207 protein-coding genes and 6 tRNA genes (2 of these 213 only partly in view) are annotated in these 223,401 nt (G+C 70.5%); 106 read left to right on the top strand and 107 right to left on the bottom strand.

The window, feature by feature from the left end; translation table 11 throughout:
* On the top strand, nt 1-2,314 hold the 3' portion of the coding sequence (gene clpB, locus BXU09_RS11430; protein WP_078302714.1) for an ATP-dependent chaperone ClpB. Its footprint begins 245 nt before the window's first position; the window shows 2,314 of its 2,559 coding nt (coding positions 246-2,559); its start codon lies off the left edge, out of view; the stop codon is at nt 2,312-2,314.
* A 192-nt stretch (nt 2,315-2,506) separates the two neighbouring features.
* Here clpB and BXU09_RS11425 read toward each other — a convergent pair whose 3' ends face one another.
* From BXU09_RS11425 to BXU09_RS11400, 6 genes are all read right to left on the bottom strand, one after another.
* A complete protein-coding gene (locus BXU09_RS11425; RefSeq protein WP_078302710.1) occupies nt 2,507-3,013 on the bottom strand; it encodes an SRPBCC domain-containing protein in 507 nt (168 codons plus the stop codon).
* A gap of 186 nt (nt 3,014-3,199) precedes the next feature.
* Entirely contained in the window at nt 3,200-3,541 is a 342-nt protein-coding gene (locus tag BXU09_RS11420) for a metalloregulator ArsR/SmtB family transcription factor (RefSeq protein WP_078302707.1), read from the bottom strand.
* A 140-nt stretch (nt 3,542-3,681) separates the two neighbouring features.
* Nucleotides 3,682-4,200 (bottom strand): PH domain-containing protein, encoded by a 519-nt coding sequence (locus tag BXU09_RS11415; RefSeq protein WP_078302703.1) that lies wholly within the window; start codon nt 4,198-4,200, stop codon nt 3,682-3,684.
* A gap of 16 nt (nt 4,201-4,216) precedes the next feature.
* Complete coding sequence (gene radA / locus BXU09_RS11410; RefSeq protein ID WP_078304982.1) at nt 4,217-5,611, bottom strand: DNA repair protein RadA; 1,395 nt, start codon at nt 5,609-5,611, stop codon at nt 4,217-4,219.
* Nucleotides 5,604-5,885: a DUF2087 domain-containing protein gene (locus BXU09_RS11405; RefSeq protein WP_055362714.1), complete on the bottom strand. Its 282-nt coding sequence runs from the start codon at nt 5,883-5,885 to the stop codon at nt 5,604-5,606. Before BXU09_RS11405 ends, radA begins: the two co-directional genes overlap by 8 nt.
* 268 nt (nt 5,886-6,153) lie before the next feature.
* Nucleotides 6,154-8,394: an ATP-dependent Clp protease ATP-binding subunit gene (locus tag BXU09_RS11400; RefSeq protein WP_078302699.1), complete on the bottom strand. Its 2,241-nt coding sequence runs from the start codon at nt 8,392-8,394 to the stop codon at nt 6,154-6,156.
* Between the two features lie 324 nt (nt 8,395-8,718).
* On the opposite strand from BXU09_RS11400, the gene BXU09_RS11395 reads away from it, so the two are divergent.
* Nucleotides 8,719-9,075: a carboxymuconolactone decarboxylase family protein gene (locus BXU09_RS11395; protein WP_055362711.1), complete on the top strand. Its 357-nt coding sequence runs from the start codon at nt 8,719-8,721 to the stop codon at nt 9,073-9,075.
* Nucleotides 9,076-9,137: 62 nt separating this feature from the next.
* On the opposite strand, the gene BXU09_RS11390 is transcribed toward BXU09_RS11395, so the two are convergent.
* Nucleotides 9,138-9,806, bottom strand: a complete 669-nt coding sequence (locus BXU09_RS11390; protein WP_078304981.1) for a hypothetical protein — start codon at nt 9,804-9,806, stop codon at nt 9,138-9,140.
* A 555-nt stretch (nt 9,807-10,361) separates the two neighbouring features.
* Here BXU09_RS11390 and BXU09_RS11385 point away from each other — a divergent pair.
* The 3 genes from BXU09_RS11385 to BXU09_RS11375 all read left to right on the top strand — a co-directional run bounded on the left by BXU09_RS11385 (nt 10,362) and on the right by BXU09_RS11375 (nt 13,003).
* A complete protein-coding gene (locus tag BXU09_RS11385) occupies nt 10,362-11,123 on the top strand; it encodes an electron transfer flavoprotein subunit beta/FixA family protein (RefSeq protein ID WP_078302697.1) in 762 nt (253 codons plus the stop codon).
* Nucleotides 11,120-12,067: an electron transfer flavoprotein subunit alpha/FixB family protein gene (locus BXU09_RS11380; protein WP_078302694.1), complete on the top strand. Its 948-nt coding sequence runs from the start codon at nt 11,120-11,122 to the stop codon at nt 12,065-12,067. Before BXU09_RS11385 ends, BXU09_RS11380 begins: the two co-directional genes overlap by 4 nt.
* Nucleotides 12,068-12,256: 189 nt before the next feature.
* Complete coding sequence (locus BXU09_RS11375; RefSeq protein WP_078302692.1) at nt 12,257-13,003, top strand: SDR family oxidoreductase; 747 nt, start codon at nt 12,257-12,259, stop codon at nt 13,001-13,003.
* Nucleotides 13,004-13,277: 274 nt separating this feature from the next.
* Here the strand turns inward: BXU09_RS11375 and BXU09_RS11370 are convergent, their stop codons facing one another.
* The 4 genes from BXU09_RS11370 to uvrA form a co-directional block, all read right to left on the bottom strand.
* Nucleotides 13,278-13,718 (bottom strand): disulfide bond formation protein B, encoded by a 441-nt coding sequence (locus BXU09_RS11370; protein ID WP_078302688.1) that lies wholly within the window; start codon nt 13,716-13,718, stop codon nt 13,278-13,280.
* Between the two features lie 3 nt (nt 13,719-13,721).
* Entirely contained in the window at nt 13,722-14,417 is a 696-nt protein-coding gene (locus BXU09_RS11365) for a DsbA family protein (RefSeq protein ID WP_055363488.1), read from the bottom strand.
* 142 nt (nt 14,418-14,559) lie between these two features.
* A complete protein-coding gene (locus tag BXU09_RS11360) occupies nt 14,560-15,228 on the bottom strand; it encodes a hypothetical protein (RefSeq protein ID WP_144012084.1) in 669 nt (222 codons plus the stop codon).
* On the bottom strand, nt 15,225-18,317 hold the full coding sequence (uvrA, locus tag BXU09_RS11355) for an excinuclease ABC subunit UvrA (RefSeq protein WP_078302681.1): 3,093 nt from the start codon (nt 18,315-18,317) through the stop codon (nt 15,225-15,227). Before uvrA ends, BXU09_RS11360 begins: the two co-directional genes overlap by 4 nt.
* Before the next feature lie 331 nt (nt 18,318-18,648).
* Between uvrA and BXU09_RS11350 the strand changes: the two genes are divergently transcribed.
* Entirely contained in the window at nt 18,649-19,971 is a 1,323-nt protein-coding gene (locus tag BXU09_RS11350) for a hypothetical protein (protein WP_078302678.1), read from the top strand.
* A gap of 16 nt (nt 19,972-19,987) precedes the next feature.
* On the opposite strand, the gene BXU09_RS11345 is transcribed toward BXU09_RS11350, so the two are convergent.
* The 3 genes from BXU09_RS11345 to BXU09_RS11335 form a co-directional block, all read right to left on the bottom strand.
* Nucleotides 19,988-20,947 carry a hypothetical protein gene (locus BXU09_RS11345; protein WP_346417566.1) on the bottom strand — a complete coding sequence of 320 codons (960 nt, stop codon included), beginning with the start codon at nt 20,945-20,947 and terminating at the stop codon, nt 19,988-19,990.
* On the bottom strand, nt 20,944-21,660 hold the full coding sequence (locus tag BXU09_RS11340; protein ID WP_078302675.1) for a M23 family metallopeptidase: 717 nt from the start codon (nt 21,658-21,660) through the stop codon (nt 20,944-20,946). The genes BXU09_RS11345 and BXU09_RS11340 overlap by 4 nt, the downstream gene beginning before the upstream one ends.
* A gap of 63 nt (nt 21,661-21,723) precedes the next feature.
* Nucleotides 21,724-22,902: a class I SAM-dependent rRNA methyltransferase gene (locus BXU09_RS11335; protein WP_078302672.1), complete on the bottom strand. Its 1,179-nt coding sequence runs from the start codon at nt 22,900-22,902 to the stop codon at nt 21,724-21,726.
* Between the two features lie 101 nt (nt 22,903-23,003).
* Between BXU09_RS11335 and BXU09_RS11330 the strand changes: the two genes are divergently transcribed.
* Together BXU09_RS11330 and BXU09_RS11325 are read left to right on the top strand one after the other, a co-directional pair.
* Nucleotides 23,004-23,549 (top strand): hypothetical protein, encoded by a 546-nt coding sequence (locus tag BXU09_RS11330; RefSeq protein ID WP_078302670.1) that lies wholly within the window; start codon nt 23,004-23,006, stop codon nt 23,547-23,549.
* A 125-nt stretch (nt 23,550-23,674) separates the two neighbouring features.
* Complete coding sequence (locus BXU09_RS11325; RefSeq protein ID WP_240501193.1) at nt 23,675-24,949, top strand: S41 family peptidase; 1,275 nt, start codon at nt 23,675-23,677, stop codon at nt 24,947-24,949.
* 39 nt (nt 24,950-24,988) lie between these two features.
* Here BXU09_RS11325 and BXU09_RS11320 read toward each other — a convergent pair whose 3' ends face one another.
* Nucleotides 24,989-25,246, bottom strand: a complete 258-nt coding sequence (locus BXU09_RS11320) for an NAD(P)H-dependent oxidoreductase subunit E (RefSeq protein WP_078302667.1) — start codon at nt 25,244-25,246, stop codon at nt 24,989-24,991.
* A gap of 108 nt (nt 25,247-25,354) precedes the next feature.
* Here BXU09_RS11320 and BXU09_RS11315 point away from each other — a divergent pair, with 108 nt between their 5' ends.
* The gene (locus tag BXU09_RS11315; protein ID WP_240501191.1) at nt 25,355-26,317 is read left to right on the top strand and encodes a DMT family transporter; all 963 of its coding nucleotides are present in this window, start codon (nt 25,355-25,357) and stop codon (nt 26,315-26,317) included.
* A gap of 23 nt (nt 26,318-26,340) precedes the next feature.
* Here the strand turns inward: BXU09_RS11315 and BXU09_RS11310 are convergent, their stop codons facing one another.
* Entirely contained in the window at nt 26,341-27,105 is a 765-nt protein-coding gene (locus tag BXU09_RS11310) for a TerC family protein (protein ID WP_078302663.1), read from the bottom strand.
* Nucleotides 27,106-27,268: 163 nt separating this feature from the next.
* A complete protein-coding gene (locus BXU09_RS11305) occupies nt 27,269-27,886 on the bottom strand; it encodes a TetR/AcrR family transcriptional regulator (protein WP_078302659.1) in 618 nt (205 codons plus the stop codon).
* A gap of 117 nt (nt 27,887-28,003) precedes the next feature.
* Between BXU09_RS11305 and BXU09_RS11300 the strand changes: the two genes are divergently transcribed.
* Nucleotides 28,004-28,642: a phospholipase A2 gene (locus BXU09_RS11300; RefSeq protein ID WP_078302656.1), complete on the top strand. Its 639-nt coding sequence runs from the start codon at nt 28,004-28,006 to the stop codon at nt 28,640-28,642.
* Between the two features lie 25 nt (nt 28,643-28,667).
* On the opposite strand, the gene BXU09_RS11295 is transcribed toward BXU09_RS11300, so the two are convergent.
* Both BXU09_RS11295 and lysA read right to left on the bottom strand, forming a co-directional pair.
* The gene (locus BXU09_RS11295) at nt 28,668-29,717 is read right to left on the bottom strand and encodes a nuclease-related domain-containing protein (RefSeq protein WP_078302653.1); all 1,050 of its coding nucleotides are present in this window, start codon (nt 29,715-29,717) and stop codon (nt 28,668-28,670) included.
* Nucleotides 29,718-29,809: 92 nt separating this feature from the next.
* A complete protein-coding gene (gene lysA, locus BXU09_RS11290) occupies nt 29,810-30,958 on the bottom strand; it encodes a diaminopimelate decarboxylase (RefSeq protein ID WP_078302650.1) in 1,149 nt (382 codons plus the stop codon).
* 138 nt (nt 30,959-31,096) lie between these two features.
* Here lysA and mnmA point away from each other — a divergent pair, with 138 nt between their 5' ends.
* Together mnmA and BXU09_RS11280 are read left to right on the top strand one after the other, a co-directional pair.
* The gene (gene mnmA, locus BXU09_RS11285; RefSeq protein WP_078302646.1) at nt 31,097-32,278 is read left to right on the top strand and encodes a tRNA 2-thiouridine(34) synthase MnmA; all 1,182 of its coding nucleotides are present in this window, start codon (nt 31,097-31,099) and stop codon (nt 32,276-32,278) included.
* An 11-nt stretch (nt 32,279-32,289) separates the two neighbouring features.
* Nucleotides 32,290-32,703 (top strand): DUF5063 domain-containing protein, encoded by a 414-nt coding sequence (locus BXU09_RS11280; RefSeq protein WP_168174587.1) that lies wholly within the window; start codon nt 32,290-32,292, stop codon nt 32,701-32,703.
* Here BXU09_RS11280 and BXU09_RS11275 read toward each other — a convergent pair.
* The 8 genes from BXU09_RS11275 to BXU09_RS11245 form a co-directional block, all read right to left on the bottom strand.
* A complete protein-coding gene (locus tag BXU09_RS11275; protein ID WP_078302638.1) occupies nt 32,700-33,854 on the bottom strand; it encodes an alkaline phosphatase family protein in 1,155 nt (384 codons plus the stop codon). The genes BXU09_RS11280 and BXU09_RS11275 overlap by 4 nt on opposite strands.
* A gap of 46 nt (nt 33,855-33,900) precedes the next feature.
* Nucleotides 33,901-34,350 carry a methyltransferase gene (locus tag BXU09_RS11270; protein ID WP_078302634.1) on the bottom strand — a complete coding sequence of 150 codons (450 nt, stop codon included), beginning with the start codon at nt 34,348-34,350 and terminating at the stop codon, nt 33,901-33,903.
* Nucleotide 34,351: 1 nt separating this feature from the next.
* Nucleotides 34,352-35,275, bottom strand: a complete 924-nt coding sequence (locus tag BXU09_RS11265; RefSeq protein WP_078302630.1) for an NAD(P)-dependent oxidoreductase — start codon at nt 35,273-35,275, stop codon at nt 34,352-34,354.
* A 7-nt stretch (nt 35,276-35,282) separates the two neighbouring features.
* Nucleotides 35,283-35,873 (bottom strand): GNAT family protein, encoded by a 591-nt coding sequence (locus BXU09_RS11260; protein ID WP_078302627.1) that lies wholly within the window; start codon nt 35,871-35,873, stop codon nt 35,283-35,285.
* A gap of 4 nt (nt 35,874-35,877) precedes the next feature.
* Nucleotides 35,878-36,207, bottom strand: a complete 330-nt coding sequence (locus BXU09_RS22105) for a hypothetical protein (protein WP_346417589.1) — start codon at nt 36,205-36,207, stop codon at nt 35,878-35,880.
* Nucleotides 36,208-36,254: 47 nt separating this feature from the next.
* A complete protein-coding gene (locus BXU09_RS22100; RefSeq protein WP_346417565.1) occupies nt 36,255-36,920 on the bottom strand; it encodes a 3'(2'),5'-bisphosphate nucleotidase CysQ in 666 nt (221 codons plus the stop codon).
* A gap of 34 nt (nt 36,921-36,954) precedes the next feature.
* The gene (locus tag BXU09_RS11250; protein WP_078302624.1) at nt 36,955-37,683 is read right to left on the bottom strand and encodes a Fe-S cluster assembly protein HesB; all 729 of its coding nucleotides are present in this window, start codon (nt 37,681-37,683) and stop codon (nt 36,955-36,957) included.
* A 66-nt stretch (nt 37,684-37,749) separates the two neighbouring features.
* Nucleotides 37,750-38,325, bottom strand: coding sequence for a hypothetical protein (locus tag BXU09_RS11245; RefSeq protein WP_078302620.1), 576 nt, complete (start codon nt 38,323-38,325; stop codon nt 37,750-37,752).
* Between the two features lie 94 nt (nt 38,326-38,419).
* On the opposite strand from BXU09_RS11245, the gene BXU09_RS11240 reads away from it, so the two are divergent.
* Complete coding sequence (locus BXU09_RS11240; protein WP_078302617.1) at nt 38,420-39,622, top strand: ATP phosphoribosyltransferase regulatory subunit; 1,203 nt, start codon at nt 38,420-38,422, stop codon at nt 39,620-39,622.
* Nucleotides 39,619-40,254, top strand: coding sequence for an ATP phosphoribosyltransferase (hisG, locus tag BXU09_RS11235; protein WP_078302613.1), 636 nt, complete (start codon nt 39,619-39,621; stop codon nt 40,252-40,254). Before BXU09_RS11240 ends, hisG begins: the two co-directional genes overlap by 4 nt.
* Before the next feature lie 65 nt (nt 40,255-40,319).
* Here the strand turns inward: hisG and BXU09_RS11230 are convergent, their stop codons facing one another.
* Nucleotides 40,320-41,540, bottom strand: a complete 1,221-nt coding sequence (locus BXU09_RS11230; RefSeq protein WP_078304977.1) for a MalY/PatB family protein — start codon at nt 41,538-41,540, stop codon at nt 40,320-40,322.
* A 68-nt stretch (nt 41,541-41,608) separates the two neighbouring features.
* Here BXU09_RS11230 and BXU09_RS11225 point away from each other — a divergent pair, with 68 nt between their 5' ends.
* The 4 genes from BXU09_RS11225 to BXU09_RS11210 all read left to right on the top strand — a co-directional run bounded on the left by BXU09_RS11225 (nt 41,609) and on the right by BXU09_RS11210 (nt 44,075).
* Complete coding sequence (locus tag BXU09_RS11225; RefSeq protein WP_078302610.1) at nt 41,609-42,307, top strand: 5'-methylthioadenosine/adenosylhomocysteine nucleosidase; 699 nt, start codon at nt 41,609-41,611, stop codon at nt 42,305-42,307.
* Between the two features lie 15 nt (nt 42,308-42,322).
* The gene (locus tag BXU09_RS11220) at nt 42,323-42,733 is read left to right on the top strand and encodes a CidA/LrgA family protein (RefSeq protein WP_240501190.1); all 411 of its coding nucleotides are present in this window, start codon (nt 42,323-42,325) and stop codon (nt 42,731-42,733) included.
* Nucleotides 42,730-43,386 carry an LrgB family protein gene (locus tag BXU09_RS11215; protein WP_078302607.1) on the top strand — a complete coding sequence of 219 codons (657 nt, stop codon included), beginning with the start codon at nt 42,730-42,732 and terminating at the stop codon, nt 43,384-43,386. The genes BXU09_RS11220 and BXU09_RS11215 overlap by 4 nt, the downstream gene beginning before the upstream one ends.
* Nucleotides 43,387-43,481: 95 nt before the next feature.
* The gene (locus BXU09_RS11210) at nt 43,482-44,075 is read left to right on the top strand and encodes a TetR family transcriptional regulator (RefSeq protein WP_078304975.1); all 594 of its coding nucleotides are present in this window, start codon (nt 43,482-43,484) and stop codon (nt 44,073-44,075) included.
* A 3-nt stretch (nt 44,076-44,078) separates the two neighbouring features.
* On the opposite strand, the gene BXU09_RS11205 is transcribed toward BXU09_RS11210, so the two are convergent.
* Complete coding sequence (locus tag BXU09_RS11205; protein WP_078302603.1) at nt 44,079-44,828, bottom strand: helical backbone metal receptor; 750 nt, start codon at nt 44,826-44,828, stop codon at nt 44,079-44,081.
* Between the two features lie 113 nt (nt 44,829-44,941).
* On the opposite strand from BXU09_RS11205, the gene BXU09_RS11200 reads away from it, so the two are divergent.
* The 3 genes from BXU09_RS11200 (at nt 44,942) to BXU09_RS11190 (ending at nt 48,191) form a co-directional block, all read left to right on the top strand.
* The gene (locus BXU09_RS11200; RefSeq protein ID WP_078302600.1) at nt 44,942-45,604 is read left to right on the top strand and encodes a cytochrome c; all 663 of its coding nucleotides are present in this window, start codon (nt 44,942-44,944) and stop codon (nt 45,602-45,604) included.
* Between the two features lie 119 nt (nt 45,605-45,723).
* Nucleotides 45,724-46,575, top strand: coding sequence for a group III truncated hemoglobin (locus BXU09_RS21920; protein ID WP_078302596.1), 852 nt, complete (start codon nt 45,724-45,726; stop codon nt 46,573-46,575).
* 8 nt (nt 46,576-46,583) lie between these two features.
* A complete protein-coding gene (locus BXU09_RS11190) occupies nt 46,584-48,191 on the top strand; it encodes a S49 family peptidase (protein WP_078302592.1) in 1,608 nt (535 codons plus the stop codon).
* A 77-nt stretch (nt 48,192-48,268) separates the two neighbouring features.
* Here the strand turns inward: BXU09_RS11190 and BXU09_RS11185 are convergent, their stop codons facing one another.
* The gene (locus BXU09_RS11185) at nt 48,269-50,038 is read right to left on the bottom strand and encodes a M3 family oligoendopeptidase (protein ID WP_078302589.1); all 1,770 of its coding nucleotides are present in this window, start codon (nt 50,036-50,038) and stop codon (nt 48,269-48,271) included.
* 211 nt (nt 50,039-50,249) lie between these two features.
* Here BXU09_RS11185 and BXU09_RS11180 point away from each other — a divergent pair, with 211 nt between their 5' ends.
* From BXU09_RS11180 to BXU09_RS11165, 4 genes are all read left to right on the top strand, one after another.
* Nucleotides 50,250-51,503 carry an ABC transporter substrate-binding protein gene (locus tag BXU09_RS11180; RefSeq protein WP_240501188.1) on the top strand — a complete coding sequence of 418 codons (1,254 nt, stop codon included), beginning with the start codon at nt 50,250-50,252 and terminating at the stop codon, nt 51,501-51,503.
* A 110-nt stretch (nt 51,504-51,613) separates the two neighbouring features.
* Entirely contained in the window at nt 51,614-52,534 is a 921-nt protein-coding gene (locus tag BXU09_RS11175) for a sugar ABC transporter permease (protein WP_078302583.1), read from the top strand.
* Complete coding sequence (locus BXU09_RS11170) at nt 52,534-53,382, top strand: carbohydrate ABC transporter permease (protein ID WP_078302580.1); 849 nt, start codon at nt 52,534-52,536, stop codon at nt 53,380-53,382. The genes BXU09_RS11175 and BXU09_RS11170 overlap by 1 nt, the downstream gene beginning before the upstream one ends.
* A gap of 83 nt (nt 53,383-53,465) precedes the next feature.
* A complete protein-coding gene (locus BXU09_RS11165) occupies nt 53,466-54,593 on the top strand; it encodes an LLM class flavin-dependent oxidoreductase (RefSeq protein WP_078302576.1) in 1,128 nt (375 codons plus the stop codon).
* Between the two features lie 75 nt (nt 54,594-54,668).
* Here BXU09_RS11165 and BXU09_RS11160 read toward each other — a convergent pair whose 3' ends face one another.
* The 3 genes from BXU09_RS11160 to BXU09_RS11150 form a co-directional block, all read right to left on the bottom strand.
* Nucleotides 54,669-55,268, bottom strand: coding sequence for a phosphate uptake regulator PhoU (locus tag BXU09_RS11160; protein WP_078304974.1), 600 nt, complete (start codon nt 55,266-55,268; stop codon nt 54,669-54,671).
* Nucleotides 55,269-55,464: 196 nt separating this feature from the next.
* On the bottom strand, nt 55,465-56,367 hold the full coding sequence (locus BXU09_RS11155) for a transposase (RefSeq protein WP_078299924.1): 903 nt from the start codon (nt 56,365-56,367) through the stop codon (nt 55,465-55,467).
* A 507-nt stretch (nt 56,368-56,874) separates the two neighbouring features.
* Nucleotides 56,875-57,177 carry a hypothetical protein gene (locus BXU09_RS11150; RefSeq protein ID WP_078302573.1) on the bottom strand — a complete coding sequence of 101 codons (303 nt, stop codon included), beginning with the start codon at nt 57,175-57,177 and terminating at the stop codon, nt 56,875-56,877.
* 154 nt (nt 57,178-57,331) lie between these two features.
* Here BXU09_RS11150 and BXU09_RS11145 point away from each other — a divergent pair, with 154 nt between their 5' ends.
* From BXU09_RS11145 to BXU09_RS11130, 4 genes are all read left to right on the top strand, one after another.
* Nucleotides 57,332-58,291 carry a LysR family transcriptional regulator gene (locus BXU09_RS11145; RefSeq protein ID WP_078302571.1) on the top strand — a complete coding sequence of 320 codons (960 nt, stop codon included), beginning with the start codon at nt 57,332-57,334 and terminating at the stop codon, nt 58,289-58,291.
* Nucleotides 58,292-58,422: 131 nt separating this feature from the next.
* Nucleotides 58,423-59,904: a cysteine--tRNA ligase gene (cysS, locus tag BXU09_RS11140; RefSeq protein ID WP_078302567.1), complete on the top strand. Its 1,482-nt coding sequence runs from the start codon at nt 58,423-58,425 to the stop codon at nt 59,902-59,904.
* A 291-nt stretch (nt 59,905-60,195) separates the two neighbouring features.
* Nucleotides 60,196-60,804 (top strand): YcjF family protein, encoded by a 609-nt coding sequence (locus BXU09_RS11135; protein ID WP_078302564.1) that lies wholly within the window; start codon nt 60,196-60,198, stop codon nt 60,802-60,804.
* A gap of 111 nt (nt 60,805-60,915) precedes the next feature.
* Nucleotides 60,916-61,185: a hypothetical protein gene (locus BXU09_RS11130; protein ID WP_078302561.1), complete on the top strand. Its 270-nt coding sequence runs from the start codon at nt 60,916-60,918 to the stop codon at nt 61,183-61,185.
* A gap of 102 nt (nt 61,186-61,287) precedes the next feature.
* On the opposite strand, the gene BXU09_RS11125 is transcribed toward BXU09_RS11130, so the two are convergent.
* The 5 genes from BXU09_RS11125 to BXU09_RS11105 form a co-directional block, all read right to left on the bottom strand.
* Nucleotides 61,288-61,644 carry a hypothetical protein gene (locus BXU09_RS11125; protein ID WP_078302557.1) on the bottom strand — a complete coding sequence of 119 codons (357 nt, stop codon included), beginning with the start codon at nt 61,642-61,644 and terminating at the stop codon, nt 61,288-61,290.
* A 5-nt stretch (nt 61,645-61,649) separates the two neighbouring features.
* Nucleotides 61,650-62,837: a cyclic dehypoxanthinyl futalosine synthase gene (gene mqnC, locus BXU09_RS11120; protein ID WP_078302553.1), complete on the bottom strand. Its 1,188-nt coding sequence runs from the start codon at nt 62,835-62,837 to the stop codon at nt 61,650-61,652.
* Nucleotides 62,838-62,907: 70 nt separating this feature from the next.
* Nucleotides 62,908-63,351: a hypothetical protein gene (locus BXU09_RS11115; protein WP_078302550.1), complete on the bottom strand. Its 444-nt coding sequence runs from the start codon at nt 63,349-63,351 to the stop codon at nt 62,908-62,910.
* Between the two features lie 68 nt (nt 63,352-63,419).
* Nucleotides 63,420-63,842, bottom strand: a complete 423-nt coding sequence (locus BXU09_RS11110) for a DoxX family protein (protein ID WP_078302547.1) — start codon at nt 63,840-63,842, stop codon at nt 63,420-63,422.
* Nucleotides 63,839-64,312, bottom strand: a complete 474-nt coding sequence (locus BXU09_RS11105; RefSeq protein WP_168174586.1) for a MarR family transcriptional regulator — start codon at nt 64,310-64,312, stop codon at nt 63,839-63,841. Before BXU09_RS11105 ends, BXU09_RS11110 begins: the two co-directional genes overlap by 4 nt.
* Nucleotides 64,313-64,575: 263 nt before the next feature.
* On the opposite strand from BXU09_RS11105, the gene gnd reads away from it, so the two are divergent.
* The 5 genes from gnd (at nt 64,576) to BXU09_RS11080 (ending at nt 70,870) form a co-directional block, all read left to right on the top strand.
* Nucleotides 64,576-65,643, top strand: coding sequence for a phosphogluconate dehydrogenase (NAD(+)-dependent, decarboxylating) (gnd, locus tag BXU09_RS11100; RefSeq protein WP_078302543.1), 1,068 nt, complete (start codon nt 64,576-64,578; stop codon nt 65,641-65,643).
* Nucleotides 65,640-67,514 carry a glucose-6-phosphate dehydrogenase gene (gene zwf / locus BXU09_RS11095; protein ID WP_078302540.1) on the top strand — a complete coding sequence of 625 codons (1,875 nt, stop codon included), beginning with the start codon at nt 65,640-65,642 and terminating at the stop codon, nt 67,512-67,514. Before gnd ends, zwf begins: the two co-directional genes overlap by 4 nt.
* A gap of 88 nt (nt 67,515-67,602) precedes the next feature.
* Nucleotides 67,603-68,556, top strand: coding sequence for a glucose-6-phosphate dehydrogenase assembly protein OpcA (locus tag BXU09_RS11090; protein ID WP_078302536.1), 954 nt, complete (start codon nt 67,603-67,605; stop codon nt 68,554-68,556).
* Nucleotides 68,557-68,800: 244 nt separating this feature from the next.
* Entirely contained in the window at nt 68,801-69,907 is a 1,107-nt protein-coding gene (gene queG, locus BXU09_RS11085) for a tRNA epoxyqueuosine(34) reductase QueG (RefSeq protein WP_078302532.1), read from the top strand.
* A 126-nt stretch (nt 69,908-70,033) separates the two neighbouring features.
* Complete coding sequence (locus BXU09_RS11080; protein WP_078302528.1) at nt 70,034-70,870, top strand: glutaminyl-peptide cyclotransferase; 837 nt, start codon at nt 70,034-70,036, stop codon at nt 70,868-70,870.
* A 196-nt stretch (nt 70,871-71,066) separates the two neighbouring features.
* Here the strand turns inward: BXU09_RS11080 and tmk are convergent, their stop codons facing one another.
* Together tmk and BXU09_RS11070 are read right to left on the bottom strand one after the other, a co-directional pair.
* Nucleotides 71,067-71,708 carry a dTMP kinase gene (gene tmk / locus BXU09_RS11075; RefSeq protein ID WP_240501187.1) on the bottom strand — a complete coding sequence of 214 codons (642 nt, stop codon included), beginning with the start codon at nt 71,706-71,708 and terminating at the stop codon, nt 71,067-71,069.
* Nucleotides 71,705-72,511 carry a Nif3-like dinuclear metal center hexameric protein gene (locus tag BXU09_RS11070; RefSeq protein ID WP_055363186.1) on the bottom strand — a complete coding sequence of 269 codons (807 nt, stop codon included), beginning with the start codon at nt 72,509-72,511 and terminating at the stop codon, nt 71,705-71,707. The genes tmk and BXU09_RS11070 overlap by 4 nt, the downstream gene beginning before the upstream one ends.
* On the opposite strand from BXU09_RS11070, the gene BXU09_RS20270 reads away from it, so the two are divergent.
* Both BXU09_RS20270 and BXU09_RS11065 read left to right on the top strand, forming a co-directional pair.
* Complete coding sequence (locus BXU09_RS20270) at nt 72,510-72,707, top strand: hypothetical protein (protein ID WP_144012081.1); 198 nt, start codon at nt 72,510-72,512, stop codon at nt 72,705-72,707. The genes BXU09_RS11070 and BXU09_RS20270 overlap by 2 nt on opposite strands.
* A gap of 93 nt (nt 72,708-72,800) precedes the next feature.
* Nucleotides 72,801-75,242 (top strand): hypothetical protein, encoded by a 2,442-nt coding sequence (locus BXU09_RS11065; protein ID WP_078302520.1) that lies wholly within the window; start codon nt 72,801-72,803, stop codon nt 75,240-75,242.
* A 181-nt stretch (nt 75,243-75,423) separates the two neighbouring features.
* On the opposite strand, the gene BXU09_RS11060 is transcribed toward BXU09_RS11065, so the two are convergent.
* Nucleotides 75,424-76,434 (bottom strand): hypothetical protein, encoded by a 1,011-nt coding sequence (locus BXU09_RS11060; protein ID WP_078302516.1) that lies wholly within the window; start codon nt 76,432-76,434, stop codon nt 75,424-75,426.
* A gap of 222 nt (nt 76,435-76,656) precedes the next feature.
* On the opposite strand from BXU09_RS11060, the gene BXU09_RS11055 reads away from it, so the two are divergent.
* The gene (locus BXU09_RS11055; protein WP_078302512.1) at nt 76,657-78,897 is read left to right on the top strand and encodes a nuclease-related domain-containing DEAD/DEAH box helicase; all 2,241 of its coding nucleotides are present in this window, start codon (nt 76,657-76,659) and stop codon (nt 78,895-78,897) included.
* A 29-nt stretch (nt 78,898-78,926) separates the two neighbouring features.
* Here BXU09_RS11055 and BXU09_RS11050 read toward each other — a convergent pair whose 3' ends face one another.
* Entirely contained in the window at nt 78,927-79,166 is a 240-nt protein-coding gene (locus BXU09_RS11050; protein ID WP_078302508.1) for a hypothetical protein, read from the bottom strand.
* Between the two features lie 179 nt (nt 79,167-79,345).
* Between BXU09_RS11050 and BXU09_RS11045 the strand changes: the two genes are divergently transcribed.
* Complete coding sequence (locus BXU09_RS11045) at nt 79,346-84,571, top strand: AAA domain-containing protein (RefSeq protein WP_078302504.1); 5,226 nt, start codon at nt 79,346-79,348, stop codon at nt 84,569-84,571.
* A 371-nt stretch (nt 84,572-84,942) separates the two neighbouring features.
* Here the strand turns inward: BXU09_RS11045 and BXU09_RS11040 are convergent.
* The 3 genes from BXU09_RS11040 to BXU09_RS11030 form a co-directional block, all read right to left on the bottom strand.
* A tRNA-Met gene (locus tag BXU09_RS11040) sits at nt 84,943-85,019 on the bottom strand.
* A gap of 35 nt (nt 85,020-85,054) precedes the next feature.
* Nucleotides 85,055-85,130 (bottom strand) — tRNA-Ala (locus tag BXU09_RS11035).
* Nucleotides 85,131-85,217: 87 nt separating this feature from the next.
* Nucleotides 85,218-85,931 (bottom strand): TrmB family transcriptional regulator, encoded by a 714-nt coding sequence (locus tag BXU09_RS11030; RefSeq protein WP_078302500.1) that lies wholly within the window; start codon nt 85,929-85,931, stop codon nt 85,218-85,220.
* 114 nt (nt 85,932-86,045) lie between these two features.
* Here BXU09_RS11030 and BXU09_RS11025 point away from each other — a divergent pair, with 114 nt between their 5' ends.
* Nucleotides 86,046-86,255: a hypothetical protein gene (locus tag BXU09_RS11025; protein ID WP_144012080.1), complete on the top strand. Its 210-nt coding sequence runs from the start codon at nt 86,046-86,048 to the stop codon at nt 86,253-86,255.
* A gap of 88 nt (nt 86,256-86,343) precedes the next feature.
* Here BXU09_RS11025 and BXU09_RS11020 read toward each other — a convergent pair.
* Both BXU09_RS11020 and BXU09_RS11015 read right to left on the bottom strand, forming a co-directional pair.
* A tRNA-Val gene (locus BXU09_RS11020) sits at nt 86,344-86,418 on the bottom strand.
* Between the two features lie 5 nt (nt 86,419-86,423).
* Nucleotides 86,424-86,499: transfer RNA gene (locus tag BXU09_RS11015), tRNA-Ile, on the bottom strand.
* Between the two features lie 109 nt (nt 86,500-86,608).
* Between BXU09_RS11015 and BXU09_RS11010 the strand changes: the two genes are divergently transcribed.
* The 5 genes from BXU09_RS11010 (at nt 86,609) to BXU09_RS10990 (ending at nt 92,134) form a co-directional block, all read left to right on the top strand.
* Nucleotides 86,609-88,000 carry a glycogen/starch synthase gene (locus tag BXU09_RS11010; protein ID WP_078304972.1) on the top strand — a complete coding sequence of 464 codons (1,392 nt, stop codon included), beginning with the start codon at nt 86,609-86,611 and terminating at the stop codon, nt 87,998-88,000.
* Nucleotides 87,997-88,962 (top strand): hypothetical protein, encoded by a 966-nt coding sequence (locus BXU09_RS11005; RefSeq protein ID WP_240501185.1) that lies wholly within the window; start codon nt 87,997-87,999, stop codon nt 88,960-88,962. Before BXU09_RS11010 ends, BXU09_RS11005 begins: the two co-directional genes overlap by 4 nt.
* 61 nt (nt 88,963-89,023) lie before the next feature.
* The gene (locus BXU09_RS11000) at nt 89,024-89,803 is read left to right on the top strand and encodes an RNA methyltransferase (RefSeq protein ID WP_078302493.1); all 780 of its coding nucleotides are present in this window, start codon (nt 89,024-89,026) and stop codon (nt 89,801-89,803) included.
* Between the two features lie 265 nt (nt 89,804-90,068).
* Nucleotides 90,069-91,721: a GAF domain-containing sensor histidine kinase gene (locus tag BXU09_RS10995; RefSeq protein WP_168174615.1), complete on the top strand. Its 1,653-nt coding sequence runs from the start codon at nt 90,069-90,071 to the stop codon at nt 91,719-91,721.
* 152 nt (nt 91,722-91,873) lie between these two features.
* The gene (locus BXU09_RS10990) at nt 91,874-92,134 is read left to right on the top strand and encodes a hypothetical protein (protein WP_078302483.1); all 261 of its coding nucleotides are present in this window, start codon (nt 91,874-91,876) and stop codon (nt 92,132-92,134) included.
* 17 nt (nt 92,135-92,151) lie between these two features.
* Here the strand turns inward: BXU09_RS10990 and apaG are convergent, their stop codons facing one another.
* A complete protein-coding gene (gene apaG / locus BXU09_RS10985) occupies nt 92,152-92,556 on the bottom strand; it encodes a Co2+/Mg2+ efflux protein ApaG (RefSeq protein WP_078304970.1) in 405 nt (134 codons plus the stop codon).
* A 38-nt stretch (nt 92,557-92,594) separates the two neighbouring features.
* On the opposite strand from apaG, the gene BXU09_RS10980 reads away from it, so the two are divergent.
* Complete coding sequence (locus BXU09_RS10980; protein ID WP_055363166.1) at nt 92,595-93,650, top strand: M42 family metallopeptidase; 1,056 nt, start codon at nt 92,595-92,597, stop codon at nt 93,648-93,650.
* Nucleotides 93,651-93,875: 225 nt separating this feature from the next.
* On the opposite strand, the gene dusA is transcribed toward BXU09_RS10980, so the two are convergent.
* The 4 genes from dusA to BXU09_RS10960 all read right to left on the bottom strand — a co-directional run bounded on the left by dusA (nt 93,876) and on the right by BXU09_RS10960 (nt 98,264).
* On the bottom strand, nt 93,876-94,901 hold the full coding sequence (gene dusA / locus BXU09_RS10975; protein WP_078302479.1) for a tRNA dihydrouridine(20/20a) synthase DusA: 1,026 nt from the start codon (nt 94,899-94,901) through the stop codon (nt 93,876-93,878).
* Between the two features lie 67 nt (nt 94,902-94,968).
* Nucleotides 94,969-95,190, bottom strand: coding sequence for a hypothetical protein (locus tag BXU09_RS10970; protein WP_078302475.1), 222 nt, complete (start codon nt 95,188-95,190; stop codon nt 94,969-94,971).
* 63 nt (nt 95,191-95,253) lie between these two features.
* Nucleotides 95,254-97,419 carry an ATP-binding domain-containing protein gene (locus BXU09_RS10965; protein ID WP_346417563.1) on the bottom strand — a complete coding sequence of 722 codons (2,166 nt, stop codon included), beginning with the start codon at nt 97,417-97,419 and terminating at the stop codon, nt 95,254-95,256.
* Nucleotides 97,420-97,721: 302 nt separating this feature from the next.
* Nucleotides 97,722-98,264 (bottom strand): hypothetical protein, encoded by a 543-nt coding sequence (locus BXU09_RS10960; protein WP_078302467.1) that lies wholly within the window; start codon nt 98,262-98,264, stop codon nt 97,722-97,724.
* Between the two features lie 139 nt (nt 98,265-98,403).
* Between BXU09_RS10960 and BXU09_RS10955 the strand changes: the two genes are divergently transcribed.
* The 3 genes from BXU09_RS10955 to BXU09_RS10945 all read left to right on the top strand — a co-directional run bounded on the left by BXU09_RS10955 (nt 98,404) and on the right by BXU09_RS10945 (nt 101,730).
* Nucleotides 98,404-99,474 carry an Ig-like domain-containing protein gene (locus BXU09_RS10955; RefSeq protein ID WP_144012078.1) on the top strand — a complete coding sequence of 357 codons (1,071 nt, stop codon included), beginning with the start codon at nt 98,404-98,406 and terminating at the stop codon, nt 99,472-99,474.
* Nucleotides 99,475-99,805: 331 nt separating this feature from the next.
* Nucleotides 99,806-101,335: a glycine--tRNA ligase gene (locus BXU09_RS10950; RefSeq protein WP_078302461.1), complete on the top strand. Its 1,530-nt coding sequence runs from the start codon at nt 99,806-99,808 to the stop codon at nt 101,333-101,335.
* Nucleotides 101,332-101,730: a hypothetical protein gene (locus tag BXU09_RS10945; RefSeq protein ID WP_078302459.1), complete on the top strand. Its 399-nt coding sequence runs from the start codon at nt 101,332-101,334 to the stop codon at nt 101,728-101,730. Before BXU09_RS10950 ends, BXU09_RS10945 begins: the two co-directional genes overlap by 4 nt.
* 87 nt (nt 101,731-101,817) lie before the next feature.
* On the opposite strand, the gene BXU09_RS10940 is transcribed toward BXU09_RS10945, so the two are convergent.
* From BXU09_RS10940 to BXU09_RS10925, 4 genes are all read right to left on the bottom strand, one after another.
* Complete coding sequence (locus tag BXU09_RS10940; RefSeq protein ID WP_078302456.1) at nt 101,818-103,368, bottom strand: alpha/beta fold hydrolase; 1,551 nt, start codon at nt 103,366-103,368, stop codon at nt 101,818-101,820.
* Between the two features lie 138 nt (nt 103,369-103,506).
* On the bottom strand, nt 103,507-104,256 hold the full coding sequence (locus tag BXU09_RS10935; protein WP_144012077.1) for a hypothetical protein: 750 nt from the start codon (nt 104,254-104,256) through the stop codon (nt 103,507-103,509).
* Nucleotides 104,257-104,261: 5 nt separating this feature from the next.
* Entirely contained in the window at nt 104,262-104,801 is a 540-nt protein-coding gene (locus BXU09_RS10930; protein WP_078302451.1) for a mismatch-specific DNA-glycosylase, read from the bottom strand.
* 52 nt (nt 104,802-104,853) lie between these two features.
* A complete protein-coding gene (locus BXU09_RS10925; protein WP_078302449.1) occupies nt 104,854-105,450 on the bottom strand; it encodes a sulfite oxidase-like oxidoreductase in 597 nt (198 codons plus the stop codon).
* A 290-nt stretch (nt 105,451-105,740) separates the two neighbouring features.
* Between BXU09_RS10925 and BXU09_RS10920 the strand changes: the two genes are divergently transcribed.
* Nucleotides 105,741-106,661, top strand: a complete 921-nt coding sequence (locus BXU09_RS10920; protein ID WP_055362593.1) for a DUF4032 domain-containing protein — start codon at nt 105,741-105,743, stop codon at nt 106,659-106,661.
* A 69-nt stretch (nt 106,662-106,730) separates the two neighbouring features.
* Here the strand turns inward: BXU09_RS10920 and BXU09_RS10915 are convergent, their stop codons facing one another.
* Nucleotides 106,731-108,059 (bottom strand): leucyl aminopeptidase family protein, encoded by a 1,329-nt coding sequence (locus BXU09_RS10915; protein WP_078302446.1) that lies wholly within the window; start codon nt 108,057-108,059, stop codon nt 106,731-106,733.
* A 111-nt stretch (nt 108,060-108,170) separates the two neighbouring features.
* Between BXU09_RS10915 and BXU09_RS10910 the strand changes: the two genes are divergently transcribed.
* The gene (locus tag BXU09_RS10910) at nt 108,171-108,503 is read left to right on the top strand and encodes an Asp23/Gls24 family envelope stress response protein (RefSeq protein WP_055362594.1); all 333 of its coding nucleotides are present in this window, start codon (nt 108,171-108,173) and stop codon (nt 108,501-108,503) included.
* A gap of 55 nt (nt 108,504-108,558) precedes the next feature.
* Nucleotides 108,559-110,145, top strand: a complete 1,587-nt coding sequence (locus BXU09_RS10905) for a DAK2 domain-containing protein (protein ID WP_078304969.1) — start codon at nt 108,559-108,561, stop codon at nt 110,143-110,145.
* Nucleotides 110,146-110,239: 94 nt separating this feature from the next.
* Here the strand turns inward: BXU09_RS10905 and BXU09_RS10900 are convergent, their stop codons facing one another.
* Together BXU09_RS10900 and BXU09_RS10895 are read right to left on the bottom strand one after the other, a co-directional pair.
* Nucleotides 110,240-112,471: a VWD domain-containing protein gene (locus BXU09_RS10900; protein WP_168174585.1), complete on the bottom strand. Its 2,232-nt coding sequence runs from the start codon at nt 112,469-112,471 to the stop codon at nt 110,240-110,242.
* Nucleotides 112,472-112,607: 136 nt separating this feature from the next.
* Nucleotides 112,608-113,597: an acetamidase/formamidase family protein gene (locus BXU09_RS10895; protein ID WP_078302442.1), complete on the bottom strand. Its 990-nt coding sequence runs from the start codon at nt 113,595-113,597 to the stop codon at nt 112,608-112,610.
* A gap of 39 nt (nt 113,598-113,636) precedes the next feature.
* Here BXU09_RS10895 and murF point away from each other — a divergent pair, with 39 nt between their 5' ends.
* The 14 genes from murF (at nt 113,637) to BXU09_RS10825 (ending at nt 127,329) form a co-directional block, all read left to right on the top strand.
* Nucleotides 113,637-114,929 (top strand): UDP-N-acetylmuramoyl-tripeptide--D-alanyl-D-alanine ligase, encoded by a 1,293-nt coding sequence (gene murF / locus BXU09_RS10890; protein ID WP_078302440.1) that lies wholly within the window; start codon nt 113,637-113,639, stop codon nt 114,927-114,929.
* A 68-nt stretch (nt 114,930-114,997) separates the two neighbouring features.
* Entirely contained in the window at nt 114,998-115,753 is a 756-nt protein-coding gene (locus BXU09_RS10885) for a hypothetical protein (RefSeq protein ID WP_078302437.1), read from the top strand.
* Nucleotides 115,754-116,114: 361 nt separating this feature from the next.
* Nucleotides 116,115-117,293 (top strand): type IV pilus assembly protein PilM, encoded by a 1,179-nt coding sequence (gene pilM / locus BXU09_RS10880; RefSeq protein WP_055362770.1) that lies wholly within the window; start codon nt 116,115-116,117, stop codon nt 117,291-117,293.
* Nucleotides 117,286-117,978: a fimbrial assembly protein gene (locus BXU09_RS10875; protein WP_078302435.1), complete on the top strand. Its 693-nt coding sequence runs from the start codon at nt 117,286-117,288 to the stop codon at nt 117,976-117,978. The genes pilM and BXU09_RS10875 overlap by 8 nt, the downstream gene beginning before the upstream one ends.
* Nucleotides 117,968-118,615 carry a type 4a pilus biogenesis protein PilO gene (gene pilO, locus BXU09_RS10870; protein WP_078302433.1) on the top strand — a complete coding sequence of 216 codons (648 nt, stop codon included), beginning with the start codon at nt 117,968-117,970 and terminating at the stop codon, nt 118,613-118,615. Before BXU09_RS10875 ends, pilO begins: the two co-directional genes overlap by 11 nt.
* Nucleotides 118,612-119,766 (top strand): hypothetical protein, encoded by a 1,155-nt coding sequence (locus tag BXU09_RS10865; RefSeq protein ID WP_078302431.1) that lies wholly within the window; start codon nt 118,612-118,614, stop codon nt 119,764-119,766. Before pilO ends, BXU09_RS10865 begins: the two co-directional genes overlap by 4 nt.
* Nucleotides 119,767-119,769: 3 nt before the next feature.
* Nucleotides 119,770-121,791, top strand: coding sequence for a secretin N-terminal domain-containing protein (locus tag BXU09_RS10860; RefSeq protein ID WP_078302429.1), 2,022 nt, complete (start codon nt 119,770-119,772; stop codon nt 121,789-121,791).
* A gap of 106 nt (nt 121,792-121,897) precedes the next feature.
* Nucleotides 121,898-123,046: a chorismate synthase gene (gene aroC, locus BXU09_RS10855; RefSeq protein WP_078302427.1), complete on the top strand. Its 1,149-nt coding sequence runs from the start codon at nt 121,898-121,900 to the stop codon at nt 123,044-123,046.
* Between the two features lie 136 nt (nt 123,047-123,182).
* Nucleotides 123,183-123,842, top strand: a complete 660-nt coding sequence (locus BXU09_RS10850) for a shikimate kinase (protein WP_230284264.1) — start codon at nt 123,183-123,185, stop codon at nt 123,840-123,842.
* Complete coding sequence (gene aroB, locus BXU09_RS10845; protein ID WP_078302425.1) at nt 123,829-124,935, top strand: 3-dehydroquinate synthase; 1,107 nt, start codon at nt 123,829-123,831, stop codon at nt 124,933-124,935. Before BXU09_RS10850 ends, aroB begins: the two co-directional genes overlap by 14 nt.
* A 25-nt stretch (nt 124,936-124,960) precedes the next feature.
* A complete protein-coding gene (aroQ, locus tag BXU09_RS10840) occupies nt 124,961-125,386 on the top strand; it encodes a type II 3-dehydroquinate dehydratase (RefSeq protein ID WP_078302423.1) in 426 nt (141 codons plus the stop codon).
* A gap of 412 nt (nt 125,387-125,798) precedes the next feature.
* Nucleotides 125,799-126,224: a 50S ribosomal protein L13 gene (gene rplM, locus BXU09_RS21470; RefSeq protein WP_055362765.1), complete on the top strand. Its 426-nt coding sequence runs from the start codon at nt 125,799-125,801 to the stop codon at nt 126,222-126,224.
* Between the two features lie 2 nt (nt 126,225-126,226).
* On the top strand, nt 126,227-126,628 hold the full coding sequence (gene rpsI, locus BXU09_RS10830; RefSeq protein WP_046843115.1) for a 30S ribosomal protein S9: 402 nt from the start codon (nt 126,227-126,229) through the stop codon (nt 126,626-126,628).
* A gap of 95 nt (nt 126,629-126,723) precedes the next feature.
* Nucleotides 126,724-127,329: an antibiotic biosynthesis monooxygenase gene (locus BXU09_RS10825; RefSeq protein WP_078302418.1), complete on the top strand. Its 606-nt coding sequence runs from the start codon at nt 126,724-126,726 to the stop codon at nt 127,327-127,329.
* A 67-nt stretch (nt 127,330-127,396) separates the two neighbouring features.
* Here the strand turns inward: BXU09_RS10825 and BXU09_RS10820 are convergent, their stop codons facing one another.
* From BXU09_RS10820 to BXU09_RS10810, 3 genes are read right to left on the bottom strand one after another with little or no spacing between them, the layout of a single operon-like run.
* Nucleotides 127,397-127,864 carry an NfeD family protein gene (locus BXU09_RS10820; RefSeq protein WP_055362763.1) on the bottom strand — a complete coding sequence of 156 codons (468 nt, stop codon included), beginning with the start codon at nt 127,862-127,864 and terminating at the stop codon, nt 127,397-127,399.
* Between the two features lie 4 nt (nt 127,865-127,868).
* A complete protein-coding gene (locus BXU09_RS10815; RefSeq protein WP_078302416.1) occupies nt 127,869-128,786 on the bottom strand; it encodes an SPFH domain-containing protein in 918 nt (305 codons plus the stop codon).
* A gap of 22 nt (nt 128,787-128,808) precedes the next feature.
* Nucleotides 128,809-129,381, bottom strand: a complete 573-nt coding sequence (locus BXU09_RS10810; RefSeq protein WP_078302414.1) for a histidine phosphatase family protein — start codon at nt 129,379-129,381, stop codon at nt 128,809-128,811.
* Nucleotides 129,382-129,418: 37 nt separating this feature from the next.
* Here BXU09_RS10810 and BXU09_RS10805 point away from each other — a divergent pair, with 37 nt between their 5' ends.
* Both BXU09_RS10805 and BXU09_RS10800 read left to right on the top strand, forming a co-directional pair.
* The gene (locus tag BXU09_RS10805; protein WP_144012074.1) at nt 129,419-130,882 is read left to right on the top strand and encodes an ATP-binding cassette domain-containing protein; all 1,464 of its coding nucleotides are present in this window, start codon (nt 129,419-129,421) and stop codon (nt 130,880-130,882) included.
* A 5-nt stretch (nt 130,883-130,887) separates the two neighbouring features.
* Nucleotides 130,888-131,442, top strand: coding sequence for a PsbP-related protein (locus tag BXU09_RS10800; protein ID WP_078302408.1), 555 nt, complete (start codon nt 130,888-130,890; stop codon nt 131,440-131,442).
* 194 nt (nt 131,443-131,636) lie between these two features.
* Here BXU09_RS10800 and BXU09_RS10795 read toward each other — a convergent pair whose 3' ends face one another.
* From BXU09_RS10795 to rplS, 3 genes are all read right to left on the bottom strand, one after another.
* Complete coding sequence (locus BXU09_RS10795; protein WP_240501183.1) at nt 131,637-132,449, bottom strand: HAD family hydrolase; 813 nt, start codon at nt 132,447-132,449, stop codon at nt 131,637-131,639.
* On the bottom strand, nt 132,446-133,219 hold the full coding sequence (locus tag BXU09_RS10790; protein WP_168174584.1) for an HAD hydrolase family protein: 774 nt from the start codon (nt 133,217-133,219) through the stop codon (nt 132,446-132,448). Before BXU09_RS10790 ends, BXU09_RS10795 begins: the two co-directional genes overlap by 4 nt.
* A 121-nt stretch (nt 133,220-133,340) precedes the next feature.
* Nucleotides 133,341-133,805, bottom strand: a complete 465-nt coding sequence (gene rplS / locus BXU09_RS10785) for a 50S ribosomal protein L19 (protein WP_078302404.1) — start codon at nt 133,803-133,805, stop codon at nt 133,341-133,343.
* A 206-nt stretch (nt 133,806-134,011) separates the two neighbouring features.
* Here rplS and BXU09_RS10780 point away from each other — a divergent pair, with 206 nt between their 5' ends.
* Nucleotides 134,012-134,797: a hypothetical protein gene (locus BXU09_RS10780; RefSeq protein WP_144012073.1), complete on the top strand. Its 786-nt coding sequence runs from the start codon at nt 134,012-134,014 to the stop codon at nt 134,795-134,797.
* Nucleotides 134,798-134,878: 81 nt separating this feature from the next.
* Here the strand turns inward: BXU09_RS10780 and BXU09_RS10775 are convergent, their stop codons facing one another.
* Nucleotides 134,879-135,406 (bottom strand): GNAT family N-acetyltransferase, encoded by a 528-nt coding sequence (locus tag BXU09_RS10775; protein WP_078302402.1) that lies wholly within the window; start codon nt 135,404-135,406, stop codon nt 134,879-134,881.
* A gap of 190 nt (nt 135,407-135,596) precedes the next feature.
* Between BXU09_RS10775 and lipB the strand changes: the two genes are divergently transcribed.
* From lipB to BXU09_RS10760, 3 genes are all read left to right on the top strand, one after another.
* Nucleotides 135,597-136,313 carry a lipoyl(octanoyl) transferase LipB gene (gene lipB / locus BXU09_RS10770; RefSeq protein ID WP_078302399.1) on the top strand — a complete coding sequence of 239 codons (717 nt, stop codon included), beginning with the start codon at nt 135,597-135,599 and terminating at the stop codon, nt 136,311-136,313.
* 7 nt (nt 136,314-136,320) lie between these two features.
* Nucleotides 136,321-137,316, top strand: a complete 996-nt coding sequence (gene lipA / locus BXU09_RS10765) for a lipoyl synthase (protein ID WP_078302398.1) — start codon at nt 136,321-136,323, stop codon at nt 137,314-137,316.
* Nucleotides 137,317-137,446: 130 nt separating this feature from the next.
* On the top strand, nt 137,447-138,316 hold the full coding sequence (locus tag BXU09_RS10760) for a CBS domain-containing protein (RefSeq protein ID WP_078302395.1): 870 nt from the start codon (nt 137,447-137,449) through the stop codon (nt 138,314-138,316).
* A 200-nt stretch (nt 138,317-138,516) separates the two neighbouring features.
* Here the strand turns inward: BXU09_RS10760 and BXU09_RS10755 are convergent, their stop codons facing one another.
* From BXU09_RS10755 to dgt, 3 genes are all read right to left on the bottom strand, one after another.
* A complete protein-coding gene (locus BXU09_RS10755) occupies nt 138,517-140,091 on the bottom strand; it encodes a DUF262 domain-containing protein (protein WP_078302392.1) in 1,575 nt (524 codons plus the stop codon).
* Between the two features lie 402 nt (nt 140,092-140,493).
* Nucleotides 140,494-140,570, bottom strand: a tRNA-Ile gene (locus tag BXU09_RS10750).
* 93 nt (nt 140,571-140,663) lie between these two features.
* On the bottom strand, nt 140,664-141,794 hold the full coding sequence (gene dgt / locus BXU09_RS10745) for a dGTP triphosphohydrolase (protein ID WP_078302390.1): 1,131 nt from the start codon (nt 141,792-141,794) through the stop codon (nt 140,664-140,666).
* Between the two features lie 207 nt (nt 141,795-142,001).
* Here dgt and BXU09_RS10740 point away from each other — a divergent pair, with 207 nt between their 5' ends.
* Both BXU09_RS10740 and ribF read left to right on the top strand, forming a co-directional pair.
* Complete coding sequence (locus BXU09_RS10740; protein ID WP_078302387.1) at nt 142,002-142,559, top strand: NUDIX hydrolase; 558 nt, start codon at nt 142,002-142,004, stop codon at nt 142,557-142,559.
* Entirely contained in the window at nt 142,556-143,467 is a 912-nt protein-coding gene (gene ribF / locus BXU09_RS10735; protein WP_078302383.1) for a riboflavin biosynthesis protein RibF, read from the top strand. Before BXU09_RS10740 ends, ribF begins: the two co-directional genes overlap by 4 nt.
* Before the next feature lie 95 nt (nt 143,468-143,562).
* On the opposite strand, the gene BXU09_RS10730 is transcribed toward ribF, so the two are convergent.
* Nucleotides 143,563-144,093 (bottom strand): DUF6174 domain-containing protein, encoded by a 531-nt coding sequence (locus BXU09_RS10730; RefSeq protein ID WP_078302380.1) that lies wholly within the window; start codon nt 144,091-144,093, stop codon nt 143,563-143,565.
* Between the two features lie 155 nt (nt 144,094-144,248).
* Here BXU09_RS10730 and BXU09_RS10725 point away from each other — a divergent pair, with 155 nt between their 5' ends.
* The 8 genes from BXU09_RS10725 (at nt 144,249) to BXU09_RS10690 (ending at nt 152,717) form a co-directional block, all read left to right on the top strand.
* Nucleotides 144,249-145,130, top strand: a complete 882-nt coding sequence (locus BXU09_RS10725) for a 1,4-dihydroxy-6-naphthoate synthase (RefSeq protein ID WP_078304965.1) — start codon at nt 144,249-144,251, stop codon at nt 145,128-145,130.
* Nucleotides 145,131-145,295: 165 nt separating this feature from the next.
* Complete coding sequence (locus BXU09_RS10720) at nt 145,296-146,543, top strand: sorbosone dehydrogenase family protein (RefSeq protein WP_078302378.1); 1,248 nt, start codon at nt 145,296-145,298, stop codon at nt 146,541-146,543.
* 1 nt (nt 146,544) lies between these two features.
* Nucleotides 146,545-147,981 carry a superoxide dismutase family protein gene (locus BXU09_RS10715; RefSeq protein WP_078302376.1) on the top strand — a complete coding sequence of 479 codons (1,437 nt, stop codon included), beginning with the start codon at nt 146,545-146,547 and terminating at the stop codon, nt 147,979-147,981.
* 229 nt (nt 147,982-148,210) lie between these two features.
* Nucleotides 148,211-149,149 (top strand): ABC transporter ATP-binding protein, encoded by a 939-nt coding sequence (locus BXU09_RS10710; protein ID WP_078304964.1) that lies wholly within the window; start codon nt 148,211-148,213, stop codon nt 149,147-149,149.
* Between the two features lie 43 nt (nt 149,150-149,192).
* Nucleotides 149,193-149,966: an ABC transporter permease gene (locus BXU09_RS10705; RefSeq protein ID WP_078302373.1), complete on the top strand. Its 774-nt coding sequence runs from the start codon at nt 149,193-149,195 to the stop codon at nt 149,964-149,966.
* Nucleotides 149,967-150,319: 353 nt separating this feature from the next.
* Entirely contained in the window at nt 150,320-150,868 is a 549-nt protein-coding gene (locus BXU09_RS10700; RefSeq protein WP_078302371.1) for a hypothetical protein, read from the top strand.
* Nucleotides 150,869-151,107: 239 nt separating this feature from the next.
* Complete coding sequence (locus tag BXU09_RS10695; RefSeq protein WP_078302370.1) at nt 151,108-151,539, top strand: globin; 432 nt, start codon at nt 151,108-151,110, stop codon at nt 151,537-151,539.
* Nucleotides 151,540-151,622: 83 nt separating this feature from the next.
* Entirely contained in the window at nt 151,623-152,717 is a 1,095-nt protein-coding gene (locus BXU09_RS10690; protein ID WP_055363147.1) for a bifunctional 3-deoxy-7-phosphoheptulonate synthase/chorismate mutase, read from the top strand.
* A gap of 216 nt (nt 152,718-152,933) precedes the next feature.
* Here the strand turns inward: BXU09_RS10690 and BXU09_RS10685 are convergent, their stop codons facing one another.
* The 3 genes from BXU09_RS10685 to BXU09_RS10675 are packed head-to-tail and all read right to left on the bottom strand — an operon-like array spanning nt 152,934 to nt 155,245.
* Nucleotides 152,934-153,518, bottom strand: a complete 585-nt coding sequence (locus BXU09_RS10685; RefSeq protein ID WP_078302369.1) for a 2'-5' RNA ligase family protein — start codon at nt 153,516-153,518, stop codon at nt 152,934-152,936.
* Nucleotides 153,519-153,530: 12 nt separating this feature from the next.
* A complete protein-coding gene (locus tag BXU09_RS10680) occupies nt 153,531-154,184 on the bottom strand; it encodes a metalloregulator ArsR/SmtB family transcription factor (RefSeq protein ID WP_055363148.1) in 654 nt (217 codons plus the stop codon).
* On the bottom strand, nt 154,181-155,245 hold the full coding sequence (locus BXU09_RS10675) for an Mrp/NBP35 family ATP-binding protein (protein WP_078302368.1): 1,065 nt from the start codon (nt 155,243-155,245) through the stop codon (nt 154,181-154,183). Before BXU09_RS10675 ends, BXU09_RS10680 begins: the two co-directional genes overlap by 4 nt.
* Before the next feature lie 118 nt (nt 155,246-155,363).
* Between BXU09_RS10675 and BXU09_RS10670 the strand changes: the two genes are divergently transcribed.
* Both BXU09_RS10670 and guaA read left to right on the top strand, forming a co-directional pair.
* Nucleotides 155,364-157,262: a hypothetical protein gene (locus BXU09_RS10670; RefSeq protein ID WP_144012072.1), complete on the top strand. Its 1,899-nt coding sequence runs from the start codon at nt 155,364-155,366 to the stop codon at nt 157,260-157,262.
* A gap of 85 nt (nt 157,263-157,347) precedes the next feature.
* Nucleotides 157,348-158,865, top strand: a complete 1,518-nt coding sequence (guaA, locus tag BXU09_RS10665) for a glutamine-hydrolyzing GMP synthase (RefSeq protein ID WP_078302366.1) — start codon at nt 157,348-157,350, stop codon at nt 158,863-158,865.
* Between the two features lie 76 nt (nt 158,866-158,941).
* Here guaA and BXU09_RS10660 read toward each other — a convergent pair whose 3' ends face one another.
* The 6 genes from BXU09_RS10660 to BXU09_RS10635 all read right to left on the bottom strand — a co-directional run bounded on the left by BXU09_RS10660 (nt 158,942) and on the right by BXU09_RS10635 (nt 165,789).
* A complete protein-coding gene (locus BXU09_RS10660) occupies nt 158,942-159,511 on the bottom strand; it encodes a hypothetical protein (protein WP_078302365.1) in 570 nt (189 codons plus the stop codon).
* A gap of 198 nt (nt 159,512-159,709) precedes the next feature.
* On the bottom strand, nt 159,710-161,071 hold the full coding sequence (locus BXU09_RS10655) for an ABC transporter permease (RefSeq protein ID WP_205684143.1): 1,362 nt from the start codon (nt 161,069-161,071) through the stop codon (nt 159,710-159,712).
* Nucleotides 161,068-161,865 carry an ABC transporter ATP-binding protein gene (locus tag BXU09_RS10650; protein ID WP_078302363.1) on the bottom strand — a complete coding sequence of 266 codons (798 nt, stop codon included), beginning with the start codon at nt 161,863-161,865 and terminating at the stop codon, nt 161,068-161,070. Before BXU09_RS10650 ends, BXU09_RS10655 begins: the two co-directional genes overlap by 4 nt.
* A complete protein-coding gene (locus tag BXU09_RS10645) occupies nt 161,862-163,250 on the bottom strand; it encodes an efflux RND transporter periplasmic adaptor subunit (RefSeq protein ID WP_078302362.1) in 1,389 nt (462 codons plus the stop codon). Before BXU09_RS10645 ends, BXU09_RS10650 begins: the two co-directional genes overlap by 4 nt.
* Nucleotides 163,247-164,335 carry a TolC family protein gene (locus BXU09_RS10640; RefSeq protein WP_078302361.1) on the bottom strand — a complete coding sequence of 363 codons (1,089 nt, stop codon included), beginning with the start codon at nt 164,333-164,335 and terminating at the stop codon, nt 163,247-163,249. The genes BXU09_RS10645 and BXU09_RS10640 overlap by 4 nt, the downstream gene beginning before the upstream one ends.
* A complete protein-coding gene (locus BXU09_RS10635) occupies nt 164,332-165,789 on the bottom strand; it encodes a TolC family protein (protein WP_078302360.1) in 1,458 nt (485 codons plus the stop codon). The genes BXU09_RS10640 and BXU09_RS10635 overlap by 4 nt, the downstream gene beginning before the upstream one ends.
* A 163-nt stretch (nt 165,790-165,952) precedes the next feature.
* Between BXU09_RS10635 and BXU09_RS10630 the strand changes: the two genes are divergently transcribed.
* From BXU09_RS10630 to ychF, 4 genes are all read left to right on the top strand, one after another.
* Nucleotides 165,953-166,636 carry a response regulator gene (locus BXU09_RS10630; RefSeq protein WP_078302359.1) on the top strand — a complete coding sequence of 228 codons (684 nt, stop codon included), beginning with the start codon at nt 165,953-165,955 and terminating at the stop codon, nt 166,634-166,636.
* On the top strand, nt 166,633-168,000 hold the full coding sequence (locus tag BXU09_RS10625; protein WP_240501181.1) for an ATP-binding protein: 1,368 nt from the start codon (nt 166,633-166,635) through the stop codon (nt 167,998-168,000). Before BXU09_RS10630 ends, BXU09_RS10625 begins: the two co-directional genes overlap by 4 nt.
* Nucleotides 168,001-168,089: 89 nt before the next feature.
* Entirely contained in the window at nt 168,090-168,590 is a 501-nt protein-coding gene (locus BXU09_RS10620) for a hypothetical protein (RefSeq protein ID WP_144012071.1), read from the top strand.
* 105 nt (nt 168,591-168,695) lie between these two features.
* Nucleotides 168,696-169,793, top strand: coding sequence for a redox-regulated ATPase YchF (gene ychF, locus BXU09_RS10615; protein ID WP_078302355.1), 1,098 nt, complete (start codon nt 168,696-168,698; stop codon nt 169,791-169,793).
* 117 nt (nt 169,794-169,910) lie between these two features.
* On the opposite strand, the gene mnmE is transcribed toward ychF, so the two are convergent.
* Entirely contained in the window at nt 169,911-171,236 is a 1,326-nt protein-coding gene (mnmE, locus tag BXU09_RS10610) for a tRNA uridine-5-carboxymethylaminomethyl(34) synthesis GTPase MnmE (RefSeq protein WP_078302353.1), read from the bottom strand.
* Nucleotides 171,237-171,323: 87 nt separating this feature from the next.
* Here mnmE and BXU09_RS10605 point away from each other — a divergent pair, with 87 nt between their 5' ends.
* The 4 genes from BXU09_RS10605 (at nt 171,324) to dxs (ending at nt 176,114) form a co-directional block, all read left to right on the top strand.
* The gene (locus tag BXU09_RS10605) at nt 171,324-172,163 is read left to right on the top strand and encodes a hypothetical protein (RefSeq protein ID WP_078302352.1); all 840 of its coding nucleotides are present in this window, start codon (nt 171,324-171,326) and stop codon (nt 172,161-172,163) included.
* A gap of 236 nt (nt 172,164-172,399) precedes the next feature.
* A complete protein-coding gene (locus tag BXU09_RS10600) occupies nt 172,400-173,071 on the top strand; it encodes a PspA/IM30 family protein (protein ID WP_078302350.1) in 672 nt (223 codons plus the stop codon).
* Between the two features lie 403 nt (nt 173,072-173,474).
* Nucleotides 173,475-174,221 (top strand): hypothetical protein, encoded by a 747-nt coding sequence (locus tag BXU09_RS10595; protein WP_078304961.1) that lies wholly within the window; start codon nt 173,475-173,477, stop codon nt 174,219-174,221.
* Nucleotides 174,222-176,114, top strand: a complete 1,893-nt coding sequence (gene dxs, locus BXU09_RS10590) for a 1-deoxy-D-xylulose-5-phosphate synthase (RefSeq protein ID WP_078302349.1) — start codon at nt 174,222-174,224, stop codon at nt 176,112-176,114. It abuts the gene before it with no gap.
* A gap of 64 nt (nt 176,115-176,178) precedes the next feature.
* Here the strand turns inward: dxs and BXU09_RS10585 are convergent, their stop codons facing one another.
* The 4 genes from BXU09_RS10585 to metG form a co-directional block, all read right to left on the bottom strand.
* On the bottom strand, nt 176,179-177,504 hold the full coding sequence (locus tag BXU09_RS10585) for a glutamate-5-semialdehyde dehydrogenase (protein ID WP_078302347.1): 1,326 nt from the start codon (nt 177,502-177,504) through the stop codon (nt 176,179-176,181).
* 78 nt (nt 177,505-177,582) lie between these two features.
* Nucleotides 177,583-178,974, bottom strand: coding sequence for a uridine diphosphate-N-acetylglucosamine-binding protein YvcK (gene yvcK, locus BXU09_RS10580; RefSeq protein WP_346417562.1), 1,392 nt, complete (start codon nt 178,972-178,974; stop codon nt 177,583-177,585).
* Nucleotides 178,971-179,813 carry an RNase adapter RapZ gene (gene rapZ, locus BXU09_RS10575; protein WP_078302344.1) on the bottom strand — a complete coding sequence of 281 codons (843 nt, stop codon included), beginning with the start codon at nt 179,811-179,813 and terminating at the stop codon, nt 178,971-178,973. Before rapZ ends, yvcK begins: the two co-directional genes overlap by 4 nt.
* A 130-nt stretch (nt 179,814-179,943) precedes the next feature.
* The gene (metG, locus tag BXU09_RS10570) at nt 179,944-181,962 is read right to left on the bottom strand and encodes a methionine--tRNA ligase (RefSeq protein ID WP_078302339.1); all 2,019 of its coding nucleotides are present in this window, start codon (nt 181,960-181,962) and stop codon (nt 179,944-179,946) included.
* A gap of 478 nt (nt 181,963-182,440) precedes the next feature.
* Here metG and BXU09_RS10565 point away from each other — a divergent pair, with 478 nt between their 5' ends.
* A complete protein-coding gene (locus tag BXU09_RS10565; protein WP_078302334.1) occupies nt 182,441-183,649 on the top strand; it encodes an MFS transporter in 1,209 nt (402 codons plus the stop codon).
* Between the two features lie 27 nt (nt 183,650-183,676).
* Here the strand turns inward: BXU09_RS10565 and BXU09_RS10560 are convergent, their stop codons facing one another.
* A complete protein-coding gene (locus BXU09_RS10560) occupies nt 183,677-184,285 on the bottom strand; it encodes a GNAT family N-acetyltransferase (RefSeq protein ID WP_078302329.1) in 609 nt (202 codons plus the stop codon).
* A 103-nt stretch (nt 184,286-184,388) separates the two neighbouring features.
* Between BXU09_RS10560 and ruvA the strand changes: the two genes are divergently transcribed.
* On the top strand, nt 184,389-184,991 hold the full coding sequence (gene ruvA, locus BXU09_RS10555; protein WP_078302324.1) for a Holliday junction branch migration protein RuvA: 603 nt from the start codon (nt 184,389-184,391) through the stop codon (nt 184,989-184,991).
* Here the strand turns inward: ruvA and fni are convergent.
* The gene (gene fni, locus BXU09_RS10550; protein ID WP_078302318.1) at nt 184,960-186,030 is read right to left on the bottom strand and encodes a type 2 isopentenyl-diphosphate Delta-isomerase; all 1,071 of its coding nucleotides are present in this window, start codon (nt 186,028-186,030) and stop codon (nt 184,960-184,962) included. The genes ruvA and fni overlap by 32 nt on opposite strands.
* A 217-nt stretch (nt 186,031-186,247) precedes the next feature.
* Between fni and BXU09_RS10545 the strand changes: the two genes are divergently transcribed.
* Nucleotides 186,248-186,324 (top strand) — tRNA-Met (locus BXU09_RS10545).
* A gap of 84 nt (nt 186,325-186,408) precedes the next feature.
* Nucleotides 186,409-186,909 (top strand): DUF456 domain-containing protein, encoded by a 501-nt coding sequence (locus BXU09_RS10540; protein WP_078304953.1) that lies wholly within the window; start codon nt 186,409-186,411, stop codon nt 186,907-186,909.
* A 64-nt stretch (nt 186,910-186,973) separates the two neighbouring features.
* Here BXU09_RS10540 and BXU09_RS10535 read toward each other — a convergent pair whose 3' ends face one another.
* From BXU09_RS10535 to BXU09_RS10510, 6 genes are all read right to left on the bottom strand, one after another.
* Complete coding sequence (locus tag BXU09_RS10535) at nt 186,974-187,678, bottom strand: hypothetical protein (RefSeq protein ID WP_078302315.1); 705 nt, start codon at nt 187,676-187,678, stop codon at nt 186,974-186,976.
* Nucleotides 187,679-187,728: 50 nt separating this feature from the next.
* A complete protein-coding gene (locus BXU09_RS10530) occupies nt 187,729-188,697 on the bottom strand; it encodes a type II CAAX endopeptidase family protein (protein WP_078302314.1) in 969 nt (322 codons plus the stop codon).
* 85 nt (nt 188,698-188,782) lie between these two features.
* Nucleotides 188,783-189,802 (bottom strand): GntG family PLP-dependent aldolase, encoded by a 1,020-nt coding sequence (locus BXU09_RS10525; protein WP_078302312.1) that lies wholly within the window; start codon nt 189,800-189,802, stop codon nt 188,783-188,785.
* 37 nt (nt 189,803-189,839) lie between these two features.
* On the bottom strand, nt 189,840-191,912 hold the full coding sequence (locus tag BXU09_RS10520) for a hypothetical protein (RefSeq protein ID WP_078302311.1): 2,073 nt from the start codon (nt 191,910-191,912) through the stop codon (nt 189,840-189,842).
* Nucleotides 191,909-192,265: a hypothetical protein gene (locus tag BXU09_RS10515; RefSeq protein ID WP_078302309.1), complete on the bottom strand. Its 357-nt coding sequence runs from the start codon at nt 192,263-192,265 to the stop codon at nt 191,909-191,911. The genes BXU09_RS10520 and BXU09_RS10515 overlap by 4 nt, the downstream gene beginning before the upstream one ends.
* A gap of 48 nt (nt 192,266-192,313) precedes the next feature.
* The gene (locus BXU09_RS10510; RefSeq protein ID WP_078302308.1) at nt 192,314-194,326 is read right to left on the bottom strand and encodes an elongation factor G; all 2,013 of its coding nucleotides are present in this window, start codon (nt 194,324-194,326) and stop codon (nt 192,314-192,316) included.
* Between the two features lie 167 nt (nt 194,327-194,493).
* On the opposite strand from BXU09_RS10510, the gene mnmD reads away from it, so the two are divergent.
* The 3 genes from mnmD to BXU09_RS10495 all read left to right on the top strand — a co-directional run bounded on the left by mnmD (nt 194,494) and on the right by BXU09_RS10495 (nt 197,316).
* Nucleotides 194,494-195,222 carry a tRNA (5-methylaminomethyl-2-thiouridine)(34)-methyltransferase MnmD gene (mnmD, locus tag BXU09_RS10505; RefSeq protein ID WP_078302306.1) on the top strand — a complete coding sequence of 243 codons (729 nt, stop codon included), beginning with the start codon at nt 194,494-194,496 and terminating at the stop codon, nt 195,220-195,222.
* Nucleotides 195,222-196,217 carry an FAD-binding oxidoreductase gene (locus tag BXU09_RS10500; protein WP_078302305.1) on the top strand — a complete coding sequence of 332 codons (996 nt, stop codon included), beginning with the start codon at nt 195,222-195,224 and terminating at the stop codon, nt 196,215-196,217. The genes mnmD and BXU09_RS10500 overlap by 1 nt, the downstream gene beginning before the upstream one ends.
* Before the next feature lie 97 nt (nt 196,218-196,314).
* The gene (locus BXU09_RS10495; protein WP_055363222.1) at nt 196,315-197,316 is read left to right on the top strand and encodes an isocitrate/isopropylmalate dehydrogenase family protein; all 1,002 of its coding nucleotides are present in this window, start codon (nt 196,315-196,317) and stop codon (nt 197,314-197,316) included.
* A gap of 108 nt (nt 197,317-197,424) precedes the next feature.
* On the opposite strand, the gene BXU09_RS10490 is transcribed toward BXU09_RS10495, so the two are convergent.
* From BXU09_RS10490 to BXU09_RS10465, 6 genes are all read right to left on the bottom strand, one after another.
* Nucleotides 197,425-198,429: an NADP-dependent oxidoreductase gene (locus BXU09_RS10490; RefSeq protein ID WP_078302303.1), complete on the bottom strand. Its 1,005-nt coding sequence runs from the start codon at nt 198,427-198,429 to the stop codon at nt 197,425-197,427.
* Nucleotides 198,430-198,686: 257 nt separating this feature from the next.
* On the bottom strand, nt 198,687-199,901 hold the full coding sequence (locus BXU09_RS10485) for an aminotransferase class I/II-fold pyridoxal phosphate-dependent enzyme (protein WP_240501177.1): 1,215 nt from the start codon (nt 199,899-199,901) through the stop codon (nt 198,687-198,689).
* Nucleotides 199,902-200,071: 170 nt separating this feature from the next.
* A complete protein-coding gene (locus BXU09_RS10480) occupies nt 200,072-200,860 on the bottom strand; it encodes a nitroreductase family protein (RefSeq protein WP_078302299.1) in 789 nt (262 codons plus the stop codon).
* Nucleotides 200,861-201,022: 162 nt separating this feature from the next.
* A complete protein-coding gene (locus BXU09_RS10475; protein ID WP_078302297.1) occupies nt 201,023-202,063 on the bottom strand; it encodes an FAD:protein FMN transferase in 1,041 nt (346 codons plus the stop codon).
* Nucleotides 202,064-202,307: 244 nt separating this feature from the next.
* Nucleotides 202,308-202,607: a hypothetical protein gene (locus BXU09_RS10470; protein ID WP_078302295.1), complete on the bottom strand. Its 300-nt coding sequence runs from the start codon at nt 202,605-202,607 to the stop codon at nt 202,308-202,310.
* A 7-nt stretch (nt 202,608-202,614) separates the two neighbouring features.
* Entirely contained in the window at nt 202,615-204,498 is a 1,884-nt protein-coding gene (locus tag BXU09_RS10465) for a 1,4-alpha-glucan branching enzyme (protein ID WP_055363228.1), read from the bottom strand.
* Between the two features lie 128 nt (nt 204,499-204,626).
* On the opposite strand from BXU09_RS10465, the gene BXU09_RS10460 reads away from it, so the two are divergent.
* Nucleotides 204,627-205,439, top strand: coding sequence for a hypothetical protein (locus tag BXU09_RS10460; RefSeq protein WP_144012069.1), 813 nt, complete (start codon nt 204,627-204,629; stop codon nt 205,437-205,439).
* A gap of 186 nt (nt 205,440-205,625) precedes the next feature.
* Here the strand turns inward: BXU09_RS10460 and BXU09_RS10455 are convergent, their stop codons facing one another.
* From BXU09_RS10455 to hisB, 3 genes are all read right to left on the bottom strand, one after another.
* The gene (locus tag BXU09_RS10455) at nt 205,626-206,666 is read right to left on the bottom strand and encodes a branched-chain amino acid aminotransferase (protein ID WP_078304948.1); all 1,041 of its coding nucleotides are present in this window, start codon (nt 206,664-206,666) and stop codon (nt 205,626-205,628) included.
* Nucleotides 206,667-206,752: 86 nt separating this feature from the next.
* Nucleotides 206,753-207,397 (bottom strand): imidazole glycerol phosphate synthase subunit HisH, encoded by a 645-nt coding sequence (gene hisH / locus BXU09_RS10450; protein WP_078302291.1) that lies wholly within the window; start codon nt 207,395-207,397, stop codon nt 206,753-206,755.
* Nucleotides 207,394-207,981, bottom strand: a complete 588-nt coding sequence (hisB, locus tag BXU09_RS10445; protein WP_078302289.1) for an imidazoleglycerol-phosphate dehydratase HisB — start codon at nt 207,979-207,981, stop codon at nt 207,394-207,396. Before hisB ends, hisH begins: the two co-directional genes overlap by 4 nt.
* Nucleotides 207,982-208,133: 152 nt before the next feature.
* Here hisB and BXU09_RS10440 point away from each other — a divergent pair, with 152 nt between their 5' ends.
* The 3 genes from BXU09_RS10440 to BXU09_RS21465 all read left to right on the top strand — a co-directional run bounded on the left by BXU09_RS10440 (nt 208,134) and on the right by BXU09_RS21465 (nt 209,498).
* Entirely contained in the window at nt 208,134-208,766 is a 633-nt protein-coding gene (locus BXU09_RS10440) for a Rad52/Rad22 family DNA repair protein (protein ID WP_078302287.1), read from the top strand.
* Nucleotides 208,763-208,885: a hypothetical protein gene (locus BXU09_RS21915; RefSeq protein WP_255579183.1), complete on the top strand. Its 123-nt coding sequence runs from the start codon at nt 208,763-208,765 to the stop codon at nt 208,883-208,885. Before BXU09_RS10440 ends, BXU09_RS21915 begins: the two co-directional genes overlap by 4 nt.
* Nucleotides 208,886-209,006: 121 nt before the next feature.
* Entirely contained in the window at nt 209,007-209,498 is a 492-nt protein-coding gene (locus BXU09_RS21465) for a hypothetical protein (RefSeq protein ID WP_240501176.1), read from the top strand.
* An 80-nt stretch (nt 209,499-209,578) separates the two neighbouring features.
* On the opposite strand, the gene hrpB is transcribed toward BXU09_RS21465, so the two are convergent.
* The 5 genes from hrpB to BXU09_RS10410 form a co-directional block, all read right to left on the bottom strand.
* Nucleotides 209,579-212,074 (bottom strand): ATP-dependent helicase HrpB, encoded by a 2,496-nt coding sequence (gene hrpB / locus BXU09_RS10430; protein ID WP_078302285.1) that lies wholly within the window; start codon nt 212,072-212,074, stop codon nt 209,579-209,581.
* Nucleotides 212,075-212,428: 354 nt separating this feature from the next.
* The gene (locus tag BXU09_RS10425) at nt 212,429-213,058 is read right to left on the bottom strand and encodes an HAD family hydrolase (protein ID WP_240501174.1); all 630 of its coding nucleotides are present in this window, start codon (nt 213,056-213,058) and stop codon (nt 212,429-212,431) included.
* A 9-nt stretch (nt 213,059-213,067) separates the two neighbouring features.
* Nucleotides 213,068-214,078, bottom strand: coding sequence for an NAD(P)/FAD-dependent oxidoreductase (locus BXU09_RS10420; RefSeq protein WP_240501173.1), 1,011 nt, complete (start codon nt 214,076-214,078; stop codon nt 213,068-213,070).
* Between the two features lie 20 nt (nt 214,079-214,098).
* Nucleotides 214,099-214,788, bottom strand: a complete 690-nt coding sequence (locus BXU09_RS10415) for an SDR family oxidoreductase (protein ID WP_078302281.1) — start codon at nt 214,786-214,788, stop codon at nt 214,099-214,101.
* A 328-nt stretch (nt 214,789-215,116) separates the two neighbouring features.
* Nucleotides 215,117-217,078, bottom strand: a complete 1,962-nt coding sequence (locus BXU09_RS10410; RefSeq protein ID WP_078302279.1) for an N-acetylmuramoyl-L-alanine amidase — start codon at nt 217,076-217,078, stop codon at nt 215,117-215,119.
* A 108-nt stretch (nt 217,079-217,186) separates the two neighbouring features.
* Between BXU09_RS10410 and BXU09_RS10405 the strand changes: the two genes are divergently transcribed.
* A complete protein-coding gene (locus BXU09_RS10405; protein WP_078304942.1) occupies nt 217,187-218,293 on the top strand; it encodes a GTP pyrophosphokinase in 1,107 nt (368 codons plus the stop codon).
* Between the two features lie 193 nt (nt 218,294-218,486).
* Nucleotides 218,487-219,245 (top strand): hypothetical protein, encoded by a 759-nt coding sequence (locus tag BXU09_RS10400; RefSeq protein ID WP_078302277.1) that lies wholly within the window; start codon nt 218,487-218,489, stop codon nt 219,243-219,245.
* Nucleotides 219,246-219,274: 29 nt separating this feature from the next.
* Here BXU09_RS10400 and tilS read toward each other — a convergent pair whose 3' ends face one another.
* Nucleotides 219,275-220,885 (bottom strand): tRNA lysidine(34) synthetase TilS, encoded by a 1,611-nt coding sequence (gene tilS, locus BXU09_RS10395; protein WP_240501172.1) that lies wholly within the window; start codon nt 220,883-220,885, stop codon nt 219,275-219,277.
* A 35-nt stretch (nt 220,886-220,920) separates the two neighbouring features.
* Here tilS and BXU09_RS10390 point away from each other — a divergent pair, with 35 nt between their 5' ends.
* Both BXU09_RS10390 and BXU09_RS10385 read left to right on the top strand, forming a co-directional pair.
* Nucleotides 220,921-221,400 (top strand): peroxiredoxin, encoded by a 480-nt coding sequence (locus BXU09_RS10390; protein ID WP_078302274.1) that lies wholly within the window; start codon nt 220,921-220,923, stop codon nt 221,398-221,400.
* Between the two features lie 517 nt (nt 221,401-221,917).
* On the top strand, nt 221,918-223,401 hold the 5' portion of the coding sequence (locus BXU09_RS10385; protein WP_078302272.1) for a VCBS repeat-containing protein. It continues 904 nt past the right edge of the window; the window shows 1,484 of its 2,388 coding nt (coding positions 1-1,484); it begins with the start codon at nt 221,918-221,920; its stop codon lies off the right edge, out of view.

Below are 223,401 nucleotides of genomic sequence, written 5' to 3'. Positions count from 1 at the left end.
CCCGGCCCTGAGCCGCGCCTTCGGACGGGCTGACACCCTGGCCGGACAGCTGGGTGATTCCTTCGTGGCGGCCGACGCGCTGCTGCTGGCCCTGCGCGGCGAGTACCGGGGCCGGGGCCTGCCCAGCGAGACCGACCTGAACCGCGCCGTGAACGAGCAGCGCAAAGGAAAGACCGTGACGACCAAGACCAGTGAACAGCAGTTCGACGCCCTCGCCAAGTACGGCACCGACCTCACCCAGCGCGCCCGCGACGGCAAGTTCGACCCCGTCATCGGCCGCGACGAGGAGATCCGCCGCGCCATGCAGATCCTGCTGCGCCGCACCAAAAACAACCCGGTCCTGATCGGCGAACCCGGCGTGGGCAAGACCGCCATCGCCGAGGGCCTCGCCATCCGCATCGTGAAGGGTGACGTGCCCGACGGACTGAAGAACAAACGGATCGTCAGCCTGGAGATGGGCAGCCTGCTGGCGGGCGCGAAGTTCCGGGGGGAGTTCGAGGAACGCCTCAAGGGCGTGATCGACGAGGTGATCGCCTCGGCCGGTGAGGTCATCCTGTTCGTGGACGAGATTCACACCATCGTCGGGGCGGGCAAGACCGAGGGCAGCCCGGACGCCGGCAACATGCTCAAGCCGGCCCTGGCGCGTGGTGAACTGCACCTGATCGGCGCGACGACCCTCAGCGAGTACCGCGAGATCGAGAAGGACCCCGCGCTGGAACGCCGCTTCCAGCCGGTGTTCGTGGACGAACCCAGCGTCGAGGACACGATTTCCATCCTGCGCGGCATCAAGGAACGCTATCAGGTGCACCACAACGTGGAGATCACCGACCCGGCGCTGGTGGCCGCCGCGCAGCTCTCGCAGCGCTACATCACGGACCGGCAGTTGCCGGACAAGGCCATCGATCTGATCGACGAGTCCGCCGCGCGCCTGCGCATGGCGCTGGAAAGCAGCCCGGAGCGCATCGATCAGCTCGAGCGCCGCAAGTTGCAGCTGGAGATCGAACGCGAGGCCCTCAGGCGCGAGAAGGATCAGGACAGCCAGAACCGCCTGCTGGACATCGAGAGCACCCTGAAGAGCCTGACCGACGAGCTGGGCGACGTGCGCGCCCGCTGGGAAGCCGAGCGGCACGAGGTCGCTGCGCTGCGCGAGAAACGCGAGTCGCTGGATCAGGTGCGCACGGACATCGAGAAGGCCCGCCGCGACTACGACCTGCAACGCGCCGCCGAACTGGAATACGGGACCCTGCCGCAGCTGGAAAAAGAGGTGCAGGAACTCGAGCAGAAACTCAAGGGCGCCGAGTTCGCGCACACGCAGGTGACCGAGGAGGACATCGCGTCGGTGGTCAGCCGCTGGACCGGCATCCCGGTGAACAAACTGATGGAGGGCGAACGCGAGAAACTCCTGAAGCTCGAGGCGCAGCTGCATCACCGCGTGATCGGGCAGGACCGCGCCATCGTGAGCGTCGCGGACGCCATCCGCCGCAGCCGCGCGGGCCTCAGCGACCCGAACCGCCCGCTGGGCAGCTTCATGTTCCTCGGGCCGACCGGCGTGGGCAAGACCGAGCTGGCCAAGGCGCTGGCGGAATTCCTGTTCGACAGTCAGGACGCCCTGGTGCGCATCGACATGAGCGAGTACATGGAGAAACACACCGTCGCCCGCCTGATCGGCGCGCCTCCCGGCTACGTGGGCTTCGAGGAGGGCGGCCAGCTGACCGAGGCCGTGCGCCGCCGCCCCTACGCCGTGCTGCTGTTCGACGAGATCGAGAAGGCGCACCCGGACGTGTTCAATGTCCTGCTTCAGGTGCTGGACGACGGCCGCCTGACCGACGGGCAGGGCCGCACCGTGGACTTCCGCAACACGCTGATCATCCTGACCAGCAACATCGGCTCTCCCCTGATCCTGGAGATGCAGCACCGGGGCGACAGCGCCGACGATATCCGCGACGCCGTGATGGGCGAGTTGCAGGGCCACTTCCGCCCGGAGTTCCTGAACCGCGTGGACGACATCATCGTGTTCGACGCGCTGACCGCCGCCGACCTGCACCGCATCGTGGACATCCAGATGCGCGGCCTGATCAAACGTCTCGCCGAGCGCCGCGTGAGCCTGCACCTGACCGCCGCCGCGAAGGACCGCCTCGCGCAGATCGGGTACGACCCGGCCTTCGGGGCGCGCCCCCTCAAGCGCGCGATCAGCCGCGAGATCGAGACGCCGCTGGCCCGCGAGATCCTTCAGGGGAACGTGCCGGACAGCAGCAGCCTGAACGTCGACTACGACGGCACGAACTTCCAGTTCCAGATCGGCGCGCTGAACTGATCCGGACTCCGATTGAATGGCTTGCAAAGCCGTTCAATCCGAGCGGAGCGAGTAGGAGCCGAAGCGGGTTCCGGACGTGGAGTTGACAGGTCGGCGGTGTTCCGATCTGTTAACGAAACAAACGGAATCCGTACGATAAGGCAACGGGCAGCGGCTCCCCCGATAAAGGCGGGAAGCCGCTGCCCGTTCAGGTCAGGCGAGGTGTTCGGCCAGGCGGTCCCAGGTTTCGGTGATGCCCTGGAGCATGCCCATGTCCATGACGGCCTGCAGGTCTTCCGGGCGGACGTACGTGGAACGGCTGGTGACGCGGGTGCCGCCGGGAACGGCCTCGAAGGTCAGGTCGGCCAGCGTGGCGGGCATCTGGTCGTTGATGGCGCCGTGCTCGTCGCTGAAATGGTCGGTGTAGGTCAGGCGGGTGGGCGCCTCGATGTGCTCGTACACGCCCAGGCCCCAGCTCTGCATGCCGTGGAAGTCGCCCTGGGCGGGGTCGGTACAGGTCATGCAGTAGTGCCAGCGACCACCGGGGCGCAGGTCGACCGTGCAGTGCGTGAGCTCCCAGCCGCGCGGTCCCCACCAGTGGCGCAGGTGTTCGGCCTGCGTGAACGCTGCGAACACACGTTCGGGCGTGGCGGCGAAGGTCCGTTCCAGGACGAGGGTGCGGTCGTCTTCGATGCGGTGGTCGAGCGTGGCGTGCGTCATGGGGAACCTCCGGGTTCGTCTGATACAGAATTAAAGTGACTTGCTTCCAACTTGATCGCGTTCCGTTGTCCCCTCTCCCCTTGTGGGACTCCTAGAGCTGCGGAGCAGACAGGGAGGGACTCGCGTGGAGCGAAGCGACGGAAGGGGGAGGGGGCCATCCAGCGACTCCGAACGACGTGGAATCACTCAAATCCCGTCTGGGTCGGGTGTGGGGTCTTCGGGCGGGAGGGTGTTCAGGTAGTCGTCGAGCCGGTCGAGCCTCTCCTCCCAGAGGGGGCGGTAGCGGGTCAGCCAGTCGTCCAGATCGCGGAAGGGTGTGGGGCGCAGGTGGGCGATGCGGCGGTTGGCCTGGGGTTGCATGTGAACCAGTCCGGCGCCCACGAGGACGCGCAGGTGCTTGGAGGTCTGCGGCTGGCGCAGGCCGAGGCGGTCAGCGATCTCGCCGACGCTGTGGGGCCGTTCGCGCAGCAGTTCGACGATCTGGAAGCGGTGCGGGTCGGCCAGGGCGGTGAAGGTGTGGTGGTTCAAGCGGCGCGTGACCTCCTTCTGGTGCGTTCTGTTCTGCGCTTATTATGCCTCAAACAGAATATTCCTGTCAAGGCATATAGCGGCTACCACACCAGGGAACGCACGGTTTATCCCATCCGTCATGCGCCCGGCACCGGCCCTCACCCCAGCACGGGCACGCCCCTCGCCGTCAGCGCCTGCGCGAAGGCGTCCGGGTCGGCGGGCGTCAGGTAGTACGGCGTGCCGCCCCGCTCGACGATCAGGCCGCCGCGCGTGTTCGACGCGATGGCCTGCACGCTGCGGTAGGCGGGGCCGGTGAAAGTGTAGTTGCCGGTGTAGTAGCCGGGCAGGCCCACGCCGCCGACCCGCAAGCCCAGGCCCGCGTCGGTGCGGCGCACGCGCAGCTCGCGGTACGGCCACTCGAAGGTGCCGGAGAAGCGGCTGACGCGCAGGCCCGTGTCGGTCAGGATGTATGCCAGTCGGCGCGGAACCTGCGCGAAAAACGCCCCCAGTCCCACGCCCAGCAGCGTGAGGAACACGCTCCCCGCCACCGGCAGGGGCTTGCTGGCCCCGTCGTCCGGAATCCAGGCGGTCACGATCAGCATCAACGGGGCCACCCAGTTCAGCGCCCGGAACCAGACGGGCGAGGCGGCAGGCGCGACCGGAACGGCAGTGTTCATACCGTCCAGTACGCGCCTATCCCGCGCGGGGTTTCCGGCTGCCCGCCCCCGGACTGCCTGCCGCGCGGCCCTGCCAGACCTGCGCGACGGCCTCCTCGACGCTTTTCACGCCGTCCGGGTGGCCATCCAGGCCGGGTGGGACGATCAGGCGGGTGTACCCGGCGCGGCGGGCTTCCTCGGCGCGGCGGATCGAGCCGGTCGTGGAGCGCACCTCGCCCGCCAGTCCGACCTCGCCGAACACGGCGACGTTGCCGGGCAGGGCGCGGCCCACCACAGCGGAGTAGATCGCCAGGGCGATCGCGAGGTCCAGGCCCGGATCGGGGACCTTCAGGCCGCCCGCGAGGTTCACGTACACGTCCAGGCCGCCCAGCGTCAGGTCCAGGCGGCGTTCCAGCACGGCCAGCACCACGTCCACCCGGCGCGGGTCGAGGCCCACCACGACCCGGCGGGCGTTCGGGTACGGGGTCTTGCTGGCCAGCGCCTGCACTTCCAGCAGCATGGGCCGCTGCCCGTCGATGGTGGCGGCCACGACGCTGCCCGGCACATCCAGGGGCCGCTCGGCCAGGAACGCCGCCGACGGGTTCTCGATGGCGATCAGGCCCTCGCCGCGCATCTCGAACACGCCGAGTTCACCGGCCTGCCCGAAGCGGTTCTTGACCGAACGCAGCAGCCGGAACGACCCGACCGTCTCGAGGAACACGGTGGTGTCCACGATGTGCTCCATGACTTTCGGCCCGGCGACCGTGCCGTCCTTGGTCACGTGCCCGACCAGGACGGTGGCCGTGCCGGTTTCCTTGGCGGCGCGGGTCAGCAGGGCGGTGCCGTCGCGGACCTGCGCCACGCCGCCGGGCGCCCCCTCGCCTTCCACGGTCACGGTCTGGATGGAATCCACGATGCACAGCGCGGGCTTGTGCTCGCTCATCAGCGCGGCCACGTGCTCGGCGCGGGTGTCGCGGGTCAGTTGAATGTCCGCGCCCCCGTCCAGCGCCACGCCCAGCCGGTCGGCGCGCAGGCGGATCTGCTCCAGCGATTCCTCACCGGCCACATACAGCACGGTGCCGCCCAGTTTCGCCACGCGGTCGGCCACCTGCAGCAGCAGGGTGCTCTTGCCGATGCCCGGCTCGCCGCCGATCAGCGTGACGCCCCCGGCGACCAGACCGCCGCCCAGCACGCGGTCCAGTTCCGGAATGCCGCTGGACGCGCGCGGCTCCTCACGGCGACCCACGGTGGACAGCGCCGTGAGCTTCCCGCCCACCACGCCACCGTACGCCCCGCCGCGCGAGGAGGTCGCGGCGGCCGGAACCTCCTCCTCGAAGGAATTCCACGCCTGACAGTTCGGGCAGCGGCCCAGCGGTTTGGCGCTGGTGTACCCGCAACTGCCGCAGACGTAGTTCGTGCGGGCTCTAGCCACGCGCGCCGGGGCGACCGTCGGCACGCCAGTACGCGCCGCCCTCGGTCGCCAGGTAGTCGCTGTCGACCAGTTCGTTCAGCAGCAGGCTGGGGTCTTCCAGGGTGCTGTGGTCCGCCAGGATCTGCTCGACCTGCCCCTGGTCGTACGACACGCCCGGCTCGAACAGCCCGGTCAGGTAATCGAGAATGGCGAGCTGGTGCGCGCGGCGGCGGTCGCTGGGCCACCCGGTGATGCGGCCGTGTTCATCCTGGAAATCGGAAATGCTTTTCGTCATGACCGTCATGGTACTGGACAGGCGGCGGGCGGATGGTTCCCGGACGCCGGATTGACACGGACTCCGATTGAACGGTCTTTGCAGCCCATTCAATCGGAGTCCGTATGATCACTGGTGGCGTCCGCGCAGACGGTCAGGGCCAGGGCGGCAGGCAGGGCGAGCTTCACGAGCTTCATCTCTCTTCCCTACGCGGGCGGGCCGCTGCGGGTTGCTGCAGAAAAAGCCCCCGCCGGCGCCTGGAGCGCGGCGGGGCCAGTGGTCCGGGGGCTTACGCCAGGATCTGGCGGGAGGCGGCTTCCTCACCCTTCTCGAACTGGATGCCGCCCTCGCCCAGCACGACGCGCAGTTCCTCGCCGTGGTTGCTGGTGAGTTCCAGGGCCAGGGGGTCCTCGATCTCCTCGCGGACCAGGGTGCGCAGCTGCCGGCTGCTGCCGACCGCGTGCTTGGGACTGCGGGCCTTGAGTTTCGTGACCAGCCACGCGGCGATGGCCGGGTCGAAGGTGACGTTCAGTTCGCGGCTGGCGAGTTCCTCGGTCATCTCGCCCATGAGCTGCTGCGCGACCCGCACGAGTTCCTCCTCGCCGAGGCTCTTGAAGCGGATGACCTCGTCGAGGCGGTCCAGGAATTCCGGGGTGAAGATGTTACGCAGCGGGGCGTTGCTGTCCGGCGTGACCGGACTGAAGCCCACGGTGGGCGTCACGTTGAAGCCGGTGTTGCTGGTCATGATGATGATCGTGCGCCGGAAATCCACGGTGCGGCCCAGTCCGTCGGTCAGGCGGCCGTCGTCGAGAACCTGAAGGAAGGTGTTGTACACGTCCGGGTGGGCCTTCTCGATCTCGTCGAGCAGGATCACGCTGAACGGCTGGCGGCGCACGGCTTCCGTGAGGCGGCCGCCCTGCTCGTAGCCCACGTAGCCGGGGGGCGAGCCGATCAGTTTGCTGACCGAGTGGCTCTCCTGGAATTCGCTCATGTCCATGCGGATCAGGCTGCGTTCGCTGCCGAACAGGCTGCGGGCCAGGGCCTTGGCGAGGTGGGTCTTGCCGACCCCGCTGGGCCCCACGAACAGGAAACTCGCGGCGACGCGGGTGCGGCCGCCCAGGCCCACGCGGGCGCGGCGCAGCGCGGAGCTGAGCGCGCGGATCGCGTCGGGCTGGCCGTACACCTGATCCTGCAGGTTGCCTTCCAGATCACCGAGTTGCGCGGCCGTCTCCTCGGAGTAGATGCCGCCCATGGAGTTGATGACGCTCTCGATGTCCTCGCGGGTCACGTACGGTTCGCCGTCCTCGGTCTCCGCAACCGGCAGGCCCACGCTCATGTTCAGGCGCACGCGGCTGGCGGCCTCGTCGATCAGATCGATGGCCTTGTCCGGGAAGTTCCGGCCCGGCAGGCTCCGTTCCCCGATGCGCACGGCGAGTTCCAGCGCCGCTTCCGGGATCTGAACGCCGTGGTGTTCCTCGTACTTGGGTTTCAGGCCGCGCAGGATCTGTAGCGTCTCGGCGGGGCTGGGTTCCAGCACGATCACCGGCTGGAAGCGGCGTTCCAGCGCGGCGTCCTTCTCGATGTAACGGTGGTACTCGCCGGTGGTGGTCGCGCCGATCACCTGGATCTCGCCGCGCGACAGGGCGGGCTTGAGGATGTTCGCGGCGTCCAGCGTGCCTTCCGCGCCGCCCGCCCCGACCAGGGTGTGCAGCTCGTCGATGAAGGCCATGACCTTCGCGTTACGCAGCTCCTCGATGATCTGGCGCAGGCGTTCCTCGAACTCACCGCGGTACTTGGTGCCGGCCACGACGCCGCTCAGGTCCAGGCTGACGAGGCGGACGTTGTGCAGGTTAGGTGGGGTGCGCTTCTCGTGAATGGCGAGCGCCAGGCCTTCCACGATGGCGGTCTTACCCACGCCTGGGTCGCCGATCAGGACCGGGTTGTTCTTGGTGCGGCGCGTCAGGATCTGCGTGACGCGGCGGATCTCCTCGCTGCGCCCGATCACGGGGTCCAGTTTGCCCTCGCGCGCCCATTTGGTCAGGTCGCGGCCGTACTCGTCCAGGAAGGGCGTGGCGACCGGCTTGGCGGGTTTGCTGGCCGTGCCCTCACCCTGCGCCAGGATGCGCCAGCGGATGGTGTCCACGTCCTTGGTGAGTTCCTGCAGGATGCGGAAGGCCACGCCGTCACCCTCGCGGATGATGCCCAGCAGGATGTGTTCGGTGCTCGTGACCTGCGCACCCAGGTTGCGGGCCTCGCTGGACGCGAGTTCCATGACGCGCCGGGCGCGCGGGGTGATGCTGGGCGCGTCGTTCAGGCGGTTGCCCTCGCCGCGGCCGATGATCTCCTCGACGCGGCGGCGCAGGCCGTCCAGGGACGCGCCGAACTCTCCGAGAATGCTGGCGGCGGTGCCGCCCTCGCGCATCAGGCCCAGCAGCAGGTGTTCGGGGCCGACCATCGCGTGGCCCAGACGGTTGCCTTCCTCGCGGGCATAGTGGAACACGAGGCGGGCGCGGTCATCGTATCTGTTCATGGGTGACCCCCAGGGGCGGAAAAGCGCGACAGTCAAGTTACCGGGTCGAACGGAAGATCACAGGTCGCTGGAGCGAACGGAGTAATGCTAAGGAGAACCTGACTGCCTGCGGCAGAACGGGGACCGATGTCTGAACGCCTACGGGACAGCCTGAGTGTAGAGTATCGCCGCCCCACCCACCCAGGCAGGTGAAACCTTACGATCTGCGCACGCCGCGCCCGATCATGGCCTTCACCTGCTGCTACTGTAGCGGCGCAGTCCTGACGGGAATCTTGCCAGGACTGCGCCGCCGCCCCGACCGGCGGGCCGCGCTACCCTGCCCGCATGACCGACCCCGATTCCCCGCGCGCGCGGGACGTGATCTTCGGCACGCAGCAGGGCCGCATCCAGCAGCGCCTCGAGCAGCTGGACCCCGACCTGGGCGCGTACATCCGCGACTTCGCGTACGACACCGTGTATGACCGCCCCGGCCTGGACCTGAAAAGCAAGGAGCTGATCGCCTGCGCGCTACTGGTGTCGCTGGGCAGCCCGCCCGAACTGCGCACCCACATTCGCGGCGCCATGAACGCCGGAGCCACCGAGGACGAGGTACGCGGCGCCCTCCTGATGTGCGTGCCGTACCTGGGGTTCCCGCGTACCGTGGCGGCCTTCGAGATGCTCCGGCAGCACCTGGAACGCTAGCCCACACACAACACGAACCGGCCCCCACAGGGAGGGCCGGCCGGGTCAGGCAGGGGTGCAGATCAGAAGGTGGCTTTGATACCCACGCGGGCCTTGAAGTTGGTGCCGGGACGCACGAAGGGGGAGGTCGATTCTCTGTAGGAACCATCGTTCGTAGCGATGGTGTCGATGTTGCCACGACCGTCATCACTCGTAACGGTGGCATCGAAGAAGTGGTCCACACCCACATCGCCCACCAAGCTCAGGTTGCCAGTGAGCGCGTAGCTGACCAGTGCGCCCGCCCCGACTCCGAAAGCATTGCTGCGGTACGTCTGGCGGCCAGCAGAGCCATAGTCAGCAGTGGCACTGAACATACCGTAGCGGCCACCGGCATAGAGGGAGCTATCCACGCCGGGGGCCACTTCCCCTAACGCGTAGGTACCGTCAAGTGACACAACTGTCTGGCTCCCCGACTCAGTCGCCAGGCCCTGCTGCTTGGCATCGCCAAAAGTAGGGGTAGGGGCCACACCCAGACCGTAAGCGGAACTATCCCGAATCGCGTCGGCGGAGCGGGTGGTCGCCACGCCGACCTTCACGCCGACCGGACCGACGACGTTGGGGGTCAGGACGAAGATCTCGCCGCTGAGGCCGCTGGCGTAGCCGCCGGTCAGGCCGAGCTGCACGCCGCTGAGGGACTGCGCGCCGGCGGTGGCGGTGAGAGCGAGGAGGGTCAGGGGGATGAGCTTCTTCATGAGGACAGGTTCGGCCGTGACCATGAGAGGGTTCCTTGAGCCAGTTGACGGGAAATTTAAGGAGGCCCCGAACGTGAAGAGTCGGCTGTGGGGGGCTGAACGGGCGGTAAAGGGCAGCTGGGAGCAGCAGGAGGTGTCCGTATGCGGCTGGAGCGACGTGAAGGTGGGCCACTGGCCCACGGTCGGCCTCTCATGAGGGGGAGTGTCCCGGATGCCTGAGCGTGAGGGTCCGGCGTGCAGGTGGGAGCGGCGCCAGGTACACTGCGTTTATCTTGCAGGTAAACCGCGCGGAGCGCGGAGCAGAAAAAGGACGTTGCAGCTAACATTGCGAGCTTCCCGGAAAGCGCCGGAAGCTCTCCATTCCCGCTCCAACGTCCTTAGGGTGGGAGGGCGGCAGCGGTCCGGCGTCCGGTGGGTCTTCCCTGTTTCCGGGTCCTCTGCTAAACTTGAACCAAGTACAATTTGTCATGCTGGGCGCGTCTGCCCTCAGGTGCCCGACCTGAACCGACACGTCCCCGGACACCCCCACCGCAACCCCGATTCACTGGAGGACCCATGAACATCCTGACCCTCGTAAGACAAGTTCCCGACGCCGAGGCGCGCGTCAAGATCAGCGGCCAGACCGTCGACCTCGAAGGCGCCACCCTGGTCATCGACGGCATGGACGAGTACGGCGTCGAAGAGGCCCTGCGCCTGCGCGAGAGCGGCGCGCCCGTCGAGCAGATCATCGCGCTGGCTGTCGGCCCGAAGAAGGTCGAGGACGCCCTGCGCACCTCGCTCGCCATGGGCGTCGACCGCGCCATTCACATCGAAACCGACGAGAAATTCGACGCCGTGACCCTCAGCCGCGTCGTGGCCCAGGTCGCGCAGGCCGAGAACGTCACGCTGATCCTGGTCGGCGGGCAGGAAGCCGACTGGGACTCACAGGCCCTCGGGGCTGCCAGCGCCGAACGCCTGGGCTGGCCCCAGCTCACCTGGACGAACGAACTGAAACTCGACGGTGAGACGCTGACCGGCCGCCACGACGTGGACGACGGCAACGAGAGCTTCAGCGCGACGCTCCCGGCCGTCGTGACCACCCAGCAGGGCCTGAACGAACCCCGCTACCCTACCCTGCCGAACATCATGAAAGCCAAGAAGAAGGAACTGCGCAAGGACGACCCCGCCGCGTACCAGCTGCAGGGCAAGGTCCGCACCGTGAACGCCGAGATTCAGACCCGCGCCCGCCGCAACACCATGATCGACGGCAAGGACCCCCAGGCCGCCGCGCAACAACTGCTGGAACTGCTTCGGAACGAAGCCAAGGTGATCGCATGATTCTGATCGTCGCTGAACACACTGCCGGGAAACTGGCGAAAGCCACCCTGGAAATGGTCACTGCCGCCCGCGAGTCCGGGCGTGAAGGTCCCGTCACGCTGCTCGTGCTGGGCCAGGACGTCGCGGCCGTGGCCGCCGAGGCCGCCGCTGTGGCCGATCAGGTGCTCGTGGCCGACCTGCCCGCGCTCGCCACGTACAACGCCGAGGTCTGGGCGGCCGCTGCCACGCAGATCGCGCAGGAAGGCGAGGCGCACACCATCATCATCGGCGGCAGCCGCTCCGGGCGCGAGTACGCCCCGAGGGTCGCCGTGAAACTCGACGCACCGTACCTCGAGGACGCCACCAGACTGAGCAGCAACGGCGCGGCCCTCCAGGCGCAGCGTTACACCTACCTGGCCCGCGTGACCGAGACGGTGGAGGCCGACGGCACGGTCGTCGTGACCGTCAAGCCCGGCTCGTTCGCGCCCGCCGCGCCCGCCGCCGCCGCTGGTGAGCAGTACGACGTGGAACTCGACCTGCCCGCCCCGCGCGTGCAGGTGACGGGCCGCAGCGTCGAGAAGAGCAGCCGCGTTGCCCTGACCGAAGCCGACGTCATCGTGACCGGCGGACGCGGCGTGGGCAGCCCCGAGAACTTCACCCGCTACGTCGAGGGCCTCGCCGACTCCATCGGTGCGGGCGTCGGTGCCACGCGCGCCGTCGTGGACGCCGGCTGGCGCCCCTACGCCGAGCAGGTCGGCCAGACCGGCAAGACCGTGCAACCCAAGGCGTACATCGCCCTGGGCGTCAGCGGCGCCGTGCAGCACCTGAGCGGCATGGGCAAGAGCAAGAACATCATCGCCATCAACAAGGACGCCGAGGCACCGATCTTCAAGGTCGCTGACTACGGCATCGTGGGCGACATCAACGAGATCGTCCCCGCGCTGATCGAAGCCAGCCGCAAGTAAACGGGATGTGGGAAGTGGGCCGGTGGCCGACCTCCGCCCCAGCACCCACCTCCAACTGAAAGGCCCACCGACGCGAACGCCGTCGGCGGGCCTCCTCTTTTCTCACTTCCCACTGCCCACCCCCCTCCTTCACTTGAGCGTGTCTTATGCCTCCGCCCCAGCCGGGCGGGTGTCCGTGACACTGAGGGCATGACGGACACGAGTGGTGTGGTGGTCACCGGCGCGGCGCGCGGCATCGGGCGGGCCGTGGCGGAACTGTACGCGGAGCGGGGATGGCGGGTACTGAGCGCCGACGTGAACCTCCCGCCGGTCCTGCGGGGGCAGCGGCGCGTGAAGGCGGACGTGAGTACCGCAGCGGGCCGGGAGCGGATCGTGCGGGCGGCGCGGGAACTGGGAGGCGTGCAGGTCCTCGTGAACAACGCGGCGTACCAGGGCGCGCACGGCAGCGTGCTGGAGGTCAGCGAGCGCGGCTGGGCGCGGACGCTGGGCGTGAACCTGACGGCCCCGCTGCTGCTGACGCGGGCGCTGGTGGACCTGCTGCCACACGGAGCGGCGGTGGTGAACGTGGCGAGCGTGCAGGGTCTGTTCGCCGAGCAGGGCAACGCGGCGTACAACGCCAGCAAGGGCGGCCTGGTGAACCTGACGCGGGCCATGGCGCTGGACCTCGCGCCGCGCGGGCTGCGGGTGAACGCGGTCGCGCCCGGCGCGATCAGCACCGAGGGTGTGCTGGCAGCCATCGCAGAAAGCGAGAACCCCGAGCAGACCCGCCGGGACTACGAGGACCTGCACGCCCTGCGCCGCCTGGGCACCCCGCAGGAGGTGGCGAAGGTCGTGTACTTCCTAGGCAGTGACGAGGCGAGCTTCCTGACCGGCGCGATCGTCCCGGTCGACGGGGGCATGACCGCGTCGTTCATGATGGCGGGCCGCCCGGTCTAGGCGGGGAGGCGGGGCGCCACTCACAGGGAGCGGTGGGGAAGGGAGGACTCTCCCCTGTCCACCCTGAGTTCCGGCCGCCATGGAGCGGGGCGCAGGAGTCCTCACCGCACCCCGCGCCCCGCTTCCCGCGCGCCTCCTTCATACGGACTCCGATTGAATGGGCTGCAAAGCCCGTTCAATCCGAGCGAAGCGAGTGGGAGCAAAATGGGTTCCGGACGTGGAGCCGGCAATCCGGTGAAGTTCCGGATTGTTGGCGAAACAAACGGAATCCGTATCAGAGGCTGCGGGGGCGGCCCCAGGCGAGCAGGCCGATGATCAGGATGAACGCGGTCATGCTCAGGACCGGGATGGTCAGGACGGTGTTCAGGCCAGCCAGCGCGCCGCTGCCCCACAGTGGCCAGGGGATGTCGCAGGCGACGGTGGTGGCGTCGGCGGTGCAGGCTTTCAGGACCGGGATCAGGCCCCAGTCCTCCAGGTTCTGGATCAGGGCGATGACCGCGCCGACCACCGCGAGCGGCAGGGCGTACAGGCGGGCACCCAGGTCGCCGCGCAGCGCGCCGATGCCCAGGATGACGGCCAGCGGGTACATGGCGATGCGCTGGTACCAGCACAGCACGCAGGGTTTGAATCCCAGGATGTTACTGAAGTACAGGCTGCCCAGCGTGGCGATCAGGGCGATCACCCACGCGACGTACAGGCGGTTGTCGCGGCTCACGGCTTACTTGCTGGCGGCGTCGATGGCGGCGCTGACGTCGGCCAGCAGGTAGCTGCCCTGGCCGCTGCCGTTCAGGACCTGTTTGCCGTTCACGAACACGGTGGGCGTGGAGTTCACGCGGGCGTCCGTGACCTGTTTCTCGTCGGCGTCCACGCGGGCGGCGGTGGCGTCGGTGTCCAGGCAGGTGGCGAACTGGCCCTGGTCGATGCCCTCGACGTTCCCGGCGAGGTCCTTGAGGCGGGTCTTGGTGGCCCAGGCGGTGCTCTCGTCGCCCTGCGCGCGGAACAGGATGCTCTTGAAGCTGCCGAAGGCGTCGTTGCCGCCCTGGTCGTACACGCACTTGGCGGCCTGCGCGGCGAACTTGCTGTCGTTGACGGGCAGGCGGGCCACCTCGGACAGGAACGGCCAGACCAGCGTGTACACCTTGGCCTTGCCGGTGTCCACGTAGTTGGTCTTCAGGCCGGGCGCGACCGTCTCCTCGAAGGTCTTGCAGACGGGGCACTTGAAGTCCTCGATGACGACCACGCTGACCGGCGCGTCGGCCTTGCCGGCGAAGGGCTGCCCGGTCAGGTCGAAGTCGCCGTTCAGGCCCGCTCCGGCGGCGGGTTTGCCGCGCACGGCGACAAGGGCGAGGGCGATCAGGGCCACGGCGATCAGGGTGCCGATGACGAGGATGGTGCGGTTGGAGTTGCTGTTCATCTTGCCCCGGAGTGTAACGCGCCGCCATGAGACGGTCACGCCGGGGACGATCTGGGCGGATGGTCGGGCGGGTGGGCTGGACCGCAGCAGGCCGCCGCTTCCGGATTCGGAAAGCGGCGGCCTGGGCGGGTTGGTGGGCGGGTCAGCCGATCGTGGCTGTCGGGGCTCTCATCCGGCGGCGGCGCAGGATCAGTTCCGTGAGCTGCCGCACGGCGCTGACGCTCAGGGCGATCAGCATGGCCATGATGGCGTTGCGCTGGAATTCCGGGGTGCCGGGCAGCGTCATCTGCGGGTCCAGCACCGTTCCGAACCGACCCACGCCGATCAGGACGGCGGCGAACAGTACTCCCGCGAACGGCAGGACGAACAGGCCGCCCGAATGCTTGAGCAGCAGCGTGCCCATCAGTGTGCCGCCGACCAGCGGCAGGATGATCAGCCACTCGGCGGGCGGCTCGACGGGACTGAGGTAACCCACCCCGCCGAGCAGCAGGCCGGCGTACCCGAACCACCCGCCGAACTCGTCGGCGAGCAGGGTCAGCAGCACCCAGGTCAGCAGGCGCACGGGCCACTCGCCGGGCGTCCACTGGAAGTACGCCAGGGCCAGCAGGCACGCGGCCCCCAGCGTGAGCTTCAGCAGCGTCATGCCGGGCCGGGCGTCCGGTCCCGCCGGGGGCGGCGGCACGGGACGGCGCTCGGGCCGCCGCTCGGGCCGGGCCGGGGCAGCGGTCTGCGCCGCCTGGGCCTGGGCAGGGTCGGCTGGGGCAGCGGCGGGTTGCGCGGCGTCGGGTCGGGTGGGATCGGGCTGGGTCATGCGCTTTCTTTCTTAGCACGACTCTTGCGGGCAGGAGCCGCACCGACCAGTTCCGGCTCCCCGGACACTGCGGGTTTCTTCGCGGGCCGGCCGGGCTTTTTCGGGGCGGGCGCACTGGCGGCAGCGGGCGTGCGGGGAGTGGCGGCCACGATGCCGGGGACGCGGCGCAGGTACTCGCCGGTGTGGCTGGTCGGGTGCGCGGCCATCTCCTCGGGGGTGCCGGTACCGACCACGGTGCCGCCGCGCACGCCGCCTTCCGGGCCGAGGTCGATGATGTGGTCGGCGGTCTTCATGACGTCCAGGCTGTGCTCGATGATGACCAGGGTGTTCCCGCCCTCCACGAGGCGTTGCAGCACCTCCATCAGTTTGCGCACGTCCTCGAAGTGCAGACCCGTGGTGGGTTCGTCGAGGATGTAGATGGTCTTGCCGGTGGCCCGCTTGCTCAGTTCGCTGGCGAGCTTGATGCGTTGCGCCTCGCCGCCGGAGAGGGTGGTGCTGGGCTGCCCGATCTTCATGTAGCCCAGGCCCACGTCGCACAGCAGGGTCATCTTGCGTTCTATGGCGGGGATCGCCTCGAAGAACGTCTGGGCGTCCTCGACGGTCAGGTCGAGCACGTCGGCAATGGTCTTGCCGTTGTACTTCACTTCCAGCGTCTCGCGGTTGTAGCGCGCGCCCTTGCAGACCTCGCACGGCACGTAGATGTCCGGCAGGAAGTTCATCTCGATCTTCATGACGCCGTCGCCCTTGCAGTGCTCGCAGCGGCCACCCTTCACGTTGAACGAGAAGCGCCCGGCCTGATAGCCGCGCCGCCGCGACTCGGGGGTGCGGGTGAACAGGTCGCGGATCTCGGTGAACACGCCGGTGTACGTGGCGGGGTTGCTGCGCGGCGTGCGTCCGATGGGGCTCTGGTCGATCTCGATGACCTTGTCCAGGTGCTCCATGCCCTCAATGCGGTCGTACTTGCCGGGGGTGGTCTTCGCGCCGTTCAGTTCGCGGGCCAGGGTGGCGTGCAGGATGTCGTGGATCAGGGTGCTCTTGCCGCTGCCGGACGGGCCGGTCACGACGGTCATGGTGCCCAGCGGGATCTCGATGGAGACGTTCTGGAGGTTGTGTTCGCGCGCCCCGATGACCTTCAGCCCCTTGCCGTTGCCCCGGCGGCGGCTCTTGGGCACCTCGATCTTCAGTTCGCCGCGCAGGTACTTGCCGGTCAGGCTGTTCTTGTCCTGCTTGACCTGTTCGGGCGTGCCGACCGCGACGACCTGCCCGCCGTGAACGCCCGCGCCGGGCCCCATGTCCACGAGGTAATCGGCGTCCATCATGGTGTCCTCGTCGTGCTCGACGACGATCAGGGTGTTGCCCAGGTCGCGCAGGTGCTTGAGTGTGCCGATCAGGCGGTGGTTGTCCTTGGGGTGCAACCCAATGGACGGCTCGTCGAGGACGTACAGCACGCCGGTCAGGCCGCTGCCGACCTGCGTGGCCAGCCGGATACGCTGCGCCTCGCCGCCGGACAGGGTGTTCGCGGTGCGGTCCAGGCTCAGGTAGTCCAGGCCGACGTCCACCAGGAATTTCAGGCGGGTGCGGATGGCCCGCAGGATCGGGGCGGCCACCGCCGTGCCGAAGTCGTTCAGCACGTACTCGTAGCGGCTGGGCGCGTGCGCGCGGGCCGTGCCGCCCAGGTGGCCTTTCAGGAAGGGGTCGATGGCGTCGTGGTCCAGCGCGCCGCCCTGGAGGTCACGGAAGAAGGTGTCGGCGTCCAGCACACTCATACCGCTCGCCTGACTGATGTTCAGGCCGCCCACGCGCACGGCGAGGATCTCGGGTTTGTAGCGGGTGCCGCCGCAGGTGGGGCACGGCTGGAGTTCCATCATCTCCTCGAGTTTCTCGCGCATGAACTCGGATTCCGTGTCGGCGTAGCGGCGTTCCAGGTTGGGAATCACGCCCTCGAACTCGGTCATGAAGCGCATGGTTTCCTTGCCCGCGCGGCGGTACACGACCTCGAAGGGCGCGCCCGGCCCCTTCAGGATGGCCTCTTGCGCCTTCTTAGGCAGGTCACGCCAGGGGGTCTTCACGCTGAACTCCAGGTGCTCGGCCAGCGCCTGCAACTTGTCCCAGTAGTAGATGCCGCCGCCCGTGCCCTTCTTGCTCCAGGGGAGGATGGCGCCCTCGGCGATGGAGAGCTTGTCGTCGATGATCTGGTCCGGGCTGAACTCCTGCTTGCTGCCCAGGCCCGCGCAGTCCCCGCACGCGCCGTACGGCGAGTTGAACGAGAACGAGCGGGGTTCGAGTTCCTCCAGCACGCTGCCGTGTTCGGGGCAGGCGAACTTCTCGGAGTACAGTTCCTCGTGCGGTCCGCCGTCCTCGCCGGCGTCCGGCATCAGCACGCGCAGCAGGCTCTCGCCCCGGCGCAGGCCCAGTTCCACGCTCTCGGCGATGCGGCTGCGGTCGGCCTCGCGCAGGGTCACGCGGTCAATGACCACGTCCACGTCGTGCTTCTCGAACTTCTCGAGCTTCAGCTTCTCGGCTTCCTCCAGTTCGTACAGCGTGCCGTCCACCCGGACGCGCGCGAAGCCCTCGCGGCGCAGGTCCGCGAACAGCTTGCGGTACTCGCCCTTGCGGCCGCGCACGACGGGGGCCAGCAGGATGGCGCGCTTGCCTTCAAAGCCTGCCAGCAGGCGGTCGGTGATCTCGCTGGGGCTCTGCTTCTCGATCTTGCGGCCACAGACCGGGCAGTACGGGGTGCCCACGCGGGCGTACAGCAACCGCAGGTAGTCGTGGATCTCGGTCACGGTACCGACGGTGCTGCGGGGGTTGTGGCTGGTGGTCTTCTGGTCAATGGAGATGGCCGGGGACAGGCCCGTGATGCTCTCCACGTCCGGTTTCTCCATCAGGCCCAGGAACTGGCGCGCGTACGCACTGAGGCTCTCGACGTAGCGGCGCTGGCCCTCGGCGTAGATGGTGTCGAAGGCCAGGGTGCTCTTGCCGCTGCCGGACACGCCGGTAATCACCACGAACTGGTCGCGCGGCAGTTCCACCGTGATGTCCTTGAGGTTGTGTGCCTTGGCGCCCTTCACGATTAGATTGTTCTGCAAGGTGGATTCTCCCTGAAAAGTGCGGCCGGAACAGCAGGAATCAGACGTAGACCGGGCCGCCGGGGGTTACGTTGAACGCGTAAGGCACCGCCTCCGCTTCGGAAACGAGACAGTCTAGCAGGTCAGGGCGGCAGGCGAACATGGGGGGATTCCTCATTCGCCCCCGGGTCTCCGGCAGGGCGGGTTGACGGTTCGGCAGGCCAGTGTTACGGTCTGGGTAATCGATAACCCAGACCGGGTGGCTGCCCACAGGGGCGTCCGCGCCCTCATCGCTGCCCGGCCTCATCACCGGGCCCCGCACTCGCGCGCCCGCACGCGCCCAGGAGCCCTCATGCGCCGTACCCTGCTTCACCTGACCGCCCTAACTGCCCTGCTCAGCGCCTGCACCGTCACCCCCATCCCCACCGGCCAGCCCCTGGGCCGCGAAGCCCTCCCGGCCAACGACGGCTGGGCCGCCAGCGGCAGCGGCACCACCGGCGGCAGCCGCGCCGACGCCGCCCACACCTTCACGGTCAGCACCCACGCCGAACTGGTCAGCGCCCTCGGCAACGGCGACGGCACCCCACGCCTGATCTACGTGCGGGGCCTCATCGACGGCATGACCGCCCCAGGCGGCCGCCCCCTGACCTGCACGGACTTCCAGGAGGGGAGCTACACCCTGGACGCCTACCTGAAAGCCTACGACCCCGCCACGTACGGCCGCGCCCAGAAACCCGCCGGACCACTGGAGGACGCCCGCCGGGCCAGCGCCCAGCGACAGGCCGCGCAGATCAGACTGCGCGTCGGATCGAACACCAGCCTGATCGGCCTGGACCGCAACGCCCGCCTGAACCACCTGAGTCTGTGGATCGAGAAGGCCGACAACGTCATCATCCGCAACCTGACCATCGAGGACGCCGCCGACTGCTTTCCCGCCTGGGACCCCACCGACGGCGCGACCGGCAACTGGAACTCCGAGTACGACCTGATCAGCGTCGTGACGTCCACGCACGTCTGGGTGGACCGCGTGGACCTCAGCGACGGCCTCAATCCAGACCACGCGCAACCCACCCTGCTGGGCCGCCCCTACCAGGTGCACGACGGCGCCCTGGACATCACCAGGGGATCGGATCTCGTCACAGTGTCCTGGAGTGTGCTGCGCGACCACGACAAGGGCATGCTGATCGGCTCGACCGACCGCCCCGCCGCGCCGGACGTACCCACCTCGGACCGTGGACGGCTGCGGGTCACGCTGCACCACAATCTCTTCCGGAACCTGGGGCAGCGCGTCCCGCGCGTCCGCTTCGGGCAGGTTCACGTGTACAACAACCTGTTCGAGATCACCGACCCCGCCACGTACGGGTACAGCGTGGGCGCGGGCGTCGGCGCGCAGCTGGTCGTGCAGAACAACGCCTTCGCGCTCCCGGCAGGTGTCACGCCCGACCGGCTGCTGTACAACTGGAGCAGACCCGACCTGGAACCGCCGCAGGTCCACGCGACCGGCAACGCCCTGACCGACGGCCAGGAACTGGACCTGCTGGCTGCCTTCAATGCGGCCAACCCGGCACGCCCGCTGACCGGGAACGTCACCTGGACGCCCACCCTGACGGGCGCCCCCCTGCAGGACGCCCGCGCGGTTCCCGCCACGGTCCGCGCCGGGGCCGGACCCCGCTGAGCGACTCCCCCGGCGCTCAGGGCAGCGTCAGGACGCGCACGTTGCCGTCGCGGGCGCTGAGGTAGTTCAGCAGGCGCCCGTCGGGGCTGACGGACCAGTCCGACAGGCGCACCTGATCGCCCAGGTCGCCCAGGGTCTTCCAGGCGTTCGTGTTGACGTCGTACTGCCGCAGGGTGTGCGGGCCGCCCGCCCCGTTCAGGGGAATCAGCAGCAGGCGCGCGGCGTCCCGCCAGCGGTACGAGCCGAAGGTGCTCAGTTCGCGGGGGCTGCCGCTGGCGGTGCCCTGCACCCACAGGCCGTTACGGGCGGCGCTGTCGAAGGCGACCGTGTACGCCACCTGCCGCCCGCCGGGGCTGATGGTCACCGAACGGAAGCCCAGCGCGGTCCTGAGGGTACGGCGCGCGCCGCTGCGGGTGTCGAGGGTGAACAGATCGCGGTCGCGCGCGGCGGCGGTGGCCTTGCCGCTCAGGAGCAGGGTGGTGTCGTTCAGCCAGCCGTGAATGCTGCCGCCCGAGAGGCTCGCCACCTGCCGGGGCGCGGCGAAGGCGTCGGCGACGAATACCCGCGTGACCCGGCGGTCGAAGTTGCCGGTCGTGTCGCTGCGGGCGTAGGCCAGCCGGGTCTCGGCGGCCGTCCAGGTGACGTTCGCGCCGTAGGTGGGCAGCGTGAACCGCCGCCCGTCCGCGAGGCGTTCCAGGGTGGTGGCCTCGCCCGAGCCGGGCCGCACCGCCCACTTCAGGGCCGGGGAGAAGTACGCCACGCTGGAGAACCGCCGCGTGACGGCGCCCCCGGTCGCGGCGACCTGATAGATGCCGGTCGAGGCGCGCGCCGGGGCGCCGTCCAGGAACAGCAGGGCGCGCGAGTCGGGCGTCCAGACCACGCCGGGGCAGCACTCGCCACTCAGGACCGCGCGGGACGGGAGGGTCGCGGCGTGCGCTGTTCCCAGCATCAGGACCGCCAGGGCGGCGCGCCTCACCGGGCACCCCCGGCGGCGGGTGGCCAGGGCTGCCGGTACTCGTTCAGCAAGGGGCCGCCCCGCAGGGCCGGGGGCTGCGAGTCCGGCGTCTGCCAGCGCCGGGGCTGGGTCAGGTCGTACTCGTACCCGCGCCCGAAACTCCCGGCCAGCGCCAGGGAATTCCAGTCCGCCGCGATGTACGGCAGGGGGTTGAAGAACCGCTGGTGCGAACGGTCGCGCAGTTCCAGGTGCAGGTGCGGCGCACTGACACACGTGCCCTGCGAGTCGCCGCTCTCGCCGATCACCTGCCCGCGCGCGACCCGCTGCCCCACCCGCAGGCTGGAGCGCACCCGCAGATGCCCGTACAGGCTGGAAAGGTTGCCCGCGTGATCCACGACCACGTTGTGCGGCGGGCTGCCGTGCGGGCCGTCCACCTCGGCCACCACGCCGTCCCCGATGGCCCGCACGGGCGTGCCGCACGGCGCGCTGAAGTCCAGGCCCGCGTGGATGCCCTGCAGGGCCCCGTACGTGCTCTGGCGTTGCCGGTACGCGCCGGTGGTGTTCCCGTACCCCTGCCCCAGCATCCAGGTGTCCGGGCCGGGCGGTCCCGCGAACGGCAGGCCGAACTGCGCCTTTGCGGGCGCGACGGCACTCAGGGGCAGCGGCGCGGCGTAGTGGGCCAGCGCCACGCCGGACAGGGGGACGCCCAGCAGCAGGAATCGGCGGACAGACATACCCGATGCTGCCCGCCGAACGCGCCCGTCAGAGTACGCACGCCCACCTTCTCAAGCGTCGCTTCAGGCCTTGCGCAGCAGGATGCTCTTCAGGTACAGGCTCTCGGGCACGCTGAGGAGGTGCGGGTGGTCGGCGGGCTGGTAGGTCACGTCGAGCACCTCGGCGTCGGTGTTCGCCTCGGCGGCGGCGACGCGGGCGGCGTCCAGCAGATCGTCCACGCGGATGTAGTGGGCGCAGGTGCTGATCATCAGGTGCCCGCCGCTTTCCAGCATCCGCAGGGCGCTGGCGGCCCCGTCCGTGAAGATGCGTTTGGCGCGGGGGACGTCATCGCGCCTCTTGGCGAGGGTGGGCGGGTCGAGCACGATGGCCGAGAAGGTCCGTCTGTCTTTTTCCAGCGCGGCGAGGGCTTCCAGGGCGTCGCCCCAGCGCACGCCGACGCTGACGCCGTTACTGCGCGCCGCCTGTTCCAGCGCGGCCAGGGCGACGTTGTCCTTGTCGATGGCGGTGGCTTTCGCGCCGGCCTTCGCGGCGTGCAGGCTGAAGCCGCCGGTGTACGAGTACACGTCCAGGAAGCCCGCGCCGGGCCGGACCAGCGAGGCCATCAGGCGGCGGTTGTCGCGCTGGTCGAGGAAGAACCCGGTCTTCTGGGCGTCCATGGGCGCGAAGTGCAGCCGCAGGTCGTCCTCGAAGAATTCCACGCGTTCCGGCACGTCGCCCCAGAGGGTGCCGGTCACGAGGTCCAGACCCTCGCGGCGGCGCTCGCCGGTGTCGCTGCGCTCGAAGGCACTCGCGGCGCGCGTCTCGTCCTTCAGGGCCTTCACGATCAGGTCGCGGTGGCGTTCCACGCCGGCGTTGCGCAGTTGCACGCTCAGCACGGACCCGAACTGGTCGGCGATCACGCCGGGCATCCCGTCGGCCTCGGCGTGCAGGACGCGCATGGCGTCGGTGTTCAGGATGCGGCCCTCGCGGCGGGCCAGGGCGGCCTTCACGCGGGCGCGGTAGAACTTCAGGTCGATATCCTCGTCCTGCCAGGTCAGCAATCTCAGCGGCGTGGCGCCCTGCGGGTTGAAGTACCCGCGTGCGATCAGGCGGGTGCTGCCCTCGGCGCGGACGTTCACGACCTCGCCCGGCTGGATGCCCTCGTCGGCGCGGGCGATGTCGCCGCTGTGCCCGAAGGGGTAGCGGCCCGCGATGCGGCGCACCGCCTGGGCTTGGAGGGTGACGGTCGGGGACTTCTTCACCGCAGCAGCGTACCAGAGGGGGCCGCCCGGCCGGAATGACGGGGGCCGGAGTGAGGGGGCCGGGGCAACTGCCCGCCCCGGCGGCTGCTACCCTCGGTCAGATGATGCGTTCCGTTGCCCTGACCCTCACCGCCGCCTTCCTCCTGGCCGGGTGCGGCCTGATTCCCACCCCCAGCGTCGACATTCAGGACAGCGTTCAGGAACTGCCGGACAGCAGCGCGCTGGGCGGCAAGGTCGTGTACCTGGATCAGGACGCCCTGAAGGACAACCGCGTGCCGTCCGTGCTGCAGCAGGTGACGGTGCGCGGCGACGCCACGTACCTGTCCACGTCCGGCGGGACGCTGGCGAAGGTCGAGATGTTCGTCCGGCCGGACCTGACCAGCCTGCCCGGCACCTGCCGCGAGTACCCGGCGTCCCTGGTCGCCCCGCGCATGTTCGTCTGCGACGCGGACGGCGAGAAGGCGCAGAGCATCGGCACGCTGAACCTCACGCGGGGGCAGGGTGTGGCGTTCACGCTGGGCGGCGCGGCGCTCGACACGGCCGCGAAGGCCGGGCGCGGGTACTTCGGGCTGCGCTTCACGGAGGGCCGCAGCCTGTCGTTCGACACCCTGAAACTGACGAACATGAAGGCCAGCGCCCGCCTGTAACGGCGGCTGGCCGGACTGAACCGGAACCGGCGACGGGGGTACCCCCGGACACTGAACGCGGCGCGGGCCTCACAAGGTGCGCGCCGTTCCGTTGTGGGAGCGGCGGCGTGCTCTAGCCTGGGCGGGTGCCCCTCCTGTCTGCTTCCGGCCTGCGCCGCGCGGCCCTGCCCTTCCTCCTGAGCGCCGCCCTGGGGGTCGTCCCGGCGTGGGCCAGTCCCGCCACCGACCTGTACCAGCACGCGACCGCCTCGGTGCTGCGCGACTACTACGGGTGGTCCACCGCGGACCTGCGCGCCCTGAGCGAGCAGTACGCCCGCACGCTGGAGGAACGCTGCGCGCCTGCCGGTGACGCCTGCTCCTTCGACACGGGCCGCGCGGTCCTGACCGAACTGCTGCGCGAGGTCGGGGACGCGCACACCAGCGTCCGTGACCCGGAAGGCGCGCTGCGACTGCGGGAGGTGCAGGAGAACCGGCCGGTGCTGCGCACGGGCGCGCGGGTCGTGCGGGTCGAGGGGGGCCTGCTGGTCGCGTCGGTCATGCCGGGCAGTCCCGCCGACCGGGCCGGGCTGCGCGCCATGGATCTGCTGCCGCGCGTGAACGACCAGGAGGCCGGCAAACGCAGTGGTGAGAACGCCCCGGTCGGGCCGACCGAGTTCACGCGACTGGAACGCACGGGCGAGGCGTTCAACGTGGAGGTCCGGCGCGCCGGGCAACTGCCGCAGACCCTCACGCTGACCAGCGACCTGCTGGTCGCGCGGGACGAACCGACCCTGCACTGGGCCGGACCGGACGGGCGGACGGCGGTCGTGACGGTCGCGTCGTTCCTGCCGCAGGACACCGCCGAGCAGTTCCTGGCGCGGGTGCAGGAGGCCCGGCAGGGCGGCGCGCGGGCGCTCGTCGTGGACCTGCGCTTCAATGGCGGGGGCAGCCTCGTGCAGTGCGTGGCGGCCGCCAGCGTGTTCGCGCCGGTCGAGTACCGCACGCGCTCCCTGGGGGGCAGCTCGGTGTACGCGGGCGTGGGGGGCCGCCCGACCCGGCCGCCGGACACCCAGAAGCCCCCGCCTCCGCCGGTGTGGCGTGGCCCGGCCGCCGTGCTGGTCGGGCCGAACACCGCGTCCTGCTCGGAGGTCTTCACGTACTACGCGCAGCGGGCCGGTGTGCTGGCCGTCGGCGAGGCGACGCGGGGCGTGGGGAACAGCGGCGTGACCTTCCGGCCCCTCCCGGACGGCGGGGTGCTGGCCGTGACCATGCTGCGCGCCTACTGGCCCGACGGCACGCCCCTGCCCGAGCGGGTGCAACCGGACGTGCTGGCCCCCACCGACCTAGGCGCCCTGACCGGCGAGGGCCGCGACACGACCCTTCAGGCCGCGCTGGACGCCCTGAACGGCCACGCGCGCTGACGGCCGCTCAGGGCAGCGAGAACGCGGGGCTGGCCGGGGTCAGCGCGACCAGCGTTTCATGAGCGTCACGAGGCGTTCGGGCGTGACGTTGCGGTACTCGATCTCGTTCACGCGGACGAGCGGGGTGTCCTCGGCGGCCACGGACTCGCCGCACTGCCGGAGGACCAGTTCCACGTTCCCGTCGGCGGTGACCATACCGGGGCTGATGCGCAGCGCCGCCCAGACGGCGTCGAGCAGGTCCTCGCGTTGATCGATGGTGAGGTGTTCGGTACAGATTTCCAGGCGGGTAACGGGCACAGTGGTGATCTCCTTCAGGCGGGGTCATCCTAGCGGATCACGGGCCGCCCCGGCGTGCGTCCCGGTCACGCGGCCAGCCCACCCGGTGGCGGGGGTATCTTCGCGGACGTGCCCTCCCCTCCCCCACTGCTTCCGGCCAGCGCGGCCGGCCCCGACGCGCGGACCACGCGGCTGGCCCTGACCGGCGTGATCGTCACCGTGATCCTGTGGGGCGGGAACGTGGTGCTGCTCAAGGCGCTGCTGTCGCACCTGAACGCCGAGAGCATCAACACCGGGCGCTTCCTGCTGGCCTCGGCGGTGCTGGTCACGCTGGCCGTGCGCGCCCACGGCTGGCCCCGCTGGACCTGGCAGACGTGGCTGACCGTGGCAGCCGTGGGGCTGCTGGGCAACAGCGTGTTCCAGACACTGTTCCTGATCGGCATCCGCCTGTCCCCGGCGGGCGTGGCGGGCGTCGTGAACGGCCTGGTGCCCGTGCTGGTGCTGCCGCTGGGCCTGCTGCTGGGGCAGGCGGTCACGCGGCGGCAGGCGGCGGGCGTGGGCGTGGCCTTCGCGGGCCTGCTGACGCTGCTGCTGCTGACCCGGCAACCCGGTTCGCCCGTGCCGCTGGCCGGACTGGGGTGGCTGCTGGCCGCCGCGACCGCCTGGGCGCTGTACACCCTGTTCAACCGCACGCTGTCCGGGCGGGTGGGGGCGCTGCCGTTCGTGGCGTTCAGCCTCGCGCTGGGCAGCCTGCCGTACCTGCTGTACGCCGCGCCGCACGTACAACTGAGCGGCGCGCCACCCCTGGCGTGGGCGGGCGTGGCCCTCAGTGGGCTGGGCGCGAACGTCGTGGCGTACCTGGCGTGGGCGCGAGGCGCGCAGGTGCTCGGCGCGGCCCGCACGAGTGTCTGGAACACCCTGGCGCCCATGGTCGCCCTGATCCTGAGCGCCGCGCTGCTGCACGAACGCCTGCCGCTGAGCGTCTGGGCGGCCGCCGGCGTGATCCTGGGCGGCGCGGCCCTCGCCAACTGGCCCGGCCGGGCAGCTCCACCCCCGACCAACGGCGCCACGGAAAAAGCCCCCACCGGGTAGGCGGGGGCGGACCGGATTCCGTATCAGTCCGGCTGGCGGTCCGAGCCGTGCAACTGCACCGGACTGCCGCGCCGCACGCGCAGGTTCAGCAGTTCCACCGCAATCGCGAAGCCCATCGCGAAGTACGTGTACCCCTTGGGAATCTTGAAGCCGAATCCGTCCGCGATCAGGTTCACGCCGATCAGCAGCAGGAACGACAGGGCCAGCATCTTCACGGTCGGGTGCGCCTGCACGAAGTCCCCAATAGGCCGCGCGGCCACCAGCATGATCGCCACCGTCACCACCACCGCCGACACCATCACACCGATGTCGTCGGCCATCCCGACCGCCGTGATCACGCTGTCGAGGCTGAACACGATGTCCAGCAGCATGATCTGCCCGATGATCGCCGCGAAGTTCGCCCCGACCACCGCGCCCGCCGACGCGCCCGCACCGTGCACCGGACCTTCGAGCTGCTCGTGCATCTCCTTGACGGCCTTGTACAGCAGGAACAACCCGCCGAAGATCAGGATCAGGTCCCGCCCCGAGAAGCCCTGCCCGAACACCTGAAACAGCTCGTTCTTCAGGCTGTAGATCCAGCTGATCGAGAACAGCAGGCCCAGCCGCATGAACATGGCCCCCAGCAGGCCGATGGTCCGGGCGCGCTGCTGCTGCTCCGGCGGCAGTTTGCCCGCCAGGATCGAGATGAAGATGACGTTGTCGATCCCCAGCACGACTTCCAGCAGCAGCAGCGTGCCGAACGCCAGCCACGCCTCTGGCTGCGTGATCCAACCGAACAGTGATTCCACCTTGTCACTCCCTGAATACAGAAAACGGGCGCCGACACGTGCGCCCACGAAACCGCCCGATCCTCCTGCCACCGCGCCCGTGTCACGCGACCGACGTTCATGCTGACTGGACACGCGCGCCGCTGCGTGGCAGGACGCTCAAGAATCTTCATGCAACCGGGGGTTACCTCATCGGGTCGGAAGCAGGCCGGGACGTCGCGCCGTCCAGGAACACCGCCAGCAGCGCCCGACCCATCCCCTGCGGATCACTGGACGGCGCGCCCGTCACCAGCGGGTACGTGAGCGCCAGGAACGCCCGCGCCAGCATCGCCGGAGCCACGTCCGCGCGCAACTCGCCCCGCGCGGCCGCCAGCTCGAACAGCTCCGACAGGCCCCCGATCCACACGCGGCGGTACTCGCGCTCGAACGCGCCGCGCCGCTCGGGACTCACGTGCCGCAACTCGCCCGCCAGTTGCAGACCCACCCGCTGCTCGGGTGCACTGGCCAGCAACTCGTACACCAGCGTATCCAGTTGCAGGCGAATGCCCACCTGCGCGTTCGCGGCCGCCACCAGCCGCGCCAGCCCCGCCAGCGTGCCCTCCAGCATCGCCAGGAACAGCGCCTCCTTGTCGGCGTAGTGGTGGTACAGGGCCGGTTTGGTCACGCCCACGGCCTCCGCGACCTCGCGCATGCTCACGCCGTGATACCCGCTCTGCACGAACAGCCGCGCGGCCTCCTGCTGAATGCGGACGCGGGTCGTATCGGGCAGGGCGGCAGGAGCAGACACAGGAGGAACCGTCATCACGGCCCATGATACCCGCGACCGCCCTGGCACACCCCTGACAGGCCGGCGTACACTGAAAGGCGATCCACAACCCACACCGCCCCCGCACCCCGAGACCTGCCCACAGGAGTCGCCATGCGTTCATTCATGCTGCCCGCCGCCGCCCTGCTCTCCCTGACCCTCGCCGCCTGCTCCCAGACGGCCACGCCCACCGGCGCGCTGATCGCCAGCGATTACGCCTCCCGCCCCGAACTGCAGGACGCCGGCAGTCAGGCCATCCTCGCCCGCTACGGCAACGACCCCGGCTTCCTCGCCACGCTGCGCGAAGCGTACGGCGAGACGCCCCGCATCCTGACCCTGCCCGCCGCGCCCACCATCAGCGGCCTGGACCTGACCAGCGACCGCCTCGCGTACGTGAAACGCACCGGGTGGGGCACCGTGAGCAACTACAACACCCAGTACGCCGCGTACAACGGCACCAGCCTCCCCTACGCCGGCCTGGACTGGACGCGCGACGGATGCAGCGCCCCCGACGGCCTGGGCCTGGGCTACCGCGAGGACTTCCGCCCGGCGTGCAACGTGCACGACTTCGCGTACCGCAACCTCAAGGTCTACCAGCGCACCGACGCCAACCGCAAAACCAGCGACGAGGCCTTCCACACCAACATGAAAGCCATCTGCAACGCCAAGAGCTGGTACAAGCAACCCGCCTGCTACAGCGCCGCCTACGCCTACTACCAGGGCGTCCGCGTCGGCGGCAGCGACAGCTTCTGAACAGGAAGCGGGGGGCGGAGCGCGCTCAGGCCGGGTTCGTCCAGTACACCCAGGAATGCCCACCCGCGCAGGTCGCCGTGAACTCCAGCCCGCGCTTGCTGACCTTGCCCGGCTGACCGCACGCCGCGCACACCGGCTTGGCCGGCGTGTTGCCACCACAGTCGGCGCACTTCAGGTAGTACCCGTACTTCCCGAACTGCACCGTCACGTTCACGGACGAGCACGCCCGGCACGCCACGTCCGGGCGGGGCCGCGCCTGCGCCTGCCGCTCCTGCGACGTGCGAACAGGCGACGCGGAACGCTCCGGGGACGCCAGAGGAGCAGCCTCGAACACCGGCTCCGGCTGCCCAGAACGCACGGGGCGCGGCGGGAACGCAGAACGGCCGACCGGCTCACCCCGCACCGATTCGCCTTCTGCTTCGCGCTGTGCCGCGCAATCCTCGACGGCACTCACAGCCACGTGCCGTGCTTTCAGGAACGATTGAAGGCGGGTCATTTCGGCGTCGGTAAAGCCGAAACCACCGAATGTCCTGTCGAGCTGCTGCTGCACGAGACTGCTGATCCGCTCTGGCACCTGATCCGCCTTGACCAGTTCAGGAACGTCTGACTTGCGGGTAATTCGGCCGCCATCGGAAATGGCGACCAGAACGTCCCGCCGGATGCCCGTGAACGTCCGCTGCTTGAGTCCCAGCATCGAACGGTCCATGAGTTCGGTCGTGTGGTCCTCCAACAGGGCCAGCAGGAGGTCAAGTTGCCTGCGTGCCTGAAGCACGGGTGACGGCATGCCCCTGCCCTGCCGATTCCACCAGCGGGTCCACTCGCCGTGTTCGTTGACGCTGACCTGTCCGGCCACGCTCTTGCTCTCCACGATCATCAGGCCGTAACGGTGCAGGATCAGGTGATCGATCTGCGCCACCTCGTCCTTGCGGACCAGCCGGAGGTTGTGAAACACGAGCTTGTAACGATCCTCCGCGAAGGCGCGTTTGAGGTAGTGGGCCATCTGGCGTTCGGCCTCGTACCCGGCGCGGCGCAGCGGGTCGGTATGGGTTTGCGGTTCGAGGTCCTTGACGATCATGACGCTGTCACGCTAGCTCGGGTGGGGATTGCCGCGCGACGAATGTGCCCATGAGGACGCGACATTTCGCACATCCCGGCGACGCCCACGGCTTACTCCCCGCTCTCTTCCATGCGCCAGATGTCCTGTGGCGTTTCGCGCTGGCGGATGACGGTCCACTGGTCGCGTTCCCAGAGCAGTTCGGGGGGGCGGGGGCGGGTGAGGTAGTTGCTGCTCATGGCGGCGCCGTACGCGCCGGCTTCGTGAATGGCGAGGAGGTCGCCGGGGTGGGGGGTGGGCAGGGTGACGTTGCGCCCGAGGAGGTCGCCGCTCTCGCAGGCGGGGCCGGCGAGGTCCCACTGGCTGGTGCCGCCCCGCTGCCAGAGGGGGGTGACGGGGTGTTGCGCGCCGTACAGCATGGGGCGCAGGAGTTCGGTCATGCCGGCGTCGAGGAGGGCGAAAGGGCGGCCGGTGGTTTTGGTGCCGACGACGCGGGTGAGGAGGGTGCCGGCGGTGGCGACGAGGGAACGGCCGGGTTCGACCCACAGCCGGGCGCCGAAGGTGGCGGCGGCGGCGTGGGCTTCGCGGGCGATGCCGGGCAGGTCCGCGCCGATGCCCCAGCCGCCGCCGGTGTCGAGGACGGCCAGGGGGCCGGTGTGGGGGCGCAGGTCGTTCAGGCGGGCGAAGGCGGCGGTGAAGTCGTGGGCGTCGCGGATGGCGCTGCCGATGTGGACGTGCAGGCCCAGGGCGGTGTGCCCGGCGGCGCGCAGGGCGCTGATGATGCGGGGGGCCTGTTCGGGGGTGACGCCGAATTTGCTGTCGGCGGCGCCGGTGGCGAGGTGGTCGTGGGTGCTGACGTTCAGGGCGGGGTTCACGCGGATCAGGGCGCGGGAGGCGGGGGGCAGCAGGGCGACTTCTTCCTCACGGTCGATGATGAAGGTCGCGCCGAGCTGCGCGCCGAGGGCGTACTCGGCGGGGCTCTTGGCGGGGCCGTTCACGATCAGGTGCTCGCCGGTCGCGCCGATGTGGGCGGCGCGGGCGATCTCTCCGGCGCTGACGCATTCGAAACCCACTTCCTGGGCGTGCAGGCGGCGCAGGATGCTGAGGTTGGGGTTGGCTTTCATGGCGTAGTACACGCGGGCGTCGCTGAACGCGGCGCGGACGCGGGCCACCGAGGCGTCGAGTTCGGCGGCGTCGTAGGCGTACAGGGGCGTGCCGTATTGCTGCGCGGCGGCGTGAAGGGCGTCGGCGGGGATGCTCATGCCGGGAGTGTACCGGGCGGCTGGTGGTGGGGTGGGGGCCGGGTGGTGCGCTCCACACGGGTATCCGGCGGGGAGCGCCCTGAATTGCCGCGCGCGTCACCGCCGCTTCTGAGCACCTCTGTTAAGCTGCGCGGCTGTATGAGCGCACCCACCTCGCCTGTCCCTTCCGTTCCTGTTCCGGCCGTTCCTGCAGCGGGCGAGCGGGTGCTGTGCGCCATGTCGGGCGGGGTGGATTCGTCGGTGACGGCGGCCCTGCTGAAGGATCAGGGGTATCAGGTGGTGGGCGCCATGATGCGATTCTGGCCGGACGACAAGCGCACGGACACCTTCGATTCGTGCTGCTCGCCGGACGCGGCGTACGAGGCGCGGCGGGTGGCCGAGCAGGTGGGCGTGCCGTTCTACCTGCTGGATTACCGCGAGCAGTTCCAGCGGCACATCGTCGGGCCGTTCATCGACGAGTACAGCAAGGGGCGCACGCCGAACCCCTGCGTGAACTGCAACACGAAAGTGAAGTTCGACGAACTGGTGAAGAAGGCCAAGATGCTCGGCTGCCGCTACGTGGCGACCGGGCATTACGTGAAGCGGGTGGAGAACGCGCAGGGCGAGGTGGAGTTCCATCGGGGCGACGATCCCCGCAAGGACCAGACGTACTTCCTGTGGGGCACGCCGCGTGACGCGCTGCCGTTCATTCTGTTCCCGGTGGGCGAACTGGAGAAACCGCAGGTGCGTCAGATCGCCGAGGAACGCGGCCTGCTGACGGCGCAGAAACCCGAGAGTCAGAACATCTGCTTCGTGCCCGGCAAGGTGCAGGACTTCGTCGCCGAGCACATCCCGCAGAGCCAGGGCTTCATCCGCGAGATCAGCACCGGCGAGGTCGTGGGTGAGCACCTGGGTACGCAGTTCTACACGCTGGGTCAGAAGAAGGGCCTGGGCCTGTACCAGTCGCACCGCGTGCGGCACGTCGTGCATCTGGCGCCCGACACGAACACCGTCTGGGTGGGCGACTACGACGACTGCCTGTGGACCGGCCTGAAGGCGCAGAGTGCCAACTACCTGATCGACCTGACCGACCTGCCGGAGGAACTGGAGGTGCAGGTGCGCTACCGCACCGCGCCCGTCAAGGCCCGCGTGGTGCGCGCCGACGAGAGCGGCTTCGAGCTGGCCTTCGCGGACCCGCAGTTCGCAGTCGCGCCCGGTCAGAGCGCCGTACTGTACGCCGGGCCGCGCCTGCTGGGCGGCGGCCTGATCGAGGACCACGTTCCCACCCTGCCGGAAGCCAAGGCCCCGCCGAAGAAGCGTCCGGCCGTCCTGCTGTCCTGATGCTGGCGCACGTGCGCCGGGTTCACGCGGCCCTTCTGGAACGGGGGGATTGCACGCCCGGCGAACTGGCCGACCTGCTCGATGGGTTGCGGCGGGAAGTTCAGGCGCTGCCCTTCGGCGTCCCAGACGCTGATGACCTGCCGCGCGAGGCGTACCGCGACCTGCGCGCCTCTATCGCCGGGGCGTGGCCGGAACTCGGCTTCTACGACCCGGCCACCGGCCGCGCCCTGGGCCACTGCGACCTCCCCGCCGAGATCGGCGACGCGCTGGACGACCTGACAGACCTCGCCCTTGACCTGCGCACGGCTCTCGCGCTGGCCGACACGGACGAGGCCGATGCGCTGGCGTGGCTGCGCTTCTCCCACGACTCTCACTGGGGCGACCACGTACAGGACGTCACGTGGCACCTGCGCTGGCTGGGCTAGACCCGCACGCTGAGGACGGGCACGAGCATCTCCTCGGCGGTCCAGGCGCCGTGCAGGCCGAGCATGGGGGCGGGGCTGGTGGGGCGGCGGATGGCGTGACCGGGGTGCGGGACGGCGATCAGATCGCCCACGCGCGGGCGCAGGCGGGGATCGGCGTGGGCGGGTGGGCCGAACAGGCCGCCGGTCCAGGCGTCGTCGGCGGTCAGGAGGGTGGCGTGCGGGGCGAGCAGTGCCGCGATCCCGGCGTGGTGCCCGGGCTGGGGGCGCAGGTACGCGGCGCGTTCCTCTCCGGCGACGGGGCCGCGCAGGGCGGTTTTCATGACTTTCTTGGTGATGACGTCCACGTAGCCGTCCGGGGGTTGGGGGCTCTGGCCATGATCGGCAGTCAGGACGACCAGCGTGTCGCCGGTCCTGGACAGCGCGGCGAGGAGGTCCGCGACGATGCGGCGCAGTTCGGCGTGCGCCTCCGGACTGTCGGGGCCGGAGCCATGGCAGATCAGGTCGTACTCCGGGAAGTACACCAGCGTGTACGACGGCTGCCCCGGCTGGAGGGTCGCGGCGGTCAGGGTGGGCGTTTCCTCGGGCTGCGCGTAGGGGTGGTATTCGGCGCCGTCGCAGGCCCAGCGGGTCAGAAAGCTGTTCTGGTACGCGGCGGGCATGACGACGTGCGCGGCCACACCCCGATCACGCAACTGGCGGTACAGGGACGGCACGGCGGCCAGGAACCCCGCGTCCGCCAGGGGGGTGTGGGTGTACACGTCGTACAGGCGGATGAGGTTCACGACGGCCTGCGCCTCGTCCAGCCACACGGTCAGGCCCAGGTAGCCGTGCTCGGCGGGCGCGCGGGCGGTGTGCAGGGTGGTCAGGGCGGCCATGGTGGTGCTGGGGAACACGCTGGTGACCGTGCCCGGTGCTGGGGTCAGGGACGCCAGGGTGGGCGCGTCCCCGCGCGTGATGGCGTCCCGGAGCTGGCCTGCGCCCAGGGCGTCCACGACGATCAGGACGACGTGCCGCGCGCCGGCCAGCGGCAGCGGGTGGCGGTACGGCGCGTGCGGGGTGGGGAGGCCGAGGTGCGCGCCGAGCGTCGCCGCGAGGTTCAGGATGCTGCCACCCGCGTAGTCGGGCCGGATGGCGTGCGGGGGCAGGTGCATGCGTGAAGATAGCCGCCGGGAGGCCGGCGGGACCTTGAGGCTTCGTTCAGCGCGGGGGCAGGCGCGGCAGGAACGCCCCGGTGCGCGCCCGGTACGCGGCGTGGTCGGGGTGAAGTTCGGCCAGCGCGGCGTCCTCGATCCCGGCCTTGTGCCGCAGCAGGCCTGCGAGCAGGAGGGCGCCCACAACGCTGACCCGCCCACCGCGCGCGACTGTCCAGCCGCCTGCCAGCAGCAGCAACGCCGTGTAGATCGGGTGCCGCACATGCCGGTACGGGCCGCGCTGCACGAGACTGCCGCCCGCGACCGGGGTGGGCAGCGGCGTGAGGTTGCGGCCCAGCGTGCGCCCGCTCCAGACGAGCAGGCACAGGCCACCTGCGCCCAGCGCCGCGCCTGCCGCCCGGACGGATCGGGGCCGACCTCTCCCCCGCCGCTCCCCGGCCAGGATGACGGTCAGCAGGGCGAACTGCGCGGCCACGAGCGTCCGGTCGCGGTTCATGTCAGTAGGTGCGTCCGGCGGTGACGCGGCCGTCGGGTTCGTGGCCCTGTTGCAGGTCGATCAGGAAGTCGCGGGTCAGGTGTGCGCCGCGCCGGACGAGGTCGGTGGTGGTGCTGGCGACGTGCGGGGTGATGATCACGTTCGGCAGCTGCCACAGCGGGTGCGTGGCGGGCAGGGGTTCGGGGTCGGTCACGTCGAGGAACGCGCCGCCCAGCCGGTGGTCCTGAAGGGCCTGCACGAGGTCGTCCGTGACGATCAGGTTGCCGCGCCCGACGTTCATGAGCCACGCGCCGGGTTTCAGGAGGGCCAGCGTGTCGGCGTTCACGATGCCGCGCGTGTCGGGGGTGCTGGGGAGCAGCAGGATCACCCAGTCGGCGGCGCGCAGCAGTTCGTCGCGTTCGTCGGTGGGGGTGGTGCTGCGGATGCCGCGCACGTGCGCGCCGTGCGGCGCGAGGAGTTCTTCGAGGTTCCGGCCGATGTGCCCGTAGCCCCACAGGACGATGTTCAGGCCGTCCAGGGTGCCCAGGCGCGAGTCGGTGGGCAGGGCCGGGCTGGCCCACTGCGAGCGGCCCTGCGCGTCCCGGAAGGTGTGCAGGCCGCGCGCGGCGGCGAGCAGGCCGCTCAGGGCGTGCACGGCGACGGCGCGGTCGTGCAGGCGGCTGGCGTTGAACAGGGCCACGCCGTCTGGCAGCTGGCCCTGCACGTGGTCGATGCCGGCGGTCAGGGTCAGCACCCACTTCAGGCCCGGCACCTGCAACAGGCGTTCGCGGGTCTGGGCGCCGGTCATCCACAGGACCACGCCGTCGGCCGGGCCGTCCGGGACGTGCGCGCGGTCGTAGTGGTCGAGGGTGACGCCGGGCACGCCTCCCTCGTCGGGCTGGCTCAGGGCGCGGAAGTCGGGCAGGTCTGGCAGCAGGACACGCATGCCCGCATTATTCCCCTTCGGGAGCGGAGGGGTCCGGGGACTCCTGAAGGGCGTCTGTCTGAAGGGCCAGCCATTCGCTGCGGGTGAGTTCCATGTGCACGTCGGTGCGGCCCTGCCGTTCGCTGCGGCCTACCTCGCGGAAACCGCAGGCGAGGAAGGCCCGCTGCGCGCGGCGATTGTGGCCGAAGGTGGTCAGGCGGATGCGGGACAGCGGGAAGTCCCGTTCCTGAAAGGCCCAGCGCAGCAGCGCCTGCACGGCCTGACGGCCGTAGCCGCGTCCCCACAGTTCGGGCAGGCCGATCATCACGCCGAGCGTGGCGACGGTGGCGGTCAGGGGGGGTGGGGGGCGCAGGTCGTACAGTTCGGCGCTGCCGATCAGGCGGCCCTGTTCGTCCATGACGCCGAAGCCGTGGCGTTCGCCGGTGCGTTCCTCGTCCTGCATGACGCGCCGGAACAGCCATTCGGGCATGCGGATGGGTTTGGCGTCGTTCCAGTCGGCCAGTTCGCGGCTGCGGAAGAAGGAGTGCAGGGTGCGCCACTCGGCGGGCGTGAGGTCCAGCAGGGCCTTGAGGGTGACGGAGGGTGGAAGGTCGATCATGCGTTCAGGGCTGCGCGGCAACCGGGGCGACGGTGCCCAGGGCGCGCGTCACGTCCCGCGTGAGGCGGTCGAGGTGGAAGGCGTCACCCTCGGCGCGCTGCACCTGCCGGGTGTCGGGATGCACGATCAGCAGGGCCAGCAACTGCCCGTCGGCGTGACGGACGTTCACGCCGGGGTGTCCCTGAAGGGCCGCGCGGTCGGCGGGCTTCAGGACCGACCAGGCGGGCTCGTGGGCCTGCACGCCCAGGTGCGCGGTGGGCAGGTGCAGGGCGCGCAGCTGATCGCCCAGCCACGCGGCCGCGCGGGGTTGCCCGCCGATCAGGCCCTGTTCCACGTGCGGGCGCGGCTGGTTGTAGGTGATGGCGCGTCCGTCGCGGCGGGTCAGGTCGCCCCCGGCGGCGCGCAGCAGGGCGTGCCCGGCGGCGATGTCCCACTCGCTGCGGGGGACATGGTGAAGGTCGCGTCGGCCTGCGCGGCGGCGATCCGCGCGAGTTTCAGGGCGATGCTGCCGCTGGGTTTCATGCCGCTCAGGGGGGTGGCGTGCAGTTCGCGGCGGTGCTCGGTGTCGGACACGGCGATGCGCCAGTCCGGGCCGGCGTGCGGGGCCCGGACGGGCTGGCCGTTCAGGAATGCGCCCTGGCCCACCACGCCCGTGAACAGTTCGTCGGTTTCCGGGGCGTACACGACGCCCAGCACGGGCTGTCCGCCCACGGCGAGGCCGATGCTGACGCAGTAGTCCGGCAGGCCCGTGGAGTACTCGCGGGTGCCGTCGATGGGGTCCACGATCCACACGCGGTCGTGGTTCAGGCGGGCGCGGTCGTCGGTTTCCTCCTCGCTGAGCAGGCCGTCGTCGGGGAAGGCAGCGGCCAGGGCGGTCATGATCAGCGTGGAGGCCTCGCGGTCGGCGACCGTGACGGGATCGTCGGCGCTGGTCTTGTGTTCCACCGTGAATCCGGCGCGCAGGTGCGCCTGCAGCAGCGCCCCGGCCTCGCGGGCCACCCCGGAGGCGACCGAGAGTTCATGGGAGAGATCGTGGGCAGCGGTCATGCTCCCGAGCATAGCGGCCCGTGACGACGTCCGGTCAGGCCGGGCCGAGCAGCGCCGCCGACGGACACAGGTCCGACAGGACGCAGGTGTCGCAGCGCGGGTGGCGGGCCGTGCAGACCTCCCGCCCGTGCCGGACGCCCGCGACGTGCAGGGCCGCGCGGGCCTCCCAGGTGCGGGGCGTGAGGGCGTCGAACCAGCGTTCCACGCGGGCCGGGGTCCAGCTGCCGGGCACCCATTCCAGGCGGCGGGCCAGGCGGTCCAGGTTCCCCTCGACCGGCATGGCGGCGCGGCGCAGGTCGAACAGCAGCAGCAGGCTGGCGGTGTGGCGGCCCACGCCGGGCAGCGCTTCCAGGCGGGCGCGGGCGGCGGGGTCCGGCAGGTCGCGCAGGCCCTCCAGGCTCAGTGTTCCGGTGTCGTCCAGCGCCTCCAGCAGCGCGTGGAGGTGGCGGGCCTTGCTGCGGTGCAGGCCGCCGCCCGCCGCCTTCAGGGTGCCCTCGATCCCGTCGGAGCCGTCGAGCAACGCGGCCTCCCAGCGGGGGTACGTTTCCCGCAGCGCCGCGTACTGCCGGTCGGCGGCGGCGCGGGTGTTCTGCTGGCCCAGGATGGTGCGGATCAGGCTGGCCAGCAGCGTCTCCGGGCGGCCCGCGAGGGGGGCGGGGCCGCCGGGCAGGTACCGGGTTTCCAGTCGGTCGCTGACCCGCGCGAAGGTGGCCGGCACGGTGGGAGGCGCTGCGGGCGGCGCGGGTGGGCGGCGGGCGGGCATCCGCGCAGGCTAGCGGCGCGGGCACGCCGCAACCGTGCCGGGCGCGACGGTCCTTCGCCCCGGCCCTCAGCGGGCGCGGAGGGTGGTGCGGTTCCCGGCGCTGTCGGTGACCTCGATGTCGGCCCAGATGCCGGTCGTCTCGGCGTAGAAGTCCACGCTGGGGCCGGGCGTGATGTTCAGTCGGTTGCCGTCTACCAGGATCTGCGCCACGCGGACGTTGTCGCTGGCGGTCCCGGCGACCCGCACGGTGTTCCCGCTGCGCTCGAAACGCGTGATCCGGATGACCGGACGCACCGGGTCCACGCTGACCGGCAGGACCAGCTTGCCCTCGTTCCCGGCGGCGTCACGGGCGGTGATGGTGTACCGGCCGGTGGGCGTGTTCAGCAGCGTCTGGAACTTGAAGCGCGCCAGCTTGTCACTGCCGGGCTCGGTGGGAATGGGTTTGCCGTCCACGGCGACCTCGGTGACGCCGGTATCGTCCAGGACGTAGCCCTGGATCAGGAAGCTCTTCTCGCGGCTGGCGCTGCTCTCGCTGGTGACGCTGATGTGCGGCGTGAACGTGTCGTTGGTGCGGGCGCAGCTGCCCAGCGCCACCGCCAGGACAGCGGCGGCCAGGGCACGGTGGGACGGGCGGCGCGACATGGCCCGAGTATAGGGCAGGTGTCCGGGCGTGGCCGCCTCCGGCTGCGCGCAACCGTGAGCCGGGCTGACGGTGCGCGCGGCCCGTGCGTCTAGAATGCCGGGCGTGAGTTCGTCCGCTGCCCGTCCGTCCAACCGTCCGTCCGCCCGTGCCGGGTTCATTCCGGAAGGCACGCGCGACGTGCTGCCGCCCGAGTGGTCGCAGCGCGAGGCCCTGCGCGCCCGCCTGAGTGCGTGTTTCAGCGCGTGGGGGTACCGGGGGGTGGAGGTCCCGGCGCTGGAGTTCGCCAGCGCGGACCATCCGCAGGACGCCCTGGCGTTCAAACTGATCGATTCGGGCGGGCAGGTGCTGTCGCTGCGCAGCGAGTTCACGACCGCCGTGGGCCGGCTGGTCCGCTCGCGCTTCCCGCAGGGGCCGTTCCCGCTGCGCCTCCAGTACGGGGGGCGGCTGTGGCTGCGCGCCCTGAACAGCGAACTGGGCCGCCTGCGTGAATTCAACCAGATGGGCGTGGAGCTGATCGGCGTGCAGACCGCGCAGTCCGACGCGGAGCTGCTGCACCTCGCGGCGGCGGCGCTGGAGACGGCGGGCGTGCAGGCGCAACTGGAAGTCGGGTATCCGGGCTTCGTGGACGCCGTGCTGGAGGACGCCGGCCTGAACGGCGAGGCGCGCGCGGCCGTGCACGACGCCATCGACCGTAAGAGCGGCGCGGACGTGGACCTGCTGGCCGCGCAGCACGGCCTGAGCGGCGCGGTGCGCGGCACGCTGCACGCCCTGACCGACCTGTACGGCGGCCCCGAGGTGCTGGACGCCGCGCAGGCCCTCGCGCCGGGCCTGCGGGCGCAGGAGGCCGTGGCCCACCTGCGCCGGGTGGCGGCGCTGTACGGCGGGCCGCTGCTGTTCGACCTGGGCGTCAGCCGCCGCTACGGGTACTACACGGGCCTGACGTTCCGGGCGTACTCGGCGGGCCTGAACCAGCCGGTGCTGGGCGGCGGCCGCTACGACCTGCCGGGCGGGCTGCCCGGCGCGGGCTTCGCGGTGGGGCTGGAACGGCTGATGCAGGCGCTCGCGCCGGTCCTGCCGCCCGAGCCGGAGGTGGTGCTGGCGCTGGACCTCGCGTCGGCGCGGGCGGCGCGGGCGCAGGGCCTGCACGCGGAACTCGCCTGGACGGACGACACGGCCGAACTGCGGGCCTTCAGCGCGGCGCGCGGCATCCGCCGCTGGGTCAGCGATTCCCCCTCGGGCCTGACCTTCACGGAGCTGGCTTTCACCGACCTGAACAGCGCGGAGGTGACGCTGTGACCCCCGCCCCCACCCGCAGCGCCGACCACCTGACCCTGGCGCTGCCCAAGGGCCGCATCCTGGAGGACGCCATCGCGCTGCTCTCGCAGGCGGGCCTGCCGCTGACCATGCCGGAAAAATCCCGCGCGCTGCGGCACGAGTTCCCCGGCGTGACCATCCTGGAACTGCGCAACCAGGACGTGCCGATCTACGTGGACCTGGGCGTGGCCGACGCCGGGATCGTCGGCAAGGACGTGCTGATCGAGTCGGGCCGCACCGTGTACGAACCGGTGGACCTGAAGTTTGCCGGGTGCCGCCTGTCCCTGATCCGCGAGGTCGGCGCGACCGGCGAGATCACCCGCGTGGGCACCAAGTACCCCCGCGCGGCCCGCGCGTACCTGCACTCGCGGGGCATCACGGCCGAGACCGTGAAACTCAGCGGGAACATCGAACTGGCCTGCCTGACCGGACTGGCCGACGCGGTCGTGGACCTCGTGCAGACCGGCGGCACCCTGAAAGCCAACAACCTCGAGGAAGTCGAGGTGCTGTTCCACTCGACCGCGCGCCTGATCGTGAACCGCGCCGCCCTGAAAGTCCGCGCCGCGCGCCTGCGCCCCCTGATCGAGAACCTGCGCGCCCTGACCGCGCAGTGAACCTCACCACCCAGTAAACAGGGAGTGGGAAGTGGAATGACCACGACCCACTCCCTGCTGACCACTTACATCTCGCGGTTCAGGGCAGCGGTCATGCGGTCCAGGGCCTCGGTCAGCAGCTCGCGGCTGGTGGCGAAGTTCAGGCGGATGAAGCCCTGGTACTGAGGTTTGTGGCCCTCGTGCGCGAAGACGGGGCCGTCATGCACGGCGACCCTGGCCTCGTCCAGCAGGAATGTCTGGATGTCGGCGGCGCGCGGGTGGGCGCGCAGGTCCAGCCACGCGAGGTAGGTGGCCTGCGGAACGTGGAACCGCACCCAGGGCAGGTGCTGGCGCAGGTAGTCGGCCAGGAAGTCGCGGTTGCCGCGCAGGTACTCCACGGTGTCGGCCAGCCAGGGGCCGCCGTCCCGCAGCGCGGCCTGCCACATGGTGATGCTCAGGGCGCTCTCGTGGCCCATCAGGCCCCCGGCGGCGCGGCGGACGCGGGACAGCAGCGCGGCGTTGTGGCTGGCCATCACGCCGATGCCCAGCCCGGCAGTGTTGAAGGCCTTGCAAGGGCCGGTCAGGGTGACGGTGCGGCTCTGCACGCGCGGGTCGGCGGCGAAACTCTCGAAGGCGTCGCCGTAGCGCAGGTCGGCGTGCAGTTCGTCGCTCATGACGAACAGGTCGCGCGCCAGCACCAGATCGCGCAGTTTCCCGAGTTCCTGCGCGGTCCACACGCGGCCCGTCGGGTTGTGCGGGTGGCACAGCAGCAGCAGACGCGATCCGCGCGAGGCGGCGTCCATGGCGGCCCAGTTGATCTCGAATCCGCTGTCGGCGTCGCGCAGGGGCACGCCGGCCACGCGCCGGTCCTGATCGGTGATCGCCAGGTGGAAGGGGTGGTACACGGGCGTCATGGTGACCACGGGCTCGCCGGGGCTGGTCAGGGCGTGCACGGCGGCGTAGATGCCCGGCACCACGCCGGGCAGGAAGGTCAGGTGCTCGCTGCCCAGGCCGCTCAGGCCGTGGCGGGCCAGGGACTGACTGACCTGCTCTTTCAGGACAGGGTCGCCCATCAGTTGCGGGTAGCCCAGGCCGCGTTCCAGGCGGGCGCGCAGGGCGTCCATGATGGGCGGCGCGACCGCGAAGTCCATGTCCGCGACCCACATGGGAATCACGTCCGGGTCGTACACGGTCCACTTCAGGGAGTCCGGGTGGCGCAGCGCGGCGGGGTCCAGAGTGGCGGGGTTCAGGACGGCGGGGTCCAGCGTGGCGCGGGGATCGGCGGGCTTGGGTCCGGCGTCGGTCATGTGCCCGAGCATACGCGCGCCGCGTGAGTTTCCGTCCGGGCGGCGTTCATGCGCGTACACTCTGAGGAATGCTGGCGATTATTGGCGCGATGGACGAAGAGATCGAGTTGCTTCTGGCGGACCTGCGGGGCCGCGAGGACCTGACGTTCCCCGGCGTGACCCTGCACCGGGGCGCGCTGGACGGCGTGCCGGTCCTGCTGACGCGCGGCGGGATCGGCAAGGTGAACGCCGCCATGACCACCACGTACCTGCTGACGCAGGGCGCGACCCGCGTGATCTTCACGGGCGTGGCGGGCGGCGTGCACCCGGAACTGCGGGTCGGGGATATCGTGGTCAGCACGGACCTCGTGCAGCACGACGTGGACGTGACCCCGCTGGGCTACGAGGTCGGGACGGTGCCGGGCGAACTGCCCGCGTGGCCCGCCGACCCGCACCTGCGCGCCGTGGCGCTGGAGGCCGCGCGGGACGTGGAGGGCGTGCGCGTGCTGGACGGCCGCGTGGCGAGCGGCGATCAGTTCATCGCGTCCCGAGAGGGCGTGCAGCGCCTCTGGACCCGTTTCGGGGCGGCCTGCGCCGAGATGGAGGGCGCGGCGGTCGCGCAGGTGTGCGCCAAGGCGGGCGTGCCGTTCGTGGTGATCCGCTCGGTCAGCGACACTGCCGACCACGACGCGAAGGTGGATTACCGCGAGTTCATGCCGCTCGTCGCGCGGCACGCCAAGCAGGTCGTGCGCGGCATGCTGGCCCGCCTCGCCGCGCCCAGCGCCTGACATGAGCGGCGACCAGTGAATGGTCCTGCGTCCGTCACGGCCCACCTGAACGCCCCGGCCCGGTTCCTGATGGGCCTGGGTGTCCTGATGGCCTTCGCGGCGCTGGGGCAGGCGCTGGTGGGCGCGCTCGGCTGGCCGCTGCCGGGGTCGGTGGTGGGCATGGCGCTGCTGTGGGCGGCGCTGGGCACGGGAGTGGTGCGCCTGCACTGGATCGCGGACGCCGCCGACGGCCTGCTGGGCATCCTGGGCCTGCTGTTCGTGCCGGCCACCGTGGGCTTTCTGCAATTCCTGAGTGCCGGGGCCGCGTGGGGCGTGTGGCTGCTGGTCATGACGGCCGCGCTGCTGCTGGGCGCGGGCGCGGCCGGACTGCTCGCCTCGCGCCTGCTGCGGCCGGAAGGCAGCCCGGACACCCCGGAGCGCCCATGATCTGGCTGACCGTCACGCTGCTGGCCTTCGCGGCCGGCGTGCTGGGGCAACTGCGGCTGCGCTCCCCGCTGGCGAACCCCACCCTGATCGCCACGCTGATCGTCGCCGCTGGCCTGCTGGCGACCAGCGTGCCGTACGACACGTACCTGCGGGACGTGCAGCCCCTGACCACCCTGCTCGCCCCGGCAGTCGTGGCGCTGGCCGTGCCGCTGTACCGCCTGCGCGCCCTGCTGGCCCGGCAGTGGCGCGCCCTGCTGATCGGCGGCCTGAGCGGCACCCTGCTCGCCGTGGCGGCCGACGCCGGACTGGCCCAGCTGCTGCGCGTCAGCCCGGACGCCGCGCGCGCCCTGCTGACCGCGCCCGCCACCAGCCCCGTCGCGCTGCAACTCGCGCCGTTCACGCACGCCCCGCCCGCCCTGGCCGCCACCCTGGCCGTGCTGTCCGGTCTGATCGGCGCGCTGATCCTCCCGGCCTTCCTGACCGCGCTGGGCGTCACGCACCCGCTGGCGCGCGGCATCGCCATCGGCGCCGTCGCGCACGGCGTCGGCACCGCCCGCGCCCGCGAGGAAGGCGAACACACCGGGGCCGCCAGTTCCATCGGCATGGGCCTCGCCGCACTGAGCGTCACGCTGCTGGTGGCACTGCTGGCCTGAAGGGGCGCGGGAGGCAGCAGGAAGTGGGACCGCGCAGGGCTTCCCGCACCCCGCCTCCCTTGACCCTGGCCGCCAGAGCCGGGATGCTGGGCGGCATGGCGCGCAAGGTGAATCCCATTCAGGACCGGGCGCGGCGGGCGGCGCTGGAGAAGGCGGCCTACCTAGCGATCTACGAGCGGGGCTACGCGGGCGTGACGCTGGCAGACATCGCGGCGCACGCGGGCGTGAGCCGGGGCACGCTGGTGTATCACTTCGGCAGCCGGGCGGGACTGCTGGCGGCGGTCATGCGGCGGTTCTCACGGACCATCGCGGTGGCGACGCGGCGCGCGGTGCGGCAGGCCGGGTCGCCGGACGGGAAGCTGCGCGCGTACGTGGACAATCAGTTCTACGGCCTGGAGAACACCCGGCGGTTCTACACGGTGTCGCTGGATTTCCTGGCCGCCGCCACGCGCGACCCGGAGCTGATGACGGTGCAGCGGGCGTTCCTGGCGGATTCGCTGGCGGTGGATCTGGAACTGGCACGGCTGTCCGGCGAGGCAGGCGCGCAGGGGCGGGCGCGGCTTTTGCGGGCGCTGGTCGAGGGCCTCAGCGTGCGGTTTCTGGCGGACCCGGACCCGGACCTGGGCGCGTACCGCGAGGACTGCCTCAGCGGCCTGCGGGCGGTGCTGGGCTGGGAGGCGGTGGGGTAGAGGCTACGGCTGGTGGGGCAGGGCGTCCAGCGCGGCGCGCAGTTGCCGCGCTCCCTCCAGCAGGCGCGGGCCGGGGCGGCCCAGGCCGCTCTCGTGAATGGCGACGACGGGCACGCCCAGGCCGCGCGCCTCAATGACCTCCGGGCGGAGTTTCTTCGCGCCGCACCACGAGCACACGATCAGGTCGGGCTGCGCGGCGCGTACCTCGTCCAGGGTCAGGGGCGTGCTGCGGCCCGCGCGGTCTGCGAGGGCGTTCACGGCGCCCAGCCCGCCGAGCAGGTCCGTGACCCAGGAGTCGCGGGTGGCGGCGATGATGGGCCGGGGCCACCACTCGACCAGCACGCGCGGCGGGCGGGCGTGGGCGCGGTGCAGGGCGCTCAGGTCGCGTTCCAGCGCGTCGGCCACCGCGCCCGCGTGGTCCGGCTGGCCGGTGGCCGCGCCGATCAGCCGGATGTCGCGCAGCACGTCTGGGACGCTCAGGGGATCGAGGATCAGGGTGGGCAGCCCCGCCGCCTGCACGGCCTCCACGACCCGCTCCATGCCGGGCACGCTGAGGCTGGCCAGGACCAGATCGGGGCGGGCGGCGATCAGGGCGTCCACGTCGATGTTCAGGTCCGGCCCGAGGCGCGCGGCGTGCTCCAGGCCGGGGCCGTCACTGTGGCTGTCCACGGCGACGAGCTGCCGGGTCGCGCCCAGGGCATGCAGGATGTCGGTGTTGCTGCACGTCAGGCTGGCGAGGCGCAGGGAAGGCATGCCCGGAGCATAACGCCCCGCGCGGCGGCGGCCCGCGCCGGGGGGTGGCCGGGCAACGGAAGTGCGTGCAGGCCGGTCAAACGCCCCCCTGACCGTGTGGTAGGCTCGCGGGTATGAAGAACACGTTCGCCGTCTCCATGACGCTGCTGCTGGCCCTGACGCTGGGCGGCTCGTTCACCGCCTACCGCGCGGCCACCTCGGCCCATCACGAGGAGACCCACAGCAAGGATGAAGGCCACAGCGAGGGCGGCGAGAAGGAAGGCGCGAGCCGTCCCAGCGAGTCCGCGCCCAGCCCGGACAGCGCGGCGACCGGCGCGGCCGGCGAGGCCGGTGCGCTCGGGGACGTGGAAGCCGACAACGAGGGCGGCGTGCAGGCCGGCGAGAACGGCGCGGTGCAGGACACCGGCGAGGACACCACGGGCAGCACGCCCGCCGCCAGCCAGGACGGCACGGCCACCGACACCGACCCGGCCGGCGCGACCGGTCAGGAACCCGACGAGACGGCCGCCGCCGCCGAGACGCAGGGTGACGCGACGGCCGGCGGGGACTCATACGCCACGAGCTGCGCCGGATGCCACGGCGCCGAGGGCCAGGGCGGTATCGGCCCGGCCCTGGAGAAGGTGAACGAGTGGACGCTGGCGCAGTTCACGACCGTGCTGCGCGAGGGCAAGACCCCGGAACGCGAACTGGGCGCCGTGATGCCGCGCTTCACGGACGCGCAGCTGACCGATTCGGACGTGGCGAACGTGTACGCGTTCATCAAGACGCTGTACTGATCGCCCGGCTGCACTGATCACCCAGCTGAACTGATCCCCCGCCTGACCCTTCACGGACCCCCCTGGCCGGGGGTCTTCTGCTGTCCCGGCGCGGGAGCGGCGGCCGCTATGCTGGGCGGATGACCGGGCCGCTGCTGTCCACCTCTCCCCTGCTGCCGGACCTGAGCGGCTGGACGGTGCAGGCGGCCTGTCCGGAGCGGCTGGCGGGCGCGGCGGGGCTGCTGCTGCCGCACGACGGCCTGCCGGTCGCGGACGTGCGGGCGCACCCGGAGCGCTGGGAGACATTGACGCTGCTGACGGCCGCGCTGCGGCGGGGCGTGCCGGTGCTGGGGTGGGGATCGGGCGCGGCGCTGCTGGGGCGGGCGCTGGGGGCGGCGGTCACGGCGACGGACGGTTCAGCGCCGGACCGCTCGGCCCTGCCGCGCGGCGCGCAGGCGCACGCCTGGGCCGCCGGGCAGCCGACCCACTGGACGCTGGACCGCGCCGTCGCCTGGGCGGAACCCGAGCTTCCGCTGCCCATCCTGGCCTCGTTCCTGGCGGCGCTGCCCGGCTGGTCGGACCGGCGGCCCGGTTCGCCGCTGGAGTCGGTGGGCGGCGTGGCGGCGGTGCGGGAGGTGGTGACGGCCTTCTACACGCGGGCCCGCGCAGACGACCTGCTGGGGCCGGTGTTCGCGGCGCACGTGGAGGACTGGCCCGCGCACCTGGAGCGCGTGACGGACTTCTGGGTCACGCTGCTGGGCGGCGAACCGGGCCGGGCCGCGTGGCGCGGGAACCTGAACTCCGCCCACGCGGGGCTGGGTGTGCGGGCCGCGCACCTGGGCCGCTGGCTGACCCTGTGGGACGAGACGGCACGCGAGGTGCTGCCGGCCGACGCGGCGGCGCTGCTGAGCGCGCGGGCGGCCGTCATGGGTGAACGTCTGGGGCGCGCTCCGGGGGCAAAGGCCGGAACTTCTCAGGCGGGCGGCACGTAGCGTGGGTCATGAACCTGAAATGGCCGTTCCTGAAGAGTGACGACACGCTGCCGGGCGGCGTGACCCGCCCCACCTGGGTGATCCTGGACCTGAGCGGCCTGTACCCGGAGCGGCAGCCGGGCAGTCCGCTGGCGGCGCTGCTGAACCGCACCGAGTCGGTCGAGGCGCTCGCGGCGCGTGTGCAGAAGCTGCGCGGGGCCTCCTGGCTACACGGCGTGCTGGTGCGCTTCGGGGAGTTCACGGCGTCCCCGGCGGCGGCGCACGCGGTGCGGGGCATCCTGGCGGACCTCGCCGCCGAGAAGCGCGTGGTGGCGTACCTGCCGCAGCTGAACATGACCACCCTGATCGCCGCGAGCGGGGCCACCGAACTGGTCGCGCCGGAATCCGCCGAGGTGAACCTGGGAGGCTTCGGGGTGGAAAGCACCTTCCTGGGCGAGTTCCTGAAGAAACGCGGCATCGAGTTCGAGAACCTGCGCGTCCGCGAGTACAAGGCGGCCCTCACGCGCTTCTCGCAGGATCACATGGACGACCACAACCGCGAGCAGCTCCAGGCGTACCTGGACGGGCTGGAAGCTGCCTGGGCGAACGATCTGGCTGCCGCGCGCGGCGTGAGCCCCGAGGTGGCCGCCGGGTGGATCAGCGCGGACCTCACGAGCGCGCGGGCGGCGCTGGAAGCCGGCGTGATCACCAAGGTCGCGTACGAGGACGAACTCGTCGGCCCGGCCTCGCGGCCCTTCGAGGCGGTCCTGGACCTGCTGACCCCGCACCGGCCCGCGAATGCGAAGGCGGGGCGGGTGGCGGTCGTGCCGCTGATCGGCACGATTATCCCCGGCAAGAGCCGTAACAACCCCGTTCCGCTGCCGCTGCTGGGCGGGCCGATGGCCGGGTCCGACACGGTCGTGGCGGCGCTGCGCCGCGCGAAGGAGGACAAGGCCACGAAAGCCATCGTGCTGTACGTGAACAGCGGGGGCGGCAGCGCCCTGGCCAGCGACCTGATCTGGCGCGAGGTCGCCAAGAGCGAGAAACCGGTCGTGGTCGTCATGGGCGAGTACGCCGCCTCGGGCGGGTACTACGTCGCCACGCACGCCAGGGCCATCGTGGCCTCGCCGTACACCCTGACCGGCAGCATCGGCGTGGTCAGCGGCAAGCCCGTCCTGACCGAATTCAACCGCCGTCACGGCCTGAACCCCGAACGGGTGGGCCGGGACCGCGCCCTGATGTACTCGGCGGCCCGCCCGTACACCGACGAGGAACGCGACCACGTCGAGAAGGGCATCCTGGAGGTGTACGACCGCTTCACCACCCGCGTCGCCGAGGGCCGCAAGCTCAGCAAGGAGCGCGTGAACGAACTGGGCCGGGGCCGCATCTGGAGCGGCCAGGACGCCCTGGAACGCGGCCTGATCGACGAACTCGGGGACCTGAGCACCGGCCTGCGCCGCGCCCGTGAACTCGCGGGCCTGCCGCACGACGCGCCGGCCTGGAACGTCACCCCCAGGGGAAACGGCCCCCTGCCGCAGTTCGCGCAGGAAGCCGCGCAGGCCGCCAGCGTCAGCGTGTGGCCCTTCGGCAACGAGCGCGTGCTGACGTGGTTCGATCAGGACGTACGCGTGCGCTGAGGCCGGGTGATAGTGGACGGGGAGTGGACCAGGGTATTCGCCCTGCCACTCCCCACTGCCTGTTTACCCCTGCCTGTTCACGCCTGCGTGGTGGCCTCGTAGGCGTCGATCTGGCGGCGGATGACGTTCAGACTGCCTTCCCAGAAGTCCGGGGCGTGCAGGTCGATGCCGAAGCGCGCGGCGAGCGCCAGCGGGGTGGCCTGTCCGGTGGCGGCCAGCAGGGCGTCGTAGCGGTCCTGGAAGTCGGCCTCCTGGCCCTGGGCGCGGGCCTGCTCGTACTGGGCGTACAGGCCCAGGCCGAACAGCAGGCCGAAGGTGTAGGGGTAGTTGTAGAAGCTCCGGCCGTAGTAGTGGGGTTTGACGGCCCACATGTACGGGTGGGGGGTGTTCAGGGCGTCGCCGTACGTGTCGCGCTGGGCTTGGACCATCAGGGTATTCAGGTCGCTGGGGTTCAGGTCGCCCCCCGCGCGGCGTTCGAACACGGCTTTCTCGAACAGGAAGCGGCTGTGGATGTCCACGACGACCTGCGCGTGACCCATCAGTTGCGTTTCGAGGACGTACAGGCGCTCGTCGCCCTGCGCGCTCTGTAGCGCGGCGTTCTGGATGATCGTCTCGCAGAAGATGCTGGCGGTCTCGGCGAGGGTCATGGGCGTCTCCTGCTGGAGGGGGCGCAGGCCGCCGAGTTGCAGGTTGTGGTACGCGTGACCCAGTTCGTGCGCCAGGGTGCTGACCGAGTCCAGGCTGGGGTCGTGGTTCATCAGGATGCGGCTGTCGGGGCCCTGCCATTTCATGCAGAACGCACCGCTGCGTTTGCCGTCGCGGGGGCCGGCGTCGATCCAGCGTTCACTGAAGGCGCGGGCGGCGAAGTCGCCCAGGGCGGGGCTGTACGCGCGGAACTGGCGCTGCACGAACGCCTCTCCGGCGTCGTAGTCCCAGTGGGTGTCGCTGTTGCCGACCGGGGCGAACAGGTCCCACCAGTCCAGTTGCGTCTTGCCCAGGTGGCGGGCCTTGGCGCGGAAGTAGCGGCGGAAGTCCGGCAGGGAGCGCACGACGGCGGCCTGCATGGCGTCCAGCGTCTGGCGGTCGATGCCGTTGCTCAGGAGGCTGGGGGCGACCGGGTCGGTGAAGCCGCGCCGCGCCGCCAGGGCGCCCTCCTCGCCCTTGACGCCGTTCATGCAGGCGGCGAAGACGGTCTCCTGGGTCTTCCAGGCGGCCACCTCGGCGTGGTAGGCGTCCTGGCGCACCCCCGCGTCGGGGTCGCTGGCGAGGGCGCGCAGGGCGGTCACGGGCAGGCGCTGGCCCCGGTACTCGCCCGCCAGGGTGCTGGAGACGTTGCCGTGCAGTTTGTTCCAGCCGCCGCCGCTGGCGGGGTGCAGCCGCGCGGCGAGGTCCTCCTCGGGCGGGGTCATCTGGTGGCGGGCGAGCTGCGCGGCGCGGCGCAGGCGGTGCTCGTGCGCGCGGGCCTCGGCGCTGTGCTCCAGCAGGTCGTTGACGGCCGCGTCGTCCAGGCCGCCCAGCCAGGCGGTCAGGCGGGCGCTCAGCGGCCCGAGCGGCAGGCTCAGGGTGGTCAGGGCGGCCATGCGGGTCTGCGCCGCCTCGTCGCGGCTGTCGGTGGTCACGAAGGCGTACACGAAGGCGCGCACGCGGCCCAGGCGGGTCAGGACGGCGTTCAGTTCTCCCAGCGCGGCGTCCACGCCCGTCGGCGTGACGGGCGACCCGGCGCGGACGCCGTGGGTGTCGAACAGCGTTTCCAGGGCCTGCACGTCGCCGGTCAGGTCGCTCAGGTCGCGGTCCAGTTGCGGGTCGTTCAGGCCGGCGTACAGGTCGTCGGTGCGCCAGCGGGGCATCTCGGTTGTGGTCACGCCGGTCAGTGTACGGCGCCTGCGGGGGCGGTGACATAGGCCAGATTGCGCACGACCGGGACCTGACATGCCATGCTGACAGGGCCAGTTCATGCAGCGTGCAAAGGGTCGCCTCTCGCGGCGACTGGACCGGCATGGACTTTGTTGATAAAACAGGTCCACTATTCTGGTTTTCACTTCTCCCGGAGGTTCCACCATGCGTTCACCTACCATGCCCAAGCGTCTCGCCGTGACCCTCGCCCTGGCCGCCTGCGCCCTGGCCGGCAGCGCCAGCGCCGCCACCACCCTGACCGTGTTCATGGGCAGCCAGCAACGCCCGGAAGTCTTCCAGCCGCTGTTCGAACGCTTCCAGAAACAGAACCCCAACATCAGGATCAAGATCGAGACTGGCGGCGCCACCAGCGAGGCCCAGAACCAGTACCTGACCACCGTCCTGGCCGCCCGCGACAGCACCCTGGACATCTTCCTGATCGACGTGGTCCGCACCGCCACCTTCGCCGCCGCCGGCTGGGCCGAACCGCTCGACGCCTACCTGCCCAGCAAGGACACCTACCTGAAAGCCTTCCTGCCCGGCCCCATCGGCGCGGCCACCGTGAATGGCAAGCTGTACGCCATGCCCGCCTTCACGGACGCGCAGTTCCTGTACTACCGCAAGGACCTGCTCGAGAAGCACAAGGCCAAGGTCCCCAGAAGCTGGGAAGAACTGGCCGCCACCGCCGCCCGCATCCAGAAAGCCGAGGGGGGCAACCTCCAGGGCTTCAACTTCCAGGGCGCGCCCATCGAGGGGACCGTCTGCAACTTCCTGGAAATGACCTGGACCGGCGGCGGCAGCGTGGACGACGTGACCAGCCCCGCCGCCAAACAGGGCCTGGGCTTCCTGGTGAACGCCGTGAAGACCAAACTGGCCCCCGCCGCCAGCGCCGAGATGAAAACCGACGACTCCCGCCAGCAGTTCCAGGCCGGGAACGTCCTGTTCGGCCTGAACTGGAGTTACGCCTGGGCGCACTTCCAGGGCAACAGCCCCCAGCCCACCCGGGTCAAGGGCGACGTGGGCGTGGCCGCGCTGCCCGCCTTCGGCAAGAACGCCAGCGCCACCTGCACCGGCGGCTGGGAATGGGGCGTGAACGCCTTCGGCAAGAACAAGGCCGCCAGCGTGAAACTCCTGCAGTTCATGGCCAGCAGCGACGTGCAGAAGGAAATGGCCATCAAGGGCGCGTACCTGCCGGTGCGCAAGAGCCTGTACAACGACAAGGCCGTGCTGGCCGCGAACCCGCACTTCAAGGCCCTGTACCCCATCGTGACCAAGGCCCGCCCGCGCCCCGTGACGCCCAACTACCCGCGCGTCAGCGAGATCATCCGTAACAACGTCTCGGCCGCCGTTGCCGGCAGCAAGAGCGTGGACGCCGCCCTGAGCGAGATGAAACGCGACTTGACCCCGCTGCTGAAGTAAGTGCCGTCAGGACACCGGCAGGGGGGCGCCGCGCAGGTTGACAGCGCGCCGCCCCCTCCCTGCCGGGCCGACCGGACACCCTCGCCCCCCGCCCAAAAGACGAGACCCTCATGACCACACCCAATCCCACCCCGGCCCGCCGACCCCGCCGGGAACCCAGCGAGGCGCAACTGGCCGCGCTGCTGCTGCTTCCGGCCGCCGCCCTGCTGCTGGGCGTGCTGCTGTTCCCGATGCTGACCACCTTCCGCGACAGCCTGTACCTGAACAAACTGACCGAACCGTGGCTCCAGGGCTTCGTGGGCCTCAAGCAGTACGCGCAGATGCTGGAGGACCCTCGTTTCGGTCAGGCGCTGCGCAACACGCTGCTGTTCGGCGTGCTGACCGTCGGCGGTTCGTTCCTGGTCGGCATTCCCATGGCGCTCGCCGCACACCTGCCGGGCCGGACACGCGGACTGGCGCGCGTGGCGCTGCTGCTGCCGTGGGCCATGCCGCCCGTCATCACGGGCCTGATCTTCGCGTGGCTGTTCAACGCGCAGTACGGCGTGTTCAACGACCTGCTGGTCCGCGCCGGGATCATCGACGAGCCGCTGCGGTGGCTCAGCACGCCGGGCCTCAGCGTCCTGGCGATGGTCGTCACGATCATCTGGAAGACCAGTTCCTTCGTGGCGCTGATCGTGCTGGGCGGCCTTCAGGGCATCCCGAAAGAGATGATCGAGGCGGCGCAGGTGGACGGCGCGACCCCCACGCAGACCTTCTTCCGGGTGATCCTGCCGCTGCTGGCCCCCAGTCTCGCCGTGGCGTTCATCTTCCGGACCATCAGCGCCGTGCAGGTGTTCGACATCCCTTACACCTTCATTCAGCAGGCGCCGGCGCAGGGCCTGCTGGAAACGCTGGGCGTGTACATCTACCGCACGGGCATCGAATTCCTGGACTTCGGGTACGCCGCGACCCTCAGCGTCGCGCTGTTCGCCCTGAGTCTGGCCGTGACCGCCGTGTACGTCCGCTTCGTGCGGGACGGAGCGAACTCCTGATGGAAGAACACACGCACGAGAACCTGAGCCCTGCCCAGCGCCTGGGCCGCGCCGCCGCGCTGGCCGCGCTGATCGTGGGCGGCTTCTTCCCGTTCATCTGGATGCTGCTGACCAGCCTGAAAACCGAAGGCGAACTCCAGAAGTTCCCGGTGCAGTACCTCCCCTCGAAACTGGACTTCAGCAACTACGCCCGCGTGTTCAGCGAGCAGCCGTTCGCGCAGTTCTTCTTCAACTCGCTGGCCGTCAGCCTGCTGAGCACCCTGCTGTGCATCGCGGCCGCCGTGCCCGCCGCGTACGCCCTGGCCCGCCTGAACCTGCGCGGGCGCGGGCTGCTGCTCACCGCCGTCGTGGCGTTCAGCATGTTCCCGGTCGTGAGCCTCCTGATTCCGCTGTTCCGCCTGATGCGCGGCGCGGAACTCCTGAACACCTACCCCGCCCTGATCCTTCCCTACGCCGCGCTGAGCCTGCCCATCGGCATCCTGACGCTGGTGGCGTTCTTCAGCGCCATTCCCCGCGACCTCGAATCGGCCGCCATGGTGGACGGCACCACCCGCGTGGGCGCCCTGACCCGCGTGGTCCTGCCACTCTCCGCGCCGGGCGTCGTGACGGCCGCGCTGCTGGTGTTCGTGAACTCCTGGAACGAATTCCTGCTGGCCCTGAGCTTCAACACCAAACTGTCCATGCGGACCGTATCCGTCGGCGTGACCCTCTACCAGGGCGAATTCGCGTTCCCCTGGCCGCTGATCGCCGCCGCCGTCGTGGTCGCCACCGTGCCCCTCGTGCTGCTGATCGCCATCTTCCAGAAACGCTTCGTGTCCGGCCTGACCGCCGGGGGCGTGAAGGCGTAGACGGTTGACGGTTCATGGTTGATGGAACCAACCCACTGTCCACGACCCACACCCCACTGCCCTCCCCTCCCAGGTGACCTGTTATGACCAATCCTTCCCAGTCCGAATTCCTGTGGTTCCTGCAACTGTCCCGTGACGGCGAGTTCATCGGCACGAAAACCAAGCCGCCGCGCCGGCCCACGCTGGCGTACCTTCAGTCGCTGATCAGCGCGGCGGGCGAGGCGGGCTTCACGGGCCTGCTGACCGCCACGAACTACCACAGCGAGCACGAGAACTACACGGCGGCCGTGGCGGCCCTGGCGCGCAGCGCGCCGACCGATCCGGCGCTGCTGATCGCGGTGCGGCCCGGCATGTTCCACCCGGCCATGTACGCCAAGATGCTGGCCACGCTCCAGAACCTGTTTCCGGGGCGGGTGCGGCTGAACATCGTGACGGGCAGCAGCCCCGCCGAGAACGCCATGTACGGCGACAACGAGGATCACGGCAAACGCTACGAGCGCACGCGGGAGTTCATGCAGATCCTGCGGCAGTTGTGGACGGCCCCGCCGCCGCAGTCGTTCCGCAGTGACCTGTACGCCTTCGAGAACGCCGTGCTGGACCCTGCGCCCGTGCAGCCGATTCCGCTGTACTTCGGGGGGGCGTCGCCGGTGGCGCAGGAGATCGCGGCGGACCTCGCGGACGTGTACCTGATGTGGGGCGAACGCGAGGACATGCTTGCCGAGCGCCTGAACCAGATGCGGGCGCTGGAAGAGAAGACCGGGCGCCGGCTGCGCTACGGGCTGCGGACGCACGTGATCGTCCGTGAGACCGAGGCCGAGGCCCGCGCGGCCGCCGAGCGCCTGATCAGCCGCGTGGACCCGGAGGTGCGCGCAGCGTTCGTAGCGAGTCACGCGCACGTGGACGGCGTGGGGCAGAAACGCCAGATCGACATGATGAAGGGGCTGGACGCGGACCTGATGGTCGAGCCGGGCCTCTGGGCGGGCGTCGGCATGGCCCGCAGCGGCGTGGGCGTCGCCCTGATCGGCAGCCCGGAGCAGGTGGCCGCGAAGATCCGCCGCTACGAGGACATGGGCTTCAGTTCGTTCATCTTCAGCGGGTACCCGCACGAGGAGGAGGCGCGGCGCTTCGGGGAACTGGTCATGCCGCTGCTGCGGGGCGGTCAGGCCGAGGAGCGCGCCATTCACACGGACCGGGTCGCGCCGGTCGCCTGATCGCCGCAGTCCATGAGGGCGCGGGGTGCTCCTGATAAAGGGCACCCCGCGTCTCGTTGCCGGTGGGCGCGCGGTTCAGGTAGGGGCGCTGTTCAGGCGGGTCACGACGTGTTCCAGGCGTTCGGCAACGTTCACGAGGTGATCCCCGAGGCGTTCGAGGTTGCGGGCCATGCGTCCGGCAGTCAGGGCGACGCTGGTGTCTTCCGGGCGTTCGAGCAGGCGGGTGAGGCTGGCGCGCTGCATCTGCTCGTACAGGGCGTCCACCTGTTCGTAGTCGAGGCGCATGACGTCGCGGGCGGCGGCGGCGTCGCGCTCGGCGAAGGCGAAGGCGAGGCGTTCGAGCATCTCCGAGAGCAGCCGCACGAGCGGCAGTACGTCCTGCAAAGTGGCGCTGCGGGCGCGTGGCGCGAAGGTCTCGAGGTCGCGGGCGACTGTGAATGCGTAATCCCCGACCCGCTCGAGGTTGGTGAGGCTGCGGAACACCATCAGGTGGAAGGCGAGTTCCTGTTCGGTCAGGCCGGCCGCGAAGGCGTGCAGGCACAGGTCCTCGATCTCGCGTTCCAGGGCGTCGGTTTCGGCTTCCAGCTTCTCGGCGCGGGCGGTCAGACCGGCGAATTCGGCGCGGTCGTTGGCGTCGCGCACGGCGTCGAGCTGTTCGAGGGTGATGCTCAGCATCCGCAGGAAGCGCACGGTGACCAGCGAGACGCTCAGCTGGCCGGCGCTGGCCGGTCCCGGGTGGACTGGATCGGCGCTGGCTGGCTGAGGGGTGTGGTCGCTGTTCATGCGGCCAGTATCCTGCCGCGTTGTGATGACCCGGTCAAGGGACACCTGAAGAGAATTCATATGGGCTCCGCTGGGAGCCTGACATAAATCATGAGAAACCCTGAACGACGTTCCAGCCGAATGGCGATCGTCGACGACGTGACGGTTCAGGATCACAGGCCTGGGAGAGGCGCAGCCTCTCCAGGACTGGCGTTCGACGTGTCAATGCCTGGCGAATGGCACGCAACCCTATCTGCGCATAACTCAAGCCCCGTGTCCAGTGTGGATCGACCTCCCGTCGTTTCCCCTCCTCCGTGACGGCAGTTCCCTCGCTCAAGACCATCAGGTACGCCATTCCCAGCACGCACCAGAGTTTCTCCAGTTGGTGCGCCTGATCCAGGCGTGTATCCTCCAGGTTGAATGCCCCGCTCTTCAGGTCGAGGAAGGATTCCTCGACCTGAGTACGTTGGTGATACTCCGCAAATGTTCGCCTGTTGCAGGGCTGATTACTCACGATGAACCACGGATCACGCTGCCCAAAGGGCCGCACTGCCGCGATGTTCACGGGCCCGTACTTCTGCCCCGTGACGTACACCCCATGCCGCACGACCAACTGACCGTGTTGGCTGAGCTGTGACTGAAATTGCCCCAAGGACGCTCCGTTCTGATCAAAGAGGTGGATGGGACCCTTGCCGCGCATCATCCACCGCCATCTGAAGGTGGTGAAGTCGTCCATCAACGTGTGATCCAGGAAGCCCCGGTCTGCATAGATGCAGACCTCTTCGACCTGTGGCAGGTGAACGAGCAGACACTGGACACTGGCCAGCACAGGGTAAATCTCCTGATTCCCCACCGTAGAACTGCCATGACGGATGACACGCCAGGACAGCGGCACGGCACGCCCCCGGTAGAGGAGGGAGACGCAGATCACGCACCAGCGTTTGAACAGGAGAGTGGTGTCCAGGGCGAGGGTGATGCGGGCATCACCCCAGTCACGCAGTGCGACCTGCATGAGGTGCTGGTAGACCGCGCGCCAGGGGACGGTGGAAGACGTCAGTGCGCGGAGGAATCGTCGTTCATGACTCTGGGCGTATCGGGCTCGGGAGACCACGAAAGGAGCACCACGCGGCTGGGTGAGGAATGCAGGTCAGGAGGAGGCCGGCAACCATCCAGGCGAACGTTCGGGCATGTCGCTGATCCGACCATGGGGCAGTTCGCAGGAGGTCGAAGATGCGGTGGAATAGGATGGAGGCGTCCCCGTCAGTGTGCTGTTCTTGTTTCATGGCCATTCAAGAATGCCCCGTCGGGGGCATTCTCATCATTTGTGTCAGGCTCCCAGTGGGCTCCGTTTGTTTCGTTGACAGATCGGAACACCACCGATCTGCCAACTCCACGTCCGGAACCCGTTTTGCTCCCACTCTGCGGAGCAGCTCTACGAGTCGCATCCGCTCGGATTGAAGGGGCTTTGCAGCCTCTTCAATCGGAGTCCGTAACAGATGAAGGTGCCCTGGCCGGCAGGTCAGCGGTGGGTACGGACGGGGCCGAGGGGCGTGAATCCGGCGCGGGTCAGGGCGGCGCGCAGGTCGTCCGGGGTGGCGGCGCTGTGGGGGCGGGCCTGCACGGTCAGGTCGCCCAGGCTGGCGACCGGCCAGGTCTGCACGGTCCAGCCGTCCAGGTGCGGGGCGCGTCCGCTGGGGCTGATGACCTCCAGGCTGTACAGAGGCTGGCTGTGCAGGGGCAGGTTGCGCAGGGGGGCGGCAGGCTCGGGGTGGGCGGGGGTGGAGAGGTGAGCGGACATCGGGCGGTACTGGGTGGCGGTCATGGGGGCACCTCGTCGGGGGCGCGGCCGGGGTGGCCGGGAGGCCCTCAGGGTGCGCCGTCGGGGAGTGGGTTGACCATCGGCGGGGACGCTGCGCCCCGCGCGTCGCATCGGTTTTCCCGATGCCTGCTCCGGTGGGCGGGACCTACACTGGGGCATGACCTCCGCGCGCCCCTCCCCCACCACTGGCCTGCCGTCGCTGGCGCAGCTGCGCGCCCTGCTGGCGGTGGCGGACGCCGGTGGCTTCGGTGAGGCGGCGGCGGAACTGGGCGTGTCGCAGTCCACCCTCAGCGAGGCGATCAGCAAACTGGAGGCGCTGGCGGGGCGGCCGCTGCTGCGCCGGGGGCGGGGCGGCACCCAGCCCACCCCGGCGGGCGAGCGGATGCTGACGCATGCGCGCGCGGCGGTGCAGGCGGCGGGGGACGCGCTGCTGGCCGCGCAGGAGGACACGCAACTGCGCGGCACCCTGCGCGTGGCGTCGTTCCGCTCGACCGCCACGCACCTGCTGCCGCCGGCGCTGGCGGCGTTCCGGGCGCAGCATCCTGGCGTGACGGTGCGCCTGCTGGACGGTGAGACGGAGGGTGGCGGGCAGAACCTCGTGCGGCGCGGTCAGGCGGACGCCGCGATCGTGATCGAGGAGAACTGGGGCGATCTGCGCCTGACGCCGCTGGTCATGGACGAGTACCTGTTCGTGTCGCCCGCGCGGCGCGGCGCGCATCCGGTCACGCCGGACGACCTGCGCGGGCCGCTGCTGCTGGCACCGGGCGCGAATGCCTGCAACCTGCGGGTGATGGGGTATCTGCGCCGCTACGGCGTGCAGCCGCAGGAGGTGACTGAGATCGGGGAGGACAGCGTGATTCTGGGCATGGTCGCGCACGGGCTGGGGGTCAGCGTGATGCCCCGGCTGGCGCTGGAGCCGCTGCCCGACGGGCTGGTGGCGCTGCCCCTGCCCGAGCGGCTGATGCGGCCGCTGGCGCTGGCGACCCTGCCGCACCGCGCGAACCTGCCGGTCATCCGGGCGTTCACGGACGCGCTGCTCGCGGCGCTGCACCGGCCGCAGGCGCCCGCGCCGGACCCGGCGGCGGCCTTGCCGGGCGGGGCTTCTCTGCTACATTAGGCGCATGACGACCCTGTGTTGCCTTCCCTAGCGGCCCACGCAGCTCAGCGTCCGTGACCGCGCCCCATCGATTGTGTGGCGCGGTCTTTTTATTGCCTCTTCCACCCGGTTTCCGAACAAGGAGAACTCCCATGACCCAGCGTCCCACCGCACCGCGCCAGCCTGATCCGAACATCGTGCTGTACGACACCCTGACCCGCCAGAAGGTGACCTTCGAGCCGACCACGCCGGGCCGGGTGGGCATGTACCTGTGCGGGCCGACCGTGTACAGCGACGCGCACCTGGGGCACGCGAAGAAGGAGGTGGCGTTCGACGTGATCCGCCGCAGCTTCACGCACTTCGGGTATCAGGTGCGGTACGTGGCGAACATCACGGACGTGGGGCACCTGCAGAACGACTCGGACGACGGCGAGGACAAGATGCTGGCCCGCGCCCGCCTGGAGCAGCTGGAGCCCATGGAGGTCGCCGACAAGTACTTCTGGTCGTTCATGCATGACATGGAGGCCCTGAACGTCCTGAAGCCCAGCATCAACCCGCGCGCGACCGGGCACATCACCGAGCAGATCGCGCTGATCACGGAACTGATCGAGCGGGGCCACGCTTACGAGTCGGCGGGCAGCGTGTACTTCGACGTGCGGTCCTGGCCCGAATACGGCAAGCTGTCGGGCCGCAAACTCGACGATCAGGAGGAAGGGGTGCGCGAGGCGGTGCGTGAGGAGAAACGCGACCCGCGTGACTTCGCGCTGTGGAAGAACGCCGAGCCCGGGCACATCATGCGCTGGGAATCCCCGTGGGGCGTGGGCTTTCCGGGGTGGCACATCGAATGCTCGGCCATGAGCCTGAAGTACCTGGGCGAGGGCTTCGACATTCACGGCGGCGGCCTGGACCTGCAGTTCCCGCACCACGAGGCCGAGATCGCGCAGGCCGAGGCCGCCGGGCACGCCTTCGCGCGGTACTGGATGCACAACAACATGCTGACCATCGGCGGCGAGAAGATGAGCAAGAGCAAGGGCAACTTCCTGACCATTCAGGACGTCCTGGCGCAGCACGACCCGATGGTGGTGCGGTTCCTGCTGGTCGGCAGTCACTACCGCTCGATCACGGAGTTCAGTGACGCGGCCTTCGAATCCGCCCGCAGCGGCTACCGCCGCCTGGAAGCGGCCCTGCACGAGGTCGAACGCCGCCTGAGCACCGCGCCTGCCGGGCAGCACCCGGCGCTGGACGCGAAGATCGCCGCGCACGTGCAGGCCTTCGAGGACGCCCTGCGCGACGATTTCAACACGCCCAGGGCCGTCGCGGCGCTGTTCGGCCTGACCACCGACCTGAACGCTGCCCTGGCTGCCGGCCCGGTGCCGCAGGGCACGCTGGAACGCGCCCGCGCCGCGTACCGTGACCTGGGCGGCGAGGTGCTGGGCCTGTTCGCGGGCGGCGCGGCCCCCACCCAGAGCGACGATTCGCAGGTGGTGGGCGCCCTGATGGACCTGGTCCTGAAGGCCCGGCAGAACTACCGCCTGAACAAGCAGTACGCCGAGGCCGACGAACTGCGCGACACCCTGGCCCGCGTGGGCGTGACCGTCGAGGACACCAAGGAGGGCGTGCGCTGGAAACGCTGAGAAACAGACACTGAGGCCCGGACACGCTGAGGCCCGGACATGCCGGGCGCTGCGGTCATGAGGACCGCATGACAGCTTCACCCAGCGCGTCCTGACCCGGCTGTCAGGAGGCTGTAAGGGCCACTCTCTACACTGAGGGGCGAGTGGTGATGAACCCCTCATCCTTCCCTCCGACGCGGGCACGCTACCTCCCCCCCTGGGCGTGTCCGCTCTTTCATGTCGTGCCGGGAAGGTGAACGCGACATCAGCGGCCGCTCACGCGGGTGCGGGGCGCGGCGCTACACTCGCCGTATGCTGCCGCCGCTCGTGAAACAGGTGCTCGACAACTTCAATTTCGACGTGGACCCGGCCCTGAGCCGCGAGGAGAACGCCGAGGAGGTCATCAAGAGCGCCGCGCTGCTGTCCGGCGCGATTGCCGTGGAACCCATTCCCTTCGCGGACATGCTGCTGATCTCGCCCGTGCAGGCCAAGATGGTGCTGCACATCGGCAAGATCTACGGCTTCGACGTGAGTGCCGACCGGGCGCGCGAGATCGCGCAGGAACTCGGCGTGACCTTCGCGTACGGGTTCGCGGCCCGGCAGGTCATGCGCGGCCTGGCGAAGATGGCGCTGCCGGTCATCGGCGGGCTGATCACCGCGCCCGCCGTGTACGGCTGGACGTTCGCGCTGGGCCGACTGGCGCAGAACTACTTCGAGCGGCGCACGCTGGGCCTGCCCGCCTCGCGGGACCAGCAGGTGCGGGTCGTGCAGGAAGCCAAGCAGGAGTCCCGCCGGGTGCTGCCCGGCGCGCAGGACTTCACGGATCTGGCCGCCGAACTGCGCCGCCGCGCCGAGAAGAAGAGCGCCGACCTGGGCAGCCCGGAGCCGGGCGCGGCCCCGAAAGACCCGGACCGGCGCTGAAGCCGGCCCCTTCACGCCGCTGCGCCGCGTACCGCCACGTCGCGCAGCGGCGTGAAGGGATCATTACTTTGGCGGATGCCGGCGCGCACACCCGCCCCGTAAGCTGGGCGCATGAATGTTCCCCGTCATTTCAGCGACACGCGGACGGAAGAGGGCCGCGTGAGGATTCTCGCCGCGTCCGGCCGCGTGCTGTTGGAGGCCGAGGGGCACGGCTGGCAGCACCGCAGCGCCCACCCGTCCCTGGAGGACGCCGCGCTGGAACTCGCGCTGCTGCCCCGCATCGGCGCGGGCCTGTACGCGGCCGCGCTGGACGACATCGAACGGCAGGTGCGCCTGACCGGCCCGGTCACGGACAACCGGTCGTACCCCGGCGCGGCCTGACCGCCCCCATCCGGGGGTCCGTATCGTACGGATTCCGTTGGACTCTCACTCGCATCCGCTCGGATTGAACGGTCTTTGCAGCCCATTCAATCGGAGTCCGTATCAGTGGTCGGTGAACCACACGATCAGTCGGGTGTGTTCCCCGGTGGTATCCAGGGCGTACATGAACGCCGCCCAGGCGTGCAGGTTGCCCCACTCTTCGGGCGGGGCGTGCGCCTGAACGTCGTGGATTTCCGTGACGGTCAGGGTCGTGGGGTGCCGGGCTTCCTCATCCTGGAACAGCAGTTCCGAGCGGCTCTGGAGGCTCAGGTCGTCCGGGTGGGCGCGGCCCGCCACACCGGCGCGGTCCAGCTGGTCCAGCAGGGCGGCCGGGTCGGCGTGCAGGAAGCGGGCCGTGAGTTCCCACGCGCCCTGCGGGTCTGGGCGGTGCTCGCACAGGACCAGCGCCTGCCCGGTCATGCCTCTCAGCCGGCCCCGACGGCGCGTTCGCCTTCCGGGTTGGCGTCGTCGCGGCCCAGGATGGCGGTCACGTCGGGCCGCTCGATGATCTGGAAGCGGCTGTTGCGGATGGCGGGTTCGAATCCGGCGTCCACAGCGATGCGGACCAGTTCACGGACCGTGGCGTTGTGGCGGCCGTGCCCGCCTGCCGCCGACACGACGTTCTCCTCGAGCATGGTGCTGCCGAGGTCGTTCGCACCGTAGTACAGCGCGGACTGCGCGACCTTGAAGCCCTGCGCGGGCCACGACGCCTGGATGTTCGGGATGTTGTCCAGCGCGATGCGGGCAATGGCGAGCTGTTGCAGGTACTCGTGCGCGGTCGCGCCGGGCGCCTTGCCGTGCAGGCGGGTGTGTTCGGTCTGCAGGGTCCACATGGCGAAGCCGGAGAAGCCGTTCCCGCCGTACTCGCGGTTCGCCCGGTCCTGCTGCTCGCGGATCTTCAGGAGGTGGCTGGTGCGCTGCGCGTACGTCTCACCGAAGCCGATGACCATGGTGGCGATGGTGTACAGGCCCTTGCGCTGCGCGGCGTCGATGATGCGGAACCAGTCCTCGCTGCGGATGCGGGCCGGGGCGGCCTTGGCGCGCACCTCGTCTTCCAGGATCTCGCCGCCCGCGCCGGGCAGGCCGTCCAGACCGGCCTCGATCAGGATGTCCAGCAGGTCGTCCAGGGTGTGCCCGAAGGTCTTTTCCATGAACAGCACCTCCTCGGGCGAGAAGGCGTCGATGCGGATGGTGGGGTGGTTGGCCTTCACGTGCCGCAGCAGGCCGGTGTAGTAGTCCAGGCCCAGCGCGGGGTTCACGCCGCCCTGAAGCAGGATGCGCGTTCCGCCGACCGCTTCGAGTTCGCGGATCTTGTGGCTGATCTGCTCGTAGTCCAGCGTGTAGCTGTCTTTCTGGCGGGGGGTGCGGTAGAAGGCGCAGAAGTTGCAGCCGACGTTGCAGATGTTCGTGTAGTTGATGTTCCGGTCGATCAGGAACGTCACGGTGCGCGGGTCGCGCCGCGCGAGACGCAGGTGGTGCGCGGCGGCCGCCACGTCCGGCAGCGGCAGCGAGTACAGCGCCTCGATGCTGGCGTGGTCGAGTCGTTCGCCTTGCACGGCCCGGTCGAGCGCAGCGGCGGCCGGGTCGGTTCCGGTGGGGGCGGGAGCGGTCATGCGGGTACGGTAGCACCGGCGGGGGCGGGCATTGGTCTCCGGGCGCACAGGGCGCGGGGGGCCGTCCGGATCAGTCGTAGGAGTACCCGGTGAAGTACAGGTACGCCGGCTGCCCGGCTTCGTAGGCAACGACATAGAGGCTCTGGCCCCGGTCCAGTGATTCGGTCAGCCGGTCACTGCCCTGCACCTGCGCCAGGACCGGCCGGGTGGTGCCGAACAGGTCCAGCAGCGTTTCGCGGTCCAGCGGTTTCATGCCCCAGTCGTCGTCGCTGCCTGCGAGTCCCGGCACGTCCAGAATCGTGCGGGTGCCCTGCGCGTCTGCGGCTTCGAGGGCATCTTCGATGCTGTCGTGGTCCGGTCCGGGGGCCGGCGAGTGCGCCGTGACCGGGAACGCCGGAACCGGGATGACCGGCGAGTACCGGCCCGCCTGGAATTCACGCTGCCGGAGCCGTTGCAGGACGGCCGCGATCTCCGGTTCGTAGGGTTCGACGTACCACCACAGATGACCGCCCATGCGTTCAGTCTATCCGGCGCGTCGCCCGCTCCGGGCCGCAGGTGTGCTGGGGTCCGGCGGGGGTCGGTTCAGGCGGGCAGGCCCGGTACGCGGTAACGGCCGGGGCCGGCGAGGGTCAGGGCGACGGTGGCGGCCAGCAGGCTCAGCGGGAATTCCACGCCGTTCGGGTTGAAGAACCCGGCTTTCAGGTGGACCAGGGCGATGGCGCCCAGCAGGATCAGGGTCAGGGCGCCGCCGGCCCAGCGGGTCAGGACGCCCGCGATCAGCAGCAGGCCGCCGATCAGTTCGGCGCCGGCGACCAGGGGCGCGCTGAGAGCGGGCAGGGGTGCGCCCATCTGCGTGAAGGCCTGGGTGGTGCCGGGCAGGGTGTACGTGAAGATCTTCTGCGCGCCGTGCATCACGAAGATCAGGCCGGTGGCGAGGCGGACGGTCAGGAGGGCGAGGTCGGTGCCGCGGTGGGCGGCCGTGTCGGGGTGGGTCTGGGTGGTCATGGGGTGTCCTCGGGTGGGGGGGTCAGCAGCGTGAGCAGCTGCTGGAGTTGCGCGGGGTTCAGGTGCGCGAACTGCCGGGCGTGCAGCGCGGAGATGGGCTGGTCGATGCGGGCCAGCAGGGCGCGGCCCTGGTCGGTGAGGCGGGTGGCGACGACGCGGCGGTCTGGGCGGTCGCGGTCGCGGCGGACCAGTCCGGCTTTCTGGAGGCGGTCGAGCAGGCGGGTGACGTCGGGGTCGTGGACGAGCAGGCGTCCGCCGATCTCGCTGCAGGTGAGGCCCTGTTCGCCGGCGCCGCGCAGGATGCGCAGCACGTTGAACTGGGGACCGCTGAGGTCGTAGTCACGCAGCAGTTCGGCCGTCTCGTGCTGCTGGCGCAGGGCGAGGCGTTGCAGGGCGAGGTAGGTGGTGTGTTCGGGGCTGCCGGGCGTGCCGGGCAGGCTGGAGGGCGTGGAGGTGGAGGCAGATGTCATGTCGGGGTTCATTGTCTCCCGGCTGGTGGCGCGGTGGCGTTCCTGCGGGGGGGACGGGCGGGGGGCCGGCAGTGAGGCCAGCGGGCCAAGGGCAAATTAGTCGTTGCAACGACTATCTGTCAACCAGCTCACCTGCGAGTCGCGAAGACGGTGCCTGAAACGTGATCCAGGAAAGGGCGGGGCCACGCAGGCAGAGTCGTATAGTGGCGGGCGGTAAGGCCGCCGGGATGGAACCGATTCCGGCATGGTCAGGAGGTCACGCAATGAAGATCGGCATGATTGGACTCGGCAAGATGGGCGGCAACATGGTCCTGCGACTCACGCGCGGCGGTATCGAGGTCACGGGCTACGACCGCAGCGAGGAGAGCGTCGCGCACATCGAGGGCCAGGGCGCGCGCGGCGCGCGGTCCATGGACGAACTGATCGCCTCGCTCGGCGAGAGCGGCAGCCGCGCCGTGTGGATGATGGTCCCGGCCGGGAAGATCACCCAGAGCGTCATCGACGACCTCGCGGGGCGTCTCGCGCCGGGCGACATCATCATCGACGGCGGCAACAGCAACTACAAGGACAGCGTCCAGCGTGCCGAGGCCCTCGCCGAACGCGGCCTGCACTTCGTGGACGTCGGCACCTCCGGCGGCGTGTGGGGCCTGAAGGAAGGCTACGCGCTGATGATCGGCGGGGACGAGGCGGCCGTCGAGCGCCTGCGCCCGGTGTTCGAGGCGCTGGCTCCCGCGCCCGACCGTGGCTGGGGCCGCATGGGTCCGGCCGGCAGCGGCCACTACGTGAAGATGGTCCACAACGGCATCGAGTACGGCATGATGCAGGCCTACGCCGAGGGCTTCGAGATGATGCGCGCCAAGACCGACTTCAACCTCGACATGGCGCAGATCGCCGAGCTGTGGCGGCACGGCAGCGTCGTGCGCTCCTGGCTGCTGGACCTGACCGCCGAGGCGCTGCAGAACAAGGCCGAGTTCGAGGCGCTCTCGGACTACGTGGCCGACAGTGGCGAGGGCCGCTGGACGATCATCGATTCGGTGGAGCTGGGTGTGCCCACGCCGGTCATCACGCTCGCCACGCAGATGCGCTTCCGCAGCCAGCAGGAGGTCAGTTACGCCGGGCAGATGCTCTCGGCCATGCGCCGCGCCTTCGGGGGTCACGCGGTCAAGACCATCGAGACGCCCCGCCAGGAGGGTCTGGTGCCGGAAGTGCAGGCCGGTCAGGACCCCAGCGCCGCCGCGCCCGCCAACATCGGCCAGGGCGGCGGCGGGACCGGCAGCAGCGCCGAGCAGCTCGGTGAGACCGGGCATCAGCGCGTGAAAGGCGACGAATGAGCGCCCCGAAGAAACCCGCCAGCAGCCCCGCCGGCCGCAAGGCCGCCACGACGAAGGCGGCGCCGAAGAAGCCCGCCGCAGCGAAAGCCACCGTGAGCAAGACCGCTGCCAAGACCCCAGCTGGCAAGGCAGCCAGCAAGGCGACCGCCAAGGCCACCGGCAAGACCACGGCCCGGAAGGCGGCGGGCAGCAAGGTCGCCGCCGACGTGCAGGCGAATGTGGAGTCTGACCTCGCGGCGCGCACGGTGGGTGTGGCGCAGGCCGCTCCGGGCGGGCGCCGGGCCGGCGTGAAGACCGCGCAGACCTCCGCGCCCCGCAAGGGCAGGAACAGCGCCGCGCCCGGTCATGACGGCCAGAATCCCTTCCGGGCGCTGATGCGCCGCAACCGCGCGCCGGAACCCGCCACCCTGGTGATCTTCGGCGCGACCGGCGACCTGTCGCGCCGCAAGCTGCTGCCCGCCGTGTTCGGCCTGTGGCAGGACGGCCTGCTCGGGAGTGCTTTCAACATCGTGGGCGTGGGCCGTCAGGAGATGACGGACGAGCAGTTCAAGGACTACGCCATCCAGGCGCTGAAGGACAGCAAGGAGACCGACGCCATCCAGCCGGGCAGCCTGGAGAAGTTCCGGGAACTGCTGTACTACGAGTTCGGCGATTTCGCCGGGGACGAGGTGTACGCCAAGCTGGGCCGCGAACTGGACCGCGCCGAGGAGGCGCACGGCGGCCGCAAGAACGCGCTGTTCTACCTCTCGACCCCGCCCAGCCTGTTCGAGCCGATCAGTAACGGCCTGGGCCGCCTGGACCTGGCGGATCAGAGTGAGGGCTGGCGCCGACTGGTGATCGAGAAACCGTTCGGGCACGACCTGGCCAGCGCCCGCGACCTGAACGACACCATCCACAAGGTCTGGGACGAGTCGCAGGTGTACCGCATCGACCATTACCTGGGCAAGGAGACCGTGCAGAACCTGATGGCGATCCGGTTCGGGAACGCCATCTTCGAGCCGCTGTGGAACCGTGGGTACGTGGATCACGTGCAGATCACCGCCAGCGAGGACCTGGGCCTGGAAGGGCGCGCCGGTTACTACGAGGAGGCGGGCGTGGTGCGCGACATGCTTCAGAACCACCTGATGCAGCTGTTCGCGCTGACCGCCATGGAACCCCCGGCCGCCTTCGACGCGGACGCCATCCGTGACGAGAAGGTCAAGGTGCTGCGCGCCGTCAAGGAAATCCCGTCGGGCCGCGTGAAGTCGGTCGCGGTGCGCGGACAGTACGGGCCGGGCACCATGTACGGCGAGAAGGTGCCGGGCTACCGCGAGGAACCGAACGTGAAGGAGGGCAGTGTCACGCCCACCTACGTGGCCCTGAAACTGGAAGTGGACAACTGGCGCTGGCAGGGCGTGCCGTTCTTCCTGCGCACCGGGAAGCGGCTGCCGAAGAAGGTCACGGAGATCGCCGTGGTGTTCAAACGTCCGCCGCTGGGCATCTTCCCCGGCGGGCTGGAACGCAACGTGCTGGCCTTCCGCATCCAGCCGGACGAGGGCGTGAGCCTGAAGTTCAGCAGTAAAACGCCGGGGCAGGAGATGGTGCTGCGCGAGGTGGTCATGGACTTCCGCTACGACGCGTTCGGCGCGCAGCTGGAAAGCCCGTACTCGCGCCTGCTGCTTGACGCGATGCTGGGCGACGCCACCCTGTTCCCCCGCGAGGACGAGGTGGACCTGGCGTGGCAGATCGTGAGCGGCATCCTGGACGTGTGGGAAGCCGAACCGGGTCGCCGTGAGAAGGGGCCGGACTTCCCGAACTACACGGCCGGCACCTGGGGGCCCGACGAGGCGGACGAACTGATGGGCGACGACCGCCGCTGGCGGCGCCTGTGAAGACGCTGGAGCATGGAGGACGGGTGATGGACCTCCCCCACGCCATCCGCCATCCGCCGTCCGCCATCCGCCTGCCCGGAGGCTGCCCATGACCTACGCAACGGACCTGAAACCGCTGGGCCCGGTGGACACCACCGTCCGCAAGGCCCAGATGACCCTGGATGAACTGTGGGCGCAGACGAACGTCGAGACCCGCGCGTACACCGGGAACATCATCGCGCTGACCGTCAAGAAACACCTGGGGCGCGTGCAGGAAGCCCTGGCGGGCCTGGAAGGCCGCTACGCGGGACGGCAGATCATCGGCGTGATGGACGGCACGGACGACCTGACCGTCCATGCCAGTCTGGTGCCGCAGCGCGGCGGGCTGTACGTGGAGCGCCTGACGCTGGAAGCCAGTCCCGAGCAGCTTCAGGGCGCGATCCTGCCGCTGATCCGCCCGGCCACCGTGAATCACGTGTGGTGGGGCGCGGACAGCCGGCCCGGCGGCACGCTGCTGACCGAACTGACCGATCTGGCCGATCAGGTGATCGTGGACAGCCTGACGCTGGACATGCCGCCCTCGCGGCACTACGCGCTGGCGGACCTGGGCTGGAGCCGCTCGGCGCCGTGGCGTGAGGCGCTGGCGCAGGTGTTCGACAGCCCGGACGCCGCCCGGCAGTTGCCGCGCATCGACCGGCTGGTCGTGCGGCACGCCGGGAAGAAGGACCTGCCGGCGCGGCTGTACGCGGGCTTCATTGCCAGCACGCTGGGCTGGACGGACCTGCGGGGCGTGACGTTCCGTTCGGGCCGCTGCGGGCGCGAGAACGGCGACCTGTGCGGCGCGGAGCTGCTGGGCGACGGCGTGCGCTTCGCCCTGAGCGCCGAGACCAGCGGCGGGAACGACGTGGTGCGCCTGGAATGCCGCTGGGACGGCGTGAACCGTGAATCCGAGGTGGTGGTGCCCACCATGACGCTGGCCGAGGGTCTGGCGCGCGTCATGGCCCGCCCGGAACGCGGCGGCGTGTTCGAGCACGCCTGGGCGCTGGCCAAGGAGACGCTGTAACCACCGCCGCGTAATACGGACTCCGATTGAATGGGCTGCAAAGACCGTTCAATCCGAGCGGATGCGAGTAAGAGAGAAACGGGTTCCGGACGTGGAGCCGGCAATCCGGTGAAGTTCCGGATTGTCGGCGAAACAAACGGAATCCGTATAACTCCTGCCGCGTAACCACTGCCGCCGGGGGGGCCGCGCTCAGGGTGCGGCCTCTCCCCTTTGCGGTGCGGGCGGCGCGGCATACTGCGCGGCGATGAGCGCCTCACCGCATGACCGGCTGTCCGACCTCGCCCTGAGCCTGGGGGCGGACGCCGTGGGGTGGGCGCCCGCGCAGGTGCCGCGCGCGGCGGTGGACGAGTACGCGGGGTGGCTGGACGCCGGGCGGCACGCGGGCATGACCTACCTGGAACGGCAGTTGCCGGTGCGGGCCGACCCGTCCCAGCGGCTGCCGGGCGTGGGGAGCGTGCTGGTGCTGGGCGTCTCGCACGCCTTCGCGCCGCCCACGGTGCCGGACGGGGGCGTGCGGGTGGGGCGCGTGGCGCGCTACGCCTGGACGCCGGACTACCACGATCAGCTGCAGCCGGTCCTGACCCGCCTGGAACAGGAGGCGGCGGCGCTGGGCGTGCGGGCGCGCGGGTACGTGGACCACGGGCCGGTGATGGAGCGGCTGTTCGCGTCCGGGGCGGGGCTGGGCTGGCGCGGCCGGTCCGGCATGACCATCAACACCGGGCTGGGCGCGTTCGTGACCCTGGCGGTCGTCCTGACCGACCTGCCCGCCCCGGACGGCGGCGCGGCCCACCCGGACCGCTGTGGCCGCTGCCTGCGCTGCGTGACGGCCTGCCCGACCGGCGCGATCGGCCCGGACCGCGCCATCGACGCGCGGCGCTGCGTGTCGTACCTGACCATCGAGCACCGAGGGCCGGTGCCGCCCGACCTGCGGGCCGGGGTGGGCGACTGGCTGTTCGGCTGCGACGTGTGCAGCGAGGTCTGCCCCTGGACCGTGAAGGCCGGGCCGCTGGCACGCCTGCTGAAACCCGACCCGCAGCTGGCGCACCCGGACCTGAGCCGCTTCTTCGGGGTCAGCGAGCGCGAGTTCGAGCGGCAGTGGGCGGGCACGGCGTTCCTGCGGCCCCGGCGCAAGGGCATGGCCCGCAACGCCCTGACGGTCCTGGGGAACACCCGCGCGCCGCAGGGCTGGCCGCTGCTGCTGCTGGGCGCGCAGGACCCCGCCTGGGAGGTGCGCGAGGCGGCCGCCTGGGCGCTGGGCCAGTGGGGTGAACCGGGACACGTCCGGGCGCTGCTGGACGACCCGCACGCGGCGGTGCGTGACGGCGCGCGCCGCGCCCTGGAACGCCCCTGACCGGCAGCGCCAGATTCAGGCAGTGGCAGCTTCATGGCGTGCCAGATTCAGGAAGTGTAAAGGGAGGCCCGGAGGCCGCGCAGCGTCTACCATGGGGGCGTGCGTGCGCGTGTCCTTTCCCTGTTGATGTCTCCCCTGCTGGTAGCCGGGTTCCTTCTTGCGCCCGGCGCGGCCCAGACGACGCCCGCCGCGACCGTGCCCACGCTGGTCCCTGCCGTCACGGCCCGTTATCCGCATGACCGCGACGCCTTCACGCAGGGTCTGCAGTACCTGGGCGGCGGCGTGCTGGTCGAGAGTACCGGGCAGATCGGGAAGTCCGGGGTGCGGCGCGTGGACCTGAAGTCCGGCCGGGTCCTGATGCAGACGGCGACGCCGCTGGCGACCGCGTTCGGCGAGGGCGTGACCGTGCTGGGGAACGTCGCGTACCACCTGACGTGGCAGAACGGGGTGGCGTTCACCTTCGACGCGGCGACCCTGAAGGAAACCGGCCGCCTGCGGTACTCCGGCGAGGGCTGGGGCCTGACCAGCGACGGCCGGCAGCTGATCATGAGTAACGGCTCGTCCACGCTGACGTGGCGGGACCCGAAGACCTTCCGCGTCACGCGCAGCCTGCGGGTCACGGACCAGGGACAGCCGGTCCGGAACCTGAACGAACTGGAGTACGTGCAGGGCAGCGTGTACGCGAACGTGTGGCTGACCGACCGGGTGGCGCGCATCGACCCGCAGAGCGGCCGGGTCACGGCGTGGCTGGACCTGAGCGCCCTGGCGCGCGAGGCGAGCGCCGCCGCCACCCGCGCCGGGCAGCCGCTGACCTTCGACGACGTGCCCAACGGCATTGCCTTCGTGCCGGAACGCGGGACGCTGCTGCTGACCGGCAAACGCTGGGGCACGGTATTCGAGGTGAAGGTGCCGGGCCTGAAGGTCGATCCCGGCCTGAGTGGCCGCGCCGCGACCCGCCGCTGACCCGTCCTGCGCTCAGGGCAGTCGGTCAGGCCAGTCGCGTCATACGGATTCCGTTTGTTTCGCCGACAAACCGGAACATCGCCGGGTTGCCAGCTCCACGCCCGGAACCCGTTTTGCTCCTACTCGCTCTGCTGCGCAGCTCTACGAGTCCGCTCGGATTGAACGGGCTTTGCAGCCCCTTCAATCGGAGTCCGTATCAGGGCAGACGGGCCTGCACGGCCGGCCAGATCAGGCCCGCCAGGGTGTCCTGATCCTGCGTGGCGTCCAGGGTCAGGAAGCGCGGCGGGTCGGCGGCGGCCAGGGTCAGGAAGGCCTGCCGGACCCGGCGGTGAAAGTCCAGGTCCGCCTGCTCCAGCCGGTCGGGTTGCCCCCGGCGGGCAGCGCGTTCCAGGCCCACGGCCGGGTCCAGGTCGAGCAGGACCGTCAGGTGCGGCGTGAGCCCGCCAGTCGCCTCGCGCGTGATCTGCTCCAGCAGCGCGGTGTTCAGGCCGCGTCCGCCGCCCTGGTACGCGAGGCTGGAGTCGGCGTACCGGTCGCAGATGACGACCTCGCCGCGTTCCAGCGCCGGACGGAGAACGTGGCGGACCAGCTGGGCGCGACTGGCCGAGTACAGCAGGAATTCCGGCAGCGGATCGATGATCAGGGCCGGGTCCAGCAGCACTTCACGGACCCGCAGGCCCAGCGGGGTGCCGCCGGGCTCGCGGGTGACGGTGTGCGCCCGCCCGTGCGCCTGTAACCGCGCGGCGAGGCGGGCCAGTTGCGTGCTCTTGCCCGCGCCCTCGGGCCCCTCGAAGGAGATGAACAGACCGCCGGGCGGGTGGGTGACGGGTCCAGTCACAGGCCGGTGGGGTGGTGCAGGAACTGCCATGCCAGTCCGAACTCGTCTTCCAGGCGGGCGGCCAGGGCGCGCACGCCGAAGACCTCGGTCTCGTAGTGTCCGGCGTACACGACGTTCACGCCGTACTCGAAGGCGTCATGGAAGTGCTTGTGTTCGGGTTCGCCGGTCAGCAGGGTGTCCAGGCCCATCGCGGCGGCCTCGGCGACACTGCCCGCCCCGCCGCCGCTCAGGACGCCCAGGCGATTGACGGTGGGCGACAGGCCGCCGCCGTGCACGAGGCAGATCTCGCCCGTGAGTTTCTGCACGCGGTCCGCGAAGTCCTGCAGGGTCTGCTCGAACGGCAGTTCGCCGGCCAGTCCGATCTTGTGCCCCTGCCAGTCCCCGAAGGGCCGCAGGTTCTGCAGGGTCAGGGCGCGGGCGATCATGGCGTTGTTCCCGACTTCCGGGTGCGCGTCCAGGGGAATGTGCGACACGTACAGGTTCAGGTCGGCCGACAGCGCCGTGCGCAGCCGCTCGCGGTGCGGGCCGGTCACGGCCAGCGGCTGGCCCCAGAACAGACCGTGGTGGGCGATCAGCAGGTCCGCGCCGCTGTCGGCGGCGTGCTGCAGGGTCTTGAGGCTGGTGTCCACGCTGACGGCCACGCGGCGGATCACGTCGGTCCCGCCGATCTGCAGGCCGTTCAGGCTGGGGTCCGGGTACGCGCCGACGTTCAGGTACTCGTTCAGCCACGCCACGAGCGCGTCGCGCGGCACCTCGCCGCGGGTCAGGGGGGTGGAGGGAATGCTGGGGGAACCATCGGACATGACAGGCATTCTAGGCGCGCCGGGCCACCCTGAATGCCGGTGCCGGTTGCAGTTGCGGTCAGCGCGCGGCTCCTGTCTGCCGCTGGACTCGGCGTGGGCGCTGGCCTCGGTTGCGGCGCTGGCCTCGATTCTGGTGCTGGCCTCGATTCTGGTGCTGGCCTCGATTCTGGCGCTGGCTTTCGGGGAACTGCTCTAGACTCACGGCAATGTCCTGCTGCGCCGCCCGGTTCTCCTTCCGTTCCGCTGTCCTTCCGGTTCCGACCCGGCTGTCCGGGTTCAGGCGGGACGCGTGACGGCCGACCTGACAGCCGACCTGACGGCCCGCCTCCTGACCGGGCCCGGCACGCTGCACCCGGCGCTGACCGAGGAACTGGCCCTGGCGCTCGGGCGCGTGCTGCGCGCCGCTCCGGGCACGAGTGCGCTGCTGAACGTCGCGCTGCCCGGCCCGGACGCCCGGCGGGTGCCGGCGCTGCTGCTCGGGCCGGGCGGCGCGGACCTGATCGACCTGGACGGTGACCGGCCCGGCACGCTCGCGCTGGCGGCGCGGCTGCGGGACCTGCTGCCCGGCGGCGCGGCCCTCACGGTCACGCTCGTCACGACCGGCGCCGACCGGGACGCCCCGCCGCTGCCGGACACACTGCCGCTGCCGGACATCACGCTGGTGCCGGGCGGCGACCCGGACGCCCTGGCCGGCGCGCTGCGCGCCCCGGTCCGGCAGGACGGGCCGGCGCGGCTGGACCCGGCCACCCTGATCGCGCGGCTGGACGTACGCCCGGCCCGGCTGTCGTTCCTGCGGGGCCGGGTCCTCAGCGCCCTGGACGGTCAGGGCGTGCCCGGCGTGCAGGTGTGGGCGCAGGCGGGTCAGAGCGAACTGCGCACCCGCACGGACGCGCAGGGCACCTACGCCCTGAGCACCGATCAGGGGTACGCGCTGGAGATCGGATTCGTGCCGCCGCCGCGGTACCGCGCACCCGAAACGCTGCGCCTGAACCCGCACGGCCCGTACCTGAGCGTGGAGGACACGCGCCTGCCGGAACGGACTTCCCGGCTGTCCGAGGATGACCTGCGCGCCTCCATGATGCAGGCCATGCAGACCCGCCTGGAAACGCTGCTGGCCCGCGACCCGCAGGCCTGGACCGACCCGGCCCGGCAGCTGGAAGCCGTGACCGAGGACCTGCGCGCCGGGCTGAGTCTGGCGGCGCAGGAGGTCGCGGCCCGCCAGCAGGAGCCCCTGCCGGTCGGGGCCGGGCTGGCTGTCCGGGTGCGGCACGCCGCCGACCAGCTGCTCCTGGCCGGGCAGGCCCGCGACCTGGGCCGCGACCTCGACGCCCTGAACACCCCTCCCGGCGCGCAGCAGCAGACGGCCGAGCACCAGGAGGCCGTGCAGCGGGCTATCGACACGCTCACGGGCGTGGCCGCCAGCCGCAGCAGCGAGCAGCGGCGGACCGCACCGCTGCCGGCCCGCACGGCGTCCCTGCATGCCCGGCTGCCCCTGCCGGTACCGGAAACGGCCCCGACCCTGTGGACCGCGCCGGACCTGCGCACAGGCACACCGCAACCGCTGGCCGCAGTCCCGACCGGCGACCCTGGTCCGCAGAAACCCGCCGGACTGGACACCGAATTCGGTCATGAGTTCAGCCTGGATACCGAGTTCGGTCTGGTCAGGGAGTTCAGCCCGGTCGCGGAGTTCGCCACGGTCGATGATCTGGCCACGGCCGAGAAGCTGGAGCCGGCCGGGGAGTTCGGGCCAGTCGAGGAGTTCGGGCCAGTCGAGGAATTCAGTCCGGTCGAGCCATTCCACCCGGAGGACGGTCCGGAACCGGACGACGGGGTCCTGCTGACCGGCCCGGCCGTCCCGCGCGGCCCGATCACCGAGGTGGTCATGGCGGACCCCCGGCCCGGCCCGGTCCCTCCTGCACCTGCCCCGGCCCCCGCTGTCCACACGGCGGGCGCGCCGGTCACGCCCGCTGCGACGCAGGTGAGGCCGGCGCGCCGCGCACTGCCCGTGCCCTGGATCGCCGGGGGCCTGCTGACCGTCGCCGCACTGACCGCTGCGGCCCTGACCCTGGGCGGCCGTGAAGCTCCCGCTCCGGCACAGACCGCCGCTGTCCCCGCGCAGGTCGGATCGGCGGCGACCGTCCCGGACGAGACGCCGACGGTTCCCGTGGCGGCGCGCCCGGCTCCGCGTGTCGCGGCCACGGTGACGCCCCGGCCGATCCCGGCCCCCGCCGCGCCCCGCGTCACCGTGACCGTCACGCCCGCCTCCACTGCAGCCCAGGCGACGCAGCCCCAGGCAACCCAGCCCCAGGCGACGCAGGTCCGGGCAGCGCAGACCCAGGCAGCGCAGACCCAGGCAACGCAGACCCGGCCGGCCGGGGGCCGCCCCACGGGACCGACACAGCCGGTCAGGTCCACGTCCACAGCCGGCGGGGCTCCGGCCCGTGCCGCTGCGCCGGAGTCCGCCCCAGTTCCGACGGCACCCGCCACGCCGCCCACGGACACGGTCACGCCCGAGCCGGACCTGCCGTTCATCGAGCCGCCCCTCCCGGCTCCCAAAACACCCGGTGGTCCCGCACAGACCGACATGGGACCCGGCACGCCCACCAGCGACCCCGTCCCGCCGGCACCCACGCCGGAACCGGCGGAGACGCCCCCACCTGCCGCCGACCCGGCCAGCATCCCGGCCACTCCACCCGTCACCCCGGCCGCCCCGGACACCCCCGGCAACTGACCGGGCCAGCCGGGGCCAGCCGTATCATACGGATTCCGTCTGTTTCGCTGACAGATCGGAACACCACCGATCTGCCAGCTCCACGCCCGGAACCCGTTTTTCTCCTACTCGCTCTGCTGCGCAGCTCTACGAGTCCGCTCGGATTGAACGGGTTTTGCAACCCATTCAATCGGAGTCCGTATCAGGGGCGCACGGGCAGCGGTTCGTACACGCGTTTGCTGGTGCCGTTGCTGAAGTACACGGTGGCCGTCACGTTCAGGCTGGTGTACACGCGGTCGGCGCGGGCCCGGACGTTCAGCGGCAACGTGAAGATCAGCTGACTGCCACTCTGCCGCAGGGCGGTGTTGGTGCCGCCGGCCGGGGGCCAGACATCCGTGGCGTCCAGCGTGAGTTTGCCGCTGCGCGCCGCGTCACGGTATTCCAGTTCGTAGCGGAACTCGGCGCGTACAGGGCGCGCACCGTTCGGGACGGTGTCGATCACGAGGTCGCACAGGTGCGCCCGCCCGGCCGTCAGGCCCGTGCGCGTCACGCCGCTGCTGGCGTCCCGGCAGGTCGTGAAGTACCAGCGGGTGAATTTGGGAGCCTGCGCGCCGGGCGCGGGCGTGACCGTCACCGGGTTCGGCGTGGCGCTCCCCGCGCCCGGCCGCTGCGGCGCGCAGCCGTTCACCTTCGCCCAGGCGGTGCTCACGCCCGACGCGGGGAACGTGTACGTGAGGGCCTGCCCGCCGCTGGGCCGGTTGACCCGCACCACCAGACGTTTCCCGGCATTCAGGCCGTTCACGATGCGGCGCACCACCGCCCCGTTGAACCCGATGGCCGACCTGTCCACCGTTTCGTCGCCGTTCAACACCACCGACAGGTCACTGTCACTCAGGACGGTGGGCGGGTCGTCGCCCAGCCGGATGGTGACGGCCGGCTTGATGCCGGTGTCGGCGTCGTCCTGACTGGACAGTTCGAACTTGGAACTCATCCAGGCCCACAGTTCCTGACGGTCGTAGTTCGCGCAGCGCAGGATGAACCGCGTCTGGCCGGTCGTGTCGTTGATCTCCGGCAGCACCACGAAACCGGTATTCACGTCCGTGATCGGATCGCGCGACACCGAGTACGACGTGGTCGTACCGGGAATGCGCTCGACGGCGCCCGCACCCGGCAGGAGCAACAGCGACAGACACAGCAGGAAAGGAATCCGCATACCCCTGTTATGACCTGCCTCCCGGCCCGACTCAAGCGAACCTGCCGCAGCGCCGCCCGCCGTCCCCATCTGCAGCCAGCGGCCCGGCCGGGTTCGGTGATCAGACACGTGCCGTCCAGGTGGTCAGTACCTCACCCCCGCCAGGGGCAATTGTCGAATTTTTCTCGTGCTGATGGGCGTTTTACATCACGCGCGCCCCGTGGTTGGAGTAACGTCACCCGGATGTCAGAGTTCATTGTGACGGAGAGTGCCGGGGATCCGGGCGAGTACGGCGAGTTGCAGGTCATAGACGCCCTCAGAACAGCGCTGCGCAAACGGGACACCGTGGTGTTCTGGCGCTACCCCCTCAACACCCGCCAGGGCCAGCTGCGCGAACCCGACCTGCTGCTGCTCGACCCCGAGTGGGGCGTCGTGGTGATCGAGGTCAAGAACATTCCCATGAGTCAGGTGGAGAGCATCCAGGGGTTCGCGTGGCGGCTGCGCACCCCCTACTTCGGGAAGGACACCCTGGAACCGTACGATCAGGCCAAGCGGCAGGCGCGGGTGGTGATCGAACGCATCCGGGATCACGCGGCGCTCGGGCGCGTTCCGGTGCGGGCGCTGGTGTGCCTGCCCCGCGTGACCCGCGACGAGTGGACGGCAGGCGGGCAGAGTTTCCTGTTCAGCGACACGCCACTGGTCCTCGGGGATGAGCTGACGGCCGCTAAGTTCGAGCAGGCCATCGAGAAGACCCCCTGCGTCCGCTCGGGCGCGGCGCTGGATGACGAGACCTTCCGCACCCTGCTGTCCGCCTTCGGAACCGGCGGCAGCCTCCCGGCCCCGGTCGTGGCGGCTCCACCCGCACCGGCCCCCCGGACCGGCCTGCGCAAGATCGACATGCTCGCCAGGGCCGCGGAACAGCGCCGCGAGTTCGACCTTCAGCAGGAGAAGATCGCCAAGACCATCCCGCCGGGCGTGCAGCGCATCCGCGGCATCGCCGGGAGCGGCAAGACCGTGCTGCTGGCGCAGAAGGCCGCGAACATGCACCTGCGCCACCCGGAATGGGATATCGCGCTGGTGTTCTTCTGCCGGGCGCTGTACGAGCAGATGCAGATGCAGGTGGATCACTGGCTGCGGGTCCACAGCAACGGGCAGGTCCGGTACGTGGACGCCCGGCACCGCATCCGCATCCTGCACGCCTGGGGCAGCCGGGACCAGCCGGGCTTCTACCGCACCGTCGCCGAGCACCTGGGCCTGACCCCCATGAACGTGACGGACGTGAAAGCCGCCAACGGAGGCCGCAACACGTCACCCACGGGCGGGGTGGTCCTCAGCGCCCGCGAACTGCTGACCGAGGTGGACCGCCGGAGTCTGGACATGGAGATCTTCGACGCCGTGCTGATCGACGAGGGGCAGGACCTCGTGGATGACGATCCGGCCCTGCGGTACGAGGACCGTCAGTCCTTCTACTGGATGGCGTACCGTTCCCTGCGACCCGTTCAGGGTGAGGAGCCCCTGCTGGGAGAACCGACTGGGAAGCTGCCCGCCCGCCGCCTGATCTGGGCCTATGACGAGGCGCAGAGCCTGGACAGCCTGACCATCCCGACAGGCCGGGAGCTGTTCGGGGAGAAGCTCAGCCAGGTGCTGACTGGTGGCGTGTCGTACCGAGGAGGAATCCAGAAGAATGAGGTCATGCGGGTGTGTTACCGCACCCCAGGTCCGATCCTGGTCGCCGCGCACGCCCTGGGAATGGGGCTGATGCGTCCCGAAGGCATGGTTGCCGGCCTGACCGATAAGGAGAGCTGGGGCAAGATCGGATACACGGTAGAAGGTGATATGCGCTCACGCGGCCCGATCACTATCACGCGACCGCCAGAGAAATCCCCGAACCTGATCGCGCGTCTTGACCCGTCTCCCCTGATCGACTTCCACACCTACACCAGCCGGAACGAGGAACTGGCCGCGCTGACGCGGAACGTCCGGCACGCCCTGGAGGTGGAGGGCCTGGGCCTCGACCGGCAGCTGGTGATCTGCCTGGGCCGCTACCCTGACCGCACCATTGAGGCGGCGTTCGCGGCCCTGCGGCGCGAAGGGCTGGACGTGTACGTGGCGGGCAACCTGCGTGGCAACGTGCCTCCTACCCAGAACTGGCGGGAGAAGAACCCCAACGGGTTCCGCCTGCCGGGCCACCTGACGGTCACGAACGTCACGCGGGCCAAGGGGAACGAGGCGGACATGGTGCACATTGTCGGGCTGGACGAGGTGGCCGCCCAGGAGGGCAGCGTGACCATGCGTAATCAGCTGTTCGTGGCGCTGAGCCGCAGCCGTGGCTGGATTCACCTGAGCGGCACGGGCGTTCCCGCGTCCTTCCGGGAGGAGGTGGAGGCCGTCCTGCGCTCGGGCGAGTCGATCACCTTCACCATGAGCCGGGCCAAGCGAAACCTGACCGATCAGGACGACGAACCCGAGGTGGTGCTGGCGTAGGGTTCCGGCGTGGAGTCCCGGTCCGCTGTTCAGCCGTGACGCCCACCGGCGCCGCTACCGTCGGCCACCACACCCTGCATCCTGTCCCAGCGCTGCACGAGCCGTGCCCGGCCAGCCCAGAGGCGCCGGACGTTGCGTCTCGGCATCGCGGGGAACGCCTCGTACGCCTGCTCCAGCGTGGTCAGGCCCAGCAGCGGCAGGGAGGCCAGTTCGTTGTCGTCCTGGCAGAGGCGCATCAGGTGGGGGGTCGGGGCGTCCTGGATCTTCATGCGGCCACTGTAACGGTGTTCACGCGCGCACCCGGTCCAGGCCGCACGCCTGCGTGGCCGTGAGAATCTGGTCTGCACGGGCCGTGCGGACGTGGCAGACTCTGGTCATGGGCGGCTCCGGCCGCGACATTCTGCCTTCCCACCGCCGTTTTTCCTGATTTCACCCAGAGGACTCCTGCATGACGACTTCCCTGCAACTGGACCGCACGCAGCGGTTCTACAAGTACCTCAAAGAGTTCACGCTGCTGAAGTTCAAGCCGCAGCGCACGAACGAGGACGCCACGCTGGTCTGGCTGCACAGCCTCCCGAACGAGCCGGAGATCTTCAATCCCGTCTACGCGGAACCCGACCGGATCGGGGAGACGTGGCTGAGTATCCGCCGCCCGTCCCGTCAGCCTGTGCCCACGTTGCCGTCCCTCCTGACGGACTGGGTGACGGGCGATCTGCGCCGGGTGGACGCGGCACCTGTCATCCAGACGCAGCGGGTGGTGGGAGAGACCGTTCTGGATGACGATCTGCAACCGCAACTCATCCGCAGCACGCTGTTCCTGGACGAGCAACCGGAGGTGCTGGCCGCCTGGGAGGCGTTCGAGTCGCAGTGGCGCGCGTGGGCGACCGGGGAGCGCCGCGCGCTGAGTGTGCACGAGCGGTACGTGCAGCTGTTCGACCTGCATCAGCGACTTCAGGCGGAGGGGGAACGCTTCGAGCTGCGCCTGGGGTTCGGGGCGCTGCGCTGGCGGCCCGACGGGGAGTACGCGGTGGACCGTCACCTGATCACCGCGCAGGTGCACCTGCAGTTCGATCCCGCGCAGGGGGTGCTGTCGGTGGTGCCGTCCACGGACGGAGCGCGGGCCCTGCTGGAGCAGGACATGCTCGACCCGCAGCACCGCGTGCGGGCCGGTGACGCCGAGGCGATCCTGGCGGAGTATCAGGAGGACGTCTGGGACCCGGCGGGGGTTCCGGCGGCCCTGAACGCCTGGGCGAACTCCGCGTCCGGTGAGGGTGAGTTCATCCCGGACCTTCGGCCGCCGGGAGCGGCCACGGGGAACCCGGTGGTGCACTGGGCGCCCGCGCTGATCCTGCGCAGGCGCGGCGAGCGGACCCTGGCCGCCACGTACGACAGCGTGATCGAGCAGCTGGAGCAGGCCGGCGTGCCGGACGCCGCGCAGCGGTTCATGGGGGAGCATGACCTGGTGCCGCCCATGGAGAACCCGGCCGGTGGGCCGCGCACCGTCTACTTTCCGCTACCGTCGAACGACGCGCAGCGCAGCATCGTCGACCGGATCGGCCGGGCGCGGGGCGTGCTCGTGCAGGGGCCGCCCGGCACGGGCAAGTCGCACACGATCGTGAATCTCGTCAGTCACCTGCTCGCGACGAACCAGCGGGTGCTGGTCACGAGTCACACCGAACGCGCCCTGAAAGTGCTGCGCGACAAGTTCCCGCCGGAACTGGCGGCGCTGTGCGTGACGCACCTGCGCGGCGACAGCGACGCCCGCACCATGCTGGAAAGCTCTGTCGGGGAGATGATCCGCCGCAAGGAGCACCGTGACGCGGCGGCCGAGGCGCGGCAGGAGGAGGAACTCGGGAAGCGGCTCGAGCGGCTGCGCCAGCAGGAGAACGACCTGCTCGATCAACTGGAGGCGCTGCGGCTCAGCGAGACGGGCTCGCTGGACCTGCACGGGTACCGGGGCACGCCGCAGCAGATCGGCGAGCAGCTCCGGGCGCACGAACCCCGGTTCGAGTGGGTGCTGGAGTTCAACCCGAGCGGCGCGGAAGCCCCCCTGCCGGACGGGGACGCGGGACGTCTGCTCGAACGGTTGCGGGACGTGCGTGAAGAGGAGGCAAGGGGTCTGCGCCTGCGCCGCCCGGAACCCGGCCGCCTGCCGAGCCCCGAGGACTTCGTGCAGTTCGCGCGGGCCGAGCAGCAGGCGCAGGAGGTGGCCGCAGCGCGCAGCGAGGGCCGCGACGCGCCCGCGTTCACGCCGCTGACGGAAGCAGGCGCGGCGCGACGCGAGGCGCTGCTGCGCGCCCTGCAGGACCTTCAGTCGCAGGCCGGCACGGCCCGGCGCCGTCCGTCCACCTGGCTGCCCCGCGCCGTGGACGCGCTGCTCAAGGGGCAGTGGGCGCGCTGGCAGGACCTCGCGGCCCGCACGCAGGAGCTGCTGCCGGAACTTCAGAAGGAAGCCGAGTGGATGGAAGCCAACGTCATCGCCGGGCATGGCGGCCGCGCCCCGGAGCAGCTTGAGGCGGACGCGCGCGAGGTGATCAGGCACCTGCAGGCCGGCGGGAAGTGGACGGGCCTGTTCGGGAAGCCGGCCGCCGTGCGGGAACGGATGTACTTCAGGGACGCCCTGACTGTGGGTGGCCGCGCGGCCGACAACAGCGGCATCGTGCAGGACCTGCTGCGCCTGCTGCAACTGGAGAAGAAGTGGACGGGCCTCAAGGACCTCTGGGCGGCGCAGGGGATCAGTACGGACGGACCCCGCCGCCTGCAACTGGCGGAACTGGCCGAGCAACTGACGCTCCTGACCGGCCTGAGCAGCGTCCAGGCCGCACTTGATCGGGCGCGGCAGGCGCTGGGCGGCATTCCCGGCCTGGGTGAGCCGCAGTGGTGGAACGAGAACGAACTGAACGCGCTGGTGACCGCCCTGCGCGCTGCGGACGCAGAGCACGCGGCGCGGGTGAGCCGTGAGGCGCTCGAGCAGACCCTCCCCTACCTTGAGGGCCTGCGCGCGGCCGGGAACGTCCACTCCGTCGTGCAGGACCTCATCGGCAGCCTGGAGGGGCGCGACGCAGCGGCGTACGGGTCAGCGTACCTGCACCTGACCGACCTGGACCGGCGCGCCGCGGCCCTGCACGATCAGAGAGCGCTGCTGTCACGCCTGCAGCAGGGCGCGCCCCTGCTGGCGGCTGCCCTGCTGGACGACCTAGACTCGGCGGTGTGGGCGGACCGCCTCTCGAATCTGGAAGCTGCGTGGCGCTGGGCGCATGCGGACACCCAGCTCAGGGAGATCACCCGCCCCGAGGCGGAGCAGGACGTCCGGGCAGCGCTGCGGGACGTCCGGCAGCAGGAGCGCGAGACGCTCGGGCAGCTGGCGGCCGTCAAGGCGTGGCGGAACACCCTCGACCGGCTCACGCAGGGTCAGCAGGCGAACCTCGTGGCGTGGCAGCAGGCGGTGAAGAAGGTCGGGAAGGGCACCGGGAAGCACGCCGGGAAGTTCATGGCGGTCGCGCGGCAGTCCCTGACGCAGGCGCGCGACAGCATTCCCGCCTGGATCATGCCGCTGCACCTCGTCGCGGAGAGTTTCGCGCCGTCCAGGGGGATGTTCGACGTGGTCATCGTGGACGAGGCGTCGCAGTCCGGCCCGGAGGCGCTATTCCTGACGTACATCGCGAAGAAGCTCATCGTGGTCGGGGACGACAAGCAGATCTCCCCGGACGGGGTCGGCATCTCCGCCGAGCAGGTGGACACGCTCGTGCGGAAGTACCTGCATGACTTCCCGGCCACGCACGTGATCGGCACGCCGCAGTCGAGCCTGTACGACTTCACGAAGTACGCCTACCCTGGCGTGCTGGCGCTGCGTGAGCACTTCCGCTGCATGCCGGAGATCATCAAGTTCAGCAGCGACCTCTCGTACACCGAGCCGCTGATCGCGCTGCGGCAGTTCGGCGCGGACCGCCTGCAACCCCTGATCGCGCAGCACGTCCCGGACGGCATCACCACTGGCAAAGACAACAACGTCAACCCCGCCGAGGCGCGCGCGATCGTGGACCAGATCAGGGCGTGCGTCGCCAACCCCACGTACCGGGGCAAGACCATGGGCGTCATCAGCCTCCTGGGGGACAGGCAGGCCGAGCACATCAACGCCCTGCTCCAGCGGGAACTGAGCGAGGCGGAGATTGATGCGCGGCGGATCGTCTGCGGGAACGCGTACTCCTTCCAGGGGGACGAGCGTGACGTGATCTTCCTCAGCATGGTCGCCGCGCCCAGCGAGGGCCGCGCCAGGACCGTCGCGATGGACGACCGGATCTTCCAGCCGCGTTACAACGTCGCCGTCAGCCGCGCCCGCGACCAGCTGTGGCTGTTCCACAGCGTCACCCCGGACGACCTGGGGGCCGGGGACCTGCGCGCCGCCCTGATCCGGCACGTGCAGAACCCCGAACTGGCCGGGTGGCGTCCGCTCCCAAGGCAGGAGATCCTCGACCTGCGCGAACTCGCCGGCCGCACCGGGCGAGGCCAGACGCGCGCACCGGCCCCGTTCGACTCGTGGTTCGAGGTGGACGTGTACCTTCAACTGGTCGACCGTGGCTACCGCGTCATCCCGCAGTACGAACTGAACGGGTACCGCATCGACCTGGTCGTGGAGGGGCTGCGCGGCCGCCTCGCGGTCGAGTGCGACGGCGACCACTGGCACGGCCCGGAACGGTACCGCGCGGACCTCGCCCGGCAGCAGACGCTCGAACGGGCCGGCATGGAGTTCTGGCGGGTGCGTGGCAGCACCTTCACCCGCGACCCGGACGCCGCGCTCGCCGATCTCTGGACGACCCTGGACCGGCGCGGCGTGTACCCGGAAGGCGACCCCCGCAACTACGCCCCCTCCCCCGACCACACGCCCGACACACCCGCGCCCGAGGGGCAACCTGCCCCCGAGGTATCCCCGGAGGCCGCCCGACGCGCCGAGAGCGCCGCGCACGAACCCATCGAGCAGACCGCCAGCGAGGTGATCGACCCAGGCACCCCCGATACGGCGCCTGGGACCGCGACAGAGCCTGGGACCGTTGCAGAGAGTGGGGCCGTTGCAGAGACTGGCACCGCCACGGCCACTGTCCCTGACGCACCAGCCCCCAGCGCCACGCCGGGCAGCGTTCTTCTGGAGCCGTACACCGTCTGGGCCAGCCGCCCGCTCACCGATCCGCGCAGCGTGGACTCGTTCACGCCGGTCATCGAGGGGCTGCGGGAGATCATCGCCGCCGAGGGCCCGGTGCTGTGCCGCCGCGCGTACCAGCTGTACTGTCAGGCGGCTGGCGTCCGGTTCGGCGTCACCACCAAGAGCCTGCTGAACAAGGCCATGACCCGCGCCCTCAAGGACGGCACGCTGATCCTCTCCCGCGAAACCGGCCTTCCTGGGTACGTCGATCAGATCGTTCGCGTCAGCGGCGCCCCCCCGGTGCGCCTGCGAGAAGCCGGGCCGCGTAAACTCTCCGAGATTCCACCGTCGGAACTGCACGCCCTGATGCAGCATTTCACGCAGCGGGAACCCAGTCTGGCCGGAGGCAACCCGGAAGCACTCTTCCGGCTCGTGCTGGCGGCCTACGGTCAGCAGCGCCTCACCGAGAACGCCCGCACCGCCTTGCAGGTCGCCAGCAGCTACCGGCCAGACGCGTCACACCCGGCGCCCACCTGATACGGATTCCGTTTGTTTCGCCGACCATCCGGAACTTCACCGGATTGCCGACTCCACGTCCGGAACCCGTTTTGCTCCCACTCGCTTCGCTCGGATTGAATGGGCTGCAAAGCCCATTCAATCGGAGTCCGTATGACCGGCCGCCAGCCTTCAGAGACGTGGAGGGGCGAACAGCACGCCCCTCCTCCCTCGACGCGCTGATACGGCTTCCAGGTGGTTCGCTGACCACCCGGAAGCTCGCTGACCCGGCGGCGCCGCTCTGCGCGCCCCGACTGGTGGGTACTGGAGTAAACGATCACTGCTCGTTGAGCCGAGCACATGAGCTGCATACAAAACGAAGAATCCCCGTGCTGGACGGGGATTCCTGTGTTTGGTGGCGATGCCCGGACTTGAACCGGGGACCTAACGATTATGAGTCGTTCGCTCTAACCAGCTGAGCTACATCGCCTTGAAAAAACCCCGCCTGCGGGCGGGGGCGTTCCTTGGTGGAGCTGAGGGGATTCGAACCCCTGACCTTCTGAATGCCATTCAGACGCGCTCCCAACTGCGCCACAGCCCCGCTTTTTCCCTCTTGCCTCGTCGGAGGCTCAGATAGATTAACAGCGACTTCCCGACCTGTCAACTGCGGCGGGCCGGGGCGCTCCGGTCAGTCGGCTGGGGCAGCGGGGTCGGTGGCGGCGGTGGCCGGGGTGCGGGCGGCGGTGGTCTGCGCGGCGAGCTGCACGTACCCTTCGATCAGGTGAATGATGACCGGGTTGTGCGTGTGCACGCCGTGGGCCTCTCCGCTGCCGCCCTCGTCGATGAAGTGGGCGATCAGGGCGGCCTCGCCGTCTCGGGCGAGCAGGAAGGCGCGCTGGCCGTGCGCGGCGACGCTGGGCAGGTCGGTCAGGGGGGTGCGGTGCAGCTCGACGCCGCGGGGGGTGAGGCGTTCGAGCCGGTCGGCGAAGCTGGCCTCGCCGGCCATGTACAGGCTGCGGCGGGCGTTGAGGGTAAGGTCCTCGCAGAGACTGCGGATGGCGGCCTCGCCGTGCAGGTGGTACACGGCTTCCGGGGCGGGGTCGGGGGCGAGGCGGGACAGGTCGCGGTCGAGGGCGCCGAGGCGGTCGTCGAAGGAGCGGCGCGCGCGGGCCAGGTACTCGCGGGCGCTGAGGGGCGCGTATTCCAGGGGGTTCTGGCCGACCTTGGCGGCGAGGCCGCGACCCTCGAGGCGTTCGAGCGTCTCGTAGATCTTGGGCCGGGGAATACCGGCCTGCCGGGCCACGCGGGCGGGCACGGCTCGCCCGAGGGCCAGGAGGGCGGTGTAGGCACGGGCTTCGTATTCGGTCAGCCCGAGCGCTTGCAGGTGGATCACGGCGCTCATCGCTGCTCAGCATACGGGATGCGGGGGGCGGGGCAGGCGCATGCGGCGGGCAGATGAAGGCCGTGGCGGGCCGACGTTCATCTGCGCGGCCGGCAGCCGGGGGTAGCGTGGGGCATGACGATCAGCCGCTCGATGGGTCTGGACCCGATTCTGGAACGCTTGGGCCGTGAAGGGGCCAGCCTGCTGGAGGCCGAGGCCATGCGGGAAGTTCTGGCCGACCGGTTTAACGGGCAGTCCCTGGACAGCCTGAGTGAGGCCGAGTGGCTGGAGGCGCTGGGGCGCATGGAGGCGGTTAAGCAGACCGGGAATGCCGGCATGAAGTGACCCGGTGGGGGCGGCCGCGCCACTTCGCGCCAGCCGCCCCGCTCGGGGCATGAAAAAGCCCCGCCTGAGCGGGGTGTTTTTCTGTATCTGGTGGGCGGTATAGGATTTGAACCTACGACCCTTCGCGTGTGAAGCGAATGCTCTACCACTGAGCTAACCGCCCGTTTCTGGTGGGCCCTGCCGGATTTGAACCGGCAACCAATCGGTTATGAGCCGACTGCTCTGACCGTTGAGCTAAGAGCCCTCAGGCGCCTGTGCCGCGCCGGTCGTTCAGGCGAGGGGAAGTGTAGCAACGGGGGCGGGCGTTGTCAAACGCGGGCGCTTCGGGGGGCGCGGCGGGTACAGTGCTGGGTATGCAAGTCGTGCACGTGGCGTCCGAGGTGTTCCCGTTCTCGCGGTCCGGTGGTCTGGGTGATGTGCTGGGGGTGCTGCCCGCGGTGCAGGCCGGGCTGGGGGCAGAGGTGACGGTCGTCTCGCCGTGGTACGCGGACGTGCCGGGCGACGTGACGCTGGTCTGGCGTGGGGCGCTGCCGGGCGTGGCGGGTCAGCCGCCGCTGCCGGAGGTGCGGGTGGGTGAGGTGCGCCGGGCGGGGGTGCGTTTCGTGTTCGTGGGGCTGTCGTGCTTCGACCGGCCGGGGCTGTACCACCCGGACGACGTGTGGCGCTTCAGTCTGTTCGGGCGGGCCGTGCTGCCGGTCCTGGCGCAGCTGGGGGTGCGGCCGGACGTGCTGCACGGGCATGACTGGCAGGCGGGACTGGTGGTGGCGCACGCGCGCCTCTCGGGGGTGCGGTCGGTGTTCAGCGTGCATAACCTGCAGTACCAGGGCCGCTGGAACCTGATGGACGCCATGGGCTGGACGGGCCTGCCGGAGTGGGCGTTCACGCATGAGACGCTGGAATTTCACGGGGACGTGAACCTGATGAAGGCGGGGCTGGTGTTCTCGTCGCAGGTGACGACGGTCAGTCCCACGTACGCGCGTGAGATCACCACGCCCGAGTTCGGGGAGGGCCTGGAGGGCCTGATGCGGCACCTTCAGGGGGCGGGGCGGCTGAGCGGCATCCTGAACGGGCTGGATCAGGTGCGCTGGGATCCGGCGACCGACCCGGATGTGCCTCTGTTCACGGATCCGCGCGGGAAGGGGGCGGCGGTGGCGGCGGTGCGCTCAGAGTTCGGGCTGGACGGCGCGCCCATCCTGGCGAGTGTCAGCCGGCTGGCCGAGCAGAAGGGCATGGACCTGCTGATCGGGGCGCTGCCGCAGCTGGTGCAGGACTGGAACGTGGTGGTGCTGGGCGGCGGTGATCCGGCGCTGGAGGCGGCGCTGCGGGAGTGGGCGGCGCATCCGCGGGTGGTGTTCGCGCAGGGCATGAACGAGCCGCTCGCGCACCGCATCTACGCGGGCGCGGACGCGTTCGCGATGCCCAGCCGCTTCGAGCCGTGCGGGCTGTCGCAGATGATCGCCATGCGCTACGGGACGCTGCCGGTGGTGCGCGCGACGGGTGGGCTGGTGGATACCGTGCCGGCCGACGTGGGCTTCTCGTTCGCCGAGGCGTCGGTGGGGGGGCTGGTGGCGGCGTGCGGGGAGGCGCGCGCAGCGTTCGACGATCCGGCCGGGTGGCAGGAGCGGGCGGCGCGGGCGATGCGCTTGGAATTCAGCTGGGACGGCCCGGCGCGCGAGTACCTGGGGCTGTACGCGCGGGTGCTGAGCAGCGCCGCGCCGGCCGTGGCGGGACTGGTGGAGGCGTGAGCGCCGACGAACACGCCGCCGGACAGGACGCGCCGCAGGAGCAGGACGTGCTGACGCCCGACGCGCCGGAGTCGGTGCGGGCGGGGCCGGTCCGGGTGGGGCCGGTGCAGGTCGAGGCGCTGGGGCCCGAGCAGCTGGAACTGGTGCTGGCCGCGCTGTACGAGGCGCCGCGCGAGGCAGTCGCGTGGATGGCGCAGGCCTGCACGGACGCCTGGGTGGCGTTCGAACGGCACGAACCGCTCGGGCCGGACGGGACGCCTCAACCGGACGGGGGGCGCGAGGTGGTGCTGGGCGCGGTCGGCACGCGGCCCAGCCCGGCGCACGGGTCCGAGCTGCTGGGCGGCGTGCTGGGCGGACCGCGCCGCGCCGAGGCGGCGGCGGCCCTGGCGCGCGCCGCGTGGGAACGCGCGGGCCGCGTGTACGCCTTTGCCGAGGGGCACCTGTTTCCGCCCGAAGCGCTGATCGAGGCGGGATTCCGCGAGGTGGGCGCGTACCGCCGGCTGGAGGGCCGCGTGCCGTACCGCCACGTGGACGCCCCGGAAGGCGTGACGCTGCGTCCCCTGGCCGGGGTGAGCGTGCCGGCGCGGCTGGAGGCGCTCGCGGCGTTCGAGGACCGCGTGGGGCATCACGCGGCGGCGCCGGAAGCGGCCGAGGACGGCGCGGGCGGCTTCGACTCGCACCTGAGCGTCGTGGCGCTGGACGCGGAGGGCCGGGGCGTGGGCGTGTGCCGCGCCGCCGTCGAGGACGGGCTGGGCCGCATCGACGCGCCGGGCGTGACGGTCGCGTGGCGGCACACGAACCTGCGCGCGGCGCTGCTGAACGAAGTGAACGCGCGCCTGCGGGCGGCGGGGATCACGCGGGTCAGCGTGGATTCCTGGGGGGACACGCCGGAGGAACTCGCGCATGACCTGCGGCTGGGGCTGCACGTGGCGGACGAAACGCCGATCCTGGCCTTCCCCTGACCGGCGCGGCCCGGTTCCGGCTTACCGTCTGCGGGGGTCTGGGCGCGCTAACATCCCGGCTGTGAATCTGGCCGTTGTCCTTGTCTCCCCCAAAACCCCTGGAAATATCGGTTCGGCGGCGCGCGCCATGCTGAACATGGGGGCGCACGACCTGCGGCTGGTCGCGCCGCGCTGCGATCATCTGGATTCGCAGGCGGTGGCGATGGCCGTGCACGCCGCCGACCTGCTGCGCGGCGCGCGCGTCTACCCCACGCTGCGCGAGGCGCTGGCCGACCGGGACCTGAGCGTGGGAACCAGCGCCCGCATCCGCGCGGACCTGCCGGCGCCGCAGCATCCGGCGCAGGTGCGGCCCCTGGTGCGCGCCGCCGCCGCGCCCGCCCTGGTGTTCGGCCCGGAGGAGACGGGGCTGATCAACAGCGACCTGGAGCAGTGTCAGGTGACGGTGCGCGTCCCGACCGGGGATTACGCCAGCCTGAACCTCGCGCAGGCGGTGCTGCTGGTGTGCTACGAGTTCCTGCAGGGCGTGGACGAGCAGCCGGAACGGACCCGTAAGACCGCCACGCGCGACGAGATGGAATCCATGTACGGGCACCTGCGCGAGACCATGCAGCTGATCGGGTACACGGACGCCGTGCGCGCCCGGCACACGCTGCGGCTGTGGCGCGCGATGCTGGACCGGGGCCTGATGACCAGCGCCGAGACGCGCCTGTTCCGGGGCCTGCTGCGGCAGGTGCACTGGAAGGTCGGGGACGCCGCCGCGCGCGGCACCACCGAACCCCGCGCCACCGAATCCCGAGCAGAAGCCGACCCCGCGCCGGTGGACGCCGCACAGGACGGCTGACAGGAACTCCATCCGTTTCGCAGCGGTGCATGGGTCGCGGTGCGGCGCTGGCCGGCTGCTCTAGACTGCCGCCATGCCGGACGCTCCCGCGCCGCCCCGACCTGACCCGCCCCTGAACACCCCAGCCCGCCGGCCCCCCCACGCAGATCGCGGCGGCGGTGAGCCGGGCGGGTCGGAGTTGACCGCCGCGGAGCCGCTGTCCCCGGCGGCCCTGACCGGCGAGGTGGGCGGGGACCTGCCCGGCGCTTTCCGCCTGTCGGACCGTGTGAAGGTCGTGCGGAACGTGCTGCCGCCCCTGATCGTGCTGGTGGTGGGGGCGGTGGAGTTCCTGATCTCGCTGCTGCCGGCCAGCCAGGAGCTGTGGGCGCACCTGCTGTTCTACGGGCTGGTCGGGCCGGCCGTGACGTACTTCAGCGTCGAGTGGATCGCGGAAGGCACCCGCGCGCGTGAGCGGGCCGAGCGGGAACTGCGGGACCTGTACGGTCAGCTGCGGGCGTCGCACGCGCAGCTGGGGGCGGTGCAGGCCCTCATGCGGGACCTGACCGACGCGGCCGACATGAACGCCGTGCTGGACGTCGCGGCGCGCGGCGCGGTCCGCGTGACCGGCGCCACCCACGCGACCCTGACCGTGCCGGGCGGCCTGAGCGGCTCGGCGCGCGGTGAGACGCTGCTCTCGTCGCCCAGCGCGGCGCTGTACCCGCTGCGGGTGTCGATTCCGGGCGGTGGGGCGCTGGCGCTGCATTTCGACGCGCCGCCCAGCCCGGAATCCGAGTCGCTGGCGCAGGCGCTGGCCGCCGAGGTGGCGCGTGGCGTGGAAGCCGTGCGGCAGCGGACGCTGGACCTGATGACGCTGTACTCGGTGGATCAGAGCATCCGCGCCGAACGCAACATGCGCCGCCTGCTGTCCCGCGTGACCCGCACCATGGCCGACCGGGTGGGAGCCGAGGCGCGCGCCGTGTTCCTGACCGATCAGGACAGCGTGCTGCGCCTGGAGTACGCGCAGGACCGGCAGGGCGAGGCGCGCGGCGGTGGCGTGGCGCCGCCGTTCGCGCTGCGGGTCGCGCAGGCGGACGGGCCGCTCATCACGACGGCTGCCGACGCCGGCGAGGTCTTCCCGGACGCGCGCAGCGTGCTGGGCATCCCCATGCGGGACGACGAGGGACTGGTGGGCGTGCTGATGCTGGGCGACGCCCGCCCGAACGCCTTCGACGACGCGCGGGTGTCTCTGCTGGCGCTGATGGCCGGGCAGGCGACGCTGGCCGTCCGGAACGCCCGCGCGTACCTGTACTCGGAGGAACTGGCGATCAGTGACGAGCGCGCCCGCATCGCCCGCGAGATTCACGACGGGGTGGCGCAGTCCCTGGCGTTCGCGGCCCTGAAGCTGGACGTGGTGGCCCGGCAGGTGCACAGCGACCCGGCCCGCGCCGAGAGCGAGGTGCGCGCCGCGACCACGCTGCTGCGCGAACAGATCCGCGAGGTGCGCCGCTCGATCTTCGCGCTGCGGCCCATCGACCTGGAACGCTACGGGCTGCTGGAAACCGTGCGGCGCTACGTGCTGGATTTCGGCGAGCAGAACAGCCTGCGGGCCACGCTGGACATCAGCGGCGACGTGCACCTCTCGCCCGGTGACGAGGCCGTGGTGTTCCGCATCCTGCAAGAAAGCCTGAACAACGTCGCCAAACACGCCCGCGCGCAGGAGGTCCGCGTGACCCTGCACGGCGGCGAGCGCGTGACGCTGCGCGTGCAGGACGACGGCGCGGGCTTCGATCCGGAGCAGGCCACGGGCCGGGTCAGCAGCGCCGGGGGGCTGGGCCTGCTGCAGATGCGCGAGCGGGTCGAGGCGCGCGGCGGCCTGTACCGCGTGCTGTCCAGCCCCGGCCACGGCACGCTGATCGAGGCCGAGATGCCGCAGGCCTGACCCGGACCCGGTTTCTCCCCTGCCCTGCCCGCGTCGAGGCCTCCTGCCCTCCCCCGGACCGGCGTCTGGACGATCCACCGGACGTCGTGAATCTCACACTGGCCGCCTCGCCTGTGACGTGCCGGACAGAGGGCCGGTGACAGGATGCGGTCATGAGTGAACGCAGTTACCCGGAAACGCGGTTCGAGGCGGACACCTGGGCCGTCATGGGTCTGGTCTCCCGCGAGGACGGCACGCCCGTGACCCTGGCGGACTACGAGGTGCTCTGGGAGGGGTTGATGCAGAGCTGCGAGGCGCAGGGACTGCGGTTTTCCGGGCGGGCCGTGCCGGTGGATTTCAACACCCTGACGCCGCAGGCCGTGGCTGAACTGCTCGACCCGCGCCAGCACGGCGTGGAAGACCTGCTGCGCTAGCGGCCCCGGCGTCCGGGTCAGTTCAGGGTGCGGCCCGGCAGGATCAGCGCGAACGTCGGGATGGGCACGCGGGCCTGCACGCCCCAGGCGTCCTGCATCAGGTAGTGGCCGCCCATGTGGCCGGGCGCGGCTTCCAGCGTCACGAACGAGTCGTACAGGAACGTGCCGCCGGGCGCCAGGACGGGCTGCTCGCCCACGACGCCCTCGCCGTCCACGTGGGTCACGCGGCCCGTGGCGTCCATGATGTCCCAGTGGCGGGCCAGCAGTTGCCAGGTATCGTCGCTGCGGTTCTCGATGTGAATCACGTACATGAACAGGTGCCGTTCCGGGGTGCTGTGATCCGCCATGTACTGCACGTTCACCTGAACGCGGATGTCCGGACCGGCGCCGTCCGGCCCGTCCGAGCGGATGGGGGAATTCATGCGGCCCAGCATAGCGGGCGCGGCGTACACTCGCAGGCATGAGTGTCATCAACCGTGAATTCCTGTTCCGTCTGCTCGAAGCGGCGGCCCCCAGCGGCCTGGAGCGCCGCGCCGCCGACGTGTGGCTGCAAGAAGCCGCGACCTTCGCCCGCACCAGCGAGGACCACTACGGCAACGCCTACGCCGAGATCGGCCCCGAGGACGCGCCCGTCATCGCGCTGATGGGCCACCTCGACGAGATCGGCCTGATCGTGTCGCACGTGAACGACGAGGGCTTCCTGGCGGTGCTGCCGGTCGGCGGCTGGGACCCGCAGGTGCTCGTCGGGCAGCGCATCCGCCTGCTCGCGCCCGGTGGGGACGTGATCGGTGTGATCGGCAAGAAAGCCATTCACGTCATGGAGGCCGACGAGCGGACCAAGGCCAGCAAACTGGAAGACCTGTGGATCGACGTGGGCCTCCCGAAGGAGGAGGTGCAGACCCTGATTCCGGTCGGCACGTACGGCGTGATCGAGCAGGGCCCCATCATGGTCGGCACGCGCGTCGTGAGCCGCGCCCTGGACAACCGCGTGGGCGCGTTCATCGTCCTGGAAGCCCTGCGCGCCCTGAAGGACCACGACCTGAAGTACCGCGTGGTGGCCGTCGGGACCAGCCAGGAAGAGATCGGGTGCTTCGGCGCGCAGGTCGGCGGCTACCGCCTCGACCCCATCGCCGGGGTCGCCGTGGACGTCACGCACGAGACCAAGCAGCCGGGCGTGAGCGAGAAGAAGTACGGCGTGGCCCCGTTCGGGTCCGGCGCGAACCTGACGGTCGGGCCGATGGTCAGCCCGGTCATCACGCGCCAGATGACCGACGCGGCGCGCGAGGCCAACATTCCCTTCACGCTCAGCGCCGCCGGTCGCTACTCCGGCACGGACGCCGACGCCCTGACCCTCGTGCGGGCCGGGGTGCCCAGCGCCGTCGTCAGCATCCCCAACCGCTACATGCACTCGCCCAGCGAGATGGTCGACGAGCAGGACGTGAAAGCCTGCACGGACATCATCGCCGCGTGGATCCGGGCGCTGCCGGAAACGCCGGACTTCACTCGCCGGGGCTGAGGGAGCAGTAGGAACAGCCTGATAGCTCCTTCCTACTGAGCAGGGCGACACGCGGATGGCCGGTGTCGCCCTGCTGTCTGCCGGTCGCGGTCAGGCGGGCTGGGGTTCATACGGATTCCGTTTGTTTCGCCGACAATCCGGAACTTCACCGGATTGCCGGCTCCACGTCCGGAACCCGTTTTGCTCCCACTCGCTTCGCTCGGATTGAACGGCTTTATAAGCCATTCAATCGGAGTCCGTATCAGTCATGCCGGGGCGGGCGTCGAGCACCTCGGCGGGCACGCCTTCCAGGGCGGCGCGCACCACCTCCAGACCGGCGCCGGGCTTGTGGCCCTGTTCGCTCAGGGTGCGTTTCCAGTGGCGGGCGCCGGGCTGACCGGCGAACAGGCCCAGGGTGTGTTTCATCATGCGCGGCAGCGGCTGACCCGCCTCCAGTTGCGCGGCCACATACGGCACGAAGGCCTCGATGGCCTCGCGGCGCGTGACGGGCGGCGCGCTCTCGCCGAACACGTCCTGGTCGGCGCGGGCCAGGATGAACGGGTCCTGGTACGCGGCGCGGCCGATCATCACGCCGTCCGCCCAGGCCAGCGCGTCCTGCGCGGCGTCCAGGGTCAGCACGCCGCCGTTCAGCACGACCGTCAGGTGCGGGAAGTCGGCCTTCAACTGCCGCACCACGTCGTAGCGCAGCGGCGGAATCTCACGGTTCTCCTTCGGCGACAGGCCCGAGAGCCACGCCTTGCGGGCGTGCACGATGAACGTGTCGCACCCGGCGGCCTCCACCGTCTGCACGAAGTTCGTCAGGTGCTCGTAACTGTCGAGGTCGTCGATGCCGATGCGGTGCTTGACCGTCACGGGCAGGCGGGTCGCGGCGCGCATGGCTTCCACGGCACGGGCCACGGTGTCGGGCGTGCCCATCAGGGACGCGCCGAACGACCCGCTGCTCACGCGGTCGCTGGGGCAACCGCAGTTCAGGTTGACCTCGTCGTACCCGAAGTCCTCGCCCATGCGGGCGCACTCGGCCAGTGTGGCGGCGTCACTGCCGCCCAGCTGCAGCGCCACCGGGTGCTCGACCCGGTCGAAGCCCAGGTGCCGGTCGCGGTCCCCGTGGATGATCGCGCCGGTCGTGACCATCTCGGTGTACAGCAGCGTCCGGCGGGTCAGGGTGCGGTGAAAGACCCGGCAGTGCCGGTCCGTCCAGTCCATCATGGGCGCGACGGACAGCGTCAGGGGCGGGCGGGCAGGGGCGCTCATCAGCCGATCAGTGTACGGGAAAGGCCCCCGCCCCAAAGGTGGCGGAGGCCCGGAAAGAGGCTGGGGGTCAGGAACGCTGGTCGTCGTTCGGATCGGCGCCGAAGGTCGTGCCGGTCCCGGACGCCTGATCTTCCGGCACCGCGCCGGGCGTGGCGGGCGCACGGGTGCCCAGCCCCGTGTCCTGCGCGCCCGTGCCCGACTCGTCGTAGTGGCCGCTGCGTTCGCTCATGCCGTTCCCGGCGTCGTCCGGCAGGCCGCCCTGGCCGGTGGTCTTCTGATCGTCGCTCATGACCCCACTCTCCCCCGCCCCGCCCGGGGTGGGATGAGGAGTGCGGCGCGCAAACCTTGACGTTCAGGCGATCAGCGGGTGCAACTCGCCGGCGCTGACCAGTCCCAGCCAGTGCAGGGCGCGGCTGGCCGAGACGTACAGCAGGCGGCGTTCGTACTCGGTGCTCTCGTCGTAGGTCTGCGCGTTGGCGCTGGCGACGATGGCGGCGCTGAACTCCAGGCCCTTGGCGAGGTTGACGGGCAGGATGACCAGTCCGCCCCGGAAGCGGTGCTCCTGGGTGGTGATGGGCTGGGCGTCCGTGTCGAATTCCCGCAGGGCCTCGGCGAGGCGGTCGGCGTCCACGCCGCGCCGCGTGACGATGGCGATGTTCCTGTGCCCGGCGGCCTGCGCGTCCTTGACGGCCTGCGCGATCAGGGGCAGTTCCCCGTGCGGGGCGTCGGCGGGGGCGGTGTAGCGCTGCACCTCGGCCCCGTCGCGGTCCACGCCCTGCACGGCGGCGGCGCGGTTGTACGTGGCGGCGATCCGCGCCCCGAGTTCCGTGATCTGCCGCGTCGAGCGGTACGTGCGGCCCAGCGTGAGCACCTGCGCGCCCGGCAGTTGCGCCTGCACGGCCTCCCAGGAGCTGGGGCCCTTGTAGCCGTGCATGCCCTGGTTCAGGTCGCCCAGCGCGGTGATGTGACCGGGGCGGGTGGCGCGGCCCAGCAGCGCGTACAGCAGCGGCGAATAATCCTGCGCCTCGTCCAGGACCACGTGATCGAAGGGTTCCAGGGTGCGGCCGTCCAGTCGCCCGATGCCGCCCGTGAAGGCCTGCACGGCCAGCATGACGGGAATTTCGGTCACGTCCGCGTTCGCGCGGCGCGGCGTGGGAATGCCGCTCAGCGGATCAGTCAGCAGCAGTTGAATCTCGCGGTCGGTCAGCAGGCCACTGGCCGCCAGGGCGTCGGCGCTGCCCAGCAGGCGGCGGGCCTCGGTGATGGGCGTGGTCGACGCGAACACGCGGCCCAGGAAGGTCGTGAGCGGCGCGGACAGTTGCCGCAGCACGCCCGCCTCCTCGCCCTCCGGGACGTTCAGGCGCGACAGGGCCTCGGTCTCGATGGCGCGGCGCATCCCGGCGCGGTACCCGGCCAGGGGATCGGCGGCGAACACGTCGCGCAGCATGGCGGCCAGTTCGGTTTCCGGGAAGTGCAGCACGACCGGTTCACGCCCGCGCACCTCGATGCTCTCGCGGATGCTCTGACCGGCGAGACCCGCGTTGAACTTACCCCACAGGTGCGTGCGGACCACGTCCAGCATGCGGGCGTCGCCCAGCAGTTTCGCCCGGCGCCACGCCAGCGCGCGGCGAGTGTTGTCCCGGTCGGTCAGCAGCAGGCTCAGGGTGCGGTCCGTGACCTCCAGTTTCTCCAGGCCCAGCAGGCCCGTCGCCCAGGCTTCCGGGGTGGTCACCACGACCCGCTCGATGCCCAGTTCCGGCAGGATGCGCGCGGCGTACGCGGCCAGCACCCGGTTGGGCATCAGGACCATGCACGCTTCCGGGCGGGCGCGGTGCACGCCCCGGTCGGGGTTGGTCATCCAGGTCAGGCGGTGAAAGCCGATGGTGGTCTTCCCGGAGCCCGCCGCGCCCTGAATGATCACGGGCGTCCCGGCGGGGGCGCGCATGGCGGCGTTCTGCTCGGGTTGCAGCGTCTCGACCACGTCACGCATCCCGGCGGTGCTGTCCTCCTGAAGGCGGCGCAGCAGCACCTCCTCACGGCCCCCGGTGTCGCCACCGTGCTCGTCGTCGTACAGGTCGGTCACGCGCAGCAGTTTCTTGCTGTGCACGTCCAGCTGCCGGCGGCGTTTGATGACCCCGGCGCTGCCCCGGCGGGGCGTCCAGCCCAGCGCGTCCGAGTAGAACAGGCTGCCCACCTCGCTGTCCCAGCTGACCACCGAGTACGGTCCCTTCACGTCCCGGAAACCGTGCTTCCCGACGTACAGCGTCTGCTCACGGCCCGCCACGCGCACCTTCAGGCTCCCGAAGAACGGCTGGTGCACGTGCGGCGAGAGCATCGCCGCGAACTCCTCGGCCTGATCGCCCAGGATGATGCTGGTTTCCAGGTCCGCGCCCATCTGCCGGTCCCGGTCCTCCCAGAACTCGATCTGACGGATCATGGCCGAGACCGTCTGGGACAGGTGCTCACGTTCAAGTTCAAAATCCGGGTGTGTTTCCGGACGGGATTCCGCAACAGGCATAACGCACAGGATACGGCCTGCGGGGCCACCCTGACCCGACAGACCTGACAGTCAGCACGGACCGCTCAGACAGGGACGGGTGTACGCCATACGGCAAGGTGCCCTCACCGGATCGAAAGGGCACCTGCTCTGGCGGGCCGCCGGGCCCAGGTACAGATTCCGGTTTCGTTCACAACTCACCACTGCGCCGGGTTGCCAACTTCACGCCCGACAGTCCGCTCTGTTCCCACTCGCTCTGCGGCGCAGCTCTACGAGTCCGCTCCGGTTGAACGCTGCTGCAAACCTTTCAACCGGAGTCCGTATTACTTGTTGATGTTCAGGTTCAGGTTCACGTCGGGGCTGTTCTTGCCATCCGTGAAAGTGACGGTGGCAGCGTCCACGCCGGTCGCCGCGTCGGCAGCGGCCGTGATCTTGTACGTCACGCGGAACTGGTCGTTGTACTGCACGTTGACGCTGCCGCCCGTCTCGGTGGTGCGGCGCACGGCGCGGGCCACGTTGACCTTCTGAACCGAGATGGTCACGCCTTTGGGTGCGTCGGCGCTCTTGAATTTCAGCCAGTCGGCGGCACGGACCGGGTCGGGGACGTTGCCGTTCACGCGGGCGCCCGGAGCGTAGTCGAACGTCAGGGCGTTGAAGTAGGTGTCGAATTCCTCGTTCTCTTCCAGGAGCGAGCGGGGGTAGCGGTACTCCACGAAGACGGTCTGACCTGGGGCGAGGCGCGTGAAGGACAGGATGCTGTCCTGCACGAGCGGCACGTAATCGGTAGTGCCGGGCTGTACGGGGGTGCAGGCGCTCAGGGCCAGCAGGCCGGTGATGGAGGCGGTCAGAATGGGGTGCAGTTTCATTACACCAACGACAGTAGCAAAGTTCATGCACCTCTCACGCCTCACTTACGTGACGGTACGGGGCGCGGGCACGGGCGACCTTCAGGCCGTGCACAGACGCCGCACACCCACATTAACTGACCGCCGGTACACTCTGGGCATGACTCCCTTCCCGGTCCGGCCTCACACGAATTCCTTTCCTGCGCAGCGCGGGTGGACGCGGAACCGGTCCCCCGTGACTGCGCGGTCGTGCGGCGCGGCGGCCCTGCTGCTGGCCGCCCTGAGTGGCTGCACGCCGCCGCGTTCGGTGCCCGCGCAGGACGACGTGCCGCCCGTGGTGACGCTGGGGCTGGGCACGCCGCTCTCGCAGAGTGCGCCGGGCGTGGTTCACCTGCTGGCCGGGGCCAGTGACGAATCCGGCGTGGCGGGGGTGACCTTCAGGCGCGACGGGCAGTTGCTGGGCACGGACAGGGCCGCGCCGTTCGAGTGGACGGACCCACTGGGAAGCGGCGGTACGTACCGCTACGGGGCTGAGGCGACCGACGGGGCCGGGAATACCGCCGAACAGTTCCTGGACGTGACCATCACACTCCCGCCGGGGCTGACCGGGGTGCGCGGCGCGGCTGTGCAGTACGCGGGCGAGGGTAGCAACGGGCCGCTCATGCAGCCCTGGGCGGGCGGGGCGGCCTCACTGGTCCTGGGCGACGCGGACTCGGGCACCGAACTGGCACGGTCCGCGCTGACCGGGGCGGGGGACTTCACGCTACCGCTGCCGACCCTGGCAGCCGGGTCGGGCGCAGCGCTGTCGGCGGAGGTGCTGGGTCTGAGCTGCGACGCCCCGCCCACGTTCAGCGTGCCGGACGCCCGCGCGGTGCGGGCCAGCGTGACGGTCGGCGCCCAGAAGGCCGCGCCCCTGAGCGGGTCCGTGACCAGCGTGAACGGCGTGCCGAAAGAAACCCTGCGCGGGAGTGGCGGCCTGCTGTTCAGCGACCGGCCCGTGCAGGTGTCAGGAACGGTGGCGTGCGTGCTGCCGGGCCTGCGGGACGCGGGCAGGTCGGAGGTCCGTGGGAACGTGACCTTCGGACTGAACCTGCTGCGCGGCTGGAACGCCGTGTCGTTCACGCGCACCGTGAATTCCAGCCTGCCGCCGGTCGGTGTGCTGCAAAGTGTGCAGCCGCCGGCGCAGTGGGTAGTGGGGGGTACAGATCTCCCCTGGCCCGACCGGCCCTGATCTGCTGGCCCTGACCTGCTGGCCCTGACTTGACCCTCCGGGGCGGACTGGCGCACACTGGACGGGCGTTGATCCGCAGGAGTAACGCGAGTGCCCCCACGGAGCGAGTCTGAGACGGTGAGAGTCAGGCAGGGCGAGGCGCGCGTGAAGGGCGGCGGGGAGCAAGGCCAGTACACAAAGGCCAACACACAAAAGTGCCAGTCTGCCGGGGATTCCGGGGCTGGAACTGGGGTGGAACCGCGCGTGACTTCATGCGTCCCCAGACGAGCGAGTGCCGGAAAGAGGCCGCCGTCTGGGGCGTTTTCCTGTACCTGCCCGAAAAGGAGTACGTATGCCCGCAACTTCGATGGAAGAACTCGTCAGTCTGTGTAAACGCCGTGGATTCATCTTCCAGGGTAGCGAGATCTACGGGGGCCTTCAGGGCTTCTACGATTACGGTCCCCTGGGCGTGGAACTGAAGAACAACATCAAGGCCGCGTGGTGGCGCGCCAACGTGTACGAGCGTGACGACATGGAAGGCCTGGACGCCAGCATCATCATGCACCGGCAGGTGCTGCGCCACTCGGGGCACGAGGCGACCTTCAGCGACCCGATGATCGACAACAGGAAGAACAACAAACGCTACCGCCTCGATCACCTTGTGAAGGACCAGAAAGCCGACGTGATCGCCAAAGTGGCCGAGGCCATGGGTCAGAGCGCCGAGAACTTCCCGGCGGTCGTGGCGGCCCTGAACGCCAGCCCGGCGCAGGCGTCGCAGGCCCTGAAGGACGCGGGCGTGCGCGACCCGTTCAGCGGTGAAGTGGGCGACTGGACCGAACCCAAACCCTTTAACATGATGTTCAAGACGACCATCGGCCCGGTCGCGGACGACGAGAGTTACGGCTACCTGCGGCCCGAGACGGCGCAGGGCATCTTCACGAACTTCAAGAACGTCGTGGACAGCACCAGCCGCCGCCTGCCGTTCGGCATCGCGCAGATCGGCAAGGCCTTCCGGAACGAGATCACGCCCCGCAACTTCATCTTCCGCGTGCGGGAGCTGGAACAGATGGAGATCGAGTTCTTCGTGGTGCCCGGCACGGACGAGGAGTGGCACGAGCACTGGCTGGAAAAGCGCCTGAGCTGGTGGGAGGCGCAGGGCGTGCCGCGCAGCAAGATCGAGATTCTGGACGTGCCGAAAGAGGACCTGGCGCACTACTCCAAGCGCACGTACGACCTGATGTACGACTACCCCACCCTGGGCCACGAGGAGATCGAGGGCATCGCCAACCGCAGCGACTACGACCTGGGCAGCCACACCAAGAACCAGAGCGAACTGGGCCTGGTGGCGAACGTCGAGGAGAACCTGGACTCCATCGCCAAGCTGACCATTCCGCACCCGGAGACGAACAAGCCGGTCGTGCCATTCGTGATCGAGCCGTCCGCCGGGGTGGACCGCGCGCTGCTGGCCGTGCTGAGCGAGGCGTTCACGAAGGAGACGCTGGAGAACGGGAACGAGCGCATCGTCCTGAAGCTCAGGCCGCACCTCGCGCCGATCAAGGTGGCCGTGATTCCGCTGGCGCGCAACAAGGCGGAACTGGTCGAACTGGCCCGGAGCATCAAGAACGACCTGCAGAAACTCGGCCTGGGCCGCATCCTGCTGGAAGACAGCGGGAACATCGGCAAGGCGTACCGCCGGCACGACGAGGTCGGCACGCCGTACTGCGTGACCGTGGACTTCGACACCATCGGCCAGAGCGGGGCGGACAGGGGCGAGGACGCCAGTCTGACCGGCACGGTGACCGTCCGTGACCGCGACACGCTGGCGCAGGAACGCGTGAAGATCAGCGAACTGACCGCGTACCTGCAGGCGAAACTGAAATGAGCGTCCCGGACGACCGCCTGCTGCCGTACCTGATGACCGTGGAACTCGCGGTTCTCGGCGTGTACGGCGAGCACCCGGACCTGACGGACGCCATGGCCGACAGCGCCTTCGAGGAACTCGCGCGCCGCTACCGGGCCGAGGCGACGAACTTCCCGTTCAAGCCCGGCAAACTGGACGGCCTGCGCGCCGCAGTGCACGACGCCGCGCTGCGGAACCTGACCACGCTGCTTGAACAGCCGGGCGAGCACCCCAGCGCCGAGGAACTCCGGCTGGGCATGAACCGCCTGCGCAGCAGCGTGAAAACCTGGACGCGCGAGGCCGGACGGCAGGGGTACCTGAAGTACATCGAGCAGTACGTGAACTCCGGGGATGGGGAGTTCATAGACCTCGACTGAGCCGGGTTCCGGATGACACAGGCCCCCGCGTGACAGCGGGGGCCTGTGCTATTTCCATGTGGGCGTGGGCATTCAGCAGGTATCCGTTCAGCGCATCAGGGGCTGCATCCAGTCGGTGATCCAGCGTGCCACCTGATCGCCGCGTGTGACGGTGATGTCCAGGTGCGCGGCGTCCGGCAGGGTGTGGGTGGTCAGGGCGGCCTGGGTGGTCGCGGCGTACTGCTGGTACTGCGCCTCGGTGGTCACGCCCTGCGCGGCGGCGATGCCAAGGATGGGCACGCTGAGCTGCGCCGTGTACCAGACGGGCAGGGTCTTCTCGAAGGGTGTGCCGCGTGTGTCGGTGCGGGCGGCGGCAAGATCCAGGGTCAGGCGGTTCGGGAAGTACCACTCGCTGTAGTCGCTCAGGGGCGTGATGAAGCGCCGCGTGAAGTCCTGCGGGTCGGTGGGCGAGGTGACGTCTGTCTCCCAGCCGACGGGTTTCGTGGGGTCTTTCGGGCCGGTGATCCAGCGTGCGCCGCGCCCGCCCAGCAGTTGCGCGCCCAGGTTCGGGGCGTCTGCGGCGTTGGTGGGGTGCCCGCTGCGCAGCGCCAGGAACGGCAGCAGCGCGTACTGCTGTTCCAGTTGCCCCATCGCGGCGGCGAGGTTCGTGGCGGGGTAGCGGGTCAGGCCGCCGCCCGGGGCCAAGGCGCCGGGGTTCAGGGCAGCCAGTCGGGCCTGCGCGGCGGCGCGGCTGGCAAACGCGGGGCCGAACACCACGGAGTCCACGAAGGGGCTGCGTTCCAGACCGTTCAGGCCCGGCAGGGGCCCCAGTGGGTTGCGGGCCGCCTGCGCGTACTCGTCGGGGGTCAGGGGGGTGCCGCTCATCAGGCCGGGCAGGCCGTCGAGCATGATCAGGCCGCGCACGTCGCGCTCTCCGGCCACGCCGCCGAAATCGTACGCGGCGTACAGGCCGGTCAGGGTGCCGCCCATGGAGTGCCCGCCGATGAACACGTTCGGCGTGAGTTTGCGTGCCTCCAGCACCGCCTCGTGCCAGTCGCGCAGGGTGGTGTCCAGGCCCCAGTCCTTCATGAACGGCAGGCTGGACGCCGGGCGGGACGGCAGTCCGCTGCGCACGATGCGTTGCAGGGTGGGAATATCGCGGCCCAGCAGCGCCGAGTGGTCCTCCAGCAGGTTGCTGCGGCGGTCCACGGCCCACACGGCCCAGGTGGGGTGCAGCGTCACGATCTGCCGCGCCAGCCGGTCGAAACTGCCCGCGCCGCCCAGATAACCGGGCATCAGCAGCAGCACGGCGGCCGGGGTGCCTGGGCCGTAGCGAACGGTGATGCTGGCATTCAGGTCGGCGGGCGTGCCGGGAACGGACGCGCCGGGCTGCACGACGCGCCGGGCGGGCACGGCGTCCAGGGTCGGCTGGGCGGGGTCGGTCAGGGCCACCACGCCGGGGTCGAAGGCCAGGGCGGCGTCTTCTGCCGGGAGGGCGGGACCGGCGGCCAGGACTCCCATGGCGTCCAGCCGTTCCGGCACGGTGAGAGCCGGAGCAAGGGGAGGAACGGGTGGCAGGCGGCCCTGTCCGGCGGCGCTGGAAAGCACGCCGAGGCACAGGGCGGTCAGCGCGGCGGTGGACAGGGTGCGGCGACTCATGCCCCATCCTCTCCCCGGCCCGGCCGGACAAACGTACCGGAGGGAACGCAGTGACTTGCGGTGTCATACAGCGTTTCTTACGCTGACGCAGAGGCGGATCTCATCTACTGCGGGCCGCCCGGAGCGCAGGGGCGGCGGTCAGTCGTCGCTGGAATCGCCTGGGGCGTACTTGTCGCGCAGGTAACGGGCGCGGGCCTGCGTTTCCCGGTCCTGCCCGGCCGCCTGCGCCCGCGTGACCTGTCGCATGCGGGTTTCGATGACTTCCAGTTCGCGGGTCAGGTCCTCGGGGCGGCGCGGGCCGCTCTGCCACGCCATCAGCAGCTCGGGCAGGTCCTCGCGGGCGGCCTGCCGGGCGTCGAAGGCGTCGCGGGTCAGGGTGCCGCCGGCCGTGACGCGCAGGGCCTCGCGGGTGGCCTGCACGGCGGATTGCAGGGCGGGCCGGGCGGGGGTGGGCAGGCGGCGCTCGTGCTGCCGGAACGTTTCCAGCAGCGTCCACTCCTCGGGGGGCGCGGCGGCGTCCAGCGTGATGGGCGCGGGGCGGGTCAGGGTGCGGGCGCGTCCGAAGGCCCACATGCCGAAGGCCAAGAGCAGCAGCAGCACCAGCCCCAGCAGCCAGCCGGCCACGTCGCTGCCGCTGGCCACACCGATGCCCAGCAGGATCGCCAGCGGCACCAGCACGCCCAGGACCAGAAAGCCGATCACGGTCAGGGCCAGCAGACTCCCGGCGCGGCGCACGGTGGGCTGTAGCGCCGTGCCGGGCGACCAGGGGTCGGCGGGGGTAGCCGGGTCACGGCGGGCCGCGCGGACCAGAGTGCGGGCCGCCCGCGCCGCGCCGGTCGCCACGGTGCGGGAACGGTCAAGCGGTGTTCTGGTGGGACGGGACGCCATACGCTTCACGGTACGGCGTGCGGGTGAGATTCGTTCCCGTCGCGGGCGCCCACGCGCAGCTCCGCGACCCGCGCCGCGAGCGCCTGCCACGGCTCCAGCCGAAAGTGAGAGTGCGCCAGTGGGCTGGTGCTGGGCAGCACCCAGACTTCCGTGCCTTCCAGCGTGTCTGGTTGCGGGCCGTAGGGAAGGCGGGCGGTCGGCACGCCCAGCGTCTCGGCCGCGCCGCGCTTGCTGGTGAACGCCACGAGGCTCGGGCGGTATTGGCGCAACTTGCCGCGCAGTTCGTCTGGCGCGAAGGCGTGGGCAGGCAGCGCGGCGTCCACGCCACTGTGCCGCTTTGCGACATCGGTCAGGCCGATCCCGAAGTCCGGCAGCCGGGCGTACTCGTGCGGGTCCAGCAGCGTGGGCGTCAGTCGCACAGCGTGCAGGGTGCGCCAGAACTTGTTACCGGGATTGGCGTAGTACGCGCGGGCGGCGGCACTGATCCGGCTGGGCGCCGTGCCGACCAGCACCAGCGTCAGGCCGGGGCGCAGGACATCCGGCACAAGGTACTCGCCCGCACCGGTCAGGTCGGCCGTGGGTTCTGCCGTCAGGGGTTCAGTCGTCGTCGTAGCGTTCCTCGATGAAGGGATCGCCGCGCATGTGGTAGCCGTTCTTCTCCCAGAAGCCGGGCTGGTCGGCCGCCATGAATTCCAGGCCGGTCAGCCACTTGGCGCTCTTCCAGAAGTACAGGTGCGGTACGACCAGCCGCAGCGGGCCGCCGTGCTCGGCGTCCAGGGGTTGCCCGTCGAAGGTGTGGGCCAGCAGGTTCTCGGGCCGCGTGAAGTCCTCCAGGCTCAGGTTGGTGGTGTACCCGCCCACCGAGTGCTGCATGACGTGGGTGGCGCCGGGCTCCAGTTGCAGGTGTTCCATCAGGTCCACGACGCGCACGCCGGTCCAGGTGGTGTCCAGCCTGCTCCAGTGCGTCACGCAGTGGATGTCGTAGGTCAGGGTGGTCTGCGGCAGGGCCATCAGGTCCGCCCAGGTCAGGGTCTTCTCGGTGGCCAGTCCGGTCACGCGGATCACCACGTCCTGCGGCGCGTAGTGCTGCGTGGGGCCGTACGTCAGGACCGGAAAGCGGGTCGTGAGCGTCTGACCGGGCGGCACGCGGCCCCCCATGTCGTCGGCCGGTTTCTTGAAGAATTTCCCGAGCATGCCCGCATTCAACACGCCCCCACCCCGCGCCGCACAGGGGATAGCACACCTTCGCAGGCGTGCATGAAGTGTTTCGATAGGCCCGCGTGGTTCGACAGGCCCGCGTGTTTCGACATGCCCGCGCCCCCCCTGACGGGGAGGTGACCGGAGCGGCGCACCCTGCGGGACAGGGAGCCCACCCGGCCGGTGTATCCTGAAGGCACGACCGGGGGTCCTGACCTTTTCCCCCGTTGACGGCAGGCTCCCGGCCCAGTCGCGCCCAGCAGCGGGCGCAAGGAGAGTTGAGCCCCATGTCCGCATTTGATCAGGCCAAGCACGAAGTCGAGCGCGCCCGTTTCCTGGGTGACGTCCGGGACCTGCTGGCCATCCTGCGCCGCCAGCCGAACGAACTGCTGCCCTTCGAATGGGTCCGTCACCTCGCGCCGGACGGCGAGTTCCAGCGCGGCCTCCAGACCATCGAGGTGGACCACATCATCGGGTCGGTGGACCGTTACCGCGAATTCGACCGGCACTACCTGCCCAAGGAACGCCACCTGGACGAACGCTGGATCGGCGTGCGCTCGGCGCAGTTGCAGGGCAAGGAACTGCCGCCCATCCAGGTGTACAAGGTCGGGGACCTGTACTTCGTGAAGGACGGCAACCACCGCGTGTCCGTCGCGCGCCGCCAGGGGCAGAAGTACATCGACGCGTACGTGATCGAGTTGCACGTCGCCGTCCCGCCCGAGGAGGACGACACCCTCAAGACCCTGATCATCAAGGGCGAGTACGCGCAGTTCCTGAAGGCCACGAACCTGGACCGGACCTTCCCTGGCCACCGCGCCATCCGTTTCACGACGCCCGGCCGCTACGAGCGCCTGCTGGAGCACATCCGCACCCGGCAGTACTTCCTGGACCGCAAACCCGAACGGGCCGGGCTGCCCCCCGTGACCTTCGAGGAGGCGGCCGAGAGCTGGTACCGCCGCCTGTACGCCCGCATCGTCGAGAACATCGAGAAGCACGACGTCATGACCCGCTTTCCCGGCCGCACCGAGGCGGACCTGTACCTGTGGATCATGGATCACCGGTACTTCCTGACCCAGAAGTACGGGCATGACGTGGGCAGCGAGGAGGCCACCATCGATTTCGGCGCGCACCACGCCCCGCCCGCCTACAAACGCCTGGGCCAGCGCATGCGACTGATGCTGCGCGGCCGCCTGCACCCCACCATGTAGCGCGGCGGGAAGGCCGTGGGGAGTGGGTCGGAGTGAATGGCTCACGACCCACTCCCCACGGCCCCTCTCTCAGCGGGCCAGCACGTACTCCACGAGGGTGCCCACGCCCCAGCCGGTGGCGTTCTCCTCGCGGGCGGCGTTCCCGGCGATGTCCAGGTGCGCCCAGGGGCGGGTGACGAACTGCTGAAGGAACAGCGCGGCCTTGATGCTGCCGCCCGCCGGTTGCATGTCGCTGTTCTTCAGGTCGGCCAGCGTGCCCTTCTGGAAGGCTTTCAGGTACGGCTGGTGCAGCGGAAGTTCCCACACGAGTTCCCCGGCGGCCTGCGCGGCCGTCTTCAGGCGGTCGGTCAGGGCGGGGTCGCTGCTGAACAGCGCGGCGATGTCGTTGCCCAGGGCGCTGATCTTCACGCCGGTCAGGGTGGCGAGGTCCACGAGTTCGGTCGCGCCTTCCTGGCAGGCGACGGTCAGGGTGTCGGCCAGCACGAGGCGGCCCTCGGCGTCGGTGTTCGTGACCTCGACGTGCAGGCCGTTCGCGGCGCGGTAGATGTCGCCGGGGCGCATGGCGTCCGGGCCGACCATGTTCTCGGCGGCCGCCACGTACGCGCGGACCTCGGTGCCTTCGGGGATGTGGGCGCGCAGGTCGGCCAGGGCGCGCATGGCGCCCAGCACGGCGGCCGCGCCGCCCATGTCGTTCTTCATGCCGTACATCCCGGCCGGGGGTTTCATGGAGTACCCACCCGTATCGAAGGTGATGCCCTTGCCGACCAGCGCCAGCACCTGCGTGACCTCACCGCGCGCGGGAATGGTCACGCGGATCAGGCGCGGGCCGTGCGTGCTGCCGGCGGCGACGGCGGCCAGCAGGCCCATGCCGCGCGCCGTGATGTCCGCGCCGTCCCAGACGTCCACGTCCAGGCCCAGGGTTTCCAGGGTGCGGGCCTCGCGGGCCAGCGTGGCGGGGTTCAGGACGTTGGCGGGCGCGCTGGTCAGAGCGCGGGCAAAGGTCACACCGGCGTGCAGGCCGGTCACGCGGTCGGCTTCCCCGCTGTCCAGGCCGTCGGCGGCCAGCGTCAGCTCGGGGCGATCAGTGGGGGCGCGGTAGCGGGTGTCCTGCCACGCCCCGCTCAGGGCGGCCCCGGCCAGCGCAGCGGCGTGCGGGGTCGCGGCGACCTGGACGGCCCCGGCACGCAGCTCGCGGGCCAGTCGCGCCAGGGCCGCGCCGACCTCGCGGGCCTCGTCAGGGCTGGCGGGGGCCAGGGCGGCGGCCTCGTCATGCGAGTCGGTGCGGGCGCGCAGGCGTACCTCACCGGGCTTCAGGTCGCGGGTCACGCGGTCGGCGTCGTCCGGGCCGACGAACGAGAGGGTCAGGTCGGCACGCTCCAGCTTCTGGACAAGGGGCATACGCGCAGTACAGCACGGCCCGCGCCCGGCGGGTTCCGGCACGCCGGACAGCAGGCACGGCGCGGGCCGGTCGGCATGCGTGAGCAGGCGGGCGGTATACTGCCCTTTACTGTGACTGGCTCTATTCAAATTACCGAGGCGGCCCTCGCCTCGCTTATCGGGCTGATCGCCCATGAGATTCCCGGCGTGGTGGGCATGGCTCCCGCGAACCTGAAAGAGGGCATCAGCCGGGTGCTGGGCCGCGCGAACGTCAGCGACGGCGTGGTCATCAGCCGCGACGGCAACCGCTTCGCGGCGGACCTGTACGTGGTCGTCGCGTACGGCGTCAGCATTCCCACGGTCGCGCGCAATATCGTGGAGCGTGTGGAACACACCCTGAAAACCCAGGCGGGCACCGAACTGACCGCCATCCGCGTGCATGCCGTCGGGGTGCAGCGTGTCTGACCAGGCCCCCCAGCCCGCCGGGCACGCTGCCCTGACCCCCGCGACCCTGGCGCACATGCTGCGCTACGCCACCGACTGGCTCGGCGTGTACCGCGAGCAGGTGAACGCCCTGAACGTCTACCCCGTCCCGGACGGCGACACCGGCACGAACATGCACCTGACCATGCAGTCCGTGCGGCGCGAACTCGACACCTGCGACGAGAACTCCATGCCCGGCGTGGCCCGCGCCATCAGTTACGGCGCGCTGCTCGGCGCGCGCGGCAACAGCGGCGTGATCCTCTCGCAGCTGCTCAAGGGTTTCGCCGAGACCATCAAGGACGTCCGCGAGATCGACCCGGCCACCCTGACCCGCGCGTTCCAGGCGGCGCAGAAGGTCGGGTACGGCGCGGTCATGAAGCCCGTCGAGGGCACGATCCTGACCGTCGCGCGCGGCGTGGCCGAGGGCGCCGCGCGGCCCCGCGAGACCGATCCCGCCAGGACTGACACCGCCGAGGCCGTGCTGGAACAGGCCCTGTTCCGGGGTCAGGAACTGCTGGACCAGACGCCCGAGATGCTGCCCGCGCTCAAGCAGGCAGGCGTGATCGACAGCGGCGGCCAGGGCTACCTGTACCTCGTGCAGGGGATGCTGGCCGCGCTGCGCGGCGAGGCGCTGCCGCCCGCCCCCGAGATCACCAGTTACGCGCAGGAGCAGTTCGAGAACGAGGAATTCGGGTACTGCACCGAGTTCCTGATGAGCCATGCGACCACCTCCATCGAGGAGATCCGCGAACTCGTCACGCCGTTCGGGGACAGCCTGCTGGTCGTGGGCGCCGAGGGGTACGTCAAGGGCCACATCCACACCAACCAGCCCGACGAACTGCTCGCCACGGTCGGCCGTCACGGCCGGATGCTCAAGACCAAGGTCGAGGACATGAGCGAGCAGCACACCGAGATCCTGGGCATGGCCGGAGCGTCCGCCCGCGCCGAGGAGGAAATCCAGCCCAGCGGACTGGTCGCCGTGGCGAACGGGTACGGCCTCGTGAAACTGTTCCGCAGCCTGGGCGCGCGCATCGTGTCCGGCGGGCAGACCGCCAATCCCAGCGTGCAGGACATCGTGGACGCCGTCCGGTCCGTCAGCGCCGAACGGGTCGTGATTCTCCCGAACAACAAGAACGTCCTGATGGCCGCCGAGAAGGCCATGGAACTCATGGAAGGCCGCGCCGTCGTGATCCCCACCCGCACGCTCGGGCAGGGCATCGGGGCCGCCCTGAACTTCAGCGCGGACGTACCTGCCGCCGACCTCGTGGACGCCATGACCGAGGCCGCGCGCGCCGTCACGACCTTCGAGGTCACGCGCGCCAGCCGCACCACCAACATCACCGTGAAAGACGGCCGCACCCTGGATATCGCCGAGGGCGACGTGATCGGCCTGATCGACGACGAACTCACCCAGAGCGGCGGCACCCCCGAGGAGAGCGTCATGGAGATGCTCAACCGCCACTACTCCGGGCAGGAGATCGTTACGGTGTTCAGCGGCCCGCAGAAAACCCAGGAGGACCTGGACGCCCTGAGCGCCAGGATCAGCGCCGCCTTCCCCATGGTCGAGGTGGAGGCGCACGCCGGCGGCCCCGACCTGTACGACTACCTCGTCACGCTGGAGTGAGAGCCGTGGGGTGAGTGGACCACGTCACCGCAGAGAAAGGCCGGAGGATCCCCCCCTCCGGCCTTTCCGCTGTTCCCCCTGACTACTGTCCTGTTCAGCGGCAGTCCCCGGCGGGCACAGTCACGGTCTGCGTGGTCGTGAAGCGGTTGTTGGCGGTGCTGGCTTCGGGGAAGTAAGCGCCGAAGTTCACGCGGGCGGCGTAGGTGTGCGGGCCGGGCGCCGTGGCGGGCTGCGTGGCGGGCTGCGTGGCGGGGTAGTAGACGGGGACCGTGACGGTCACGCTCTCGCCGGGCGCCAGGGCGGGCAGGCCCACGCCGTTGCCACGGTAGCCGGCGCCCAGGGTCTCATCGCGGGTGTCCACGACCTGCGCGAGGCCCACGTCGCTGCGGGCGGGGCTGGGGGCCGCGCCGACGTTCCGGACGGTCACGCGGGCGTTCACGAGGGGCGCGCCGCCCACGCAGGTGCCGCTGTACGCGGCGCTGAACGCGGTGACGGTCAGGTCCGGCAGGGCCAGGCGCACCTGATCGCGGGCGGGTTGCGTCTCGGCGCTGCTCGCCGCGAAGCGCGCGTTGCCGGTCAGAGCCACGTCGGTCACGCAGCGGTCCAGCAGCAGCGGATCGGTGACGCCCGCCGCGCGGCAGGTCGCCCCGGCCCCGGCTGCGGCGCCGGCCGGGACAACCGCCGGTGCGACCGGGAAGGCCGGATCGTCGAAGCCGCCGAAGCGTTCGCCGGTGTCGTACACGAACAGCGACTCGGCGGCGCCCGGCACCCGCCACGAGTTCCCGAAGGTGCCGTACAGGTCGGCGGGTGTCACGGGGCTGCTCAGGGTCGCGCCGCCGCGCGCAGTCAGGTCGTTGGTGGTCACGCCGTCGAAGTTCCCCCACACGCCCCGCACCCGCCCGCGCCGGGCGTCCGGGAGGGTCAGGCGGGCGTCCAGGTACGCGCCATTGTTCGTGATCGCCAGCCGCTCCCCGCCGGGGAAGTCCAGGGTGTACACGTTCCCGCTCTGGGTGACGCGGTGCCCGCCGCCCAGGTCCAGGCCCCCGGCGGGCACGTTCGTCCGCACGCCCGCCTCGCCGATGCGCAGCGCGGGGATCATTCCGGCGTACACGCCGACCTTCTGCCCGTTCATGCGGGTGGCCACCGCCGTGTTCACGCTGACGACGCTGCTGCCGCCCCAGGGGCGCTGGCGGGCCTGCACGCGGAAGTCGTCGGTGACGCTCTGGGTCAGGTCGAACTCCCCGACCGCCTGGAATTCCAGGGCCGTCTGGTCCAGCGTGATCAGGTGCGGGTCGCCCCAGCTGACCGCCGGGGGGTTCGGCGCGGCGGCCTGCACCGTCACGTCCCGCCCGGCCTCGTTCCCGTTCCGGATCGCCATGCGCGAGTCCGGCGCGAAGCTGCCCACGAACGTCCCGTCGTTGTACGCGTACACGCGGACCTTCACGGTCTGCCCCGCCGGGAGTGTCCCCGCCGGGATGCTGAAGCTGCGGGCCGAGCCGGGCAGGTCCCCGGAGCGCCAGCCGGTTCCCGCGCCGCCCGTCACCCAGGTCGCGGACACCACGAACCGCTGCGGGCTGCTCGCGGACGTCCACGCGACCGGCAGCGCCGCCGACGCCGCGAGGCGGCTGCCCGCCGCCGGGGCCGTCAGGGCGGGCGCTTCCGGCACGACGTCCGACGCGAACACCAGGCACTCGCCCACCCGCGTCAGCAGGTTCAGGGGCGCACCCACCGCCACGGGAGCCGGGAGGGTGCCCTGGTACAGCCCTCCACCCGACGCGGCGAGGTTCAGGCCGTTCACGGTCACGGTCATGGGCACGGTCGCCGCGCCGCCCACCCGCACGTTCTGCGACTGCACGCCCATGTCCGTGCCCTGCACCGGGTAGCGCGCGCACACCAGCGGCCCGCCCGACGCGGGCATCGGCGACAGGGACGCGGCCAGTTTCGCCTCACCCAGCGCCACCACCCGGAAGTCGTACCGCTGCCCGTTCTTCAGGCCCTTCACCCGGAACGACATCGGCCCGCCCGCCTTGCCGGGCATCAGGGGCTGCGCGGTCAGCTTCTGCCCACCCTGGTACACGTCGTACCCGGCCGCCCGCGCGTCACCGGGCCACACCAGCGTCACCGCGCCGTCGTCCGGCAGCACCAGCAGTGGCGGCCCCAGCACGGCGCGCAGCACGTTCGGGTTCAGCACCGGCTGCAGCGGATTGACCGTCCCCTGCGCCATCAGACCCTGTGCCATCAGACCCTGCGCGCCCGCCGTGCCCAGCAGCGTCGACGTGACCAGCCCACCCACCACGGCCCTCAGTCCCTTTCGCGTGTTCAGCATGACTCCTGCCTCCTTCCCGGCATGCCCGCCGAGTTGAGGACAGCGTAGAAAAGCCCCCGTGAGCGGCCCATGATCACCCGCGCCGGGAGCGTGATCAGGCACACCCGGACTGCGAGCCGCTGTCAGCCTTCTGCGGTCAGCCTTCCGCCCCATCAAAGATGTCCAGTGGCAGGAAAGCACTGACGGTGTAGTTGGGGGCGTCCACGATCTGGCTGATCTTGAGGTCCACGCAGGCGCTGGCGAGGACGTAGGCGTCTTCCAGGCTCAGGCCGCGCGCCTCCAGGCGGCGTAGCAGGGCGCGCAGGGCGGTGCGGGCGGCCTCCATCAGGTCCGGGTGGTGGCCGGTGGTGGCGTGCCACGCGCGGCTGTGGCCGCCGCTGGTGGGCGTGGTGAATTCCGGGGTGGTGATTCCGGCCTGCGGTTCGACGTGGACGCGCAGGGTCAGTTGTCCGGCAGTTTCGATGCCGGTGCCGCTGACCTCGCCGTCGCCCTGCGCGCCGTGCAGGTCCCCGGCGGACAGGAGCGCGCCGGGCACCTCGACCGGGAGCCAGAGGGTGCTGCCGGTCACGAGTTGCCGGATGTCCATGTTGCCGCCCACGTGGCGGGGCGGCGCGGTGGGGTGCGGGCCGCTCGCGGCGGGAGCGACGCCGATCACGCCGGGGAACGGTGCGAGCGGCAGGCGGATGCCGGGGCGGAAGTCGGTGTGCGTGCCGGCGCGCAGGTCCCAGAAGTGCGTGTGGGCCGTCAGGCCCTCGGCGGCCAGGGCGGCGTCGAGCAGGCCGATGCCGTCGGGGCGGCAGCCGGTCCAGCCCCACGCGGCGGTTCTTACGTCCAGGATTTCGAGGCGCAGGGCGTCGCCGGGTTGCGCGCCGCGCACGTGAACGGGGCCGGTCAGGGGGTGGCCGCGCGGGCCGGGGTGTTCCGGGTGGGCGTCCGCGACGATCAGGGCCAGCAGTTCGGGCGGGGCGTTCAGTTCGCCGCTCGCGACCCGGCGGGCCACGCCGCCGTCCGAGGCGTCCAGGGTGTGCAGCGTGACGGTGTCGCCGCTGTCGACGGTCAGCGCGGGCGGCAGGGCGCGGTCCCAGACGGTGTGGATGGCGCCGGTCCCGAGGTGGTGGTGGGTCATGCGGGTCAGGATAGGGCGGGGCCGGTATGCTGGTGCGTCATGGTCGATCCTTTCTGCGCGCTGCCCTTTTCCGCTGCTGTTCACCCGGAGGCCCGCCCGGCGCGGCGCCTGACCTGGGATTCGCGTGAGGCGGGCCCCGACGTGGCGTTCGTGGCGCTGCCGGGCGAGTCGATGCACGGGAACCGCTTCGTGCAGGCGGCGCTGGAGGCGGGCGCGCCGTTCGTGCTGACGGACCTGGACGTGCCGCGCGCGGTGCGGGTGCCGGACGCGCACGCGGCGCTGCTGGCGTGGGCGCGGGCCGAGCGGGCGCGCAGTCCGCTGGTGGTGGGCGTGACGGGCAGCGCCGGGAAGACCACCGCGAAGAGTTTCGTGGCGGCGGCGCTGGACGCGCACTTCATGCCGGTGTTCAACACCATGCCGGCCATCGCCTGCTTCCTGATCGAGCTGGGCGGCTCCGGGCGGCCGCTGGTGGTCGAGATGGGCATCGACCGGGTCGGCGAGATGGCCGAACTGGTGGACCTGGTGCGCCCGGACGTGGGGGTGATCACCAGTATCGGCCCGGCGCACCTGGAGCAGCTGGGCAGCATCGAGGGCATCGTGCGGGAGAAGGGCGTGATCCTGCGCGGCGTGGACGGCCGCCCGGTGCGGGGGATGGTGGGCGCGCAGGCGTCCGGGTTCTATCCGGGGGTGGACAGTTACGGGTTCGGGCCGGTCACGCACGCGGGCGAGGACCTGACCGTGACGGCGCAGGGCGCGTCGTTCCGGTTTGCGGGCGTGCCGGTCACGCTGCCGCTGGCGGCGCGGGTGCAGGCCGAGGCGGCGATGCTGGCGCTGACGCTGGCGCAGGAGACGGGCGTGCCGCTCTCAGAGGCGGCCGCGCGACTGGCGGCGGTCAGCGTGCCGGGTGGCCGCTACCGGGTGCATCCGGGGCACTTCACGGTGATCGACGACGCGTACAACGCCTCGCCGGTGGCGGTGCGGGCGGCGCTGGACGCCCTGAGCGGCTGGCCGGGGCGGCGGATCAGCGTGCTGGGGCGCATGCTGGAACTCGGGCCGACCGAGCGGGAGTTGCACGCCGAAGTCGGCGCGTACGCGCGCGAACGGGCGGACCTGACCTTCGGGGTGGGGGCCTTCGCGGCCGAACTGGGCGACCGGGCCTGCGCGACCGTACCGGAACTCGTGGACGCGCTGCTGGCCGAGGTGAAAGGCGGGGACGTGCTGCTGGTCAAGGCCAGCCGGGGCATCAGCTGGACGCCCGAACGGCGCGCTCAGGAGGGCGTGGGGCTGGACGTGGTCGTGAGCGCCCTGCTGGCCGCGCGGGACGCGGGGTAAGGACTGGGGGCCGGCCGGCGTCAGGACGCCCTCACGGGAGGTCCGGGCCGGCGGGTCAGAATGCGGGCATGGTTCCCCGCGCTTCCCGCTCCGGCCGCCCGCGTGCCCTGCCTGTCCTGCTGTTCCTGCCGCTGTGGGTGGCTGGCTGCGCGCCCGCCGCGCTGGGCGAGCTTCCGGCCGGGGCGGCGTTCCGCGCGGCCTTCAGCGATCAGGGTGTGGCGTGGGTGACGTCCGGGCGGGCCTGCGCGGCGCGCGCGCCGTCGTTCCGGGTGACCTGCCCGCCGCTGCCGGCGGCCGTGGACGTCGCCTGGAACGGCCCGGAAGCCTGGGCGGGCGTGCCGGGCCTGGGGGTGATCGTCACGCTGGACGGCGCGGCCCGCACCGTGAACGTGGGGCGCGTCGCGGCCCTGAGTGCCGGGCGGGTGTACCGCGAGGACGGCAGCGCCGTCACGTACGCGGGCGAGCCGGCACGCGGCGTGGCGGGTCGCCCGTCGGCGGCCGTGACAGTGGCGAGCGCGGAGTTCGCGCTGGTGGAGGGCGAGGTTCGCCGCGTGGCGGACGGCGCGGTCCTGGCGCGCGGCGCCGCGTTCCTGACGGTCACGCCGGACGGCGCGGCGGGCAGCTCACAGCCGCAGCTGGTCACGGCGGAGGGCACGTACCGCCTGACGGGCGAACGCCTGGAGCGGCTGGACACGGCCGGGCGGGTGGTGGCGGCCACGCCGCACGGGCCGGGACGGGTGGGGCGGGTCGGGGCGCTGGTCGTGACGGTGGACGCGGCGGGAACGGTCCGGGCCTTCAATGTGGACCTGACCCCTGCTCGCTGAGTCCTGTCGGCCGGCGTCCCGGCGGGCGGGGCCGGCGCGTGAGCAAGATGAAGGTCCGGTGTTTGTGGTGTACTGCGCTCAACCGGATGCCTGCACCTTCACGTTCGGGGTGGGGTGACTCCGGGTCACGCTGCGACCGGCCGGTACGCGTGTCAACCGGACACTGCGGCATCAGTGCGCTCCTGGCGCGACTTTTCCTGTAGTCTCAGGGTGTCAGAGTTCCGTAAGCGCGCGGGTGATTGCATGGGACGGCATGTCCCTTTCAGTCTTCCCGCATCCGCCTTCTCACCCCTGCTCCCTCTGGTCGCGCGCCGCACGCCAGATGAGTGAATGCTAAAATCCGCGTGATCCTGGAGGGAGAATGTCGAGTTTCCTGAACCGCCTCTTAAACCCACGTCCGAATGCCCTCGGCGTGGAAATCGGCACGAGTGCCATCAAGGTCGTGGCCCTGCGCCCCGGCTCACCGCCTTCCCTCCAGCACGCCGTGATGGTGCCCACGCCCATCGGCAGCATGCGCGACGGACTGGTGGTCGAGCCTCAGGCCGTCGCCACCGAACTGAAGAACCTGCTGGCCGAGCACCGCATCACCACCCGTTACGCCGTCACCGCCGTCCCCAACCAGGTGGCGGTGACGCGGAACATCATGGTGCCGCGCATGGACCGCAAGGACCTGCAGGAAGCCATCAAGTGGGAAGCCGAGCGGTACATTCCCTACCCCATCGACGACGTCAGCCTGGACTTCGACCTGCTCGACGACCTCAGCACCATCCCCGAGGACGGGCAGATGGAAGTCGTGATCGCCGCCGCGCCCACCGAGGCGATCGCGCGGCAGATCGAGGTGCTGCGTCTGGCGGGCCTGGAACCGACCATCGTGGATCTCAAGAGCTTCGCGTCCCTGCGCGCCCTGCGAGGCAACCTGCTGGGCGAGCACCTGACCAAGAGCACCCTGACCGGCACGAACTACACCGAGGCCGGCGAGGTGGCGCTGGTCATGGAGATCGGCGCGAGCAGCTCCGTGATCAACCTCGTGCGCGGTGACCGCGTGCTGATGGCCCGTAACATCAACGTGTCCGCCGACGATTTCACGACCGCCCTGCAGAAAGCCTTCGACCTGGATTTCAGCGCCGCCGAGGACGTCAAACTCGGGTACGCGACCGCCACCACGCCCACCGAGGACGAGGAGGACCTGCTGAACTTCGACATGGCCCGCGAGCAGTACAGCCCCGCGCGCGTGTTCGAGGTGATCCGCCCCGTGCTGGGCGACCTGATCACCGAGATCCGCCGCAGCCTGGAGTTCTACCGCGTGCAGAGCGGCGACGTGGTCATCGACCGCACGTTCCTGGCGGGCGGCGGCGCGAAACTGCGCGGCCTGGCCGCCGCGATCAGCGACGCGCTGGGCTTCCGCGTGGAGGTCGCCAGTCCCTGGCTGACCGTGCAGACCGATCAGGCGAACGTGGATACCGGGTACCTGCAGGCCAACGCGCCCGAGTTCACGGTGCCGCTGGGCCTCGCGCTGCGGGGGGTGACGACCCGTGGTTGAAATCAACCTGCTGCCGCAGCAGTACCGCAAGCAGTCGGAACCCAGCGCCTGGCGCTTTGCCACGTACGCCCTGATCCCGGTCACGGTCGCCGCCATCCTCATTCCGGAGGTCGTGACCGCCACGCGCGCCGGGGACCTGCGCAAGCAGATCGACAGTCTGAACGGCGAGGTGACGGCCCTGACGCCCGTCAACCAGGAGTTCTCGGAACTGTCCCGCGAGAAGACCGAACTGGAACAGATCACCTCCATTGCCACGCAGTTGCGCGAAGGCAAGACCTACTGGACGAACGACCTCGCGGCGTTCACGGCGCAGCTGCCGGCCGGCAGTGGCGTGGCCGTGCAGAACATGACCATCAAGGCGCTCGACGCGGCCGCCCTGAGCGCCCTGCAGCAGGGCGGCGTGTACAGCGGCAAGAATGTCACGCGCGAGATCGACCTGACCGGCTCGGCCGCCAGCCAGCAGGCGGTCGTGGGCTTCCTGCGGACCTTCGAGAACAACCCGAACTTCGGCGTGAACTTCCGCTCCATGCAGTCCGACGACGAGACCGGGCAGTACACCTTCAACGCCAGCGTGGGCATCGTTCAGCCCGTCGCGGCGACCGACACCCCGGCCGACCCGAACGCCCCGGCCACCGCGCCCGCCGCTCCGTCCGGCAGCGCGGAGGGAGGCCCCAGTGTTAACTAAACTCTCGCCGCGTAACCTGTTCCTGGCGGCGCTGGGCCTGTGTCTGGTGATCCTGGCGCTGTGGTACACCATGCGCTTCCAGCCCCGGCAGGCCGAGATCAGCAACCTGCAGGGCGAACTGGACACCCTGAACTCCCGCGTGGTCGTCCTGCGGGGCAACGCCAGCCGGGTCCCGGCGCTGCGTGAGGAAGTCGCGGCGCTCAAGGTGCAGCAGGACGAATTCCTGGCGGCGCTGCCGCAGACCGCGAATTTCGGCGGGGTTCTGGACGAACTGCGCCTGACGTCCAGCGCCGCCGGGGCCAGCATGGACAGCTTCAACGTGCAGAGCGGCAACGCGACGGGCCTGCCGGCCGGCGTGCGGCCCATCGGCCTGAACCTCAGCGTCAGCGGCCGCTTCGCGGAGCTGTTCCAGATGCTGCGCTCGGTCGAGACCATGAGCCGCTTCACGAACGTGAACAACCTGAGCCTGCAACTGCCGGAAGCCACCAGCCTCGACCCTGAACTGCAGGGCACCATGAGCCTGACCGTCTACACCTTCGATCCCGCCCAGGCCGCTGCGACCGGCACTCCGGGCGCCCCGGACGCCGCGCCGGCCGCGCCCGCCGCTCCGGCGCCCCCCGCAGGAGGCACCCAGTGACGCGCGCGCCCGTGAAACTCTCCCGAGAAATGAAGGTGCTGCTGGGCCTGCTGCTGCTGGTCGCCGCGATCGGCGTGTACTACCTGCTGACCAAGCCCAGCGCCGACGACCTCGCCAGCCAGCCGCAGCCGCCCGTCGTGACCGGCGGTTCCGGCGACGACACCATTCCGGTCACGCCGGCCGAACCCGACCCGGCCACCGGCGAGACGCCGGGCGTGGCCGTGCAGCCCGACGCGCAGGTGGAAGTGGAGGTCATCCCGCCCTTCCCCACCGACGGCACCGTCACGGACCCCGCCACCCCCGCACCGGGCGACGTGCCCCCCACCCCGGCCGGCATCAACCCCGAGGCGACCCTGGCCGCCGTGCCCGGCAACAACCCCTTCCGGCCGCTGCAGGTCACGGGAGACGACAGCGCCCCGGCCGGACAGACGCCCGCCCCGACCCCTGTCACGCCTGACACGACGGCCAGCGTGCCGCAGCCGGTCACTCCGGCCGTGGATCCGCTCGGCACCACTGGCGGTCCGCTGGCCATCAGCCCTCTGCCCGGCGCGAATGGTTCGGACAGCAGCGACGGCGGGGCCGTTCCGGTACCGGTCATCCCTGGCGGCGACGGCAGCACCGGCCCGGTCGCGCAGCCCGTGGTCGTCACCCCCATTCCCGGCGGCGACCCGATCGTGGTGACTCCGGGCACGCCCGCACAGCCCGACCCGGCGCCGCAGCCCGCTCCGGTGAAACCCCCGGTGGCCGGCGTAAGTGTTCCCGGCGTGACCAGCATCCCGGCCCTGACCGCCAGCAACGCAGGCGGCAGCACGAACGGCGGCTCGAACACTGGCACGTCCGGCGCGGCTCCCACCACGGCGGCCCCCGCACCCGGCACGCCGCAGGTCATCACGGACCTGGGCAGCGGGAACGCCAGCGTCCCGGCGCTCAATGCACTCGACGCCTTCGTGCAGACGCAGGAACTGGCTTTCAACGCCGTGGTCCTCGGGCCGGTCAACACCGCCATCTTCCGCAGCAAGGACGGTTTCGTGGTCGTCTCGGTCGGTCAGACCCTCCCGGACACGCAGGTGACCGTCAAGGAAGTCACGGCGACCGGCGCCACGCTGAGCCTGGGCAACAACTCTAGAACCCTCGAACTGGACAAAAGGTGAGCCATGACTAAACGCTTCGCATTCCTCCTGCTGACCGCCGCGCTGGGCATGGCCGCCGCGCAGACCTCCACTCCGGCCGCGCCGGTCACGCAGACCAGCGCCAGCGCCGACCCGGCCCTGACACCCGCGAACGTCACCATCGAGATCGGCCGTTACGGCGGCCCGCTGTCGAGCCTGCTGTCGGCACTCGCCAAATCGGCCGGGTACGGGCTGATCCTGGATACCAACGTGGACGCGCTGCCCTCGGCGGCCGGTACGGCGGCCCCCACCACCGAGGCAGGCACCGGCACCGCTGGTACGCCAGCCGCGACCGGCACGGCCCGCCCGGTCGTGTACTCCTTCCAGAACAAACCCTTCAACGAGGTCTGGCCGCTGCTGATGGACGTGTACGGCCTGAGCTACGACGTGGTGCGCCTGAGCGGCGAGCCGGTCCTGCGGGTCAGCAACACGCCCATCCAGCGCAGCGTGACCCTGAAGAACGCGGACGCCACGCAGGCCTCGCAGCAGGTGAAACTGTTCTTCGGGACGCCCACGTACAGCGAGACGCCGCAGCGCGACGCGCAGGGCAACACGACCGGCGTCCTGCGTACCCTGGCGGACGTGAAGCTGGATTCCGCGACTCTGCGGATCATTCCGGATGTGCGCAGCAACAGCGTGATCATTCGCGGCACGAACAAGGAAGTGGCCGAGGTCACGCGCCTGCTGGGGCAGCTGGACAGCACGCCCGGCGCCGGCACCAGCACCACCACCACCGAGACGCAGACCGTGCAGCGCGTGTACGCCGTGAAGGGCGCGCAGGCGGACATCGTGGCCGTGCTGGCCGCGCAGTACCCGGGCCTGAAGGTCACGCCGGTCGGGCAGACCGGGCAGCTGGTGATCACGGGACCGCAGAACCAGCTGGACGCCGCCGTGACCCTGCTGGGTCAGGTGGACCGCGTGGCGCCGGTGGTGGCGGGTGCGCAGATCACGCAGCGGGTGTTCCAGCTGGTGAATGCCAGCGCCGAGGAGGTCAAGGCGACCCTGGAAGGCACGCTGGCGCGTGAGCTGAGCACCGGTTCGATCGTGCCGAACGCCACGCTGATCGACCCGACGACCGGGCAGCCGTACACGACGGGCGCGCTGGCGAACGCACCGCTGAACCCGGCGGCGAGTGCGGCGGGTACCGGTACGGCCGCGACCGACACCAGGGCCGCCACCGCGTCGATCATCGCGGACAAGCGGACGAACACCCTGATCGTGCGCGGCACGGCGGATCAGGTGGCGCAGGTGGCCGACCTGATCCCGAACCTGGACCAGCGGGTTCCGCAGATCAACGTGCAGGTCCGCATCCAGGAGATCACGGAGACCGCCAGCCGCAGCCTGGGCATGGACTGGAAGGCAGGCTTCGGGGGCTTCACGGTCAGCGCGGGCAGTGGCGGGCTGGGCGCGGCCTTCGATCCGACCCGCAGTCTGGTGGGCTTCAACCTAGGCGCGACCCTGAACACCCTGCAGGGCCAGGGCCTGAGCAAGAGTGTGTACGACGGCGCGATCACCATGCAGAGCGGTCAGCGGTCCCTGGGCAGCGGGACCAGCACGCAGAACGCGTCGGGTTCGGCGGCGGCGACCATCAAGAGCGGCGGGCGTCTGGAGCTGAACATTCCGTCGACGGCGGCGAACGTGGCCCCGATTCAGAAGCAGATCGATTACGGCGTGAACCTCGACTTCTTCGATCCGCAGGTCGCGCCGGACGGCACGATCACCATGCGGGTGCGCGGCCAGATCAACGACCTGCGCACGACCATCACGGCGGACACCGTGCCGAACCTGCTGCAGTTCGTGAACAGCGAGGCTCAGACGACCCTGACCTTCAAGAACGGCGAGACGCTGCTGCTGAGCGGCCTGCTGAAAACCACCGAGAGCAACAACCGGGACGGCGTGCCGTTCCTGTCGACCATCCCGGTGATCGGTGGCCTGTTCGGCCGGGAAGCCACCAAGAGGGAGCAGACGCAACTGCTGGTGGTCATCACCGGGACGGTCGTCAAGTAACGCCCCGGATTCACTCTGCCCCCCTCGCCGCGCTGCGGTGCGGGGGGCGTGTTTGTTTGGTCATGCCCTCCGCGCGGCGCGCGGGGGGGCGCTACAGTCCGGTGGTATGAGGTACTTGACCGCCGGGGAGTCGCACGGGCCGCAATTGACGGCCATCATCGAGGGGCTGCCTGCGCAGTTGAATCTGGGCAAAGGGGACATCGACCCGTGGCTGCGCAGGCGGCAGGGCGGGTACGGCCGGGGCCGGCGCATGGTGATCGAGACGGACGAGGCCGAGATTCTGAGTGGCGTGCGGGCGGGCCGCACGACGGGCGCGCCGGTCACGCTGGCCATCGCGAACAAGGATCACCGGAACTGGACGGAGATCATGTCACCCGAGCCGGGCGGCGAGCCTCGCAAGAAGGCCCTGACGGACGCGCGGCCCGGTCACGCGGATCTGACGGGCGGCATCAAGTACCGGCACCGGGACCTGCGGGACGTGCTGGAGCGCGCCAGTGCGCGTGAGACGGCGGCGCGCGTGGCGGTGGGCAGCGTGGCCCTGAAGCTGCTGGGCGAGCTGGGCGTGCAGGGCGCGAATTACGTGGCGAGCCTCGCGGGGATCGAGACGCGACAGGCGTTCTCCTGGGACGCGCTGGACGCCATCGAGGACAGCGACCTGCGCACGCCGGACGCGGACGCCGCCGGGCAGATGCGTGAACGGATCGATCAGGCCAAGAAGGACGGCGACACGCTGGGCGGCATTCTGGAGGTCCGGTTCCGGGGCCTGCCGGTGGGACTGGGATCGTTCGTGCATTACGACCGCAAGCTGGACGGGCGGATCGCGCAGGCGTGCCTGAGCGTGCAGGCCATGAAGGGCGTCGAGATCGGCCGGGCCTTCGAGAACGCCACCCGCCCCGGCAGCGGCGTGCACGACGCGGTGTACTACCGCGAGGGGACGTACGCGCGTGACACGAACGGCGCGGGCGGGCTGGAGGCCGGCATGACGAACGGCGAGGAGCTGATCGTGCGGGTCGCCATGAAACCCATCGCCACGCTGATGAAGCCGCTGCCGACCGTGAACGTGGTGTCTCACGAACCGTCCGACGCGGCCCGTGAGCGCAGCGACACGACGGCCGTTCCGGCGGCGGGCGTGGTGCTTCAGTGCGCGGTCGGGTGGGTGCTGGCCGAGGCGATGCTGGAGAAGTTCGGCGGCGACACCCTGCCCGAGTTGCAGGAGCGCGTGGCGGCGGCCCGCGCCTTCGCCCAGGCGTACTGAGGCGGGTCGCGTGCTGAGTGACACGCCGGGCCACCCGGCGGGCGAGGTGGCCCTGGCGGCGTTCCGGGGGGGGCTGGAGGCCGCCCTCGGCGCGCACCTGCTGGAGGTGCCGGCCGAGGCGCTGCAGGAGGCGGGGCTGTCAGAGGGTGCATCCGTCACGCCGCCCGGCGGGGATTCCCTTACACTGTCCCCCATGTTCAGTTCCGGCCTCATCGAGCGCCCCGTGTCGTGGGTGGCGCTGGCCGGTTTCATGGGAACCGGCAAGAGCCGTATCGGCTGGGAGCTGTCGCGGGCGCTGGCGCTGCACTTCGTTGATACCGACAAGCTGATCACGCGGGTGGTCGGCAAGACCATCCCCGAGGTGTTCGCGCAGGAGGGCGAGGGGTACTTCCGGGCCTGCGAGCACGAGGTCGTGCACCGCGTCACCCGCCTGGAACACGCGGTGATCAGCCTGGGCGGCGGAACCTTCATTCAGGAGGAGAACCGCCGCCAGTTGCTGGAACGCGGCCCGGTCGTGGTGTTGTGGGCCACGCCGGAGACGGTGTACCAGCGCACCAAGCACAGCGACCGGCCGCTGCTGCGCGTCGAGGATCCCCTCTCGACCATCCGCTCGATGATGGACGAACGCGAACCGGTGTACCGGCAGGGCACCATTCACGTGCACAGCGACGGGCGCCCCAGCGAGGAGATCGTCGAGGAGATCATCGAGCGGCTGTGGGCCTGGGCGGACGCGCAGCACGCCTGGGCCGCGCAGGGCGAAGCGACCACGACGGGGGATCACCGTGCGGCGGATTGAGGTCGGCCACGCCGGAGAGCCCGGAGCCTACACGGTCACGGTCGGCGCGGACCTGCTGGCGGGCCTGCGCGTTCCCGAGCGGCACGTGGCGCTGATTCATCCGGAGGACCTGCCGCGTGAATTCGTGGCGCAGGTGCAGGCGGCGCTGAATCCAGCCGTGACGATCGAGGTGCCGGCCCGTGACGACTGCAAGACCCTGGACGTCCTGAGCGGCGTACTGTCTCGGCTAGCCGGGGCGAACATTCCCCGCGACGGGGCGGTCGTGGGCCTGGGCGGCGGGGCCGCGACCGACCTGGCGGGCTTCGCGGCCGCGAGTTACCTGCGCGGCGTGGCGTTCTACACCCTGCCGACCACGCTGCTGGGCATGGTGGACGCCGCCGTGGGCGGCAAGACCGGCGTGAACCTGCCGGAAGGCAAGAATCTGGTGGGGGCGTTCTGGCCGCCGCGCGCCGTGTGGTGCGATACCCGCACCCTGGCGACCCTGCCCGGCGCGGTGTTCCGCGAGGGGGCCGCCGAGGCCTTCAAGCACGGCCTGATCAGTGATCCCAGCCTGCTGGCGCGCGTGCTGGACCCCGAGTTCCGGCCCGGCGGCGCGCTGCTGGAAGACACCCTGGCCGACGCGATCGCGGTGAAGGCCGGCGTGGTGACCCGTGACCTGACCGAACGGGGCGAGCGGGCCTACCTGAACTTCGGGCACACGCTGGCACACGCGCTGGAAGCCGTCACCCACCACGGGGCGGCGCACGGCGACGCGGTCGGGTACGGCCTGCACTACGCCGCGCGGCTCTCCCGCGCGCTGGGCGGCGAGGACCTGACCACCCACACGCGGGCGTTCCTGCGCTGGCAGCGGCCCTCTCCCCTGCCGGCCCTGACCTACGACGACGTGGCCCCGTTCATGGCGCGCGACAAGAAAGCCGACGCGGACGGCGTGCGCTTCGTGCTGCTGCGCGCCGTGGCCGACCCGTACCTGACCCGCGTGCCCGAGAGCGTCCTGCGGACCGAATTCACGGACTGGCAGGCAGACCTCGCAGACCTGGGTCTGGCCGCCGCGACCCCGCCCGCCGCTGCGCTGCACAACCCCGCGCTCACCTGACCCGCCGGGACGGTAGGCTGGGGCCATGCTGCTCGTGCTGAACGGCCCCAACCTCAACCGCCTCGGCCTGCGGGAACCCGGCGTGTACGGCTCCCAGACCCTCGAAGACCTCGAACGGCAGTGCGAGGCCTGGGGCGCGGAACTCGGCACCTCTGTCACCTGCCGCCAGAGCAACTACGAGGGTCAACTGATCGAATGGATCCACGAGGCGCAGGAACAGGGCTTCAGCGGCGTGGTCATCAACCCCGGCGCGCTCACCCACTACAGTTACGCGCTGCGCGACGCCATCGCCGGGCAACCCCTGCCGGTCGTCGAGGTGCACATCAGCAACGTGGACGCCCGCGAAGAGTTCCGGCATACGAGCGTCACGGCCGCCGTGTGCCACGGCAAGATCAGCGGCCTGGGCTTCCTGGGCTACCGCCTGGGCATGGAAGCGCTGATAGAGGCGTGATCCGGGGCATGTGACCCGGAAGGTCGCCTGTCCCTGTTGCGGTCAGCCGACTCTCACGGCCGCCGGTGAGTTTGAAGTATGTCCGGTCCGCACCTGGACTGCACCTAGAAACGACGAGACCGGCGCGCCCCTACACCCCGACGGGCCGGGTGACACCAACGGCCTTTCGACGGCAGAGGCCCGGAAAAACTGGGCGGCTCACAGCCGGATGGAACTTGCATCCGCGTGGCGGCCTCGCCGGGCACTGCAACAGGGCGCTTGCCCCCAGGCCCCCGAATCTGATACCTTGACCTTTAGTGTCTCGTGCTTGGTAGGGCCGAGGCGACCGGGAGGCACCCGGACACACACGTTTTCGTCTCCCCGTCGGAGCGGGGTGTGTCGCAGCCAAATCCCATCTTCATGGAGTTTCACGGTGAAAACCTACATCCCCAAAAATGACGAGCAGAACTGGGTCGTTGTGGACGCAACGAACGTGCCCCTGGGCCGCCTGGCGACGCTGATCGCGAGCCGCATCCGTGGCAAGCACCGCCCCGACTTCACGCCGAACATGATTCAGGGCGACTTCGTGGTCGTGCTGAACGCCGAGAAGGTCGCCCTGACCGGCAACAAGCTCGATGGTAAGGTCTACACCCGCTACAGCGGCTACCAGGGTGGCCTGAAGACCGAAACCGCCCGCGAGGCGCTGAAGAAGCACCCCGAGCGTGTCATCGAGCACGCCGTGTTCGGCATGCTGCCCAAGGGCCGTCAGGGCCGCGCCATGCACCCCCGCCTGAAGGTGTACGCCGGCGAGACGCACCCCCACGCCGCCCAGAAACCCCAGACGCTCGAGGTCAAATAATCATGGCGATTCAGCAACCTGAACAGTTCTACGGCACCGGCCGCCGCAAGAGCGCCGTGGCCCGCGTGTTCCTCCGCCCCGGCGAAGGCAAGATCATCGTGAACGGCAAAGAGTTCCAGACCTACTTCCGTGGTCTGCTGCGCGCCGTGCACGCCCTGCAGGCGTTCCGTGAGACCGGCACCGCCGGCCGTTACGACGCCGTGATCACCGTGGTCGGCGGCGGCCCCACCGGCCAGGCCGACGCGATCAAGCTGGGCATCTCCCGCGCCCTGCTGAAGGTCAACCCCGACTTCCGCGCGCAGCTCAAGCCCAAGGGCCTGCTGACCCGCGATCCCCGCGAAGTCGAGCGCAAGAAGTACGGCCTCAAGAAGGCCCGCCGCGCTCCCCAGTTCAGCAAGCGCTGAATCACGGACCGTTGCGACCCCCGCCCCCTGTTCGGGCGGGGGTTTCTCTTATTCCCGGAAGGTGTGGCGGGCGGGTACGGTAAACTGCGGGGCTGATGTCTGCCCACCTTGACCCCGCCACTCCTGATCCGTCCCCCACCGCCGCTCCCCCGACCGGGACGGGCATCACCCTGGTCGTCACGGAGCGGGTGCGCCGCTCGCAGCTGGAGGCGTACGAGGCCTGGGCACGGCGCCTGCACGTCCTTCAGGGGGCGCAGCCGGGCTTCGTGGGGCTGCATGTCCTGCGGGACCTGAGCGGACCGGTCGCGGAGTACGTGACGCTGGTGCGTTTCCGGGACCGGGCGTCGCTGGAGGCGTGGCGGTCGTCGCCCGCCTACCGCGAGGCGCTGACGGAACTGGACCGCTTCACAGCGGGTGAGGTCGAGTACCGCGAGGCGCAGGGGCTGGAGGCGTGGTTCGACCGGCCCTCGCGGTTGCCGGCCCCGCCACTGTGGAAGAACGTCATCGTGGGCGTGGTGGGGGTGTACCCGCTGATCATGCTGTTCGCCACGCTGCTGCGTCCCCTGACGGCCGACTGGCCCGGCTGGGCGGCCACGCTGGCGACGGCCACGCTGTCCACCATCTTCCTGAACTGGCCGGTGCTGCCGCTGCTGTCACGGACGCTGCGGCCCTGGCTGTACCCGGTGCGGCGCGGCACGTAAACCGGGAAAAACAGCAGGCGCGGCCAGAGCAGATGCCCTGGCCGCGTGCCGCATTCCCTGAGTCAGCTCAGGTCCAGGTGCCGTTGACCTCGCGGACGTGCAGGGTCGCGCCGTCGGCGGCGACGATCAGGACCCGCGCTCCGGCGGGCGTGTCGGGGCCGGTGGCCCGCCACTCACCGTCCGCGACGCGCACGCGGCCCACGCCGTTCTCGATGGCCTGCGTGACGGTCACGGTCTGCCCGACCAGCCGGCCGCTGCCCTGGTTCAGGCCGTTCGCCTCGGGCGAGTCGGGCAGCAGGCGGCTCAGGTAGCGGCGGCCCAGCAGGACGCTGGCGACACTGAGGACCGCGAACAGCAGCAGTTGCACGGCGACCGGGACCGGCAGGACGAACACGACCAGTCCCAGGGCGAAGGAGGCCAGGGCCAGCCACACGAAGAACACGCCGGGCGCGGCGACTTCCAGGATCAGCAGGAGCGCGCCCAGCACCCACCAGTGCCAGGGCTGCACGCGTTCCAGGGTGGGCAGCCAGTCCACGCGACTAGGCCTTGCGTCCGAAGGCCTCGCGGGCCACTTCCGCGATGCCCTGCAGGCTGCCCAGCACACTGACCGCCTCGACGGGCAGGATCAGGGTCTTCTGGTTGGGGGACGTGGCGATCTCTTTCAGGGCGTCCACGTAGCGCTGCGCGACGAAGTAGTTGATGGCCTGCACGTTCCCGGCGGCGATGGCCTCGCTGACCATGCGGGTCGCCTCGGCCTCGGCCTGCGCCTGGCGTTCGCGGGCCTCGGATTCCAGGAAGGCGGCCTGGCGGCGGCCCTCGGCGTTCAGGATCTCGGCCTGCTTTTCACCCTCGGCTTTCAGGATGGCGGCCTGCCGGAAGCCCTCGGCGTCCAGGATGTTGGCGCGTTTCTCGCGTTCGGCCTTCATCTGGCGGGCCATGCTGGCGACCAGATCGGCGGGCGGCTTGATGTCCTTGACCTCAATTCGCGTGACCTTGATGCCCCACGGGGCGGTGGCCTCGTCCACCACGCCGAGCAGGCGGGCGTTGATCTGGTCACGGTTGCTGAGGAGTTCGTCGAGGTCCATGCTGCCCATCACGGTGCGGATGTTGGTCATGGTGAGGTTGAGGCTGGCCTGCTCGAGGTTCCCGACCTCGTAACTGGCCTTGGCGGCGTCGAGCACCTGATAGAACACGACGGCGTCCACGGTGACGAGTGCGTTGTCGCGGGTGATGACTTCCTGGCTGGGAACGTCGAGGACCTGTTCCATCATGTTGACCTTGCGGCCGATCCGGTCGATGTACGGAATGATGACGTTCAGCCCTGGCGACAGGGTCCGCAGGAACTTCCCGAAGCGTTCCTGCGTCCACTGGTACCCCTGAGGCACACTCTTGACTCCGGCGAACAGCGTGACGATGACCAGCAGCAGCAAAACGCTGACGAAAATAGTGAATCCCATGGTGCCTCCTGTGTACTGCTCCTTACGCGCCGGGCAACGCGTAAGTTCCCTGCGGAGGCTGGGACGGCCAGGAAACGGTCACGTGGCCCAGCAGCGGCAGCGCCTGCCAGACCGCCCAGGGATCGCGTCCGGTCAGGTGCGCGGCCAGGAGGCTGATGACGGTGCCGTGCGCCACGACCGCCACGCACGGCTGCGGGTGGGCGGTCATGACGGCCGTGACGGCATTGGTGAACCGTGTCAGGGCGTCGCGGGCACTCTCCTCGCCGCTGACGACCTGCTCCGGATGATCGAAGAAGCGGCGGATATCCGCCTCGAACGCGGCCGGATCGGGTCGCCAGGGGGCCGTGTAGCGCAGTTGCTCGTGCAGGCCCTGCATGGGCCGCAGCGGTGCGCCCAGCGCGGCGGCCAGTCCCTGCGCGGTAGCGTGCGCCTTGGGTTCCACACTGCACGCCACGAGGTCCGGGCGGGGGTAAAGGGCCGCCAACAGGGTGGGCAGGCCGGTCAGGGCGTCCTGTGCCAGCGGCCAGTCGTGCGCAGGCACCTGCGGGTCGATGTGGGGACGGCCATGCTTGATCAGGTGCAGGGTGCGGAGCATGAGCGCAGAAGAGCACGCGCCCGCTAGACTCGCGGGCATGACGGCGCTGGTGACCCTGAAGGACGTGACGGTGGTGGCCGGGGGCCGCACGCTGCTGGATAACGTGACGCTGGAGGTCACGCGGGGTGAGGCGCTGCTGCTGCGCGGCCCGAACGGGGGCGGCAAGACCTCGTTGCTGAGGCTGCTGTCGGGCGAGGTCGCCCCGCTGCGCGGCGAGCGCCTCTACCGGCTGGGCGGGCAGGAGCAGCGGTCGGCGGTGCGGGCGCGGCGGTCCCTGGCGGTGGTCGGGCCGGACGCCGAGGCGTTCTACCTGACGCGCGACTGGGCGGTGACGGTGCGGGACCTGCTGCTGGGCGCGGCGCGCGGCGAACGCCTGAACCTGTGGGAGGCCACCCCGGCCGAGGAGCGGCGCGTGGCCGACGTGGCGGCCCTGACCGGGCTGGGGCCGCTGCTGGAGCGGGACGTGCGGACCCTCAGTCACGGGCAGCGGCGGCGGGCGGTGCTGGGCGCGGCGCTGATGCCCGCGCCGGAACTGCTGCTGCTGGACGAGTTCACGGACGGCCTGACCGGCGAGGCCTGCGCGGAACTGGGCGGCGTGATTGCCGCCGTGCACGCCTCGGGCGTGGCGGTCGTGCTGGCCTCGCACCGGCCGGAGGAGGCGCCGGACCTGCCGTGGCGGACACTGAGCGTGCAGGGAGGCCGGGTCGGGATTGCCGCTGGGCAGGCCGCGCCCACGGCAGACTGGCCGGCACTGCCCTTGCCGCCCACGGACGGTCTGCCGCGCGACCTCGTAACCGTCAGCAAAGCCGAGGTCTACCGCAACGGACACCGCGCCCTGGGGCGACTGACCTGGACGTGGCGCTCGGGGCAGCACTGGCTGGTGACCGGCGAGAACGGCAGCGGCAAGAGCACCCTGGTCCGCCTGATCGCCGGGGAACTGCACCCCGCCCTGGGCGGGCAGATCACGCGGCCCTTCCTGCCCCGCGACCTGCTGAGCGACCGGCGACGCGGCACTGGGCTGGTCAGCGCGGAACTGGGCATCCGGCAGCGGCGCGAGTGGACGGGCCGGGACGTGATCGGCAGCGCCTGGGACGGCACCGAGGGCTTTGCGCACACCCTGGACGCCGCGCAGCACGCCGAGGTGACCCGGCTGGCCGCCGTCCTGAACGTCACGGACCTGCTGGACCGCCCGGCCGACACGCTCTCGCAGGGGCAGTTGCGGCGGCTGCTGCTGGCCCGCTCGGTCGCGCACCGCCCGCGCCTGCTGATCCTCGACGAGGGCCTGGACTTCCTGGACGCCGGGTCACGCGCCGCGTTCCTGGGCCTGCTGCCGGACCTCGTGCGCGGCGGCACGCACCTGCTGGTCGTCGCTCACCGCGCCTCCGACGCGCCGGACGGCCTGACCCACCACCTGCACCTGTCGGCAGGCCGCGTGGCGTTCTGCGGGCCGCACCCGCCGGGAAGCGCGTCAGATTCGGCTCACCTTCAGGCACTACCCTGAGCCGCATGAAGCGCGCCCTCCTGACCCTCGCCCTGCTCGCTGCGCCCGCCCTGACCGGCGCGGCCTCCGCTCAGACCACCACCGCGCCCGCCGCCCCGGAAGCCAGGACCATCGAGGCCATCACCGCCACCAGCGAGAAAGGCTACTCGATCCGCGTGCCGGCCGGCTGGACGCCCCTGAAGAACGTGCCCGGCACCGACGTGGCGTTCGTGTACCAGAAGATCGGCAGCCTGCGCCCCACCGTCACGGTGGTCGTGCAGGACATCCCCGCCGAACTGAAAGCCACGCTGGCCGACGTGCGCGACCTGAACGCCCGCAAGATGCCCGACGTGGTGCCCAAACTGAAGATGCTGGGCGAGAAGACCACCAAGGTCAGCGGTCAGAACGCCATCCTCTGGACCTACACCGGCGACGGCGAGGGCGGCACCGTCCGCTGGACGCAGGTGTTCACCCTGAAGAACAACCGCCTGTACACCGCGACCCTCATGACCCCCACCGGCACGCCCGCTGACGTGATCGAGCAGGGCCGCGCCATCCTGAACTCCCTGACCCTGAAGTAAGCCAGGACGCAGTGGTGGCCCGGTCGATCCCAGCGGTCGCCGGGCCACCACTGCGTATCATACGGACTCCGATTGAATGGGCTGCAAAGACCGTTCAATCCGAGCGGATGCGAGTGGGAGCAGGGCGGGTTCCGGACGTGGAGCTGGCAATCCGGTGAAGTTCCGGATTGTCAGCGAAACAAACGGAATCCGTATCAGCGGGCAGCGGCCAGCCGGTCGGCCCAGGCATGCAGGAACGCGCCCAGGTCCGCCTGCTGCGGCACGCGGGTGTTCGCGTGCGGGGTCAGCAGGGGCAGCGAGCCGACCTGCACGGCGTACGCGGCGACTTCCAGCATGGCCTCGTCGTTGTCGCTGTCTCCGAAGGCGACTGTCTGGGTGTGCGGCACGTTCAGGGCGTCGGCGATCAGGGTCAGGGCCGCGCCCTTGTGCGCCCCCTGCGGCGTGACGGTCAGGAAGTGCGGGTACGGGTCCTGCGCGCCGGTCAGGACGAGGTGCGGATGCGTGGTCCGCAGGCGTCCGGCGAGCGCGGCGACCTGCGGGTGGTAGTACCCGACTTTCAGGATGCCCTCGCGCGGCGCGTCGGCCAGGGGGCGGAACTGGCGCAGCACCATCCACGGTTCGGGTTCCACGCCGGGCGGCAGGTCCACGTACAGGCCGTCGGCGGTGAACAGGACCACGCGCGCGCCGTCGAGTTCGTGGGCCAGCGTGGCTTCCAGGTCCGCGTCGCTGAAGCGGGCCTCGGTGTGCAGGTCCTCGCCGATCAGGATGCGGCCGCCGTTGTTGGTGGCGACCGCGTCGGGCTCCATGACGCGCAGCACCTGCGACGGCGGCGTGTCGCGCCCGGTGATGATGGCCAGTTTCACGCCCAGCGCCCGCAGCCGCGCCAGGGCCTGCGCCGCGTCGGGCTGCACCTCGCGTCCCGCGTCGGGGATCAGAGTGCCGTCCAGGTCGAAGGCCATCAGGAGCGGCAGGGTCACGGGCAGGTCGGCGGGCAGGGTCACGGTCACGCGCGGCAGCCTAGCGCGTCCGCCCGGCAGCGCGCGAGGACGCGGGGCACATCCGCCGGGCCGGGCGCGGTCAGGTGCGCGGCGTGCAGGGCCGGGTGCGTGCCCACCCGCAGGAAGGTCCGGGCGTGCGGGAGCATGGCGGCGTCGGCGGGGCCGTCCCCGGCCGCCCAGGTGCGCGCGGCCGGCACGCCGAGGTGCGTGGCGAGGCCCCGCAGCGCCTCGCCCTTGCCGGCGCCCGCGGCGACCAGAACCAGCCGGTCGCGGCGTTCGCGGATGACCTGCGCGCCCGGAATGGCCGCCCACTGCGCCTGCAGATCGTCCAGGCGGTCGGCGTCCAGCTGGCCGTGGACGACTTTCAGGGGCGCGGGGGCGTGCGGCCAGCGGTCCTCGAAGTCGGGGTCGGTGTGCCGCAGGATGCCGCGCGGGTCGGGCGTGACGATCAGGGTCTTACAACGGCCGCCGCGCTCGGCGGGCGTGAGGGCGCCCAAGGCCGCGTGGACGGCCGTTGTCGGCAGGGTGCGCTCCCACAGCACGCGGCCCTCGCAACGCAACCACGCGCCGTAGCAGCGGGAAACGCTGTGCAGCGGCCAGTCCCGCAGCAGAGGCGGAAGGCGCCCGCGCGCCGTGATGATCGCGACGTGCGCGCCGCCCAGCTGCCACGCCCGCAATTCGTCCAGCAGACCGGGTGGGGGCTGCCCGTCCGGGCCGATCAGGGTTCCGTCGAGGTCCAGGGTCAGCAGGGCAGCCGGGGGCGCGTGCGTGGTGGTCACGCGGGTACGGTAGCGCAGGCGGCAGGCCGGGCCACAGGCAACAGTGCGCCACCAAAAAGTGCGCCGCCCCCATAACTGGGGGCGGCGCGGTGAAACCGGGTGGGCCTGAGCCCGGTGGGGTTTACTCGCCCTGGGTTTCGGGAGCGGCGGTTTCGGCGGGCGCGGCGGCCTTGGCGGCCTTCTCGGCCTGGGCGCGGGCGGCGTCCTTCATCACGCGGCTGCGGTCGTTCTTGATGCGGGCTGCCTTGCCGCGCAGGTCGCGCAGGTAGTACAGCTTGGCGCGGCGGACCTTGCCGCGCTCCAGCACGCTGATCTTGGCCAGCAGGGGGCTGCTGAAGGGGAACACGCGCTCGACGCCTTCACCGAAGGAGATCTTGCGGACGGTGAAGCTCTTGCGGCTGCCCGAGCCGTTGATGGCGATGACGACGCCCTCGAAGGCCTGGTTGCGGGTGCGGGTGCCTTCCACGACCTTCGTTTCCACGCGGACGGTGTCGCCGGGGCGGAACTCGGGGGCGTCGGTCTTGATGTGGGGCTGCTCGACGGCGCGGAGGATGGCGCCACGGTTCGCTTTGATTGCGTGCTGCATGATTGACTCCTTCGGGCAGCGGACCGTCCCACCGTCCCGCTGTCTGCGGGCAGAGACGTTCGTGCTCCTGGGTGAACAGGTCGCCGCCAGGGGCAGTCGACCGGACCGTAACAGTATACGCGGCGCGGGCCTGGGCAGGCAAGTCGGCCCGGCAAGTGAAGGGAGCGTCACGTTGTGGGTGTGCGGGGCGCGGCAACCTGAGGATCATGAATTCCGTGCCTGAACAGGCGGCCGGCCCCCTGGCCGAGGTCCGCGAAGTCTCGTTGCAGCAGCGCCGCCGGGTGTCGGAGGTGCGCGCGCGTGAACATGTCGGCGCGGCCGGCTGGGAGCAGACCAGCGTGCTGGAGTCCATCATCCGGGCGGGCCGGGAGGGACTGGCCGCCACGGACGCCCTGCGGCAGGTCGTGACCCTGACGACCGAGCAGCTGCGCGCCCTGCCGCTGAACGCCAGCCCCGAGGCGCGCGGCGAGCAGGTCGAGGCGCTGCTGCACATCCGCGAGAGCGGTGAGGTGCAGGTCATGGCGGCGCAGGCGCTGGATACGCTGGTGTGCGAGGCGCTGGAGAGCGTCGCGCGGACGCCCATGAATGAGGTCAGCCTGGGCCGCCTTCAGGCGATTCACCAGCATGTGCGCGAGCAGGTCAGGGCGCTGGAGACGATCATGCAGGCGGCGCAGGTGCAGGCCGACACGCTGGCGCAGGTGCAGCAGCTGGAGCAGGTGAGCGCCGAGTACCAGGAGCGGGTGTCGTCGCTGCGGCACCTGAGCGCGGCGGACGAGGCCCAGGCACTCGGGACGGCCGGCGAGCAACTGGTGGAGCGGATCGCGCAGCTGGACGAGGCCGCGCCGGAACAGGTGAGCGCCCTGACCCGCATCGGGGAGGCCGTGGCGGACCGGCTGACGGAGACGGGCGTGTCAGGCGCCGAGCAGGTGCAGGCGCTGGAGGAACTCGCGGAACTGATGGAGGAGAAGGCCGGGCAGATTCGCAACGGCTGAGCGCGACGCCTGATCAGGGGAGGGCCGCGCGGCTCTCCCCTGTGCGGTTTCTGTTCCGGTTGCGCTCATCCGGAGTCCGGATCAGGTGGGCGTGGGGACCCAGAACCGCAGGATGGGGTTGGGGTGGTCCGGCACGACGAACTGACCTTCGAGGACGCCGCCGTTCTTCTCGATGGTGCGGCGCGAGCCGGTGTTGTCTGCGTCGCAGGTCACGAGGGCCGAGTCGATACCCAGCTGCCGGGCGCGGCGCAGCGATCCGGCGAGGATGCGGGTGGCGTGCCCCTGACGGCGGGCGCCGGGGCGGACCTCGTAGCCGATGTGGCCGCCGGACTCGCGCAGGCGTTCATTCAGCGTGTGGCGGATGCTGGCGCGGCCCAGGTAGGTGCCTCCGTCCACGAGCCACAGGTACTCGGAGTGCACGAAGCCGCCGGGGAGGGGCTGGCCGGGCTCGAAGCGGCGCAGGTGGGTCAGGAAGGCCGCGAAGTCACGCTCCATGTCGGCCACGTCGAAGTTGAGGGTGTCGCCCAGACCGCTGCCGGTGGCCTGCGCCTCGCGCACGGCGTCCAGGAAGCTTGACTTGAACTGTTCGGAGGGGGGTACCAGTTCCATGCCTCACCCTGGGGTGCGTCGTCCTGTATGCCCTGAGCCAGATGGCGCAGCCGCCGTCAGGGACGTCCGTTCAGCCTGGACACTCCTGACCAGCGCGGAGCGCAGGATTCACCACGTTTACTGGTCAATACGGCCCGAACACCCGCCTGCGACACGATAAAAGGCAGCCGGGGGGGCGTACAATCGCCGCATGACGCACGCCCCCTTCGACGTTCTGGACCTCGGCGTCACGCCGTACCGGGACGCCTGGGACCTTCAGAAACGACACCACGAGCGGGTCGCGGCCGGCGGCCGACCGGCCCTGCTGCTCGTGGAACACCCTCCCGTCCTCACGCTGGGCCGCAAGGCCCGTGAGGGAACCAACATCATCGTCACGCGCGAGTACCTGAAGGCGCAGGGCATCGAGGTGCTGGAGGTCGAACGTGGCGGCGACGTCACGTACCACGGCCCCGGTCAGCTCGTCGCGTACGCCATCTTCCCCGTCGGGCGCCGGGTCGCGGACTTCCTGCGCCTGCTGGAACAGGCGACGATCAGCGCCCTGCATGACCTGGGCCTGAGCGACGCGCGCCCCAACCCCGGGTACGCCGGCGTGTACGTCACCGAACGCGACGTGAACGGCCTGACGTACGACCAGAAGATCGCGTCGTTCGGCGTCGCCGTTCAGCGCAACGTCGCCCTGCACGGCCTCGCGCTGAACGTGAACCCGAACCTCGGCCACTTCGAGCTGATCGTCCCGTGCGGCCTGACGCAGACGCACATGACCAGCGTGCAGCGCGAGTACGACCTGCGCGGCCTGGACAGAACGGCCAGCATGCAGGACGCACGGGCCGCCCTGACGCGCGCCTTCCACACCACCTTCGCCCAGTACGACTGGACGCTGCCCACCCCAGCGGCAGCCGGGAGCTGAATCCACCATGACCCAGGACACCCAAGCAGCCAAGGAACCCAAGTTCATCAAGAACGGCATCTACCGCAAGGACAGCGTGCCTGTCCGCGAGAAGAAACCCGAGTGGCTGAAAGTCACCATCCCCACCGGGCAGGTGTTCACGGAAGTCCGCAAGATCGTCAAGGAACACCGCCTGCACACCGTGTGCGAGGAAGCCATGTGCCCCAACATCGGCGAATGCTGGAGCCGCGGCACGGCCACCTTCATGCTGATGGGTCACATCTGCACCCGCGCCTGCCGCTTCTGCGCCGTGGACACCGGCAACCCCATGGGCAAACTCGACCTGGACGAACCCCAGGGCGTCGCCGACTCGGTGCGGCTCATGGGCCTGAAGTACGTCGTGCTGACCAGCGTCGACCGGGACGACCTGCCGGACGGCGGCGCGTACCACTTCGCCAAGACCGTGCAGGCCATCAAACGCCTCAACCCCGAAACGCGCGTCGAGGCCCTCACGCCCGACTTCGGCGGCAACACCCACTGCGTGGACCTCGTTCTCGACAGCGGCGTGGACACCTACGCCCAGAACCTCGAAACGGTCCGCCGCCTCACCCACCCCGTCCGCGACATCCGCGCCGACTACGACCAGACCCTGAAGGTCCTCGCGCACGCCAAACAGGCCCGCCCGGACGTCATCACCAAGACCAGCATCATGCTCGGCCTGGGCGAAACCCGCGAGGAACTCACGCAGACCATGCGCGACTGCCGCGCCGCCGGCGTGGACGTCCTGACCTTCGGGCAGTACCTGCGCCCCACCATGCACCACCTGCCCGTCGAGCGCTACGTCTCCCCCGCCGAATTCGACGAACTGCGCGACGAGGCCATGGCCATGGGCTTCCTGGAAGTCGTCAGCGGCCCCCTGGTCCGCTCCTCCTACAAGGCCGAGCAGATCGTCATGGACCGCCCCGGCAACCTGCCCGAACACCTCGCCCACCTCGGCGAAGGCAGCGAACTCAGCCTGATCTGAACGGCGCAGGACCGATCACAGGACCGATCAACTGAACAGCCGGGGCCACCACGCGCCCCGGCTGCCTGCGTTCCGGCCCGTAATGCTCCTGTAACCGGGCGGGCCGACCCTGTGGTCAGGAGGTTCACCCATGACCACCCCCCTACTCGTTCAGGACGCCATGCACCCCCGCGCCGTCACCGTCGGCGCGCACGAACCACTCAGCGCCGCCGTGGTCGCCATGCAGGAACTCGGCGTGAAACGCCTGCCGGTCGTGCAGGCAGGCCGCGTGATCGGCATCGTCACGGACGGCGAGGTGCGCCGCGCCCTCCCGGCCCTGAGTGACGGCCTGAGCCCCTGGGAGTTCACGGACCACGTGGGCCGCGTGCGCGTACGCGACGTGATGCGCGCCCCCGTTCACACCGTCACTCCGCAGACGCCGCTGCGCGCCGCGCTGCGCACCCTGCTCGACCGCCGGGTGGGCGGCCTGCCGGTCGTGCAGGAGGAAACGGGCGCCCTGATGGGCATGCTGACCCTGACCGACGTGCTGCGCGCCGAGGCCCGCGCGCCCCGGTTGCAGTGGGGAGCGGCGGCGCAGCACATGACCCGCGAGGTCGTGACGGTCACGCCCGACACGCCCGCCAGCGAGGCCGCCGCCATCCTGAACGTCACGCGGCTGCACGTGCTGCCGGTCGTGCAGGGCGGCCAGCTGACCGGCGTGCTGCACGCCCGCGACCTGCGGGACGCGGTGGACCGCGCCGCCGCCACGCACGGCCCCACCCTGATGGCCGACCAGTTCTTTCTGCAGAGCGTCACCGTCCGCGACCTGATGCGCCCGCCCAGCGGCTACCTGACCGAGAGCGTCCCCATGCACGACGCCCTGACCCGCATGCTCGAAGCCGACGTGCACGGCCTGCCGGTCATCACGCAGGACGGGGAACTGCTGGGCGTGGTGACCATCAGCGACGTGATCCGCACGCTGCTGGGCGAGAGCGTGGGCGCAGGCAGCGTGAACGCGTAAACCCACCTCCGGATCAAACGAAAGAACCCCGTCAACGACGGGGTTTCTCTTTCTTGGTGCGGATGCCCAGCCACAGCTATCGGCGACAGGACAATCAAAACGCACTCAGAAAATGTCCAGTAAAGCCGAAATTTAAAACATTTTCAATTTAAAATAAACGTTCCCAATGTTAGGTTAATGTATGATTCGGATCAACATATTTATGGGTTCTGACACAGCATATTAGCAGTCTCAGACAGTTTTTTAGACCTTTCCTCAATAAATTTCGAATAGTTATCATCGAATAACACTTCTCCAGTAAAGGCATGAGCCAAAATCTCCGGCGCTTTGTCCATCTTTTCTCGATAGATACTTGGCGCATCGCCTCCCAGCTTTCTATTCTCAGCTCTAGAAATAAAGCAAAAGTTAGCTAGGACGTTTTCTGAAATCGCATTGTTTTGCCCTGAGCTGATAAGAAATTTTCGCGGCATCATGTGGTGAAATTCAGCCTTATTGTGTTGACGCAGCTTGTCTTGCAAATTGATAGGCGACCCAGATATAAATGTTCGAGGACTCGCGGATGCCAACAGAAGGATGAACGTCTTAGTGTCAACTGCGTTCATTTTAAATGTACTTCCACTAAAGAAAGTTTCACCGACGGCAGCCTTGAAGTTACCAAGATTGCTAACACCAGAGTCTCTTAGTTTTACCATCTCCTCAATATCCCGCTTCAGATTCCTCAGAACACCACTGCTATATCTCTTAGAAAAGCACGTTCTCCAGAACCAGCGATTCAATTCAGAACGCTGCTGCGCATCATATTGCACTTCTCTATTACCATCTACCGCAAAGAATACACTGAGTGGCACCATAATGGTCGTGAATGGCAGATTTCTCAACGAGGCGACATAGAATTCATTCTGCAGATAGTCCACCGCGCCGCGGATTCCATTCAGAATTTTTTCAAAGTTAGTACGAATCTGCTCTCCAGTAATTGACATTAAAGATTCTGGCGAGGCATCGTTTACCAGAATTGCCGCACAGCATCGTAAAATGAGATTCATGTCGTCACTCATTTCACTAAATCCGAATGGCTCAAGTTCTTCTGCCAACTCAGCAAATCTGCCGTGCAATTGAAACTCTTCGCTCCAAGTCCAAGCACTTAACAATTGAAGTGTGTCAAGTGGTATGCCCTGGCGATTGATCCGCTCAAAAATTGTAGCTACAGCACTTTTTTCCTCTGTTCTAAAGGTCTGGATGGGTATTTGAACTCCTACAAATCTCTGCTGCATCTCAACCACTTTTGGCTGATGGTCAGAATGAACTTTATTGGCGTATTCAAAGAATTTCGCAGGATTGAACAAAGTCTTCAAAGGAAAATGCCTCTCAGGATCAACCTCTTCAGCAGCCAATGCAAAAAATAGTGGCTCCTGCGCATTCCCCTGCTTTGTATAGTCGAAGTATATATCTTTCCAATCAGAATTCGCAGAAATATCCACTTCTGATTGAAAAACTCCAAAAATAGAAGTGATCCGCTGCTGTCCATCAAGTACATAAAAGATGGGATATTCCTCGCGCGGCTCAGGTAGATCAAAAGGCCCAAGCGATCTATCAAACTTCAATCTTTCTCTAGTTTGCCAAAATAATAATGCCCCAAATGGATACCCTTTATAAATACTATCCATCAAAAATGCAACATTATCAGGCTCCCAAACGAATCCCCTTTGAAATGCAGGAATTCTAATTTCGCCTTTCTGAACTTCCTCCAGAATTTTCGTGATTGTGTATGGCTCCATACTTGATTTTCCCCTGGACAACAGTTCCGTTCAAGCAGATTCGACCATCGATAGTTCTGGCATGGGCGTGAGCAGTGTCAACTTGAAGCAATTATCCGAAATACGGCATCAGAAAATAGCCCTCCGACGCCCCAATTCTCTGTCCCAATCGACAAAATTCACTGACTTCACTCGGCCACAATGAACGTCCAACGCTAAATTCCAAAGCCCCTGACCTTCCAGCCACATGGATCTTCACGGCTCCGTGACCGCAACGGTCCTATGCGTCCAAACAGTATCTCGACTCCGCTTCGACAGGGCTTATGAGGCCCTTACAGGGTGCAGATAATTGCAGGGAAAACTATGAGGCCTGAACTACGCACATAACGAAAGAACCCCGTCATTGACGGGGTTTCTCTTCTTTGGTGCGGATGCCCAGACTTGAACTGGGGACCTCACGCTTATCAGGCGTGCGCTCTAACCAGCTGAGCTACACCCGCGCACCTCTGTTTGCTTCGCGCTGTCCTCTCGGGCAGGCGGGCATAAATGTATCAGGGGGGCGGGAAGCTGTCAACTGGCAGGGGCGGGGTGGGTCAGCGGGGCCAGGTGGCAGGGGTGCCGGTAGCGGTGAGGGCGGCGTGCATTTCGAGGGCGTAGCGGTCGGTCATGCCGGCCAGGTAGTCGCAGGTGGCGCGGGGCAGGCCGCTGGTTCGGGCGAGGTCGCGGTAGCTGGGGGGCAGCATGCTGGGGCGCTGCTGGAGGGCGGTGAACAGGGTGGTGAGGACGCGGGTGGCCTGCTCGACCTGCATCTCGACTCGCCAGTGGCGGTAGAGGTTGTCGCGCAGGAAGGTGCGGGCGCCGCCCAGGAGGGTCTGCGTGGCGGGGCTGTAGGTGATCAGGCCGCCGGGGTGCGCGCGGACCTGGGTGGGGGTGTGAAGGCCGCTGGTGGTGATGGCGTGGTTGCTGGCGTGGGTGAGGTCGCGGATGAGCCAGCCGAGCAGGTGGCGGTGCAGGGTGCGGCGGCCCTGTTCGGTCAGGGGGTGGGGGTTGACGCCGGTGGCGCTCAGGAGTGCCTGCCAGAGGGGCAGTCCGGCGAGGTGGTCGGGGGTGATCAGGCCGCTGCGCAGGCCGTCGTCGAGGTCGTGGGCGGTGTAGGCCAGGGCGTCGGCGGCGTCCACGAGTTGCGCTTCGAGGCTGGGCTGGCCCAGGCCGTCGCGGTGGTGTTTGTTCAGGCCGTCGAGGGTGTCGAGGGTGAGGTTCAGGCCCGCGTACTCGCTTTTGGGGTGCTCCAGGAGCGTGACGATGCGCCGCGCCTGCAGGTTGTGGTTGAAGCCTCCGTGTTCCTGCATGAGGGTGTTCAGGACGCGTTCCCCGGCGTGCCCGAAGGGGGGGTGGCCGAGGTCGTGGGCCAGGGCGATGGTTTCGGCCAGGGTCTCGTTCAGGCCGAGGCTCAGGGCGACGCTGCGGGCGACCTGCTGCACTTCCAGGGTGTGGGTCAGGCGGGTGCGGTAGTGGTCGCCGGCGGCCGAGAGGAACACCTGCGTCTTGGCTTCCAGGCGGCGGAAGGCGGTCGTGTGCAGCACGCGGTCCCGGTCGCGCTGGAAGGCGGTGCGGGTGTCGCTCTCGGCTTCCGGGTGCTCGCGGCCCCGGTGGTCGCGGCTCAGGGTGGCGTGGGGGGCCAGGGTGCTGGCCTCGCGGGCTTCCAGGTCGCGGCGCGTGATCATGCGGTCAGTGTGGCAGACGGTGGGCGGGCGCAGGGGTGATACGGACTCCGATTGAATGGGTTGCAAAACCCGTTCAATCCGAGCGGATGCGAGTGGGAGTCAAGCGGGTTCCGGACGTGGAGCTGGCAATCCGGTGAAGTTCCGGATTGTTAGCGAAACAAACGGAATCCGTATGAGGGGTGGGGGCGGGTGCTTTACAGTCTGGGCATGAGCGGAAGTCAGGACGGGCCGGGCGCGGCGGGCACGCGGGTGGTGTTCGACGGGCACATCGTGCGCCTGGAGATCATGGACGGCAAGTGGGAGATCGTGCGGCACGCGAGCGCCGTGGCGGTCCTGGCCCTGAACGGGCGCGGCGAGATGCTGCTGGTGCGGCAGGCGCGGCGGGCGGTGGGCGCGGTGACGGTGGAGGCCCCGGCGGGCCTGATCGACGCGGGCGAGGAACCGGTGGGCGCGGCGCGGCGGGAGTTGCAGGAGGAGGCCGGGCTGGACGGGGACATGGAACTCCTGACGCGCTTCTACTCCAGTCCCGGTTTCTGTGACGAGGAGCTGTTCGTGTTCCACGCGACGAACCTGCGCGAGAGCAAGTTGCCGCACGACGAGGACGAGGAGGGCATCGAGGTGCTGTGGCTGCCGCCGGCGCAGGTGCTGGCGGGCCTGCGGGACGGATCGCTGGTCGGGAGTGCCTCGACGGTGACGGCGGCCCTGTACGGCCTTCAGCTGCTGGCCGGGAGCACTGCCGGGAGTGCGGGGCAGGAGCCGTCGTGAAGACGTACGTCTCCCCTGGCCAGCGCCCCGACACGGCGACGGTCGTGGCGGTCGGGTCGTTCGACGGCGTGCACCTGGGCCATCAGGCGTTGATCGCGCAGTTGAAGGCCAAGGCGCGTGAGCACCGCGTGCCGAGCGTGGTGTACACCTTCGATCCGCCCACGCGGGTGCTGACGCAGGGCGTGGAGTTCCTGTCCACCCTGCCCGAGAAACTGGACCTGCTGGGCCGTTACGGTGTGGACGAGACGATCGCGGCGTCGTTCACGCCGGAGTTCGCGGCGCGGCCCAAGGAGGCGTTCCTGGACGACCTGCGGCAGCTGCGCCCCCGCACGGTCGTGGTCGGCGAGGACTTCCATTTCGGGCGGGGCCGGGCGGGCGGCGTGGACGACCTGCGCCGGGTCGCGCCGGAGGTGGTGACGCTGCCGATGCATCAGCTGGGCGGCGAGGACATCAAGAGCACCCGCATCCGCGAGTACCTGAAGGCCGGGGACGTGGTGGGCGCGGGCCGCCTGCTGGGCCGCCACTACGACGCGCAGGGCGTGGTGGTGCAGGGTGACCGCTTAGGCCGCACCATCGGCTGGCCCACCGCGAACATCCGCGTGCCGGACGGCAAGGCCCTGCCGCTGGGCGTGTTCGCGGTCGTGGCGGTCGGGGACCCGGCACTGGAGGGTGGGGGCCGCTGGCACGGCGTGGCGAACGTGGGTTTCCGCCCGACCGTCAGCGGCGTGGACCGGCGCTTCGAGGTGAACCTGTTCGATTTCAGCGGCGACCTGTACGGGCAGGAGTTGCAGGTGAAGTTCTTCGCGCACCTGCGCGGCGAGCAGAAGTTCAGCGGCCTGGACGAACTGAAAGCCCAGATCGCCCGCGACGCCGACGCCGCCCGCGAAGCCCTGAAAGACGTCCGCTGAGAAAGGCATGCTGACCCGCCCGTGACCCTCTCCCCTGGGGAGAGGGCGCCGCGCCAGCGGCGGGTGAGGGGTGTGGCGGGTGAGGGGTCACGCGCTTACTTCAGGGGTGTGAAGTTGCGGATGGTCCACTCGCCGAAGCCGTCGGCAATGCCGTTGTCGCCCATGCCGGAGTACAGGCGGGTGGGGTAGCCGAGCGCCGGGTCGAAGCTGAGTTGCACTTCCGGGCAGGCGGCACGGGCCTGGCGTTGCAGCGTCTGGAACAGGTCGTCGAAGCGCGCCTCGATGGTCTGCGCGGCCAGCTGGTTGGGTTCGCCCTCCTGGCCGGGCAGCAGGTCGGTGCGGGTCACGCGGCCGCCCACGACGGTCACGCGGGTTTCGGGGAACAGGATGGGCGCGGCAATCTGGCGCAGGTCGTAGGTGTAACTGGCGGGCCGCCCGGCGTTCCACTGGGCGCGGGCGCGGGTCAGTTGCGCTTTCAGGGCCGTGAAGTCCGGGCGCACGTACCCGTCGCGGCAGGTGGCGGCCGGGACGGGTCGGGGACCGCCGCCACCAGCCTGCGCGGGGTTCAGGGCGCTCAGGGCGACCAGGGCGGCGGGGAGCAGCAGGGCGGCGCGCAGGGGGGGCATGGGGCGCAGCGTACCTGCCCAGGCTGACGCGAGGCTGAGCCCGGCGCTGGCCGTTCGTTACGGCAGGGGCGGGACAGCAGCGGGCAGGGCGGTGGCTGGCAGGACGGTGGCTGGCCTCGCGTTCCGTGTGGGCGGGCGGGCGTACCCTGGGCGGCATGAGCCCGGATGCCCTTTCCCCTGTTGCGAGTGACCTGCCGGCGGTGCTGGACCTGGGGTACTCGCTGTGCCCGAACGACACGTTCATCTTTCACGCGCTGCACGCGGGGCTGGTGCAGGGGCCGCTGCCGGTGCGTGAGGTGCTGGAGGACGTGCAGACCCTGAACGACTGGGCCACGCAGGGCCGCCTGCCCATGACGAAAATCAGTTACCGCGCGTACTTCGGCGTCATGGACCGGTACGTGGCGCTGCGCGCTGGCGGGGCGCTGGGCCGGGGCGTGGGGCCGCTGATCGTGACGCGCGGGGACGTGCAGGACCTGAATGGCCGCACGGTCGCCTCGCCGGGCGCGCTGACCACGGCGGAACTGCTGCTGAGGCTGGTGTTCCCGCAGGTGAACGTGATCCGCATGCGTTACGACGAGGTCATGCCCGCCGTGCAGCGCGGCGAGTTCGGGGGGCAGCCCATCGACGCGGGCCTGATCATCCACGAGTCGCGCTTCACCTTCCACGAGTACGGATTGACCCGCCTGCTGGACCTGGGCGCGTGGTGGGAGGAGGACACGGGCCTGCCGCTCCCGCTGGGCGCGATCCTGGTGCGCCGGGACCTGCCGCTGGCCATGCAGCGCGACCTGAACGCGGCGGTGCGCGGCAGCCTGGAGTACGCGTACGCGCACCCGGAGGCGTCACGCGGGTACATCCGCGAGCACGCGCTGGAGATGTCCGACGAGGTCATGCAGGCGCACATCGACCTGTACGTGAATCCCTTCAGCCTGGACGTGGGCGAGGAGGGCGAGCGGGCCGTGCAGGAACTGCACCGCCGGGCCGTTCAGGTCGGGGCCGCGCCCGCCACCACGCAGCCGCTGTTCGTGCCGCTGACCTGAACCCTGAGCGCACCCCTGGCCCGGACGGGGCCGGGCGGATGGGAGTCCCCTGAAGCGTTCCTGAAGGCGACCTTGGCCGGACCGGAAGCGATCTCTCAGATGGTGACGGGCGGCAGCTTTGGCGGGGGGCTGCGTGCGGATGCTTCAGTCCGGAGGATTCATCCCATGCGCCACACCCCCCTGTCCGTGTTCACGGCGGTCCTGTCGACCGCCCTCTTTTCCGCGTCGCTGGCCCAGACGGCCCCGCCCACGCCCCGCCCGATCGCGCCGGGCGAGCCGCCCGTGACGGTCACCGCGACCCGTAACGAGCCCACCCCGCTGGAATTCACGGCGGAGCAACTGAAGCGCCTGAAGGTCCCGGCGGGGTTCACGCTGAAGGTCATGGCGACCGGGCTGGGGAACGCCCGCATGCTGCACGTCATGCCGGACGGCGGGATCTACCTGTCGCGCCGCGCGCAGGGCGACGTGTGGTACCTGAAAGACACCAACCGTGACGGGCAGATCAGCGCTGCGGAGCGGCGTCAGGTGGCGCAGAACATGAAGCTCGCGCACGGCATGGACGTCAAGGACGGCCGGATGTACGTGGTGGGCGAGAAGACCATCTGGGTGATGGACATCGCCCGCGACGGGTCGCTGAGCGTGCCGCGCGTGTTCGCGGACGGCTTCCCGGACGCCGGGCAGCACCCGGCCCGCACCCTGAAGTGGGGCCCGGACGGGTACCTGTACGCCAGCTTCGGCTCCACGAACAACGACGCCCCCACCCCCAACCCGGAGGAGGCGACGATGCTGCGCCTCAGCCCGGACGGCAAGACCCGTGAGATCTTCGCGCGGGGCCTGCGCCACACCATCGGCTTCGGGTGGCACCCGGTCAGCGGCGTGCTGTACGGCGCGGATCAGGGGAGCGACTGGCACGGCGACAACATCCCGCCCGAGGAACTGAACGTGATCGAACGCGGGAAGAACTACGGCTGGCCCTTCTGCTACGGCGACCGGCAACCCGACCCGTACGTGAACGTGGGCAATATTCCGGGCAAGATCACCAAGGCCGAGTACTGCGCGGGCACGCAGGGCAGCGTCCTGAACTACACGGCGCACGCGGCGGCCATCGCCATGAACTACTACACCGGCACGCAGTTCCCGGCCGAGTACCGCAACGACGCGTTCATCGCGTTCCGTGGCTCCTGGAACCGCAGCGAACCCAGCGGGTACGAGATCGCGCGGGTCGTGTTCGACGCGCAGAACAGACCCGAGCGGATCGAGCCGTTCATCACGGGCTTCGTGTACCAGGACGGCGACGTCTGGAAGCAGTTCGGGCGGGTGGCGGGCGTCGCCACGTACACGGACGGCAGCCTGCTGTTCACGGACGACCAGAGCGGCGTCATCTACCGCGTGCTGTACACCGGGGGGAACTGACATGCAGCGCATCTCAAGAAAGCGCACCCTGCTCACGGCGGCCCTGCTGGGCGGCGCAGCCCTGACCGGGATCGGTCTGGCGGGCGGGGCGGACATGCCCCTGCCCGCCCCGGCCTCCACGCCGCTGAAGGCCACGGCCGCCCTGCGGGATACGGCCGGGCAGGTGCGCGGCACCGCCACCTTCGAGCAGCAGGGCGGCGGGGTGCGCGTCAGCGTGACCGTCTCGGGCCTCACGCCCGGACAGCACGGCATGCACGTCCACGAGTTCGGGCGCTGCACGCCGGGCGTGGACGCCGCGACGAACACGGTCGTGGCCTTCGGCGGGGCCGGCGGACACTTCGATCCCGGCATGAGCCGCAACCACGACGACCCGCAGGCGGACAACCACGCGGGGCACGGCGGGGACCTGCCCATGCTGACGGTCGGCGCGGACGGCACCGGGCGCGCGAGCTTCACGACCGCCAAGGTCAGCCTGACCGGCATGAACGGCGTCCTGAACCGCTCGCTGGTCATTCACGCGCAACCCGACGATTACCGGAGCGACCCGTCCGGCCTGACCGGCGCGCGGGAACGCTGCGGGGTTATCACGCGCGACAGCTTCAGCGTGCGCGACTACCCGCTGCCCGGCCCGCAGGACTTCCCGGAAGGCGTGGCCGTCGACGCGGCCCGTGGCGTGGCGTACACCGGCAGCGCCGCGACCGGCACCATCTACGCCGTGAACCTGGGTAGCGGCGCCGTCACGAAATTCGCCGAGGGTGGCGGTCAGGGGCGCGCCTCCGCGCTGGGCCTGAAGGTGGACGCGCAGGGCCGCGTGTGGGCAGCGGGCGGCGCGAGCGGCACCGTCAGCGTCCTGCGGCCCGACGGGTTCCCGGTCGCGATCCTGAACACCCCCAAGTCGCCGAACGCGTACGTGAACGACCTGACGCCCGCCCCGGACGGCAACGTGTACGTCACGGATTCCAGCCGGCCCGTGATCTTCCGGGTCACGCCGGACCTGAAACTGAGCGCGTGGCTGGACCTGAGCGGCACGCCCATCCGCTACGCGCCGGGCATCAACCTGAACGGCATCGTCGCCACGCCGGACGGCCGGGCGCTGCTGACCGTGCAGCTGAACACCGGTGAGCTGTGGCGCATCGACCTGCGCACCAGGGCCGTGCGGCGCGTCATGACCGGCCTGACGCGCGGCGACGGGCTGCTGCTCGACGGGCGCACACTGTACGTGGTGCGTAACGCCGAGGGGGTCATCACGAAGGTCAACCTGAACGCCGACTTCACGGCCGGGCAGATCGTGGCCGAGGAGCCCCTGATGGGTCTGCGCTTCCCGACGACCCTCGCGGCGTTCGGCGGCGACCTGATCGTCCCGCAGGGGCAACTCGACAAGTTGCAGGGCGGCACACCCGAAACGCCGTTCCGCCTGACCCGCTTCAACAAGTTCTGAAGGGGGGGCGTTCAGGGGTGCCGGGAGCATGCCCCAGCATCCCTGAACCGGGCAGACCCGCACAGCGGCGCAGAGCGAGCGCCCGAAAACAACAGCAGGCGGAACCGGAAACCGCCGGGCACACCCGGTGCCAGGACCGCTCAGCACCGGGTGTGCCCCGCCCCCTCGTCGGGGGGGCTGTGCGGGACATATCAGGCGCGGGAGTGGCCGCCTGGGTTAGGCTGTGCGGGTGACGAAGCAAGGTGCGCCAGCCATCCCAGCCATTGAGGTGCGGGGGCTGTACAAGAAATACGGCCAGAACAGTGTTCTGGAGGACGTGTACCTGACCGTGAAGCCCGGTGAGGTGTACGCGCTGACCGGGCCGAACGGAGCGGGTAAGACCACTCTGATCCGGACCATGACCGGCCTTGCCTTCCCCACGGACGGCGAGGTCAGACTCCTGGGCCGGGACGTGCATACCGACGGTCAGCGTGCCCGCGCCTACCTGGGCGCCGTGGTGGAGGCTCCGGCGAAGTTCTACCCGCAGTTCACGGGCACCCAGAACCTGCAGGTCCACGCGAACCTGTCGGCCATGGCGCCGGGCGGCCGCAAGATCAGCCGCGACCGCATCCGCGAGGTGCTGGCGCTACTGGAACTGACCCGCATGGCCGACCGCCGCGTCGAGGAGTACTCGCTGGGGCAGCGGCAGCGGCTGGGCGTGGCGAGCGCCATGCTGGCCGAACCCAAGGTCCTGATCCTGGACGAACCCACCAGCGGCCTCGATCCCCTCGGCATCGGGCTGATCCACCGGATCGTGACCAGCCTCGCCACGAGCGGCTGCGCGGTCGTCCTGAGCACCCACCACCTGCGCGAGATCGCCACGTACGCCCATACAGTCGGCATCCTGACCGGCGGGCGACTGGTGGACACCGTGGACCTGCGCGCCCGGCAGGCCGCGTACCGCTTCCGGGTGGACGACCCGGTCGGGGCGGCCGCCGTGCTCGAACGCCTGCCGTTCGTGCGCCGGGTCAGTACCCGCACGCCGTACGCCATCGCGCACCTGGGCGGCGAGTCCCGCGTCCCCGACGCCCTGTCGCACCTGAGTGCCGAGGGCATCCGCGTGTTCGAGGCCAGCCCGGACCACTTCGACCTGTACGAGTACTACCGCGAACGCGTGGAGCAAGCCTGATGACCCCTGACCTGACCCAAGACCGTAGCGGCCGGGTGAGCGCATGCTGACCCTGCTGTCCCTGGAGTACCGCAAACTGTTCGGAGCGCGCAGCGTGCGACTGGCCCTGCTGGTCACGTTCCTGATGCCGCTGCTGTGGGCCTTCGCGCCGCGCCTGAGCGCCCTGATCCAGGTGAATCTCGTGAGCGGCTGGCAGCTGCCGGCCGTGAGTATCGGCGTGACCATCGGCTACCTGCTGCCGCTGTTCATCGCCGTGACCGTCGCCGAGATGATCGGCTCGGAAGTCTCGCAGGGCACGCTGGCCCCGCTGCTGCTGCGCCCGGTCGACCGCACCAAGGTCATTGCCAGCAAACTGATCACGGCGCTGTCCTACCCCTTCCTGCTGATCTTCTCGACCGTGCTGGGTTCGCTGCTGGCGGGTATTCCGCTGGGCTTCGGGACGTTCACGGGCGGCACCGGACTGGGGCCGGGGCTGTTCGTGGGCGTGGGACAACTGACGAGCGACGCGGCCTTCGCCGAGGTGCTGCGCGGCTCGTTCCTGGCCGGCGTGGTCCTGATGCCCATCGCGGCGCTGTCGCTGCTGTTCGGCGTGCTGTACCTGAACACCGCCGCCGCCGCCCTGGCGACCTTCGCGGCCCTGATCGTCATGCGCCTGCTGGTGGTGCTACCCGAGGCGATCCAGCGCATCCTGCTGACCAGCCAGCTGAACCTGTACGTGCAGCAGGGCGATATCGCGCAGCCGCTGATACTGCTGCTGATCTACACGGCCGGTTTCGGCCTGATGAGCATCTTCGCCTTCGACCGCCGCGACGTGTAGTACGGATTCCGATTGAATGGCTTACAAAGCCATTCAATCCGAGCGGAGCGAGTAGGAACAGAACGGGTTCCGGACGTGGAGTTGGCAATCCGGCGCCCTTCCGGGTTGTCAACGAAACAAACGGAACCCGTCTAATTCGCGCTGGCACCTGCCCACGTCTATCCGCGCGCGCCGCTCCATCCCGGCACTCCTGAACAGGGGTGCCGGATTTGCGTGCCAGCCCCCGGCGCGGCTGCGCTATGGTGCGCTCCGCCGCGCACGCCCGGACGGCGAACGGTCCCCCGGCGTCACCGCGGAGCGTCTCCGGCCCTTTCCTCTTCCGATCTCTCTTCTCTCTTCTCCTGAGGTTCCCGATGCTGCGAATCACCCACCTGCTTCCCTTCCTGGCGCTGCTGAGCGCCTCCGCCCTGGCCGCCCCGCCCAGAGCGCAGCAGATCGCCGTGTTCAAGGTCTCGGCCCTGGGCCGCGCGAACGTCACGCCGACCGCGCTGCTGGCCGCGCGGGTCACGCCGGAAACACTGACCATTCCCGCCGATTACCTGTACAAACGTGACCTGCGCGTGCAGGCCTACGACCTGGACACCTTCCTGAAAGCCCGCATTCCGGACATCGAGACGCTGGCCGCCAGCGGAGCGCAGATCATGTTCTGGTGCCGGGACGGGTACGCGCCCACCACGAAACTCTCGGACGTGCTGGGGCAGGGCGGCCTGATCGCCGTGGCCGACGCGGACGCCCCCGCCGGCGTGCAGTGGCCCGACGCGCCGTACAAGAACACGGTCCTGAAAGCCCCGGAAATCGGCAATTACGTGGTGTGGCGCCGCGCGCAGTTCCCGGCCAAGCCGCAGCCCTGGGGCCTGGACACCATCTACATCCTGCCCGCCAGCGCCGTCCTGAAGAAGTGATACGGACTCCGATTGAATGGGTTGCAAAACCCGTTCAATCCGAGCGGATGCGAGTGGGAGTCAAGCGGGTTCCGGACGTGGAGCTGGCAATCCGGTGAAGTTCCGGATTGTTAGCGAAACAAACGGAATCCGTATGATCCGCGCCCCGGACCGAACGGCCTGACCAGCCGTTCGGTCCGGGAGCGGCCCGTGGCGCCGGCGCTGATCAACCCCGGCGGCGCTACGCTACCCTGGCGGGCATGACGGCTCCCCTTTCACTGAGCGCGGGCGGCAGCCTGTACGACCGGATCGGCCCGGACGCCCTGGCGGCGCTGGTGACCCGCTTCTACGCCCTGGTGGCCCGTGACCCGCAGCTGAGTCCGATCTTCCCGGCGGACCTGACCCTGACCGCCGAGAAGCAGCTGGCGTTCCTGACAGGGTTCCTGGGCGGACCACCGCTGTACCACGAGCGGTTCGGGCATCCCCGGCTGCGGGCGCGGCACCTGCCGTTTCCGATCACGCCGGAACGGGCGCAGGCGTGGCTGGCGTGCATGAACGCGGCGCTGCGCGACACGCCGGGCGTCGCGCCGGACGACGCGCGGGAACTGTACGCGGCGCTGGCGCGGGTGGCGACGCACATGGTGAATGCCCCGTCTGCGGCGGTGCCGGGAGCGACTGAAAGCACACCGTGACCAGAGCCGGAGTTGGACAACTCTTTGCAATTGACTAGCAGGGTGTCAGCGGGGTCCGGCGCGGCTTTCCTACACTGCTGAGCATGACCCAGCCGCAACGCAGCATTGAAGACCTCCGCGCCGAGGTCGATCAGATCAACCGTGAACTTCTCGGGCTCCTGTCCCGCCGTGGCCACGTCGTCGCGCAGATCGGTCACGCCAAGACCCAGGAAGGCCGCCCCAACCACTACGACCCGGCCCGCGAGGACAAGCAGCTCAAGGAACTCGAGAGCCTGAACCAGGGGCCGTTCACGGGCGCCGCCGTGAAGGCCATCTTCAAGGAGATCTTCAAGGCCAGCCTGGACCTCGAGGAGAGCAACGACAAGAAGCAGCTGCTGGTATCCCGCAAGGTCAAGAGCGACGACACCGTGCTGGACATCGACGGGGTGCGCATCGGCGGGAACTCGCTGCCGACCATCATCGCCGGGCCCTGCTCCATCGAGAGCGAGGAGCAGATGGAGCAGACGGCCGCGTACCTGGCGGGCAAGGGCATCAAGATCCTGCGTGGCGGCGCGTACAAGCCCCGCACCAGCCCATACGGCTTCCAGGGCATGGGCGTGGACGGCCTGATTCTCGGGAACCGCGTGGCCAAGCAGCACGGCATGCTGTTCATTACCGAGGTCATGGACACCCGCGACGTGGAGATCGTCGCCGAGTACGCCGACATCCTGCAGGTCGGGGCCCGCAACATGCATAACTTCGCGCTGCTGCGCGAGGTGGGCCGCGCCCGCCGCCCGGTGCTGCTCAAGCGCGGCCTGAGCGCCACCATCGAGGAGTGGCTGTACGCCGCCGAGTACATCCTGTCGGAGGGAAACAACGAGGTCATCCTGTGCGAGCGCGGCATCCGCACGTACGAGAAGTGGACCCGCAACACCCTGGACCTGAGCGCCGTGGCGATCGCCAAGAAGGAAACCCACCTGCCGGTCATCGTGGACGTCACGCACGCCGCCGGTCGCCGCGACCTGCTGATCCCCCTGGCGAAGGCCGCGCTGGCCGTGGGCGCCGACGGTATTCACGTCGAGGTGCACCCCAGCCCCGCCACCGCCCTGAGCGACAACGAGCAGCAGCTGGACTTCGCCGGGTACGACCAGTTCAGCGAGGCGCTGAGCAGCATGCTGAAGGTGCCCGTCGGAGCCTGATACGGATTCCGTCTGTTTCGCTGACAATCCGGAACTTCACCGGATTGCCAGCTCCACGCCCGGAATCCGCTTCTCTCCTACTCGCATCCGCTCGGATTGAATGGTTTTTGTCAACCATTCAATCGGAGTCCATGTGATCCCAGTCTTCAGCGCAGCGTCAGAGGCCGGTTTCCCACCAGGGGGGCCGGCCTCTGCGTTGCGGGCTGCTCGCCGGACTCAGCTGGGGGCGCTCTCGGCGGCGGGTGCGGGGGCAGGGTCGGCGGGGCCGGCCAGCGGGAAGGTGTGGAGTTCCTGCACCTCGCCCCGGTGTTCGCGCGTCAGGCTCAGCGCCTCGACCCGGAAGGACGTGACGGGCGGCGTCAGGTCGCGCACGGCCTCCCACAGCAGCGGTTCGGCCCACGGCAGGACCCCCAGGGCCAGGGTCAGGTGCGGGCGGTACTCGGGGCCGTCGTAACGGGCGCGGCTGGAGGGTTCGATGGTCAGGGTCCGGTCGTGCAGGGCGCGCAGTTCGGCGCTGAGTTCGCATTCCAGGAAGATCACGCCGGGCACCTGCTTCCAGCCGCGGATCTGCACGTCGAAGGCCGCCTGGCCGCGCAGGACGCCCCGGCAGGCGTCCACGAGTTCCGGACTGCCCAGGGGCGTCTGGAAGGGCGCGCGGAGGTTCAGGTGCGGCAGGCCGAAGCCGCGCACGTTCAGGCGTTCCTGCAGGCGCCGCAGCCAGCTGTCGAGGGTTTCCGGGGGCCACGCCACGATCGAGTACAGCGGGCCGGGCGCCCCGGTCGGGGCGGGCAGCAGGGTCATGGCCGGACGACCTTACCCGACCCGGTAACGGCAGCTGCCCTGCCCGCAGGCGATGCGGGTCTCGCGCGTGACCGGGACGCCCAGCAGGTCGCCGTACAGGGTGATCTCGGCGCTGCACAGCTGCGAGTACTGGCGGGCGACGGTCAGGTTCGGGCAGTTGTGCTGCGTGAAGGTCCACTGGCCCCGCTCGTCCTGAACGGCGCTGGCGTCGAAGCCGTGCTCGTTCAGGCGGCGCACGAGGTTCTGCACGCGCTCGCCGAGCGGCAGGTCGCCCGCCAGTTCGCTGCGGAACCGGCCGGCGATCTCGGCGTTGCGGGCGTCGAGGACTTTCAGGAGTGCCTCGCCGCCGAACAGGCTCTCGATGTGCCGCAGGACGTCCACGCACAGACTGGAGTACGTTTTCGGGAAGGCCGCCTCGCCCCGCTCGGTCAGGGCGTACACGTGCTGCGGGCGGCCCCGGCCGCCGGGCCGTTCGGTGCGGGCCTCGACCAGTCCCTGTTCCTGCAGGTCGCACAGGTGCCGGCGCGCGGCCGGAACGCTGATGTCCAGGCCCTGCGCGAGGTCCTGCGCGGTCTGGGCGCCGTGCCGTTTGACGAGTTCCAGCAGCCGGGTCTTGGTGCGTTCCGGTGCGGGGGCCTGCGGGACGGGCAGGGTCGCGGCGCTCATACGACGGTCAGCTGATCGGGCAGGTCCGCCAGGGACTGCGCGAGCGAGCGGACGCTGACCTGTCCGGCGAGGTTCCGGGCGACCTGCGTGAGGGCCTGCGCGGCGGCCGAGTGCGGGTGGGCCAGCACGGCGGGCGTGCCCCGGTCGCTGTCCTGGCGGACGTCGATGTCGATGGGAATCTCGCCCAGCAGCGGGTACTCCTCGCCCAGCTTGCGGCTGCCGCCCCGGCCGAACAGGTCGTAGGTGTGCCCCGTGTCGGGCGCCACGAAGTAACTCATGTTCTCCACGACGCCCAGCACCGGCACGCTGGCCTTGCGGAACATGTCGATGGCGCGGGCCGCGTCGATCAGCGCGACGTCCTGCGGAGTGGTGACGATCACGGCGCCCGTCACCTGAATGGTCTGCGTGAGGGACAGCTGCACGTCCCCGGTGCCGGGGGGCAGGTCCACGATCAGGTAGTCGAGTTCGCCCCAGGCGGCGTCTTTCAGGAACTGCTGCACGGCCGAGTGCAGCATCGGGCCGCGCCACACCAGCGCCTGCCCGGCCGGCGAGAGGTTCCCCATGGACACGAACTTCACGCCGTGCGCCTCGATGGGCTGCATCTTGCGTTCGGCGTTCGCGGTGACTTTCGCGCCGCCCTGTCCCATCATGTGCGCCACGCTGGGGCCGTACACGTCGGCGTCGAGCAGACCCACGCGCGCGCCGTCACGGGCGAGGCTGGCGGCGATGTTCACGGCGACGCTGCTCTTGCCCACGCCGCCCTTGCCGCTGCCGACCAGCAGGACGTGCTTGACGCCGGGCAGGGCCGGTTGCGCGGGGGGGCGGACCATCGCGCCGAAGGTGACATCCACGCGCGTGATGCCGGGCACCGCCAGGACGGCCTCGCGCACGTCCCCTTCGATCTTGCCTTTCAGCGGGCAGGCGGGCGTCGTGAGGTTCACCTTCACGCTGGCCACACCCGAATCCACGGTGGCCTGTTCGATCATGCCCAGGGAGACGAGATCACGGTGGAGTTCCGGATCGTTCACGGTACTCAGGGCGGCCATCACGGCTTCACGCATATCCCGCAATTAGTAGCGCATCCACCGGGGCAGGGCAAGCCACGCGGTCACAGTACGGCGCGGCCGGCGTGCCGGTAAACGTGTCTGCTGGCGCGCTGCGCGGCCTATACTGCTCGGGATGAAGTCCATTGGCCCCTATGTGGCCGCGCGTGAACTCCCGGGCCGGACTGGCAGTCCGGTACGGACGCTGCGTGCCACGGACCGCCTGACGGGCATGCCGGTGCTGCTGCACGTGCTGCCATACCCTCCGGCGCTGCCGGAACTGCCGGAACATCCGCACGTGCTGCCGGTGGTGGACAGCGGCGTGGACGGCGATCACGGGTACCTCGTGACCGAGTTGCCCCTGCAGGCCCGCCCGGCCTCGGACGCGCTGCTCACGGCGCGCGGCGCGCTGAGTGCCCTGGCAGCGCTGCACGGGCGGGGCGTGGTGCACGGCGGCCTGAGCCCCGCGCAGCTGTGGAGCGTGGACGGGCACGTGCTGCTGACCGGCGCGGGCCTCCCGTGGGGCGGGGATCCGGGGCCGGCCGACGATCTGTACGCACTGGCGGTGATCCTCTCGGAGATGGGGCCGCTGCCGGCGGCGCTGCGCCCGCTGGCCGAGCAGCCCGGCACCCTGAGCGCCGCGCAGGCCCTGAGCCGCCTGAACGCCACGCCCGGCACGCAGGCAGCGCCCCCGGTCACGGCCGACCCACTGCCTGCCCAGCCACTGCCGCCGGCCACGCCACTACCGGCAGCGCCACTACCGGCAGCGCCACTACCGGAAAGGCCAGTGCCGGAGGCGGCACCGTCAGAGCCGACACGGCCACAGGCCCCGCACGCCCAGGCAGAAGCGGCGGCCAGACTGCCCGGGCCGCCGTCGGCCCCGGTGGAGACCGAGTGGCTGAGCCGCACGCCGCCCTCCCCCACTTCCGGGCAAGCCCCCGCGGACCCTGTGGCTGCGGCGAGTGCGGCGGCAGAAACGGGCGCGCCTGTGGAGACGGGTGCCACTGTGGAGCCCCCCGCGCCGGACGCCGGGGCCGCCCACGACGGCTCTCCCATCGTGCTAGGCGATCCGGTCGAACCGGGTGATCCGGTCGCGCTGACCAAGCCGGGCGCGCCGGTCGTGGAGGCCGGGGCCGCGCCGGAACCGGAAACGCCGCAGGAACGCCGCCGCCGTCAGAACGAGGAACGCCGCGCTCAGGCCATCCTGGACGCCCAGGCGGCCGCCGCGCGCCGCGCCGCGCAACGCCGCGACCAGCAGGAACCGCCCGTTGCCGCCCGGACCGTCCGGATCGGTTTCGGCGGAGCGGACGGCGAGGACCTGCCCGCCTGGACACCGGCCAGCGGGAGTGACGGCCCCGGCGGGAACGATGGAGTCACGGAGGGCAGCGGCGGGGGACTGCCGCGCCGCCTGAACCTGCGGGACGTGGACCGCCTGCCGCCGGGCCTGCGGCGCGATCCGCTGCCGGAACCCGAGCCGGAACCCGCGCCGCGCCTGCCGGCCCGGCGTGCGCCGGGCGACCCGATCCGGATCGGTTGGGACGAGGACGATTCGTGGCGGGTGGTGCGCGAGGCGCCGGCCGCCCCGCCCGTCCGGCGGCGCTGGCCCCGCTGGGCGCTGCTGGTGGCGGCGCTGGCCCTGCTGATCGGCGGGACGTGGTGGGCGCTGCGCGGTCCGGGGTCGGGGGACGCGCGGGTGCGGTCCGTCGCGGCGAGCGTCCCGACCACGGGCGGCGCAGTGCCAGAGGACACAATGTCAGAGGGCGCGGTGTCAGGTGCAGCGGAGGCCAGTCCGTGTTGCCCGGTCGAGTTCATCGTGCAGGGCGGCGGGAACGTCCGGCTGGCCCTGACCGTGCAGGACGCCCCGGCCGACGCGAACCTCACGCCGGGGCAGGAGTTCGGGAGCGCGCCGGGGCGGGTGCTGTTCCCGGTGAGCGGCACGTACCGCCTGACCGTCACGGCCAGCGGGTACGCGCCGGGCACCCTGAGCGTGACCGTGCCACGCGAGACCCGCAAGGAGATCGTCCTCGGAGAGTAGGGCTGCACAGGCGGGGGCCACCGGCGGCAGACCCGTCTGCCCCGGCGGGACGCCTGTGGCCCGGCCGCGTGACACAATCAGGGTGATGAGCGTTGTCATTCTGGATTTCGGCAGTCAATTCACGCGTCTGATCGCGCGGCGGTTCCGTGAACTCGGGGCGTACAGCGTGATCCTTCCCGGCAGCGCGCCCCTGGAGCGCATCCTGCAGGAGAACCCGCAGGGGATCGTGCTGTCGGGCGGCCCCAGCAGCGTGTACGACGAGAACGCCCCCAAGCCCGCGCCGGGCGTGCTGGACCTGGACGTGCCGGTGCTGGGCGTGTGCTACGGCATGCAGTTCCTGGCGCAGCAGGCGGGCGGCGACGTGAAACGCGCCGGGAAACGCGAGTACGGCAAGGCCGACCTGACCAGTTACGGCGGGCAGCTGTTCGCCGGGATTCAGGGCGAGTTCGTCGCCTGGATGAGCCACAGCGACTCGGTCACGGCGCTGCCCGAGGGCTACGAGGTCGTCGCGCAGACCGCCGACACGCCCGTCACGGCCATCGAGAACACGGTCACGCGCCGTTACGGCGTGCAGTTCCACCCGGAAGTGGTGCACACGCCCAAGGGCGGGCAGCTGCTGGGCAACTTCCTGGATATCTGCGGCGTGAAGCGCGACTGGACGGCCGAGCACATCATCGACGAGCTGATCGCGGACGTGCGCACACAGGTCGGGGACGGCCGGGTACTGCTGGCCATCAGCGGGGGCGTGGACTCCAGCACGCTGGGCCTGCTGCTGGCCCGCGCGGTGGGCGAACGCCTGACCGCCGTGTTCATCGACCACGGCCTGCTGCGCCTCGGTGAACGCGAGCAGGTCGAGGCAGCCCTGCGACCCCTGGGCGTGAACCTGATCACCGTGGACGCCCGCACCGAGTTCATGGCGGCGCTCGGCGGCGTGTCGGACCCCGAGCAGAAACGCAAGATCATCGGCCGCGAGTTCATCCGCGCCTTCGAACGCGAGGCCCGCACGCACGGCCCCTTCGATTTCCTGGCGCAGGGCACCCTGTACCCGGACGTGATCGAGTCCGCCGGGGGCGAGGGCGCCGCGAACATCAAGAGCCACCACAACGTGGGCGGCCTGCCCGACGATCTGGCGTTCAAGCTGGTCGAGCCGTTCCGCACGCTGTTCAAGGACGAGGTCCGCGAGATCGCGCGCCTGCTGGGCCTGCCGGACGCCGTGCGGATGCGCCACCCCTTCCCGGGGCCGGGGCTGGCTATCCGTTGCCTGGGCGCGATCAGCGAGGAGAAGCTGGACATCCTGCGCCGCGTGGACGACATCTTCATCAGCGGCCTGCGCGAGTTCGGGCTGTACGACGGCTGTTCCCAGGCGCTGGCGATCCTCACGCCCATCCAGTCGGTCGGCGTGATGGGCGACGAACGCACGTACTCGTTCACGGTGGCGCTGCGGGCCGTGACCACCGACGACTTCATGACCGCCGAATGGGCGCGCCTCCCGTACGATTTCCTGGCGACCATGAGCAACCGCATCGTGAACCAGGTGCACGAGGTCAACCGCGTGGTGTACGACATCACGGGCAAACCCCCGGCGACCATCGAGTGGGAATGACCCGCTGAAGCGACACAAGCAGGAGGCCCCCACCGCTGATACGGGTGGGGGCCTCCTGCTTACCGGCGCGCGGGGGTTACTTCTTCTTCAGGAGGGCCACATAGGCTTTCAGCCCGTCGGCCAGCCGGTCCTGCTTGAAGGGGTTGACCTGACCGGGCTGCCCGCCCTGACCCTGTCCGTTCTGGTCGGGGCGGCCGACACCCTGCCCGGCGGGGCGGTTGCCGCCGCCCTGGCCCTGGGTGTTCTGCCGCTGGGCACGCTGTGCCTCGCGTTCCTTCTCGGCTTTCAGGAACAGGCCGTCCAGGGCCGTGAGTTGCTTGCTGGTCAGAATCTTGTCTTCAATCTGCGTGAGGTATTTCTTGGCGTCGTTGGGCTGCACGGCTGCCGCCTTCTGAAGGGTGGTCAGGATGGGCAGCAGTTGCGCGGCCTGCGCCTTGCTCAGGGCCGTGGCCTTGTTCTTTTCCAGGTCGGGGAGCAGGCGTACGGTCTGCGCGAGGTCCGTGACGGGCTGCATGGCTTTCAGGCGGGCCTGCATCTCCGGGGTCATCTGGCGCTGGGCGCTCTGCTGCGCGGAGGCGGCCCCCAGGGTCAGGGCGGTCAGGGTGAGAGCGGCGGGAACGAGGCGGGCAGTCAGGTTCTTGTTCATGGTGATTCTCCTTGGGTGGTGCGGGGGAATGAGGGTGCGGTTATACGGACTCCGATTGAATGGGTTGCAAAACCCGCTGGGTCCGAGCGGATGCGACTCGTAGAGCTGCCCCGCAGAGTGGGAGCAGGGCGGGTTCCGGACGTGGAGCTGGCAATCCGGTGAAGTTCCGGATTGTCAGCGAAACAAACGGAGTCCGCATTACTCGTAGCGCAGGGAATCGACGGGGTCGAGGCGGGCGGCGCGGGCGGCCGGGTAGTACCCGAAGAACACGCCGACCAGGGCGCTGAACAGGAACGCGACGACCATGGGGGTCGGGCTGAACACCGGGGCGATGCCCGCGAGGTTCCCCAGGTACGCCACGCCCACGCCGAGCAGGATGCCGATCACGCCGCCGCTGATGGACAGCAGGCTGGCCTCGACCAGGAACTGCGTGAGGATGTCGCGGGGCTTGGCGCCCAGGGCCTTGCGGACGCCGATCTCGCGGGTGCGTTCCGTGACGGACACCAGCATGATGTTCATGATGCCGATGCCGCCCACCAGCAGGCTGATCCCGGCGATCGCGCCGACGAGCAGGGTCAGGGTGGATGTGACGCTGTTGAGGCTGGCGAGGCTGTCCGCCTGGTTCTGCACCTGGAAGTCCAGGTTCTCGGGGTCGGTCTGTTCGTGGCGGGTGCTGAGCAGGTCGGTCACGTCCGCCTGCAGCGCGCTGAGGTCGTCGGCACTGACCGCCTGGAGGTAGACGCTGCTGACGGTGGGTTCGCCGCTCGCGCTGTTGGTCCGCGCGAAGCGTTGCAGGTACGTGCCGAGCGGCACGAGTACCTGACTGTTGGCGTTCCCGAAGCCGGTGGCGCCCTTGTCGGGCAGGACGCCGGTCACGGTGAAGGACACGCTGCCCAGCCGGACTTTCTGCCCGATGGCCTGCTCGGGCGCAGCGCCCTCGCCCCACAGGTCGGTCAGGACCTGATACCCGATCACGGCGACCCGTTTGCGGCTCTTGTTGTCGGCGTCCGTGAAGTACGCGCCGGCCTCGACCGGGCTGTTACGCACCGTCTCGTAGGCGGGCCAGGTGCCCAGGACGCTGACCTGGGCGTTGTTCGTGCCGACCTTGGCCTGCACGTTGCTGTTCACGGTGGGGGCGACGCCCACCACGCGGTCCGGGAAGGCGGCAGCCAGGGCCTCGGCGTCCTCGACGGTGATGGTCTGCCGGGGGCCGGCGCGGACCAGGCTGCCGCCGCCGGTGCTGCCACGGGCGCTCTGCACGGTCAGCAGGTTGGTGCCCAGGCTCTCGAGGTTCTTGGTGACCCCGGCGGTGCTGCCCTGCCCGATGGCGGTCAGGGCGACGACGGCGGCCACGCCGATGATCACGCCCAGCGCCGTGAGAACCGACCGCAGCGGCGTGCCGACGATGGCGCGCCACGCGATGGTGAACGCGCCGCCCAGGCCGATGCCGCCCCGCCGCCGGGGAGCCGGAGTGGCGGCCGGTACGGCGGTCTGGGCAGTGGGCTCCCCGGCCGGCTGATCGGGGGTGGCCTTCCCGGCCGGCTGATCAGCGGCTGTCACGGCTGACCCCCGCTGGGCGCCGCGCCGGACTGTTGGCCGGGCAGGTGGGGGGGCGCGTGGTGGGTCATGGACGTGCGGGGCGTCTGGCGGCGGTCGGATTCGATCAATCCGTCACGCACGCGGATGACCCTCTCGGCGTACGCGCCGATGTCGTCCTCGTGCGTGACGATCACGACGGTGGTGCCCTCGGCGTGCAGGGCGCTGAACAGACCCATGACCTCCTCGCTGGTGCGGGTGTCGAGGTTCCCGGTGGGTTCGTCGGCCAGCAGCAGGCGCGGACGGCCCGCCAGGGCGCGGGCGACCGCCACGCGCTGCTTCTGGCCGCCGCTGATCTGGCTGGGCAGGTTGCGGGCCTTGTCGGCCAGTCCCACGCGCGCCAGGACCTGCATGGCCCGCTCGCGGCGTTCGCGGGGCGGCACGCCGGCGTACGTGAGGGGCACCTCGACGTTCTCGACGAGGCTCAGGCGCGGCAGCAGGTGAAAGGCCTGAAAGACGAAGCCGATGTCGGTGTTGCGGGCCTCGGCGCGTTCGTTCTCGCTGAGGGTGGTCACGTCCCGCCCGGCCAGGCGGTACGAGCCGCTGCTGGGCCGGTCGAGCAGACCGATGACCTGCATCAGGGTGGTCTTGCCGCTGCCGGACGGTCCCATCAGGGCGACCATCTCGCCCTGCTCGATCTGCACGCTGACGCCCTTGAGGGCCTCGAAGATCACGTCGCCCTGCTCGTACACCTTGCGCACGTCGCGGATATCCACGACCGGCCCGGTGTTCGCATGAGCGTTCGCGTGGGCGCTCACGGTCTGCCTCCGCCCACGCCGGGGATCGGCAGCCCGCCGATGCCCGTGCCGCCCCGGGCGCCCTGTCCCTGCCCGTTTTCCTGGCGGGTGCGGGTAGCGGCGCCGCTGGCCGCGCCGGGCACGACGACCTGCTGCCCGCGTTCCAGGCCGCTGGTGATGACCGTGTTCGTGCCGTCGGTCGCGCCGGTCTCGACCCGCACCGGTTCGCCCTCGGCGGCACCCTCGGCGGTGGGCAGCTGCACGTAACTGCGGCCGCGTACGCTCTGAATGGCCCGGCTGGGAACGAGCAGGCCGGATTCCTCGCTCTGGATGATCTCGGCCTCGGCGGTCATGCCGGAGCGCAGCTGCCCGTCGGGGTTGGCGAGCCCCACGGTGGCGGTGAACACGCTGATGCCGCTGCTGGCGGTCGCGCCGGGCGAGACGCGCACGACCTTGCCGGTGAAGGTCTGCCCGTCGAAGGCGTCCAGGGTCACCTCGGCGCTCTGGCCGACCTTCACCCCGGCGATCTCGGTCTCGTCGATCTGCACGGGCAGGTTCAGGGTGCTGTCGTCCAGGACGGTCAGGATGGTCGCGCCGCTGTTCACGACGGTGCCCTCGGTGGCGGCGACGGTGCTGACCACCCCGGTGATGGGGGCGTACACCTTCAGGTCCGCGCGGTCCTGCTGCGCGGCCTCCAGGCTGTCCTGGGCCTGCTGCACGGCGATCTGCTGGCTGCGCAGGTTCTGCGCGTCGCTGGCCGCGCCGGTGCTGGCCTGGGTCTGCGCGGCGCTCAGGCTGGCGCGGGCGCTGTCGACGGTCTGCTGCGCTTTCACCACGGCCGACTGCGCGTCTGCCAGGGCCGAGGCGCTGAGTGCCCCGATGGCGGCCAGTTCCTGCTGACCGCCGAGGGTGCGCTGGGCATCCGCGAGGGCCTGCTGCGCCTGCGTGAGGGAATTCCGGGCGCTGGTGACGCTGCTCTGGCGCTGCGCGGCGCTGCTGGCCTGCGAGGCGCGCGTGGCGTCCAGTCCGGCGCGGGCCTTGTCGAGGTTCAGCTGCGCCGACGCCACGTTCTGCTCGACCGTGTCGCTGCTCAGGGTGGTGATCAGCTGCCCCCGCGTGACGCGCTCACCGACGGCCGGGACCGCGCCGACCGTGGCGGTCAGGTCCGCGCCGACCGTGCGGGTCTGCGCGGCTTCCAGCGTGCCGGGGCCGCTGACGGACACCCGGATCACGCCCTGCTCGGCGCGGGCGGTGGTGGTCGTGGCGACCACCTGGGTGGGGTCGGCGCTGCGGGCGCGGTAGGCGACGGTCCCGCCGACCGCGCCGATCAGCAGCAGGCCGCCCACGATCCACGGCCAGCGGGCGCGGCGGGCCGGGCGGTCCGTCCGGACGGCGGCGGCGCTCACAGTGTTCCCCCGATGCCGGTCAGGTTCTGCCCGGCGGCGACGGACAGCGCGGCCAGCGCCTCGGTCAGGTTGTTCTGCGCCTGCAGTCGGCTGAACTGCGCTTTTTTCAGGGTCAGCTGGGTGTTCTGCAACTCGACGGCGCTGATGGTGCCGCTCTTCAGGCGGGCGGCGTCCTGCGTGTAGGTTTTCTGCGCGGCGGTCTCGCGGCTCTGCGCGACGACCAGCAGTTCGGCGGCGTTCTGGGCGCTCTGGTAGGCGCTGGCCAGGGCCTGCTGCGCGTTCTTGCCAGCGGTGTCGGCGCTGCGCTGCGCGTTGGCCAGGGTGGTCCGGGCGTCCTGGAGGGTGCGGGCAGGCGTGAAGTCGTTGTCGGCGAGTTTCACGGTCAGCTGCGCGCTGCTCAGGTCGTTTGCAGCACTCACGAGGCTGCTCAGGCCACTCAGGTTGTTCTGCAGGGTGCTCAGGGAGACGCCCAGTTTGGGGGCCGTGATGACGCTGCCGGCGCGCACGCCGCTGCCCAGGCCCGTCAGCGTGCCGAGTTTCGCGGCGGCGAGGTTCACCTGCGCGCGGGCGTCGGCGAGGGTCTGCTGGCTACCGCTCAGGGTGTTCTGCGCGTTCTGCACGTCCAGGGTGGTGGCGTTCCCGATGCCCAGTTTCACCTGCGCGACCTGCACGGCCTTCTGGTCCACCTGGGTCTGCAGGGTCTGGAGTTCCACGTTCTCCTGCGCCTCCAGCAGGGCGTTGTACGCGCCGATGGTGTTCTGGAGTGCCGCGAGTTTCGCGCCGCGCAGCGTGGCCTGGGCCAGCGTCTCGGCGTTCTTCGCGTTCAGTTTCCCGGCGGCCAGGGTGGCGGGGTCGGCCTGCGCGGCGCGGTTGGCGGCCTGCGCCTTGGTCAGGTTGGCCTGCGCGGTGTTCACGTCGGCCCCGGTCTTCAGGGCGGCGGTCACGGCGGTGCCGCCGCTGATGACCTGGGTGCTCTGGGCTCTGGCGGCCGGGGCGACGGCCAGCAGCAGCGCGGCGCTCAGCAGGTGCAGGCGGCGGGGGTGGGCGGCGCGGGTGTGGGCGGGCGTGGGGGTGGGGTTCGTCATTGGGGGCCTCCGGCGGCGTTGTCGAGTTGGATCAGGGTGGTCTGGGCGCTCAGGCGGGCGGACAGCAGGTCACGTTGCGCCTGCGCGAGGGTCAGTTCGGCGCTCTGCACGTCGTCGGGGGTGGCGGTCCCGGCCTGCACGCGGGCCTGCGCGGTCGCCAGTTGCTGCTGCGCCACCTGCACCTGCGTCTGGCGGGTCTGCACGGCGGTCAGGGCCTGCTGCGCGGTAATGAAGCGGCTGCGGACGTCGAGTTCCACGTTCTGCTGCGCGACGGTCAGGGACAGCGCCGCCTGCGTCACGGACGCCTGATCGGCACTGAGGCTGGCCCGCTGCGCCGGCGAGTACACGACGTACGAGCCGCTGAGGCTGGCGGTCAGGCGGCCCCCACTGCTGCCAGCGCTGCCGGAGCTGCTGCCGACCGGCACGCTGTAGGCGCTGCTCAGGGTGCCCTGCTTCAGGTTCAGACTGGTGCTGAGCGTCCCGGCGCTGCCGCCGCCGTAGCCGACGCTGGCGGTCAGGTCCGGCAGGGTCGCGTCCCGCACGGCCGTGTCCAGGGTGTCCTGCGCGGCGGCCAGGGTGTTCTGCGCGCTGATCACGTCGGCGCGGCCGGTGCGGGCGCGGGCGACCAGGGCACTCACGTCCGGCAGGGTCAGGGTCGCCTGGGCAGGGGGGCTGAAGGTCACACGGCCCAGGCTGACGCCCAGCGCGGATTCCAGGGTGCGCTGCGCGGTGTCCAGGGTGCCCTGCGCCTGCGCGGCAGCCGACTGCGCCGCCTGCAGGGCGGCCTGCGCGCTCAGGACCGCCTCGGGCGCGGCGTTCCCGGCGGCGTCCTGCGCCTGCGCCACCTGCAACTGCCGGGTGCGCAGCGCGACCGTCTGCGCGCCCATCTGCAGGTCCTGCGTGGCCAGCACGGCGTCGAAGTACGCCTGCGTGACGTTCAGGCGGGCGCTGCGCTGCGCTTCCTGTAGGGTGGCGCGGGCCAGCGCGAGGCTGCGTTCCGAGGCGCGCAGGCTGCTCTGGTTATTCGACCAGGGCAGCAGGCCCAGGCTGACGCTGACCCCGGCGTTCCCGCCCAGGCTGGCGGCGGTCGTGGTGGCCGCGCCGTCACTGGCGGTGCCCGCGCCGCTGCCCACGTAACTGGCGTTGCCGTTCACGCTGACGGTCAGGCCCAGGGCGCTGCGGGCGGCTTCCAGGTTCTGCTGCGCCACCTGCACGCTCAGGGCGGCGCGGGTCACGCTGGGCGCGCCGGCCAGCTGCGCGTACGCCTGTTCCAGCGTGTAGGTCTGGGCGGCGATGGGCTGAGGCGCCGGTGCCTGCGTCGTGGTGGGGGTCGTGGCAGGCGGCGCGGCGGGCGTGGCCTGCGCCAGTGCAGGGCCGGACAGTGCCAGCGCGGCACTCAGGGCCAGGGCCAGCGGCAGGCCCCGGCGGAACGGATGGGCAGGAGGCAGGGTCATGCCCAGAGTGTGGAGGCGCTGCGCGAAGACTCCGCGCAGCCTTTATGAAGGTTTGTCGAAGGGGGTTCCGTCCCGCTCAGCACGCCAGAAACACCGGAAAGTACGCCTGAATGCCGCCGGAATACTTCGCCCGACCTTCACGCAACTCACCTACCATGCCGTCATGAGTGCCCTGATCCTGATTGTCGAGGACGAACCGCAACTGGCCGAAGTCCTGGAAGCCTACGCCCGGCAGGAAGGCTACCGCACCGAACGCGCCGCCGACGGCAACGCCGCCCTGCACGCCTTCCGCGCCCTGAATCCGGACCTGATCCTGCTGGACATCATGCTGCCCGGCCGCAGCGGCCTGGACGTGCTGCGGACCGTGCGCGGCGACGGCGCGACCCCCGTGATCCTGGTCACGGCCCGCGCCGAGGAGACCGATCAGATCGTGGGCCTGGAACTCGGCGCGGACGATTACGTCGTCAAGCCGTTCCGGCCGCGCGAGGTGATGGCGCGCGTGCGGGCCGTGCTGCGCCGCGCCGGGGCCGCGCCGGAAGACACGGAACGCCCCGTGCGGGTCGGGCCGCTGGAAGTGGACCGCCGGGGCTTCGTGGCCCGCGTGGACGGCGAGGTCCTGAACCTCACGCCCGCCGAGTTCCGGCTGCTGTCGCAGCTGGCCGAATCGCCGGGCCGGGCCTTCTCGCGCGAGGAACTGCTCGCGGCGGCCCTGCCCGACAGTGACGCCCTGGAACGCGTGGTGGACGCCCACCTCGCCAGCGTGCGCCGCAAGCTGGACGCCGCGAACGCCGGCGGCCTGCTGCACACCGTCCGGGGCGTCGGGTACCGGCTGGAGGCCAGCCCGTGAACCCATCGGACCTGAAACCGGCGCTGACGCGGGCGCGGCAGCCGGGGTTCTGGAGCGTCAGTCGCCGGCCGCTGGCCGTCACGCTGCTGCTGGCGATGCTGCTGGTGGTGGGCGTGTCGGTGGGCAGCGTGCTGGTGTTCTCGAACCTGGTCGTGCAGCGGCAGGTGGACCGCCTGCCCGAGGACATCAAGCTCGCCATGCGCGAGCGGCAGGCGGCCCTGCAACGCGGCGAGGTGATCACCCCCACGCCGCCCGTCCCGGAGATCCGCACCGGGATGGTGGTGGACCCCTTCCTGGAACCCGGTCAGAGCAGCCCGGACGTGAACGGCGTGATCGTGCTGCCCAGCGGCGAGCGGGCCGAAGTCACGCAGGGCCGCCGCCCACGCGGCCTGCGCGCCGAGCCCGGCCCCCGCGACGCGCCGCCCAACCGCACGCAGAATTTCGTGCGGGACGTGCAGCTCAGCCTCGTGCAGGTGGGCGCCCTGGCCGTGGCGGCCTCGGCGTTGCTGGCGTGGCTGCTGGCCCGCCGGATCGCGCGGCCGATCTCGGCGGTCTCGCACGCGGCGGCGCAACTGGCCGGCGGGGACCTGAGCGCCCGCGCACCCGTCCAGAGCGGCGAACGCGAGATGGCCGCCCTGGCGCAGAGTTTCAACGACATGGCCGAGAACCTGCAGGCGCTGGAACACGAGCGGCAGCAGGCCGTCGCCGACATCGCGCACGAGCTGCGCACGCCCATCGCGGTCATGCAGGCCCGCCTGGACGCCCTGGAGGACGGCGTGTACCCCCTGAACGCCGAGCAGATCACCCTGCTCAGCACCCAGACGCAACTCCTGACCCGGCTGGTCGGGGACCTGCGCACCATCACCCTGGCCGAGGCCGGGCGACTCGCCCTGAACCCGCAGCCGCTGGACCTCGGCTCGCTGGGCCGCGAGGTCGTGCGCGACCTGCAGGACCGGGCGGCGGCGCGCGGCGTGACCCTCAGCGTGCAGGCCTCCCAGACGACCGTCCGCGCGGACCCGGTGCGGGTGCGGCAGATCACCACCAACCTCGTGGACAACGCCCTGCGCCACGCCCGCAGCCGCGTGAGCGTGCAGGTGGAGACCGTGCAGGGGCGCGCGCTGCTGCACGTCGAGGACGACGGCCCCGGCGTGCCCGAGGACAGCCGCGAGGCGGTGTTCACGCGCTTCACCCGCCTGGACGGCAGCCGCACCCGCGACACCGGCGGCAGCGGCCTGGGCCTGGCCATCGTGCGGGCCCTGACCGCCGCGCACGGCGGCGAGGCGCACCTGTCGGGCAGCGCCAGCCTGGGCGGCGCGCGTTTCACGGTGGCGCTGCCCGCCATCAGCCGGTCCGCCATCAGCTGATCCGGCCACCACCGGAACAGCGCCGGCCAGACACACCCCGGTCATCCGGGGGCTGGCGGGGCCGGCGGGCGGCGTGCTACCCCTGGGTCATGAACCTCACTGCCACGCGGCCGCCCCCGCCCCCGCCCCTGCAGCGGGCGGCGGCCGCCGCGCCGTGGTGGTCCGCGACCCTGCTGGCCGCGACCCTGCTGCTTCCGCCGCTGGCCAACGCCGGGACGGTCAAACCCGCCGGCGGCGCCGTGACCAGCCCAACGCCGCAGTACGCGCAGCCGGACCCCCGTTCGAGGGTGCTGGTCACCCTCCCGGTCCGCACCCCCCTCACCGTGTACCGCTGCTTTCCGCGCTGGTGCGAGGTCAGTGTCGGTCAGGAGGTCACGCGCGGCTGGATCCTGCGGGCCTCGGTCAGCGTGCCGGGTTCCTGCCGGCAACTGGTGCCGCTGGGATTCAAGGACCTGCGCCGCCAGGAGGGCGGGTTCCGTCCGGAACTGGACTACAACCGCAACGGCCGCGCCTGCGACCCGGAAGACCTGAAAGCCGAGAAGCTGCGCTCGGCCGCGCCCACCCTCGCGGCCGGCAACGGGCGCAGCTGATCCGGCCGGAGCGTCTCCGGCTTCCCTCCTGCCCCGCTGCGCTGCCCGGACTGCGGTAAACTCTGAGGGTTGCCCCGCGCAGGACAGGCGGGTGAAGGAGTCGAAATGGGTCTTGCTATTGGAATTGTGGGTCTGCCGAACGTCGGGAAAAGCACGCTGTTCAACGCCATCACGCGCGCCGGGGCGCTCGCCGCGAACTACCCGTTCGCGACCATCGAACCGAACGTCGGCCGGGTCACGGTGCCCGACGAGCGTCTGGCCGCGCTGAGCCGCGTGTTCACCAAGGGTGAGCGCGTCCCGCCCATCGTGCCGACCTTCGTGGAGTTCGTGGATATCGCCGGTCTGGTCAAGGGCGCCAGTCAGGGCGAGGGGCTGGGCAACCAGTTCCTGGCGAACATCCGCGAGGCGGACGCCATCGCGCACGTCGTCCGCTGCTTCGAGGACGGGAACGTCATTCACGTGGCGGGCCGCGTGGACCCCATCGACGACATCGAGACCATCAACACCGAACTGATCCTCGCGGACCTCGGCGGCCTGGAAAAACGCCTCCAGAACCTCCAGAAGAAAGCCAAGAGCAACGACAAGGACGCGCGTGAGCAGGCGGCGCTGGCCGAGCAGATCCTGGCCGTGCTGGGCGAGGGCAAACCCGCCCGCGCCGGCACGTACGACGCGCCCATCCCCAAGGAATTCGGGCTGATCACCACCAAACCCGTCATCTACGTGGCGAACGTCGGCGAGGACGACCTGACGCAGGACAACGAGTACGTGCAGAAGGTCCGCGAGTACGCCGCCGCCGAGGGCGCGCAGGTCGTGAAGATCAGCGCGCAGATCGAGGGTGAACTGGCCGAGATGCCCGAAGAGGACGCCCGCATGTTCCTCGACGAACTGGGCGTGCAGGAAAGCGGCCTGGATCAGCTTGTGAAGGTCGGGTACGAGACGCTGGGCCTGATGACCTTCATCACCAGCGGCGAGAAGGAAGTCCGCGCCTGGACCATCCGCCGCGGCGAAACCGCCCCTGAAGCGGCCGGCGAGATCCACAGCGACCTGCAACGCGGCTTCATCCGCGCCGAGGTCATCGAGTGGGAGAAGATGGTCGAGGCCGGAGGCTGGGCCGCCGCCAAGAGCAAGGGCTGGGTGCGCACTGAAGGCAAGGACTACGTCATGAAAGACGGCGACATCATGAACGTCCTGCACAACATGTAAAACCGACTCCGGTTGAATAGGTTGCAGAACCGTTCAACCAGAAGAGGAAGGTGGGACACTCCGACAGAACCGGAGTGCCCCACCTTCCTCTTCGTTCCTCCTGCCCACGACCCCTTTTCACTTCCCGACGCAGAAGTTGCGGAACACGGCGTCCACGATGTCTTCCTGCACGTCGCGGCCGGTCAGTTCAGCCAGGGCGCGCAGGGCCTCCTCCAGTTCGTAGCTGGCGAGGTCGTCGGGGGCGTGCGCGGCGGCCTGGATGTGGTTCAGGGCGCGGCGGGCGGCGTCAGCCTGCCGTTCGGTGGTCAGCCACGCCTCGCCGCGTGCGGCGTCGCCGAGCAGGGCGGCGCGGATGGACTCGCGCAGGGTGCCCAGGCCGTCGCCGGTGACGGCGCTGACGTTCAGGGCGTCCGGGTCGGTCCAGGCGGGGGGCAGGTCGGCCTTGGTGCGCACGCGGATGACGCGGGGGCCGCTGCCGAGGTCCAGGGTGGTGGGCAGGGGTTCGCGGGGGGCGCTGCCGTCCTCGAGGGCGAGGATCAGGTCGGCGGCCCCGGCGAGGTTCAGGGCCTGCCGGACGCCGGCCGCCTCGATGGCGTCGGCGGTGTCGCGGATGCCGGCGGTATCGACGAGCGTGACGGGCACGCCTGCGAGTTCCAGGCCCGCCTCGAGGTAGTCGCGGGTGGTGCCGGCGACGGGCGTGACGATGCTGCGCTCGAAGCCGACCAGGGCGTTCAGGAGGCTGCTCTTACCGGCGTTGGGGCGGCCGATCAGGGCGAGGCGGGCGCCGCGCGTGGCGACCTGTCCGGCGCGGGCGGTCAGCAGCAGTTCGTTCAGGTCGTGCTCGGCAGCCGCCAGCGGCTGGGCGCGGTCCTCGTCGGGCACGCCTTCCTCGGGGTAGTCCAGCATGGCCTGCAGGGCGGCCAGGGTGCGGGTGACGTTCGCGGCGACCCGCTCGACCCGCTCGCCGAGCGCTCCGGTCAGACCCAGGGTGGCCTGGCGGCGGGCGGCGTCGGTCTGCGCCTCGATCAGGTTCAGCACCGCCTCGGCCTGCGCGAGGTCCAGGCGGCCGCTGAGGTAGGCGCGCAGCGTGAACTCGCCGGGGCGGGCGGCCCGCGCGCCGAGTTCCAGGGTGCGGGCCAGCACGCGGGCCAGCACGGCGGGGCTGCCGTGCGTCTGGAATTCCGCGACGTCCTCGCCGGTGTAGCTGCGCGGCCCCTTGAAGATCAGGCACAGGCCCTCGTCGAGGATCTCACCGCTCTCGCCGGTCAGGTGCCCGAACAGGAAGCGGCCGCCGGGCGTGCGGGACGGGGCGCGGCGTCCCCGGAACAGGCCGTCCGCGACGCGCAGGGCGTCCGGGCCGCTGACGCGCACGATGCCCACCCCGGCGCTGCCGGGGGCGGTGGCGATGGCGGCGATGGTGTCTTGCAGTCCGGAACGCGTCACGTGCGCAGGCTAGCACCGCCCCGGCAGGGTCACCAGGGCCGCGAGACTCATAGTCGCCCCTCATGCTGCGGCCCTAGCATGCGTGTCATGCGTTCAACCCTTTCTGCTGCCGCCCGCTCCGGGCGTCTCCCCCGCGCTGCGGGGACCCTGACCCTGCTGGGGGCCCTGCTGGCGCCGGTCGCCTCTGCCCAGACCGCCCCTGCCCAGACTGCTCCGGCCCAGACCGCCCCCGCCAAGGGCGGCAGCGTGTCGGCCGCCACGGACCGCGCCGTGAGCGCCCTGGCCATCGAGGTCAGCGGGGTCGCCAAGGGGCGGATCGTGGGCTGCCCGGCCGCGCTGAAACTCAGCGTGAACGCCGTGTGCGTGTACTCGCAGTCGGCGTCCGGGACGCTGCGGCCGCTGCTCAAGGGTCGGCTGGGGGCGCGGGCGTCCGGTGACTGGAAGTCCAGCGGGAAGTCCAGCGTGCTGCTGGCTGCCCCGGCCGGCGGGAAAGCCAGCGCGTTCGTGCTGCTGAGCCCCATGAGCGACACCGAGACGCTGGTGGTCGTGGACGCCCTGAAGGCCGCTCCGGCCCCGGCCGCCAGCGCCGCCCCGAAGGCCGCCACCCCGGCCGGCGTCGTGCGCGGTCAGCCGTACGTGCTGGGCAGCGACCTCGTGGGCGTCGTGAAGGTCACGTCGCTGGGCGGCGGGAAGTACCGCCTGAGCACCGAAGACGACGGCCTGCTGACCGTCACGGTCGGCGCGAAGTCCGCGCAGGCGGCGGGCGGCGCGGTGGAACTGCCGCTGGCACCCGCCACCGACGGCCGGAACCTGATCTTCCCGCTGGCGGGGCTGCGCGCGCTGGGCTGCACCGTCACCCCGGCCGGCAGCAACCTGACGGTCGCGTGCGGGCCGGACAGCGTCGGTCTGAAACCCATCGTCTTCTGAAGCACCCGGTCAGGCGGGGGCGGGTCGCGCCGGGCATTCCCGGTCTGGCCCGCCCCCCACGGCGTTCACGGGCGCTTCATGTCCGGCCGTTCCGGGCGCCAAACGCAACCTGCCGGGGCGCAAACGCGTAATGATGTGCGGCAGGCTCCGGATTCGCGTTCACAACCGGACTGTAGACCGGCCCGCCGGCCGAACTGTTCGGCGCGGGCGGTTCCCGACCTTCCCAGGAGGAATTCATGAGCATCCTTGACCGACTGTCCCGACTGCTGCGCGCCAACGTGAACGACCTGATCAACCGCGCCGAGAATCCCAGCCTGATCATCGAGCAGGCCCTGCGTGACATGCGCTCCGCGTACGCCGAGGCGCGCAGCGAGGTCGCCGACGCCATGGGCCAGAACGCCAAACTGGACCGCGAGGCGAGCAGCAACCGCCGCATGGCCGCCGAGTACGAGAAGAAAGCCGAGGAGGCCCTGCGCGGCGGCAGCGAGGACCTGGCCCGCGAGGCGCTGAGGCGCGCGCAGAACGCCAAGGACCTCGCGGCGGGCTTCGAGGAGCAGCTCGCGGTGCAGAGCAGCACCGTCGATCAGCTCAAGACGCAACTGCGCGCCCTGGAAGCCAAGATCGACGAGATGGAAGGCAAGAAGAGCCTGCTGGCGGCCCGTCAGAAGACCGCGCAGGCCGGCGCGACCCTGGACCGCGTGTCGGGCTTCGGCAAGGCCGGCGGCGCGATGGACGCCTTCGAGGAGATGGAGGAGCGCGTCTCGGGCCTGGAAGACCGCAACCGCGCCATAGGTGAACTGCGTCAGGAGAACGATTTCGACGCGCAGCTCAAGGACCTGGGCCGCACCCAGGCGCTCGACGACGCCATGGCCGCCCTGAAAGCCAAGGTGTCGGGCGACAAGAGCTGAACCGGACTGATACGGATTCCGTTTGTTTCGTTAACAGATCGGAACATCACCGATCTGCCAACTCCACGTCCGGAACCCGTTTCTCTCCTTCTCGCTTCGCTCGGATTGAACGGTCTTTGCAGCCCATTCAATCGGAGTCCGTATGAGAGCGCCGGTCCGGACTGCGGTGAAAGGGCTTGCCCTGACCACCGGGTCCGGGTCCGGCAATCAGGATCAGAGCAGGTTCCCGGAAGTGGGGGGCCGGTGGGGCCAGCGCCCTGACCGGCCCCCCACGGCTCCTGCGCCCCTCCGGGCTGCGTTGTACCGTCGGGGGGCGGCTGTCCCCGCGCCGGGAACGCTGGTTGTGGTGGGGGCGGGGCCTCTTCCCGGAGGAGATGTCATGTTTCCTGACAGAATGAACCGGATGAAGCGCTTTACCCTGAAGGCCATGCGCGGCCCCTCCCTTTCTGCCCTGCCTCCGGCGTTCCGCCGGCCCCTGTCGGCGTTGCCCGCGGCGCTGCTGGTGCCGGCGCTGCTGGGCGCCTGCGCGCCGGCCGCGACCACGACCGGGACGGTGCAGGCCAGCACCCCCGTGAGCGGTGTGTCGTTCTACCCGCAGCAGAGCGGCCTGGCGTGGTCGTACCAGCTGGAAGGCGAGGACGCCGCCGCGCCCGTGTACACCCTGCGGTCGCTGGGGCCCACGGTCTTCGCGGGGCAGCGTGTCCTGTCGTTTCAGCTGACGGGACGCGGCGCGGATCAGACGTGGTTCCGGACGGTCGGCGCGGACGGCGTGCGGCTGCTGGGAATCCGCAAGCCCGGCGTGAACGTGCGCCTGGACCCGCCCTGGCAGGAGTACCCGCCCGAGGGTGCGTGGCGCGTGGGTCTGGCGTGGCAGGGGCAGAGCGAGATCACGGTCAGCGGGGACGACGGCAGCGTGCAGAAACGCGGGCAACTGAACTACAGTTACGTGGTTCAGGAGCGGCGCACCGTGCAGACGCCGGGCGGCCGCTTCGACGTGTGGGTGGTGACCCGGCAGATCAGCGACACGGTGGGCGGGCTGTTCCCGGCCACGCAGCAGCTGTGGTTCACGCCGTTCGTGGGCGAGGTCCGCTCGCCCGAGGGACTGCTGCTCACGGGCCGTAACTTCACCACCCGTTCAGGAGGTCAGTAAATGAGTGCCGATTCCATCCTTCCGTCCGGCACGCCGCTGCTGGATCAGGTCAGCAGTCCCGACGATCTCAAGCGCCTGTCGCGGGATCAGCTGCCCGCCCTGTCGCAGGAACTGCGGGACGAGATCGTGCGGGTCTGCTCGGTGGGCGGCCTGCACCTCGCGTCGTCGCTGGGGGCCACGGACCTGATCGTGGCGCTGCACTACGTCCTGAACTCGCCGCGCGACCGCATCCTGTTCGACGTGGGACATCAGGCGTACGCGCACAAGATCATCACGGGCCGCCGCGAGCAGATGGCGACCATCAAGAAAGAGGGCGGCCTGAGCGGCTTTACCAAGGTCAGCGAGAACCCGCACGACGCGATCACGGTCGGGCACGCCAGCACCAGCCTCGCCAACGCGCTGGGCATGGCCATGGCCCGCGACGCGCTGGGCCAGGATTACAAGGTCGCGGCCGTGATCGGCGACGGCAGCCTGACCGGCGGGATGGCGCTGGCGGCGCTGAACACCATCGGGGACATGAACCGCCGGATGCTGATCGTCCTGAACGACAACGAGATGAGCATCAGCGAGAACGTCGGCGCGATGAACAAGTTCATGCGGGGCCTGCAGGTGCAGAAGTGGTTCCAGGAGGGCGAGGGCGCCGGCAAGAAGGCCATGGAGGCCGTCAGCAAACCGCTGGCCAGCTTCATGAGCCGCGCCAAGAGCTCCACGCGGCACTTCTTCGACCCGGCCAGCGTGAACCCCTTCGCGGCGATGGGCGTGCGCTACGTCGGCCCGGTGGACGGCCATAACGTGCAGGAACTCGTGTGGCTGATGGAACGCCTCGTGGACCTCGACGGGCCGACCATCCTGCATGTCGTGACCACCAAGGGCAAGGGCCTGAGCTACGCCGAGGCCGACCCGATCTACTGGCACGGCCCCGGCAAGTTCGACCCGGACACCGGCGAATTCAGCGCCAGCAAGGCGTACTCCTGGAGTGCGGCGTTCGGGGACGCCATGACGGAACTGGCCGCGCAGGACCCCCGCACCTTCGTGATCACGCCCGCCATGCGCGAGGGCAGCGGGCTGGTCGGGTACTCGAAGGCGCACCCGCACCGCTACCTGGACGTCGGGATTGCCGAGGAGGTCGCCGTGACCGCCGCCGCCGGGATGGCCCTGCAGGGTCTACGGCCGGTCGTGGCGATCTACTCGACGTTCCTGCAACGCGCCTACGATCAGGTGCTGCACGACGTGGCCATCGAGAACCTGAACGTGACGTTCGCCATCGACCGGGCCGGGATCGTCGGCGCGGACGGCGCGACGCACAACGGCGTGTTCGACCTGAGCTTCCTGCGTTCCATTCCCGGCGTGCGCGTGGGCCTGCCGAGGGACGCGGCGGAACTGCGCGGCATGCTGAAGTACGCGCAGACGCACGAAGGCCCCTTCGCGATCCGCTATCCGCGCGGCAACACCGAAGCGGTCCCGGAAGGCCACTGGCCCGACCTGGAGTGGGGCACCTGGGAACGCGTGCAGGACGGCCAGGGCGTGGTCATCCTGGCGGGCGGTAAGGGCCTGGAGTACGCACAGAAAGCCGCCGCTGGTCTGGACGGCGTGGGGGTCGTGAACGCCCGCTTCGTCAAACCGCTCGATGAAACGATGCTGCGCGAGGTGGCCCGCAGCGCCCGCGCGATCATCACGGTCGAGGACAACACCGTCGTGGGCGGCTTCGGCAGCGCCGTGCTGGAATTCCTGAACGCCGAGGGCATCAAGACCCCTGTACGCGTCCTGGGCATCCCCGACGAATTCCAGGAACACGCCACCGTCGAGAGCGTCCACGCCCGCAGCGGCATCGACGCGCAGGCCATCCGCACCGTGCTGGCCGAACTTGGGGTAGACGTCCCGCTTGGAGTGTGAATAGTTGAAAGTTGATGGTTGATAGAGAAAGTCGATCCTCTATCAACCATCAACCGTTCACCATCTACCCGCGCACCTCGCCGTTGCCTTCCACGACCCATTTGGTGGTGGTCAGTTCGCGCAGGCCCATGGGGCCGCGGGCGTGGAGTTTCTGGGTGCTGATGGCAACCTCGGCGCCCAGGCCGAGCTGGCCGCCGTCGTTGAAGCGGGGGCTGGCGTTCACGATCACGGCGGCCGAGTCCACGTCCTGCACGAAGCGCCGGGCCTGCGCGTCGTCGCGGGTGAGGATCACGTCGGTGTGGTTGCCGTGCGCGGCGATGAAGTCCAGCGCCTCGTCGAGGCTGGCCACCGTGCGGACGCTGGCGGTCAGGGTCAGGAATTCCGTGCCGTAGTCGGCGTCGGTGGCGGGCTCGGCGGTGATCCCGGCGGCGCTCAGGGCGGCGTGGGCGGCGGGGTCGGCGCGCAGGGTCACGCCACTGGCGTGCAGGTCGCGCGCGATGGCGGGCAGGGCACCCAGGGACTGCTCGTGGATCAGCAGGGTGTCCAGGGCGTTGCAGGCGCTGGGTTTCTGCACCTTGGCGTTGTGGATGATCGCGGCCGCGCGCGTCACGTCGGCGGGGTCGCGCGTGAAGCTGGGGTCCAGGTAGATGTGCACCACGCCGATGCCGCCCACGATGACGGGCACCGTGGCGTTCTCGACGCAGTAGCGGTGCAGGCCCGCCCCGCCGCGCGGGATGATCGCGTCGACCAGATCGTCGAGTTTCAGGAGTTCCAGCATCCGCTCGCGGGCCGGGTCGCGGATGACCTGCACGGCGTGCGCCGGGAGGTTCTGCTCGCGCAGCGCGGCGTGGATCACGTCTTCCAGCGCGGCGTTGCTGTGCACGGTTTCCTTGCCGCCGCGCAGGATCACGGCGTTCCCGCTCATGACGGCCAGCGCGGCCACGTCCACGGTCACGTTCGGGCGGCTCTCGTAGATGACGCCCAGCACGCCCAGCGGCATGCGGCGGGTGCTGACGCGGATGCCGCTGGGCTGCGTGCTGGGCGGGGTGGTCTCGCCGACCGGGTCGGGCAGGCGCGACACGGCCTCCACGTCGGCGGCGACGCCTTCCAGGGCGCGGGCGTCCAGGCGCAGGCGGGCCACCATCGCCTCCGGCAGGCCGCTGGCCTCGGCCGCCTGCACGTCCTGCGCGTTCGCGGCCAGGATGGCACTGGCGTTCGCGCGCAGTCCGGCGGCGATGGCGTGCAGCGCCGCGACCTTGCGTTCGGTGGGCAGGGACCGCAGCACGCGGGCGGCGGCGCGGGCCTGCACGCCCAGCAGCCGGACACTGCCGGGCGGCGTGCCGGTGGACTGGGAATCGTGCGGGAGGCTGGACGGCTGCGCGGCGCTCATGTCCCGAGCGTAGCAGCGCGGCCCGGCCCCCGTGGTGGCGCAGGGTAGGCAGCGCGGGGTAGGCAGCGCCGGGCAGGGTCAGCCGACCGTGCGCCGGGGCGCGAGTTGCAGCAGCGCCTGGGCCAGCGCGTGCGGGTCGTGCCGGGCCTGACCGGGTTGCAGCAGCGGGTGCAGGACGCAGCGGGCACGCAGGTCGCGGCTGGCGCCGTGCAGGGTCAGCAGGTGCGCGCCCTCGGCGGCATACCGTTCGGTCACGTCGGCGGGCGGCATGGCGTTGTTCACGAGCACGCAGTCCGGCGTGCGGCCCAGGTGGCGGGTGATGGCCTGCACGTGCCCTTCGAGGGTCAGGTCGTCGGTCTCGCCGGGTTCGGTCATCAGGCTCGCCACGTACACCAGCGGCGCGGTACTCTCGCGGATGGCGCGGGCGATGCCCGGCACCAGCAGCGCCGGAATGATGCTGGTGTACAGACTGCCGGGCCCCAGCACGATCTGCTCGGCATTGTGGATTGCGGCCGTCACTTCCGGCAGGGTGGGCAGATCCGGGGGGTCCAGCGTGACCTCCTGGATGCTGGCCGCGCCGACCTGTCCGGCCAGGCGGCTCTCGCCCCGGACGAGGCGGCCGTCACTGAGCCGCGCGACGAGTGTGGAGGGGGTGGTGGTGGCCGGGTAGACCTTGCCCCGGATGCGCAGCACCTCGTGGATGTCTTTCATGGCCTCGCGCAGGCCACCCTGCTCCTCGCTGAGCGTGGCGAGCAGCAGGTTCCCGAAGGTGTGGCCCTCGATGCCCTCGCCGCGCTGGAAACGGTGCAGCAGCAGGCGGGCCATCACGGGGCTGTCGCTCAGGGCGGCGTAGCAGTCGGTCAGGTCGCCGGGCGCGACCATGTCCAGCGCCTCGCGCAGGCGGCCGCTGCTGCCCCCGTCGTCCGAGACGGTCACGATGGCGGTGGTGTTGCCGGTGTGGGCGCGCAGGCCCGAGAGCAGGTTCGACATGCCGGTCCCGCCGCCCAGCGTGACGACGTGCGGGCCACGCGCGAGGTTGCGGCGTTCGTACAGCATGTCCACGGCAGTTTCCGGGGCGGTGCCCGTGCCGCGCAGGACCGAGCGGTTGAGCATCATGATGCTCCAGAACGCGCCGGTCAGCGCCAGGATCATGATGGCCGCGCCGCCGGTGTACAGCGGCATGTATTCCGGGCTGACCAGGGCGTTCACCCACAGGATCCAGCGGGTCGCCACGAAGTGCAGCGGGCCGGTCCAGGTGAAGTGCAGCACGCCCACCGCGCCCAGCAGGGTGCAGGCGACGAACAGCGCCAGCCAGCGCTTCACGCCGATGCCGGGGGCCATCCACATGCGGGCGCGGTGGCCACTGCGTTTCAGGCCCGGTTTCAGGCGCTCACGGCGCGAGAGGGGCGGCTCGGCCGGGGCCGGTTCGCGTGGGCGGGCGTCCAGTTGCGAGAGGGGCGGGTCGCTCACCCGTGCTCGCCGACCTTCATGTCGCGGTGATCCATGACGTCCACGTTCAGGTCCTTCAGGTCCCCGGCGAGGCGGGCAGTGACGGCCACGCTGCGGTGCTGCCCGCCGGTGCAGCCGATCCCGACGGTGTACCCGTGGCGGCCGCTGGCGCGGGCGCGTTCGGCGGCCACGCGCACGAAATCGCGCAGTTCGGCGTAGAACGTCTCGGAGTCCTGCCCGGCGAAAGCGTAGGCGGCCACGTCGGCGTCCAGGCCGGTCCTGGGCCGCAGGGCGGGGTCGTAGTACGGGTTGGGCAGCGAGCGCACGTCGAGGATCATGTCCACGTCGCGCGGGGGGGCGTGCTTGAACCCGAAGGACATCAGGCGCAGGTGAAAGTCGTGTTCCAGCCGGAACAGTTGCAGCACGCGGCTGCCCAGGTCCTTGGCGCTCAGGTCGGTGGTGTCGATCACGGTGTCGGCAATGGACCGCAGCGGGGCCAGCAGGTCGCGTTCCCGCGCGAAGTCCAGCATCAGGTTCTCGCCCAGCGGGTGTTCGCGGCGCGTGAAGTTGTAGCGCTTGAGCAGCACGTCCGCGTTCGCCTCCAGGAACAGCACGCGCAGGTCCTCGCGGCGGCGCGAGAGGCGCACGTAACTGGCTTCCAGGGCGTCCAGGAAGTGGCGGGTGCGGGCGTCGGTGCTGATCGCCACCCGGTCCAGGCCGCGCGCCTCCACGAGGTCGTGCATGGCCCCCCACAGTTCCGGGGGCAGGTTGTCCGTGATGAAGAACCCGGCGTCCTCCAGGGTCCGCAGGACGGTGCTTTTTCCACTTCCGGACAGGCCAGAGACCACGACAAACGGCATGCGGTCAGTCTAGCCCGCCCCGCGCCGACGCAAGTGACGGGCCGGTCAGCAGGGCGGTCAGCCGCTGGCCGGGGCAACAGTAACCCCGCCGGGCACGGGGCCGGGCGGGGCAGGCTGGGCGTGCTGCGGGTCAGCGGACGCGGGTGCCGCTGGGCAGGTCCAGGCCGGTGCCGATCAGGTCCAGGTTGCCCTGGTCGTCCTCGGCGGCGAGGATCATGCCCTGCGACTCGATGCCGCGCAGCTTGGCGGGTTTCAGGTTGGCGACCAGGATGACCTTGCGGCCGATGAGCGCCTCGGGTTCGAACCACTGGCGGATGCCGCTGACGACCGTGCGGGTCTCGTCACCGAGTTTCACCGTGAGCTTCAGGAGCTTGTCGGCCTTGGCGACGGCCTCGGCGGCCAGCACTTCCGCGACGCGCAGGTCGATGCGGGCGAAGTCGTCGATGCTGATCAGGTTCTCGGTCGCAGCGGCGGCCGGAGCAGCGGGGGCGGCGGCGTTGGCCGGGGCCGTGGGGGTGGCCGTTTCGGGGGCAGTCTGGGTCATGGGTTTCTCTTTCTTGCCGGGCTTCGGGGCGCCCGGGGCGGGGGTGGGGACTTCTTTCGGTTCGGGTTTCGGGAACAGGATCGGGCCGCCCACCACGCGCGTGCCGGCGGGCGTCAGGCCCCAGGCGGGCGCCAGGGCGTAGGTCTGGGAGGCCAGTCCCAGCTGGGCGCGCAGTTCGCGGGCCTTGACGGGAATCACGGCTTCCAGGGCGACGCTGGCGACGCGCAGGCCCTCGGCAGCGGTGTACAGCACGGTATCCAGGCGGCGCTGGGTGTCGTCACTCTTGGCGAGGTTCCACGGGGCACTCTCGGCGATGTAGCGGTTGAGGTCCCGCACGAAGTTCATGGCGGCCTCGATGGCCATGTTGATCTTCAGGTCGTCGACGAGTGCCAGGATCTGGCCGGGCAGGGCCAGCGCGGCCGCCTCGATGCTGCGGTCGCGTTCCGCGAGGTCCTGCGCGGCCGGGATGACGCCGCCCCGGTACTTCTGGATCATGCTGACGGTGCGCGACAGCAGGTTGCCCAGGTCGTTGGCGAGGTCGCTGTTCAGGCGCGAGATCAGGATGCCCTCGCCGTAGGGACTGTCGGCGCTGAGGGTCGCCTCGCGCAGCAGGGTGTAGCGCACGGCGTCGGTGGGGTACTCGGAGACGAGCGCCTGCGGGTCGATGGCGTTCCCGAGGCTCTTGCCCATCTTGCGGCCGTCCTCGGCCAGGATGTGGCTGTGCACGACCAGCCGGCGGTACATGGGCAGCCCGGCGGCGCGCAGCATGGTGGGCCAGAACACGGCGTGCGGCTTGAGGATGTCCTTGCCGATCACGTGCCAGGCGGTGCCGCTGACGCTGGCGTCCTGACCGCTGCTGACGAGCGGCGTGAGGTAGCTGAGCAGCGCGTCGAACCACACGTAGGTGACGTGGTCGGCGTCCCAGGGCAGTTCGATGCCCCAGGGCACGCGGTTTTTCGGGCGGCTGATGCTGAGCGGCCCGACGGGTTCCTTCAGCATCTCCAGCACCTCGTTGCGGTACCCGGCGGGCTGGATCAGGTCGGGGTTGGTCTGCAGGTACTCCAGCAGCCACGGCTGGTACTTCTCCATGTTGAAGAAGTAGTTCGCCTCGCGCCGCAGTTCCGGGGGGTCCTTGTCGCCGGGGAAGCGGCGCACGCCGTCGGGGCCTTCCACGAGTTCCTTCTCGGTGACGTAGCGTTCGGCGCCGACCGAGTACAGGCCCTCGTACTCGGCGAAGTAGATGTCGCCGGCGTCGTACACGCGCTGCAGGATCTCCTGCACGAAGCGCTTGTGGCGCGCGGAGGTGGTGCGCACGAAGTGGTCGTAGCTGATGCCCAGCGTCTTCCACAGACCCTGGAAGGCGCGGTCGGACAGGTCGTCCACGAGTTCCTGCGGGGTCACGCCGGCCTTGGCGGCGGCCTTGCTGATCTTCTCGCCGTGCTCGTCGGTGCCCATGACGAACGTCACGGGGCGGCCCGCGAGGCGCTGGTAGCGGGCGATGGCGTCGGTCAGGATCTTCTCGTACACGTGCCCGATGTGGGGAGCGCCGTTGGCGTAATCGATGGCGGCCGTGATGAAAAACGGGGTGGGTGCTGCTTGGCTCATGGTCTACCTTCCTTCCCGGCCGGCTCCCTGATGAGAGGAGGGCCGGGCAACCCTGTCAGAATACGGAATTTTGTGCGCCCCGGCGTGCCCCCCCATCCAGACCGCCCGTGGGCAGCCGGGGCGGGGGCCTGCCCGGCGCGATGCGACGCAGCGCGGTGCGGGAGAAGCGGCGCAGGAGACGCGGTGTGGGCCGCGCACCTCAGGCGGCCCGTTCAGGCGGCCCGTTCAGGCCGCGCGGCCCGGCATTCGCGGGCCAGGGGCGGGCCAGCGGGTGCGCGGGGTAGGGGCAGCGCAGCGGGGTCGGTGCGGCATGCGCTCACTGTACCGGGTGCGGGGTGGCGGGCGACTCCGTCATCTGGCCTGCGGCCGAGAGAGCGGCGGGTGCCGCTGCCCACGGGTGGTCTGCTCATACGGCACGCCCCCTCGACAACCGCTGTAATCACCTTTGTACTTCACATAATAAAGCTACGTTGGCGGCATGTCCGCGCCCCGCTCCGTTCCGTTCACGACCCCGCCGCCCTCCCCCACCGCCGGGCAAGCACCGGACCGCCTGACCCAGGTCACCCTGCTGCTGCTGTCCACGCTGACCATCATGTCCGGCGCGACCATCGCCCCGGCCCTGCCGGCCATGCAGGCGCACTTTGCAGACGCGCCCAACGCCGCCTTTCTGGTCAAGCTGTCCCTGACGATCGTGGGGCTGGCCATCGCGCTGACCGCGCCGCTCAGCGGCGTGCTGGCCGACCGCTACGGCCGCCGCCCGGTGCTGCTGGTGTCGCTGGTGCTGTACGCGCTGGGCGGCGGCGTGGGCCTGATCGCGGATTCCATCGGGTCGCTGCTGGCCGGGCGGATCGTGCTGGGACTGGCCGTGGCGGGGACCATGACGGCCGCCGGGGCGCTCGTGAACGACCTGTTCAGCGGCCCGGCGCGCGGAAAGTTCCTGAGTCAGCAGGCGGCGTTCGGGAATTTCGGCGGCGCGGTCCTGATGCCGCTGGGAGGTCTGCTGGCCGCCGCGTCTTGGCGCGCGCCTTTTGCGCTGTACCTGATCTCGCTGCTGCTGATTCCCCTGACCCTGCGTCTGCGCGGCGGCCTGCCCGCCCCGCTGACCGGCGGCGCCGACCTGACCGCACGCCCCCACTGGGGCCGCATCGGCGTGATCTACGCCCTGTCGGTCGGGTACATGATCGTGTTCTACCTGATGCCCACCCAGGGACCGTTCCTGCTGGGCACGCTGGGCGCCGCGCCCGCCGTGACCGGGCTGCTGCTGGGCGCGTTCACGCTGGTCGCGGCGCTCACCTCGCTGGCGTACTCGCGCTTCACCGGGCGCTTTCACCCGCAGCGGGCAGCGGCGCTGGGCCTGGGCCTGCTGGCCGCCGGGTGGCTGACCGTCTCCGGCGCGGCCAGTCCCGCCGGGGCGCTGCTGGGCCTGATCCTGGGCGGGCTGGGCGGCGGGCTGGTGTTCCCGAACCTGTACACCTGGCTGGCCGACCTGACCCCCCCCGCGTGGCGCGGCCGCGTGACGGCCGGTATGAGCAGCGCCATCTTCCTGGGGCAGTTCCTGAGTCCGGTGCTGCTGACCAGCCAGCCGGGCCACGAGGGCCTGATCTTCCGGGTGGGGGCGCTGCTGGCCGGACTGCTGGGAGCAGCCCTGCTGGCCTTCAGCCTGCGGCGCACCGGCCGCGCCCGCTGAAGGTCGCGTGCCACGGGCATGCGCGGGTCAGTCCAGGCGCCGTCCGAACGTGACGGCGCCCGGCGTGCGGCCCAGTTCCGTGAACCCCAGGTGCCGGTAGAAGCCCTGGGCGCGGACATTGCGCGCCCCGACGCCCAGGTGCACGCCGGGCGCACCGGCGGCCCGCAGCGCGTCCAGCAGCGTGTGCATCAGGGCGCGGCCCCGCCCGCCTCCCTGCACGCGCGGCAGCAGGTCGATGTGCAGGTGCGCCGGGTACGTGGTCAGCAGCTCGCGCGGCGCACGGGGCGGGTGGTGGATCAGGTGCGCGATCCGTTCGTCCGGTGTGCGCCCGGCGGGCGGGGTGGTCTGCGGGTCCGGGTACTGGAGGCGCAGCGGCGGCCACCACTCGCGTTCCAGGGTGTCCTCGAAGGCGGCGGTGTCCGGCGTGCCCAACACGTACCCGCCGACCCCCTGGTCGTCCTCCAGGACGAACGCGAAGTCCGGCGCGAAGGTCAGGTACGGCGCGGCGTACACCTGCCCCAGAATCACGGGGTCGCGGTACAGGGCGGTGGCGTCCTGGCCGCTGTCGCCGGTTTCCAGGCAGATGCTCAGCAGCGCGGCGCGGTCGGTTTCACGGGCGGAACGCAGGGTCGGCACACTGCACAGTGCAGCACACCCTGGGGCCGCGCGGGGGCGGGGGTGGTGTGAACCTGCCGCCCGCCGCTGTGTTCTGTTCAGAGCGGAATGTACACTGGGGCGGATGATTGCCTACCTGTCCGGCGTGGTCCGGGAAATACGTGAACACAGCGCCGTGATCGTCGCGGGCGGCGTGGGGTACGAGGTGCAGTGCCCGTCGAGCACCCTGGGGAAACTCACGGCGGGCGAGACGGCCGAACTGAACACCCGCTTCGTGGTGCGCGAGGACGCGCAGCTGCTGTTCGGCTTCCACGACGCCGACAGCGTCCGGATCTTCGATCTGCTCACCAGCGTCAGCGGGGTCGGGCCGAAACTGGCGCTGGCGCTGCTGTCGGCCATGCCGGTCAGCGCCCTGGCGGCCGGGGTGCTGGGCGGCGACGTGAAACTCCTGAGCAGCGTCAGCGGCGTCGGCAAGAAGACCGCCGAGCGGCTGGTCCTGGAACTGCAGGGCAAGGTGCCCGAGCATCTGGCAGCCCCGGCGGCCGGCGCGGGCGGCGTGAAGGCGGCGCGGGTCACGACCACCGCCGGACGCGACGCCGTGGACGCCCTGCTGGCCCTGGGCTTCCGCGAGGCGCAGGTCCGGGCGACCGTGGCCGAGTTGCTGGCCGCCGAACCGGACCTGAACGCCGACCAGCTTATCCGCCGTTCGCTGGGCCGCCTGCGCTGAGCCCCGCCCCGGCGCGCAGGTCGTCCAGGCCCGCGTACCCCCCGACGAACAGCGCCACCCGCAGCTCGTGAATGAACTGCCGCAGCCAGGCCTCGGCGGCGTCCGCGCTGTCCAGGGCGGGCTCCAGTAACGGGCGGGCCACGGCGACCACCTGCGCACCCAGGCTCAGGGCGCGGGCCGCGTCCAGCCCCGTGCGGATGCCGCCCGAGGCGATCAGCGGCGTGCCCGGCGCGGCCAGCCGGGCGTCCCGCAGGGCCTGCGCGGTCGGGATGCCCAGGTCGCACAGGTCCGGCGTGAGCACCTGCCCGTGGTGCACGAGTTGCTCGACCCGCGCCCAGCTGGTGCCGCCCGCCCCGGCCACGTCCAGCGCCGCGAAACCTGCGCCCGCCACGGCCTGAACGGTGCGGCGGTCCAGGCCGTGCCCGACTTCCTTCAGGATCACCGGGAACGGCAGGGTGGGGACCAGCGCGGCCAGCCGGTCGGTCAGTCCGGCCCAGTTGGTATCGCCGCCCGCCTGCAACGCCTCCTGAAGGGGGTTGACGTGAATGGCCAGCGCGTCCGCCCCGACCTCCTGCACGGCGCGGGTGGCGTGCGTGGCGTCGTAGCCGAGCAGGAACTGCGCGCCGCCCAGGTTCCCGACGAGCAGGATCTCCGGCGCCCACTCGCGCACCAGAAAGCTGGCGCGCGCCGCCGGGCGTTCCAGCATCACGCGCTGCGAGCCGAGCATCATGCCGATGCCCAGGCGCTGCGCGGCCGTGGCGAGGTTGCGGTTGATGCGCCCGGCCGCGTCGGCCCCGCCGGTCATCGCGCCGATCAGGACCGGGGCGCTCAGGGCGCGGCCCAGGAAGTCGGTGCGCAGGTCCACGCGGTCCAGGTCGCGTTCCGGCAGCGCGCGGTACGGCCAGGGCACCTCGTGCAGGCCGGTGTCGCGCGCGGCGTACTGGCTGTCCGGGCGCAGGCAGGCCTCGATGTGCCGCAGTTTGCGCTGCTCGATGCCGCCGGCACTGGCCTGCGGGGGGGTGGGAGGGGCGTCGGTCACGCGGTCCAGGGTAACGGGCGCGGCGGGCGCGGGCGGTGGGATTCCCCCCGAACAGGGGCGGTCAGCGGGTGCGTGACCAGCCCCGCGTGCAGCACGGCACCAACGTGCAACGTGACACAATGTTGACAGTTCCGGAAACCCGAGGTACTATTCCTGAGCGCTGAGAGCGGGAACGAAAGAAACCGCGACACAGACGCAGAAAGTTTAACCAGAGTAACGCAGGGTAGAGCAGTCTGGTAGCTCGTCGGGCTCATAACCCGGAGGTCGCAGGTTCAAATCCTGTCCCTGCAACCAAACACCCCCACTTCGGTGGGGGTCTTTCTTTATGTTCCCCTGCCCAACCGGAACGACCGGGCGGCGCTCGGCGTACTGTACGGCGTGAGTCTCGCCTTCCTGATCTTCCTCGTCGCCTGGGTGATCGGCATGATCGGCACGTTCGTGCCCGCCGTGCCCGCCACCGTCATCATCTTCCTGGGGTCCGTCGCCGCCACGCTGGTCGACGGCTTCCAGCCGTGGCCGGACCTGCCGTTCCTGCTGACCTTCCTGCTGATCACAGTCGCCATCAGCATGGTTGACAACGTCGCCTCGGCCTGGGGTGCCCGCCGGTATGGCGGTAGCCCCCAGGCCATGTGGGGCGCATTGGTCGGCGGTCTGGTCGGTATCTTCATTCCGTTCGGCCTGATCGTCGGGCCGCTGGCCGGCGCACTGATCGCGGAACTGCTGGTCGTGCGCAAGGCCCCGCTGGACGCCGCGCGGGCCGCGTGGGGCACCCTGATCGGCCTGCTGGCCGGACTGGCCGCCAAACTCGTGCTGCACCTGCTGATCGGCCTGTACGAACTGTGGCGGCTGTGGGACCCGGCCCGGTCCGTCTTCGGCTGAACCGCACCCACCCCGCGCAGGGGGTCGCCCAGTTGCCGGGCGGCCCCCTGCGACCTGTTTCGGGTCAGCGCTGGAACAGCAGCGGCGCCAGCGCGATGAACCCCACCGCGAGCGCCGGCAGGAGCGGCAGCAGCGCTCCCAGCAGTGCCCGGCCGGGCCGCCCGGTCAACTCACGGAACGCCGGGAAACTCAGGGCGCACTGCGCCGCCGTGCCCAGCATCGTCACGGCCAGCAGCAGGAACGCGGCGGGCGTGCGGGCCAGTCCGGCCAGCGCCAGCCGCTGCACCGCCTGATTGTCGCTGCCCGCCTGCGCCAGCGCCCCGGCAGCCGGCATCCAGGCGTCGCGGGGCGTCAGGAGCGCCACGACCGTCACCAGCAGGTACAGCGGCGGCAGCAGCGCGAAACTCGCGCCGTACACCTCGGCCGCCCGGCCCGCCCGCCCGGCGCCCAGCCAGCCCAGCAGCCACATCAGCAGGAACGTGAACATCGCCAGGAACGCCCCACCGACCGCGTTCGTCACGTGCACCAGCAGCGGGGACGCGCCGCCCGCCACTCCGGCCGCCAGGTTCACGGCCGGACCGACCAGCGCCGCGTACGCCACCCCGGACAGCGCCGCACTCAGGGCCGTCACACCCAGGTACCGCCACGCGACCGGGTCGGTCGGGGCGAGCCGCTGCGCGAACACGCGCGGGCCAGTCAGGAACTCGGTCGGAAGTGGAGCGGCAGGCGCGGCAGTCGGGCGGGACGGGCGGGAATCAGGACGGGCCATAAGCACCGCCATGGTAGCCCCCCACCGCAGCCACACCCGCGCGGGGCTGGTCAGCGGGCCTGGAGGGACGCGCGGACCGTGCCCAGCCACTCGGCGACGCCCGGCAGGGTCAGCAGCAGCGCGCTCAGGCCGAACAGCAGCACGACCACGTACGCCCCGCTGAGCCACGGGCCCGGCGCGGACCGCTCCTGCGGATCGGCTTTCGGGGTCAGCCACAGGTGCAGCACGACCAGCACCACCGTCCCGAACAGGGCCGCGCCGATCGCCAGCGGCACCTTCAGGGCCGGGTTCGACAGCATCTCGGTTGCCTGCTCCGGGTCGGTCGGGAGACGCCCGGCCAGGAACGCGCCCAGCCCCAGCGCGATCGTGTTGTTCAGCACGTGAATGATCACGGCGTTCCACACGCTGCCCGTGTGCTGCGTCACGCGCGCCAGCACGTACGCCAGCGGCAGGATGCCGACCACACTGACCGGCGCGCCGTGCGCCAGTGCGAACGCCAGCGACGACGTGACCGCCGCCACCCCGAACCCCGCCGCGCGCTCGTGCCCGCGCATCATCAGGCCCCGGAACGCGACCTCCTCGGCCAGCGGAATCAGCACGCCCGCCGCGACCAGCAGCACCCACAGGTCCACGCCGCTGCTCAGGAACTGCGGGGTGCTGTCCGCCGTCTCCGGGAACAGCGTCACGAACGCCAGCACGAACGCCCGCGACGCCAGGAACGCCAGCACGAAGGCCGCCACCGCCACCCCCCACGCGGGCGGCGTGCGCCAGCGCCCATCCCGGAACAGCGCGTCCATCGGCCCGCGGAACACGGTCAGGCCCACCAGCACCACCACCGCGAACGCCCCCAGCAGCGACACGCCCAGCGGCAGGCCCAGCGCAATCAGCCCCGCCGACACCGCGTTCTGCACCAGCAGCAACGCCAGCGCCGCCCGGTTTCCATCCACCGCCCGCACCCCACGCGGCGCGGGCACATCAGGCGGGTCGGTGGTCGCAGGCACGGAATCCGGAACGGTCATGCCCCCGAGCCTACCGCGCCCACCCGGCACGGCGCGTCAACGGAAAGTTGAGGAGCGGAGGGCGGGAACCGCGTGTCCGCGCCCCCTACGCCGTCAGGACGCGGATGGCTCCGGCCAGCGCCTCGTCGTCAATCTGGTGGTGCAGCACGAAGCGCACACTGTCCGGCCCCAGCGCATTGCACAGGACGCCCTGCTGCGCCCATCGGTCGGCATGCGCGGCGGCGTCCGGCACGGTGGCGTAGATGATGTTCGTCTGCACAGCGGCCATGTTCACGTCGAAGCCCGCGTTCACGAGCGCCCCGGCCAGCTCACGGGTGCGGCGGTGATCCTCCGCCAGCCGGGCCGGGCCTTCCCGCAGGGCCACCAGCGCCGCCGCTGCCAGCACGCCCGCCTGCCGCATGCCGCCGCCCATCATCTTCCGGTAACGGTGCGCCTGCCGCATCTGGGCCGCAGTGCCGACCAGCACGCTGCCCACCGGGGCGCCCAGGCCCTTGCTGAGGCACACGCTGACCGTGTCGAAACGGGCCGTGATGTCACTCAGAGGCACGCCCAGCGCCACCGCCGCGTTCAGAACGCGCGCCCCGTCCAGGTGCAGCGGCAGGCCCTCTTCGGTCGCCACCGCACGGATGCCGTCCAGCACCGCCAGCGGAATCACGGTTCCGCCCGCCTTGTTGTGCGTGTTCTCCAGGCTGATCAGGCCGCTCGGGGACTGGTGAACGCTGCGCCGCACCGCCGAGCGCACGTCCTCCGGGGCCGGCACGCCCAGCGGCGCCGGCACGAAACGCGGCACCACACCACTGAACGCCGCCATCATGCCCAGCTCCCACTCGTAGATGTGCGACCCCTCCGCGCAGATGACCTCCTCACCCCGCCGCGTGTGCAGCGCGATCGCCACCTGATTCGTCATCGTCCCCGACGGCATGAACAGCCCCGCCTCGTGACCGGTCAGGCGCGCCACCTCCGCCTGCAACTCGTTCACGGTCGGGTCCTCGCCGTACACGTCATCCCCCACCCGCGCCTGCGCCATCGCCTCGCGCATGGCGGGCGTGGGGGTCGTGACGGTATCGGAACGCAGATCGGCAATCACAGGCGCAGGCAATGTCATGCCCCGGATGCTACGCCGCGCCGCACTGGACCGTGTCCTACAGGTCCGGCCAGAGATCGCGCCGCACCGCCCGCGCGACGGCCTGCACGGGGTCTTCCTTCAGGCGACGCGCGATGAACTCCGGCAGGTCAGTGCGGGAGGCAATCATGGCCCGCTGCTCCCCGTTCAGAAGCTGAGTTGTAACCAGCGTGTCCCACAGGTCCGAAGTCATGAATGGGGAGGACAGCATGACGTGAAGCAATTCCGTGATCCGCCGGTGCTCGTCGCCGTAACTGCTGTTCCAGAAGCGGTGCCTGCGGACGCTCTGCGTGATCAGGGCGTGCAGGTGATCCGCCGTGAAGTTCGGGTGACGCACCAGCAGGAGGTCATGCTCGGTCCCCACCAGCCGCGCCAGCATCCCAGGTGGGGTGGTCGGGTCGCTCAGCAGAGGCAGAATCCCGTCCGCCTCCAGTGACCGCAGCTGCTCGATGATCGGCAGGGGCGGCGTACACGGATTGGCGGCGAGGTTCACCAGCACATCCCCGGTGGCGACCTCGGCGTACACGCCCAGCAGTTCGGGCGGCAGCTCCGTCGTGTGGATATACGGGTTGAGCACACCCGGTCCCAGGTGGGCCAGCACCTCGCGGGCCACCCCGGGTGGCAACGTCCGGTTGCGCAGCAGCATCTTCGCCACCCAGTCCACCGGATCAGCCGCGAGGCGACGAGCCAGGGGTTCGTCCAGCGCGCCCTTCTCGGCCATGCTGGCCCGCACGGCCGGGCTGCCGTGGGTCAGCAGCTCCTCCCGGACGTCCGCCGGGAGGTCTGAGCGCGTGACAAGTTCACGCTGCTCTGATTCATTCAACTGCGGCAGGAGCGTTCGGAAGAACGCCGGGGGGAAGGTCCGGTCCGGCAGCCTGACCACCCACTCGTTCGCCGGTCCACTTCTGGCCATATGGAGCACTTCGTCGTCGGTCACGTCATCGCGGCAGAGCAGCGCCCAGTACATACCCGGCTGGGTCAGGAACAAGGCGCGAATTTCGGGCAGGAGGTTGGGGGCCCACGCGAGCATCTGGAGGTCGTATCGTCCCCACAGTTCGCCGTTGCCGGGCATCTGTGCGACCCGCCACTGCTCCTCGGGCGGCCAGGACTCATCAAAGGGGTCCTCCTCTTCCAGGCCGTTCTCCGGGCGGTAGGTCAGCGCCTCCTGCACGAGTCGGTGTGGGTCGGACTTCATCTTCTGGAGCAGATCGCCCGGCAGGTCGGCGCGGCCCATGACGGCGGCGCGGACGGTGGGGTCCGGGTCGGTGGCGTATGCGCCCAGCAGGTCCGGGGGGATGGGTTCGTTCCTGGCGACCGTGCGGCGCAGGTTCTCGTCCGCTCCGCTGAAGAACGCCAGCAGCGCCGAGCGCACGTCGTCCCCCACCGACAGATTGGTCAGGACAGCGAGGCGGACGCGCCACTCGGGGTCGCCCGCGAGGTCGGCCAGGGTGCGCCCCGGCGTGCTGGGGTTCGCGGCGACCGCACGCCGGACCTGCGCCCACTCGCTGCGGGCCAGGGTGTCCAGCGCGCGGGGCAGAGTCATGGGGTTCCCAGCGTCGGTCAGGTGCGTGGACAGCAGAGGGGCACGGCCCGGACGCGCCGCCATGACCTGCACGACCAACGGGTCCAGGTCCCCGAGCAGCGGCGTGACCCAGGCGTCCGGCACGGACAGGTTCCCGGCGACCGCCACACGCAGCTTCGGGTCGGGCGAGGCCACCCAGGCGTTCACCTGTGCCCGCGTCGGATCGGGGGTACTGCGGGCCGCCAGCGTCTCCTCCGGGTCGCCAGTGAAGGTCACCTGATAAGTGCCGCCCAGCACGTCACCCGTCAGGTACGTCAGCTGCCCGAACGGCATCACTTCACCGCTGGCGAGGTCCCACAGGTAGGTGCCGAACGTGCCCAAGTCTGCGTTCCACACGGCTTCCCGGATCTCCCCTTCCAGTTCCGACGTCAGGGTCAGCGCCTGACCGTCCTCGTCAAGCACCTCCAGATCCAGGTGCCTCTCGTCGCTGTGCCAGTGGTACGCGAACTGCACGCGACCCACCCCGGCGCGCTGCAGGCGGCGGGTGAAGTCCTGCGGGAAGACGCTCACGGGCTATCCTCCTGTTCGCTCAGGCGGGCGGCGCCGCGCGCCATCCAGGGGCGCAGGGGCAGGTCGCCCAACCAGTCCTGCACGGTGGGGATCTCGCCGCCCATGTCCTCACGGACGTGCTGCTCGCCGATCAGGCGCACCGGCACTTTCTTTCCGGTACTCAGGGTCAGCGTGGGGCCGAACACCTGTTCGCACAGGAAGATGCCCAGGCTGGAGTGCAGGACGGCGCGGTGGCGGACGTCCGGCAGGTGCGCCTTGGTCTGGTCGAACCAGTTGTGGATGGGCAGGTACTCGTCGGGCGTCCCGCCGAACTGTCGGCTGGAGCTGATCGCGTGGTGGTACGGGTGCGCCATGCCCCAGGGTACGCGGGTGGAGCGGGGGCCGCGTGCTGACCTGCCCGCCTACGCCTGCGTCAGTTCTTCCTGCCGGGCGTCGATGATCTTTCTGGTCAGGTGGTCCGGGATGGGCTGGTAGGGGCCGGCGGTCACGCTGAAGGCGGCGCGGTCGCCGGTCAGGGAGCGCAGGGCGGCGCTGTAGTCGTGCAGTTCGGCCTGTGGGACGAGGGCGGTGATGGTGGTGACGGTGCCAGTGGTGTCGATGCCCTGCACGCGGGCGCGGCGGGTCTGGAGGTCGACGAGGAGGTCGCCGGTGAAGCGGGCGGGCGCGCGGACTTTCAGGTGGCGGGTGGGTTCGAGCAGGCCGGGGCGGGCGTGTTCCAGGGCGCCGCGCAGGGCGAGGGCGCCGGCGGCGCGGAAGGCGAGGTCGCTGCTGTCCACGTCGTGGTAACTGCCGTCGAGGACGGTGACGTGCAGGTCCTGGAGGGGGTATCCGGCGAGAGGGCCGCGTTGCATGGCGTCCTGCACGCCTTTCTCGATGCCGGGCAGGTACTTGCCGGGGATGGCGCCGCCCACCACGGCGGAGCGGAAGCTGAAGCCGTCGCCGGGTTCGATGCGGAGGTGGCAGTCGCCGTACTGGCCGTGCCCGCCGCTCTGTTTCTTGTGTTTGCCCTGTGCCTGGGCGGGCGCGTGGATGGTTTCGCGGTACGGGACGCGGGGGGTGGTGGCGGTGACGTTCACGCCCAGCGCGGCGAGGCGTTCGGTGGCGATGCCCAGGTGCAGGTCGCCCATGCCGGACAGCAGGCCCTCGCCGGTCTGGGGGTCGCGGGCGTAGTGCAGGGTGGGGTCCTCGTCGGTCAGGCGGGTCAGGGCGGGACCCAGGCGGTCCTCGTCCTGGCGGCTGACGGGGTGGATGGCGACGGTGTGCGCGGGTTCCGGCAGCCACAGCGGGTCGTACAGGATGGGGTCGGCGGGGTCGGCGAGGGTGTCTCCGGCGTGCAGGTCCGGGAGTTTGGTCAGGACGCCGATGCTCCCGGCGGGCAGTTCGCCCACCTCGGTCAGGTCGCGGCCGTTCGGGAGGTACAGGTGCGCGGCGCGCAGGTCGCCGCCCTGGGTGGTGTTGCGGATGGTGTCGCCGGGGCGCAGCGTGCCGCTCCAGACGCGGATGAACGCCTGCTTGCCCACGAAGGGGTCGAGGCTGACGCGCCACACGCGGGCGCTGAAGGGGGCGTCCGGGGTGGGGTCGCGGGTCTGGCCGTCCACGCCGCTGACCGGGCCGCGTTCGCGGGCGCTGCGCAGGCCCGTGACCATCAGGTCCAGCAGGGCGTCCACGCCCACGCCGCTGTGCGCGCTGACCGGAATGACGGGGTAGAGGGTGCCGGCGTGCACGGCGCGCGTGAAGGCGGCGTGCAGTTCGTCGGTGCTGATGGGGCTGCCGTCCAGGAAGCGGTTCATGAGGTCGTCGTCGGTCTCGACGATGGCGTCGGTCAGGGCGGCCTGCGCGCCGGCCAGGGCGGCGCGGTCGCTGGGCGGCAGGTCCTGTGGGGGGCTGACCTCGCCGGTCAGGACGTCGATTACACCCCGGAAGTCGGCGCCCTCGCCGAGCGGCAGGAACGCCGGGGCGACCGGGCCGCTGAGGCTGGCCCGCAGGTCGGCGAGGACGGCGTGGTAGTCGGCGCGCTCGCGGTCCATCTGGTTCACGGCGATCAGGCGCGGCATGCCGAAGCGGTCGGCGGTCGCCCAGACGCGTTCGGTGCCGACCTCGACGCCGCTGACGGCACTGACGACGATCACGGCAGTGTCGGCGGCGCGGATGCCGCCCCGGATCTCGCGCACGAAGTCCGCGTAGCCGGGCGTGTCGAGCAGCGTGATGTCCGTCCCGCAGTGGGTCAGGCGCAGCACGCCGGTCATGACGCTGAAGCCGTGGGCTTTCTCGATGTCAGTGTGGTCGCTGTGGGCGGTGCCGTCCTCAACGCGTCCGGCGCGTGAAATGGCCCCGCTGCGCAGCAACAGGGCCTCGGAGAGCGTGGTTTTACCGGCGCCGCTGTGGGCGGCGAGACTGACGATCCGAACGGGCACACGAACCACCGATCCTTTGTGGGGGACTGGGAGGCGGGCGAACGCACACCGGCAACCGTGAACGTGCAAGCTGGGTACTGCCGAGTGTACACCCCGCGCCCCCAGCCTCATGGACCGGCCGCCTGTCCCTGTGCCGCAGCGCTGGCCCTCCCGTATCGTGGGGGGTGATGCCGGACGACGCCTCTCCCCTTCCAGCCCTGCCTGACGCCGCGCCCGGCGGGATTCTGCTCACGCCGGACGGGTCGCGCACGGCGCACAACACCCGCTTCGGCGAGGCATACGGGTCGCGGCACGGCGCGGCGGCGCAGGCGCGGCATGTCTTTCTGGAGGGCACGGGCACGCACGTTCACCCGGCCCCGCGCGTGCTGGAGGTGGGGTTCGGGCTGGGCGTGAACTTCCGCGCGACCGTGGCGGACGCGGCGGCGCGCGGCGCGGCCCTGGCCTACCACGCCTTCGAGTTCGACCCGGCCCCCCGCGACCTGCTGCGCGAGGTAGGAAACGGCGGGCAGGGCGCGGCGCACCCGGTCTGGGAGGCGCTGCTCGCGGCGTGGCCGGAGGCGGGACTGAGCCCGCAGGACCTGCCGCAGGAACTCCAGGTGCAGGCGGGCGGCGTGAGCGTGACCGTCACCTTCGCGGACGTGCTGACCGCCGCGCTGCCGGACGCCTGGGCCAGCGCGCTGTACCTGGACGGATTCTCGCCGTCCCGCAACCCGGAGGTCTGGACGCCGGAGTTCGTGGCGCGGGTGGCGGGCACGCTCGCGCCGGGCGGGGTGCTGGGCACGTACAGCGCCGCCGGGCACGTGCGCCGCGCGCTGGAGGCGGCCGGGCTGCGCGTGGAACGCCGCCCCGGCGCGCCCGGCAAACGCGAGTGCCTGCGCGCCGTGCGGGAGGGCTGATGCACGTCGTCGTGATCGGGGCGGGGATCGCGGGGGCGTCGGTGGCGTACTTCCTGGCACGGGGCGGGGCGCAGGTGACGGTCGTGGACGCCGCGCAGCACGCGGCCAGCCGGGTGCCGAGTGCGCTGGTGAACCCGGTGCGCGGGCAGTCGGGCGGCGTGGACGCGCGGGCGCTGGAGGGCATGGCCTTCACCTGGGCGCTGCTGCGCGACCTGGGCGCGGCGGGCTGGTCGGTGCCGCACGGGCAGACGGGCGTGCTGCGGCCCATCCCGGACGACCGGACGCGGGCGCGCTTCGAGCGGAACCTGCCGGCCGCGCTGCGCCACGAGTGGCTGGCCCTGGCCGACGCGCCTGCACCCCTGGCAACCGGCTGGGCGCACGCGCTGCACCTGCCGGAAGGCGGCTGGCTGGACGGCGGGGCGCTGGCGGACGCGCTGCTGGGGGCGTCGGGCGCACGGGTCGTGCGGGGGCGGGCGCAGGACTGGACGGCGCGCACGGTCACGCTGGCGGGCGGCGATACCCTGCCAGCCGAGACCCTGCACGCCGACGCCGTGGTCTTCTGCGGCGGCTCAGTGGGCAGCGCGTGGCGGGGCGAGGCGGGCACGCACCGCATGGGCACCCTGCTGACCCTGGACCGCGCCGTGACCGGCGTGCCCGTCAGTTTCGGCGCGTACCTCGCCCCGGCAGCGGCGGGCGGGGTGCTGGGCGCGACCTTCGAGACGCCCGCGCCGAGCTGGGCGCCGGAGAGGTTGCCGCTGGGATCGCTGGGCTGGCTGCTGGGCAAGGGTGAGGCGCTGACCGGGCTGCGGGGCGCGCGGGTCACGGGCCGCTGGACCGGGTCGCGCCTGTCCGGGCTGCGCGCCGGGCCGCAACCCGACGGTTCGTGGCGGCTGAGCGGCCTGAGCAGCAAGGGCTTCCTGCTGGGGCCGCTGCTGGCCCACGGGCTGGCCGGGCAGATCATGGCCTCGCCGGAATCCCCGCGCCCAGCCGGATGAAACGCTTCCAGCAGGGGGTGCGTCACGCGGCGGGTGACGTGCCACGACCCCCGTAAGGGTGAAGAGGAATACAAAGGTGCATTAGACTGTGCAGGTTATGGCGACTTACCGCATCTGTTTAATTGAAGGCGACGGCATCGGCCACGAAGTCATTCCCGCGACCCGCCGCGTGCTGGACGCCGCCGGCTTCAGCGCCGAGTACGTTCACGCCGAGGCCGGGTACGAGTACTTCCTCGACCACGGCACCAGCACCCCGCAGGCCACCTACGACGCCGTGGAGAACACGCACGCCACCCTGTTCGGCGCGGCCACCAGCCCCACCGGCCAGAAACCCGCCGGGTTCTCCGGTGCGATCCGCCACCTGCGCCAGAAGTACGGCCTGTACGCCAACGTGCGCCCCACCAAGACCCGCCCCGTGCCCGGCGCGTACGAGAACGTCGACCTCGTGATCGTCCGTGAGAACACCCAGGGTCTGTACGTGGAACAGGAACGCCGCTACGGCGACACCGCCATCGCCGACACGGTCATCACCAAGGACGCCAGCGAGCGCATCGGCAAGTTCGCCGCCGACCTCGCCATGAAGCGCGACAAGCGCCTGACGGTCGTGCACAAGGCCAACGTGCTGCCCGTCACGCAGGGCCTGTTCCTGAACACCATCCTCGACCACGCCGCGACCGTGGATGGCCTGAACACCAGCACCATGATCGTGGATAACGCCGCCATGCAGCTGGTCCGCAACCCCCAGCAGTTCGACGTGATGGTCATGACCAACATGTTCGGCGACATCCTCTCGGACCTCGCCGCCGGACTGGTCGGCGGTCTGGGCATCGCCGCCAGCGGCAACGTGGGCGACAAGTTCGGCATCTTCGAGTCCGTGCACGGCAGCGCCCCGGACATCGCCGGGCAGGGCATCAGCAACCCCACCGCGACCATCCTGGCCGCCGTGCTGATGCTCGACCACATCGGTGACCACGAAACGGCCCGCCGCATCGACAACGCCGTGAACAAGGTCATGATCGAGGGGCCGCGCACCCGCGACCTCGGCGGCACCGCCGGCACCGAGGAATTCACGAACGCCGTCATCGCCGCGCTGGCGTAAACGCAGCGCAACGAGAACGCAGCACAACGAGAAGGGGGGCCGGACACGCTGAGCGTCCGGCCCCCCTCCTATGCACGGGTTTTGCAACCCATTCAATCGGAGTCGGTCTTACAGCTTGACGATCATCTTGCCGGTGTTCTGGCCCTTGAGCAGGCCCATGAACGCGGCGGGGGTGTTGTCGATGCCGTCCAGGACGGTCTCGTCGAATTTCATCTGGCCGCTGGCGATCCAGCCCCCGACTTCCTGCGCGAAGGTGTCGAACAGGTCGTAGTGGGGGGTGACCAGGAAGCCGCGCACCGTGAGTTGCTTGCCGATGATCTGCACCATGTTGCGGGGGCCGGGGGTGGGTTCGGTGGAGTTGTACTGGCTGATCATGCCGCAGATGGCGACGCGGCCCATGGAGTGCATGGCGCTGATGGCCGCCTCGAGGTGCTCGCCGCCGACGTTGTCGAAGTACACGTCGATGCCGTCCGGCGCGGCCTTCTTGAGCTGCTCGCCGACGGGGCCTTCCTTGTAGTTGAAGGCGGCGTCGAAGCCCAGCTCACCGGTCAGGTGTGCGACTTTCTCGGCGCTGCCGGCGCTGCCGATCACGCGGCCCGCGCCTTTCAGGCGGGCGATCTGGCCGACGGCGCTGCCGACCGCGCCGGCCGCGCCGGACACGAACACCACGTCGCCGGGCTTGAATTCAGCGGTGCGCAGCAGGCCCGCGTAGGCAGTCAGGCCGGGCATGCCCAGCACGCCCAGATAGGCGCTCAGGGGCACGCCGTCGAGTTCCGGGAGGACCTTCACGCGCCCGGCGTCGATGTTGGCGTGGGTGCGCCAGCCCTGGTCGTGCAGGACGTGCGCGCCGACGGGCACGCGGGCGTCCTCGCTGTGCGTGACGACGCCGACGGCCCCGCCGGTCATGGTTTCACCCAGCGCGAAGGGAGGGGTGTAGCTCTTGACGTCGTTCATGCGGCCGCGCATGTACGGGTCGACGGTCAGGAACAGGTTGCGCACCTGAATCTGACCCTGGCCAGGGGCGGCCAGTTCGATGTCCACGATGTTGAAATCGCTGTGCTGGGGTTCGCCCTGGGGCCGGGCCGCGAGTTGCACTTCTCGTGAAGTCGTCATGCGGCCCACTGTGCACCTTCATGAGAACCCAGCACGGTGAGGCAGGTGACGTTAGGGGTGTTCCGCACCCAAGGACACCCCTCCTGCCCCTGTGCTGTTTTCTGCGGCTTCCGTCTGTTCCGTTGACAACCCGGAAATCCGCCGGGTTGCCAACTCCACGCCCGGAACCCGCTTCTCTCCTTCTCTGCGGGGCAGCTCTACGAGTCGCATCCGCTCGGATTGAACGGTTTGGGCAAACCATTCAATCGGAGTCCGTATTACGCGTCCAGCGCGGCCTCGAAGTCGCCCAGCAGGTCGCCGATGTCCTCGATGCCGATGCTCAGGCGCAGCAGGTTCGGTGTGATGCCCAGGCGTCGGCGTTCGGGTTCCGGCAGCGGGCGGTGCGAGGTGCCCCACGGCCAGGACAGCGTGGTGATCACGTCGGCCAGGGACGGCGCGAGCGGAATGCGGCCAGCCAGGGCCCTGACGAAGCGGGGCGCGTCCTCGATGTCGGCACTCAGCATCCCGCCGAAGCCCTGCGGGAACAGGTCCATGGCGAGGTGGAACTGCGGGTGGTCGCTGAGGCCGGGGTGGTACACGGCCTTCACGCGCGGGTGGTTGACCAGCACGTCCGCGACCGCCTGCGCGTTGCCGCTGTGGGCGCGCATCCGCAGGCCCAGGGTCTTGAGTCCCTGCATGGTCATCCAGGCGTCGAAGGCGCTGATCGTGCCGCCCAGGCGCAGCAGGCGCGTGCGGGCCAGCGCGACCAGTTCCGGCGAGGCGCACAGCACGCCCCCGAACGCCGAGGAGTGCCCGCTGAGGTACTTGCTGACCGAGTGCGTCACGAGGTCCGCGTCGTGCTCGGCGGGGCGGAACACGGCGGGACTGGCGAAGGTGTTGTCCACACTCAGCAGCGCGCCGCGTTCATGCGCCAGGCGGGCCAGCGCGGGCACGTCCGGCACGGTCAGCAGCGGGTTGGTGAGGCTCTCCACGTGCACCACGCGGGTGTTCGGCCGGAAGGCGTCCTCGACCTCGTTCAGGTCGCAGGCGTCCACGAACGACACCTCGATGCCCAGGCGGGGGAACTCCTCGGCCAGCAGCGCGTACGTCACGCCGTACACGCGGGCGTCCGTGATCACGTGATCCCCGGCCTTCAGCACGCCCAGCAGCGCGGCGCTGATGGCCGCCATGCCACTCGCGGCCACCAGCGCGGCCCCGGTGCCTTCCAGGGTCGCCAGGGCGCGTTCCAGGGTCGCGGCGTTCGGGGTGCCGTTGCGGTAGTAGAAGCTGGCGGGGTCCTCGCCGCTCATGGCGCGGTCCAGGTCGTCCAGGTCCGCGAAGGCGTACACGGTGCTCTGGTAGATGGGTTCCACCAGCGCGGCCGCGCGGTTCGGGCGGGCCTCCTCGCCCGCGCGGGCGGCCAGGGTGGTCAGGTCGTACTTCACGGGCGCCGCAGCGGGCTCGCCGGGGGCATCGGGGTTGGGTTGGCTCACGTTGCGCATTGTACGGAGCGCCGCGCCCGGTTGGGGCCGGGCAGAGGCAGGCAGGTGAGCGGACGCCCGGTCAGTGGGCGCGCCCGGCAGGGTTGCCGGATTTGCGGCGCAGTAGACACCCCGCGCCGGACAGCGGGCGCGGGGTGCCGGGTGACTCTCGTGCGGCGGTTTTACTCGGCGCCGGCCCAGAGGCCCTGCTTCTTCAGGGCGGCGACCAGGCCGGGTTCGCGGGCTTCCATGCCGCCGCCCTGGCCGAAGTACATGGTCAGCAGGCGGGCCCAGTCGCCGGGCTGATCGCCGCGCGCCGCGATGGGGTTCATGACCTGCACCGCCTCGCGAATTTCGTCGTCGCTGCCGTCGTGGTACGTGTCGGTGTGAATGACCAGCGGGCGCGGCACGCGGGGGCGGTAGGGGGCGTTCTCGGCGGGCGTGCCGATGGTCAGCGCGGCGAAGGGCAGCACGCCCTGCGGGAGGCCCAGTTCATCGATGATGGCGTCCAGGCCGTTCAGGACGCCCCCGATCCAGCAGCCCTGGTAGCCCAGCATCTCGGCAGCGGTCAGGAGGTTGGTGCCGGCCATGACAGCGTCCCCGATCCCGAAGTGCACGGCGATGGCGGGCCACTGCCCGGCCTGCCGGCCGCTGACTTCCAGCACGCGCTCCACGCGGCGCACGTCGGCGCACACAACGAACGCCTCGCTGGCCGTGGCGATGTGCGCGTTGGTGGTCAGTTCCGCGAGGCGGGCGCGCCCCTCCGGGCGGGTGATGCGGATCAGGGAATACAGCTGCGCGGTCGCGTCGGTCGGGGCGCGCTGCGTGGCGTGCAGGATGGCTTCCAGGTGATCGGCCGGAAGGGGCAGCGGCGAGCCGTCCGCGTGGGTACGGTACTGACGGACGGTGCGGTGCGCGTCGTAGAACGCGGTGACTTCGGCGGGCGTGTAGGTCTTCGTGGCAACGGTCATGCGGGCAACGATACGCGCCGCGCCGCGCCGGAACGGGAAGCTGGATCACGGCGCCCGCGCGGCTTCAGCGGAACGCGGGAATCATACGGACTGCCGTCTGTTTCGCTGACAGATCGGAACACCACCGATCTGCCAGCTCCACGCCCGGAACCCGTTTTTCTCCTACTCGCTTCGCTCGGATTGAACGGTCTTTGCAGCCCATTCAATCGGAGTCCGTATCAGACCACCCATGGCGGCGCGGCGCGGCTGGGCGCGCCAGCAGGCGCTGCTCAGCCGCTGTCCGTCGGCGGTCACGATCAGGGCCTCGCAGCCCGGAAGGTCGTTGACCAGGGCCAGCGCCGCCACCGGGCTCATGACGTTCAGCGCGGTCGCCAGCGCGTGGGCCGCGGCGCATTCCGGCGCGGTCACCGTCACGCGCGGCGCGGCCTGCACGGGCGCGCCGGTGCGCGGGTCGATCACGTGCGAGTACCGGCGGTCCCCCACCTGATACCCCCGGTGCGGGCATCCGCCGCTGGCCAGCGCCGCACCCCGCACCCGCACCTGCGCGAGGGGTGGCGCGTTGTCCCGGACAGTGAAGGGGTCCGCAACGGGAACCTGCACGCCCGGCCCGCCGATGACACGCAGGTTCCCGGCCGCGTTCACGAGGACGCTGCGCACGCCTGGGCAGCGGGAGGCGACCGTGGCGGCGCAGTCCACGATGTACCCCCTGGCGACGGCGTGCAGACTCAAGGGGTAACGGGCGTGCAGGGTGGCGCTGCCGTCGGCGTGCAGGGTCCACGGTTCGGCGCGCAGGGCGCTGGCCTGCCGCGCCAGCGTGCCCGGCGCGGGCTCCTGCCCGGTGGCGCCCGCCTGCCGCCACAGCAGGCCGAAGGCGTCCGTGCCGGGATGAAGCGCCCCGCCGCTCAGGGTGCGCCAGTGATCCGCGAGCCGCAGGACGCGCAGCAGATCCAGGCTCAGGGGGACGTGCGCGCCGGCCTGGGCCTGCCAGCGGCGCAGTTCGCTGCCGGGATCGGACGGATCGAAAACGCGGTTCAGGCGCCCTATCTCGGTCAGGGCGGCGTGTTCGGCGTGTTCGGCGTGGGCGCGGGTGCGCGCCACGACCTGCACCTCGACCTCGGTGCCCAGCAGGCGTTCGTCAGTGCTGTGCAGCCGGTGCGTGGGTCGCACGGCGTTCAGCAGCGTTGTCAGGATCACGCCGGTCATTCTGCCTGAAAAATGTTGAACCGGGTTGAAAAAACAGCCCCCCCCATCGCGAGACCGCTGGGGGTAGCGCACCGGCACCCCCGCACTCGTACGGATTCCGTCTGTTTCGCTGACAATCCGGAACTTCACCGGTTTGCCAGCCCCACGTCCGGAGGGGCGTTTCTCTCCCACTCTGCGGGGCAGCTCTACGAGTCGCATCCGCTCGGATTGAACAGCCTTGTAAGCCGTTCAGTCGGAGTCCGTATCAGGCGGGCGGCTGGGTACTGGCCGAGTAGAAGATCAGCGCGATCAGCAGAATGTCCAGCGCCCAGCCCGCCGGCCGCCGCAGCCGCTCGTCCCGCCGGGCACGCAGAAACTGAATGCCCAGCCGCACCACCAGCAGACCGGCGATCAGGAAGGCGCTGGGCGCCGGGCCGCCGCTGATCAGCGGCCACAGCAGCAGCCCCGCCAGGACCGCCAGCAGCACGAGGCTCGCGGCGGTCAGGGCGTCCGGGGCGGGCCGCCCGGAACCCGGACGGTCAGGAGCAGAGGGAGACGGCGTCACCGCCGCATTAAAGCAGACCCGCCCCGGCCGGCGCGAGCACCAGCACGCTGTTCGGCGGGAGGTTCAGGCGCAGGTGGTGCGGCTGACCATGCCAGCCTTCCGCCCTGGCCGTCAGGTCCGGCTGCTGCGTGCCGAACCCGCCGTACCCGCCGTCATCGGTGGACAGCAGAACGCGGTACTCGCCGCCCTGCGGCACGCCCACCGGGTAGAAGTCACGGTACACCGGGGTCAGGTTCGCCACGACCAGACTCCACGCGCCGCCCACCGGATCGCGGCGCAGGAAGGCGTACACGCTGTTCTCCACGTCGTCCGCGCTGATCCACTGCAGGCCCTCGTCGCGGGTGTCGGCCACGTGCCAGTCCGGGCGGCCCCGGTACAGGCCGTTCAGGTCCCGCACCAGGTGCATCACGCCCCGGTGGTCCGGCTGGTCCACGAGGTGCAGCGGCAACGCCTGATCATGGTTCCACTCGGTGGGCTGCGCGAACTCCTGCCCCATGAACAGCAGTTTCTTGCCGGGCGTGGCCCACATCAGCGCCAGGAACGCGCGGTACCCGGCGCGCTGCGCGTACCAGTCGCCGGGCATCTTCATGACCATGCTCTTCTTCAGGTGCACGACCTCGTCGTGGCTGATCGCCAGCACGTAGTTCTCGCTGGTGCGGTACGCGTTGAAGAAGGTCAGCGCGTGGTGATGATGACGGCGCCACAGCGGGTCCTGCTCGAAGTAATGCAGCGTGTCGTTCATCCAGCCCATTGCCCACTTGTAATCGAAGCCCAGACCGTGCGGGCTGGGGGTGGTCACGCCGGGGAACGACGTGCTCTCCTCGGCCACGATCATGCAGCCCGGCGCCATGTGATGCACGACCTCGTTCAGGCGCCGCAGGAACGCGATGGCCTCCAGGTTCTCGCGGCCGCCGTGCACGTTCGGAATCCACTCGGTGCGCGAGAAATCCAGGTACAGCATGCTCGCCACGGCGTCCACGCGCAGGCCGTCCACGTGGAAGTCCTGCAACCACTTGAGGGCCGACCCGATCAGGAACATCACGACCTCGTTCCGGCCGTAATCGAAGATGTAAGTGTTCCAGTCGTAGTGGTAGCCCTTGCGCGGGTCGGCGTACTCGAACAGCGGCGTGCCGTCGAACCGGCCCAGGCCCGCCGGGTCCGTCGGGAAGTGCCCCGGCACCCAGTCCAGAATCACGCCGATGCCCAGCGAGTGCAGGTGATTCACGAGGTACTTGAAATCCTCCGGGCTGCCCATGCGGCTGGTCGGCGCGTAGTACCCGGTCACCTGATACCCCCACGACCCGTCGAACGGGTGCTCCATGACGCCCAGCAGCTCCACGTGCGTGTACCCCATGAACGTCACGTACTCGCCCAGCCGGTGCGCCAGATCGCGGTAATTCAGGAACCAGCCGTCCTCGCGCCGCGCCCAGGACGGCAGGTGCACCTCGTACATGCTGACCGGGCAGTCCAGGCCCGCGCTGCGCTCCCCCATCCAGGTGCCGTCCGTCCAGTCGAACGGCTGCTCCCACACGATGCTGGCCGTCGCCGGGCGCACCTCGAAGAACGACCCGTACGGGTCCATCTTGTCCTCGGTGCGGCCGTCCGGGCCGGTAATCCGGAACTTGTACCGCTGCCCGTTGCGCGCCGACGGCACGAACACCCCCCAGAACCCGAACTCCAGGCGCTGCATGGGATTATCGAAGCCGTTGAAGCCGTTGAAATCGCCCACCACGCTCACGTGATGCGCGTTCGGAGCCCACACGCCAAAGCGCACGCCCTCCACTCCGTCCTGCGTAACAGGATGCGCGCCCAGCAGATGATCGGGCCGCACCAGATCCGCCGTGACGAGCTTCTGAAGGTGACCATGGTCCAGCGGAAGCGCTTCACTCATGCCCACGAGTGTAGCCGCGCCCCACGCCACACACGCCGCCCACACGGCGAACATGAAGAAACGGTCAGAGAGTGCCGGGGCGGCATGTGCGCCGTGAGAGGCGGAACCTGCCACGTATGCTGCCCCCTGTGACACTCCTGCCCGCCACCTCGCCCGACGCGGCCCTCCCGGCGCTGGCCGCCCTGCTGGGGTGCGGCGCTGACGATCTGCGCCCCCTGCTGCCACAGTTCACAGCCGCGTGGCTGGCGGCCGATGGAGCAGGCGTGATCGCGCTGCGCCGCACCCCCCGCGCGGACCTGGAAGTACTGGGAGGCGCCCGGCCCGGACCGCAGCAGGCAGAGGTCGCAGCGGCCCTGCTGCGCGCCGCCTCGGCGACCGGCACACCCCTGAGTGCCTACGCGGACGACACCCTGCTGCCCGGACACGTCTTACAGACGCTCGGCTGGGAGCAGGCGGGGCAGTACACGGAGTGGCGCGGCCCTCTGCCCACCCCGGAAACGTCTGTCCCGGCGGGGGTGCGCATCCTGCCGCTGGCAGACGCACCTGACCTGACCGTCCGGCGGGAAGCGCAGGACACCTACGCCGACCGGCTGGGTCACACGCTGGTCAGCGACGCCGACATCGTTCCGGGCGCCCACGAGGCCGACGACCGCGTGGGCCACATCGCACTGGACGGGGCCGGTCGGGGCGTCGGCATCTGCCGCGCGTGGCTGGACGGCGACACCCTGACAATCGGCAGTCCCGGCATCTACCCTGACTTGCGGCACACCGCGCTACGGCACGCGCTACTACGGGCTACCTGCGACGCCGCCCGCCTACACGGAGCGCAGCGACTGGTCATGCAGGCCTGGGGCGATACGCCCGCAGAAACACAGGCGGACACAGATCTGGGCCTGCAAGCCGTGACCGTCACCCCCATCTACCGCTCCCGGCCGGCATGAGGCGGGGGGCGGCCCGCGCACTGCGAACCCGCCCCCCGCCTCCGGTGCCGTTGTACGGATTCCGTCTGCTCCGTTGACAACCCGGAACTGCACCGGGTTGCCTACTCCACGCCCGGAACCCGTTTTGCTCCCACTCGCTTCGCTCGGATTGAAGGGTCTTTGCAGCCCCTTCAATCGGAGTCCGTATCACACCTTGACGATCCAGCCTTCGGGCGCTTCACGGTCGCCGTACTGGATGCCGACCAGTTCGTCGTACAGGCGGCGGGTGACGGGGCCGACCTCGGTTTCGCTGTGGAACACGTGGAAGGTGTCCTCGTGCTGGATGCCGCCGATGGGCGTGATGACGGCGGCGGTGCCGCACGCGCCGGCCTCGGCGTACTCGTTCAGGCGGTCGATGAACACGTCGCCCTCAATGACGTTCAGGCCCAGGCGGTGCTCGGCGAGCCAGAGCAGGCTGTACTTGGTGATGCTGGGCAGGATGCTGGGCGACTGCGGCGTCACGAAGGTCTGGCCGTCACGGGTGATGGCGAAGAAGTTCGCGGCGCCGACCTCCTCGATCTTGGTGTGCGTGGCGGGGTCGAGGTAGATGGCGTCCGCGAAGTGACGGTCCTTGGCCTGCGCGCCGGGCAGGAGGCTGGCGGCGTAGTTCCCGCCGACCTTGGCCGCGCCGGTGCCGTGCGGCGCGGCGCGGTCCATGCCGGACGTGATGAAGTTGTGCGGGGTCAGGCCCCCCTTGAAGTACGCGCCGACGGGAATGGCGAACACCCCGAAGATGAATTCCGGGGCGGTGCGCACGCCGATGTTGTCGCCCACGCCGATCACGTAGGGACGCAGGTACAGCGCGCCGCCCGTGCCGTAGGGGGGAATCCAGTGTTCGTTGGCTTTCACGACCTGACGGCAGGCGTCGATGAACTGCTCGGTGCTGACCTCGGGCATCAGGATGCGGCGGCAGCTGGCCTGCATGCGCGCGGCGTTCTGGTCGGGGCGGAACAGGTTGATGCTGCCGTCGGCGGCGCGGTACGCCTTGAGGCCCTCGAAGCACTGCTGGCCGTAGTGCAGGGCGGTGCTGCCCTCGCTGATGTGCAGGACGTTGTCGAGGGTCAGGGTTCCGTGGTCCCACGCGCCGTCACGCCAGTGCGAGAGGTAGCGTTCGTCGGTGCGGATGTAACTGAATCCCAGCGTGTTCCAGTCGAGGTCCACGGGCGGGCGGGGGGTCTGGGTCGTCATGCCGTTCATTGTGGCTCAGGCGCGCCCCGCCGGTCTATTGCCCGTTGCGGATGGCGGGACACGGCGCCCACGGGGTCTACCGGCCGTCAACCCTCCAGCACGTTGCGGCGGAAGCGGTCGAGGATGGCCAGTCCGACCTCGCCGCTCTTTTCCGGGTGAAACTGCGTGGCGTGCAGGTTGCCGTGGCTGAGGGCCGCCCAGAACGGCACGCCGTACTCGGTCAGCGCCCCGGCGTCCACCTCGACGGTCAGGGGCACGTAGTACGAGTGCACGAAGTACGCGTAGGCGGGGCAGGCGAGGTCGGCCAGCAGGGGGCTGTCGCCGACCTTGTCGAGGCTGTTCCAGCCCATCTGCGGCACCTTGCGCTGCGCGTCGTGGGGGAAGCGCAGGACGGTGCCGGGAATCAGGCCGAGGCCCGCCACGCCCGGCGCCTCCTCGCTGCCTTCGAGGAGCATCTGCATGCCCACGCAGATGCCCAGGATGGGCGTGCCGGCGGCGGCGGCGTCCAGGACGGGCTGGCGGAAGCCGCTGCTGTCGAAGGCTTCCATGACCTGCCGGAAGTGCCCCTGGCCGGGCACGACCAGCGCACGCGCGCCGGGCACGTCGGCGGGGTCGCTGCTGACGCGCACGGTCATGCCGGCGCGTTCCAGGGCCTTGGCGGCGCTGCGGACGTTGCCGGCGCCGTAGTCGAGCAGCAGGACTTCCGGGCGTTCGGTGGTGGGGAAGCTCACAGGCTGCCCTTGGTGCTGGGCATGGTCTGCGAGGTGACCTGCACGGCGTCGCGCAGGGCGCGGGCGACGGCCTTCACGATGGCCTCGATGACGTGGTGAGCCTCGCGGCCCGCGAGGAGACGGACGTGCATCGTGATGCCCGCGTGGTTGCACAGGCCGCGCAGGAATTCGCGTAGGTGATAGTGGGTCATGCCGCCCGCGTCGCCCCAGACGTTCAGGGTCTCGGGTTCGAAGGCGAGGTGCGCGCGGCCCGACAGGTCCAGCACGACGTGCGCCAGGGTCTCGTCCATGGGTACGAAGGCGCTGCCGTAGCGTTCGATGCCCTTGCGGTCGCCGAGGGCCTGCGAGAGCGCCTGCCCGAGGGTGATGCCGGTGTCCTCGATCAGGTGGTGCGGTTCGATGTGCAGGTCGCCGGTCGCGCGGACGCTCAGGCCGATGCGGGCGTGGCGGGCCAGCGCGTCGAGCATGTGGTCCAGGAAGCCGTGCCCGGTGTGCGGGTGCTCGTAGGTGGTGGTGTCCAGATCGAGCTGGACGGTGATGTCGGTTTCGCTGGTGGTTCGGGTGACGGTGGCCGCGCGACTCATGGCACGCATGGTAGAGGGCGCGGCGGGCCAGGAGTGTGGGGTTGTCGATGGAAGGGGGAGCAGGGAGAGGCGGCGGTGGGGGCAGGCATGGGCTTCCGGACGCCCGGTCATTCTGTCTTGACCGTAATTGCATTCTGTTATAGACTAAATCCATGAAATTGAGCGATGTTCAGAAACGACTCCAGTCCCCGTTTCCCGCTCACATGGTGGCGTGGAAAGCCGTCGCCATCAGCAAGGACCGCAGCCGCGCCCTGCTCCTGGCCCACATCGACGCGCGCGCCGTCCAGGACCGACTGGACGCCATCTGCCCCGACCACTGGGAATTCAGCGTGGAAGTCATCCCCGGCACACCCGTCCCGACCGTCAAGGGCCGCCTGACCGTCCTCGGCGTCAGCCGCGAGGACATCGGACAGGCCCCGGACGGCGACCTGAGCACCCTGAAAGCCGCCGCCAGCGACGCCCTGAAACGCTGCGCCGTGCACTTCGGCATCGGCCGCTACCTGTACGACCTGCCCCGCACCTGGGGCGACTGGGACGACACGAAACGCCAGCCCACCCACACCCCGGAACTGCCCGACTGGGCGCGCCCCGACCACGAACGCACGCCCGGCGGCGCGCACCTGATGCAGGCCATGGACCAGCTGCGCTACGAACTGCCCGAGGACCTCGACCTGCAACGCGAGGTGTACCGCCACCTGAAAGCCGCGCTGGGCAGCCTGCACCCCGACCCGCAGCAGCCCCCGCTGGGGCAGCCGAAGGGCGGCCATACCGGACGGGCCGCGTGACCAGCGGCGACATGACCGGCGACGACCGCCGCGCCCCGAACGCCCGGCAGCTCCTGAACGCCACCCTGACCCTGCTGCTGCTGATGCTGCTGGGCGGCACCCTCGCCCGCCTGCTGTAGACGGCCCCTGTGAACCCCGGCCCGCCTCTCCCGGCGGGCTTTCTCCTGCCCGGCTCCCCCCTGCCGGGCGCAGGTCGAACAGCGTGTGCCCGGTGCGCACGCCCAGCGGGCGGGTCGTCCAGTGCTCCTGCGCCTGCACCTGCAATCCGGCGGCGCGGAACAGGGCGTGCCAGTCGGCCTGCGAGCGGTGCGCGTGCGGGTGCCCGGCCTCCAGGTTCAGCAGGGCGTCCAGCCACTGTCCGGCGCGGCCGGGCCTGCCCCCACCCGCCTCCAGGTCCTCGATGACGATTACGCGGCCCGAGACGCGCGCCGCCTCGCGCAGCACGGCCAGCGGGTCCGGGCAGTGGTGCAGCACGAACGCCAGCAGCGTCACACCGAACTGACCGTCCGGGAACGGGAGGGAACCCTGGAACAGCACGCGGGTCAGACCGCCGCGCCGAGCGAGCGTACGGGCGCAGGGGTGCGCGATCAGCCGCTGGCCGAATGCGCCCGGGTGGGGCGGCACGTCCGCCAGCGTGACCGCCCAGCCCTGCCGGGCCAGCAGCGCCCCGGTGTGCCCGGTCCCGGCCCCCAGGTCCAGCAGGGTACAGGCAGTGGGCAGGTGCGGGCGTAGCCTGCGCACGACCCACCGGGCGCGCGGCCAGCCGACCGGGCCGTACAGCGCGGCGATCAGGGCGTCCCGGCGCGCGTCCGTCACACGCCCCGTTTCTTGGTGCCTTTCATGGGCGCGTGCGTCCAGGGATCGTCGGGCCAGGGGTGCCTGGGGTAACGGCCGCGCAGGTCCTTACGCACCTCGAAGTACGAGGAGTTCCAGAATGAGCGCAGGTCCTGCGTGACCTGCACGGGCCGCCCCGCCGGGGACAGCAGGTGCAGCAGCACGGGCGTGCGGCCCCCGTTCACGGCGGGCGTGTCGGCCAGCCCGAACAGTTCCTGCAACTTCACGGCCAGGATGGGCGCCTCGCCGGGGCGGTACGTCAGCCGGATGCGGCTGCCGGTGGGCACCGTCAGGTGCGTGGGAGCCAGTTCGTCCAGCCGGGCCGGGAGGGGCCACGGCAGCAACGCCTGCACGGCCGGCAGGAGGTTCAGGCGGCCCAGGTCCTCCCGCGAGCGGGCCGCGCCCAGGTGCGGTCCCAGCCAGTCCTCCAGGGTGTCCAGCAGGCCGGCGTCACTGAGGTCCGGCCAGTCGGTCTCGTCGGGCCGCCACGCCCGGACGGACTCCACGCGGTCCCGCAGCGCCTGCGCCTCGGGGCTGAAGGTCAGCAGGTGCAGGCCCCCCTCGCGGATCCCCCCGGCCAGCGCGTCCAGCCGCGCCCCGGCGGGCAGGTCACGCAGGGGCCGGGCTTCGAGCACCAGCGCCCCGAAGCGCCGCTCGCGCTGCGCGACCAGCGTGCCGGTGCGGGCGTCCCAGCGCACCGCGTCCACCCACGCAGCCCCGGCGTCCAGCGCGGCCGGGTCGAGCGGCGCCGCCAGGAAGATGCGGCCCTCGGCCTGCCCGGCACTCATGGGGGAGGCGTCCATGTGCGCGGCGACCAGCGCCCGCACGCCCGCCAGACCGTCCCCCTCCGGCAGCGCCGCCCCCTGCCCGCCCGCCAGCAGGAACCGCCCCCGGCGCAGGCCGCTGGTCTCCTCGCGCGCGAGTGCGGCGCGTTCCGGGTACGCCCGCAGGACCAGCGCGCCCACCGCGAACCCGTCCGGGGCCGAATCGTCCGGCCGGACCTTCAGGAGGGTGCGCCACTGCCGCGACAGCCGCTCGACGCGTTCCAGCACCGCCACGTCGCCGGGCGTGCGCTCCCCGCGCCGCCACGCACGCAGGACCGCCACGCGGTCCGTCAGGTCCGCCCCGGACCCCGGCGGGAGCGGGTCGCGTTCCTCCAGCAGCGCCGCCACATCCGCCGCGAGCGCCGCGTCGCCCGGCGCAGTCAGCAGGTGCGCCAGACGCGGGTGCGTCGGGAAGTCCAGCAGCCGCGCGCCCTCCGGGGTCACGCGGCCCGCTCCGTCCAGCGCGCCCAGGTCGCGCAGCACGCCCCGCGCCGTCTCCACGCGCCGGGCCGGGGGTACGTCCAGCCAGTGCAGGTCCGCCGGGTCCGGCACGCCCCACTGCGCGAGTTCCAGCGTCAGCGGCGCGAGGTCCGCCTCCATGACCTCCGGCGGACGCGCGGCCGGCAGGAGCGGCTGCGTCCGCTCGCTCCACAGGCGGTACGCGACGCCCGGCGCGGTGCGGCCCGCGCGGCCCGCACGCTGCGTCGCCGCGTCCCGCGTGACCCGGCCCGTCACCATCCGCGAAAGCCCACTGGCCGGATCGAACTGCTGCGTGCGGCTCAGGCCGCCGTCCACGACCACCCGCACCCCGTCGATGGTCAGCGACGTCTCGGCGATACTGGTCGCCAGCACCACCTTGCGCCTTCCACCCGGATCGGGCCGCAGCGCCCGCGCCTGCTCCCGCACCGGCAGGTCGCCGTACAGCGGCAGCACGGCCGCGTCCACATCCGACAGCGCCGCCGCCGCCGCGCGGATCTCCCGCACGCCCGGCAGGAACGCCAGTACGTCCCCCGGCTCCGCCTCCAGCGCCACCCGCACCTGCCGCGCCACGAGATCCTCCACGCGCCCCACCGGATCAGTGGGCAGGTAGCGAACCTCGACCGGGAACGCCCGCCCCGCACTCTCGATCAGCGGCGCCCCCAGCCGCCCCGGCAAACCCGGATCCAGCGTGGCACTCATCACCAGCACCCGCAGGTCATCCCGCAGCGCCCCCTGCACCTCCCGCAGGAGCGCCAGCGCCAGATCCGCGTTCAGGCTCCGCTCGTGAAACTCGTCCAGAATCACCAGCCCCACACCCGACAGCTCCGGATCCCGCTGAAGCCGCCGCGTCAGGATGCCCTCCGTCACCACCTCCAACCGCGTCGCCGCCGACACCCGCGAATCGAACCGCACCCGGTACCCGACCGTCCCACCGACCTCCTCCCCAAGCCCCTCCGCCAGCCGCGCCGCCACCGCCCGCGCCGCCACCCGCCGGGGCTGCAGCATCACGATCCCACGCCCCGCCAACCACGGCTCACCCAGCAACTCCAACGGCAACCCCGTACTCTTCCCCGCCCCCGGAGGCGCCTGCACCACAACCAACGAATGCGCCGCCAGCGCCCCACGCACCGCAGGCACCACCTCCGCAATCGGCAACACGAAAGAACTCACACCCCCGATGGTACGCGCCGCAGGGGCGCGGAGCGTAGGAGGGGAGTGTGGGAAGGGCGGCTGCTTCGCAGCGGAACACAGCTGCTTCGCAGGGGACCCCTCAGTCGCCTGCGGCGACAGCTCCCCTTAAGGGGAGCCTTGAAACATGACCGTCGTCGCCACGAGGCCCGTCGTGCGCGCAGCGCGCGGGGCGAACGGCGCGGGGACGAAGGATGGCGTGTGAGGCGTGGCCGTCCCCGCCCGATCTCCCCACCACGAACGCCCGCGAAATACCTGCCCAGTGCCAACGAAAGCCCCCCCGTCCCCCCTGGGGATGGGGGCTGGGGGGTGGGGCAGCCCGCCGCAGGCGCCCACCTACAACCCCAGCACATCCCGCAGATCACGAAGAATCACGTCCGGAGCCTCGCCCTGAAGCGGGTGCGTGGTGGGGAGCCACGCGGCGCGCAGCCCCACCGCCTGCGGCCCGGCGATGTCGTTGCGGGGCGAGTCGCCCACGAACCACGTGTGCTGGGCGCTGACGCCGAGGCGGTTCAGCGCGAGCTGGTAGATGGCGGGGTCGGGTTTGCTGAGTCCGATGGCTCGGCTGATCACGAGGTCGTCTATCAGGTCGGTCAGGCCGCAGCGGTCGGCGCAGGCGCGCTGGAGGTCTTCCCAGCCGTTGGTGACGACACCCACCCGCACGCCCCGCGCGCGGAGTTCGCGCAGGACGGCGTGTGCGTGGGGCATGGGGACGGCGTGCCGGACGTGGTGGGCGTAGGTGTCGAGGAGGGTCTGGGGGTCGTGTGGGAGGCCGAGTTCCTGCACGAGCTGGGGGATGACCTGGGCTTTGGGGCGGTAGCCGTGGTCTTCGAGTTCGAGGAAGCGGGGGGCGTAGGTGTCGGGCAGGCCGAACTGCCGGGTGTGTTCGGCCAGCCACGCGCGGAGGGTGGCAGCGCGGTCGTGGAGGGTGCCGTCGAGGTCGAAGAGAACGGCATGAATACTCACACGAGTATGCTACTCGTCGTCGGGCTCAGGGGGGCGGGTCACTTCTGCGCCGTCATCGGGGGTCTTGTGGAACGCGGCGCCCAGGGAATGCACGGCCGCGTGGATGAGGCGGGTGTTGATGACCTGCGCGGCGTGCATGCCGGCCGCGGCGGCCTGCACCACGTACTGCGGCGCGCCGGTCATGTCCCCGATAGCGAACACGCCGGGAACGCTGGTTTCCTGATGGTCGTCGACCTGCACGCGGCCGCGGTCGTTCAGCTGGCAGCCGAGCGCGGCGGGCAGGTGGCTGCCCTGCTGCTGTTCGGGCGCGAGGAACACGGCGTCCACGAGGAGGGGCGGCGCGCCCCGGAAGGTGACGCACACCGACTGGTCTTCCAGGGGACCGCCGCGCAGGTGCCGGACGGGTTCCGTACGGATACGGACGCCGACGCGGCGCAGGTCGCGGGTCTGTTCGGGCGTGAGGGCCGGGTCGCCGTCGCACAGCAGGGTCACGCGGTCCGACCACGCCCGGACCGTCAGGGCCAGGTGGTGCGCGCTCTGGCCGCAGCCGTACACAGCCAGGGCGCGGCCCTCGTGTTCCCAGCCGTCGCAGTACGGGCAGTGGTACACGCCCTGCCCCCAGCGTTCCCGCAGGCCCGGCACGGGCGGCAGGAGGTCCCGCACGCCGGTGGCGAACAGCAGAACGCGCGTGCGGTGCCAGTCCTGACCGACCCGCACGGCGAACGCCCCGTCCGGGTCGCGGCGCACCTCGCGCGCCCCATCGGGGCGGACGGTCACGTCGTACGGCGCGAGGTCCGCCAGTGCCTGCGCTTTCAGGTCTGCCGGGTGCATCCCGTCGCGCGTGAGCAGTCCGTGCGCGGCTCCCACGGGCGCGTTGCGGGGCGGGCCGCCGTCCAGCAGCAGCACCCGCCGCCGCGAGCGTCCCAGCGTCAGCGCGGCACTCAGGCCCGCCGGACCCGCCCCGACGATCACCACGTCCAGCAGGTCCGCCTGCACCCGACCCGCCCGTGGGGGCGGCAAGTCCGCCACCGACTCCGCCATCAGCGGGGGCCGGGGCGCACGCTCACGTCCGGCAGCGTCGCGTCACGCGGGGCGTTCAGCACGAACTCGATGGTGGCCGCCACCGAATCCGGATCGATGAACGCCTCCGGCGTGTACGCCGCGCCCTCCTGAGAGCGCACCTTCTCCTGCATGGGCGTCGCCGTGCGGCCCGGGTACACGCTCGACACGCGCACCCCGGCGCCTGCCTCCTCTTCCCGCAGGGCGTCCGCCAGGGCCTTCAGGCCGAACTTGCTGGCCGCGTAACTCCCCCACCCCGCGTTCGCCCGCAGGCCCGCGCCACTGTTCACGAACACCACCGAACCCCGCTCAGCGCGCACGCGCGGCAGCAGCAACCGCGTCAACTCCGCCGGGGCGACCACGTTCACCGCCAGCGTGTGCGACCACACCGCGTGCCCCTGCTCCGCCACCGCACCCAGTTCCACCACACCCGCGTTATGCACCACGTTCGACACGCGCCCCACACCCGCCAGGGCGTCCGCAAACGACTCCGGGCACGTCAGGTCCAGCACCAGCGCCGCCCCCCCCACCTCCGCACACAGGGCCTCCAACGCCCCCACATTCCGCCCCGACAGGATCAGATCATGCCCCGCAGCCAACCGCCGCGCCAACGCCGCCCCAATCCCACCCGCAGCTCCCGTCACCAACGTCACCGGCCGAACGACACTCATAACCAGATGGTAAGGGGGAAGGAAGCACTGGGATGTGGGAAGGGCAACCCAGCTGCTTCGCAGGACCCCTCAGTCAGCTTCGCTGACAGCTCCCCTCAAGGGGAGCCTGGGGACTGGCTGACGTAACCGTCATAGCCACCAAGCCCGTCGTGCGCGCAGCGCGCGGGGCGAACGCAGCGAACTCGGAGGATGGCGTGTGAGGCGTGGCCGAACCCGCCCAACACCCGCCACCAACCTCAGAGAAATACCTGCCCAGTGCCAACGCTGGCTCCCCCGTCCCCCCTGGGGATGGGGGCTGGGGGTGGGGAAGCCCGCCGCAGGCGCCCACCTACCGCCCAAGCCCCCGGTAATACGCGAGAACCCCCGCCGCGATGGCCTGAGCGAGCCGTTCCTGTCCGGCCGGGCTGTTCAGCAGGCGCAGGTTGCCGGGGTCGGTCAGGTACCCGGTTTCGATGAGGACGCTGGGTTGGCTGGTGGGTCGGGTGAGGGCGAGGTCCGCGCCGGGTTTCAGGCCGGCGCCGGGGCCGAGGTCGGGGAGGCCGGCGCGCAGGGCGGCGAGGAGGGCGGCGGCGAGGGGTTGGGCCTGGGGGTGGGTGTAGTACAGCTCGGGACCTCGGATGCCGCGTGGGTCGCGACCGTCGGGGAGGGCGTTGGCGTGGACGCTGATGAGGAGGTCGCTGCCCGTGTCGTGGGCGAGCTGGCCGCGGTCGTACAGGCCGACGGTGGTGTCGGTGGTGCGGGTGAGGTGGATGGTGGCGCCCTGGGCGCGGAGGAGTTCGGCGGCGCGGAGGGTGATGGGCAGGACGAGGTCTTTTTCGGGGGTGCCGAGGCTGCCGGCGCCGCCGCCCTGGGTGCCGCCGTGGCCGGGGTCAAGGGTGAGGGTGCGGCCCTGGAGGGGTCGGGTGGGGTCGGTGGTGGGGGGCGTGCGGACGCTCAGGCGCAGGTGGGGGCCGTCGTGGTCGGCGGTGAAGCCCCAGAGGGGGGCGGTCAGGGTGAGGGTGAGGCGGGTGGTGCCGGGGGTGGTTTGCAGGTCGGTGCGGGTCAGCAGGGGGTGCGGGGCGGGTGGGGTGAGGGGTGTGATGGGCGGGCCGAACAGGGTGAGGACGAGGGTGCGCGGGTCGGTCTGTTCGAGGGTGAAGGGTGGGCGGGCAGGGCCGGTGGGGATCAGGAGGGTGAGGCGGGTCGGGTCCGCCGGGGTGGGGATGACGGGCGGTGTGACGGGCGGGGCGGGTGGCGAGGCCGGTGGGGTGGCGGCGTTCCCGGCCTCGGTGGGGGGCAGCGCGGGCAGGTCGTTCACGCCGGGCGCAGCGGCGGGGCTGGGGTCGGGCGTGGATGCCAGGATGGGCGCGTCCAGGCGGGCGGTTTCTGGGCGGGCGGGCTCCAGTTGGACGGGACCGCCGGTCCAGGCGAGGGGAGCGCTGTCGGGGGCGCCCAGGTCGAGTTGCGTGGCGGTGATCAGGGCGCTCTGGCCGCCGCTCAGGCGGACGCGCAGGTCGCCTTCCTGCCGGCCGACGACGGTGAAGGTCATGCCGGTGCGGGGGTAGAGCAGGGACTGGCCGGTCAGGGTGGTCAGGACGGTGCTGCTGGCGTTCAGGCCGGGGCCGGGGACCTGTCCGGGGCGCTGGGTGCCGCTGCGGGCGGCGCCGCTCTGCACCGTGACGCGGCCGGGCGCGGTGGCGGTCACGGTGCGGCCGTCCGGGCCGGTCAGGCTGACGGTCAGCGGGGTGCTGGTCTGGGGGGCAGCGGGGACGGTCAGGTCGGCGCGGTACGTGCCGGGCGGTCCCTCGCGCATGGGGGTGGGCGGGGCGCTGCCCAGGCGGACGCTGGCGCGCGCTCCGGCGCTGCCCTGCACGCTGACGGTCACGCGGCGTTCGGCGGGCGTGTCGCCGGTCACGTCCCAGAATTCGACCGGCCGGGCGGGTGTGACGCTGCCGGGCAGGATGCGGGTGGGCCGGGCGGGCAGGATGGGCGCGGCGGCGCGCGTGACGCGCAGGGTGCGGCTGCCGGTCACACGGCTCCCCTGCCGGGCGGTCAGGGTGAGGGTGTTCGCGCCGGGCTTCAGCGGCCACCATTCCATGAACAGACCGTCGGGTCCGGTGGGAACGGCGCGGCCGGACACGCTGAGGCTGGAGCCGGGCGGCACGTGCCCCTGCAGGATCACGTTGGCGTGCGCGACCCGGTGGCCTTCCGGGGGGTACGAGACGAACACGCCGCTGGCGTGCGTGGCGCCCGCCGGGGCGCAGAGCAGGGCCAGTCCGGTCAGGGCGGCCAGGGCAGGGGAAGCGCGCATGCTCCTGGGTGTAGCACGCCGGGCGCGGGCGTCCGTGTGTGTTGCCGGTCACCGGGCGGGCAGGTGGGGGCGGCGGGCGGGCCGGGCGGGAGTATGCTGCGGGCACTCATGAACGACGTGCTGGTGAAGGACTACGAGACGAACCTGCCGCAGTTCGAGGGGCTGCGGGACGCGGCGGTGGCGCACACGTCGCGGCTGCTGGAGCAGGCGGGCCTGAACATCCATCACGTCACGGGCCGCGTGAAGAAACCCATGAGTCTGGAGGACAAGTTGCGCCGCAAGCCGGGCCGGTACCGGTCGCTGTCGGACGTGACGGACCTCGTGGCGGTGCGCGTGATCACGTACTTCGAGTCGGACGTGGGAGCGGTGTCGCGCCTGATCGAGGCGAACCACCGGGTGGACTGGGAGAACTCCATCGACAAGAGCAAGATGCACGACCCGGACCGCTTCGGGTACATGGGCGTGCATTACGTGGTGCAGGTCACGCCGGACACGCCGGAACTCGCGGCGTTCGCGGGCCTGGGCTTCGAGGTGCAGATCCGTTCGATCCTCCAGCACGCCTGGGCCGAGATCGAGCATGACCTGGGGTACAAGAACCGCGAGGCGATCCCGCGGGAGGTGCAGCGGCGTTTCTACCGGCTGGCGGGCCTGCTGGAGATGGCGGACGAGGAGTTCATGGCCCTGCACCGCCTGTCGCGCGATTACGCCGCGACGCTGCCCGAGCGGGTGCAGGAGGCGCCGGACAGCGTGTTCATCGACGCGCAGAGCATGAAGCACCTGCTGACCATCGCGCCCGTGCGGGACCTGGACGACGGGGTGGCGGCGGCGCTGAACGTGCGCCTGCTGACCGGCTGGCCGGACCCGGAGCGGCCGCAGCGGCTGGCGAGCCTGCTGCATTACGTGGGCGTGCATTCGGTGGGGGCGCTCCAGAAGGAGTTGCGGCGGCACCATGACGAGATCCTGGCGTTCGCGGCCCTCCTGATGCCCATGCTGCGCGAGGCGTGGACCCCGGCGGGCGGCGCGCGGCCCGGCACCAGCGTGGTGCATTACGGGCTGCTGCGTGCCTGCGCGAACCCCAGCCTGGACCCGCATGAGATCGTGAGCATGCTGGACATGCGCGGCGTGCTGGGCAGCGATCAGCTGGTGCGGGCGGTGCGGGGCGCGTACGCCGAGGCGCAGCACAGCCTGCCGGACGGCGCCCGCTCCGGCGCGTGAGGGCCAGTCCGGTGCAGGTGCAGCAGTGGGGCGGCTTCACCCTCCCCTGACGTCGGGGGGGCCACTCCCCCACCGGCTGACGCGGCGCTGACAGGGGCGCATCACGCTGCATTCAGCAGGAACCCGCGCGGGCGGCCCCGCGTTTCTCGCCCTCCAGGCCGCCCTTCCTCCGGGCTCCTGCCAGGAGCCGGTCATGACAGGAACCGCGCGCACCCTCCCCCTTTCCGGTCAGCAGACCGTCAGTTATACCGCCGCGCTGACCCACTATGAATTCCCGCCCGCCATGCTGCGCCGCGCCGCGCAGGAACACGGCTGGAGCCCCACCTTCACGGACCGCGCCGCCCAGGAGTACCGGCGGTTCCTGATCCTGGCCGCTACGGCCGGACACCCGGTCACGCCGTCACGGGCGGTGGACGCCCTGTGGCACGAGCACCTGACCTTCACCCGCGACTACTGGGAGCGCCTGACGCCGCTGCTGCCCGCGCCGCTGCACCACGAGCCCGCCACCGGCGAGGCGGGCGACACGGACTTCGCCGCGCAATACCGCCGCACGCTGGACAGCTACGCCAGCCTCTTCGGCGAGGCGGCCCCGGTCGATGTGTGGCCCGATCCGGCAGTCAGGGCGGACCCAGCCGCGCACACATTCACGCACACGGCCACCCGCACGGCCGGCGGCGTACGGGTGTCGGCGCTGCTGCTGGCGGCCCTGGCGGGCGGCGTGGCGTTCCTGACGTTCCTGTCCACGCGCTTCGGGGTCCTGGCCGCGCTGGGCGTATTCGTGCTGGCTCTGATTCTCCTGACGAGCGCGCAGGCGAACCCGGCCGGGACCGGCGCCCGGCGGGATCGTCGGGGCAGTGACGGGGGCGGCATAGACATCGGCGGTTCGGACAGCGGCGGTTCAGATGGCGGCAGCAGCTGTGGAAGCAGTTGCGGCGGCGGGTGCAGCAGCTGAACCCCCGCGTGACGGCGGCCTGAGCGGCCCTACCGATCGTCTCTGTGCCGGTCGTCACGCAGACGGCCGAACAGGTCTTTCAGGAGGCGGGCGGCCTCGTGGGCACGCACGCCGCCCGTGACGGTCGGGGTGTGCCCCCAGTGCGCGGCGAGCAGGTCGGTCACGCCGCCCAGCGCACCGGCCTTCGGGTTCGCGGCGCCGTACACGACGTGCCCGACGCGCGCTTCGAGGGCCGCGCCGAGGCACATGGGGCAGGGTTCGAGCGTGACGACCAGCGTGCAGCCGTTCAGGTACGGGGTGCCGAGGGTGCGGGCGGCGTCCCGCAGGGCGGCCAGTTCGGCGTGGCGGGTCATGTCGCCGTGCTCGCGGCTGGTGTTGCGGCCCCGCCCGACCACCTGACCGCCGGGGCCGAGGACGACCGCGCCGACCGGGACTTCCTGCGCGCGGCCCGCCTCGCGCGCCTGGGCCAGGGCCTCGCCCATCGCGGCGTGCAGCGGGTCCGGGGGCTGGGCGGCCACCTCGCGCGCCCCGACCGCCCAGACGGGCGGCTGGAGGCCTACCCACTGCACGCCCTGATCGCTGACCAGCAGCGGCACGCGGTCCCGGTCGGCGCGGGGCACGTGCCAGTCGGTCAGCACGTCGCTGAGTTTGCGCGTCCCGCCGGACAGGGTGATGCGGTCCCCGCTCTGCCGGGTGCGGAGTGCCCAGCCGGGCGGAATGGGAAAGTCCGGTCCCGGGTACGGTTGCGGGGTCAGGTGCAACTGCCCGCCGGTCACGGTCACGTCTCGCCCGCCGGGCAGGGTGACGTGTGCGGTCTCCCCCGCCCGCAACGCCCTGGCCAGGATGTCCAGGTGCGGCGCGTGAAAGTCCAGTCCGGCGCGGCGCAACTCGGCGCGCAGCCAGCGGCGCAGCACCGCTGGGGGCACGCTGCGGCGCGGGGCGTGCGCGCTCAGGCGAGCGGCCTGACTGGTCAGGGCAGCGTCGTCCTCGGCCTGCGTGCGGGCCACGCGGGCCAGCGCCTCCCCGGCGGCCGGGTAGCGGGCGGTCAGGACCGGCATGACCTCCCGGCGAATCCAGGCGCGGGTGTACGCGGGGTCGTCGTTCGTGGGGTCCTCGCGCCAGTCCTGGCCCTGCGCGCGCAGGAACGCCTCAATGTCGGCGCGCGGCACGTCCAACCAGGGGCGGCGCACCCGTCCACGCTCGGCGGGAATGCCGTGCAGGATTGCCTCGCCGCGCAGCAGGGCCGCCAGGACCGTCTCGGCCTGATCGCGCCGCGTGTGCGCCGTCAGGATCACTTGCGCCGCGTGCGCCTTCGCCGTGCGGGTCAGGAAGTCGTACCGCAGGCGCCGGGCGGCGTCCTCGGTGTTCCAGCCGCGCCGCGCCGCGACCGCCGCCACGTCCACCCGCGCCCCCATGAAAGGCACGCCCAGCCGCGCCGCGAGCGCCCCCACCCACGCGGCGTCCGCCGCCGAGTCGGGCCGCAGCGCGTGATCCAGGTGCGCCGCGACCGGCCGCGCCCCTACCAGTAGCAGCCCCCGCAGCAACGCCACGCTGTCCGCGCCGCCCGACACGCCCACCACCACGACCTCTCCCGCGTAGGGACGCAGGGGCCGCAGCAGAGAATCAGCAACGTCAGACACCGGCGCATTGTAGGACGGCGCGTACAATCGGGCGCATGAGCCTCCAAGTCGGTCAGCCCGCCCCGGACTTCACGCGCCGCAGCGACGACGGCCGCACCGTGTCCCTGCAGGCCCGGCGCGGCCAGTGGACGGTGCTGTACTTCTACCCGCGCGCCAGCAGCGCCGGATGCAGCATCGAGGCGCAGCGCTTCGAGGCGGCCCTCCCGGAATTCGAACGGCACGGCGCGCAGGTGATCGGCGTCAGCACCGACACCGAGGCCCGGCAGGCCCGCTTCCGCGACACCTGCTCCCTGACGTTCCCCCTGATTCCCGACAGTGACCGCAGCCTCGCGCAGGCGTACGGCGTGATCGGCGGCCTGAGCGGCCTGCTCGGCATGACCGGCCGCGCCACGTTCCTGATCGACCCGCACGGCACCGTCACCTGGATTCACCGCAGCCCCAACCCCATGACGCACGTCACGGGCGCCCTGAAGGAACTGGAAGGGCGAGACTTACATCCAGTCACGCTGAGCTGATCTTCAGATTATACCCCCAATTGGGGGTATAAAACCTTCTCAAGCGGTAGATTTGAGCTGTACCCAGATGGTTAACACCTGAAGGCTGTCGGCACAAATGCCTTCTCAGACACATATGTCGCGCCAATCTCATCTAGAGGATTCTACGGTGGACAGCCCCGGTCACGGTGCGGTCACTGTGGAATTGCCACGATTCACTCAGTCCGGTCACACATATGAGGCAACGGGCCGATAGTGAATTTCTTACGATCGGAATAGGGAGGGGAACTTATGAAAAGAGCGCTACCCTATCGGGCTTCATGACGTCCTGAATGCAGTGGTCTGGGCGCAAGTAACGCATTTGAGTTGGACTGCCCTCTGACCCCCAAACTTCACGCGGATTGAACGGAGTCCCGTTTAATTCCTCACAGATCCTTCGCACCCATCGCAGTGCGTTGCTTGTACCGTCCCGTCTCGTGCGGGCTGGGCAGTGACCTATTGCCCTGATGCGTGAGGGTTCCAGCTGCAAGGAGTGTTCATGCCGAGATTTCGATTGCTGCTGCTGAGTGCGGCACTGCTGACGGCCTGCGGTGGGCCGGGCACGCCGCACACCACACCGCCGCCCGGCCCGTCCCCGACACCCGCGCCCTCTCCAGCGCCCGCCAAGCAGTCGCGGCCCTTCCGGGTGACGATCATGGGCCTGGGGTCGGGTTCGCCTACAGCGCAGGTCACGCGGCCCGGCCTGAGCACGCAGGCGCTGAACGGACTGGATCAGGTGGAGATCGGGGACGTGCAGGTGCGCGCCACGACCGACTTGGTGCCGCCGGGGCAGACGCGCACGGCGGGCGCGCGGTACGTGTTCGTGACGCTAGCCGTCAAGAACAACGCCTACGGGAACGTGCCGAACCTGACGGTAATCCCGACGGGCCTGGACACGAACACCGCCCAGTCGGCGTTCACGGACCTGCAACGCTACCCCGGACTGCCAGCGTACTCGGCGGCCGAGGCGCAGACGCTAGCGCTGAGTATCCACCCGGCCAGTCCGGTCACGCAGGACCCCCTGACGCTGCAACCGTCCCTGCTGCCCGGCGAGGAGGACACCCTGCAACTGTTCGACGAGTCCGAGGTGTCACTGCTGGGCATCGCGAACGGTTTCGGCGGCGAGAACCTGCCGTACGGGTTCGTGGCGCACAACCGGAGCAGCCGCACCATTCCGGGGTCCGACGGAACGAATCCGGGCATGGGGACGGTCACGCTGGGCTTCCGGGTACCGCTGCAGGCGCAGGCGAAGGATGACCTGTACAGCCTGAGCGGCTGGTTCACGTTCGCGCAGGACACCGTCACGAGCGCGACCGAATCCCTGGAAGCGCAGCTGCCGGGCAACCGCGCGGCGTTTGACCGGATGCTGTCGCAACTGTTCCCGCAGGGGCAGCAACAGCAGGTGCGGGTGTTACCCGGAACAAATCGGCGAACCTACTTCAATCCATATAGCTACTCCAATGTGAATGTGCGGCCGGTGTGCGGCGTGCGCCTGGGCGGCACATCCGCGAACCCCACAGGCCTGATGCTGAACAGCCCGGCCGTGTTCGCGCCGGACGGCCCGCGCCTGGATCGGTACTCGCCGCTGTCGCTGGCGCTGTGCCGCACGAACCTGCTGGACGACACGTCGGTGGACGGCGTGACGGTCGTGAATCACTGGTCGCAGAATGCCCCGTCGCGCGGCACACCGACCGTGGCGGGCAACCGCGTGACCGTGCCGGTCTGGACGGACAGCAACGGGAATCAAAATGGCGGCTTCACCTCTGGTCAGACGGTGGACGTAACGCTGACCGCTGGCGTGACTGCCGGGGGGCAACCCGCGCCGGGCCTGCCGTTCGTGTACCGCACCCGCGTGCAGACCGCACCCGCCAGCGGCACGTATGCCGATAGCTACAGCTCCCAGGTCTACGATCCCACCAACAGTCAACAGCTGACCAACCTCTCCGCGATTGCCCTGGCAGACCTCAGCGGTGCGGGGTATGG

The organism is Deinococcus sp. LM3 (genome assembly GCF_002017875.1).
Lineage (GTDB): Bacteria > Deinococcota > Deinococci > Deinococcales > Deinococcaceae > Deinococcus.
Note: the sequence above shows the minus strand (reverse complement) of the source record. Positions and strands in the feature narration are given on the sequence as shown.

Excerpts from the sequence above, each read along its gene's own strand:
- BXU09_RS11425 (WP_078302710.1), bottom strand. The coding sequence starts at position 3,013 with ATGACGCACGCCACGCTCGACCACCGCATCGAAGACGACCGCACCCTC.
- BXU09_RS11415 (WP_078302703.1), bottom strand. The coding sequence starts at position 4,200 with ATGAACACTGCCGTTCCGGTCGCGCCTGCCGCCTCGCCCGTCTGGTTC.
- BXU09_RS11405 (WP_055362714.1), bottom strand. The coding sequence starts at position 5,885 with ATGACGAAAAGCATTTCCGATTTCCAGGATGAACACGGCCGCATCACC.
- BXU09_RS11400 (WP_078302699.1), bottom strand. The coding sequence starts at position 8,394 with ATGAACAGATACGATGACCGCGCCCGCCTCGTGTTCCACTATGCCCGC.
- BXU09_RS11395 (WP_055362711.1), top strand. The coding sequence starts at position 8,719 with ATGACCGACCCCGATTCCCCGCGCGCGCGGGACGTGATCTTCGGCACG.
- BXU09_RS11390 (WP_078304981.1), bottom strand. The coding sequence starts at position 9,806 with ATGAAGAAGCTCATCCCCCTGACCCTCCTCGCTCTCACCGCCACCGCC.
- BXU09_RS11385 (WP_078302697.1), top strand. The coding sequence starts at position 10,362 with ATGAACATCCTGACCCTCGTAAGACAAGTTCCCGACGCCGAGGCGCGC.
- BXU09_RS11380 (WP_078302694.1), top strand. The coding sequence starts at position 11,120 with ATGATTCTGATCGTCGCTGAACACACTGCCGGGAAACTGGCGAAAGCC.
- BXU09_RS11375 (WP_078302692.1), top strand. The coding sequence starts at position 12,257 with ATGACGGACACGAGTGGTGTGGTGGTCACCGGCGCGGCGCGCGGCATC.
- BXU09_RS11365 (WP_055363488.1), bottom strand. The coding sequence starts at position 14,417 with ATGAACAGCAACTCCAACCGCACCATCCTCGTCATCGGCACCCTGATC.
- BXU09_RS11360 (WP_144012084.1), bottom strand. The coding sequence starts at position 15,228 with ATGACCCAGCCCGATCCCACCCGACCCGACGCCGCGCAACCCGCCGCT.
- BXU09_RS11350 (WP_078302678.1), top strand. The coding sequence starts at position 18,649 with ATGCGCCGTACCCTGCTTCACCTGACCGCCCTAACTGCCCTGCTCAGC.
- BXU09_RS11340 (WP_078302675.1), bottom strand. The coding sequence starts at position 21,660 with ATGTCTGTCCGCCGATTCCTGCTGCTGGGCGTCCCCCTGTCCGGCGTG.
- BXU09_RS11330 (WP_078302670.1), top strand. The coding sequence starts at position 23,004 with ATGATGCGTTCCGTTGCCCTGACCCTCACCGCCGCCTTCCTCCTGGCC.
- BXU09_RS11305 (WP_078302659.1), bottom strand. The coding sequence starts at position 27,886 with ATGACGGTTCCTCCTGTGTCTGCTCCTGCCGCCCTGCCCGATACGACC.
- BXU09_RS11300 (WP_078302656.1), top strand. The coding sequence starts at position 28,004 with ATGCGTTCATTCATGCTGCCCGCCGCCGCCCTGCTCTCCCTGACCCTC.
- BXU09_RS11295 (WP_078302653.1), bottom strand. The coding sequence starts at position 29,717 with ATGATCGTCAAGGACCTCGAACCGCAAACCCATACCGACCCGCTGCGC.
- lysA (WP_078302650.1), bottom strand. The coding sequence starts at position 30,958 with ATGAGCATCCCCGCCGACGCCCTTCACGCCGCCGCGCAGCAATACGGC.
- mnmA (WP_078302646.1), top strand. The coding sequence starts at position 31,097 with ATGAGCGCACCCACCTCGCCTGTCCCTTCCGTTCCTGTTCCGGCCGTT.
- BXU09_RS11275 (WP_078302638.1), bottom strand. The coding sequence starts at position 33,854 with ATGCACCTGCCCCCGCACGCCATCCGGCCCGACTACGCGGGTGGCAGC.
- BXU09_RS11270 (WP_078302634.1), bottom strand. The coding sequence starts at position 34,350 with ATGAACCGCGACCGGACGCTCGTGGCCGCGCAGTTCGCCCTGCTGACC.
- BXU09_RS11265 (WP_078302630.1), bottom strand. The coding sequence starts at position 35,275 with ATGCGTGTCCTGCTGCCAGACCTGCCCGACTTCCGCGCCCTGAGCCAG.
- BXU09_RS11260 (WP_078302627.1), bottom strand. The coding sequence starts at position 35,873 with ATGATCGACCTTCCACCCTCCGTCACCCTCAAGGCCCTGCTGGACCTC.
- BXU09_RS22100 (WP_346417565.1), bottom strand. The coding sequence starts at position 36,920 with ATGACCGCTGCCCACGATCTCTCCCATGAACTCTCGGTCGCCTCCGGG.
- BXU09_RS11250 (WP_078302624.1), bottom strand. The coding sequence starts at position 37,683 with ATGCCCGCCCGCCGCCCACCCGCGCCGCCCGCAGCGCCTCCCACCGTG.
- BXU09_RS11245 (WP_078302620.1), bottom strand. The coding sequence starts at position 38,325 with ATGTCGCGCCGCCCGTCCCACCGTGCCCTGGCCGCCGCTGTCCTGGCG.
- BXU09_RS11240 (WP_078302617.1), top strand. The coding sequence starts at position 38,420 with ATGCCGGGCGTGAGTTCGTCCGCTGCCCGTCCGTCCAACCGTCCGTCC.
- BXU09_RS11230 (WP_078304977.1), bottom strand. The coding sequence starts at position 41,540 with ATGACCGACGCCGGACCCAAGCCCGCCGATCCCCGCGCCACGCTGGAC.
- BXU09_RS11225 (WP_078302610.1), top strand. The coding sequence starts at position 41,609 with ATGCTGGCGATTATTGGCGCGATGGACGAAGAGATCGAGTTGCTTCTG.
- BXU09_RS11215 (WP_078302607.1), top strand. The coding sequence starts at position 42,730 with ATGATCTGGCTGACCGTCACGCTGCTGGCCTTCGCGGCCGGCGTGCTG.
- BXU09_RS11210 (WP_078304975.1), top strand. The coding sequence starts at position 43,482 with ATGGCGCGCAAGGTGAATCCCATTCAGGACCGGGCGCGGCGGGCGGCG.
- BXU09_RS11205 (WP_078302603.1), bottom strand. The coding sequence starts at position 44,828 with ATGCCTTCCCTGCGCCTCGCCAGCCTGACGTGCAGCAACACCGACATC.
- BXU09_RS11200 (WP_078302600.1), top strand. The coding sequence starts at position 44,942 with ATGAAGAACACGTTCGCCGTCTCCATGACGCTGCTGCTGGCCCTGACG.
- BXU09_RS21920 (WP_078302596.1), top strand. The coding sequence starts at position 45,724 with ATGACCGGGCCGCTGCTGTCCACCTCTCCCCTGCTGCCGGACCTGAGC.
- BXU09_RS11190 (WP_078302592.1), top strand. The coding sequence starts at position 46,584 with ATGAACCTGAAATGGCCGTTCCTGAAGAGTGACGACACGCTGCCGGGC.
- BXU09_RS11185 (WP_078302589.1), bottom strand. The coding sequence starts at position 50,038 with ATGCCCCGCTGGCGCACCGACGACCTGTACGCCGGCCTGAACGACCCG.
- BXU09_RS11180 (WP_240501188.1), top strand. The coding sequence starts at position 50,250 with ATGCGTTCACCTACCATGCCCAAGCGTCTCGCCGTGACCCTCGCCCTG.
- BXU09_RS11175 (WP_078302583.1), top strand. The coding sequence starts at position 51,614 with ATGACCACACCCAATCCCACCCCGGCCCGCCGACCCCGCCGGGAACCC.
- BXU09_RS11170 (WP_078302580.1), top strand. The coding sequence starts at position 52,534 with ATGGAAGAACACACGCACGAGAACCTGAGCCCTGCCCAGCGCCTGGGC.
- BXU09_RS11165 (WP_078302576.1), top strand. The coding sequence starts at position 53,466 with ATGACCAATCCTTCCCAGTCCGAATTCCTGTGGTTCCTGCAACTGTCC.
- BXU09_RS11160 (WP_078304974.1), bottom strand. The coding sequence starts at position 55,268 with ATGCTGAGCATCACCCTCGAACAGCTCGACGCCGTGCGCGACGCCAAC.
- BXU09_RS11155 (WP_078299924.1), bottom strand. The coding sequence starts at position 56,367 with ATGCAGGTCGCACTGCGTGACTGGGGTGATGCCCGCATCACCCTCGCC.
- BXU09_RS11150 (WP_078302573.1), bottom strand. The coding sequence starts at position 57,177 with ATGACCGCCACCCAGTACCGCCCGATGTCCGCTCACCTCTCCACCCCC.
- BXU09_RS11145 (WP_078302571.1), top strand. The coding sequence starts at position 57,332 with ATGACCTCCGCGCGCCCCTCCCCCACCACTGGCCTGCCGTCGCTGGCG.
- cysS (WP_078302567.1), top strand. The coding sequence starts at position 58,423 with ATGACCCAGCGTCCCACCGCACCGCGCCAGCCTGATCCGAACATCGTG.
- BXU09_RS11135 (WP_078302564.1), top strand. The coding sequence starts at position 60,196 with ATGCTGCCGCCGCTCGTGAAACAGGTGCTCGACAACTTCAATTTCGAC.
- BXU09_RS11130 (WP_078302561.1), top strand. The coding sequence starts at position 60,916 with ATGAATGTTCCCCGTCATTTCAGCGACACGCGGACGGAAGAGGGCCGC.
- BXU09_RS11125 (WP_078302557.1), bottom strand. The coding sequence starts at position 61,644 with ATGACCGGGCAGGCGCTGGTCCTGTGCGAGCACCGCCCAGACCCGCAG.
- mqnC (WP_078302553.1), bottom strand. The coding sequence starts at position 62,837 with ATGACCGCTCCCGCCCCCACCGGAACCGACCCGGCCGCCGCTGCGCTC.
- BXU09_RS11115 (WP_078302550.1), bottom strand. The coding sequence starts at position 63,351 with ATGGGCGGTCATCTGTGGTGGTACGTCGAACCCTACGAACCGGAGATC.
- BXU09_RS11110 (WP_078302547.1), bottom strand. The coding sequence starts at position 63,842 with ATGACCACCCAGACCCACCCCGACACGGCCGCCCACCGCGGCACCGAC.
- BXU09_RS11105 (WP_168174586.1), bottom strand. The coding sequence starts at position 64,312 with ATGACATCTGCCTCCACCTCCACGCCCTCCAGCCTGCCCGGCACGCCC.
- gnd (WP_078302543.1), top strand. The coding sequence starts at position 64,576 with ATGAAGATCGGCATGATTGGACTCGGCAAGATGGGCGGCAACATGGTC.
- zwf (WP_078302540.1), top strand. The coding sequence starts at position 65,640 with ATGAGCGCCCCGAAGAAACCCGCCAGCAGCCCCGCCGGCCGCAAGGCC.
- BXU09_RS11090 (WP_078302536.1), top strand. The coding sequence starts at position 67,603 with ATGACCTACGCAACGGACCTGAAACCGCTGGGCCCGGTGGACACCACC.
- queG (WP_078302532.1), top strand. The coding sequence starts at position 68,801 with ATGAGCGCCTCACCGCATGACCGGCTGTCCGACCTCGCCCTGAGCCTG.
- BXU09_RS11080 (WP_078302528.1), top strand. The coding sequence starts at position 70,034 with ATGTCTCCCCTGCTGGTAGCCGGGTTCCTTCTTGCGCCCGGCGCGGCC.
- BXU09_RS20270 (WP_144012081.1), top strand. The coding sequence starts at position 72,510 with ATGACAGGCATTCTAGGCGCGCCGGGCCACCCTGAATGCCGGTGCCGG.
- BXU09_RS11070 (WP_055363186.1), bottom strand. The coding sequence starts at position 72,511 with ATGTCCGATGGTTCCCCCAGCATTCCCTCCACCCCCCTGACCCGCGGC.
- BXU09_RS11060 (WP_078302516.1), bottom strand. The coding sequence starts at position 76,434 with ATGCGGATTCCTTTCCTGCTGTGTCTGTCGCTGTTGCTCCTGCCGGGT.
- BXU09_RS11055 (WP_078302512.1), top strand. The coding sequence starts at position 76,657 with ATGTCAGAGTTCATTGTGACGGAGAGTGCCGGGGATCCGGGCGAGTAC.
- BXU09_RS11050 (WP_078302508.1), bottom strand. The coding sequence starts at position 79,166 with ATGAAGATCCAGGACGCCCCGACCCCCCACCTGATGCGCCTCTGCCAG.
- BXU09_RS11045 (WP_078302504.1), top strand. The coding sequence starts at position 79,346 with ATGACGACTTCCCTGCAACTGGACCGCACGCAGCGGTTCTACAAGTAC.
- BXU09_RS11030 (WP_078302500.1), bottom strand. The coding sequence starts at position 85,931 with ATGAGCGCCGTGATCCACCTGCAAGCGCTCGGGCTGACCGAATACGAA.
- BXU09_RS11025 (WP_144012080.1), top strand. The coding sequence starts at position 86,046 with ATGACGATCAGCCGCTCGATGGGTCTGGACCCGATTCTGGAACGCTTG.
- BXU09_RS11010 (WP_078304972.1), top strand. The coding sequence starts at position 86,609 with ATGCAAGTCGTGCACGTGGCGTCCGAGGTGTTCCCGTTCTCGCGGTCC.
- BXU09_RS10990 (WP_078302483.1), top strand. The coding sequence starts at position 91,874 with ATGAGTGAACGCAGTTACCCGGAAACGCGGTTCGAGGCGGACACCTGG.
- apaG (WP_078304970.1), bottom strand. The coding sequence starts at position 92,556 with ATGAATTCCCCCATCCGCTCGGACGGGCCGGACGGCGCCGGTCCGGAC.
- BXU09_RS10980 (WP_055363166.1), top strand. The coding sequence starts at position 92,595 with ATGAGTGTCATCAACCGTGAATTCCTGTTCCGTCTGCTCGAAGCGGCG.
- dusA (WP_078302479.1), bottom strand. The coding sequence starts at position 94,901 with ATGAGCGCCCCTGCCCGCCCGCCCCTGACGCTGTCCGTCGCGCCCATG.
- BXU09_RS10970 (WP_078302475.1), bottom strand. The coding sequence starts at position 95,190 with ATGAGCGACGATCAGAAGACCACCGGCCAGGGCGGCCTGCCGGACGAC.
- BXU09_RS10965 (WP_346417563.1), bottom strand. The coding sequence starts at position 97,419 with ATGCCTGTTGCGGAATCCCGTCCGGAAACACACCCGGATTTTGAACTT.
- BXU09_RS10960 (WP_078302467.1), bottom strand. The coding sequence starts at position 98,264 with ATGAAACTGCACCCCATTCTGACCGCCTCCATCACCGGCCTGCTGGCC.
- BXU09_RS10955 (WP_144012078.1), top strand. The coding sequence starts at position 98,404 with ATGACTCCCTTCCCGGTCCGGCCTCACACGAATTCCTTTCCTGCGCAG.
- BXU09_RS10950 (WP_078302461.1), top strand. The coding sequence starts at position 99,806 with ATGCCCGCAACTTCGATGGAAGAACTCGTCAGTCTGTGTAAACGCCGT.
- BXU09_RS10945 (WP_078302459.1), top strand. The coding sequence starts at position 101,332 with ATGAGCGTCCCGGACGACCGCCTGCTGCCGTACCTGATGACCGTGGAA.
- BXU09_RS10940 (WP_078302456.1), bottom strand. The coding sequence starts at position 103,368 with ATGAGTCGCCGCACCCTGTCCACCGCCGCGCTGACCGCCCTGTGCCTC.
- BXU09_RS10935 (WP_144012077.1), bottom strand. The coding sequence starts at position 104,256 with ATGGCGTCCCGTCCCACCAGAACACCGCTTGACCGTTCCCGCACCGTG.
- BXU09_RS10925 (WP_078302449.1), bottom strand. The coding sequence starts at position 105,450 with ATGCTCGGGAAATTCTTCAAGAAACCGGCCGACGACATGGGGGGCCGC.
- BXU09_RS10920 (WP_055362593.1), top strand. The coding sequence starts at position 105,741 with ATGTCCGCATTTGATCAGGCCAAGCACGAAGTCGAGCGCGCCCGTTTC.
- BXU09_RS10915 (WP_078302446.1), bottom strand. The coding sequence starts at position 108,059 with ATGCCCCTTGTCCAGAAGCTGGAGCGTGCCGACCTGACCCTCTCGTTC.
- BXU09_RS10905 (WP_078304969.1), top strand. The coding sequence starts at position 108,559 with ATGCTGCGCTACGCCACCGACTGGCTCGGCGTGTACCGCGAGCAGGTG.
- BXU09_RS10900 (WP_168174585.1), bottom strand. The coding sequence starts at position 112,471 with ATGCTGAACACGCGAAAGGGACTGAGGGCCGTGGTGGGTGGGCTGGTC.
- BXU09_RS10895 (WP_078302442.1), bottom strand. The coding sequence starts at position 113,597 with ATGACCCACCACCACCTCGGGACCGGCGCCATCCACACCGTCTGGGAC.
- murF (WP_078302440.1), top strand. The coding sequence starts at position 113,637 with ATGGTCGATCCTTTCTGCGCGCTGCCCTTTTCCGCTGCTGTTCACCCG.
- BXU09_RS10885 (WP_078302437.1), top strand. The coding sequence starts at position 114,998 with ATGGTTCCCCGCGCTTCCCGCTCCGGCCGCCCGCGTGCCCTGCCTGTC.
- pilM (WP_055362770.1), top strand. The coding sequence starts at position 116,115 with ATGTCGAGTTTCCTGAACCGCCTCTTAAACCCACGTCCGAATGCCCTC.
- BXU09_RS10860 (WP_078302429.1), top strand. The coding sequence starts at position 119,770 with ATGACTAAACGCTTCGCATTCCTCCTGCTGACCGCCGCGCTGGGCATG.
- aroC (WP_078302427.1), top strand. The coding sequence starts at position 121,898 with ATGAGGTACTTGACCGCCGGGGAGTCGCACGGGCCGCAATTGACGGCC.
- aroQ (WP_078302423.1), top strand. The coding sequence starts at position 124,961 with ATGCTGCTCGTGCTGAACGGCCCCAACCTCAACCGCCTCGGCCTGCGG.
- rpsI (WP_046843115.1), top strand. The coding sequence starts at position 126,227 with ATGGCGATTCAGCAACCTGAACAGTTCTACGGCACCGGCCGCCGCAAG.
- BXU09_RS10825 (WP_078302418.1), top strand. The coding sequence starts at position 126,724 with ATGTCTGCCCACCTTGACCCCGCCACTCCTGATCCGTCCCCCACCGCC.
- BXU09_RS10815 (WP_078302416.1), bottom strand. The coding sequence starts at position 128,786 with ATGGGATTCACTATTTTCGTCAGCGTTTTGCTGCTGCTGGTCATCGTC.
- BXU09_RS10810 (WP_078302414.1), bottom strand. The coding sequence starts at position 129,381 with ATGCTCCGCACCCTGCACCTGATCAAGCATGGCCGTCCCCACATCGAC.
- BXU09_RS10805 (WP_144012074.1), top strand. The coding sequence starts at position 129,419 with ATGACGGCGCTGGTGACCCTGAAGGACGTGACGGTGGTGGCCGGGGGC.
- BXU09_RS10800 (WP_078302408.1), top strand. The coding sequence starts at position 130,888 with ATGAAGCGCGCCCTCCTGACCCTCGCCCTGCTCGCTGCGCCCGCCCTG.
- rplS (WP_078302404.1), bottom strand. The coding sequence starts at position 133,805 with ATGCAGCACGCAATCAAAGCGAACCGTGGCGCCATCCTCCGCGCCGTC.
- BXU09_RS10780 (WP_144012073.1), top strand. The coding sequence starts at position 134,012 with ATGAATTCCGTGCCTGAACAGGCGGCCGGCCCCCTGGCCGAGGTCCGC.
- BXU09_RS10775 (WP_078302402.1), bottom strand. The coding sequence starts at position 135,406 with ATGGAACTGGTACCCCCCTCCGAACAGTTCAAGTCAAGCTTCCTGGAC.
- lipB (WP_078302399.1), top strand. The coding sequence starts at position 135,597 with ATGACGCACGCCCCCTTCGACGTTCTGGACCTCGGCGTCACGCCGTAC.
- lipA (WP_078302398.1), top strand. The coding sequence starts at position 136,321 with ATGACCCAGGACACCCAAGCAGCCAAGGAACCCAAGTTCATCAAGAAC.
- BXU09_RS10760 (WP_078302395.1), top strand. The coding sequence starts at position 137,447 with ATGACCACCCCCCTACTCGTTCAGGACGCCATGCACCCCCGCGCCGTC.
- BXU09_RS10755 (WP_078302392.1), bottom strand. The coding sequence starts at position 140,091 with ATGGAGCCATACACAATCACGAAAATTCTGGAGGAAGTTCAGAAAGGC.
- dgt (WP_078302390.1), bottom strand. The coding sequence starts at position 141,794 with ATGATCACGCGCCGCGACCTGGAAGCCCGCGAGGCCAGCACCCTGGCC.
- BXU09_RS10740 (WP_078302387.1), top strand. The coding sequence starts at position 142,002 with ATGAGCGGAAGTCAGGACGGGCCGGGCGCGGCGGGCACGCGGGTGGTG.
- BXU09_RS10730 (WP_078302380.1), bottom strand. The coding sequence starts at position 144,093 with ATGCCCCCCCTGCGCGCCGCCCTGCTGCTCCCCGCCGCCCTGGTCGCC.
- BXU09_RS10725 (WP_078304965.1), top strand. The coding sequence starts at position 144,249 with ATGAGCCCGGATGCCCTTTCCCCTGTTGCGAGTGACCTGCCGGCGGTG.
- BXU09_RS10720 (WP_078302378.1), top strand. The coding sequence starts at position 145,296 with ATGCGCCACACCCCCCTGTCCGTGTTCACGGCGGTCCTGTCGACCGCC.
- BXU09_RS10715 (WP_078302376.1), top strand. The coding sequence starts at position 146,545 with ATGCAGCGCATCTCAAGAAAGCGCACCCTGCTCACGGCGGCCCTGCTG.
- BXU09_RS10705 (WP_078302373.1), top strand. The coding sequence starts at position 149,193 with ATGCTGACCCTGCTGTCCCTGGAGTACCGCAAACTGTTCGGAGCGCGC.
- BXU09_RS10700 (WP_078302371.1), top strand. The coding sequence starts at position 150,320 with ATGCTGCGAATCACCCACCTGCTTCCCTTCCTGGCGCTGCTGAGCGCC.
- BXU09_RS10695 (WP_078302370.1), top strand. The coding sequence starts at position 151,108 with ATGACGGCTCCCCTTTCACTGAGCGCGGGCGGCAGCCTGTACGACCGG.
- BXU09_RS10690 (WP_055363147.1), top strand. The coding sequence starts at position 151,623 with ATGACCCAGCCGCAACGCAGCATTGAAGACCTCCGCGCCGAGGTCGAT.
- BXU09_RS10685 (WP_078302369.1), bottom strand. The coding sequence starts at position 153,518 with ATGACCCTGCTGCCCGCCCCGACCGGGGCGCCCGGCCCGCTGTACTCG.
- BXU09_RS10680 (WP_055363148.1), bottom strand. The coding sequence starts at position 154,184 with ATGAGCGCCGCGACCCTGCCCGTCCCGCAGGCCCCCGCACCGGAACGC.
- BXU09_RS10675 (WP_078302368.1), bottom strand. The coding sequence starts at position 155,245 with ATGCGTGAAGCCGTGATGGCCGCCCTGAGTACCGTGAACGATCCGGAA.
- BXU09_RS10670 (WP_144012072.1), top strand. The coding sequence starts at position 155,364 with ATGAAGTCCATTGGCCCCTATGTGGCCGCGCGTGAACTCCCGGGCCGG.
- guaA (WP_078302366.1), top strand. The coding sequence starts at position 157,348 with ATGAGCGTTGTCATTCTGGATTTCGGCAGTCAATTCACGCGTCTGATC.
- BXU09_RS10660 (WP_078302365.1), bottom strand. The coding sequence starts at position 159,511 with ATGAACAAGAACCTGACTGCCCGCCTCGTTCCCGCCGCTCTCACCCTG.
- BXU09_RS10640 (WP_078302361.1), bottom strand. The coding sequence starts at position 164,335 with ATGACGAACCCCACCCCCACGCCCGCCCACACCCGCGCCGCCCACCCC.
- BXU09_RS10635 (WP_078302360.1), bottom strand. The coding sequence starts at position 165,789 with ATGACCCTGCCTCCTGCCCATCCGTTCCGCCGGGGCCTGCCGCTGGCC.
- BXU09_RS10630 (WP_078302359.1), top strand. The coding sequence starts at position 165,953 with ATGAGTGCCCTGATCCTGATTGTCGAGGACGAACCGCAACTGGCCGAA.
- BXU09_RS10620 (WP_144012071.1), top strand. The coding sequence starts at position 168,090 with ATGAACCTCACTGCCACGCGGCCGCCCCCGCCCCCGCCCCTGCAGCGG.
- ychF (WP_078302355.1), top strand. The coding sequence starts at position 168,696 with ATGGGTCTTGCTATTGGAATTGTGGGTCTGCCGAACGTCGGGAAAAGC.
- BXU09_RS10605 (WP_078302352.1), top strand. The coding sequence starts at position 171,324 with ATGCGTTCAACCCTTTCTGCTGCCGCCCGCTCCGGGCGTCTCCCCCGC.
- BXU09_RS10600 (WP_078302350.1), top strand. The coding sequence starts at position 172,400 with ATGAGCATCCTTGACCGACTGTCCCGACTGCTGCGCGCCAACGTGAAC.
- BXU09_RS10595 (WP_078304961.1), top strand. The coding sequence starts at position 173,475 with ATGAAGCGCTTTACCCTGAAGGCCATGCGCGGCCCCTCCCTTTCTGCC.
- dxs (WP_078302349.1), top strand. The coding sequence starts at position 174,222 with ATGAGTGCCGATTCCATCCTTCCGTCCGGCACGCCGCTGCTGGATCAG.
- BXU09_RS10585 (WP_078302347.1), bottom strand. The coding sequence starts at position 177,504 with ATGAGCGCCGCGCAGCCGTCCAGCCTCCCGCACGATTCCCAGTCCACC.
- rapZ (WP_078302344.1), bottom strand. The coding sequence starts at position 179,813 with ATGCCGTTTGTCGTGGTCTCTGGCCTGTCCGGAAGTGGAAAAAGCACC.
- metG (WP_078302339.1), bottom strand. The coding sequence starts at position 181,962 with ATGAGCCAAGCAGCACCCACCCCGTTTTTCATCACGGCCGCCATCGAT.
- BXU09_RS10565 (WP_078302334.1), top strand. The coding sequence starts at position 182,441 with ATGTCCGCGCCCCGCTCCGTTCCGTTCACGACCCCGCCGCCCTCCCCC.
- ruvA (WP_078302324.1), top strand. The coding sequence starts at position 184,389 with ATGATTGCCTACCTGTCCGGCGTGGTCCGGGAAATACGTGAACACAGC.
- BXU09_RS10535 (WP_078302315.1), bottom strand. The coding sequence starts at position 187,678 with ATGGCCCGTCCTGATTCCCGCCCGTCCCGCCCGACTGCCGCGCCTGCC.
- BXU09_RS10530 (WP_078302314.1), bottom strand. The coding sequence starts at position 188,697 with ATGACCGTTCCGGATTCCGTGCCTGCGACCACCGACCCGCCTGATGTG.
- BXU09_RS10525 (WP_078302312.1), bottom strand. The coding sequence starts at position 189,802 with ATGACATTGCCTGCGCCTGTGATTGCCGATCTGCGTTCCGATACCGTC.
- BXU09_RS10515 (WP_078302309.1), bottom strand. The coding sequence starts at position 192,265 with ATGGCGCACCCGTACCACCACGCGATCAGCTCCAGCCGACAGTTCGGC.
- mnmD (WP_078302306.1), top strand. The coding sequence starts at position 194,494 with ATGCCGGACGACGCCTCTCCCCTTCCAGCCCTGCCTGACGCCGCGCCC.
- BXU09_RS10500 (WP_078302305.1), top strand. The coding sequence starts at position 195,222 with ATGCACGTCGTCGTGATCGGGGCGGGGATCGCGGGGGCGTCGGTGGCG.
- BXU09_RS10495 (WP_055363222.1), top strand. The coding sequence starts at position 196,315 with ATGGCGACTTACCGCATCTGTTTAATTGAAGGCGACGGCATCGGCCAC.
- BXU09_RS10490 (WP_078302303.1), bottom strand. The coding sequence starts at position 198,429 with ATGACGACTTCACGAGAAGTGCAACTCGCGGCCCGGCCCCAGGGCGAA.
- BXU09_RS10480 (WP_078302299.1), bottom strand. The coding sequence starts at position 200,860 with ATGACCGTTGCCACGAAGACCTACACGCCCGCCGAAGTCACCGCGTTC.
- BXU09_RS10475 (WP_078302297.1), bottom strand. The coding sequence starts at position 202,063 with ATGACCGGCGTGATCCTGACAACGCTGCTGAACGCCGTGCGACCCACG.
- BXU09_RS10465 (WP_055363228.1), bottom strand. The coding sequence starts at position 204,498 with ATGAGTGAAGCGCTTCCGCTGGACCATGGTCACCTTCAGAAGCTCGTC.
- BXU09_RS10455 (WP_078304948.1), bottom strand. The coding sequence starts at position 206,666 with ATGACGACCCAGACCCCCCGCCCGCCCGTGGACCTCGACTGGAACACG.
- hisB (WP_078302289.1), bottom strand. The coding sequence starts at position 207,981 with ATGAGTCGCGCGGCCACCGTCACCCGAACCACCAGCGAAACCGACATC.
- BXU09_RS10440 (WP_078302287.1), top strand. The coding sequence starts at position 208,134 with ATGAAATTGAGCGATGTTCAGAAACGACTCCAGTCCCCGTTTCCCGCT.
- BXU09_RS10415 (WP_078302281.1), bottom strand. The coding sequence starts at position 214,788 with ATGAGTGTCGTTCGGCCGGTGACGTTGGTGACGGGAGCTGCGGGTGGG.
- BXU09_RS10410 (WP_078302279.1), bottom strand. The coding sequence starts at position 217,078 with ATGCGCGCTTCCCCTGCCCTGGCCGCCCTGACCGGACTGGCCCTGCTC.
- BXU09_RS10405 (WP_078304942.1), top strand. The coding sequence starts at position 217,187 with ATGAACGACGTGCTGGTGAAGGACTACGAGACGAACCTGCCGCAGTTC.
- BXU09_RS10400 (WP_078302277.1), top strand. The coding sequence starts at position 218,487 with ATGACAGGAACCGCGCGCACCCTCCCCCTTTCCGGTCAGCAGACCGTC.
- BXU09_RS10390 (WP_078302274.1), top strand. The coding sequence starts at position 220,921 with ATGAGCCTCCAAGTCGGTCAGCCCGCCCCGGACTTCACGCGCCGCAGC.